This window comes from Chryseobacterium sp. PTM-20240506, from assembly GCF_048296755.1.
GTDB lineage: Bacteria > Bacteroidota > Bacteroidia > Flavobacteriales > Weeksellaceae > Chryseobacterium > Chryseobacterium proteolyticum.
The window spans coordinates 3572797-3803482 of sequence record NZ_CP182581.1; the positions used below are offsets into that span (position 1 = coordinate 3572797).

The 230686-nt window shown below is 35.4% G+C and carries 217 protein-coding genes, 3 tRNA genes and 2 riboswitches (2 of these 222 running past the window's edge); of the genes, 139 read left to right on the forward strand and 81 right to left on the reverse strand.

Going from position 1 to position 230686, the window contains the following annotated elements; genetic code table 11:
- The 10 genes from ACNFU2_RS15865 to ACNFU2_RS15910 all read left to right on the forward strand — a co-directional run.
- Window positions 1-670, forward strand: the 3' portion of a protein-coding gene (locus tag ACNFU2_RS15865; RefSeq protein ID WP_373428015.1) for an SCO family protein. Its footprint begins 14 nt before the window's first position; the window shows 670 of its 684 coding nt (coding positions 15-684); its start codon lies beyond the left edge, outside the window; the stop codon is at window positions 668-670.
- 109 nt (window positions 671-779) lie between these two features.
- Complete coding sequence (locus ACNFU2_RS15870) at window positions 780-1454, forward strand: superoxide dismutase (RefSeq protein ID WP_172284641.1); 675 nt, start codon at window positions 780-782, stop codon at window positions 1452-1454.
- 3 nt (window positions 1455-1457) lie between these two features.
- A complete protein-coding gene (locus ACNFU2_RS15875) occupies window positions 1458-1826 on the forward strand; it encodes a hypothetical protein (RefSeq protein WP_172284639.1) in 369 nt (122 codons plus the stop codon).
- 215 nt (window positions 1827-2041) lie between these two features.
- Entirely contained in the window at window positions 2042-2878 is an 837-nt protein-coding gene (locus ACNFU2_RS15880) for an MbnP family protein (protein ID WP_306613469.1), read from the forward strand.
- On the forward strand, window positions 2865-3917 hold the full coding sequence (locus ACNFU2_RS15885; protein WP_306613470.1) for a cytochrome-c peroxidase: 1053 nt from the start codon (window positions 2865-2867) through the stop codon (window positions 3915-3917). The genes ACNFU2_RS15880 and ACNFU2_RS15885 overlap by 14 nt, the downstream gene beginning before the upstream one ends.
- A gap of 13 nt (window positions 3918-3930) precedes the next feature.
- On the forward strand, window positions 3931-4884 hold the full coding sequence (locus ACNFU2_RS15890; RefSeq protein WP_306613472.1) for a transporter: 954 nt from the start codon (window positions 3931-3933) through the stop codon (window positions 4882-4884).
- A gap of 100 nt (window positions 4885-4984) precedes the next feature.
- Window positions 4985-5169, forward strand: a riboswitch (cobalamin riboswitch).
- Window positions 5170-5280: 111 nt separating this feature from the next.
- Complete coding sequence (locus ACNFU2_RS15895) at window positions 5281-7308, forward strand: TonB-dependent receptor plug domain-containing protein (RefSeq protein WP_306613474.1); 2028 nt, start codon at window positions 5281-5283, stop codon at window positions 7306-7308.
- A complete protein-coding gene (locus tag ACNFU2_RS15900; RefSeq protein WP_306613476.1) occupies window positions 7305-8441 on the forward strand; it encodes a YncE family protein in 1137 nt (378 codons plus the stop codon). The genes ACNFU2_RS15895 and ACNFU2_RS15900 overlap by 4 nt, the downstream gene beginning before the upstream one ends.
- 13 nt (window positions 8442-8454) lie before the next feature.
- Window positions 8455-9648 carry a cell surface protein gene (locus tag ACNFU2_RS15905; RefSeq protein ID WP_306613478.1) on the forward strand — a complete coding sequence of 398 codons (1194 nt, stop codon included), beginning with the start codon at window positions 8455-8457 and terminating at the stop codon, window positions 9646-9648.
- Between the two features lie 25 nt (window positions 9649-9673).
- The gene (locus ACNFU2_RS15910; protein ID WP_418122280.1) at window positions 9674-11947 is read left to right on the forward strand and encodes a DUF5074 domain-containing protein; all 2274 of its coding nucleotides are present in this window, start codon (window positions 9674-9676) and stop codon (window positions 11945-11947) included.
- A 254-nt stretch (window positions 11948-12201) separates the two neighbouring features.
- Here the strand turns inward: ACNFU2_RS15910 and ACNFU2_RS15915 are convergent, their stop codons facing one another.
- From ACNFU2_RS15915 to ACNFU2_RS15955, 9 genes are all read right to left on the reverse strand, one after another.
- A complete protein-coding gene (locus ACNFU2_RS15915; protein ID WP_306613482.1) occupies window positions 12202-12993 on the reverse strand; it encodes a T9SS type A sorting domain-containing protein in 792 nt (263 codons plus the stop codon).
- Between the two features lie 315 nt (window positions 12994-13308).
- Entirely contained in the window at window positions 13309-14517 is a 1209-nt protein-coding gene (locus ACNFU2_RS15920) for an MFS transporter (RefSeq protein WP_306613484.1), read from the reverse strand.
- Between the two features lie 65 nt (window positions 14518-14582).
- Window positions 14583-15242, reverse strand: coding sequence for a FadR/GntR family transcriptional regulator (locus ACNFU2_RS15925; protein WP_418122283.1), 660 nt, complete (start codon window positions 15240-15242; stop codon window positions 14583-14585).
- Window positions 15243-15387: 145 nt separating this feature from the next.
- Window positions 15388-15459: transfer RNA gene (locus tag ACNFU2_RS15930), tRNA-Glu, on the reverse strand.
- Between the two features lie 70 nt (window positions 15460-15529).
- Window positions 15530-15601 (reverse strand) — tRNA-Glu (locus ACNFU2_RS15935).
- Window positions 15602-15612: 11 nt separating this feature from the next.
- Window positions 15613-15867: a 30S ribosomal protein S20 gene (rpsT, locus tag ACNFU2_RS15940; protein ID WP_273650527.1), complete on the reverse strand. Its 255-nt coding sequence runs from the start codon at window positions 15865-15867 to the stop codon at window positions 15613-15615.
- Between the two features lie 67 nt (window positions 15868-15934).
- The gene (locus tag ACNFU2_RS15945) at window positions 15935-16255 is read right to left on the reverse strand and encodes a hypothetical protein (protein WP_172284615.1); all 321 of its coding nucleotides are present in this window, start codon (window positions 16253-16255) and stop codon (window positions 15935-15937) included.
- Between the two features lie 11 nt (window positions 16256-16266).
- A tRNA-Glu gene (locus tag ACNFU2_RS15950) sits at window positions 16267-16341 on the reverse strand.
- Between the two features lie 58 nt (window positions 16342-16399).
- Complete coding sequence (locus ACNFU2_RS15955) at window positions 16400-17692, reverse strand: N-acetylmuramoyl-L-alanine amidase family protein (protein ID WP_172284613.1); 1293 nt, start codon at window positions 17690-17692, stop codon at window positions 16400-16402.
- Between the two features lie 53 nt (window positions 17693-17745).
- Here ACNFU2_RS15955 and ACNFU2_RS15960 point away from each other — a divergent pair, with 53 nt between their 5' ends.
- From ACNFU2_RS15960 to ACNFU2_RS15970, 3 genes are all read left to right on the forward strand, one after another.
- Window positions 17746-20346, forward strand: a complete 2601-nt coding sequence (locus tag ACNFU2_RS15960) for a putative LPS assembly protein LptD (RefSeq protein WP_172284611.1) — start codon at window positions 17746-17748, stop codon at window positions 20344-20346.
- A gap of 128 nt (window positions 20347-20474) precedes the next feature.
- Window positions 20475-20855, forward strand: coding sequence for a RidA family protein (locus ACNFU2_RS15965; RefSeq protein ID WP_045491236.1), 381 nt, complete (start codon window positions 20475-20477; stop codon window positions 20853-20855).
- Window positions 20855-21310 (forward strand): hypothetical protein, encoded by a 456-nt coding sequence (locus tag ACNFU2_RS15970; RefSeq protein ID WP_172284609.1) that lies wholly within the window; start codon window positions 20855-20857, stop codon window positions 21308-21310. The genes ACNFU2_RS15965 and ACNFU2_RS15970 overlap by 1 nt, the downstream gene beginning before the upstream one ends.
- Before the next feature lie 49 nt (window positions 21311-21359).
- Here ACNFU2_RS15970 and ACNFU2_RS15975 read toward each other — a convergent pair whose 3' ends face one another.
- Window positions 21360-22889 carry a trypsin-like peptidase domain-containing protein gene (locus ACNFU2_RS15975; protein ID WP_172284607.1) on the reverse strand — a complete coding sequence of 510 codons (1530 nt, stop codon included), beginning with the start codon at window positions 22887-22889 and terminating at the stop codon, window positions 21360-21362.
- A 376-nt stretch (window positions 22890-23265) separates the two neighbouring features.
- On the opposite strand from ACNFU2_RS15975, the gene ACNFU2_RS15980 reads away from it, so the two are divergent.
- Together ACNFU2_RS15980 and ACNFU2_RS15985 are read left to right on the forward strand one after the other, a co-directional pair.
- A complete protein-coding gene (locus ACNFU2_RS15980) occupies window positions 23266-24636 on the forward strand; it encodes a rhodanese-related sulfurtransferase (protein WP_418122287.1) in 1371 nt (456 codons plus the stop codon).
- A 47-nt stretch (window positions 24637-24683) separates the two neighbouring features.
- On the forward strand, window positions 24684-25229 hold the full coding sequence (locus ACNFU2_RS15985; RefSeq protein ID WP_418122289.1) for a 5-formyltetrahydrofolate cyclo-ligase: 546 nt from the start codon (window positions 24684-24686) through the stop codon (window positions 25227-25229).
- Here the strand turns inward: ACNFU2_RS15985 and ACNFU2_RS15990 are convergent.
- Complete coding sequence (locus ACNFU2_RS15990) at window positions 25178-25762, reverse strand: hypothetical protein (protein WP_172284601.1); 585 nt, start codon at window positions 25760-25762, stop codon at window positions 25178-25180. The genes ACNFU2_RS15985 and ACNFU2_RS15990 overlap by 52 nt on opposite strands.
- Window positions 25746-26927, reverse strand: coding sequence for a hypothetical protein (locus ACNFU2_RS15995; RefSeq protein WP_306613494.1), 1182 nt, complete (start codon window positions 26925-26927; stop codon window positions 25746-25748). Before ACNFU2_RS15995 ends, ACNFU2_RS15990 begins: the two co-directional genes overlap by 17 nt.
- Before the next feature lie 183 nt (window positions 26928-27110).
- Here ACNFU2_RS15995 and ACNFU2_RS16000 point away from each other — a divergent pair, with 183 nt between their 5' ends.
- Window positions 27111-27452, forward strand: a complete 342-nt coding sequence (locus tag ACNFU2_RS16000) for a hypothetical protein (protein WP_172284597.1) — start codon at window positions 27111-27113, stop codon at window positions 27450-27452.
- 74 nt (window positions 27453-27526) lie between these two features.
- Here the strand turns inward: ACNFU2_RS16000 and ACNFU2_RS16005 are convergent, their stop codons facing one another.
- The 3 genes from ACNFU2_RS16005 to rmuC form a co-directional block, all read right to left on the reverse strand.
- Window positions 27527-28294, reverse strand: coding sequence for a TrmH family RNA methyltransferase (locus ACNFU2_RS16005; protein ID WP_306613497.1), 768 nt, complete (start codon window positions 28292-28294; stop codon window positions 27527-27529).
- Between the two features lie 92 nt (window positions 28295-28386).
- Window positions 28387-28806, reverse strand: a complete 420-nt coding sequence (locus ACNFU2_RS16010; protein ID WP_306613500.1) for a hypothetical protein — start codon at window positions 28804-28806, stop codon at window positions 28387-28389.
- Window positions 28807-28813: 7 nt separating this feature from the next.
- Window positions 28814-30316, reverse strand: a complete 1503-nt coding sequence (gene rmuC, locus ACNFU2_RS16015) for a DNA recombination protein RmuC (RefSeq protein WP_373428016.1) — start codon at window positions 30314-30316, stop codon at window positions 28814-28816.
- A 201-nt stretch (window positions 30317-30517) separates the two neighbouring features.
- Between rmuC and ACNFU2_RS16020 the strand changes: the two genes are divergently transcribed.
- The 5 genes from ACNFU2_RS16020 to ACNFU2_RS16040 all read left to right on the forward strand — a co-directional run bounded on the left by ACNFU2_RS16020 (window position 30518) and on the right by ACNFU2_RS16040 (window position 38154).
- Window positions 30518-31192 (forward strand): response regulator transcription factor, encoded by a 675-nt coding sequence (locus ACNFU2_RS16020; RefSeq protein WP_172284590.1) that lies wholly within the window; start codon window positions 30518-30520, stop codon window positions 31190-31192.
- Between the two features lie 2 nt (window positions 31193-31194).
- On the forward strand, window positions 31195-32559 hold the full coding sequence (locus tag ACNFU2_RS16025; RefSeq protein ID WP_273650531.1) for a sensor histidine kinase: 1365 nt from the start codon (window positions 31195-31197) through the stop codon (window positions 32557-32559).
- A 101-nt stretch (window positions 32560-32660) separates the two neighbouring features.
- Window positions 32661-33935: a TolC family protein gene (locus ACNFU2_RS16030; RefSeq protein ID WP_418122294.1), complete on the forward strand. Its 1275-nt coding sequence runs from the start codon at window positions 32661-32663 to the stop codon at window positions 33933-33935.
- 8 nt (window positions 33936-33943) lie between these two features.
- Window positions 33944-35056 (forward strand): efflux RND transporter periplasmic adaptor subunit, encoded by a 1113-nt coding sequence (locus ACNFU2_RS16035; protein ID WP_273650533.1) that lies wholly within the window; start codon window positions 33944-33946, stop codon window positions 35054-35056.
- The gene (locus ACNFU2_RS16040; RefSeq protein WP_273650534.1) at window positions 35056-38154 is read left to right on the forward strand and encodes an efflux RND transporter permease subunit; all 3099 of its coding nucleotides are present in this window, start codon (window positions 35056-35058) and stop codon (window positions 38152-38154) included. The genes ACNFU2_RS16035 and ACNFU2_RS16040 overlap by 1 nt, the downstream gene beginning before the upstream one ends.
- Before the next feature lie 122 nt (window positions 38155-38276).
- On the opposite strand, the gene ACNFU2_RS16045 is transcribed toward ACNFU2_RS16040, so the two are convergent.
- The 5 genes from ACNFU2_RS16045 to ACNFU2_RS16065 form a co-directional block, all read right to left on the reverse strand.
- Entirely contained in the window at window positions 38277-38513 is a 237-nt protein-coding gene (locus ACNFU2_RS16045) for a hypothetical protein (protein ID WP_172284580.1), read from the reverse strand.
- A 126-nt stretch (window positions 38514-38639) separates the two neighbouring features.
- The gene (locus tag ACNFU2_RS16050; RefSeq protein ID WP_418122298.1) at window positions 38640-39614 is read right to left on the reverse strand and encodes a DUF6624 domain-containing protein; all 975 of its coding nucleotides are present in this window, start codon (window positions 39612-39614) and stop codon (window positions 38640-38642) included.
- Between the two features lie 168 nt (window positions 39615-39782).
- Entirely contained in the window at window positions 39783-40253 is a 471-nt protein-coding gene (locus ACNFU2_RS16055) for a YciI family protein (protein WP_418122300.1), read from the reverse strand.
- A 51-nt stretch (window positions 40254-40304) separates the two neighbouring features.
- The gene (gene pncB, locus ACNFU2_RS16060) at window positions 40305-41483 is read right to left on the reverse strand and encodes a nicotinate phosphoribosyltransferase (protein ID WP_273650537.1); all 1179 of its coding nucleotides are present in this window, start codon (window positions 41481-41483) and stop codon (window positions 40305-40307) included.
- A gap of 91 nt (window positions 41484-41574) precedes the next feature.
- A complete protein-coding gene (locus ACNFU2_RS16065) occupies window positions 41575-42051 on the reverse strand; it encodes a Dps family protein (protein ID WP_172284572.1) in 477 nt (158 codons plus the stop codon).
- A 102-nt stretch (window positions 42052-42153) separates the two neighbouring features.
- Between ACNFU2_RS16065 and ACNFU2_RS16070 the strand changes: the two genes are divergently transcribed.
- From ACNFU2_RS16070 to ACNFU2_RS16105, 8 genes are all read left to right on the forward strand, one after another.
- Window positions 42154-43749 (forward strand): hypothetical protein, encoded by a 1596-nt coding sequence (locus ACNFU2_RS16070; RefSeq protein WP_273650538.1) that lies wholly within the window; start codon window positions 42154-42156, stop codon window positions 43747-43749.
- A gap of 145 nt (window positions 43750-43894) precedes the next feature.
- A complete protein-coding gene (locus tag ACNFU2_RS16075) occupies window positions 43895-44842 on the forward strand; it encodes a sulfatase-like hydrolase/transferase (RefSeq protein ID WP_273650539.1) in 948 nt (315 codons plus the stop codon).
- 92 nt (window positions 44843-44934) lie between these two features.
- Window positions 44935-45348: a 30S ribosomal protein S12 gene (rpsL, locus tag ACNFU2_RS16080; protein WP_002983146.1), complete on the forward strand. Its 414-nt coding sequence runs from the start codon at window positions 44935-44937 to the stop codon at window positions 45346-45348.
- Between the two features lie 22 nt (window positions 45349-45370).
- Entirely contained in the window at window positions 45371-45847 is a 477-nt protein-coding gene (rpsG, locus tag ACNFU2_RS16085) for a 30S ribosomal protein S7 (RefSeq protein ID WP_172284566.1), read from the forward strand.
- A 6-nt stretch (window positions 45848-45853) separates the two neighbouring features.
- Complete coding sequence (gene fusA / locus ACNFU2_RS16090) at window positions 45854-47971, forward strand: elongation factor G (protein ID WP_172284564.1); 2118 nt, start codon at window positions 45854-45856, stop codon at window positions 47969-47971.
- A 16-nt stretch (window positions 47972-47987) separates the two neighbouring features.
- On the forward strand, window positions 47988-48293 hold the full coding sequence (gene rpsJ / locus ACNFU2_RS16095; protein WP_002661363.1) for a 30S ribosomal protein S10: 306 nt from the start codon (window positions 47988-47990) through the stop codon (window positions 48291-48293).
- A gap of 302 nt (window positions 48294-48595) precedes the next feature.
- Window positions 48596-50779, forward strand: coding sequence for a TonB-dependent siderophore receptor (locus ACNFU2_RS16100; protein ID WP_273650540.1), 2184 nt, complete (start codon window positions 48596-48598; stop codon window positions 50777-50779).
- 105 nt (window positions 50780-50884) lie between these two features.
- Window positions 50885-51376, forward strand: coding sequence for a low affinity iron permease family protein (locus tag ACNFU2_RS16105; RefSeq protein WP_172284560.1), 492 nt, complete (start codon window positions 50885-50887; stop codon window positions 51374-51376).
- A 37-nt stretch (window positions 51377-51413) separates the two neighbouring features.
- Here the strand turns inward: ACNFU2_RS16105 and ACNFU2_RS16110 are convergent, their stop codons facing one another.
- From ACNFU2_RS16110 to ACNFU2_RS16140, 7 genes are all read right to left on the reverse strand, one after another.
- Complete coding sequence (locus ACNFU2_RS16110; protein ID WP_273650541.1) at window positions 51414-54128, reverse strand: hypothetical protein; 2715 nt, start codon at window positions 54126-54128, stop codon at window positions 51414-51416.
- Window positions 54129-54174: 46 nt separating this feature from the next.
- Window positions 54175-55176 carry a hypothetical protein gene (locus ACNFU2_RS16115; RefSeq protein ID WP_273650542.1) on the reverse strand — a complete coding sequence of 334 codons (1002 nt, stop codon included), beginning with the start codon at window positions 55174-55176 and terminating at the stop codon, window positions 54175-54177.
- Window positions 55176-55589 carry a hypothetical protein gene (locus ACNFU2_RS16120; protein WP_273650543.1) on the reverse strand — a complete coding sequence of 138 codons (414 nt, stop codon included), beginning with the start codon at window positions 55587-55589 and terminating at the stop codon, window positions 55176-55178. Before ACNFU2_RS16120 ends, ACNFU2_RS16115 begins: the two co-directional genes overlap by 1 nt.
- A 144-nt stretch (window positions 55590-55733) precedes the next feature.
- The gene (locus tag ACNFU2_RS16125; RefSeq protein WP_273650544.1) at window positions 55734-56534 is read right to left on the reverse strand and encodes a hypothetical protein; all 801 of its coding nucleotides are present in this window, start codon (window positions 56532-56534) and stop codon (window positions 55734-55736) included.
- Window positions 56535-56552: 18 nt separating this feature from the next.
- Window positions 56553-57284: an MIP/aquaporin family protein gene (locus tag ACNFU2_RS16130; RefSeq protein ID WP_273650545.1), complete on the reverse strand. Its 732-nt coding sequence runs from the start codon at window positions 57282-57284 to the stop codon at window positions 56553-56555.
- 23 nt (window positions 57285-57307) lie between these two features.
- Window positions 57308-58804: a glycerol kinase GlpK gene (gene glpK, locus ACNFU2_RS16135; RefSeq protein ID WP_172284548.1), complete on the reverse strand. Its 1497-nt coding sequence runs from the start codon at window positions 58802-58804 to the stop codon at window positions 57308-57310.
- 19 nt (window positions 58805-58823) lie between these two features.
- Window positions 58824-60413 (reverse strand): glycerol-3-phosphate dehydrogenase/oxidase, encoded by a 1590-nt coding sequence (locus ACNFU2_RS16140; RefSeq protein ID WP_273650546.1) that lies wholly within the window; start codon window positions 60411-60413, stop codon window positions 58824-58826.
- Window positions 60414-60527: 114 nt separating this feature from the next.
- Between ACNFU2_RS16140 and ACNFU2_RS16145 the strand changes: the two genes are divergently transcribed.
- The 29 genes from ACNFU2_RS16145 to rplQ all read left to right on the forward strand — a co-directional run bounded on the left by ACNFU2_RS16145 (window position 60528) and on the right by rplQ (window position 75294).
- Window positions 60528-61292, forward strand: coding sequence for a DeoR/GlpR family DNA-binding transcription regulator (locus ACNFU2_RS16145; RefSeq protein ID WP_172284544.1), 765 nt, complete (start codon window positions 60528-60530; stop codon window positions 61290-61292).
- Between the two features lie 227 nt (window positions 61293-61519).
- A complete protein-coding gene (rplC, locus tag ACNFU2_RS16150) occupies window positions 61520-62146 on the forward strand; it encodes a 50S ribosomal protein L3 (RefSeq protein ID WP_007839520.1) in 627 nt (208 codons plus the stop codon).
- The gene (rplD, locus tag ACNFU2_RS16155; protein WP_172284542.1) at window positions 62137-62766 is read left to right on the forward strand and encodes a 50S ribosomal protein L4; all 630 of its coding nucleotides are present in this window, start codon (window positions 62137-62139) and stop codon (window positions 62764-62766) included. The genes rplC and rplD overlap by 10 nt, the downstream gene beginning before the upstream one ends.
- Window positions 62767-62769: 3 nt before the next feature.
- On the forward strand, window positions 62770-63060 hold the full coding sequence (gene rplW, locus ACNFU2_RS16160) for a 50S ribosomal protein L23 (RefSeq protein WP_042720941.1): 291 nt from the start codon (window positions 62770-62772) through the stop codon (window positions 63058-63060).
- Window positions 63061-63082: 22 nt separating this feature from the next.
- Window positions 63083-63904, forward strand: a complete 822-nt coding sequence (rplB, locus tag ACNFU2_RS16165) for a 50S ribosomal protein L2 (RefSeq protein WP_172284540.1) — start codon at window positions 63083-63085, stop codon at window positions 63902-63904.
- A gap of 2 nt (window positions 63905-63906) precedes the next feature.
- Complete coding sequence (gene rpsS, locus ACNFU2_RS16170) at window positions 63907-64185, forward strand: 30S ribosomal protein S19 (RefSeq protein WP_002983209.1); 279 nt, start codon at window positions 63907-63909, stop codon at window positions 64183-64185.
- Between the two features lie 2 nt (window positions 64186-64187).
- Entirely contained in the window at window positions 64188-64586 is a 399-nt protein-coding gene (rplV, locus tag ACNFU2_RS16175) for a 50S ribosomal protein L22 (protein ID WP_172284538.1), read from the forward strand.
- A gap of 7 nt (window positions 64587-64593) precedes the next feature.
- A complete protein-coding gene (gene rpsC / locus ACNFU2_RS16180) occupies window positions 64594-65328 on the forward strand; it encodes a 30S ribosomal protein S3 (RefSeq protein ID WP_172284536.1) in 735 nt (244 codons plus the stop codon).
- A gap of 78 nt (window positions 65329-65406) precedes the next feature.
- Complete coding sequence (rplP, locus tag ACNFU2_RS16185; protein ID WP_172284535.1) at window positions 65407-65832, forward strand: 50S ribosomal protein L16; 426 nt, start codon at window positions 65407-65409, stop codon at window positions 65830-65832.
- Between the two features lie 12 nt (window positions 65833-65844).
- A complete protein-coding gene (gene rpmC / locus ACNFU2_RS16190; RefSeq protein WP_172284533.1) occupies window positions 65845-66033 on the forward strand; it encodes a 50S ribosomal protein L29 in 189 nt (62 codons plus the stop codon).
- An 11-nt stretch (window positions 66034-66044) separates the two neighbouring features.
- Entirely contained in the window at window positions 66045-66302 is a 258-nt protein-coding gene (rpsQ, locus tag ACNFU2_RS16195; RefSeq protein ID WP_052186088.1) for a 30S ribosomal protein S17, read from the forward strand.
- On the forward strand, window positions 66302-66670 hold the full coding sequence (gene rplN / locus ACNFU2_RS16200; protein ID WP_007839504.1) for a 50S ribosomal protein L14: 369 nt from the start codon (window positions 66302-66304) through the stop codon (window positions 66668-66670). The genes rpsQ and rplN overlap by 1 nt, the downstream gene beginning before the upstream one ends.
- A gap of 22 nt (window positions 66671-66692) precedes the next feature.
- Window positions 66693-67019: a 50S ribosomal protein L24 gene (gene rplX, locus ACNFU2_RS16205; protein ID WP_172284531.1), complete on the forward strand. Its 327-nt coding sequence runs from the start codon at window positions 66693-66695 to the stop codon at window positions 67017-67019.
- A 13-nt stretch (window positions 67020-67032) separates the two neighbouring features.
- On the forward strand, window positions 67033-67584 hold the full coding sequence (rplE, locus tag ACNFU2_RS16210) for a 50S ribosomal protein L5 (protein WP_039364081.1): 552 nt from the start codon (window positions 67033-67035) through the stop codon (window positions 67582-67584).
- A 3-nt stretch (window positions 67585-67587) separates the two neighbouring features.
- Window positions 67588-67857, forward strand: coding sequence for a 30S ribosomal protein S14 (rpsN, locus tag ACNFU2_RS16215; RefSeq protein WP_007839501.1), 270 nt, complete (start codon window positions 67588-67590; stop codon window positions 67855-67857).
- A gap of 143 nt (window positions 67858-68000) precedes the next feature.
- Window positions 68001-68399: a 30S ribosomal protein S8 gene (gene rpsH / locus ACNFU2_RS16220; protein WP_172284529.1), complete on the forward strand. Its 399-nt coding sequence runs from the start codon at window positions 68001-68003 to the stop codon at window positions 68397-68399.
- Window positions 68400-68416: 17 nt separating this feature from the next.
- The gene (gene rplF / locus ACNFU2_RS16225; RefSeq protein ID WP_172284527.1) at window positions 68417-68962 is read left to right on the forward strand and encodes a 50S ribosomal protein L6; all 546 of its coding nucleotides are present in this window, start codon (window positions 68417-68419) and stop codon (window positions 68960-68962) included.
- A 14-nt stretch (window positions 68963-68976) separates the two neighbouring features.
- Entirely contained in the window at window positions 68977-69330 is a 354-nt protein-coding gene (rplR, locus tag ACNFU2_RS16230) for a 50S ribosomal protein L18 (protein WP_172284525.1), read from the forward strand.
- A 19-nt stretch (window positions 69331-69349) separates the two neighbouring features.
- Window positions 69350-69871, forward strand: coding sequence for a 30S ribosomal protein S5 (gene rpsE / locus ACNFU2_RS16235; RefSeq protein WP_172284523.1), 522 nt, complete (start codon window positions 69350-69352; stop codon window positions 69869-69871).
- 10 nt (window positions 69872-69881) lie between these two features.
- The gene (gene rpmD / locus ACNFU2_RS16240; RefSeq protein ID WP_007839493.1) at window positions 69882-70058 is read left to right on the forward strand and encodes a 50S ribosomal protein L30; all 177 of its coding nucleotides are present in this window, start codon (window positions 69882-69884) and stop codon (window positions 70056-70058) included.
- Between the two features lie 18 nt (window positions 70059-70076).
- A complete protein-coding gene (rplO, locus tag ACNFU2_RS16245) occupies window positions 70077-70526 on the forward strand; it encodes a 50S ribosomal protein L15 (protein ID WP_172284521.1) in 450 nt (149 codons plus the stop codon).
- 9 nt (window positions 70527-70535) lie between these two features.
- On the forward strand, window positions 70536-71915 hold the full coding sequence (secY, locus tag ACNFU2_RS16250) for a preprotein translocase subunit SecY (RefSeq protein WP_172284519.1): 1380 nt from the start codon (window positions 70536-70538) through the stop codon (window positions 71913-71915).
- A gap of 3 nt (window positions 71916-71918) precedes the next feature.
- Window positions 71919-72134 carry a translation initiation factor IF-1 gene (gene infA, locus ACNFU2_RS16255; protein WP_034684855.1) on the forward strand — a complete coding sequence of 72 codons (216 nt, stop codon included), beginning with the start codon at window positions 71919-71921 and terminating at the stop codon, window positions 72132-72134.
- A gap of 63 nt (window positions 72135-72197) precedes the next feature.
- A complete protein-coding gene (rpmJ, locus tag ACNFU2_RS16260) occupies window positions 72198-72314 on the forward strand; it encodes a 50S ribosomal protein L36 (RefSeq protein ID WP_007839480.1) in 117 nt (38 codons plus the stop codon).
- 9 nt (window positions 72315-72323) lie between these two features.
- On the forward strand, window positions 72324-72701 hold the full coding sequence (gene rpsM, locus ACNFU2_RS16265) for a 30S ribosomal protein S13 (RefSeq protein ID WP_040993540.1): 378 nt from the start codon (window positions 72324-72326) through the stop codon (window positions 72699-72701).
- 12 nt (window positions 72702-72713) lie between these two features.
- Entirely contained in the window at window positions 72714-73103 is a 390-nt protein-coding gene (gene rpsK / locus ACNFU2_RS16270) for a 30S ribosomal protein S11 (RefSeq protein ID WP_089028777.1), read from the forward strand.
- A gap of 19 nt (window positions 73104-73122) precedes the next feature.
- Complete coding sequence (gene rpsD, locus ACNFU2_RS16275; RefSeq protein WP_172284517.1) at window positions 73123-73731, forward strand: 30S ribosomal protein S4; 609 nt, start codon at window positions 73123-73125, stop codon at window positions 73729-73731.
- A gap of 33 nt (window positions 73732-73764) precedes the next feature.
- Window positions 73765-74760, forward strand: coding sequence for a DNA-directed RNA polymerase subunit alpha (locus ACNFU2_RS16280; protein WP_172284507.1), 996 nt, complete (start codon window positions 73765-73767; stop codon window positions 74758-74760).
- Between the two features lie 6 nt (window positions 74761-74766).
- Complete coding sequence (gene rplQ / locus ACNFU2_RS16285) at window positions 74767-75294, forward strand: 50S ribosomal protein L17 (RefSeq protein WP_172284505.1); 528 nt, start codon at window positions 74767-74769, stop codon at window positions 75292-75294.
- Between the two features lie 55 nt (window positions 75295-75349).
- On the opposite strand, the gene ACNFU2_RS16290 is transcribed toward rplQ, so the two are convergent.
- On the reverse strand, window positions 75350-75784 hold the full coding sequence (locus tag ACNFU2_RS16290; protein ID WP_273650547.1) for a hypothetical protein: 435 nt from the start codon (window positions 75782-75784) through the stop codon (window positions 75350-75352).
- A gap of 68 nt (window positions 75785-75852) precedes the next feature.
- On the opposite strand from ACNFU2_RS16290, the gene ACNFU2_RS16295 reads away from it, so the two are divergent.
- From ACNFU2_RS16295 to ACNFU2_RS16345, 11 genes are all read left to right on the forward strand, one after another.
- Window positions 75853-77718, forward strand: coding sequence for a glycoside hydrolase family 35 protein (locus ACNFU2_RS16295; RefSeq protein ID WP_306613529.1), 1866 nt, complete (start codon window positions 75853-75855; stop codon window positions 77716-77718).
- Between the two features lie 175 nt (window positions 77719-77893).
- A complete protein-coding gene (locus ACNFU2_RS16300; protein WP_273650549.1) occupies window positions 77894-78526 on the forward strand; it encodes a response regulator transcription factor in 633 nt (210 codons plus the stop codon).
- A 6-nt stretch (window positions 78527-78532) separates the two neighbouring features.
- Window positions 78533-79288 (forward strand): hypothetical protein, encoded by a 756-nt coding sequence (locus tag ACNFU2_RS16305; protein WP_273650550.1) that lies wholly within the window; start codon window positions 78533-78535, stop codon window positions 79286-79288.
- A 639-nt stretch (window positions 79289-79927) separates the two neighbouring features.
- Window positions 79928-80713 (forward strand): sensor histidine kinase, encoded by a 786-nt coding sequence (locus tag ACNFU2_RS16310; protein WP_273650551.1) that lies wholly within the window; start codon window positions 79928-79930, stop codon window positions 80711-80713.
- A gap of 87 nt (window positions 80714-80800) precedes the next feature.
- Entirely contained in the window at window positions 80801-81127 is a 327-nt protein-coding gene (locus tag ACNFU2_RS16315) for a hypothetical protein (protein ID WP_273650552.1), read from the forward strand.
- Window positions 81128-81144: 17 nt separating this feature from the next.
- Window positions 81145-81348: a hypothetical protein gene (locus ACNFU2_RS16320; RefSeq protein ID WP_172284491.1), complete on the forward strand. Its 204-nt coding sequence runs from the start codon at window positions 81145-81147 to the stop codon at window positions 81346-81348.
- A complete protein-coding gene (locus ACNFU2_RS16325) occupies window positions 81348-81929 on the forward strand; it encodes a hypothetical protein (protein ID WP_172284490.1) in 582 nt (193 codons plus the stop codon). Before ACNFU2_RS16320 ends, ACNFU2_RS16325 begins: the two co-directional genes overlap by 1 nt.
- A gap of 209 nt (window positions 81930-82138) precedes the next feature.
- Window positions 82139-83431: a phosphopyruvate hydratase gene (gene eno / locus ACNFU2_RS16330; RefSeq protein WP_172284488.1), complete on the forward strand. Its 1293-nt coding sequence runs from the start codon at window positions 82139-82141 to the stop codon at window positions 83429-83431.
- An 84-nt stretch (window positions 83432-83515) separates the two neighbouring features.
- On the forward strand, window positions 83516-84802 hold the full coding sequence (locus ACNFU2_RS16335) for a citrate synthase (RefSeq protein WP_172284486.1): 1287 nt from the start codon (window positions 83516-83518) through the stop codon (window positions 84800-84802).
- Window positions 84803-84971: 169 nt separating this feature from the next.
- Window positions 84972-86033, forward strand: a complete 1062-nt coding sequence (locus ACNFU2_RS16340) for a helix-turn-helix domain-containing protein (RefSeq protein ID WP_172284476.1) — start codon at window positions 84972-84974, stop codon at window positions 86031-86033.
- A gap of 80 nt (window positions 86034-86113) precedes the next feature.
- On the forward strand, window positions 86114-88477 hold the full coding sequence (locus ACNFU2_RS16345) for an outer membrane beta-barrel protein (RefSeq protein WP_418122327.1): 2364 nt from the start codon (window positions 86114-86116) through the stop codon (window positions 88475-88477).
- Window positions 88478-88521: 44 nt separating this feature from the next.
- Here ACNFU2_RS16345 and ACNFU2_RS16350 read toward each other — a convergent pair whose 3' ends face one another.
- On the reverse strand, window positions 88522-88686 hold the full coding sequence (locus ACNFU2_RS16350; RefSeq protein ID WP_172284474.1) for a hypothetical protein: 165 nt from the start codon (window positions 88684-88686) through the stop codon (window positions 88522-88524).
- Between the two features lie 271 nt (window positions 88687-88957).
- Between ACNFU2_RS16350 and ACNFU2_RS16355 the strand changes: the two genes are divergently transcribed.
- The 3 genes from ACNFU2_RS16355 (at window position 88958) to ACNFU2_RS16365 (ending at window position 92782) form a co-directional block, all read left to right on the forward strand.
- Window positions 88958-89872, forward strand: a complete 915-nt coding sequence (locus ACNFU2_RS16355) for a dimethylarginine dimethylaminohydrolase family protein (protein ID WP_172284472.1) — start codon at window positions 88958-88960, stop codon at window positions 89870-89872.
- 68 nt (window positions 89873-89940) lie between these two features.
- On the forward strand, window positions 89941-90870 hold the full coding sequence (ctlX, locus tag ACNFU2_RS16360) for a citrulline utilization hydrolase CtlX (RefSeq protein WP_273650554.1): 930 nt from the start codon (window positions 89941-89943) through the stop codon (window positions 90868-90870).
- 157 nt (window positions 90871-91027) lie between these two features.
- On the forward strand, window positions 91028-92782 hold the full coding sequence (locus ACNFU2_RS16365) for a discoidin domain-containing protein (RefSeq protein ID WP_273650555.1): 1755 nt from the start codon (window positions 91028-91030) through the stop codon (window positions 92780-92782).
- Between the two features lie 30 nt (window positions 92783-92812).
- On the opposite strand, the gene ACNFU2_RS16370 is transcribed toward ACNFU2_RS16365, so the two are convergent.
- The 7 genes from ACNFU2_RS16370 to recJ form a co-directional block, all read right to left on the reverse strand.
- Entirely contained in the window at window positions 92813-93523 is a 711-nt protein-coding gene (locus ACNFU2_RS16370; protein ID WP_418122330.1) for an alpha/beta hydrolase fold domain-containing protein, read from the reverse strand.
- Window positions 93524-93738: 215 nt separating this feature from the next.
- Window positions 93739-96042 (reverse strand): TonB-dependent receptor domain-containing protein, encoded by a 2304-nt coding sequence (locus ACNFU2_RS16375; protein ID WP_273650557.1) that lies wholly within the window; start codon window positions 96040-96042, stop codon window positions 93739-93741.
- A 68-nt stretch (window positions 96043-96110) separates the two neighbouring features.
- The gene (locus tag ACNFU2_RS16380; RefSeq protein ID WP_418122332.1) at window positions 96111-98366 is read right to left on the reverse strand and encodes a TonB-dependent receptor domain-containing protein; all 2256 of its coding nucleotides are present in this window, start codon (window positions 98364-98366) and stop codon (window positions 96111-96113) included.
- 404 nt (window positions 98367-98770) lie between these two features.
- Window positions 98771-99112 carry a DUF3817 domain-containing protein gene (locus ACNFU2_RS16385; protein WP_273650559.1) on the reverse strand — a complete coding sequence of 114 codons (342 nt, stop codon included), beginning with the start codon at window positions 99110-99112 and terminating at the stop codon, window positions 98771-98773.
- Window positions 99113-99117: 5 nt separating this feature from the next.
- Window positions 99118-99924 (reverse strand): hypothetical protein, encoded by an 807-nt coding sequence (locus ACNFU2_RS16390; RefSeq protein WP_418122335.1) that lies wholly within the window; start codon window positions 99922-99924, stop codon window positions 99118-99120.
- Between the two features lie 5 nt (window positions 99925-99929).
- Complete coding sequence (gene nadD / locus ACNFU2_RS16395; RefSeq protein WP_273651076.1) at window positions 99930-100514, reverse strand: nicotinate (nicotinamide) nucleotide adenylyltransferase; 585 nt, start codon at window positions 100512-100514, stop codon at window positions 99930-99932.
- 57 nt (window positions 100515-100571) lie between these two features.
- The gene (recJ, locus tag ACNFU2_RS16400; protein WP_172284456.1) at window positions 100572-102284 is read right to left on the reverse strand and encodes a single-stranded-DNA-specific exonuclease RecJ; all 1713 of its coding nucleotides are present in this window, start codon (window positions 102282-102284) and stop codon (window positions 100572-100574) included.
- 262 nt (window positions 102285-102546) lie between these two features.
- On the opposite strand from recJ, the gene ACNFU2_RS16405 reads away from it, so the two are divergent.
- From ACNFU2_RS16405 to ACNFU2_RS16415, 3 genes are all read left to right on the forward strand, one after another.
- Window positions 102547-103257 carry a ferritin-like domain-containing protein gene (locus ACNFU2_RS16405; RefSeq protein ID WP_172284454.1) on the forward strand — a complete coding sequence of 237 codons (711 nt, stop codon included), beginning with the start codon at window positions 102547-102549 and terminating at the stop codon, window positions 103255-103257.
- A 27-nt stretch (window positions 103258-103284) separates the two neighbouring features.
- Window positions 103285-104103, forward strand: coding sequence for a ferritin-like domain-containing protein (locus ACNFU2_RS16410; protein WP_172284452.1), 819 nt, complete (start codon window positions 103285-103287; stop codon window positions 104101-104103).
- A 108-nt stretch (window positions 104104-104211) separates the two neighbouring features.
- Entirely contained in the window at window positions 104212-105024 is an 813-nt protein-coding gene (locus tag ACNFU2_RS16415) for a M48 family metallopeptidase (protein WP_273650562.1), read from the forward strand.
- Window positions 105025-105096: 72 nt separating this feature from the next.
- Here ACNFU2_RS16415 and ACNFU2_RS16420 read toward each other — a convergent pair whose 3' ends face one another.
- Window positions 105097-106719 carry an ABC-F family ATP-binding cassette domain-containing protein gene (locus ACNFU2_RS16420; RefSeq protein ID WP_273650563.1) on the reverse strand — a complete coding sequence of 541 codons (1623 nt, stop codon included), beginning with the start codon at window positions 106717-106719 and terminating at the stop codon, window positions 105097-105099.
- A gap of 119 nt (window positions 106720-106838) precedes the next feature.
- Between ACNFU2_RS16420 and smpB the strand changes: the two genes are divergently transcribed.
- From smpB to ACNFU2_RS16445, 5 genes are all read left to right on the forward strand, one after another.
- Window positions 106839-107297 carry an SsrA-binding protein SmpB gene (gene smpB, locus ACNFU2_RS16425; protein WP_172284446.1) on the forward strand — a complete coding sequence of 153 codons (459 nt, stop codon included), beginning with the start codon at window positions 106839-106841 and terminating at the stop codon, window positions 107295-107297.
- 77 nt (window positions 107298-107374) lie between these two features.
- Window positions 107375-108883 carry an OmpA family protein gene (locus tag ACNFU2_RS16430; RefSeq protein WP_172284436.1) on the forward strand — a complete coding sequence of 503 codons (1509 nt, stop codon included), beginning with the start codon at window positions 107375-107377 and terminating at the stop codon, window positions 108881-108883.
- Window positions 108884-108978: 95 nt separating this feature from the next.
- Complete coding sequence (locus ACNFU2_RS16435) at window positions 108979-109719, forward strand: YebC/PmpR family DNA-binding transcriptional regulator (RefSeq protein ID WP_172284435.1); 741 nt, start codon at window positions 108979-108981, stop codon at window positions 109717-109719.
- A 58-nt stretch (window positions 109720-109777) separates the two neighbouring features.
- Window positions 109778-110605 carry a UDP-2,3-diacylglucosamine diphosphatase gene (locus ACNFU2_RS16440; protein WP_273650564.1) on the forward strand — a complete coding sequence of 276 codons (828 nt, stop codon included), beginning with the start codon at window positions 109778-109780 and terminating at the stop codon, window positions 110603-110605.
- On the forward strand, window positions 110602-111573 hold the full coding sequence (locus ACNFU2_RS16445; RefSeq protein WP_418122340.1) for a glycosyltransferase family protein: 972 nt from the start codon (window positions 110602-110604) through the stop codon (window positions 111571-111573). The genes ACNFU2_RS16440 and ACNFU2_RS16445 overlap by 4 nt, the downstream gene beginning before the upstream one ends.
- Here the strand turns inward: ACNFU2_RS16445 and ACNFU2_RS16450 are convergent.
- On the reverse strand, window positions 111562-111852 hold the full coding sequence (locus tag ACNFU2_RS16450; RefSeq protein WP_172284432.1) for a GNAT family N-acetyltransferase: 291 nt from the start codon (window positions 111850-111852) through the stop codon (window positions 111562-111564). The genes ACNFU2_RS16445 and ACNFU2_RS16450 overlap by 12 nt on opposite strands.
- Window positions 111853-111944: 92 nt before the next feature.
- Window positions 111945-112694 carry an RDD family protein gene (locus ACNFU2_RS16455; RefSeq protein ID WP_172284431.1) on the reverse strand — a complete coding sequence of 250 codons (750 nt, stop codon included), beginning with the start codon at window positions 112692-112694 and terminating at the stop codon, window positions 111945-111947.
- A 27-nt stretch (window positions 112695-112721) separates the two neighbouring features.
- Between ACNFU2_RS16455 and ACNFU2_RS16460 the strand changes: the two genes are divergently transcribed.
- The 8 genes from ACNFU2_RS16460 to ACNFU2_RS16495 all read left to right on the forward strand — a co-directional run bounded on the left by ACNFU2_RS16460 (window position 112722) and on the right by ACNFU2_RS16495 (window position 120077).
- The gene (locus ACNFU2_RS16460; protein WP_273650566.1) at window positions 112722-113702 is read left to right on the forward strand and encodes a stage II sporulation protein M; all 981 of its coding nucleotides are present in this window, start codon (window positions 112722-112724) and stop codon (window positions 113700-113702) included.
- On the forward strand, window positions 113689-114648 hold the full coding sequence (locus ACNFU2_RS16465) for a DUF4013 domain-containing protein (protein WP_228457061.1): 960 nt from the start codon (window positions 113689-113691) through the stop codon (window positions 114646-114648). Before ACNFU2_RS16460 ends, ACNFU2_RS16465 begins: the two co-directional genes overlap by 14 nt.
- Window positions 114641-115435, forward strand: coding sequence for a DUF4129 domain-containing protein (locus ACNFU2_RS16470; RefSeq protein WP_273650567.1), 795 nt, complete (start codon window positions 114641-114643; stop codon window positions 115433-115435). Before ACNFU2_RS16465 ends, ACNFU2_RS16470 begins: the two co-directional genes overlap by 8 nt.
- Window positions 115436-115449: 14 nt before the next feature.
- Complete coding sequence (locus ACNFU2_RS16475; RefSeq protein ID WP_273650568.1) at window positions 115450-116613, forward strand: DUF4350 domain-containing protein; 1164 nt, start codon at window positions 115450-115452, stop codon at window positions 116611-116613.
- A 61-nt stretch (window positions 116614-116674) separates the two neighbouring features.
- The gene (locus ACNFU2_RS16480; RefSeq protein WP_273650569.1) at window positions 116675-117706 is read left to right on the forward strand and encodes an AAA family ATPase; all 1032 of its coding nucleotides are present in this window, start codon (window positions 116675-116677) and stop codon (window positions 117704-117706) included.
- Window positions 117707-117810: 104 nt separating this feature from the next.
- Entirely contained in the window at window positions 117811-119133 is a 1323-nt protein-coding gene (locus tag ACNFU2_RS16485; RefSeq protein WP_273650570.1) for a DUF58 domain-containing protein, read from the forward strand.
- An 8-nt stretch (window positions 119134-119141) separates the two neighbouring features.
- On the forward strand, window positions 119142-119639 hold the full coding sequence (locus tag ACNFU2_RS16490) for a YegJ family protein (protein ID WP_172284421.1): 498 nt from the start codon (window positions 119142-119144) through the stop codon (window positions 119637-119639).
- Window positions 119640-119657: 18 nt separating this feature from the next.
- Window positions 119658-120077 carry an OsmC family protein gene (locus ACNFU2_RS16495; RefSeq protein ID WP_273650571.1) on the forward strand — a complete coding sequence of 140 codons (420 nt, stop codon included), beginning with the start codon at window positions 119658-119660 and terminating at the stop codon, window positions 120075-120077.
- Between the two features lie 287 nt (window positions 120078-120364).
- On the opposite strand, the gene ACNFU2_RS16500 is transcribed toward ACNFU2_RS16495, so the two are convergent.
- Window positions 120365-122971: an MGH1-like glycoside hydrolase domain-containing protein gene (locus ACNFU2_RS16500; protein ID WP_273650572.1), complete on the reverse strand. Its 2607-nt coding sequence runs from the start codon at window positions 122969-122971 to the stop codon at window positions 120365-120367.
- Between the two features lie 189 nt (window positions 122972-123160).
- Window positions 123161-123269: riboswitch (SAM riboswitch) on the forward strand.
- A gap of 63 nt (window positions 123270-123332) precedes the next feature.
- Between ACNFU2_RS16500 and ACNFU2_RS16505 the strand changes: the two genes are divergently transcribed.
- The 7 genes from ACNFU2_RS16505 (at window position 123333) to metF (ending at window position 133034) form a co-directional block, all read left to right on the forward strand.
- Window positions 123333-124322 carry an alpha/beta fold hydrolase gene (locus tag ACNFU2_RS16505; protein WP_373428017.1) on the forward strand — a complete coding sequence of 330 codons (990 nt, stop codon included), beginning with the start codon at window positions 123333-123335 and terminating at the stop codon, window positions 124320-124322.
- Between the two features lie 11 nt (window positions 124323-124333).
- On the forward strand, window positions 124334-125872 hold the full coding sequence (locus tag ACNFU2_RS16510) for an ACT domain-containing protein (RefSeq protein ID WP_373428018.1): 1539 nt from the start codon (window positions 124334-124336) through the stop codon (window positions 125870-125872).
- A gap of 115 nt (window positions 125873-125987) precedes the next feature.
- Window positions 125988-127148 carry an O-succinylhomoserine sulfhydrylase gene (locus ACNFU2_RS16515; protein WP_273650573.1) on the forward strand — a complete coding sequence of 387 codons (1161 nt, stop codon included), beginning with the start codon at window positions 125988-125990 and terminating at the stop codon, window positions 127146-127148.
- A gap of 67 nt (window positions 127149-127215) precedes the next feature.
- The gene (locus ACNFU2_RS16520) at window positions 127216-128226 is read left to right on the forward strand and encodes a homocysteine S-methyltransferase family protein (protein WP_411250087.1); all 1011 of its coding nucleotides are present in this window, start codon (window positions 127216-127218) and stop codon (window positions 128224-128226) included.
- 81 nt (window positions 128227-128307) lie between these two features.
- A complete protein-coding gene (locus tag ACNFU2_RS16525) occupies window positions 128308-129399 on the forward strand; it encodes a fatty acid desaturase family protein (protein ID WP_273650575.1) in 1092 nt (363 codons plus the stop codon).
- Between the two features lie 7 nt (window positions 129400-129406).
- On the forward strand, window positions 129407-132067 hold the full coding sequence (gene metH, locus ACNFU2_RS16530; RefSeq protein WP_273650576.1) for a methionine synthase: 2661 nt from the start codon (window positions 129407-129409) through the stop codon (window positions 132065-132067).
- A gap of 7 nt (window positions 132068-132074) precedes the next feature.
- Window positions 132075-133034: a methylenetetrahydrofolate reductase [NAD(P)H] gene (gene metF, locus ACNFU2_RS16535; RefSeq protein WP_273650577.1), complete on the forward strand. Its 960-nt coding sequence runs from the start codon at window positions 132075-132077 to the stop codon at window positions 133032-133034.
- A gap of 1273 nt (window positions 133035-134307) precedes the next feature.
- On the opposite strand, the gene ACNFU2_RS16540 is transcribed toward metF, so the two are convergent.
- The 9 genes from ACNFU2_RS16540 to ACNFU2_RS16580 all read right to left on the reverse strand — a co-directional run bounded on the left by ACNFU2_RS16540 (window position 134308) and on the right by ACNFU2_RS16580 (window position 147305).
- On the reverse strand, window positions 134308-134625 hold the full coding sequence (locus ACNFU2_RS16540; protein WP_306613554.1) for a DUF1493 family protein: 318 nt from the start codon (window positions 134623-134625) through the stop codon (window positions 134308-134310).
- A gap of 4 nt (window positions 134626-134629) precedes the next feature.
- Window positions 134630-135331 (reverse strand): hypothetical protein, encoded by a 702-nt coding sequence (locus tag ACNFU2_RS16545; protein WP_273650579.1) that lies wholly within the window; start codon window positions 135329-135331, stop codon window positions 134630-134632.
- Window positions 135332-135470: 139 nt separating this feature from the next.
- On the reverse strand, window positions 135471-136013 hold the full coding sequence (locus ACNFU2_RS16550; protein ID WP_273650580.1) for a hypothetical protein: 543 nt from the start codon (window positions 136011-136013) through the stop codon (window positions 135471-135473).
- Entirely contained in the window at window positions 136013-136618 is a 606-nt protein-coding gene (locus tag ACNFU2_RS16555; RefSeq protein WP_418122350.1) for a hypothetical protein, read from the reverse strand. The genes ACNFU2_RS16550 and ACNFU2_RS16555 overlap by 1 nt, the downstream gene beginning before the upstream one ends.
- Window positions 136619-136802: 184 nt before the next feature.
- Window positions 136803-137375 (reverse strand): hypothetical protein, encoded by a 573-nt coding sequence (locus ACNFU2_RS16560; protein ID WP_273650582.1) that lies wholly within the window; start codon window positions 137373-137375, stop codon window positions 136803-136805.
- Window positions 137372-144115 (reverse strand): RHS repeat-associated core domain-containing protein, encoded by a 6744-nt coding sequence (locus ACNFU2_RS16565; RefSeq protein ID WP_418122352.1) that lies wholly within the window; start codon window positions 144113-144115, stop codon window positions 137372-137374. Before ACNFU2_RS16565 ends, ACNFU2_RS16560 begins: the two co-directional genes overlap by 4 nt.
- Window positions 144116-144161: 46 nt before the next feature.
- Complete coding sequence (locus ACNFU2_RS16570; RefSeq protein ID WP_273650584.1) at window positions 144162-144638, reverse strand: hypothetical protein; 477 nt, start codon at window positions 144636-144638, stop codon at window positions 144162-144164.
- Between the two features lie 9 nt (window positions 144639-144647).
- Window positions 144648-145649, reverse strand: coding sequence for a cell wall anchor protein (locus ACNFU2_RS16575; RefSeq protein ID WP_418122354.1), 1002 nt, complete (start codon window positions 145647-145649; stop codon window positions 144648-144650).
- A 501-nt stretch (window positions 145650-146150) separates the two neighbouring features.
- On the reverse strand, window positions 146151-147305 hold the full coding sequence (locus tag ACNFU2_RS16580) for a hypothetical protein (RefSeq protein ID WP_306615064.1): 1155 nt from the start codon (window positions 147303-147305) through the stop codon (window positions 146151-146153).
- Between the two features lie 97 nt (window positions 147306-147402).
- Between ACNFU2_RS16580 and folE the strand changes: the two genes are divergently transcribed.
- The 8 genes from folE to ACNFU2_RS16620 all read left to right on the forward strand — a co-directional run bounded on the left by folE (window position 147403) and on the right by ACNFU2_RS16620 (window position 156662).
- A complete protein-coding gene (folE, locus tag ACNFU2_RS16585) occupies window positions 147403-148068 on the forward strand; it encodes a GTP cyclohydrolase I FolE (RefSeq protein ID WP_172284379.1) in 666 nt (221 codons plus the stop codon).
- Window positions 148069-148073: 5 nt separating this feature from the next.
- Window positions 148074-148505 (forward strand): DinB family protein, encoded by a 432-nt coding sequence (locus ACNFU2_RS16590; protein WP_273650588.1) that lies wholly within the window; start codon window positions 148074-148076, stop codon window positions 148503-148505.
- A 152-nt stretch (window positions 148506-148657) separates the two neighbouring features.
- Window positions 148658-150124 (forward strand): cysteine--tRNA ligase, encoded by a 1467-nt coding sequence (cysS, locus tag ACNFU2_RS16595; protein WP_306615061.1) that lies wholly within the window; start codon window positions 148658-148660, stop codon window positions 150122-150124.
- Window positions 150125-150357: 233 nt separating this feature from the next.
- Window positions 150358-151524, forward strand: a complete 1167-nt coding sequence (locus tag ACNFU2_RS16600; RefSeq protein ID WP_273650590.1) for a T9SS type A sorting domain-containing protein — start codon at window positions 150358-150360, stop codon at window positions 151522-151524.
- A gap of 124 nt (window positions 151525-151648) precedes the next feature.
- The gene (locus ACNFU2_RS16605) at window positions 151649-154303 is read left to right on the forward strand and encodes a 4-alpha-glucanotransferase (protein WP_273650591.1); all 2655 of its coding nucleotides are present in this window, start codon (window positions 151649-151651) and stop codon (window positions 154301-154303) included.
- A gap of 139 nt (window positions 154304-154442) precedes the next feature.
- The gene (locus ACNFU2_RS16610; protein ID WP_418122358.1) at window positions 154443-155396 is read left to right on the forward strand and encodes a hypothetical protein; all 954 of its coding nucleotides are present in this window, start codon (window positions 154443-154445) and stop codon (window positions 155394-155396) included.
- Window positions 155397-155580: 184 nt separating this feature from the next.
- Complete coding sequence (locus ACNFU2_RS16615) at window positions 155581-156027, forward strand: hypothetical protein (protein WP_273650593.1); 447 nt, start codon at window positions 155581-155583, stop codon at window positions 156025-156027.
- Window positions 156028-156152: 125 nt separating this feature from the next.
- Window positions 156153-156662: a ferritin gene (locus tag ACNFU2_RS16620; RefSeq protein WP_172284366.1), complete on the forward strand. Its 510-nt coding sequence runs from the start codon at window positions 156153-156155 to the stop codon at window positions 156660-156662.
- Window positions 156663-156737: 75 nt separating this feature from the next.
- On the opposite strand, the gene ACNFU2_RS16625 is transcribed toward ACNFU2_RS16620, so the two are convergent.
- The 11 genes from ACNFU2_RS16625 to ACNFU2_RS16675 form a co-directional block, all read right to left on the reverse strand.
- Window positions 156738-157208, reverse strand: coding sequence for a hypothetical protein (locus ACNFU2_RS16625; RefSeq protein WP_172284364.1), 471 nt, complete (start codon window positions 157206-157208; stop codon window positions 156738-156740).
- Between the two features lie 60 nt (window positions 157209-157268).
- Entirely contained in the window at window positions 157269-157916 is a 648-nt protein-coding gene (locus tag ACNFU2_RS16630; protein ID WP_273650594.1) for an XAC2610-related protein, read from the reverse strand.
- 2 nt (window positions 157917-157918) lie between these two features.
- Window positions 157919-158536 carry a hypothetical protein gene (locus ACNFU2_RS16635; protein ID WP_273650595.1) on the reverse strand — a complete coding sequence of 206 codons (618 nt, stop codon included), beginning with the start codon at window positions 158534-158536 and terminating at the stop codon, window positions 157919-157921.
- 5 nt (window positions 158537-158541) lie between these two features.
- Window positions 158542-162603, reverse strand: a complete 4062-nt coding sequence (locus tag ACNFU2_RS16640) for a PAAR-like protein (RefSeq protein WP_306615052.1) — start codon at window positions 162601-162603, stop codon at window positions 158542-158544.
- A gap of 4 nt (window positions 162604-162607) precedes the next feature.
- A complete protein-coding gene (locus tag ACNFU2_RS16645; protein ID WP_273650597.1) occupies window positions 162608-163411 on the reverse strand; it encodes a hypothetical protein in 804 nt (267 codons plus the stop codon).
- Between the two features lie 450 nt (window positions 163412-163861).
- Entirely contained in the window at window positions 163862-165043 is a 1182-nt protein-coding gene (locus tag ACNFU2_RS16650; RefSeq protein ID WP_273650598.1) for a hypothetical protein, read from the reverse strand.
- A gap of 20 nt (window positions 165044-165063) precedes the next feature.
- Window positions 165064-165510 carry a hypothetical protein gene (locus ACNFU2_RS16655; protein ID WP_273650599.1) on the reverse strand — a complete coding sequence of 149 codons (447 nt, stop codon included), beginning with the start codon at window positions 165508-165510 and terminating at the stop codon, window positions 165064-165066.
- Between the two features lie 7 nt (window positions 165511-165517).
- Window positions 165518-166447 carry a DUF3289 family protein gene (locus ACNFU2_RS16660; RefSeq protein WP_273650600.1) on the reverse strand — a complete coding sequence of 310 codons (930 nt, stop codon included), beginning with the start codon at window positions 166445-166447 and terminating at the stop codon, window positions 165518-165520.
- A 10-nt stretch (window positions 166448-166457) separates the two neighbouring features.
- Window positions 166458-168383 (reverse strand): type VI secretion system Vgr family protein, encoded by a 1926-nt coding sequence (locus tag ACNFU2_RS16665; RefSeq protein WP_172284350.1) that lies wholly within the window; start codon window positions 168381-168383, stop codon window positions 166458-166460.
- 281 nt (window positions 168384-168664) lie between these two features.
- The gene (gene tssD, locus ACNFU2_RS16670) at window positions 168665-169069 is read right to left on the reverse strand and encodes a type VI secretion system tube protein TssD (RefSeq protein ID WP_172284349.1); all 405 of its coding nucleotides are present in this window, start codon (window positions 169067-169069) and stop codon (window positions 168665-168667) included.
- Between the two features lie 216 nt (window positions 169070-169285).
- On the reverse strand, window positions 169286-172426 hold the full coding sequence (locus ACNFU2_RS16675; RefSeq protein ID WP_418122364.1) for a UvrD-helicase domain-containing protein: 3141 nt from the start codon (window positions 172424-172426) through the stop codon (window positions 169286-169288).
- Window positions 172427-172608: 182 nt separating this feature from the next.
- Between ACNFU2_RS16675 and ACNFU2_RS16680 the strand changes: the two genes are divergently transcribed.
- The 4 genes from ACNFU2_RS16680 (at window position 172609) to ACNFU2_RS16695 (ending at window position 175803) form a co-directional block, all read left to right on the forward strand.
- Entirely contained in the window at window positions 172609-173358 is a 750-nt protein-coding gene (locus ACNFU2_RS16680; protein ID WP_418122366.1) for a hypothetical protein, read from the forward strand.
- Between the two features lie 14 nt (window positions 173359-173372).
- Entirely contained in the window at window positions 173373-174170 is a 798-nt protein-coding gene (locus ACNFU2_RS16685) for a hypothetical protein (protein WP_418122368.1), read from the forward strand.
- A 26-nt stretch (window positions 174171-174196) separates the two neighbouring features.
- Window positions 174197-174964 carry a carboxypeptidase regulatory-like domain-containing protein gene (locus tag ACNFU2_RS16690; RefSeq protein ID WP_418122370.1) on the forward strand — a complete coding sequence of 256 codons (768 nt, stop codon included), beginning with the start codon at window positions 174197-174199 and terminating at the stop codon, window positions 174962-174964.
- Window positions 174965-175068: 104 nt separating this feature from the next.
- Window positions 175069-175803 (forward strand): SIMPL domain-containing protein, encoded by a 735-nt coding sequence (locus tag ACNFU2_RS16695; protein ID WP_345990820.1) that lies wholly within the window; start codon window positions 175069-175071, stop codon window positions 175801-175803.
- 88 nt (window positions 175804-175891) lie between these two features.
- Here ACNFU2_RS16695 and ACNFU2_RS16700 read toward each other — a convergent pair whose 3' ends face one another.
- From ACNFU2_RS16700 to ACNFU2_RS16720, 5 genes are read right to left on the reverse strand one after another with little or no spacing between them, the layout of a single operon-like run.
- The gene (locus ACNFU2_RS16700; protein WP_411250169.1) at window positions 175892-176404 is read right to left on the reverse strand and encodes a GNAT family N-acetyltransferase; all 513 of its coding nucleotides are present in this window, start codon (window positions 176402-176404) and stop codon (window positions 175892-175894) included.
- A 2-nt stretch (window positions 176405-176406) separates the two neighbouring features.
- Window positions 176407-176628 carry a PspC family transcriptional regulator gene (locus tag ACNFU2_RS16705; RefSeq protein ID WP_007839346.1) on the reverse strand — a complete coding sequence of 74 codons (222 nt, stop codon included), beginning with the start codon at window positions 176626-176628 and terminating at the stop codon, window positions 176407-176409.
- On the reverse strand, window positions 176621-177895 hold the full coding sequence (locus tag ACNFU2_RS16710; RefSeq protein ID WP_418122373.1) for a DUF2851 family protein: 1275 nt from the start codon (window positions 177893-177895) through the stop codon (window positions 176621-176623). The genes ACNFU2_RS16705 and ACNFU2_RS16710 overlap by 8 nt, the downstream gene beginning before the upstream one ends.
- Before the next feature lie 27 nt (window positions 177896-177922).
- A complete protein-coding gene (gene bshA, locus ACNFU2_RS16715; protein ID WP_172284335.1) occupies window positions 177923-179071 on the reverse strand; it encodes an N-acetyl-alpha-D-glucosaminyl L-malate synthase BshA in 1149 nt (382 codons plus the stop codon).
- Window positions 179072-179078: 7 nt separating this feature from the next.
- Window positions 179079-180815 (reverse strand): glycoside hydrolase family 3 protein, encoded by a 1737-nt coding sequence (locus ACNFU2_RS16720; protein ID WP_418122375.1) that lies wholly within the window; start codon window positions 180813-180815, stop codon window positions 179079-179081.
- 115 nt (window positions 180816-180930) lie between these two features.
- Here ACNFU2_RS16720 and ACNFU2_RS16725 point away from each other — a divergent pair, with 115 nt between their 5' ends.
- On the forward strand, window positions 180931-181464 hold the full coding sequence (locus tag ACNFU2_RS16725; protein ID WP_172284331.1) for a hypothetical protein: 534 nt from the start codon (window positions 180931-180933) through the stop codon (window positions 181462-181464).
- A gap of 72 nt (window positions 181465-181536) precedes the next feature.
- Here the strand turns inward: ACNFU2_RS16725 and ribA are convergent, their stop codons facing one another.
- The 8 genes from ribA to ACNFU2_RS16765 form a co-directional block, all read right to left on the reverse strand.
- On the reverse strand, window positions 181537-182133 hold the full coding sequence (gene ribA, locus ACNFU2_RS16730; protein ID WP_172284330.1) for a GTP cyclohydrolase II: 597 nt from the start codon (window positions 182131-182133) through the stop codon (window positions 181537-181539).
- A gap of 26 nt (window positions 182134-182159) precedes the next feature.
- Window positions 182160-182618 (reverse strand): hypothetical protein, encoded by a 459-nt coding sequence (locus ACNFU2_RS16735; RefSeq protein WP_172284328.1) that lies wholly within the window; start codon window positions 182616-182618, stop codon window positions 182160-182162.
- A complete protein-coding gene (locus tag ACNFU2_RS16740; RefSeq protein WP_172284326.1) occupies window positions 182615-183229 on the reverse strand; it encodes a DUF4254 domain-containing protein in 615 nt (204 codons plus the stop codon). Before ACNFU2_RS16740 ends, ACNFU2_RS16735 begins: the two co-directional genes overlap by 4 nt.
- A 15-nt stretch (window positions 183230-183244) precedes the next feature.
- Window positions 183245-183454 carry a twin-arginine translocase TatA/TatE family subunit gene (locus ACNFU2_RS16745; RefSeq protein WP_172284324.1) on the reverse strand — a complete coding sequence of 70 codons (210 nt, stop codon included), beginning with the start codon at window positions 183452-183454 and terminating at the stop codon, window positions 183245-183247.
- Between the two features lie 30 nt (window positions 183455-183484).
- Window positions 183485-185044 (reverse strand): peptidoglycan DD-metalloendopeptidase family protein, encoded by a 1560-nt coding sequence (locus ACNFU2_RS16750; RefSeq protein WP_172284322.1) that lies wholly within the window; start codon window positions 185042-185044, stop codon window positions 183485-183487.
- On the reverse strand, window positions 185041-185883 hold the full coding sequence (locus ACNFU2_RS16755) for a DUF4292 domain-containing protein (protein WP_273650612.1): 843 nt from the start codon (window positions 185881-185883) through the stop codon (window positions 185041-185043). The genes ACNFU2_RS16750 and ACNFU2_RS16755 overlap by 4 nt, the downstream gene beginning before the upstream one ends.
- A gap of 108 nt (window positions 185884-185991) precedes the next feature.
- Window positions 185992-187008, reverse strand: coding sequence for a sugar phosphate nucleotidyltransferase (locus ACNFU2_RS16760; protein ID WP_172284320.1), 1017 nt, complete (start codon window positions 187006-187008; stop codon window positions 185992-185994).
- A 140-nt stretch (window positions 187009-187148) separates the two neighbouring features.
- Window positions 187149-188570 carry a lipopolysaccharide biosynthesis protein gene (locus ACNFU2_RS16765; RefSeq protein ID WP_418122380.1) on the reverse strand — a complete coding sequence of 474 codons (1422 nt, stop codon included), beginning with the start codon at window positions 188568-188570 and terminating at the stop codon, window positions 187149-187151.
- Between the two features lie 114 nt (window positions 188571-188684).
- Here ACNFU2_RS16765 and ACNFU2_RS16770 point away from each other — a divergent pair, with 114 nt between their 5' ends.
- On the forward strand, window positions 188685-190022 hold the full coding sequence (locus tag ACNFU2_RS16770) for a dihydroorotase (protein WP_418122382.1): 1338 nt from the start codon (window positions 188685-188687) through the stop codon (window positions 190020-190022).
- 109 nt (window positions 190023-190131) lie between these two features.
- Here the strand turns inward: ACNFU2_RS16770 and ACNFU2_RS16775 are convergent, their stop codons facing one another.
- A complete protein-coding gene (locus tag ACNFU2_RS16775) occupies window positions 190132-192429 on the reverse strand; it encodes a GH92 family glycosyl hydrolase (RefSeq protein ID WP_418122384.1) in 2298 nt (765 codons plus the stop codon).
- A gap of 129 nt (window positions 192430-192558) precedes the next feature.
- Between ACNFU2_RS16775 and ACNFU2_RS16780 the strand changes: the two genes are divergently transcribed.
- The 4 genes from ACNFU2_RS16780 (at window position 192559) to ACNFU2_RS16795 (ending at window position 198749) form a co-directional block, all read left to right on the forward strand.
- A complete protein-coding gene (locus ACNFU2_RS16780) occupies window positions 192559-193440 on the forward strand; it encodes an SDR family oxidoreductase (RefSeq protein WP_172284316.1) in 882 nt (293 codons plus the stop codon).
- Window positions 193441-193526: 86 nt separating this feature from the next.
- On the forward strand, window positions 193527-195719 hold the full coding sequence (locus ACNFU2_RS16785) for a M1 family metallopeptidase (protein ID WP_418122387.1): 2193 nt from the start codon (window positions 193527-193529) through the stop codon (window positions 195717-195719).
- 182 nt (window positions 195720-195901) lie between these two features.
- The gene (locus tag ACNFU2_RS16790; RefSeq protein ID WP_306615026.1) at window positions 195902-196660 is read left to right on the forward strand and encodes an endonuclease/exonuclease/phosphatase family protein; all 759 of its coding nucleotides are present in this window, start codon (window positions 195902-195904) and stop codon (window positions 196658-196660) included.
- A 223-nt stretch (window positions 196661-196883) separates the two neighbouring features.
- Complete coding sequence (locus ACNFU2_RS16795) at window positions 196884-198749, forward strand: M1 family metallopeptidase (RefSeq protein WP_306615024.1); 1866 nt, start codon at window positions 196884-196886, stop codon at window positions 198747-198749.
- Window positions 198750-198786: 37 nt separating this feature from the next.
- Here the strand turns inward: ACNFU2_RS16795 and ACNFU2_RS16800 are convergent, their stop codons facing one another.
- The 5 genes from ACNFU2_RS16800 to ACNFU2_RS16820 form a co-directional block, all read right to left on the reverse strand.
- Window positions 198787-200169 (reverse strand): phosphatase PAP2 family protein, encoded by a 1383-nt coding sequence (locus tag ACNFU2_RS16800; RefSeq protein ID WP_306615022.1) that lies wholly within the window; start codon window positions 200167-200169, stop codon window positions 198787-198789.
- A 96-nt stretch (window positions 200170-200265) separates the two neighbouring features.
- Window positions 200266-201261: a zinc metalloprotease gene (locus tag ACNFU2_RS16805; protein WP_418122389.1), complete on the reverse strand. Its 996-nt coding sequence runs from the start codon at window positions 201259-201261 to the stop codon at window positions 200266-200268.
- Window positions 201262-201674: 413 nt separating this feature from the next.
- A complete protein-coding gene (locus ACNFU2_RS16810; protein ID WP_172284311.1) occupies window positions 201675-202313 on the reverse strand; it encodes a response regulator transcription factor in 639 nt (212 codons plus the stop codon).
- Window positions 202310-203095, reverse strand: coding sequence for a sensor histidine kinase (locus ACNFU2_RS16815; RefSeq protein ID WP_273650619.1), 786 nt, complete (start codon window positions 203093-203095; stop codon window positions 202310-202312). The genes ACNFU2_RS16810 and ACNFU2_RS16815 overlap by 4 nt, the downstream gene beginning before the upstream one ends.
- A 633-nt stretch (window positions 203096-203728) precedes the next feature.
- Window positions 203729-204277: a hypothetical protein gene (locus ACNFU2_RS16820; protein ID WP_172284309.1), complete on the reverse strand. Its 549-nt coding sequence runs from the start codon at window positions 204275-204277 to the stop codon at window positions 203729-203731.
- Between the two features lie 257 nt (window positions 204278-204534).
- Between ACNFU2_RS16820 and ACNFU2_RS16825 the strand changes: the two genes are divergently transcribed.
- On the forward strand, window positions 204535-205416 hold the full coding sequence (locus ACNFU2_RS16825) for a hypothetical protein (RefSeq protein WP_273650621.1): 882 nt from the start codon (window positions 204535-204537) through the stop codon (window positions 205414-205416).
- Between the two features lie 203 nt (window positions 205417-205619).
- Here the strand turns inward: ACNFU2_RS16825 and clpB are convergent, their stop codons facing one another.
- Window positions 205620-208214 (reverse strand): ATP-dependent chaperone ClpB, encoded by a 2595-nt coding sequence (gene clpB / locus ACNFU2_RS16830; RefSeq protein ID WP_273650622.1) that lies wholly within the window; start codon window positions 208212-208214, stop codon window positions 205620-205622.
- Between the two features lie 342 nt (window positions 208215-208556).
- Between clpB and ACNFU2_RS16835 the strand changes: the two genes are divergently transcribed.
- From ACNFU2_RS16835 to paaZ, 16 genes are all read left to right on the forward strand, one after another.
- Entirely contained in the window at window positions 208557-209168 is a 612-nt protein-coding gene (locus tag ACNFU2_RS16835; protein WP_228457057.1) for a TetR/AcrR family transcriptional regulator, read from the forward strand.
- Between the two features lie 114 nt (window positions 209169-209282).
- Window positions 209283-210602: a phenylacetate--CoA ligase family protein gene (locus ACNFU2_RS16840; protein WP_172284306.1), complete on the forward strand. Its 1320-nt coding sequence runs from the start codon at window positions 209283-209285 to the stop codon at window positions 210600-210602.
- Window positions 210599-211684: a 2Fe-2S iron-sulfur cluster-binding protein gene (locus ACNFU2_RS16845; protein WP_172284305.1), complete on the forward strand. Its 1086-nt coding sequence runs from the start codon at window positions 210599-210601 to the stop codon at window positions 211682-211684. Before ACNFU2_RS16840 ends, ACNFU2_RS16845 begins: the two co-directional genes overlap by 4 nt.
- 76 nt (window positions 211685-211760) lie before the next feature.
- On the forward strand, window positions 211761-212699 hold the full coding sequence (paaA, locus tag ACNFU2_RS16850) for a 1,2-phenylacetyl-CoA epoxidase subunit PaaA (protein WP_172284304.1): 939 nt from the start codon (window positions 211761-211763) through the stop codon (window positions 212697-212699).
- An 80-nt stretch (window positions 212700-212779) separates the two neighbouring features.
- The gene (gene paaB, locus ACNFU2_RS16855; RefSeq protein ID WP_172284303.1) at window positions 212780-213061 is read left to right on the forward strand and encodes a 1,2-phenylacetyl-CoA epoxidase subunit PaaB; all 282 of its coding nucleotides are present in this window, start codon (window positions 212780-212782) and stop codon (window positions 213059-213061) included.
- A 73-nt stretch (window positions 213062-213134) separates the two neighbouring features.
- A complete protein-coding gene (gene paaC, locus ACNFU2_RS16860) occupies window positions 213135-213896 on the forward strand; it encodes a 1,2-phenylacetyl-CoA epoxidase subunit PaaC (RefSeq protein WP_306615073.1) in 762 nt (253 codons plus the stop codon).
- Between the two features lie 89 nt (window positions 213897-213985).
- The gene (gene paaD / locus ACNFU2_RS16865; protein ID WP_273650625.1) at window positions 213986-214450 is read left to right on the forward strand and encodes a 1,2-phenylacetyl-CoA epoxidase subunit PaaD; all 465 of its coding nucleotides are present in this window, start codon (window positions 213986-213988) and stop codon (window positions 214448-214450) included.
- Window positions 214451-214591: 141 nt separating this feature from the next.
- Window positions 214592-215392, forward strand: a complete 801-nt coding sequence (locus ACNFU2_RS16870; RefSeq protein WP_172284297.1) for an enoyl-CoA hydratase/isomerase family protein — start codon at window positions 214592-214594, stop codon at window positions 215390-215392.
- 35 nt (window positions 215393-215427) lie between these two features.
- A complete protein-coding gene (locus ACNFU2_RS16875; protein WP_172284295.1) occupies window positions 215428-215778 on the forward strand; it encodes a four helix bundle protein in 351 nt (116 codons plus the stop codon).
- A gap of 44 nt (window positions 215779-215822) precedes the next feature.
- Window positions 215823-216956: a 3-hydroxyacyl-CoA dehydrogenase NAD-binding domain-containing protein gene (locus ACNFU2_RS16880; RefSeq protein WP_418122397.1), complete on the forward strand. Its 1134-nt coding sequence runs from the start codon at window positions 215823-215825 to the stop codon at window positions 216954-216956.
- A 22-nt stretch (window positions 216957-216978) separates the two neighbouring features.
- Complete coding sequence (locus ACNFU2_RS16885) at window positions 216979-217275, forward strand: hypothetical protein (RefSeq protein ID WP_273650627.1); 297 nt, start codon at window positions 216979-216981, stop codon at window positions 217273-217275.
- A 2-nt stretch (window positions 217276-217277) separates the two neighbouring features.
- Window positions 217278-217691, forward strand: a complete 414-nt coding sequence (locus tag ACNFU2_RS16890) for a PaaI family thioesterase (protein WP_172284290.1) — start codon at window positions 217278-217280, stop codon at window positions 217689-217691.
- Between the two features lie 78 nt (window positions 217692-217769).
- Window positions 217770-218975, forward strand: coding sequence for a 3-oxoadipyl-CoA thiolase (gene pcaF / locus ACNFU2_RS16895; RefSeq protein WP_273650628.1), 1206 nt, complete (start codon window positions 217770-217772; stop codon window positions 218973-218975).
- A gap of 97 nt (window positions 218976-219072) precedes the next feature.
- The gene (locus ACNFU2_RS16900; RefSeq protein WP_172284286.1) at window positions 219073-219669 is read left to right on the forward strand and encodes a transferase hexapeptide repeat family protein; all 597 of its coding nucleotides are present in this window, start codon (window positions 219073-219075) and stop codon (window positions 219667-219669) included.
- 14 nt (window positions 219670-219683) lie between these two features.
- Window positions 219684-220511: an alpha/beta hydrolase gene (locus ACNFU2_RS16905; RefSeq protein ID WP_273650629.1), complete on the forward strand. Its 828-nt coding sequence runs from the start codon at window positions 219684-219686 to the stop codon at window positions 220509-220511.
- Between the two features lie 114 nt (window positions 220512-220625).
- Window positions 220626-223121: a phenylacetic acid degradation bifunctional protein PaaZ gene (gene paaZ, locus ACNFU2_RS16910; RefSeq protein WP_273650630.1), complete on the forward strand. Its 2496-nt coding sequence runs from the start codon at window positions 220626-220628 to the stop codon at window positions 223119-223121.
- Between the two features lie 18 nt (window positions 223122-223139).
- Here the strand turns inward: paaZ and ACNFU2_RS16915 are convergent, their stop codons facing one another.
- The gene (locus ACNFU2_RS16915) at window positions 223140-223847 is read right to left on the reverse strand and encodes a CPBP family intramembrane glutamic endopeptidase (protein WP_273650631.1); all 708 of its coding nucleotides are present in this window, start codon (window positions 223845-223847) and stop codon (window positions 223140-223142) included.
- Window positions 223848-224034: 187 nt separating this feature from the next.
- Here ACNFU2_RS16915 and ACNFU2_RS16920 point away from each other — a divergent pair, with 187 nt between their 5' ends.
- The 9 genes from ACNFU2_RS16920 to ACNFU2_RS16960 all read left to right on the forward strand — a co-directional run.
- Window positions 224035-224769 (forward strand): DUF4241 domain-containing protein, encoded by a 735-nt coding sequence (locus ACNFU2_RS16920; RefSeq protein ID WP_273650632.1) that lies wholly within the window; start codon window positions 224035-224037, stop codon window positions 224767-224769.
- Window positions 224770-224771: 2 nt separating this feature from the next.
- Window positions 224772-225470: an SMUG2 DNA glycosylase family protein gene (locus ACNFU2_RS16925; protein WP_172284662.1), complete on the forward strand. Its 699-nt coding sequence runs from the start codon at window positions 224772-224774 to the stop codon at window positions 225468-225470.
- A gap of 441 nt (window positions 225471-225911) precedes the next feature.
- Window positions 225912-226676, forward strand: coding sequence for an enoyl-CoA hydratase/isomerase family protein (locus tag ACNFU2_RS16930; protein ID WP_172284276.1), 765 nt, complete (start codon window positions 225912-225914; stop codon window positions 226674-226676).
- A gap of 120 nt (window positions 226677-226796) precedes the next feature.
- Window positions 226797-227414, forward strand: coding sequence for a hypothetical protein (locus ACNFU2_RS16935; RefSeq protein ID WP_273650633.1), 618 nt, complete (start codon window positions 226797-226799; stop codon window positions 227412-227414).
- 60 nt (window positions 227415-227474) lie between these two features.
- Window positions 227475-227765, forward strand: coding sequence for a winged helix-turn-helix domain-containing protein (locus tag ACNFU2_RS16940; protein ID WP_418122401.1), 291 nt, complete (start codon window positions 227475-227477; stop codon window positions 227763-227765).
- 72 nt (window positions 227766-227837) lie between these two features.
- Window positions 227838-228677 carry a metallophosphoesterase gene (locus tag ACNFU2_RS16945; RefSeq protein WP_273650635.1) on the forward strand — a complete coding sequence of 280 codons (840 nt, stop codon included), beginning with the start codon at window positions 227838-227840 and terminating at the stop codon, window positions 228675-228677.
- Between the two features lie 6 nt (window positions 228678-228683).
- Entirely contained in the window at window positions 228684-228977 is a 294-nt protein-coding gene (locus tag ACNFU2_RS16950) for a hypothetical protein (protein WP_418122403.1), read from the forward strand.
- 10 nt (window positions 228978-228987) lie between these two features.
- A complete protein-coding gene (locus ACNFU2_RS16955; protein WP_172284268.1) occupies window positions 228988-229473 on the forward strand; it encodes a Coq4 family protein in 486 nt (161 codons plus the stop codon).
- A 5-nt stretch (window positions 229474-229478) separates the two neighbouring features.
- Window positions 229479-230686, forward strand: the 5' portion of a protein-coding gene (locus ACNFU2_RS16960) for a DUF4153 domain-containing protein (protein ID WP_273650637.1). Its footprint extends 166 nt past the window's final position; 1208 of the gene's 1374 nt are visible here — the first part of the coding sequence; the start codon lies at window positions 229479-229481; its stop codon lies off the right edge, out of view.

Consider the following 230686-nt stretch of genomic DNA (forward strand, 5'->3'; position numbering starts at 1 on the left):
AAAAATAGCCCAAAGCTCAAAAAGCAGGATCGTTATTCCCATTGCAATTATTGCAGTTATTTTCCTGGGAGTAGGTTTCGGTATGAGCTATTTTAAAAAAAACCTTTATACTGTAATGAAGGTTCCTGATTTTGAGCTTACCGATCAGAATAATAAAAAGATTACCAATAGAGATATGCTGGGCAAAGTATATCTGGTGGAATTCTTCTTTAGTAAATGTCCCACCATCTGTCCTGTAATGAACAGCAATATGAAAGTGATCGAAGAGGAGATTAACAATCCTGAGTTTGGGATTATTTCCATAAGCATAGATCCGTTGAACGATACTCCGGAAACGTTGAAACAACATGCCAATAGAATCGGAGCAAAATCTCCCAACTGGCATTTTTTAACCGGAGACCGGACGTACATTGGAAACCTTGCGGATCAGTTCAATATCTATGTTGGGGATAAAGAAGATGAGGGAGAGAGTCTTAATCACAGCGGGATGATTGCGCTTGTTGATCAGGAAGGAAATATCCGGTGCAGATATAATAAAGACAATATGCCTATCCTTTACTATTCAGGATTAAACTATAAGGATCCTGAAGGAAAAGAAACACAGCTTACCGGCAAATATCATCCGGACAGGGAAAGGCTGATTGAAGATATTAAGAAGTTATTAAATTAAAAGTTGGATGTCAGGAAGTATATTGATTGTGAATAAAGGTCTTTGACCCTTGTCTTCCATCATCAAACTTACTCTTTAAAAAAATGTTAAACCATAAATACAAAACATTATGAAGATTATGAAAATAGCTGCCTTAGGTGCAGTTTTGGCGGCGCAATTTGCTTTTGCGCAATTCAAGCAAACTCCTTTATCATACGCTTACAATGCGTTGGAAGGTTCAATAGATGCACAAACGATGGAAATCCATTATACAAAGCATGCTGCGGGGTATGTAAGTAATTTAAACAAGGCAATTGCTGGAACACCCCAGGAAAAAGAGACTTTATTCCAGATCCTTTCTAAAGTTTCAACTCTTAGTCCAACGATCAGAAACAACGCCGGAGGACATTTTAACCATGAACTTTTCTGGACCATGTTAACGCCTGAGAAAAATACTCAACCTTCTGCGAAATTACTAAAAGCAATTACAGAAACTTTTGGAAGTCTTGATGCCTTTAAAGAGAAAATGAGCAAGGCAGGAGCTGATCGTTTTGGTTCCGGCTGGGCATGGCTTTCTGTGGATAAGAACGGGAAGTTGTTTGTTTCTTCAACACCTAATCAGGATAATCCTTTAATGGATGTTGTAGAAGAAAAAGGAACTCCAATTCTTGGAATTGATGTTTGGGAGCATGCTTATTATTTAAAATATCAGAATAAGAGAGCTGACTATCTTACCGCGATCTGGAATGTATTAAACTGGAAAGAGGTAAGTAAGAGATATGAAAACGCACTGAGCAAAAAATAGATCATGAATTATATTTGCAGCATATTCCTTACCTTCTATATCGTGGTCAGACCTCTGATCCCCATCATGGAATATGCTGTAAATTATGATTATATTGCTGAGGTTCTTTGTGTTAACAAAAACAAACCAGAGCTGAATTGTAATGGTAAATGTTATTTGAGTAAAGAACTCGCTAAAACCAATGATACAGAAACAGCCCCTTTGAGTAAGGGAAAAACTTCCGGACAAAAAATTCTTGATATCTACATCCTTCCGGAAATTACAGAAATAAAAAACACAGGTCTAACATACGATCACAATTTTACTTTTATTTATCAAAAGAATTACTCTTTTCTTTTCCTGAAACATATTTTCAGGCCGCCGGTTTTTTAAGGTTGTTTATACATTTTATCTCCAATTGTTAAAGCTCACGTACTGCGAAAATTACAGATTTTCCACACTCATGTGTTCTTCATAATTGTTTCATGATTCACTTTATAATTCTAAAGTGCTAAAACTTTTATGCTTATTGGGATTGAGAAAATGAATGTTTTCAACATTCGATGCTTATTTCTATTCAAACAAATACAACTTAAAAAAAATCAACAATGAAAATTTATAAATTTTTATCTCTATTGTTTATTGGCCTTATATTACTTAGTGCTTCATCATGTCAAAGTAATGACGATAGGGATAATTCACAGGATACTACACCGGGAAACCTACAGATAAAGTTTGAAAACGGATTCAATAACCTTGGCGGTATTGTTTTGAATCAGACAACCCAAACTTCTTCAAGCGGACAAAAACACCAGTTTTCTACTTTAAAATATATTATAAGTAATATCAGCCTGATTGATGAATCCGGAAAAGAATTTAAATACAATGAAAATAATCCTGATAAAGGAGCCTTTATCATAGACCAGGCAGATGCCGTAGCAGGAATCGTTTATGTAAACCTTACCGGAATTCCTAAAAACAATTATAAAAAAGTGAAGTTCGGTCTGGGAATCAGCCAGAATGCTTATCTCCTGGGAATGGACGGGCAGGCAGAGTTTTGGAATAAAGCTAAAACAAAGGGGATGTCCTGGTCCTGGGCTGCGGGCTATGTTTTTGTAAAGCTGGAAGGGAAATACGGAAGTACTGCTGCAGAGAAGGAGTTTATGAATCATACGGGAAATATGGGAAATGTAGCGGCTAATAATACTCCTGATTTATACCGGGAAATTACTTTAGACCTCCCAACAACGGCGAGAGTGACCGGAAAAATAAGACCGTCGATTCATATTCTGGCCGATCTTAATCAGTATCTGAGTGGTGACACAAAACTTACCCTGAATACATCTAACGATATGATGATGGGATCGAGTCCGCATTTGGTAAGTGTAACCAACAACCTTACTAAAATGTTTACCGTAAACCACGTTCATAATGATGAAGATTAAAAATATTCTGAAGGCAGGATTGATTATTGTTACATTTTTTAATATCATATCGTGCTCAGATGAGGTTATTGAGCCATTGGAAAAGGATGAGGCTTATAACTTACAGTTTCCAGCTTATTTTCCTGAAATGACGTTTGATAAAACTGGGAATCCGGTCACCAAAAATGGAGTAGAGCTGGGAAGGAAATTATTCTACGAAGGAAGGCTTTCCCGAAATAATACCATTTCGTGCGGATTCTGCCATATACAGGAAAATGCTTTTACGCACCATGGGCATAATGTGAGCCATGGGGTGGATGACAGGATCGGAATACGCAATGCCCCTCCCATCCAGAATATGGCATTCTTAAAGCGATATATGTGGGATGGGGTAATTCATAACCTTAATGAGCAACCCATTATTCCTATTACCGACGCAAACGAAATGGATAGTTCAATGCCTGAAGTGATTGCTAAATTAAATGCCGACAGTAAGTATAGAAATCTTTTCAAAGCCGCTTATGGTGATGAATATATTACAGGGGAAAGGGTTTTGAAGGCTTTGTCACAGTTCATGGTAACGATGATTTCTGGTAATTCTAAGTATGACCAGTATAAGCATGGAAAAGCAACTTTTACTACAACGGAAATGAAGGGAATGGCACTATTCCAGCAGAAATGTTCCTCATGCCATAGCGGAGAATTGTTTACGGATGAAAGTTTCCGCAATACAGGAATGTATTACAATAGTCAGTTTAAGGATGCCGGGCGTTACAGGGTAACATTGGATCAGGTAGATTGGATGAAATTCCGGGTACCCAGCTTAAGGAATGTGGAATATACAGCACCTTATATGCATGACGGGAGATTCTATACCCTGGATGCTGTTCTTAATTTTTACTCGGATAATGTAGAGGACAATCCTAACCTTGATCCGCTGCTTAAACAAAACGGACATATCGGACTCACGATGAACAATGCGGAGAAGCAGTCCATTATTGCTTTCCTGAAAACTCTATCTGATAAAGACTTTGTTACCAACCCAAAATTCTCAGAATAAATTTTAATCAAACATGAAAAACATTTTTTTAATAGTATTGGGTTTATTTTTATGCCAAATAGCCTATGCAGAACCCATAAGAGACAGTTTGTATATTCCTGAAAATAGCTTTAACCCCAGCAAATTTTTTGATGATGATTGTGATGCTTGTGGCTGTGCTGCAGGAAATGGATCATCAGGATTTGAGTCTTTGCTTAATCCTCAATTTATAGGAATAAAATATTTTGCACAGCATTATAAAGCCAAAGAAAACCTTTTTGTGAATGATCTCACCCAGGATCAGTACTTCAATACCATCCAGTTATGGGGAAAAGTTCCCATTACGAAAAAGCTGAGTGCTTACGTGAGTCTCCCTTTTCAGTTTCATGAAAAAAAAACAATGCAGGGAGACATCAGAATTAATGGAATAGGGGATCTGAATGTAATGGGTATTTATCAGCTGATCAATTCTAAAGATGCATCTCACCAATTAAATGGAGGATTAGGAATAAAAGTTCCGTTAGGAAGATTTGATGAAAAAGGAATTACGGGAGTGAATCCGAGTTTCCAATTGGGAACAGGAAGCTGGGATTATCAGATGGTTGTGAATTATAAATACCAAAAGAACAAAGTTGCGGTAATTGTTAATACGGATTATACTGTTAAAGGTGAAAATAAGAAGTATTATCAGTTTGGAAACCAATGGAACTATGCAGCTACCGGATTTTATCAGCTTTATGCGGACAAAAAAATGATCTTTTCCGGGAAAGCCGGATTACAGGGAGAAGTATATGATAGGAATAAGCAATTTGATGAAGCCTTACCGGATACTGCCGGAAGTGCTTTATATGGAAAATTAGGCTTTGAACTTTCCTATAGTAAATGGAGCCTGGGTAGTGAACTGATGCTTCCTGCCTATTCAAACCTAGCGGGTGGAAATATTGAAGCTAAATCCAGATTCAGTGTGTTTATTAACTTTGGGATATAAAAATCAAATGAACATTCCGTTACTCATGTAACGGAATGTTTGTTTTTATTCTGTTGAAAATCATTTTATTAAGTATAATATTGTTTCTAAGAAGAATTTTCTATCTTTGCCGGAATCTGGTGAGCTGTAAAAGGCTTTTAAAAGGGAATCCGGTGTAAATCCGGAACAGACCCGCTGCTGTAAACTCTAAACCAAAATTTTTGATGTATATATCCACTGTTTTTAATGGGAAGGATTTCAAAAATGGAGTAAGTCAGAAGACCTGCCAGAAGATTTAAGTTTGATGCTTTCGTGGAATAAAGCTAAGGACAACAATGCTTCTGTGCAGCTATGGCTGTACAATGTTATTGCTGCTTTCTTATATCCATTAGTGTCAAGATTATTCTCAATGAGCTAATGGAACCGAAATTTACTTTTACAACTAAAAAAATAATTATCACAATCCTTGTGCTAATTAACCAGCTTTATTTTTCTCAGTCAAGAGATAGTATAAAGGAAAAAGGGATCCTTCCGGTTACCATTTATAAAAAAGATTTTAAAGAAATTCTTCCCGCTCAAACTCTTTCAGGAGAACAGCTGGAAAGGTTGAACAGCCAGTCCGTAGCCGATGCATTACGCTATTTTTCGGGAGTACAGATCAAGGATTACGGTGGAATTGGCGGATTGAAAACGGTTAATATCCGAAGCATGGGTAGCCAGCATGTCGGTGTTTTCTATGATGGGATTCAATTGGGAAACGCACAAAACGGGGTCATCGATCTGGGAAAGTTTTCGCTGGATGATATCGGAGAAATTTCATTATACAACGGACAGAAAAGTGAGATCTTTCAGCCTGCAAAAGATTTTGGATCTTCCGGCTCAATTTATCTCCAACCCAAGACTCCTTATTTTTCCGGAAATAAAAAAACGAATCTTGTACTTAGAATAAAAAACAGTTCAATCGATCTTTTCAACCCGTCATTTCGATTGGAGCAAAAGCTTTCAGATAAAATTTCCGCAAGTTTCAGCTCCGAATTTATACAGAGTGACGGACAATATAAATACAAATACCAGAAAAAACACCCCGATGGTACTATAGCCAATGATACAATTGCAACAAGATATGATTCTTATATTACTGCCAAAAGATTTGAGACCAGCCTGCAGGGAAATCTGAATAATGGAGACTGGAATGTCCGGGGCTACGGATATATTTCAGATCGTGGGATTCCCTCAGCAATTGTGAATAATGGTTTTGATCCGAAAGGACAAAAATTACTTGATAGAAATTATTTTGTTCAGGCTCACCTAAGGAAAAAAATATTTCCAAAATTTGAGACTCAGCTCAAAGCTAAATTTGCCTACGACTATACCCGGTATATGGATACGGTAAATGTAGCTGAAACGGCTTTAAAAACGGATAATACATATATCCAGAGAGAATTATATTTATCATCTTCCAATATTTACTCAATTACACCAAACTGGGATGTTAGTGCTAATGTTGATTTCCAGTATAATAATCTGGATTCCGATCTTAAGCTTTTCTCATTTCCCACGCGTTATACCTCATTGGTTGCTTTTGCAACCACTTACCAATGGAACCGGTTTAAGTTTCTTGGAAGTGTTTTAGGCACTTTTATTCGGGAGAATGTTGAACGTAATTCCAAGTCGCCGGATAAGAGTGAATGGACACCCTCTGCATTTTTGAGTTACCAGCCACTGGCCTTTAAGAATTTAACAGTGAGAGCATTTTATAAAAGGATTTTTAGAATGCCGACTTTCAATGACCTGTACTATACCATGATCGGGAATGTTTTTCTTAAACCTGAATTTACCAATCAATATGACGTAGGTTTTACTTATCAGAAGACTTATAACCATCAGGTTCTGAAAAGTATTTACTTCAAGGCAGACGGGTATTATAACAAAGTGGAAAATAAGATCATTGCAGTGCCCACAACCAATCTTTTCAGATGGATGATGACGAATCTTGGAGATGTTCATATCATAGGATCAGATGTGAATATACAGGCTGAGCTGGACCTTGGGAAAGTAATATTGAAACCATTGTTGAGCTATACCTACCAAAGTGCACGCGATTTTACTGAAAAAGGGGAGTCATATTATGGAGATCAGATTCCTTATGTGCCATGGCATTCAGGAACTTTTACTTTGATGGCTGATTATAAGGAGTGGAGCTTTAATTATAGCTTTATGTATACGGGGAAACGTTATGATGCACAACAAAACAATATTGAATATAATCTCATCAGACCCTGGTATACACACGATTTATCGATTCAGAAAAGGTTTAACTGGTATTCTCACCAGCTCAAGGTAAGCTTTGAGGTCAATAATACTTTGAATCAGCACTATGATGTGGTAAGGAACTATCCAATGCCAGGAAGAAATTTTAAACTTATTGTAAGCTATACATTATGAAAAAAATAAGCTATTACGTGTTCTTATTTATTGCGTTTTCATTACTGTCATGCAGAACAGATGAATACACTCCGAAAGAAGAAGTTGAGACGGGTCTTACACAACCGGAAAATACTGCAATCAAAGGTTTTTATGTTTTGAATGAAGGAAATATGGGGAGCAATAAATGCACACTTGATTTTTTTGATTATACAACAGGAAACTACAGAAGGAATATTTATGCAGAAATTAATCCCAATGTTGTCAAAGAATTAGGCGATGTGGGAAATGATATTCAGATTTACGGAGGTAAATTGTATGTTGTGGTGAATGTATCCAATAAAATCGAGGTGCTGGATGCAAAAACAGCAAAGCGAATCAAAACAATCCAGTTACAAAACTGCAGGTACATTAAATTCAAAGATGGAAAAGCCTATGCCAGCAGTTACGCTGGGCCGGTTGATATTAATCCTAATTCTCCTAAAGGAAAAGTTGTGGAGATTGATACGACTTCCCTTGCTATTCAAAGACAAGTTACCGTAGGATATCAGCCTGAAGAAATTGAGATTGTGGGAAACCAGCTTTTTGTAGCTAATTCAGGAGGGTATATGGTTCCAAATTATGATAAAACTGTTTCTGTGATCGATCTCAATACATTTACAGAAAGTAAAAAAATAAATGTTGCAATCAACCTTCACCGCCTTAAAAAGGATAATTACGGGGATTTGTATGTAAGCTCAAGAGGAGATTATTACAATGTACCATCAAGTTTATTTCTCGTTGATGCAGCAACCGGAACTGTGAAAAAAGATTTTCATCTCGCAGTGAGTGAAATGACCATTGTGAATGATAAGCTTTATTACTATGGAAATGAATTCAATTATAATACCCATTCTTATACTAAAACTTTTGGAATTATTGATGTAAAGACCGAACAGGTGATTTCTGATAAAATTATCGATCAGGAATATGCAGATGCAATCAAGGCTCCTTATGGAATTGCTGTAAATCCCATTACTGAGGATATTTATATTACCGATGCGAGGAATTATGTATCCACGGGATTTGTCTATTGCTTTAATAAAAATGGTCATTTTAAATGGAAAACGGAAGGAGGGAATATTCCGGCTCACTTTACCTTTTTATATAAATAACTGAATCTTAGATATGGACAGAAAAATTTTAAAAATAATACCTGCTGTACTGGTTATATTTCTTTTAACCGGAATATCAGGATGTAAAAGTGACAGAGATGAAGAGTCTTCATTTAAGGGATTGGAAGAGTCTTACACGATCAATCGTTTTAAGGTACTGAATATTCCCGCAAATGTTCCTGGTAAACTCACCTGGAGTATTAAAGATTCCATTATTTCTGAAGGATCTGAACTCGATTTTATCAGCCCTTACGCGAAGACATATCCACTGACACTGAAAATAGAACAAAATGGAAATGTGAAAACATATCAATCTACCATTATTGTAAATAAGGAGCCGGGTTCCTACAGTAAATATATTGCCAGTGTACTGGATTTCCGCCCTGCAATAGGACAGTTTACCAATGAAATTCCTGAATATCTTGCTGGAAATACAGCCAATACTATGTTGCAAAAAGCCAGGGAATCTTTAATCGGCTCAAATTCCACAATGATCAGTTTAGGAGGATTCGGGGGCTATGTTGTTTTTGGGTTTGATCATACGATTCCAAATATGAACGGCCGGGATTTTAAGATTCTTGGAAATGCTTTCTGGGGAAATAATGCTAACGATCCACGTTCGGGTTCTTGTGAGCCGGGAATTATTATGGTGGCTTATGACAGAAATAAAAACGGGAAACCTGATGATAATGAATGGTACGAAATTGCTGGAAGCGAATATTTTAAAAATACAACCGTAAAGAATTACAGCATCACTTATTTCAAACCCAATGAAACTAAACTTCCTGTTCCCGGAAGTGAGCCATGGCAAACTGATATCGAATATATTAAATGGCAGGATAACCAGGGAAATACCGGATTTAAAACCAAAAACGGGTTCCATGACCACAGCTATTTCCCTTTATGGATTTCTGATGCTTCTTACAGCTTGTCAGGAACTAGATTACAAAACAATTTTTACGATCAGAGTGGAAATGGGTCTTATTGGATTGGTAAATCATATGACTTTGGATACGCGGATAACGCTCCGAATAATGATGAGGCATCCAATATTGATATTTCCTGGGCTGTAGATAAGAGCGGAAAATATGTAAAGCTTCCGGGGATCGATTTTGTAAAAGTGCATACGGGAATCAATCAGGAAGCAGGCTGGCTGGGAGAAGTGTCTACGGAAGTAGCAGGAGCGTACGATTTATACATAAAATAAAATTCAACAATAAATTTATTTAAAAATGAAAAAGATCTATCTTTTAACATTACTGTTATTCTTTGCATTTTTCACGAATGCACAGATCACAGTTCAGGGCGTGCCCCGAAATGACATCAAACAAAATTCAGTACATAAAAATGGGCTGAAAACAACAACTACCGTAACCAGTTTTTCTGATATTCAGTACTGGGTGGGGACGGGTTCTAAAAAGGCGGCTTTTGTTGTCCAATGGAATGATGGAAAAAATCCTGATGCTTTAGTTTGGGGATTTAAGTGGGATGGAAATGCTACAGGAGAGGATATGCTAAAGGCCATTGCTAAAGCGGACCACCGTTTTTATTCTTTGCTGTATCAGGGAACTACTTTCGGAACAGCGATCGGAGGACTTGGTTTTGATCTGAACGGACAAGGGACCAATGGATTATACAAGAATAACAATGTAACATATCCATTGTATCCTTTAAATGGTATCGTCAATACGACAGCATATGATTTTGATGATTATACAGCGATAGATGCGGCTAATGATCACTGGAAGTCTGGCTGGACTACCGGATACTGGTCTTATTGGGTGAAGAATCCTACAGATACCGATTTTGGATATTCTAGTTTAGGTGCCAGCAGCCGTACTTTAGAAAACGGAGCATGGGATCTTTGGAATTTTTATCCGGGAATGGTTGATCAGCCGATTTCTACAACATTAACACCAGTATCCGCTTATGCTTCACCGGCAACTTTTACAGATGGCTATTTTATGGTAAATGAAGATTGGTATGGGCATACCAATGGCTCTGTTAATTTTGTAAATAATAATGGACAGATCAACTATAGAATATATAGTGACAAAAATAATAATGAAGCATTCGGAGCTACTACACAGTATGGAACGATCTATGGTGATAAGTTTTACTTTATTTCGAAACAGGCTGCTGATGGAGGTGATACACAATATACACCTGGAGGGAGACTTGTTGTAGCGAATGCCACTACCATGCAAAAGATCGCTGGATTTAATACTATTGGAGGAGGAGACGGAAGGTTTTTCCTGGGTGTCAATGAACATAAGGGATATATTGGGACCACTACCGGAATCTTTTTATTTGATATTGATAATTTGCAGGTTGGAACTTTAGTGCCCGAAACTAATGTTAAAGGCCAGATTGGGAATATGATTCGTACATCGCAATATGTATTTGCTGTGACACAAAACGGGGGGATTCTTGTGATCAATCCGAATACCAACGCTGTTGTTCAGACTATTGCAGGTGCATTTTATTCAATTGTGCAGGCTAAAGATGGAAGTGTTTGGGCGATTCAGCAACAGAAATTGGTGAATATCCATCCTACTACTTTTGTAACAACAGATTATGCTATTCCTACCACTAAATACATTGGAGACTGGGGAGCATGGTATGCCGGAAGATTGACGTATAGTACCAAACAAAATGCGCTGTACTGGATCAACTCAATTAATGCATTCTCTTCGGGTAGCCAGATTGTGAAATTTGATGTTACCAATAAAACATTTAACGAAAGCTTTGCAGCAATTCCAGGACAAACGGGAACTTACAAGCAGATTCCTTATGGAGCTGCTTTGCGTGTAAATCCTGTTACGGATGAATTGATTTTGAATACAACAGAAAGTGGTTATGGAGCACACTATCAGAAAAACTGGGTACATACATTCAGTAGTACAGGAGCTCTTACCAATACTAAAATATTAAATGATTATTATTGGTTTCCTGCGGTTACCGTGTTCCCGGATACTATTGCTCCAGTTGTACAAAGTACATTCCCATCACAAACTACAGTGAACAGTACGACTACCATCGACCTTAAAACAGTGGTTTCTGATGCTGATAACCTTTCGTTAGCTATTGTAAAAACTGTAAAGTCCAATAGTAATTCAGGAGTTGTAAATGCTGTGATTAATACAAATGATGAGTTGGTATTAACACCACAAAATACGGGAACTTCTACAGTTGTTATAAGCTTTAATTCAAATGGAAAGCTTGTGGAAAAATCACTTGTAGTAAATGCTAATTTGTCTACATTAGGAACAGCAGACGTTAGAAAGCTTGAATTGGGAATTTATCCTAATCCTGCGACAGATGTTCTTAATATTAAAACTCAAGATAAAGTATTGAATACGGTGGTATATGATGCTTCCGGAAAAATTATTCCTACTCAGTTCAGTAATGGACAAATCAATGTAAGCACTCTTACTAAGGGGATCTATATTCTAAAGGTGGTTACTGACAAGGCAGTTTATCAACAAAAATTTATTAAGAATTAAATTCTTAAAGAATAGTTTATACATTAAACCCTCTATCATGTGATAGAGGGTTTTTTATATAGATTAAGGGCTTTTGTAAGATACCATGAAACAGATTATATATCCGTTTTTTAACTGATTACCCGAACGCTTACTCTAGCAGAGTTGAAAATATTCAGCGACAGAATGATCATTATTATTCTAAATTGATTACAAATAAATACGGCAGGCTTTTAGCCTGCCGTATTTTTCACATGTTGTTATTACATGTTTTTTTATTTAATCATGATTTTACGAGAGTATATTTTTCCTTCTTTTGTTGTAAGGGTCATAATATAAACTCCTTCCGGTAGTGTAGATTCAAACGTTTTTGATTTTAGTTTTGAACGATACACTTCTTTTCCTGATGTATTGATTAATGCAACATCAGATCCTTCGAAAGGTACATTTCCATCAAGGGTAACCTGACCATTCTTGCTGTATGCCATTAAACTGATGTGTGGATCTTTGTACTGATAAGCGTAATAAATACGGAAACCTCCATTAAGGTTAAGCAATCCTGAGTTAAGGCTTATTTTCACACGGTCGAAAGGTTTGTTCATAGTAAGTTCAAGAGCTCCTCTACTTGCATCTGTACCGCCCAACTTAAGCACATCATCAAAGATGTTCATATAATCATTATTGGAAACATCGCCAAGAAATGTCTCTACAGATAATCCACCTATTAATTGTGCAGTAAGAATAGATTGATCTGTACCAACACCAATGACAAGTTTATTCGTATCAGCAATGATATTGGACGTAGGGAAAATCAGAGTCTGTTCTGTTCTTCCTAATAATCCAATAGGAACAAGTAGGGTAGAGTAGTCGTTTTCGTTACTGCCTACTGCGTTTTCTGGATTTTGTACAAAACAAGCAACACAGATACCATATGCCCGGTTTGTTTGACTGCTTGCGTACACTTTGTTAAGTTGTGCAAAAGACATTGTGTTCATTAGGAACAATAGTAAAGAAGCCAAGACTACTTTTTTCGTCATGCTTTGGCCTGCGAATAGATTTGTTTTCATATGTTAGAAATTAGTTTTTAGAATTTTAAAATTACAAAAAAAAAGGTTACGATAATGTATTTATTTCATATTTATGTGATTTAATAATGATTTTTAATTTTTCCTTAACCTAAGCAAGTCGTTGAAAATGAAGTAATCCCTTATCTATAAAGGGATGTCAAATATTGTATTATGTATTTTAATTCTACCTATAGTGGAAAAAATTCATTAAGAATTAACGATGGCTTAATGTATAATCTATTGAAAATGAGACTAAAATAATCCCCCTTTACCATGTATAAAGGGGGATTACATTTACCAAATTTATAATTATAATCAGTGTTTTTTTGTTCCTTTTATATTAGGCAAAAATGCGGTAATAATACCCATAAGAGGTAAAAAAGCACATATTTTAAATACATATTCTATGCTGGTGTCATCTGCTACCGCCCCCAGAACAGCAGATCCTATACCTCCCATTCCAAACATGAATCCGAAAAACAACCCGGCTACTAATCCGATTTTATCCGGCATAAGATCGGTAGCGTAAACCAGAATAGCAGAGAAAGCGGATGCAATGATCAATCCGATAAGAATTGCAAAAATAACTGTCCACATCAAAGAAAGATAAGGAAGACAAAGCGTGAAAGGAGCAGCACCCAAGATAGAAATCCAGATTATTTTCTTTCTGCCGTATTTATCACCCAGTTTGCCACCAAGGATCGTTCCTACTGCAACTGCTGCAAGGAACATGAACAAATACAACTGGGAATCCTTTACTGAAATATGAAACTTATCAATAAGGAAAAATGTGAAGTAATTGGTCATTGATGCCAGATAGATGTATTTAGAAAATACAAGGGCTAAAAGGATAGTAATTGAGAATATTACTTTTTTTCTTGAAAGATCTATGTGTACGACCATATCTGAATGTTTTACTGTCTTTCTTATGGATAGCCTTTCAGCATACCAGTTTCCAATTCTCCATAAAACAATAATACCAATGAAAGCAGCTATAGCAAATAGTCCCACATAACCCTGGCCTAAGGGAAGGACTATAAGTGCAACTAATAAGGGACCGATTGCACTTCCCGAGTTTCCTCCCACCTGAAATATAGACTGGGCCAGCCCTTTCTGGCCACCGGAAGCCAGTTGGGCAACCCGTGAAGCCTCAGGATGAAAAACGGAAGATCCCATTCCGATGAGTGCAACTGAAATGAGAATAACATAGTACTCATGTGCTGCCGCAAGGAGTAATAATCCTGCCATGGAAAGCGCCATACCTATAGCCAGTGACCTTGGATTAGGTTTTTTGTCTGTGTATATACCAACAAAGGGCTGTAGAATAGATGCGGTAAGCTGGAACACCAGGGTAATAATACCAATCTGGGAAAATGACAGCTTAAACTCTCCCTTTAGAATGGGATACAAGGAAGGAATTGTAGATTGGATCAGGTCATTTAAAAAATGAGAAAAGCTGATCATAAAGAGAATGGGATAAACAATCTTATGGGTGTCAATTGTTTTTGTCTGTACAGTGTCCATAGAATAATAGTTTTAATTCATCTTGTCATCTGATGAATTTTAAGTTGTTAATAGAAAATCTTTTTTTATAATAGTTTGTGAATTATTTTTTCAGCAACAAGAGCCGCATTAGCCGCATCTCTGTTCTTAATATATTCATAGAGTTCCGCATGCAATTTCTGTGAAATCCTGAATGCTTCAGTATTGTTTTTATGGCTGCTTTCAAAGACTCTGAGGACTTGTCTGCTGGCTATTTTATAAATTTCTTTCAGGAGTTTATTTCCACACGCTTCCGCTATGGATAAATGGAAATTGATATCAGCCTGGTAACATTCCAGTGCCATATTTTCTTCCGCAAACTTATTTCTCAGATCCAGATATTCTTTTATGGTTTTCAGTTGGGCTTCCGTATGATTGAGAGCTGCTTTTGCAGCAACTTTTGACTCCAGCAGAGATCGTACTTCTTCTACTTCTTCAATTTCTGCATTGCTCATCTGGGTTTCCAGAGATTCCTGGACATTTTTTGAAACCACAAATGTACCTACACCTTGCTGTACACTTAATACACCTTTAATGGATAGTATTTTAATAGCCTCGCGAATACTCGAGCGTCCCACACCATATACTTTCATCAGTTCCGGCTCCGTAGGTAGCTGATCACCGATTGAATAAGTCTCATTGAGTATTCCTTCGGTGAGTCTTTCTGCAACTTCCTGAGCTAATGTCTTTTTTTGGATCTGTGTCATATACATCTTATCATCTGATGACTGCAAAGGTAGGACTTATAGTATATATTGCAAAGAGATATATAAATAAATTTTTAAAAATCTCGTCTTTATGAATGAGAGGGACTATAAAACAAAAAGCTGCAAACATTGTTTGCAGCTTTTGTAGCCCGTAGGGGAATCGAACCCCTCTTACCAGAATGAAAATCTGAGGTCCTAACCGATAGACGAACGGGCCATCTACCATTACACTAAGATATCTTAATGTGTTAGATTTTTTGTTTTTATAAGTTTACAACTCTTATTAGTAGCCCGTAGGGGAATCGAACCCCTCTTACCAGAATGAAAATCTGAGGTCCTAACCGATAGACGAACGGGCCAACTATCCGTATTACGCTAATTTATTAACGTGCTTAGTTAATTTACTTTTCAAGTTAGCAGCCTTGTTTTTGTGGATAATATTTTTCTTAGCTAATTTATCCAACAAAGAGATAACCTTTGGCAATTGCTCTGCAGCAGCAGCTTTGTCTTCTTCATTTCTCAAAACCTTCATTGCTGTTCTAGCAGTTTTGTGGTAGTATCTGTTACGAACTTTTCTAACTTCGTTTTGTCTAATTCTCTTTAATGCTGATTTATGATTTGCCATATCGTTCAAATGTGAGTGCAAAAGTAAAAACTTTTTTTTTATCTGCCAAATTTATTTTTAAATAATTTCAATTTTCTTCAGATAAATATTTTCTCAGTTTGTCTATTGCTTGTTCTATTTTAAAATTTTCTTGTTCCTTATCTATTTTCTTGATAATATTTCCCAACATTATCATTGCGTTGTTCCATTCTCCAGTAGTATTGGTGAAAGTTAGTCCATCTATAGTTACTTCAAAGGCTACCCTCTCTCCATACCTGTAAAGTCTGAAACTTATCTTGTCATCTCTGCCTATTATCCCATCTTCATTAACTTTCAAGTCGTAACTTTTTGGGTTAGAGTGGATCTTCTTAAAAAGCAATGTTGCTTCTTGAATTTTTAAATCCGGCATGATATCAAATTTGGTAGCCTATAGGGGAATCGAACCCCTGTTGCAAGAATGAAAATCTTGAGTCCTAACCACTAGACGAATAGGCCAAATTTTGAGGTTGCAAAAGTAATAATTAACTTCTTAACTTCAAAATTATTTTTTACACTATCTGTAAACTTTTTGTATGATAGTATTCTTAATGCCCTTTGTCTCAAGCTCTTTCTGGATTTTCACAGCATCTTCCAATGTGTATACTTTTCCATAAGTGTAGTAGAAAACTCCACTTTCTTTATTCCTTTCCACGTCTTTCAGGGTCTGGAGAATAAATGAGTTACCATTTAATTTATCTCCTACATATACCTCTATCGTATAGTATCCGGTACTTAGTTTTTGGTTAGGCATAAATCCTACGGCAAATGCATTTTTGAATCCGGCATCTTTGGCTGTTCTAAGGTTAATATCTTTTACGGAAGCCATATTCGTTACTCCATAATAATATTTGTACAGTCCGTTTTCTTTGATAGGAAGAATGTAATTCAATCCTTTAAGAGCTGGATCTCCATCATTGTATTTAGTAGGGGAGCTCATTAGCAGTATCCTGAAATCATTTTTTAATGCAACTTCTACAGGTTTTTCTGGTTCAGGCTTTTTGGTTGCGATCATAGAAGGACCTCCTGACTTTCTGTCAATTGCTTTTTTATAATCGATAATCGCCTGATAGATACTTTCTGCAATCTCTTCCTGTCCTCTGTCCGAGGCTAAATAGTGACTTTCTTCTGCATGATTGATAAATCCGGTCTCAATAAGTACGGAAGGCATTGCATTCATACGAAGAACGTGCAGGTTCTTTTGGAAAACACCTCTTGAAAATCTTTTGTCTTTATTTACAAAGTTATCTTCTACCAATCCACCGAATAATAAGCTAGATTCCAGGTATTTGCTTTGCTGAAGCTTTAATGCAATCAGAGATTCCGGAGAGCTGGCATCATAGGAACCAAAGGTCTGTCTGTCTTTTTCATCAAGAAAGATCACATCATTTTCCCTTTTGGCAACTTCCAGGTTGGTGTCATTTTGGTCAGGCCCCTGTACATAGGTTTCTGTTCCGTAAGCTGAAGATCTTTGTGCCGAGTTACAGTGTACCGAGATAAAAAGGTCGGCTTTGCTTCTGTTCGCGAGATTGGTTCTGTCGGAAAGAGAAGGATATTCGTCAAATTTGCGGGTATAGATTACTTTAAAGTCTTTATTTTTTTCAAGCATCCTTCCTAATTTTAGGACAACTGAAAGGGTTACATCTTTTTCAGCAAGAAGTCCAATATCACTATAAGTCCTCTTCGCCCCTGAATCACTCCCTCCATGTCCTGCATCTAAAACGATCGTAAATTTTTTTTGTGAAAAAATAAATTGGCTCAAAAGAATGAGGATAAATGATAAAATTATTTTAAATTTTTGTTTGTACATCTTACAGTTTTAAAAATTATATTAATTTTGAGCCTTAATTACATACAATAAAATTGGCCAAAACCGTCCTCAAAAATATATTACAAATTTTAATTATCCTAATTTTTAACAATTTTTTAGCACAGAAAACTCCTGAAAAATTGCCTAAAAATACGGTAATTAATGATACTATTTCCAAAAAGGATACCATTGTTGCAAAGAAGGAATCATTAGATGATGTTCTTATGACAAAAGCAGATAATATCCGGAGAGATTTCCCTAAAAAAATGATATACCTGAACCAAAAAGCTCAGGTAAAATATCAGGATATGCAGATTGATGCGGATTATATTTCTATTGATGAGCAGAAGAATCTGATCTATGCCCGTGGAAAGCAGGATTCTTTAGGAAAGAAGATTATAGAACCTGTACTTACTACCCAGGCCGGGAAAAAGTATGAAACGGATCAGTTCAATTATAATTATAAGACAAGACAGGCGATTGCCTATAACGCACGAACAGAAGAGAGTGAAGGGGTAATCATTGCCAATAAAACGAAAAAGTATAATGATTCCGTTTTTGCAATGAGACACGCATTATATACTACAGATGAGTATTTCCTGAAGAAAAAAGATACAGCTGCAGATTACCATTTGCTCGCTTCCAATATCAAACTGGTAAAAACCAAAGAAAAATCCCAGATTATTACAGGACCGATACAAATGTATATAGAGCAGGTGCCTACACCTCTAATTATGCCTTTTGCTATTTTACCGTTTTCCAGTAAAAGGTCTGCAGGTATCCTGATCCCCAGTTTCGGGGAAAGACAGGATGTAGGGTTTTTCCTGAATGGCATCGGATATTATCAGCCCATTGGAGACCATTTTGATATGAAAGTCCTTGCTGACATTTATACGAAAGGAAGCTGGAACGTGAGACCGGAAATGAACTATGTAAAGAAATATAGGTATTCGGGGAATTTCACCGCTGATATAGGAACGACCATCAGAGGAATTAAAGGATTGGATGATTATTCAAGAAGCAGTACATACAGGATTGCCTGGAGGCATACGCAGGATACAAAAGCAAATCCGTTTCTTACATTTTCTGCATCGGTAGATATCGTAAGTAATAAATTCTATAATAATACCATCAACAATAACTATATATTCAATCAGAACGTATTGAATACCCAGCAGAACTCGACCGTTACAGTGACTAAAAGGTTCTTAAAACTTCCTGCTACTGTTACGGCAACGGCATCGTATTCACAGAACTTTGCTACCGGATTGGCAGATCTTCGTTTGCCGCAAATGAACGTTGCAATCAATCAATTTTATTTATTTAAATCAAAAACAGGAGTAAGACAAGGTCTTCTGGAAAATATTACGGTAAATACCGGATTAAATTTAACAAACTTTGTGACAACAAACGAAGGGGAGCTATTTACTAAGGCTATGTGGGATAAGCTTCAAACAGGTCTTACGAATAATATTACTTTAGGGACGAATACCACCGTTGCTAAATATTTTACCTTCAGTTTAGGAACTACAATTAATAATGCCCTGACAACAAAGACCCTTACCAGATATTATGATCCTTTAAGCAACAATTCTAATAAAGTGGTAGACCAGGTGAATAAGCAGATTGCAGGATATTCTTATTTTTCAAGTACAGCGAGTTTACAGACTACATTATACGGAATGCTTAATTTCAAAAAAGGATCTGCAATAGAAGCCATCAGGCATATGATGACCCCAAGTATCGGATTCACTTATTCTCCTGACTTCGGAAAACCTGGATTCGGGTACTATAAGAATTATTATGATGCCAACGGGGCTTTAACTCCTTATTCTATTTTTGACGGTGGGATTGTAGGATCGCCTACAAGTGGTATGCAAGGATCATTAGGTTTTAATATAGGGAATAACATTGAAATGAAGGTAAAGTCTAAGAAAGACTCTACAGGAGTGAAGAAAATAAAAATCTTCGAATCATTAAATCTTTCCGGAAGTTATAATTTTGCTGCTAAAGACCATCCATGGTCAATTTTCTCAATTAACGGACAATCTTCATTTTTTGAGAATAAATTAAGTGTTAATACCAGCCTGTCATTAGATCCATATAAAATTCTTTTTGTTCCGGGATCAGATACTGGTATCAGGACTGAACGTTTTGGGGGATTTAGTGTACAGGGGTTCAATATTCAGGTGTCATATCCTTTAAGCAGTGAGATCTTTGGAGCTAAAACAGATTATGCTAAAAAATACCAGTCTAAAGGAGAAATAAGAAATGAAAATTATTATTTCGATGATGATCATTATGCTCATTTTGATCAGGCATGGACTTTGAATGTTAATGCAAACTACGCTTATTCCAAAAACTTATCCAGATTTGGGACGAAAATTGCTTCAGTAGGATTGGATGGAAGTATTAAGCTTACTCCTTATTGGAACATTAACGGGAGTACACACTACGATATGATCACCAAACAGTTGGCATATACAAGGATAGGGTTCTCCAGGGATCAGCGAAGTTTTACGATTAATTTTAACTGGGTTCCTTTCGGACAATATAAGGTATATGACTTTTTTATAGGGATAAAAGCTAATATTTTGAGTGATGCACTTAAATATAAGGATAGAAGTTTTACCCAACCGAATGCACCTTTCTAATATAAGGTGGAGTTTTGAGAATAAATTTTATATTTGCACCCAAAATAAATTTTGCTGAATCCATTAAAGTCCCGGAAGAGGGATAAAGCAAATGGTGATAGTATAGATAAAAAAATAAATATCCACATATGAAACAAATAATCAACACAGTTAATGCTCCTGCAGCAATCGGACCTTACTCACAAGCAAATATGGCTAACGGAGTTTTATATATTTCAGGTCAGATTCCTGTAGATCCTGCAACAGGTAAATTGGTAGAAGGAATTGAGAAAGAAACTCATCAGGTAATGAAAAACCTTGAGGCAATTCTTACTGAAGCTGGGATGACTTTTAAAAACGTTGTAAAAGCGACAATATTTCTTAAGAGTATGGATGATTTTGCTGTGATGAATGATATTTATGCATCTTATCTGGATGCAGAAAGCTATCCGGCTCGTGAAACGGTACAGGTTTCTTGCCTGCCTAAGAATGTTGATATTGAAATTTCGATGATTGCACATCAGGATTAATGAGCTTTATAAGAAATACATTTGCGGTGTTGGTAGGTCTTGGTATTGCAGGGCTTATTATTACTCTTGGTATAAGAGCTTTTCCGCAGTGGATTACTTTTGATGCTTTTGCTCCTTTTGAACACTGGCAGAGATTTCTGTACAGCATGAGAAATGACGGAGCCTTTTTTGGATTTCTGTTGTTTATTTCCGGTTTAGGAACAACAATAGGAGGTGTGGCAACCGCGATTATTGTAAAATATGCTAAAGTAGCCTATGCTATTCTCATTGGTTTTATCATGCTGTTCATAGCAATGCTGGATGTTATTATATTTCCTTACCATCCTACATTTTATAAAATTTCCATATTTCTTACCTTTTTCCCTTTCTCCTGGATCGGAGGTAAGATTGTAGAAGTTATTTATGAGAGGAATAAGAAAAAGAGGATTGCTGATAAAATGAATAAAACAAAATAAAAAAAACGCTGCATTTGCAGCGTTTTTTTATTTATAGTTTCTTTATTGATTAAGGCATTTTGAAACCTTTTGTATAGATTCTTCCATATTCATCCACAAACTTCACCTGAACATTTCCCTGATACTTGTCAAGGATCTTTTCAACATCTTTTTGTGAGTTTACAGGCTTACCGTTGATCTCTATAATGATATAGTTATCTACAACTCCTATTTTAGCCATTTCGCTTCCTTCTGATACGTTTTTAGCGATAACACCACTGTTTAGTCCGTAGCTGGTTTTAAAGGAGTCACTTAATGGCTCAAATTCAGATCCTATTTTTTCTGTAACGCTAAGGTCAGCCTTAGTTCTCGTAGAAGTTCCTCCTTTCTGGTCTTTTAAAGTAACCGTAGTCACATTTTCTTTACCGTTTCTCAGATAAGTAACCTGAACTTTATCACCAGGACGTTTGCTTCCTACCGCCATAGAAAGATCTGCAAAGTCTGTAATTAATGTTCCGTCTATTTTAGTGATGATATCTCCGTTTTTGATTCCTGCATTTTCAGCACCACTGTTGTCCGTAACTTCTGTAACATAAACTCCGGAACCTACTTTAACGTTGGCTTTTTTCTGCTTGTTGTACATAGCAACCTGCTGATCATCTGAAAGGTCTAAAGAAGCAACTCCTAAGAATCCTCTCTGTACAATTCCAAACTTTTTAATGTCTTCAACAATTTTTCTTGCCAGGTTAGAAGGGATTGCAAATCCATATCCCTGATAATAACCTGTGGTAGATTGAATGGCCGAATTGATCCCGATCAGGTCGCCATTGGCATTTACAAGTGCTCCTCCTGAATTTCCAGGGTTAATGGCAGCATCTGTCTGGATAAAACTTTCAATCGGATTACTTGCTTTTCCTTGTGATCCAAGAATGCCGATTCCTCTTCCTTTTGCAGAAATAATACCGGCAGTTACCGTAGAGTTCAACCCAAGCGGATTACCTACAGCAAGAACCCATTGCCCTACTTCAATGTTGTCTGAATTAGCAAAATTCAAATAGGGTAGTCCCTTTTCTTCTATCTTTAATAAGGAAATATCCGTATTAGGATCGGTTCCTACTAATGTAGCGATATATGACTTTTTATTGCTTAAAACAACTTCCAATTTATTGGCACCTGCTACAACATGGTTGTTTGAAATGATATACCCGTCCGGAGAAATGATAACTCCTGAACCCATCCCTGAAGGCATGTTGTCCGGAATCTGTTGTTGTTTCTGTCTTTGTTGTCCGCCTCTTCCTCCAAAAGGATCTCCGAAGAAGAAATCAAATAAATCCTGCTCCGACGCTCTGCTTGAAGTCCTGGTCTGGTAATTTTTAATGGTAACTACAGCAGGAACTGTTGTTTTTGCGGCTTTTACAAAATCATCTCCTGTAGCTGCCGTATTCATTCCAGCGAAAGAAGTATTGGCAGATTTAGTAAAATAAGATTGGTCTCCGTTGTTGGCATTGTGACCGAAATATTGTATCGTGCCAACGGTAGTAGCTCCTGAGATAACTCCTACTACAGCAAATGGTAATAGTTTTTTTAAAGTACTCTTCATTGTATATCTTCTTTTATTTTTTATTAATTAATTCTAGTTTTACAGTAAACAAATTTAATGCTAAATAGGTGTGCAATTAGTGTAATGTGTTTCAACTTTAACTAAAATTTAACAGGAATACGGTATTTTTATGGTATTACTGATAATTGATGAAATCTCAATTAACGAAACTTAAAAATTTATTAAAGACAATATGACATATAGATGGTTGTATTGTCACAAAGGTTAAATTATCTGTATTTTCATACAACAAATTACCATATTTATTAATCTTTTTCTTCAGCACCATTAAAGATAGTGTTTTAAACCGAGAATAGGGCTAATAGAAAAAATGATTATCTTTGCAAAAATTTTTCTCACTTAAAACGTTTATAGCATGCAACTGTACAACACCTTAAGCGCAGAAGAAAGAGCTCAACTTATTGATGAAGCCGGTAAAGAACGTCTTACATTGTCTTTCTATGCGTATGCCAAAATTGAAGATCCCAAAAAATTTCGCGACGAATTATTTATAGCCTGGAATGCACTTGATGCTTTAGGGCGTATCTATGTTGCTCACGAAGGAATCAATGCTCAGATGAGCGTTCCTGCAGATCAGTTTGAGGCTTTCCGCGATACACTGGAGGTGTATGAATTTATGAAAGGAATTCGTTTGAACGTAGCTGTTGAGCAAGACAATCATTCTTTTTTAAAATTAACAATAAAGGTCAGACATAAAATCGTTGCCGATGGATTAAATGATGATACTTTTGACGTTACCAATAAAGGGGTTCACTTAAAAGCTCAGGAATTTAATAATATGCTTGAGGATCCTAACACCATTGTGGTTGATTTTAGGAACCATTATGAAAGTGAAGTCGGTCATTTTGAAGGGGCTATTACACCTGATGTGGAAAACTTCAGAGAAAGCTTACCGATTATCAATGAGCAATTACAGGATTTTAAAGAAGACAAAAACCTGTTGATGTATTGTACCGGCGGGATCCGTTGTGAAAAAGCCAGTGCTTATTTTAAACATCAGGGCTTTAAAAACGTGTTCCAGCTAGAAGGTGGAATTATTGAATATACCCGCCAGATAAAAGAAGAAGGGATTCAAAGTAAATTCATAGGTAAGAACTTTGTATTTGACCACCGTTTAGGGGAAAGAATTACAGATGATATCATTTCACAGTGCCACCAATGTGGAAAGCCTTGTGACAATCATACCAATTGTTCCAATGATGCGTGTCATCTACTCTTTATCCAATGTGATGAATGTAAAGCGGCAATGGAAAACTGCTGCTCTACAGAGTGTTTGGATATCATACATTTGCCAATGGAAGAACAGGTGAAATTAAGGAAAGGATTACAGGTAGGAAACAAAGTTTTCAGAAAAGGTAAATCCGATGCTTTGAAATTTAAGAATTTCGGTGATTTACCTGCTAAACCTTTAGCAAAAGCCGAAACCAAAGATATCCGCAAAAAAATAGCGGTTAAAAAAGTATTGATTGGGAAAGCAGAACATTATTATTCAAAATCAAAGATCGGACAATTCCTGATTGAAAATAAAGAACTTACCGTGGGTGACAAAGTATTGATTTCAGGACCCACAACAGGTGAAAAGGAATTGACGATTACTGAGATTTATGTGAATGGAAGCTCAAATGAAACGGCAAAAAAAGGAGATCAGATTACTTTTGAAATTCCTTTTAGAATTCGTTTGTCAGATAAATTATATAAGATCGGACAACCTTCGGAAGGTGTATAATAAGAATAGAAGTACAAATGCTGAAGTCCGAACTTAGAAAAGAATATATGCAAAAAAGAAAAACCTTGTCATCTGATGAGGTTTTCTTGTTATCTGAAGCGATTTTCAAAAATTTTGTTAATTTTTTTAAGCCATTCCCAGGTCAGAAGGTGCATATTTTTCTTCCTATTGCAAAGTTTAATGAGATCAATACTCAGATTTTTGTTGAGTATTTCTTAAACAATGGCATTCGTGTTTTCGTCCCGAAAGTTGTTGATCAGAAGCTTATTTCAATTGAAATATGTAAAGACTCCCTGTTTGAAACCAGTTCCTGGGGGATTTCAGAGCCTGTTTCCAATCAGGATTCCGGCATAAAGGAATTTGACCTTGTGATAACCCCTGTTCTCTACTGCGATGGTTTAGGAAATAGGGTAGGATATGGAAAAGGTTTTTATGACAGCTTTTTTCAGGAACTTTACGGAAAACCAAAAAAAATCGGGGTGAATTACTTCAATCCCAATGAGATTATAGATGATATCTGGGAAAATGATATTCCTTTAGATTATTTGGTTACTCCTACTGAGGTACTGTCTTTCTTTACAGGAGAGGAATAGAATTTTAAAAAGTAAAATTTGAATTCTTTTTTGAATTTTATTGGTTTTGACATAAGGGTGTATTGAGCGTTTTTCTCAAAAGTTCCAAGTGATCTGTTCTTATCGTCGAAATACTCTACATTGAATTTTGCATAATCCAAAGTGTCTTTTTTATAAAAGTCCTTATGTACTTCCAGGTTATTTACTTTCACGGACTTCACCTTTAAGCTGTCTAGTTCCCTGAAAAGATTTTTGAACGTAAGGCTGTCCGGTTTGTGAAAATAGCTTTCCATCTGGGAGTAAATTACCGTATCAATTTCCGTATTTCTTTTTCCTGACAGGTATAATGTAGATAAGTCTAAAAGCTCCTGCACCTTCTGCTTGGTGATAGAATTAATAGCCTGCATACTGTCCATCTGAACTGCCGGATAGGTTTTTGTATTATTGCTGTTCCTCAATTTATCCAGATCACTTACCTCGCTTTTCTTATTGTTACAGGAAATAAAAGCTGTTATCAGTAATAAGGCAATTAAAAATTTATTTATTCTTTTCATCAGTATTTGCAATTTTAAATTTAATAGATATTATTTTTCCCTTATCATCCTTTTTCATTTCAATCACCTTTAGATTTTTCAGGGATGTTGTAGGAGTCGTCACGAGGGTAATATATTTTTGTTTGTCTAAAGTTTCTATACCATACGTATCGTTATCATATACCTGATAAATTACGGCACTGTTGCTGATTAAATTTTCTAACTGTTTTCTTTTTTGTTTGATCAGGGCAAATTGTTCTTCCGGATTTCCTCCCTTTACATCCTTAATAGAGAAGTAATAAGCCGCCATTTTATAATCATCCGGCTTCATTTCGATCATTTCCTCCTCAGGGGCGTTTTCCAGGCTTCTGTTAACAGTTAGAGGTTCGTAGAAAGGTGCTGTGATCTGCATTTTCAGAATTTTATCCTTAGTAGAGTACCTGAAACATTCTCCCGGGTTAATTTTAAACAGGATTGGGGATTCGTTTTCTTTAAATACTTTTATTTCTAAGGTATTGATTACCGCAACCCCTCTGTCTGCATCTGTGAAACAATATTTATACTCTTTGGAGAAAATTTCATCCTTAAAGCCTAAAACTCCGGTAATGATAATTAAAATAGAGGTTATCATGGCCCAGGCATTCTTTTTCATGAACTTTTTTTCCGGTTCAGGGGAAACTGTATCGGATAAAGTGTTGAAATTTTGATTTTGGTTAACTGTTTGATTTTCAGTATTTGATTTTTGTAAATCAACATTTTCTAGCCCTTTTATAGGCGTTTTTTGTGGTTGATCATCATTTTTTGGAGTTGAAGGTAGCTGATTGATCGTTTCTTCCAATTCCTGCAGTTCTTCATCGCTGAGATCTTTCTCATCCTGTAATAATTCTCCTGCAAAAAGATGTTGCTTTTTAAACTCGTACCATGAGTCGTATCCCGCATAAATACTCAATAAATTGAGCATGTCTATCCTAGGCAATTTTGTTACCGGTGAGTTCTTGAAATAGGTGTAAAATGATTTTTCGCTGATGTTTCCCTTCGCCTTTTTCCGAAGATCCTCCTGAAAATAGATAATATCAATCCCTTTCCATTTAGAAATATCATCATAGGAAGGAGTGTATTCTTCTAAATATTGAGCCTGTACATCCCTTTTCAGCTGCTCAAAGTGTAATAGATCTAAATCTGTCAAGTTTATATAAAGTGATTAAGTTATTGATTATCAGTTGTACTTATTTGTAAAATTGTTTTACAAAGGTATTACAATTATTTTTCATAGACAAACTTTCTATCTGCTCTACCTTTGTCTTGTTCAAATAACAGAACGAAAGAAAATTTTATAAAACAATATTAACAAAATTAAATTTAATTTATTATGAAAAAGTCGTTATTCGTAGCTGCTATCGCTGCAATCTCTCTAGTTGCTTGTAAAAAAACTGAAGCTACTTCTACTGAAGGTGCTGCTGATTCTGCTGCTGTTGCTGCTACTGATTCTGCTGCTGTTGTAGCTGATTCTGCTGCTCAAGTTGTTGATTCTGCTGCTACTGCTACTGTAGACGCTGCTAAAGGTGCTGCTGCTGCAACTACTGCTGCTGCTGCTGACGCTGCTAAAGGTGCTGCTGCTGGAGCTGCTGATGCTGCTAAAGGAGCTGCTGATGCTGCTAAAGATGCAACTAAAGAAGCTGCTAAAGAAGTTAAAGACGCTGCTAAGAAATAATTCTAGTATGTTACTAAATAAAAGAACCGTTTCGCTCAGCGAAGCGGTTTTTTTTATTATATATATTATCTTCCTTATTCCTTTTTCTGTCTCAGGGATTCGTAACACGTAATGGCTACGGCATTACTAAGATTTAAAGAATCTATACTTCCTGCCATAGGAATTAATGTATTTTCCCCTTTTCCAATCCAGAAATCACTTAAACCCGAATGCTCGGTTCCGAATAAGATTGCAGACTTTTGGGTCAGATCCCTTTTGTAGAGATCTTCAGAGTCTTTGTCCATAATGGTTGTATAAATACCGAACTGATTCTTTTTCAGAAAATCAAGGGTTTCTTCATTCCCGGCCTGGAATACTTCCATTCCGAAAAGACATCCGACACTTGATCGGATCACGTTAGGATTATAGAAATCAGCTTTTGCATCTGTAATAATCAGTGCATCTATTCCAAAGGCCTCGCAACTTCTTAAAATAGCACCAAGGTTTCCTGGTTTTTCAATTCCTTCAACAATAATTACAGTTGCATCCTTTTTAGGTTTAAAAGAGGAAAGGTCAGCTTCTTTGGCTTTATAAATTCCAATGATCCCTTCCGAAGTGCCTCTATATGCAATTTTTTCATATACTTTTTCACTGACATAAAATACCTTCCCAAGAGGGGTTTCTCCTTTGAAAATTTTTTCGCAGATATAAAATTCGACCGGTTCAAAATCAAATTTCTGAGCCCTTTCATTTTCCTGTTGGCCTTCTACTACAAAGATTTTAGATTTTTTACGAAATCTGTTATCTGTAAGAAGCTTAGTAATATTCTTGATTTTATCGTTTTGAAAACTTTCTATTAACATGCTGCAAAATTATGGAAATTATTGATCGGTTTTTGTTTCCTAAGAACTGAAAAAAGATGAGAAAGAGAAATATTAAAATTTAGTAGCTGTATTTAGAAAAGCTTACCATGTTTTCCTTTATTAGATGAGTTTAAAAGAATACTGCTTCCAACTACCATACACAAACAGCTGGTAACCCACAGGTAATATCCTGCACCAAAAGAAATGATGGCAGACTCGTTACCTGCTTCATCAATAATTATCGTTTTTGATGAAAAATAAAATAATGACAGACAGAAAGCGATCAGACTGGAAATAACAGATACTTTAACCTGTTTTAAAAGTAGGGCAAGCCAGGAAATGAATAATAAAGGATTGGCTAGCCAGGCAATGTTATTTTCTAGCTCAAGCCATCCTAAAAGAAAGCAGTTAGAAGCATCGGTTTCACGCCCTTGCGTGTAAACAGCTACTTGTGTTAAAGAAATCAAGAATATAACAAGGCTTATTGCAAAAATAATTTGTGTTTTTTTCATTTGATCATTATTCTATGCTGGTTATATTTTCACTATTATCAATAAGGCTTTGAGGAAGCTCTTTTTTATTTTTTATTCCCAGGGATTTAAGTTTTTGTGTTTGGATAATCAGGTTGTCATTTCCGGTAGATAACTGTTTATAAGCATCATTAAAAACATTTTTGGCCTGATCTAGATTTTTACCTACTTTTTCAAGGTTTTCTACAAAACCTACAAACTTATCATATAATCTGGCCCCCCGGTCTGCAATCTCCATAGAATTTCTGTTCTGATATTCTCGTTTCCAGAGATCTGCAATGAGTTTTAAGGAAGTAATCAGGTTGCTTGGATTTAAAAGCAGGATCCTTTTGTCATAAGCAAAATTCCATAAATTCTGATCGGCCTGCATTGCTGCAATATAGGCCGGTTCACTTGGAATGAACATCATCACAAAATCTAAAGATTTGCCATAATCATCATAAGCCTTCTGGCTTAATTGAGAGATATGATTTTTTACGGACGATAGATGCTGATTTAATTTGATGGCGTAGATTTCAGGATCGGTTTCGTCTACTAATTCTGTAAAGGCAGTGAGGGAAACCTTGGAGTCCACAATAACATTTCTTTCATCAGGATACTTTACTACCGCATCCGGGCGCATTTTTTTTCCTGAAAACTCTGAAAATAACGCCTTATTATCCTCATCACGCAGCTCATGTTCTAGAAAATATTCCCTTCCTTTAACCAGTCCTGATTTTTCAAGAATGCTTTCAAGAATCATTTCTCCCCAGTTTCCCTGTGTTTTACTTTCTCCTTTTAAGGCCCGGGTCAGTTTTTTTGCATCTTCGGAAATCTGCTGATTGAGCTCCGCCAGTTCTTTTACTTTTTCAGCCAGCGAAAAACGCTCCTTATTTTCTTTTTCATAAGCTTCATTTACCCTGTTTTTCAAATCAGTGATCTTTTCCTGAAAAGGCTCAAGAATAGTTTTAAGGTTATTTTGATTCAGAGTAGTAAATTTTTCAGCTTTTTCCTCGAGGATTTTATTGGCTAAATTTTCAAACTGAACCTTTGAATCTTCCTGAATCTTAATAATTTCTTCTTTCTGGGTTTGAAGTGATTTCTGTAAATTTTCATTCACTGCCGAAAGTTCAGAGTTACGCGCATATAAATGCTGCTTTTCCGTAAGAAGGCTTTCAAGCTGCGAGGCTTGTTTGGAAATAATTTGTTTCTGTTCCTGAAACTGACTATTTAAAGATGAATATTCCGCGGAAATTTTTGCATATTCATTTTTAAGATCATTGAGAAGATCTGATTGTTGCTGATTCTGATCTTTTTCATGATTGATGTCCTGATATAATTCCTGGATTTTTTGATTGATATTTTCCAGATCAGAATTCTTTCTTATATATAAATTGTTTACCTCGTCATAAGAAGCCCTTGAAACCATTGAAGATTTCAGCATAAAATATAAAATAACGGCACCTAATAAGGCACCGGTTATAAAACCTACGATTAAATATGTCATCTCCATTCTTCAAAATTATGAAAAAACGCTGGAAGCTGGAAGTGAGATCAGGAACCTGTTGTTTTCCGTTAAATAGTTTAAGTTTTTTAAATAGATAAAAATAAAATACTTAGTGACTTTTTGTAAGATTTCAATTGCTCCCAGCTTTCTTTCCACAATCTCCTTTCTGAATAAGAATACTTATATTTATAGGAAATTTAAGTGTTTATGAACATTTTGTTAGTAGAGGATGATGAGCGAATCAGTAAATTTCTTGTCAAAGGCTTGGGCGAGGCCGGATATCAAATGGTTCTCGCAGATTCCGGAGAGAAAGCCCGTGATCTAATCAGTACCTATGACTTTGATATTATTCTCATGGATATTATGTTGCCAGGGCTGGATGGAATGCAGCTGACGCAGATCATCCGCTTCAAAAAAAATTATACTCCGATTCTGGTTCTTAGCGCTTTGAATAGTCCTGATGATAAAATAAAAATGCTTGATCTGGGAGCCGATGATTATTTATCAAAGCCATTCCATTTTGAAGAATTGATTTCGAGAATCAAAGCATTGACCAGAAGAAATAAATTAAGCTATCAGGAAGGATCGCAGCTTTTACGTTGTGGTAACCTTACAATTGATACAGATCTCCACAAAGTGGTTCAGGATAATAAAGAAATTGAACTTTCCCCTACAGAATATAAACTTTTGACTTTCCTTTTAGAAAATAAAAACAAAGTTCTGAGCAGGACTCAGATCTTACATAATGTATGGGGAATTGATTTTGACAGTACGACGAATGTTGTTGATGTGTACATTTCTTATGTGCGGAATAAAATTGATGAAACGGATCAAAAGATTATCCACACAATTAAAGGAACAGGATATCTGATTAAAGATTAAAGATGACGTTAAGAAACAGGTTTACCATAATTTCGAGTCTTTCATTCGGTATTGTTACCATCATCGCTTTTGCGGTGGTGTTTTTTGCTTATTATGACAGTACCAGAATCTCTTATTTTGAAAGATTAAGAAATACGGCCCTTATTTCTGCCATTTATTATCTGGAAAAAGATGAATTGCCAAAAAGCAGGCATGCCCAGATAAAAACGGAATACAATCATTTGATAGAGAATAAAAAAGTAGCCGTTTACAATAAATACAATGAAGTTACTTTTGGGCAGAACCTGAATGATAAGAATATCAAAGCACTTCATCTGAAGTCTGCAAGAAATAATAAGATGGTACAGTTTATGGCCGGGAATAATTTTTATTACGGCATATTCTATCCGGATAATCAGGGTGACTTTGTCGTTTTTGTCAAAGCCCCGAATGATTCTTTTAAATCACAAATGGTAAGGCTTTCCATAATTATGCTGGCAGTACTGATTTTAGGATTACTTGTTATTTATTTCCTGAGCAGGTATCTTTCCAAAATCGTGTATAAACCTCTATCCAATGTTGTGGATAGGATCAATAATGTAGATTATACCAATATTTCCAGCGCAATTACATCTACCCATACTCATGATGAAATAGATGACCTGATCAAGTCCTATAATAAATTGTTTGGAAGAATTTCTGAAAGTATTTTGCTTCAGCAGAATTTTATCAACTATGTGTCTCATGAATTTAAAACACCATTAGCCGCTATCTCGGGCAATCTTGAGGTTTTTGCTCAAAAGGACCGGACGCCTGAAGAATACCGTAAAGTGGTGAAAGAATCATTGGATAATGTATATGAAATTGAAAGTATCCTTAATAACCTGCTGTTGATGTCAGGTCTTACGAAGCTTGAAAATTCTCACCAGCAGGTAAGAATTGACGAGCTGATCTGGAAGATATATGAAAAGCTAAATCCTAAAGCCCAGGAAAATAACTCTTCTATTAAAATCAATCTTCTGGTAAACACTCCTGATTTACTGGAATTTCCGGGTAATGAAACTTTGCTTTATCTGGCATTGTACAATATTGTTGAAAATGCTATTAAATATTCCGGGCATCATTCTGTAGAGATTGTGTTGTCTGAAGAACAGGATAGACATTTATTGATTGAAGTTAAGGACCAGGGCAGAGGTATTTCGGAGGATGATCTTCAAAAGATCACGGAAACTTTTTATCGCGGAAAAAATGTAGATAATATAAAAGGAAGTGGCATTGGCCTATCCTTATCTAAAAGCATATTCGATCATCATCATATTCAGATGAAAATTAATTCTGTTGTGGGCTCAGGAACCCAGGTATCGCTCATATTTCCGGTTACAAAATAGTTTTCTAATCGAATTCTAATTTTGGACTAACCGAATCTTAATGGTATTTGGAATTGGCTTTAATGTTTACAAAATAGCTTTGTGGTCTTAAACAGAAGACCTTGAAGAAAATCATTTTTACACTATTCTATATTCATTTTTTCGGGTTCTTTTCGGCACAAATTGCGGACACGTTGCAGATTGGAAGAAAAGAAGCGGAAACATTATTTCTTGCGAATAACCTTGATATTATTGCGCAAAAACTGGAAATTTCCCAGGCGGAAGCCCGTGTCGTTCAGGCGAAATTCTGGCCTAATCCTAAGCTGACTGTCAATGAAGTTAATCTTTGGCGTACTTACGATATCGAACAGCAGCCAGCTTTAATAGGGAATTGGGGAAAGAATACCCAATTCTCTGCTGAGATAGAGCAGGTAATCCAGACTGCAAGAAAAAGGAGGAAAAATATAGAACTACAGAAAATTGAAGTAGATGGAGAAAAGTATGAATTGCAGGAAGTATTGCGTGAGCTGAAAAAGTTATTACGAAATACTCTGACAGAGGTTATCTACAATCAGGAACAGCAGAAACTGTATCGCGGTCAGATTTCCTCTATAGAAAAACTAACAAAATCCTATCAGAATCAGTTAAACCTTGGAAACATAAGCAAATCCGAATATGTGAGGCTGAAGGCCCAGGAAATTGAATTCAAAAAGAAATTAATTTCATTACAACAGGAAATTGCGGAACAACAGGTCGAGTTAAAAGCTTTACTCATTCTTCCGGCTACATCTTATCTTGTTATTACAGATCATTTGTCAATTCCTGAAAAGGAGCTTTCTGAGTTGGAATTATCCAACTGGCTGAATATTGCCAAAGAAAATCGTCCGGACATCCGGATTACAAAAAATAAAGAGAAATACGCACAAAAAAATCTTGAATTACAACGAGCTCTCAGAACTCCTGACATAGCGCTCTCCGTGGGATATGACCGGGGTGGAAATATCATGAAGGATTTTGTAGGGTTGGGTATTTCATTTGATCTTCCGGTTTTCGACGGAAATAAAGGAAATATCCAGGAGGCTAAACTGGAGGTTACCAAATCCAATTTTGAGACCCGCAAAAACATCCTTAAATCGGAAAATGAAATCGTTTCCGTATTTCAGAATTATACCCGAACGCAAAAGATTTCTGAGGAACTTGATGGACCGTATGAAAGTACTTTGGATGGTTTATTGGCCAGTCATGAGAAAAACTTCAGATTGAGAAATATCAGCATGCTGGAATATATGGATTTCCTGGAAACCTACATCGGAAATAAAATGATCATACTCGATACGAAAAAAGAACTTAATCAATATTATGAAAACCTACAGTACGTTGTAGGGCAAGACTTATAAATATGAAAATGAATAGCACAAAATATATGGCAGCTGGCTATTTTTTAGCACTTGTTGTCCTGACCGGTTGCACAGAGAAAAAGCTCAATGAAAATACCGGATCCAAAAACTACTGCATTAGCAAAGAGCTAAAAAAAGATCTTAAGCTGGCAAAAGTAGAAATGCGCTCTGTGGAAGAAAGTATTACTCTTACCGGAGAAGTTGAAAGCAATTCTGATAAAACAGTTCCTTTTGTAAGTTTAGTGGATGGAGTGGTTACGGATACTTATTTTTCCCTGGGTGATTATGTAAAAAAAGGACAAGTCCTTGCCAGTATAAAAAGTGTATCCCTAAACGAAATGCAGGATGATACCCAAACTTTACAGGCTCAGTTGGCTGTTGCTAAAAGAAAGCTCTCTTCTGTGGAGGCAATGTATAAAGATGATATTGCCTCACAAAAAGATTTGCAGGAAGCAAGGTCTGAAGTTCAGATCATACAGTCCAATATTTCCAAAACCAAAAAGAATATGCAGCTGTATTCTGCAGGCAGTACAAATATGCAGGTTAAAGCTCCTGCAGATGGTTACGTAATTGCTAAAAATATTTCTACCGGTATGCCTGTAACTGCCGGAGGTGAACAGCTTTTTACCATTTCTAATCTTGATAAGGTGTGGGTAATGGCTAATGTGTATGCTACCAATATGAGACATGTGTACGTGAATCAGCCTGTAGTAGTAAAAACGCTTGCCTATCCGGATGATAGTTTTTCCGGAAAGATTAATGTCATCTCCCAGGTTTTTAATGAAAATGAAAGAGTGTTGAAAGCTAAAATTATTATGGACAATAATAATATGAAACTTAGACCGGGAATGTCTGCAGATATTGTTTTACCTATTAATGCACAAAACAGAACAGCATTGGCAATTCCTGCCAAAGCTCTGATCTTTGATAATAACCAAAGTTATGTTGTGGTCTATAAAAAAGATTGTGCCATAGAAATGAGAGCTGTTACCGAAGTGGCATCCAACAGTCAGTACATTTATGTAGAAGGAGACCTTAAAGAAGGGGAGATGGTTATTGCTTCCAATGGATTGCTTATCTACGAAAACATGAAAAATCAATCCAATAATTCTACGAAGTAATGCGAAAATTTGTACAAAGTATAGTTTCTTTCTCGTTAAAAAATTCTTTGATTGTACTTCTGGGTACTCTGCTTTTGCTTGCTGGTGGAATTTATTCTTACATGCATACTCCAATAGAAGCGTTTCCGGATGTTACAAACACCAGGGTGAGGGTAATTACACAATGGCCGGGACGAAGTGCTGAAGAGATAGAAAAATTTGTCACGCTTCCAATTTCAAAAGAAATGAGCACAATACCGAATAAAACCTCAGTACGGTCTATTTCTTTATTTGGTTTATCTGTGGTGACGGTTATTTTTGATGATCATGTGGATGATTTTTATGCCCAGCAATATGCTTCGAACCGATTGGGGAATGTTGAACTTCCTAATGGAGCAAATTACAGTATAGAACCACCTTCAGGTGCTACCGGAGAAATTTACAGATACATCATTAAAAGTAAATTGCCTATTAAAGAGGTTACCTCTATTCAGGATTGGGTGATTGAAAGAGAGCTTCGTGCGGTCCCGGGGGTTGCGGATGTTGTAAGTTTCGGGGGAGAAGAAAAGATTTATGAAATAAAGATCAATCCAACTGAATTACATAATTATGATCTTTCGCCATTGGATGTTTATGAAGCTGTTTCCAAAAGTAATATTAATGTAGGGGGAGATGTGGTTTCAAAAGGAGATCAGGCATATGTGGTTCGTGGTATAGGGCTTCTGGAAAGTAAAGAAGATATTGAAAACATACAAATTGAGGTTAAAGGATCCACCCCGATTCTGGTGAAGCATGTGGCCGAAGTAAAAGTTTCTGCCAAGCCAAGGTTAGGGCAGGTGGGGTACAATAAAGAAAATGATGTTGTAGAAGGAATTGTGATCATGCTTCGTGGGGAGAATCCGAGTGAGGTGATTGGACGTCTTAAAGAAAGAATCGGTGAATTGAACGGAGGAGAATTGCCAGGCGATGTAAAGATCGTTCCTATCATCGATCGTACAGAACTTGTAAATACCACTGTGCATACCGTATCCAAAAATTTGGTGGAAGGGGTGATTCTGGTATCTATTATTGTATTTATATTTTTATACAATTGGCGAACAACATTTATTGTGGCGTCGGTTATTCCTTTGGCATTTTTATTTGCGATCATTATGCTGAGGATCCAGGGATTGCCGGCTAATCTTATTTCAATGGGAGCCCTTGACTTTGGTCTGCTTCTGGAGGGTACACTCGTTATTGTAGAGCATGTTTTTGTAGCTCTCGAACAAAAGGCCAAAAAGGTAGGCTTACGGCGATTCAATAAAATGTCGAAACTGGGCATTATCAAGAAAAGTGCGGGAAGTGTTGCAGGGTATATTTTCTTTGCCCTTTTAATTCTTATTGTAGCGTTAATGCCTATTTTCTCCTTCCAGAAAGTAGAAGGCAAAATGTTTTCTCCATTGGCATTTACCCTAGGGTATGCTTTGCTGGGGTCTTTGATTCTGAGTTTAACTTATGTTCCTGCAATGTGTAAACTTTTGCTCACGAAGGATATAGAAGAAAAGGAGAATTTTATTTCGAAATTTTTCAGGGTGAACATTTATAAGCTTTACGCGTTAAGCGCACGCTACAAAAAAACTTTTATTATAGGATTTGGGGTTCTTTTGGTTATTTGTGGATGGAGGTTTTCCAATTATGGATCGGAATTTTTACCAAAGCTTAATGAAGGGGCAATTTATGTTCGTGCCACCCTTCCCAATAGTGTAAATCTCGATGAATCCGTGAGGCTTACTAAAGAAATGAAACAATTACTTTCCAGATATGATGAAGTGGAATTTGTAATGACGCAAACCGGTCGTCCGAATGACGGAACAGACCCGACGGGGTTTTTTAATATTGAATTTAATATTCAGTTGAAACCTGAAAATGAATGGAAGAAAAAGATTTCCAAAGAAGAACTTCTGGAGGAAATGAGGGTTTCGCTGGAAAAATATCCCGGCATTAATTTTGGGTTCAGCCAGCCTATTCAGGATAATGTGGAAGAATATGTGGCAGGGGTAAAGGCTCCTCTGGTGATCAAGATTTTTGGTAATGACCTTTTCCAGCTTGAAAACTATGCCAATCAGGTTGCGAATTCCATTAGAACCGTACCCGGAATTTCCGATGTGAATGTTTTTAAAAATATAGGCTTACCGGAATTAAGGATCCAGCTTCATGATTCCAAAATGGCAAAATACGGTGTCTCAACTGCTGATGCACAGGCGGTGATTGAAATGACTATCGGAGGGCAGGCAGCAACAAAATTCTATGAAGATGAAAGGATGTTTGACGTGATGCTAAGATTTGAAAAACAATATCGTGATAATCCGGAGAAAATAGGAAATATTCTGATTCCGACACAGGATAATAAGAAGGTGCCGTTGAAGGAAATTGCAACGATTGACTACCATACCGGGCCATCCTTTATTTATCGCGAAGGTAATAGCCGATATATTGGTGTCGGATTTAATATTGAGGGACGAGATCTTGGAAGTACGATTAAAGATGCAAAAGCAAAAGTAGCAAAAGATGTACATATTCCTAAAAACCATAAAATGACCTGGGCAGGGGAATTCGAAAGTAAAGAGAGGGCTGCCAAACAGTTGGCAATGGTTGTTCCGATTTCGCTCTTGCTTATCCTGATGTTGCTTTACTTTAACTTCGGTAACATTAAAGATACACTGATTTCATCTGTAACATTGGCTTTTGCATTTATTGGCGGGTTTTTATCACTTTGGTTTACCGGAACTATTTTTGGAATTTCAGCGGGAATAGGGTTTATTATCCTGTTTGGTGTTGCAACAATTGACGGAATTGTATTAATAGGGGTTATGAAAGAAAATCTTCAGAATAAAATGTCCCTGAAAGAAGCAATCAGCCAGGGAGTTCAAAGCAGAATCAGACCGGTGATAATGATTGCCTTGATGGGATCAATGGGGCTTTTTCCCGCAGCAATGTCCAATGGAATGGGGTCTGAGATTCAAAAGCCTTTAGCCATTATGATCGTGGGAGGATTGATTATATGCATGATATTGTCTTTTACCGTATTGCCTGTTATTTTCTATTATGCATATCAGAAAAAATACAAAGCAACATTATAATTCTTTCAATTTTATTACATGTTAGTTTTGTTTGCCGGAATGTGAGGATTCCGGCATTTTTTTGATTTATGAATAAAAAAAGTGAGCCGGAAAGCTCACTTTGTATATTGTCTTTGGTCAGATTATGGCGTGATGATAATCGGATCCGGGAACGGCTCAAGAACCAATGGCTTGCACATTGCGGCCGGTTCGCATCTTCCACCCATACATATAAAATTAGTCATCGTGGTAGAGCCGTCAGGACATCTGATCAAGGCCTCACCAGGGCATCCTCCCGGGCATTGTGCCGGATACAATGTTCCTCCCATTACATCTTTTAATTCTGTTCTTGAAAGTTTTTTTGAATTAGATTTTTTCATGGTTTAATTTTTTTTGTTTAGTGATTTTTTATTACTTTTTTATAATTAAGTAAATAAGAATGAGTTAGATACACTAAAGTAGTAAATTATTCCATGAGAATAGAACTATCTGAAAATAATTTTATTCTATTTGCGTTTTTCTTTGGCTTCGAGATTCGGTAGATCTTTTTTATATTGTTCCGGGTGCCACTTCATATTCCAATGGGTTACATATTCTGCTAATGGAGGAAGTCCAACTTCTGCCCGTCTTTTATCTACATGGTCAGGATCTTCTAAAGGTGATACATAAAATGCGTGAGTTTCAGGATCTTGTCCAATCTGGCTTCCATAAATTTGCTTTTTACCTTGTCTTAAAGCAATTCTATCCTCTAAAAGAGCTAAGCTACCGCTTTGGGCTTTTCCATTTTTTACAGCTTCCCTCATCATGGGCAAATATTTTACCTGCGTCTCCAAATCAGCATGTTGTATAACAAGAAATAAGGTAGTGTTTCCTTGGTTACCTACTACATCAGGGCCTAACCAACCATATTTATCAAGAATAGCTTTTACTTCTATTAAATTTAAAGAATCCTTTTTAATTATAGTTCTCCAATGCTCTTGCATTTCCTTTGAATCCCGGCCGTATTTTTTTTCAATTTCTCCAATCTCGCGTCTACCGTTTTGATCTTCATTATAAATGCTTCCAAGCTTTTCAACCAGAGGTTTATTCAATTTGGCATCTGCTTTCTCCTTGTTGAGTTTAATTTTTTCAAGCAATGGCTTCCATCGAACATCTGCATGCAAAGAGTTCAGATCCGTATCTCCTGTTATATGGTTATAATTACTAAATTGAGTAGCAATTTTTTCCAGCTGAGAAAATGCGCTATCCGTTACGGATGCCATTGCCCATGAGCATGCTGCATTATATCTGTCATTAAGAGAGGCTTTCCACCCATTAGACCTAAATGCTTCGGAATAATTATTAGCAGAGTTTTTAAAATCCTTGGCTTTATAAAATCCTTCGGCCTTTTTTACTTTCTCCGTATATTCTTTTGGAGTATTTTGCCCGAAGAGTAGTTTTGCTGATACTAAAAATATCAAAACAAATAGTCTTATTTTCATTGTTGTTATTTTGTTATGGGTGAAGATATAATTATTATTTTAATTGGAAATAAATAATATAAAACAAAAGCAATTAAGGACAGTTGTAACAAATACAGCCAGATTGTCTCTTGTTTTTCAGGTAATTTATCCTGTTTAATTAAATATATAAAGAGGATAAAAGCCTGTTTATGGATTTTCCTTAGTGATCTCTTGGTGATGCTTTACATACAGAGGCAAGGCAGCTGATCCATACCAGGGAAGAAGTTCATAGCTGAAGACTCCGGCCTTTACTGCAGGGTCTGTTTTTACCCATTGTTCGGCTTCTTCTTTAGACTTGGTATTGAAAATAAACATTCCACGATAATTTTCCTTATTCTTTTCTAAAAAAGGTCCGGCTACTATAATCTTTCCCTCGTCAGCTAATTTTCCAATATTAGTCATATGTCCTTTCATTATCTCACTCATTTTAGCTTTGTCTTCAATCTTTGCGGGTCCTGTTGTAAGCATAACAATAGTATAAGCCTTCATTCCATATTGATCTGCTCCCAGCGAAGTAGCCAGTTCCTGGTTGAATTTCGGTTTTACCTCTTTTTTCTCTTGAGTGACAGATAAAGTTGCTATCAGGAAACTAAGAGAAAAATAAATTTTAAATTTCATGATACAGTGGTTATTTAGTTATAAGTCTGAGATCTGACATCTAGCATCTACTTAATCTTTTATTCTAAGAAACTCTTTTGCTAATTCGATCATTTTTGGATCACCTGTATATTTTCCATGTTCATCAGATAATTTTACAGTTGGGATCCATTCTTTATTTGGAGCCTGTACACCAATTAATTTCATAACTATATTCATCGGTTTCAAACCGACATCATTGGTAAGATTGGTTCCGATTCCGAATGAAACACCGATTTTACCTTTACAGTATTTAGTGATTTCTTCTACTTTTTCAAGATTCAATGCATCAGAGAAAATGATGTATTTAAAGAGTGGATTGATTCCATTGTTCTTGTAATGAGCGATCGTCTTATCAGCAAATTCCAGTGCATCACCACTATCATGGCGTACTCCGTCAAACAACTTTGCAAACTTTTTATCAAACTGCTGGAAAAACACATCAGTGGTATATGTGTCTGAAAGAGCAACCCCAAGGTCACCTCTGTACACATCTACCCAATGTTCCAAGGCCAGTTCGTTGGCCATTTTGAAGCCATATTCGGCCGCATGAAACATGAACCATTCATGTGCATGGGTTCCGATAGGCTTTACCCCATATTTCATGGCGAAATGAACATTTGAACTTCCTATGAAAGTGGAGTCTTTTTTTTGGGTCAGTGCTTCCATCACCAGGTTCTGAACTTTGTAAGAATGTCTTCTTCTGGTTCCGAATTCTGCGAAAGTAACACCAAGCCTTCCTAATGAATCTGCTTTTTCTATGGTTCTATGCATAACGATTTCATTGGAATCCCTTTCCATATGGTTCATTTCGTAATGCAGCTCGCTGATCAGTGCTAATAAAGGAACTTCCCACAAGATAGTTCTGTACCAAAGCCCCTCAACAGTTACCGAAAGATCACCGGCATCCTGATGGATCTTTACTTCGGAAGGATCATAATGATACCCTTCCAAAAAATCAAGGTAGGGAAGGTCGATGTAAGGGCAGGTTCTCGCCATAAACTTTTTCTCATCTTTGGTGAGCTTAAGTTCGGCCATTTTGTTTACAGCTTCTCTTAGGGCAATATCAAAACCTTCCGGAAACTGATGTTTTCCTCTGTTGATAAATTCATATTTAACGATGGAGCTTGGAAATAATTTGACCACGGCATTCTGCATGGTTATTTTATAGAAATCATTATCTAGAATGGAATTCAATCGTACGTCGTGCATATTGTGTAATTTTAACGCAAATTTAATAATTAAAAATAAAAATCGTCTAAATGTAAGACGATTTTTTTTATATATCGATGATCTTTGTGGGTTATTTACCCAGATAAGAGTTATACATCCATACTTCTTTTTCCTGCTCCGTAATATAGTCGCTCATTTGTGAATTTGTTCCCTCATCTCCTGCTTTCTCGGTAATATCAAGAAGCTCTCTCTGAAGATCCAAAACTACTTTGAAAGAATTTAAAATGATTTCTACACTTTTCGTTCCGTCACTTACTTCCTTACTTTCTTTAATTGTAGATATTTTTAAATAGTCTGAATAATTATGTCCGGGAGTTGCTCCTAAGGTCAGGATTCTTTCAGCAATTTCGTCGATCTTTAATACAAGGCTATTATATAATTCTTCAAATTTCGGATGTAGTGTGAAAAACTGGTCACCTTTGATGTTCCAGTGAGAACCTCTTGTGTTTTGATAGAATACTGAATAATTGGCTAATAGTACATTAAGCTTTTCCGAAATGTTTTTACAATCGGTTTCTTTAAGACCGATAATACTGGCATTTTTCATACGTTTATTTTTTTATGCTATAAATGCAGTAAATATTGTGCCGAAATAGTGGGTTCCTGATTGATGATACTTATCTTTGGTATTCTTATAATTTATCATAAAATGTCGTCATCGCGAAATATAGGTTTGCAGAGTTTCTTTTTATCTCTTTTTGTATTTTTTGGTATCTGTATATTTTATTATATAGTTAGTATTTCAAAAACAGATGGACAATATGTATATCCTCTTGACGACGCTTATATTCATCTCGCTATCGCTAAGAATTTTGCTTTACATGATGTATGGGGGATTACAAGGTATGGGTTTTCCTCTACCTCTTCCTCTCCCTTGTTTACTTTTATGATCAGTTTTTTAATCCAGGTATTCGGTAATCATGATCAGATCCCTCTGTATTTTAATATAACCTTCGCGTTAGGAATTCTTTATTTCCTTTCCATGTATTATGGAGAAACTTTCAGGAATGTAAGAAATACTGTTTTAGCAACGTTGGTTACTTTGTTTTTTGCTGTTTTGCATTTGCAGGTACTCTCCGGTATGGAACATGTTTTTCAGGTATTTCTTTTTATCGTCAATATGTATTCCTTCAGCAATTGGAATAAGAGCAGGATGGCAGTTCCGGCATTTTATCTTTCCCTTATATTGATGGGGCTGGTCCGCTTCGAAAGTATGTTTTATTTTGTGATCCTCGCTGGTGTTCTTATTACGGTTAAAAAATGGAAAAATGCCTTAGGTGTTTTAATTGCAGGTTTTGTCCCTGTATTATTATTCTGTTATTTCAATTATCAGCAGGATGGTTATTTTTTTCCCAATTCAGTTGTGGTAAAAGGAACTCAATTGACTTTAGGACCTGAAATGTTTGTGCGGCTTAAAACGATCTTTCTTGATCATTTATTCCTTAATAAAAGCTTTTATAAAATAGGTATTTTTCCAATTTTAATAAGTATTGTTTTCATATGCAGAGATACTATCAGGAATAAGTCTTTAAAAGAAATCATTATAAAGAACTTTTTCCTAATTGTTTTTTCCCTCTTAATGATTTGCCATACCATGTTTGCTGATCTTAAAGGGATGTTCAGGTACGAAGCCTATATATTGACAGGGTTTTGTATGGCAATTATTCCCAGAATATCTGCTCTGTTTTCTGACTATAAAAGTTACATCAAAGGAGAAAAACTTATTACTATCCTGGTAATTATGAATATCCTGCTTCTTTTTTATAAAAGTTGGTTCGCAGATCGTATTCTTGAGAATGGCGGAAAAAATATTTATGAACAACAAATACAATCCGCAAGATTTTTACATACCTATTATAATACATCTAAAGTGGTAGCGAATGATATTGGTGCTATAAGTTACTATACAGATATCCATTTGCTGGATATTGTGGGGCTTGGATCTGTAGAAATGATTCCTTTTACCGCTGATAAAAGAAATTTAAATGAGGAATTTGAGAATTTTCTAATTCAATATACTGCTAATAACAAATATGAAATCGCAGTAATATATGATGAATGGTTTCAGGGGCATATTCCACGAAATTGGAAAAAAATTGCCGTTTTGAAGATTAAAAATATGATTGCTGTATCAAAAGATGAGGTTTCCATTTATGCGCTTGAACAAACTAACCAGGAGATATTAAGAAGAAATATCCGGGATTTTAAGTGGAATAAGAACGTTGAAGTTCGTATTGTGGACTAGTAGATGAAGAAAGCTTTTTATTAATTTCAGTTTCGTGATTTCTATTACATACTGTTGTTATGATTAATTTTAAAAATGTATAACAATTAATTAATGTTACTCGATGATGTATTTTCCTAATTTTAGAACCAAAATTCTACAAATTATGAAAAAGACTATTTTACTTTTAGCATTCCTTCTTTTTATTTTTTCATGTTCAGATAGAGATAAAGACGGACAGGCGCCTACTGAAAAAAAATACGAAACCAAGAATGTTGTTTTATTGGTTGTAGATGGTCCCCGTATTTCTGAGACCTGGGAAGAATCAACAAAAAAGAATATTCCTAATAGAGTGAGCCTTTTGAGTCAAGGAGTATTTATCAGTAATTTTAAAAACAATGGAACTACAAGCACCAACCCCGGGCATAGCGCCATGTGTTCTGGAGTATATGAAAATATTAAGAATGATGGGACAGAATTACCAGGCTTTCCGTCTGTAATGCAGCAATGGCTTAAATTCACAGGAGCAGATAAAACAAAAGCATGGGTTATTGCCTCTAAAGATAAACTGGAAGTTTTGAACGATTGTAAATTGGCAGATTGGAAAGGCAAATTCCAGCCAAGTGTAGATTGCGGAGTGAGCGGAAATGGATCTGGATATAGAGCGGATGCCGTTACGATGGCCAATACAAAAGAGATCATGAAAAAGTATAATCCTAATATGATTGTTATCAATCTTAAAGACGTAGATTCATATGGACATGATAATAAATATAATGAATACATTCAGGCAATAAAAACTACGGATGCTTCTATTAAGGATATTTGGAATTATATTCAGTCTCTGCCCGCTTATAAAGATAAGACCACACTAATTGTTTCTAATGATCATGGAAGACATCTGGACAGCAAAGGTGGATTTAGAAATCATGGTGATGATTGTGAAGGATGTAGACATATTGAGTTCTTTGCTCTTGGGCCGGATTTTAAAAAGAATACTACGATTAGTACCGGAAATTATGAACAGATTGATATAGCAAGTACTATTGCCGAACTTTTAGGAGTTCCTTTACAGTACGCTAAAGGAAAAGTAATCAAAGAAGTATTCAAATAAATATTTTAGTTTCAAGTATATAAAAAATATATAACTACTTGTCAATTAAAAAAATATTACTATTTTTGCAGCTTAAAATAAAAAGCAATTAAATGCCTACTATTCAACAATTAGTAAGAAAAGGAAGAGCCACGCTTGCCAAGAAGAGCAAATCGGCTGCCCTTGATTCTTGTCCACAAAGACGAGGTGTATGTACGAGAGTATATACTACCACTCCTAAGAAACCTAACTCTGCACTTAGAAAAGTAGCAAGGGTAAGACTTTCAAACGGTAAAGAAGTCAACGCCTACATCCCGGGCGAAGGACATAATCTTCAAGAGCACTCGATAGTATTGGTAAGAGGCGGAAGGGTGAAAGACCTACCGGGAGTACGTTACCACATCGTAAGAGGTGCATTAGACACTGCAGGTGTAAATGGAAGAACACAGAGAAGATCTAAGTACGGAGCTAAGAGACCTAAACCAGGTCAGGCAGCTGCTGCACCAGCTAAAGGAAAGAAAAAATAATCATTAAATAAGGTACAAAACAATGAGAAAGACAAAAGCGAAAAAAAGACCGTTGTTACCAGATCCAAAATTTAATGATCAATTGGTAACTAGATTTGTAAATAACCTAATGCTAGACGGTAAAAAGTCTATCGCATTCAAAATTTTCTATGATGCATTAGACGTTGTAGAAACTAAAAAAGGAGAAACTGAAAAGACTTCTCTTGAGATCTGGAAAGATGCCCTTACTAACGTAATGCCTCACGTAGAAGTACGTTCAAGAAGAGTAGGTGGTGCTAACTTCCAAATCCCAATGCCAATCAGAGCTGATAGAAAAATTTCTATGGCGATGAAATGGTTAATTAAATATTCTAAAGCTAGAAATGATAAGTCTATGGCTTTGAAATTAGCTAACGAAATTGTTGCTGCTTCTAGAGAAGAAGGTGCTGCTTATAAAAAGAAAAGTGACACTCATAAAATGGCGGAAGCTAACAAAGCTTTCTCACACTTTAAATTCTAATCTGAAATGGGAAGAGATCTTAAATTTACAAGAAATATTGGTATCGCTGCTCACATTGATGCAGGTAAGACTACCACTACAGAAAGGATTTTATTCTATACTGGTGTAAACCACAAAATTGGAGAGGTTCACGATGGTGCTTCTACAATGGACTGGATGGAGCAGGAAGCAGAAAGAGGTATTACCATTACTTCTGCTGCAACTACTTGTTCTTGGAACTTTCCAACAGATCAAGGAAAACCTGTAGCCGACACTAAACCTTACCACTTCAACATCATCGATACACCGGGACACGTTGACTTCACAGTAGAAGTAAACAGATCTTTGAGAGTATTGGATGGTTTGGTATTCTTATTCTCTGCTGTAGATGGAGTAGAGCCTCAGTCTGAAACAAACTGGAGACTTGCTGACAACTACAAAGTTGCTAGAATGGGATTCGTAAACAAAATGGACAGACAAGGTGCTGACTTCCTTAACGTTGTAAAACAAGTTAAAGAAATGTTAGGATCTAATGCAGTTCCAATCGTTTTACCAATCGGTGCTGAAGAAGACTTTAAAGGTGTTGTAGACTTAATTAAAAACAGAGCTATCATCTGGGATGAAGCAGGACAAGGAGCTACTTTTGAAGTAGTGCCAATTCCTGAAGACATGAAAGCTGAGGTTCACGAATATAGAGAGAAATTAGTTGAAGCTGTAGCTGACTATGATGAGACTTTGATGGAGAAATTCTTCGAAGATCCGGATTCAATCTCTGAAGAAGAAATCAACGAAGCTCTTAGAAAAGCTACTATTGATTTATCTATTATCCCAATGACTTGTGGTTCTTCATTCAAAAATAAAGGAGTACAGTTCATGTTGGATGCAGTATGTAAATACTTGCCTTCTCCATTGGATAAAGATGATATCAAAGGTACTGATCCAAGAACAGACGCTGAAATTACAAGAAAACCAGACGTAAATGAGCCTTTCGCGGCTTTAGCATTTAAGATTGCTACTGACCCATTCGTGGGAAGATTAGCATTCTTCAGAGCATACTCTGGAAGATTAGATGCAGGTTCTTATATCCTGAACACTCGTTCTGGAGATAAAGAAAGAATCTCAAGAATCTATCAGATGCACGCTAACAAGCAAAATCCTGTAGAATATATTGAAGCAGGAGATATTGGTGCAGCAGTAGGATTCAAATCTATCAAAACTGGTGATACGATGTGTGATGAGAAAAACCCAATCGTTCTTGAATCGATGGTTTTCCCTGATCCGGTAATCGGTATCGCTGTTGAGCCTAAAACTAAAGCGGACCAGGATAAAATGGGTAACGCATTAGCAAAATTGGCTGAAGAAGATCCAACGTTTACTGTTAGAACTGACGAAGCTTCTGGACAAACGATTATCTCTGGTATGGGTGAGCTTCACTTGGATATCATTGTAGATCGTATGAAGAGAGAGTTCAAAGTTGAAGTAAACCAAGGACAACCTCAGGTAGAGTACAAAGAAAACTTAACAAAAGTTGCCAGCCATAGAGAAGTTTACAAAAAACAATCAGGTGGTAAAGGTAAATTTGCTGATATTGTATTTGAACTAGGACCTGCTGACGAAGGTAAAGTTGGTTTAGAATTCATCAATGAGATCAAAGGTGGTAACGTTCCTAGAGAATTCGTTCCTGCAATTGAAAAAGGATTTAAAGCTGCAATGAAGAACGGTCCATTGGCTGGTTTCGAAGTTGAAGGTATTAAAGTTACTCTTAAAGATGGATCTTTCCACGCGGTGGATTCTGATGCTCTTTCTTTCGAATTAGCTGCTAAATTAGGATTTAAGGAAGCTGGTAAAGCTGCTAAGCCGGTAATTATGGAGCCTATTATGAAACTGGAAGTTGTAACTCCGGAAGAATATATGGGTAACATTATTGGTGACCTTAACAAGAGAAGAGGTACGATCAGTGGTCAGGAAGAAAAGAACGGTGCTGTTGTTATCAAAGGTTCTGTTCCACTTTCTGAAATGTTTGGATATGTAACAACTCTAAGAACACTTTCATCAGGAAGAGCTACATCTTCTATGGAATTAGAGAAATACGCTCAGACTCCACAAAACGTTGCTGAAGAAATCATTGCTAAAGCAAAAGGTTAATTTTTAAATTAAAGAAATGTCACAAAGAATCAGAATAAAACTAAAATCTTACGATTACAACTTGGTAGACAAGTCTGCTGAGAAAATCGTAAAAACGGTAAAGGCTACCGGGGCTGTTGTAAACGGACCTATTCCATTACCAACTAACAAGAGAATCTTCACGGTGTTGAGATCTCCACACGTTAACAAAAAAGCAAGAGAGCAGTTCCAATTATCAGCTCACAAGAGATTGATGGATATCTACTCTTCTTCTTCTAAAACTGTTGATGCTCTAATGAAATTAGAGTTACCAAGCGGTGTTGACGTAGAAATTAAAGTGTGATAATTGCATACTTTGCAATGATTATAGAATCCGCCCCTGTAAAAGGGGCGGATTTTTTTATGTATCAATAAGAAAGATTTCAATGGTATTTGGATGAGGAACCGTAAGAAGTAGAGGAGTCTGTTGAGAACGATTGACCTTTTTTTTATTTGGTAAATATTGAACTTTATGTTTGTAGAATTTTTTGCGAATTAAACTGAGAGGTAATAAAATTACAAAGAGTAATTCTTTGCAATGACATATATCACCAGTATTAATTTATTTAGAATTAATAAAAATAATATTTTTGCAAAAAATAAGAGATGAAAAGAACAGTATCTTTTTCTTTAGTAGTGTTAGGGATTGGTTTTGTCAGTGGACAAAAAGTAAATGATAGCATTAGAAAAGAAAACACAATCGAAGAAGTAGAATTATTCGGAGAAAGAAAAAAACAACCGGAAGGCTTAGAAGTCATAACAAGATTACCCTTAAAAACGAGGGATCAGATCCAAAGTATTTCTGTTATATCTTATAAAGTGATAGAAAACCTGGGAGGGCTTACGGTGACGGATGTTGCAAAGAATATACCGGGGGTAACCCAGTTTGGAAGTTATGGGGGAACGAGAGAAAGTATGTCAATTAGAGGATACAGAGGAGTTCCTGTTTTAAAGAATGGTGTTCAGATGGATTCAGATTTCAGGACCGGAGCAATGCTTACGGATATGCAGGGAGTAGAGAGTATTCAGGTGATCAAAGGCTCAGCAGCAGTTACTCAGGGAATTGGCGATGGGTTAGGTTCCGCAGGAGGTGTGATCAATGTGGTTACTAAAGTTCCTAAATTTATTGATGAAACAAATATAGGGTTTAGGTATGGTAGCTGGGATTTTTACAGACCAACAATAGATTTTCAAAGGGTATTGGATTCTGATGGTAGGATTGCTGTAAGATTAAATGCAGCATATCAGGATAATAATAGTTTCAGAAGATTTATTCATACGGATCGGATCTATGTAAATCCATCCATAGCTATTCGACCTGATGATAAAACGGAAATCGTGGTAGAAATGGATTATATGTATAACAATACTACGCCGGATAGAGGGACCGTAAATCTTGCAAAAGGTGATGTTGAAGCTATATACAGAATGCCGGGTAGAAAATTTCTTGGGTTTTCTACAGATAATGCAAAGATGGAAACATTCAACTTTTCTACAACGGCTACTAGAAAACTGACCAACAAATTGAAAGTAAGAGCTGCATTAATGAGCTCTTCTTATCAGTCGGACATTGTAGGTGCAGCTTTATCTCCTGTCGATTCAAAGAACCCAAATGAAATAAGAGATAGAAGTTTAACGAAATCAGGAAGAGAGGATCTAAACAAGGTTTTTCAGTTTGATTTTATCGGATCTGATGTAATGACAGGATTTATGAAACATACTTTCCAGGTAGGTTTTGATTGGAAAGAATCGAATGTTACAACGACCTCTTATCAGAGTAAAGATGTTGACCGGATCAATGTTCTTAATGAAATTAATAATATTCTTCCCGCTTCTATTGATGTCAACAATTTTGAACTGGCAAAGAAAGATGCTATCATCAATACTGTTACTCCGACATTAGGATTAATGGCCCAGGATGTTATCACATTCAATAAATACATCAAAGCTCATTTAGGTATTCGTTATAGCCGATTAAATGGATCGGATAAAAATCCGGGCTATGCATGGAATCCATCATTAGGGTTAATGATTTCGCCTGTCGAAAATATGAATATTTTTGGTTCATATACTAGTACAACTTCTTTAAGAACTGCAAATAATGTACTGATCGGAGGTGGGACAGTAGGAGCATCCACAACCAAACAATGGGAAGCAGGGATCAAATCCGACTGGCTTAGTGAAAGGTTAAGGTTCAATGTTACATTGTTCAATATTAATACAGACAACCTCTCATATGAAATTTTAACTGATGGAAACAGAACTGGGACCTATGCATTGGCAGGAGAGCTAAAAAGAAAAGGAATCGAAGTTGAATTAATAGGTAAAATCCTTCCTAATCTTCAGGTTATGACGGGTTGGGCTTATGTAGATGCACAATACAGGGACAGCCCTTCATTTGTGAATGGTTCTGCCCCTATTAATACTCCAAAGAATTCGGCCAACGCATGGTTGAATTATAAATTTAATACCGGAGCCCTGGAAGGTCTTGACGTGGGCGCTGGGATTTATTACGTTGGTACAAGACCTGTAGATGATTATAAACAAAAATATTCTAATGCTGCAAATGGTCATATCAATGGGACTCAGCTTGGTGAAAAGCCTTTTAATATGCCTCAGTATACAACAGTTGATGCGCAGATAGGATATTCATTTAAAAGAGGATTGGGATTAAGAGTCTTTCTCAATAATATTTTTGATACTGTAGGCTACAATTCGTATTTCAGAGGTGGATATATTGATCAGATCCAACCCCGGAATTTTGCAGTGCAAGTAAATTATAAATTCTAATTGATCTGTGGAACTTTAGACACATCACTATGTTTATTGTTTTAAGTTTTTTTGCTTAAAAAATAATATTATTTAATACATTTATTATTTAAAACAATAATCACTATGAGTCATAAGGATAATAATTTTTTTGAAAAGTTTTCAGATTGGGCAACCAAATTTACAGGAAGTTCCCATGCTTTTATTGGAGCTACTGCTATTGTTGTAATCTGGGCTCTTTCCGGACCTGTATTTCATTATTCTGAAACCTGGCAGCTGGTGATCAATACAGGAACAACGATTATTACTTTTTTGATGGTATTTCTTATTCAGAAATCCCAGAATAAAGATTCTAAAGCTATACAGATTAAACTAAATGAGCTGATCGCAGCCCATGAAAAAGCGAGTAACCGGATTGTAGATATAGAAGACTTATCCGAAAAAGAATTGGATCAGCTGCATACCTATTATGAGAAATTAGCTGACTTTGCTCAAGATGATGTGGATATCCATACTTCTCATTCTATTGATGCGGCTAAAAGAAATCAAAGCTACAAGCATGATCTGTTTAAAAAGAAACATGAGGAATGGTTGGAAAAACAAAAAAAGGAATCATAGTGATTCCTTTTTTTATTTCAGACCGAAAGCGATTGTTCTATTTCATGAAGTAACTAAAATAAGAACAGCTTCCCATTAGATTTTTGGTAGTTTCCGTATCAGAATACTGGGTTTTTAATAAAGCAAAATAGGTTCGGAACTTTTCATTCTTTATATTGTCCAGTTGCTTTTGATAGGCATCGCTTTTCTCAGAATATTGAGGATCGGAGTAGCTTATCTTTGATGGATTTTTTGCTTCGTATTGATAGTATTTTCCTTGCTCTGCACTAGCCATCTGGAATAAGATTCTCGCTTTTTCTTCCTTATTCACTGAAAGGGCCAGTGCTTTTTTATAATAATTGATAGCCAGATCAAAATTATCCGGTTCAATGTAAGATCTGTCAAGGAAATTTTTATAATAATATTGATATGGTGTTTTCTTATCTGTATTCCAGAAATCATATTTGCCACCATTACTATTATTTACATCCATTACGAACAGCTGTCGGTAATAACCAAGAATAGAAGTATTATACAATAAATTACCAATAAGCTGGCTCGCTTTAGCAGCTTTTTCATCTTTTCCGTTACCAATTTTCTTAAGCTCTATAGCAGCATCTGCTAATTCAAGCTTATTCATCATGGTCTTTATGAAAGGAAATTGAGTGTAGTCTTCGTTTTCCATGCTGGTGGCTGCATCACTTTCGAAGCTTTCCCATACATTATGGCCAAAAACATAATCCGGGATATTTCTGAAACCATTGTATTCGTCTTTAGCATATTGATGAGGAACTTTTGGTTGTTCACTGGAAACCCAGTCATAATTGATCCTAGGAATTCCTACAAAGTCCTGCGCTTTCTGATAATATGATTTTGCTTTTTCAAAATCGGCAACTCTCATCGCCCGGTCGCCATAAATTACACTGAAGAATGCCTCAATATTTCCTACATCGTCCATATTTTTGGCAATGATCTGCTGCTCGAATTGATTTTTATTAGGCTTCCTGTAAAAGTCCTCTACACTTTTAACCAAACTTGAATTAGGATTATATTGGAGATCAGAAAGCTTATTGCTCATTAGGAATGATTTCCCATCCTCTCCCTGAAGGAAATATCGGTTAGCTAAAACGTCCTTAAGGAATGATGCAGTAGATGGAACAGGACCGTAATAATTGTCATAATCAGAATTTGTACTGTCTGACTTCACTTCTTTTTCGATGAAATATTCCGGATAATCTTTCATTAGATGATCTTCGTAATCGGAAGTAATCTTCGGTTGGGAAACAATATCATTTAAGACCTTCATCCTTTTGATCTCTTCAAGATATTCAGGATTGGTTGTTTTAATATCTTCCAGAATTTCAGTACTTGCTTTGTAGTCTTTTTTTAAGAATTTAAGGTATGCATCTGCAATCTGCCAATATTCATCCTTAGATTTCTCTTTGGTTTTTGAGGTAAATTTTTCAAGATCATTAAGATAATCTATCTGCTTGCTATCTCCATACCAAAAACTTTGATTTTTTGTGTGGAAAGGAATTCGATTAGGATTATCTAATAGCTCATCATCACTTTGATCTGCTTTTCCGTCAGCTGTCTTATCCGATTTAGACCCTCCGAACAGGTTTTTAAAGAACCGGATAATCTTCTGCCAGAATGAAAGTTTTTTTTCTTTTACTTCCGGAGATTCTTTTTTCTGAGAATCAGCAGATGTACTTGAGTTTTCTTTTTGAACGGTTGCGTTATCTGTGTCGTCAGAATAATAATAAGTAGGAAGATAAGCTCTTTCCAGTTCATTGATACTTCTTACCGCCATTACTTTCAGAATTTCCGAATTAGGATCAATATCGTACATCTTCTCCATTATAGGAATAGGATTGGTGAAATCTTCATATCCCAAAAGAAAATAAGCCATATTCTTTTCATTCGGAGTACCTGCTCTTTTTAAAATGTTATTAAAAGATGCGGTATCAGAAAGTTTCATAGAAACAAAAGCAGACTCTTTACGGCTATCACTATTCATGAAAACCTGAAAGAAGTTCCAGTTGGCATCACTGTTCATCTTCATACCTCTTTGTGCGCCGGCTAATTGGTCAAGAGCCATAAAGTAAGGAACTCCTTTTAACTTGATCGGCTCAATATAGGTTCTGAAAGCCTGAAGTGCAGCGTCATAATTTCTGGTATAATGATTGAAACGGACCAGTTGGTAACCGTATCGCTGTTTTATCTCAGGATTTTTTGCAGCATTATATAAAGAAGTTAATGCTGAAATAGTTTTGTTATAATCAAGGTTGGTTGCATTTTTATCACTTTGAGGGCCGTTGTAAAAATAAGAATCAGGATTTTCAATAAAATTGATCCTCATATAAGGCTCAAGATATTTAGCTTCAATTAAGTAATCAATTCCTTCGCGATATTTCTGATAGAAACCTGTTCCCAGTTTTTTCAATAGTTGATTACCCGGATTTCCTTTTTTGAGCTCATTAAGCTCATTAAGGCTTATATTATTTACCAGATAATTGGTTTCCTGATAGCTCAGCTGATTGCCAAAGAATTTCCTCCATGTCCCAATATTTTCATCCGGAATCTGACCTGGTTTAAAGTCAGTATAAAATCTTGTTGAATAACTGTGCAGAAATGGCAGATATGATTTATCCTTGATAATACTTTGGGTAAAAAGATTAAAATACTCATAATCCGGATCTGACCAGGCGCAAGCTTCTGATTTTGTATAAAAAAGTGAAAAGACTGCAATTGTGAGAATATACTTTTTCATGGGTATGTAGTATTTTTTGCGTTGTGTTTTATTGTATTCTATGATGTTAAAAATCACTCTGGAATTTAGACATCAGTTTGAAATTTTGGTTCACAACAAATTTAGTATCTAATTGATAATAAACGATATTAAACAACGGTATTTTTTTATCTAAAAAAGCAATGACATCTCTGAGCTGGTCGTTTGTAATTTCCTCAACTTTTATGGTAAATCCTTTATTCAGGTAATTTCCAAAGTAAAATCCATCTTTTTGAATTTCAATTTCATGATCTGAAATCTTTTTAAAATTAGGATTTTTCAGGTCATTTTGTGATAAAGCATTGATGAGCTTGTGTCTTCCTAAATGATTGGTAACAATTCCCCACGAGTAAATAGGTAAAGCCACTTCAATTTCCTTGATTGGATAATCTTCCAATTTTGAAAGATAGCTTTTAAGGATATTAACATCCAGAATTGAATTCTTATCAGATGTTTCCAAAGGAGAAGAGGTGGAGTAGCACATCAGGAATACTTTTTTTACAGGAGGGATTCCCATTATTGCTTTATCTTTTACCTGATGAAGCCGAAGCGTACAGTCAATGTCTTTCCCGGAAATTTTGTGAAGTTCTTTTAAAAACGCGAAATAATCGTCACGTGTTCCGGCTGTCCAGTCACAATCAATCTGAATTTCATGATTGGTCTTCAGCTTATATTCTTTACTCTTTTTGTCAATTAAATGATGTATGCTTTCTGCAAGGAAGTGTATTTCCTCCCCTGAAATATTAACAAAAGTCTGGTTGGTGATAAATACGGTAGGGACAATTTGTTTGTCTGTCTCGAAACTTTCGTCTTTGGTGATGACGGCTAAAGGCTGAAATCTGCCGTTTACTTTATTGATGTCAAAGAACCTTGTGTAAAGAATAGGGACGGTTGTTTTATCTAATGCTTTTTTCTCTTCATTGTCTAAAGACAATTTTGTTTTCCAGTAATAAAACGTGTACGGATGTTTCTCTCTTTCGCTGCATGAAACAAGCAAAATAAGAATGACTAAAAACTTAATTATTTTCATTATTGGTAAAAAGCGCTTTCACAGGTACAACTTTCTTTATCACTTTCCATCGCAGAACAGCAATCCTCAGATTTCTGAATATTTCCCTTTTCATCAGTAAGGTATATTTTTTCTTTATCAAACTTTACATAAAAAGTTTCATTGTACTTTTTGAACTGGACCTTCATAACCTGAGGGGTGTATTTCCCTGCATTTATTTCTTCACTGGTTTCTTCTCCGCTAGCCTGATTTACCTGTACATAGCCAAAATAAACATCGCCGTTCTTTTTTACATCAAGATAATAGGCTGGTGTGCCGGTTCCGCTGTATCCTTCTATTATATTGAAAGATCTTTTTCCAGTAAACGGAACTTTAGATTGTGAAAAGGAAAGGGTTGCGATGCAGAGGATAAGCACGCAGAATATCTTTTTCATTTTTTTGATCAAATGTAAAAAGATTTATGCAAGAATTACACCGTAAAAACACGGTATTTACTTTGTCTTAAGGATGTCAATGACATATGTAAAAAAGCCCATTCCGGTCAAAACCGGAATAGACCTCTTATAATGTTGATTTTTTTAAAATACGGTCGCTGCCAGCTGAATCCTTGCATATTTATTCGATGGATTCCACATGGCCATCATTGATACGGGAAGGGTATAATGTTCCGTTATCTTTAAAGCTTTGCTGGCTTTGATACCTACATTTACGATATCAAAACTGTTTTTTCCATTACCATATAAAAATGTGCTGTCATTGATGGCAAAGCCTCCACCAACAAATGCATCCAGATTTACTTTTTGATGGGCAATAACAGGATAGCTTACCTGAACATACGTGGAATATTTATTCTTTTTATAGCTCCCGTCCGGTTTCAAAACAACTTCTCCCGCGTTAGCACCTCCATAAAGCATGATGTCTGCTTCAATGTTTAAAGGGAACGAAGGACCGAAGGTGTAATTTGTTCTCAGATCAATAATATGGGCGGTTCTTCTGTTTGAATAATTAAAGATATCATCCGAAGCTACTGTAGTATTGATGTTTCTGGAGTTAAATAAGTCCCATAACCCAATATAAAGCCGTCCGTCAGAATACTGAACATAATAATTGATCTCTTTATAATGGGTGCCATCCTTGTCGTCGGTTAAAGCAGAAGCTCCCCATATTCCCACTTTCCATTTTTTTTCTTTATCCAAAGCGTAAGAAAGGTTTCCCATTACCACGGGCTTATCTGTAATGATCAAGCCTCTCCACAAGTGGTTATTCTGGATATTAGCAGTGAAATCCAGGCGACCGTCATCCTTGACTTCTGTGTCATCCTGGGCAAAGAGACTCCCTGTACCTAAAATAATCAGGCATATAAAAAGTAGTTTTTTCATACTGTAAACTTTCTTTGATTAACTTAAAGCGAGATGCAATAAAGCCGCAAGGGTTGCTCCTAGCACTGGTCCTGCAATAGGAATCCATGCATATCCCCAATCACTGCTTCCTTTTACCGGAAGAATAGCGTGCATGATCCTTGGTCCAAGGTCACGGGCAGGATTAATGGCATAACCTGTAGTTCCTCCTAATGATAAGCCAATAGCCCAAACAAGTAAGGTAACAGGTAGAGCACCAACAGTCCCCAGTCCGATCTTAGCGGTCGGATCATTACCCAAAGTGAGGCTTGGATCGGCAAAATGGAAGATCACAAAAACAAGCACAAACGTTCCTATAATTTCACTGATAAGATTCGAAACCGGCTTTCTTATTGCCGGACCTGTGCTGAAACATGCTAATTTTGCCCCTTCATCTTCGGTAATTGCAAAGTGATCCTTATTAAATAACCAGACAAGAAAAGCACCTAACATGGCGCCAATCATTTCTCCGGCGATATATGTGGGAACCAGATCCCATGAAAATTTTCCCGCGATAGCCAGGCCTAACGTTACGGCAGGGTTCAGATGAGCGCCACTCACTGGCCCTGCAACCGTTACCCCAACGAAAACTGCAAGTGCCCAGGCTGTGGTAATTACAATCCAACCGGAATTGTTTCCTTTTGTATCCTTTAAAACAACGTTGGCCACTACACCGTTTCCGAGTAGGATCATAAGCATTGTTCCGATAATTTCTGCTATAAATGGAGTCATAGTTTATTTTTATTTAGTGGAAATTAATCTTCAATCCAATCTTGGGAACGCTTTACTGCTTTGTGCCAGAAGTGGATCATCTTGTCGGCTTTTTCTTTCTCAAGCTGAGGGTGGAAATCTTTATCCACGATCCATTGAGATTGAATTTCGTCAATATTTTTCCAATAACCTACAGCAAGTCCGGCAAGATAGGCAGCACCCAGGGCTGTTGTTTCTAAAGTTCTTGGGCGTGTAATCTTGAAACCGAATAGATCAGACTGGATTTGCATTAATAAGTCACTATTGGAAGCACCACCATCAACTCTTAGCTCTAAACTACCAGTTCCGGAATCTGCCTCCATCGCTTTTACAATATCATATACCTGGAATGCTATACCTTCTAGAGTAGCTCTGGCAATATGTCCGTTAGTGGTTCCTCTTGTCACTCCAACAATAGTTCCCCTTGCATACTGATCCCAATATGGAGCTCCCAGACCTGTAAGTGCCGGTACAAAATAAACCCCTCCATTATCTTCGACGGTTTTGGCCAGACTGTTAATTTCGTCAGCTGAGTTAATTAATTTGAGCCCGTCTCTTACCCATTGAATTGCAGCCCCTCCCACAAAAACACTGCCTTCCAGTGCATAATTAACTTCTCCGTTTATCTTCCATGCAACGGTTGTCAGCAAGTTGTTCTTAGAGTGAACGGCCTCTTTCCCTGTGTTCATCAAAAGAAAGCATCCTGTACCGTATGTATTTTTTACCATTCCCGGTGTTGTACACATTTGTCCGAACAAAGCTGCCTGCTGGTCTCCGGCAATACCTGCAATTGGGATTTTTGTTGAGAATAAAGTGGTAGCGGTTTCTCCATAAACTTCACTGCTTTGTTTCACTTCAGGAAGGATCGCTTTTGGAATATTAAATAACTTTAAAAGATCTTCATCCCATTCCAAAGATTGGATGTTTAGGAGCATTGTTCTGCTTGCGTTCGAAACATCTGTGATAAACATTTTTCCACGAGTTAGCTTCCATACCAGCCATGTATCAACAGTTCCAAAACACAATTTTCCTGCTTCTGCCTGCTCTCTTGCTCCATCTACATTATCAAGGATCCACTTTACTTTGGTTGCTGAAAAATAAGCATCAAGAACCAAACCTGTTTTTTCTTTGATCATGTCTGTATACCCTTGTTCTTTTAGCGAGTCACAGTATTTTGATGTTCTCCTGTCCTGCCATACGATAGCATTATAAACGGGTTCACCTGTTTCTCTGTCCCAAACGATCGTTGTTTCGCGCTGGTTTGTAATCCCTATCGCTGCAACCTCAAGCCCTGAGATACCTGCTTTAGCGATAACTTCTGCTGCTACCGATACCTGGGAAGACCAGATTTCATTAGGGTCATGCTCTACCCAACCCGGGGTAGGAAATATCTGTTCAAAACTTTTCTGAGAAACAAATTCTATTTCTCCGCTGTGATTGAATAAAATGGCTCTTGACGAAGTTGTGCCTTGGTCCAGAGCGAGAATTAACTTTTCACTCATGTTGTGACGTTGATTTAGGTTAAATGGATCTTGGCGAATAAGGAGTTAACAGGTATCCCTTTGCCAATTCGATAAATTCTCTTTCCTGCTCATTAGCCCATTCCTCTGAATGTCCGTTTTCTTTTGCGATAATAGAAGCAATCTTATGTGCACTGTCGATTGCTGCTCTTGCATCTAAAAATAAAAGACGGACTCTTCGGGCCAGGATGTCCTCAATGGTTTCTGCCATTTCCTGACGGATTGCCCAAATTGCTTCAGCAACTGTGAATGGATGATCAGGATGTATTTTTTCTGAAAATTCAGGATTGCTCTGCTGTAGTTTTTTGATTTCCGGAATGTCTGATCCGTAAACATACAAATGATTGCTTCTGTCTACCGTTTCAGGTTTTACATTTCCATGAATCGAAAGATGTTCTGTTTTGGATGTAGTTGTTCCCAGATGGTGAACTTTCATCGCTTCATCGATAGTATCTTCTGCCATTTTTCGATAGGTGGTCCATTTTCCTCCGATGATGGAAACCAATCCTGTATCGGATGTTACTACTTTATGGCTTCTCGAAACTTCTTTTGTGCTTTTGCTTCCATCCTTTGGTGCGGCAAGCGGCCGAAGTCCTGCAAAAACAGATTTTACATCTTCCCGAGTAGGTTTTTTTGCTAAATATTGTCTTGCTGTGTTTAAAACAAACTTAATTTCTTCTTCCAATGCTCGTGGCTCAAAACTTTCACTTTCCAACAATGTATCGGTTGTTCCTACAAGCGCTCTGTCGTGCCATGGAACGACAAACAAGACTCTTCCGTCAGAAGTTTTCGGAATCATAATGGCGTCGTCACTTTTCAAGAAGGATTTATCCAGTACCAAATGAATACCCTGGCTTGGAACAACGAATTTTCCATGTTTCGGGTTGTTCATATTCAGAATATCATTCGTGAAAACTCCTGTCGCATTGATGACTACTTTTGCGTGGATTTCAAATTGCTGCTTGGTAAACTGATCTTCAGCGATTACACCGATTACTTTATTGGAACTGTTTTTTATCAGGTTAATTACTTTAACATAATTAACTGCTGTGCCTCCTTTTTCAATAATGGTCTGGGTTAAATTAACCGCCAATCTCGCGTCATCAAACTGCCCGTCCTGATATACAACCCCGCTTGCCAGATTTTTCTGTTCAATCGTCGGAAGTTTTTCAACTGTTTTTGATTTGCTGATATATTTTGTTTTACCTAAGCTTAATTTCCCTGCCAGAAAATCGTAAATCGAAAGTCCTATTTTGTAATAAATTCCTCCCCACCATGTATAATTAGGAATAATAAATGATTGATTTTTTACCACATGGGCTGCATTTTTTGCCAATAATCCCCTTTCCTTCAATGCCTCTTTTACCAAACCGATATCTCCCTGTGCCAAATATCTTACGCCGCCGTGTACCAGCTTTGTACTTCTGCTGGAAGTAGCTTTCGCGAAATCGTGAGATTCCAGCAGTAATGTTTTAAACCCTCTGCTTACTGCGTCCAATGCCGAACCTAAACCGCTTGCTCCTCCACCAATGACTAAAAAGTCCCATTCTTTTACGGTGGTTAATTTGCTGAGTTCTTCATTTCGTTTCATAATGTTTCGTTAAGTTTCGAATTCAAAGCTAGTAATTAAAAATGAAAGTAAAAAGAAAATAAGTGAAATTTTATGTTCTTGGAAAAAAACAATAACTTTGGGGAAAGAAAAAGAATGGAAAAATTAATACCAAGGCATACTGAGATACTGCAGGAGCTGGAAAAGAAAGATTATGTTCTCGTGCAGGAATTATGCGAAAAGTATAATGTTTCTTCCGTTACCATTCGAAAGGATCTGAACTATTTAGAAAGCTTGGGTCTTCTTTTTCGAAATCATGGAGGTGCAAGCAAGCATGTGAGGTATGCGTACGAAAAGAACGTAGATGAAAAGGAGAATATTAATGTAGAGGCTAAGCAGAATATTGCCAAGGCGGCAGTGAAACTTATAGAAGAAAACGATTGTATTATTCTGGCTTCAGGAACTACAATGCATTATCTGGCAAGGATGCTGGTGAATTTCGGTCGTCTTACTGTGCTTACGTCATCGCTGAGAGTGGCACTGGAGTTATGTAATAATCCTAATATAAATATTATACAATTGGGGGGTGAGGTTCGTAAAAGTTCTACATCGATCGTGGGTTCTATATCCGAAACAATTCTTGCTCAGTTTTCATGCAATAAATTATTCCTGGGGGTAGACGGCATTGATATGGATTTTGGAATCAGTACTTCCAATGCAGCTGAAGCACACCTCAATCAATTAATGATAGAATGTTCCGATAAAGTGATGATATTGGCGGACTCATCCAAACTAAACAAAAAAGGCTTCGGTAAGATTTCTTCTTTAGATAAAATAGATTATCTGATTACCGATGATGGCATACTGGAAGAGGATAAAAAGAGGCTCGAAGAAATAGGTCTGAGTGTTATCACGAAGTAGTCATGCTATGTTCTATGCTCTGGTTAGATTCGGGCTTGAAAAGTAATTTATTTTGTAAACGACTAAAAATCAAAATATTTTGCTGTAAAAATTTGTCAATCTAAAAATTATCCATAAATTTGCACACTCATTTTAGGGGAAAAGTATGCCCATCTCAAACGTGGAAATTACTTTAGCTTGCTGAAAATGAGGATAAATAAAGGATAAATTTTATTATAACATAAACAATGTCAGGTATTATTGGTAAAAAAATCGGTATGACGTCTTTGTTTAACGAAGAAGGAAAAAACATTCCTTGTACAGTTATTCAAGCTGGTCCGTGCTCGGTTTTACAGGTCAGAACCATTGAAAAGGACGGATACAAGTCAGTTCAATTAGGTTTCGATGACAAGAGTGAAAAGAACGTTGGTAAAGCGTTAGCTGGCCATTTTAAAAAGGCTGGTTCTGCTCCTAAAGCTAAATTGGTAGAATTCTACAGAGAATTCGTTGATGAAGTAAAAGTAGGAGAAGAAGTAAAAGTTGATTTATTCGCTGAAGGTGAATATGTTGACGTAACAGGTACTTCTAAAGGTAAAGGTTTCCAAGGTGTTGTTAAAAGACACGGATTTGGAGGTGTAATGCAAGCTACTCATGGTCAGCACAACAGACTTAGAGCTCCAGGTTCTATCGGTGCTGGATCGGATCCTTCGAGAGTATTCAAAGGAATGAGAATGGCGGGTAGAATGGGAGGTAAGCAGGTAACTGTTCAAAACCTTCAAGTATTAAAAGTGGATCAAGAACAAAATCTTTTAGTAGTAAAAGGTGCTGTTCCGGGAGCTAAAAATTCTTATGTAATTATCAGAAAATGGAACTAGTAGTATTAAATACATCAGGAAAAGAGACCGGAAGAAAAGTAACTCTAGACGAAACAGTATTCGGAATTGAGCCAAATCAGCACGCGGTTTACTTAGAAGTTAAGCAATATCTTGCCGCTCAGAGACAAGGTACTCATAAATCAAAAGAAAGAAGCGAAATTACGGCTTCTACTAAAAAGCTTAAGAAGCAAAAAGGATCTGGATCTGCTAGATATGGTGATATTAAATCTCCAACATTCAGAGGTGGAGGTAGAGTATTCGGACCAAAACCGAGAGACTACAGATTCAAATTGAACAAAGCTCTTAAGAGATTAGCAAAAAAATCTGTTTTATCTCAGAAATTGAGAGATAACAGTATTAAAGTATTAGAGGCTTTCAATTTCGAAACTCCTAAAACTAAAGAGTTTATCAACATCAATAACGCTTTAGGATTCGAAGGTAAAAAATCTCTTTACATCTTAGATGAAGCAAATAAAAATGTTTATTTATCTTCAAGAAACCTACCTAAGACTAAAGTTCTTGCTTATAACGAAATTAGTTCTTATGACCTAATCAATGCAGGTGAGATCGTATTCTTAGAAGGTGCTATCGAGAAATTCCAAGAAAATTTAAAGAAATAAGTCATGTCTATTATTATTAAACCAGTTATTTCAGAAAAGGCTAATTACCTTACAGATTTAAGAGGTTCTTATTCTTTCTTAGTGGATACTAAGGCGAATAAAATCCAGATCAAAAAAGCTGTTGAAGCAGCTTACGGTGTAAAAGTAGCAGACGTTAACACAATGATTTATGCTCCGAAGGTTTCTTCGAAATACACTAAAAAAGGTCTTCAAGTAGGAAAGACAAACAAATTGAAAAAAGCGGTAATCAAACTTGCTGAAGGTGAGGTTATCGATATTTTTGCTGTAAATTAATTATTAATTATAAATAATAGTAATGTCTGTTAGAAAATTAAAACCTATCACCCCGGGACAGAGATTCAGAATTGTAAATAATTTTGAGGAAATTACTACCAACAAACCAGAGAAATCTCTAACAGTTGGTATTAAAAAGTCAGGTGGACGTAACCAAACAGGTAAAATGACCATGCGTTACACCGGAGGTGGACACAAAAAGAAATACAGAATTATCGACTTCAAAAGAAACAAACATGATGTTGAAGCAACGGTAAAATCTGTAGAATACGATCCAAACAGAACTGCATTTATCGCTTTATTAGAGTACGCAGATGGAGAGAAGAGATATATCATCGCTCCAAACGGTATTAAAGTTGATCAAAAGGTGATTGCAGGAGAAAGCGTAGAGCCAAATATCGGTAACGCAATGAAATTGAAAAATATTCCATTAGGTACTGTTATTTCTTGTGTTGAAATGAAGCCTGGACAAGGTGCTATTTTAGCAAGAAGTGCTGGTTCTTCAGCTCAATTAACTTCAAGAGACGGAAAATATGCAATCATCAAATTGCCTTCAGGAGAATCTAGAATGATCCTTACTGAATGTTATGCAATGATTGGATCTGTTTCTAACTCTGATCACCAATTAACAGTATCAGGAAAAGCTGGTAGAAGCAGATGGTTAGGTAGAAGACCAAGAACAAGAGCGGTTGTAATGAACCCGGTAGATCACCCAATGGGTGGTGGTGAAGGACGTTCTTCAGGAGGTCACCCAAGATCTAGAAACGGTAAACCGGCTAAAGGTTACAAAACTAGAAAGAAAAACAAAGTGTCTAACCGTTACATCGTATCTAAAAGAAAATAATTATGGCAAGATCACTTAAAAAAGGACCGTTCATTCATCATACTTTAGATAAGAAGGTTCAGGCAAATATAGAGTCTGGTAAGAAGACAGTTATCAAAACTTGGTCTAGAGCATCGATGATCTCTCCGGACTTCGTAGGACAAACTATTGCTGTACATAACGGGAAATCTTTTATCCCTGTATATGTTACAGAAAACATGGTTGGTCACAAGTTAGGCGAATTTTCTCCAACAAGATCTTTCAGAGGTCATGGTGGTAACAAAAACAAAGGAAGCAGATAATCATGGGATCAAGAAAACAAGATAGTTCAATCGCAAGAAAAGAAGCTAACAAAGACGTTGTAAAGGCTTCATTAAACAATTGCCCGTCTTCTCCAAGAAAAATGAGATTAGTTGCTGATATCATCAGAGGAGAGCAGGTAGATAAAGCTCTTTATATCCTTAAATATTCTAAAAAAGAAGCATCTAACAAGTTAGAGAAATTACTTCTTTCTGCTATGGCAAACTGGCAGACGAAAAACGAAGGTTCGGATATAGAAGAAGCTAACCTTATCATTAAAGAAATATTCGTGGATAGTGCAAGACAATTGAAGAGACTAAGACCAGCTCCACAAGGTAGAGGTCATAGAATCAGAAAAAGATCTAACCACGTTACACTAATCTTAGGTAATAAAGAAAATTAATCAAGGTATGGGACAGAAGACAAATCCAATTGGTAACAGATTAGGTATCATCAGAGGATGGGATTCTAACTGGTTTGGTGGAAACGATTATGGAGACAGAATCGCTGAAGACTACAAAATCAGAAGATACCTTGAAGCTAGATTATCTAAAGGTGGAATTTCAAAAATCTTTATTGAAAGAACATTAAAATTAGTTACAGTTACTATTACTACTGCTAGACCGGGACTTATCATCGGGAAAGGAGGTCAGGAAGTTGATAAATTGAAAGAAGAGTTGAAGAAATTGACTGGTAAGGATATTCAGATCAACATTTTCGAAATCAAAAGACCTGAGCTTGATGCAGTATTAGTTGCTGATAGCATTGCTAAGCAAATTGAAAACAGAATTTCTTACAGAAGAGCTGTTAAAATGGCTATTGCAAGCACAATGAGAATGGGTGCAGAAGGTATCAAAGTTCAGATCTCTGGTAGATTGAACGGAGCTGAAATGGCAAGAAGCGAATCTTTCAAAGACGGAAGAATTCCTTTATCTACTTTCAGAGCTGATATCGATTACCACATTGCAGAGGCTCATACTACTTATGGTAGACTTGGGGTTAAAGTTTGGATTATGAAAGGTGAAGTTTATGGTAAAAGAGAACTTTCTCCTTTAGTAGGACAACAGAAAAAAGGACCTTCAGGAGGAGGAAACAGAGGAGACAGAGATAACAGAAGACCTTCAAGAGATAAAAAAAATAATTAATAAAATTTTAGAGGATAGTTTTTAAATGACCGTTACTTTTTTAAAATCTAAATTCTAAAATCTAAAATTTAAGAAATTATGTTACAACCAAAAAGAACCAAATTCCGTAGAGTTCATAAGATGAAGATGAAGGGGATTGCTCAGAGAGGTAATCAACTTGCTTACGGAACTTTCGGAATCAAAGCTACAGAAGGAGCTTGGATCACTGCAAGACAGATTGAAGCTGCGCGTATCGCTGCGACAAGATATATGAAGAGAGAAGGTCAACTATGGATCAAAATTTTCCCGGATAAGCCAATTACTAAAAAACCAGCTGAAGTAAGGATGGGTAAAGGTAAAGGTGCTGTGGAATATTGGGTAGCTGTAGTAAAACCAGGTAAAATTATGTTTGAAGTTGGTGGTGTACCTTACGAAATCGCTAAGGAAGCTTTAAGACTTGCTGCTCAGAAATTACCGGTAGTGACCAAATTTGTAGTTGCGAACGATTTTGTTAAACCTCTATAATCTTTGAATACAATGAAAAAAGCTGAAATTAAAAATCTAAGCGCAGAAGATATTCAAGCTAAATTGACTGAAGCTAAAGCTGAGTTCTCTAAAATGAAATTAGCTCACAAAATCAGTCCTCTTGAAAATCCAATTCAAATCAGAGATTTGAGAAAGACAATCGCAAGACTAAATACAGAGTTAACCACTAAACAACAATAAGATTTTCATACATTATGGAAAGAAACTTAAGAAAAGAAAGAATCGGAATAGTTTCCAGCAATAAAATGGAAAAGACCATTGTTGTAAGTGAGACTACTAGAGTGAAACACCCGATGTACGGTAAATTCGTATTAAAAACGAAAAAATATACTGCACACGACGAAAACAACGAATGCACAGAAGGAGATACAGTTCTTATCCAAGAAACTAGACCAATGAGCAAGAGTAAAAGATGGAGATTAGTAAGAATCATTGAAAAAGCTAAGTAATGTTACAAACAGAATCAAGATTAAAAGTTGCTGATAACACAGGTGCTAAAGAAGTATTGGTTATCAGAGTTCTGGGAGGAACCAGAAGAAGATATGCTTCAGTTGGTGATAAAATCGTAGTTACGATCAAAGATTCTACACCATCAGGAAATGCTAAAAAAGGTCAGGTATCTAAAGCTGTAGTAGTAAGAACTAAAAAAGCAGTTAGAAGAAAAGATGGATCATACATCAAATTCGAAGATAACGCTTGTGTATTACTAAACGCAGCAGGAGAAATGAGAGGAACACGTGTTTTCGGACCTGTGGCTCGTGAGTTGAGAGACAAAGAATATATGAAAATCATTTCATTAGCTCCTGAAGTACTTTAATTTTTAAAATTTTTAAAAGAAAATGTCAAAGTTAAAAATAAAAAGAGGAGATAACGTAATCATTACTACTGGTAAGAAAGATATCAAAGGTAAGACTGGTGAAGTTATTGAAGTGATCAAAAAAGAAGGTAGAGACCCTAGAGTAATTGTTGCAGGACTTAACATCATTAAGAAACACGTTAAGCCTTCAGCTTCAAATCCTCAAGGAGGAATCGTTGAAAGAGAAGCTTCTATTCATATCTCAAATGTAGCTTTAGTTGGTAAAGACGGTAAAGCTGTAAAAGTAGGTTACAAAACTGAAGGAGATAAGAAGGTAAGAATCAACAAAAAAACGGGTGAAACTTTATAATTTTAAATAACACATGGAATATATAGCAAGACCCAAGAAAGCATATAAAGAAACAATTGTTCCTGCAATGATGGAAGAATTTGGGTACAAATCTGTAATGCAGGTGCCTAAATTGGAAAAAATCATCTTATCTCAAGGATTAGGTGATGCTACTGCAGACAAAAAGATCATTGATTATGCTGTAGAAGAACTTACAAACATTACTGGTCAAAAGGCCGTAGGTACTATCTCTAAGAAAGACGAAGCTGCTTTCAAATTGAGAAAAGGAATGCCTGTAGGAGCTAAAGTTACTTTAAGAGCGAATAAAATGTATGAGTTCTTAGACAGACTTACTTCTTCTGCTTTACCACGTATTAGAGATTTTTCTGGTATCAAAGCTGATGGTTTCGATGGTAGAGGTAATTATAACTTAGGTATTACTGAGCAAATTATCTTCCCTGAGATCGTAATCGACAAAGTGAAAAAAATCCAAGGGATGGACATCACTTTCGTTACAACTGCGAAAACAGATAAAGAAGCGAAAGCATTATTAACTCACTTCGGTTTACCATTTAAAAAGAACTAAGAAATGGCTAAAGAATCAATGAAAGCGCGTGAGCGCAAAAGAGAAGCACTAGTTGCTAAATACGCTGACAAAAGAAAAGCTTTAAAAGAAGCTGGTGATTATGAAGCACTTCAGAAATTACCTAAAAATGCTTCTCCTGTAAGATTACACAACAGATGTAAACTAACAGGTAGACCAAGAGGATACATGAGAACGTTCGGAATTTCCAGAGTAACTTTCAGAGAAATGGCAAACAACGGTCTTATCCCAGGAGTTAAAAAGGCTAGTTGGTAATCATTAATCAATAATCGGGACAATTAAGTTGTCTGGATACTAAAGAAAAAAATATCAGACCTAAGATTTCTGAAGTCTGATATTTTACTCTTCAAGTCCTTTCAATACTGATTGTTCTTCAACCAATAATTTAAAATAGAAAAATGGTAACAGATCCAATTTCAGATTTCCTAACCAGAGTAAGGAACGCACAAAGCGCAGGCCACAAAGTGGTGGAAATTCCTGCATCGAAAATCAAAAAGGAGATTACGAAAATCTTATTTGATCAAGGGTATATCTTAAACTTCAAGTTTGAAGATAACGCTGTTCAAGGGACTATCAAAATCGCTTTAAAGTATGACAAGCAAACTAACAAACCAGCTATTAAATCTATCCAGAGAGCTTCAAGACCAGGTTTGAGACAGTACAAAGGTTCTGCTGAACTTCCAAGAGTATTGAACGGTTTGGGTGTAGCTATTATCTCTACTTCAAGAGGAGTAATGACAGATAAGAAAGCTAGAGAAGAGAAAGTAGGCGGTGAAGTAATCTGCTATGTTTATTAATTTTTAATCAAAGGAAAATGTCAAGAATTGGTAAAGCAATTATAACAATTCCTGCTGGAGTTACCATCACTGAAAATAACAGTGTAGTAACTGTAAAAGGTCCTAAAGGAGAACTTACTCAGGAACTTACAGAAGGAATTACTTTAGAACAAAAAGATGGAGAACTGAATGTAAACAGACCATCTGATTCTAAACAACACAGAGCGCTTCACGGTTTATACAGAGCGTTAATCAACAACATGATTGTTGGTGTATCTGCAGGTTTCGAAAAGAAACTAGAACTTGTAGGGGTAGGATATAGAGCATCTCACTCAGGTCAAAAACTTGAGTTGGCTTTAGGATTCTCTCACGGTATTACATTAGAGCTTCCTAGCGAAGTTAAAATTGATACATTGACTGAAAAAGGTAAAAACCCAATTATTACTTTAACGTCTTTCGACAAGCAACTTCTTGGAATGGTGGCTGCGAAGATCCGTTCATTCAGAAAACCTGAACCATACAAAGGAAAAGGTGTAAGATTCGTAGGTGAAAATGTTAGACGTAAAGCTGGTAAATCTGCTTAATAAATTATAAGAAAATGGCATTAAGTAAATTAGAAAAAAGAATAAGAATCAAAAGAAGAGTAAGAGGAAAAATCTCTGGATCTTCTGAATTGCCAAGATTATCGGTATATAAGAGTAATAAGGAAATTTACGCTCAGTTAATCGACGATAAAGATGGTAAAACTTTAGTAGCTGCTTCTTCAAGAGAGAAAGGAGTAGACGCTAATGGAACTAAAATTGAAGTTTCTGCTGCTGTTGGTAAAGCTATCGCTGCTAAAGCTATCGCTGCAGGAATTGAAAATATTGTGTTTGATAGAAACGGTTTCGTATACCATGGAAGAGTGAAAGCTCTAGCTGATGGTGCGAGAGAAGGTGGACTTAAATTCTAATCATTAAATTTCGGAAAATATGTTAGGACTAGATAATATAGAAAGAGTAAAACCGGGAGGATTAGAATTAAAAGATCGTCTCGTAGCTGTAAACAGAGTAACAAAAGTAACTAAAGGGGGTAGAGCTTTCGGCTTTTCTGCTATTGTAGTTGTTGGAAATGAAGATGGAATTATTGGTTACGGTTTAGGAAAATCTAAGGAAGTTGCTTCTGCAATTGCTAAAGCAGTTGAAGATGCTAAGAAAAACCTTGTGAAAGTTCCTGTAATGAACCACACTATTCCTCACCAAACTACTGCTAGATACGGTGGTGCAGATATCTTCTTAAGACCTGCTTCTCACGGTACAGGACTTATCGCCGGTGGTGCGGTAAGAGCGGTATTGGAATCTGCTGGTATTCACGATATCCTTTCAAAATCTAAAGGATCTTCTAACCCTCACAACGTGGTGAAAGCTACTTTCAAAGCATTGTTAGACATCAGAAGACCTGAGGAAATTGCAAGAATGAGAGGAGTTTCTTTAACTAAAGTGTTTAACGGTTAATATAAAAACAATGGCAACAATTAAAGTAAAGCAAGTAAGAAGCGCTATTGGAAGAACGAAAACCCAAAAGAGAACGCTTGAAGCATTAGGATTTAAGAAACTTCACCAAGTTGTAGAGCACGAAGCTACGCCTTCTATTTTAGGAATGATAGCTGCAGTTAGTCATTTACTTGAAGTTCAAAAATAATTTTAAAAAGAAATTAAAATGAATTTAAACAACATAAAACCTGCTGCAGGTTCTACTTTTAATTCAAAAAGAATTGGTAGAGGACAAGGTAGTGGAAAAGGAGGTACTTCTACAAAAGGACACAAAGGTCAGAAATCTAGAGCTGGTTATTCTCAGAAGATCGGTTTCGAAGGTGGACAGATGCCTTTACAGAGAAGATTACCAAAATTTGGTTTCAAAAATGTAAACAGAAAAGAATATAGAGCTATTAACCTGGACTCTATCCAAACTTTAATAGAAAATAAATCTATCACTGGAGATATTACTAAAGAAGTTTTGGTAGCAAACGGTTTAGCTACTAAAAACGAAATAGTGAAAATTATGGGTAGAGGAGAATTGAAATCTGCGGTTTCAATCTCTGCTGACAAATTCACTAAATCTGCTGAAGAGCTTATTGCTAAGGCAGGTGGAAAAGCAATTACATTATAATAGTAACTAATGAAAGAATTTATACAAACCCTCAAAAATATTTGGAGCCTAAAGGAATTAAGAGATAAAATTCTTTTTACGTTAGGTATTATCCTTGTGTATAGATTCGCATCTTATATCTCTCTACCTGCAATTAACCTTGCACAAGTAGGAGATCTCTTAGAGCATTATAAAAGTCAAGGCGGTAACAAGCAAGGAGCAGGTCTCCTTGGCTTGCTTTCGTCGTTTACAGGGGGGGCTTTCAGCCACGCTTCTGTTATGGCACTTGGTATAATGCCTTATATTTCAGCTTCTATTATTGTTCAGTTGATGGGGATGGCTATTCCTTATCTTCAGAAACTTCAGAAAGATGGAGAGTCAGGTAGAAATACATTGAATCAAATTACAAGATGGTTAACAATCGGTGTGTGTTTAGTACAAGCACCTTCTTATTTAACTTCTATTACTCAATTATTTTTACCATATGCTCAGTTCCAGTCTGCATACTATGTAGAGCCAAATTCTATCATGTTCTGGTTACCAAGTATTGTTATTTTGGTTGCCGGTTCAGTATTTGCAATGTGGCTAGGTGAGAAAATTACCGATAAAGGAATAGGAAATGGTATTTCTATACTTATTATGGTAGGTATCTTATCTAGACTTCCAGAAGCATTTGTTCAGGAAATGGCCGTGCAGAACGGAAAAGGAGGGATGGGATCTATTATGATCCTTATTGAGGTGATATTCTGGATGTTGGTTGTTCTTTTAGCAGTAGTGTTATCTGTTGCTGTGAGAAAGATTCCAATTCAATATGTAAGCAGAGCACAAGCAAGAGGAGGTGTAAATAAAAATCTTATGCAGGGAGCAAGACAGTGGATCCCATTGAAAGTTAACGCTGCCGGAGTTATGCCAATTATCTTTGCTCAGGCATTGATGTTTGTTCCAGGTTTATTAACTAAATTTGATGAATCCAATACTTTTCTTGCAGGTTTCAAGAATGTTTTTAGCTGGCAGTACAATGTATTGTTTGCATTACTGATTATAATCTTTTCATTTTTCTATACTGCAATTACAATTCCGGTGAACCAAATGGCCGATGATTTAAAGAGAAACGGAGGTTTGGTACCGAAAGTAAGACCAGGAAAAGAGACGGCTGATTATTTAGATGATATTTTATCTAAAATTACCTTGCCAGGTGCAATATTTTTATCTATCTTTGCAATCCTTCCGGCAATTGTACACGGAAGCTTAGTTCAGACAGATGCGTTCGCCCTATTTTTCGGGGGAACGTCACTATTGATTATGGTTGGAGTTATTTTAGATACTGTTCAACAGATTAATACATATCTGCTGAACCATCATTATGATGGCTTAATGCAGTCTAAATTATCAAGAACGACTGGATATTAATTTATGGCGAAACAAAAACATATTGAACAAGACGGCGTAATAACGGAAGCACTTTCGAACGCTCAGTTCCGTGTAGAGCTAGAAAATGGGCATATACTTATAGCTCATATTTCTGGTAAAATGAGAATGCATTATATTAAACTTTTACCTGGAGATAAGGTAAAACTAGAAATGTCTCCCTATGATTTGACAAAAGGGAGAATTACTTTTAGATATTAAACAAACGCCAAATGGAGTCTTCGGGTTTCCATTTGGCTATTGTTAAAAAATAAATACTATCAAATGAAAGTTAGAGCATCAATTAAGAAAAGAAGCGCTGATTGCAAAATTGTACGCAGAAAAGGTGTACTTTTTGTGATCAACAAGAAGAACCCAAAATTTAAACAAAGACAAGGCTAATATTAAATTATGGCGAGAATTGCAGGTATTGATTTACCAAAAAACAAAAGAGGCGTTATCGGTTTAACTTATATTTATGGGGTGGGAAGAAGTACTTCTTCTGAAATCCTTAAAGCTGCCGGTATCAGCGAAGACAAGAAAGTCAACGAATGGAATGACGATGAATTGGCTGCAATTAGAACTTATATCTCTGAAAACATTAAAGTAGAAGGAGAATTACGTTCTGAAGTGCAATTGAACATCAAGAGATTGATGGACATAGGATGCCAACGAGGAATACGTCACAGACTAGGACTACCTTTAAGAGGCCAGAGAACGAAAAACAACTCTAGAACCCGTAAAGGAAAGAGAAAAACTGTTGCTAACAAGAAAAAAGCTAGTAAATAATCGTTAGGAATTATGGCAAAACAAACTAAAGTAGTTAAGAAAAGAAAAGTAAAAGTTGAAGCTATTGGTGAAGCGCATATTCAGGCTTCTTTCAATAACATCATCATTTCTTTAACAAATAAAAGCGGAGAAGTTATCTCTTGGGCATCTGCCGGTAAAATGGGATTCAGAGGTTCTAAAAAGAATACTCCATTTGCTGCTCAAATGGCAGCAGAAAATTGCTCTAATGTTGCTCATGAAGCTGGATTAAGAAGAGTAAAGGTGTTTGTGAAAGGTCCTGGGGCAGGTAGAGAATCTGCAATCAGAACTATTCACAATTCAGGAATTGAAGTTAGCGAAATCATTGATGTGACTCCAATGCCGCACAATGGATGTAGACCACCAAAAAGAAGAAGAGTTTAATTTTTAGAATTTACCCATTATGGCAAGATATATTGGACCTAAAACTAAGATTGCTAGAAAGTTTGGTGCTGCAATCTACGGAGATGATAAAAACTTCGAGAAAAGAAAAAACCAACCGCCAGGACAACACGGTCCTAACAAAAGAAGAGGTGCTAAGAAATCAGAATATGCAGTTCAGTTAGCTGAAAAACAAAAAGCTAAATATACTTATGGTATTTTAGAAAGACAGTTTGCAAACTTATTCGATAAAGCACACAGAAGTAAAGGTGTAACAGGTGAAGTTCTATTACAACTTTGCGAATCTAGATTGGATAACGTAGTATACAGATTAGGTTTTGCTAAAACCAGAGCTGGTGCTAGACAATTGGTTTCTCACAGACACATCACTGTGAATGGAGAACTGGTAAATATTCCATCTTATTTGCTTAAAGCTGGTGATGTAATTGCAGTAAGAGAAAAGTCTAAGTCTCTTGAAGTAGTTACTGATGCATTAGCTTATAAAGCAAACTATGAGTGGTTACAATTCAACGATGAGAAGAAAGAAGGTACTTTCGTATCTGCGCCTGAAAGAATCCAGATTCCGGAGGAGATCAAGGAACAGCTTATCGTCGAACTTTACTCTAAATAATTTTTTAATCAAATTTTTGCTCAACCCAATAATATGGCAATTTTACAATTCATAAAACCCGATAAAGTAATTTTACTTAACTCTGATGAATTTAAAGGTCAATTTGAATTCAGACCTTTAGAACCAGGTTTCGGGCTTACAATAGGTAATGCTTTGAGAAGAGTGTTGCTTTCTTCTCTGGAAGGATATGCTATTTCATCTATCAAAATAGAAGGTGTAGAGCACGAATTTTCAACTATTCCAGGAGTAATCGAAGATGTTACCGAAATTATTCTTAACCTTAAGCAGGTAAGATTAAAATCTATAGCGGAAAACCAGTCCAACGAGCAGGTTGTTGCTAAGGTTTCTGGTCAAACGATTATTACTGCTGGAGATTTAGGTAAATCAATCAACGGATTTGAGATCTTGAATCCTGAGTTGGTGATTTGCAACCTGAACAGTGATGTAACTTTCGAAATTACTTTCAATATAGAAAAGGGTAGAGGGTATGTTCCTTCTGAACAAAATAAGTCAAACAATGCACCTGTAGGTACTATTGCTATTGACTCTATTTTCACTCCAATTAAGAAAGTGCAGTACAGTATTGAAAATTATCGTGTAGAGCAAAAAACAGACTACGAAAAACTTGTATTAGATATAGAAACTGATGGTTCCATCAGTCCTCAAAATGCTTTGACAGAAGCTTCTAAGATATTAATTTATCACTTCATGTTGTTCTCTGATGAGAGAATCACGCTTGAAACAGAAGCTGTAAAAGCATCTATCCAATATGACGAAGAAACTCTTCACACAAGACAACTTCTTAAATCTAAACTAGCAGATATGGATCTTTCAGTAAGAGCTCTGAACTGTTTGAAGGCTGCAGAAGTTGAAACGTTAGGAGAATTAGTTTCTTACAGTAAGTCTGATTTGATGAAATTCAGAAATTTTGGTAAAAAATCTTTGACAGAACTAGAAGAATTAGTGCATTCAAAAGGTCTTAACTTCGGTTTCGACGTTGCAAAATATAAGTTAGACGCTGATAAATAATTAATAATGAGACACGGTAAAAAATTCAATCACTTAGGAAGGACAGCTTCTCACAGAAGTGCGTTACTTTCTAATATGGCTTGTTCTCTAATTGAGCATAAAAGAATCAACACTACTGTAGCTAAAGCTAAAGCTTTAAGAGTATATGTTGAGCCCCTATTAACAAAAGCAAAAGAAGATACTACACATAATAGAAGAACTGTATTTTCATATCTTCAAAATAAAGAAGCTGTTACTGAATTGTTCAGAACTGTAGCACCTAAAATCGCTGAAAGAAATGGCGGTTATACAAGAATCATCAAGACTGGTTTCAGACAAGGTGATGCTGCTGATATGGCTCTTATCGAGTTAGTAGACTTCAATGAGCTTTACAATCCTAATGCTGAAGAGAAAAAAGCTACAAGAAGAAGCAGAAGATCTACAACTGCTAAAAAGGCAGAAACTGTAGTTGCTGATGCTCCTGTAGTAGAAGAAAAAGTTGAAGAGCCTAAGGCTGAAGCAGCTGATTCTACAGAGGAAAAGACTGAAGAATAATATTCATTCAGATATAAATAAAAACCGTTCAGGACTCTGAACGGTTTTTTTATTTTTATATTTTGGTTCTTACTAATTCGATCACATTGTTTCCTTGCTCAAGGTGCAGGCTATCTCCTTTTACCCTTGCAGTCATGTCATCTTTTTTATAGACTGTTTCCCCATCTTTAGTTTCTTCTTTAGGAAGGGTAAACGTCTTTTTGTTACTGGTTATTGCTACTGTACTCTCTTTTGGATCATTTTTGAAAACTACTTTTACCAAGGATCCATCGGTTGCCTTATATACAAAATCTGTTTTTTCAATTCTTTTACCGTTTACGTCTATAATGGATGAACTTGCCGAAGCTGAATCTATCTTTCCATTTTGATCAGATACTGCTGATACTGAACTATCAGTTTTAATGATGTTTTTATTGCCATCGGTTGATTTTTTACAGCCTACTACTGCTAAAAGAAATATAGTGTTGAGTAAAATGATCGTTTTTTTCATGATTGATAAAGTTTAATATGAAGTCTTTAATTTTATTCTTTATTTTTACAAAAATCATGCCTTGCCCTATGAAATCTCACTATAAATATTTTCTTCTGATCATTCTGATTATGTCCTTTAATTCAATGTTTTCTCAAATAAAAAGAGATCAATTTGAAATTAAAGACGGTCATTTTTTATTGAATGAAAAAGAGTTTATTATCCATTCGGGTGAACTTCATTATCCTAGAGTGCCATCAGAGTACTGGAAACACCGTCTTCAGATGATGAAAGCAATGGGGCTAAACACGGTTACTACCTATGTATTTTGGAATTATCATGAAGAAGGTCCTGGAAAGTGGAATTTCTCCGGAGAAAAGGATCTGAAAAAATTTATAAAAACAGCACAGGAAGTTGGATTGTACGTGATTATTCGTCCTGGACCTTACGTGTGTGCAGAATGGGAATTTGGAGGATATCCATGGTGGTTGCAAAAGGATAAAAATTTAGAAATAAGGACCTATAACCAGCCCTTTTTGAAAGAGTGCGAAAAATATATTAATCAGCTGGCAAAGCAGATCATTCCTTTGCAGATCAATAATGGCGGACCTGTTATAATGGTTCAGGCAGAAAATGAGTTTGGCTCCTATGTTGCCCAAAGAAAAGATATACCATTGGAGCAGCACCGAAGATACAGCCATGAAATTAAAAATATGTTGGTTAAATCGGGCATTTCTGTCCCATTCTTTACCTCGGACGGAAGCTCCCTTTTTGAGGGCGGAGCGATAGAAGGTGCATTACCGACGGCCAACGGGGAAGATAATATTGAGACCCTTAAAGAGAAAGTGAATGCATATAACGGAAATAAAGGACCGTATATGGTAGCTGAATATTATCCGGGATGGCTTGACCACTGGGCCGAACCTTTTGTGAAAGTTCCTGTAGAAGATGTAGTAAAGCAAACTGAGTTATACATCAAGAATGGGGTGTCATTTAATTATTATATGATTCATGGAGGAACCAATTTCGGATTTACGAGTGGTGCTAATTATGATAAGAACCACGACATTCAACCGGATATTACAAGCTATGATTATGACGCTCCGATAAGCGAAGCAGGATGGGAAACTCCAAAATATACAGCACTACGTACTATATTTCAAAAACTGAATCCAAAAAAGCTTCCTGAAGTGCCTGCCCGGAAAAAGGTTATTACATTCTCACATGCAAAATTTTCTAAAACTCTTTCTATTTTTGATTTAATAGAGGGACAGAAATTTGTATCAGCAGAAAGACCCTATACATTTGAAGAACTGAATCAAGGTAACGGCTACGTTCTTTACCGGATAAAATTTGATAAAGATCATAAAGGGAAACTTGAAATAAAAGGGTTGAGAGATTATGCAAATATTTATATTGATAAGATTTGGAAAGGTGAATTGAACAGATACTATAAAAAATATGATCTTGATATCTCAATCAAGGCCGGGGAGACTTTGGATATCCTTGTTGAAAATATGGGACGGATCAATTACGGAGCTGAAATTGTACATAACCTTAAGGGAATTATAAGTCCTGTTGAAATCAATGGAGATCCTGTTAAAGGTCTATGGAAAATGTATTCGCTTCCTTTTGATAAGATACCTGAACTAAAAAATAAGTCGAAAGATATTCCTGAAAGGAGCCCTGTAATAAAAGAAGCAAAATTTCAACTCAAAGAAAAAGGAGATACTTTTCTTGATATGAGAAATTTCGGAAAAGGAATTGTGTTTGTGAATGGAAAAAATGTAGGGAGATACTGGAGCAAGGTAGGTCCCCAGCTTACATTGTATGTTCCTGGTGTATGGTTGAAAAAAGGAGAAAATACTATTCAGGTTTTTGAGCAGATTAATGATAAAAACATATCAGAAATTAACAGTGTAAGTACACCAGTTCTAGATGAATTGATTAAATAATCAAAAAAATATTATTTTAAATTAAGTGATATGATATCAGTCGTTAACTGAAAGAAATTGATTAACTTTAAAAGAAGAAAAACTAAATAAACCAACTCAAATTTAAAGATTACACAAAAGTGTAATTGATTCTGCTTTGTTTTCTGTAGATTTTTGTCTCAAATAAGTAAAGGACATGAGTATTTCAATAGCCATAGTAGAAGATGAAAAAAACTACAACAATGCGTTGAAGAAGGTCATCAATTATCAGGCTGATATGAAAGTCATTGCCCAGTTCTTTGACGGCAACGATGCACTGCATAATTTACCTCTTATTTCTCCGGACGTTGTGATGATGGATATCCAGCTTCAGGATATGCTTGGAATTGAAATCATTGAAAAAGTACGGAAAGATATGCCCGATACCCAGTTTATCATGTGTACAAGCTTCGAAGATGATGAAAAGATCTTTAATTCTCTAAAAGCAGGTGCAATGGGATATCTCATCAAAGGAGAAAGCATGGACAAAATTCTCGCCTCTATTCGTGATGTATACAATGGAGGTGCACCGATGAGCTTTTCTATAGCACGAAGGGTGCTAAATCATTTTGAAAAAAAGACAACCGATGTAAAAGAATTTGATGAATTGACGCATCGGGAAAAAGAAATTCTTGGACTACTTTCACAAGGCTTGTTGTATAAAGAAATTGCAGACCAAAAATGCATAAGCATGGATACGGTAAAAAAGCATGTTGGAAATATCTATCGAAAATTGCATGTAAGCAATAAAGTAGAAGCTATCAATAAATTTAACCACTTTAAAAACTAAAAAACCATGAGAAACTTAGAGAATGAAAGCACAGATTGTGCTGAAAAAAAATTGGACTTAATAAGGGATATTTTACAATTAGATTGCGAGGTAATCAATGATTATTCTACACTGAGTCCACTTGTGAACTTGAAACTTTCAGCAGAACAAACCGGATGTATGAACGAGGGAGCAAATAGAATACTGAAGGAAACTCTTGAAGACTTTAAAATTGAAACCGGATCTTTCAAAAACCTTCCCATAAAATATAAATATATACACTTTATTTTTGTGGATAAAACCTCTTTGATGAGATTCCCCACTATTCAACCGGGAAGTCATAAGCATAATTTATACTATATAATTGTTGTGTGTGATCATGAAGACCTGAATGTTTTTGATTTCATCACTTACGATGCTTATTTAGTAGATAGTGCCGGAATGGCTAAAACAATAGAACTGCCAAAGGAAATTTATGCTGAAATGAGAAAAGAGTTTTTGGGAGGAGTTGGAAAGGCTATTAGAGAAAACTCTACTTACAATGCAATTACAGAATATATATCTTTTTCTAATGTTATGTTTGAAACCTTTAGAAATGATTTGTCCGGAAACTTTAAGGAGGTGAATGTGAGGTTAATTGCAATACATAAAAATTGTGATATTAACAGTCAAAATGTTGCAGTATCAAGAGTTTTAAATGATAATAAAAAACAAAGCAGATTATCATTAGCATTTCAAAAGGAAGATCAAGGATTCTATGATATAGGTAATATGCAACCGTAATGTACTCTGATTTCCAATTAGCATATTTGATTATTCTTTTTCTTGTTGCTTCTTTTTCGTTGATCCTATGTATAAGGAATGGAAAGAAGCAACAGGAATTTTTGTGTCTCTACCTCGGATTGACTTTTATTCTTGAATTTTTAATGTACATTGTCCAGATATATTTTAAGACCACCGCGAACTTTGGTTTCTTATACAATGCTTATATTCTATTTTGTACATTATTTTTCCTCATTTATTTTAATCGGGGACAGGATATCGTCCTGGTTAAAATCAATAATGTAATTTTCTTTCTTTTTCTCATTATCTATCTTGGTTTCATTTTAAAAAATTATAAAGAAGTCAATCAGACTATAGGTATAGCTTTTTCGTTAGTATACATACTCTACAGTCTGATTTGGTTCTATGGAAAATTAAAGCGTCCAAATACCAAGAGCATCATGCAGGATCCAAAGTTCTGGATTTCCTGTGGTTTATTATTTTGGGGAGTATTTTTTGTTTTAAGAATCATACCGCGGTACGTTTTTGATAAAATTGATGATAAAGTATTAATTGCGTCACAGTCATTTTTTTTCATTGTTAATATCATTTTTTATTTCCTTTTTTTAATTTCTTTATCCAAATACACAAAAAAACATAATGACTTCTCTTAATGAACTAAAATTAACCTATGCAATCATTACAGTTGTTATGCTGTTCTTTGTGGTATTTATCATCTTTGTAGTATTAATGTACAATAGGAAGCAGCTTTTGTTTGTAAAAGAAAAACAACTTAAAGAAGCAGAATACCAAAATCAATTGTTACAAAAAGAGCTCGAAAAACAAAAACTGATTGAGCAGGAGCGGGAACGGATCTCACATGATATGCACGATGATCTGGGAGCGGGAATTTCAGCTCTTAAACTTCAGGCAGAATTTTTAAAACAAAAAGCAGAGAATAGTGATCTAACAAATGATATTGACGAGCTGCTAAAAACATCTGAAGAAATGAATATTTCGATGAGGGAAATGCTTTGGAATTTGAATACAGGAAACGATACGATTGGAAGCTTTACAAGTTACTCAAAAATGTATACTGAAAGCTTCCTGAAAAAAACATCCATCAATTTTATTGTGACAGATCGGGGGATCATTCAGAATATGCCGGTTTCCGCTGAAATTAGAAGAAATATGTTTTTGTGCTTAAAAGAATCATTGAATAATGCCTATAAACATAGCAAGGCAAATAAAATATCAATTTCGTTTTCACAAAGGGATCGTGAATTTAGTATGGAGATTTCGGATGATGGAATAGGGATGATTGAAGGAAAAAATGAAGGGAATGGTCTTCGAAATATGAAACGCAGGATGAAGGAACTAAATGGAGAATTTGAAATTGTTTCCAAAGAAGATGGAACTGCTGTGATTTTTACAATAGAGATCTAACCATCATGCGAATTACATAATCACCCTTTTGTGTAATTGACTTTAATCTCTTTTAGTGAGAAATTTGATAGAGTAAAATTCACCATCATGAAAACTACAATTAACAACAGTTTTGAAGATTTCAAACAGACACTAAGCAACAACAATAAACTACAGCAGGAATTTAGGGATAATCCTATTCAGGCTGTCAATAGTATTGAAGTAAAAAATCCCAAAGAAACCGATACCTGGATATATAGAATTATCGTCCTGATGTTTGGGCTTGCGATTATTGGTATCATAACAGGATTGATTATATTATCCTTGCACAAGGAAATTACTTTAAACGAGCAGTTAATTACCATTTTTACTGCTATTTCATCAGGAGCGATTGGAGCCCTGGCAGGACTTTTAGCTCCTTCACCTAACAAATAACCTAAAAAACTATAATCATGACTAAAATTATCACAAACTACCTCTTAGATTGGAACATTAAATCCAGAAGCGGAAAGATCATCTTAAAGTTTAAAGATGCAGGATCTGAAGAAATCATGGAGGATTTAGATTACGAAACTTTCAGTGCATTAGCACATGTACTTGGAAAAGGCAAAGCCAAATATGACCCAACTGATAACTCAATTTATAATGTAATGTGATGAAAAATATATTTTTAACATTGGGAACAGTTCTTTTGTTCACTTCTTGCAGTAACCTGCATAAGGCAACATTGGAAGAACTGAAAAGTACAACCTCAAACTATCAGATGTCGTATGATGCCATGCGAAGAGGAGCCATAGTAAGCATTAGACCAGATGGAAAAATCAACAAAATATTATCGGAGGTGCAACCAGATGCTGCCATTGCCAGAACCACAGATATAACAAGTACGCTCATGGGTAAGCTGAAGTCGGGGGATAGTGTTTCTGCTGAACAAATGACTAAAATTACAGAAAGCCTTTCCAGACTTGGTGAAAGGACTGCTCCGGTTAATATGCTTAGAGATGCATTATACAGATTGGAAGAACACTGTATTAATTTTGAAGAGCAATGCAAAGGAGAGCTCTATTGGACTAGTTTTAATAATATTGTTAATAATATCACTGAACTTCAGGGCAAAATTTCAGAAACGGCAAAAGAGGAAGCTAATAAAGCAAAAGCCCAGGCTGAAGAAGAAAAAGCTAAAACTTTAAGAACATTAACGCCGGAAGAACGAAAAAAATATGATTTGACACCGTGAAATAACCAACAAAAATCAGTTGCTATGTCATGCATTTTTAAATTCTCCAAATTACCCTGAAAATTTTGGAGAATTTTATGTTTTTATTACCAAATATTAAAGTCCAGTTTTTTCATACCACTGTTTTTTTCATTAAATTTGTAACTCAAGTATATTAATTAATAATAAACAACTGGAAGCATTTTGCAGATAGTATAAACAGAAAAATTATGAGTTACATTTCTTACATTGAAGCGAGACAAATTTTGGATTCAAGAGGGAATCCTACAATAGAAGTTGATGTATTCACGGAGAATGGTGCAATGGGGCGTGCTGCGGTACCTTCAGGAGCTTCTACGGGAGAGCATGAAGCCGTTGAATTACGTGACGGAGGTTCAGAATATTTGGGGAAAGGTGTCCTTAAAGCCGTTGAGAATGTAAGAGAAGTTATTGCTCCAGAATTAGTAGGGCTTCCGGTTTATGACCAAAACCTTTTAGATCAGATCATGATCGACCTTGATGGGACTAAGAATAAAGGAAATCTTGGAGCAAATGCTATTCTTGGAGTTTCATTAGCAGCAGCAAAAGCAGCAGCAACAGAGTTAAGAATGCCATTATATAAATATGTAGGAGGAGTAAATGCAAATACACTTCCTGTACCTATGATGAACGTAATCAATGGAGGATCACACTCAGATGCGCCAATTGCTTTCCAGGAATTTATGATCATGCCTGTAAAAGCAGATTCATTTTCCCATGCATTGAGAAAGGGGACTGAAATTTTCCACAGCTTAAAATCTATTCTTCATTCAAGAGGTTTATCTACAGCGGTGGGTGACGAAGGAGGTTTTGCTCCAACGTTTACAGGAACGGAAGATGCTTTGGATACATTACTTCAGGCTATTGAGAAAGCAGGTTACAAACCTGGAGATGATATTATGCTGGCGCTGGACTGTGCTGCATCAGAATTCTATAAAGATGGAATTTACGATTACAGAAAATTCCAGACGGCTGACGCTGCTCAGTTCACAAGCAGTGAGCAGGTTTCTTATCTTGCTGAATTAGCAGCTAAATACCCTATTATCTCTATCGAGGATGGTATGCAGGAAAATGACTGGGAAGGTTGGAAAATGTTAACGGATAAAATCGGAGACAGAGTTCAGCTTGTAGGAGATGACTTATTCGTAACCAATGTTGAGAGACTTGCAAGAGGTGTTAAAGAAGGTATTGCCAATTCAATCCTTGTAAAAGTAAACCAGATAGGTTCTCTATCTGAAACGATGGCTGCTGTACAAATGGCTCAGCACAACAAATTTACTTCAGTAATGTCTCACAGATCAGGAGAAACAGAAGATTCTACTATTGCTGATTTAGCAGTAGCTATGAACTGCGGGCAGATCAAAACAGGATCAGCTTCAAGATCAGACAGAATGGCTAAATACAACCAGTTATTGAGAATAGAAGAAGCTCTTGGAGAAACAGCTATTTTCCCAGGATTGGAAGCATTTAAAATTAAAAGATAATTGAAAATATAAATAACGGCGAACGATAATTTGTTTGCTGTTTTTTTATGGAATTTTAGTAAATTTAAAAAAAATAAATAAATAATGTCAGACAACAAAGTTATATTGAATTACGACGGTAATTCATATGAATATCCTATCGTGGATAGTACTATCGGAGACAGAGGGATAGATATTTCAAAACTAAGAGACCAGACGGGTCTTATTACCCTGGATTTAGGGTATAAAAACACCGGAGCTACCATTAGTGATATTACTTACTTGGACGGAGATAAAGGAGAATTATTCTACAGAGGTTATCCAATCGAGCAGATTGCTGAAAAATCTAACTTTACGGAGGTAATGTATCTTTTATTACACGGTGAATTACCTACTCAGGATCAGTACAGTTCTTTCGAAAACAATATCAAAAAATATAACTTCATCGCAGACGAAATGAAAAAGATCATTGATGTTTTTCCTCGTTCTGCTCACCCTATGGGAGTATTATCTTCCCTGACTTCTGCATTAACCGCTTTTAATCCAAAAGCTGTTAACGTAAATTCTAAAGAAGAAATGGACCATGCTGCTGAATTGATGATTGCTAAATTCTCTCATCTTTGTGCATGGACTTACAGAAAAACTCAAGGTTTACCATTAAACCATGGAGATAACAATCTTAACTATGTTGAGAATTTCTATAAAATGGCTTTCAGATTACCAAATGCTGATTTCGAAATCGATCCGGTAGTTGTAGGTGCATTGGATAAGTTATTAATTCTTCACGCTGACCACGAGCAAAACTGTTCTACATCTACTGTAAGAATGGTAGGTTCTGCTCATACAGGTCTTTTTGCTTCTATCTCTGCTGGGGTATCTGCACTTTGGGGGCCTCTTCACGGTGGCGCTAACCAGGCAGTAATTGAAATGCTTGAATTAATTGAAAAAGATGGAGGAGATGTTTCTAAATATGTTGCAAAAGCAAAAGATAAGAACGATAACTTCCGTTTGATGGGATTCGGACACAGAGTTTACAAAAACTTCGACCCAAGAGCTAAAATCATTAAGAAAGCTGCTGATGATATTCTTAGTGCATTAGGAATCCAGGATAAAGCTCTAGATATTGCAATGCAATTAGAAAGAGTAGCTCTTGAGGATGAATACTTCATTGAAAGAAAATTATATCCAAACGTAGATTTCTATTCAGGAATTATTTACAGAGCGTTAGGAATTCCTACAGAAATGTTCACTGTAATGTTTGCATTAGGAAGACTTCCGGGATGGATTTCTCAGTGGAAAGAAATGAGATTAAAAGGAGATCCTATCGGAAGACCAAGACAGGTATATCAAGGAGCTCAGCAAAGAGACTATATCGATATGGTAAACAGATAATATCTGCTTCAACAATAAAAAAATCCCAAAGTGAGCTTTGGGATTTTTTGTTTCTTATCATATTCTTTGTAGGGTGTAGGAGGAAGAATTATAATAAAAAAATGATGGGATTTTAAAAATCGGATGTTGAAATTTCTTATTTTTACTTGGTGTAAAAAACTAATATACAATGACTTTCGGGCAACAATTGTTATTCTTCTTTAGTGCTGTAGGAGCTTTTAACGGGCTTTTGCTTGGGATTTACCTTTTGTTTGTTAAAAAGCTGAAGTACCTTCCTGATTTCTTTCTAGGCCTGATTTTATTAACTTTAAGCATAAGAGTCGGCATATCTGTATGCATCTATTTTTATCCGGACTTACCCAGGATTATTCCTCATCTTGGATTGTCTGCATTGTTTTTTACCGGACCTGCGATATATTATTATATCCGATCATCTTTTTTAAAAGAACAGTTTATCCTTAAAAATTGCAGAAAGTCATTTGGTATCTTGACATTAATTTTGGGTACTGTAGGTCTTTTATACCTTTTTTTTCCGGTAACGTGGGATAGTTATTTCGGTACTTTTATTTATTCAGTATGGACAATATTTGTATTCATGTCGGTGTATGAGTATTATAACAGGACTATAAAACAATCACAAAAGCCGGATAAATTCATACTACCGGTTCTTATTAGTAATCTGATTATATTCTTAACATATCAGCTTATTTCTACAGGCTGGGTTCAGATCTATTGTGCAGGTGGGAGTTTAGTGTTTTCATTTGTTCTGTATGCGAATTTTCTCATTTTGTTTAATAAAAAGTACCATACTACCGAAATAAAGGAGCCTGGCAGGTATTCTAATAAGAAAATATCGAACGAGCAGGTAGACAGCTTTGTTTCAAAACTCGAGAAATTAATGGAAGTCGAAGAACTGCACAAAAATCCTAATTTGAAATTAAATGATCTGGCAATAAAAATGGGGATATCCTCTCACCAGCTTTCTCAGTTGCTTAATGATAATCTGGGAAAAAGTTTTTCAACTTACATTAATGAGTACAGGATTCACGAAGCCTGTGTGATCATTGAAAACGGTTCATTTCTAAAAATTGAAGAAATCGGATACGAAGTAGGATTTAATTCTAAATCGACATTCTTTTCGACATTCAAGAAAATAAAAAATACTACACCTCTTTTATACAGACATTCGCAAACGCCATCTGTAAGCGAACTTCAGAGTTCAAATTTATAATTTCGTACTTCGGAATTTAAACTTTAAAACCTCCTTTGTATTTCCGAATCCTACTTTTGGTTTCATAAAATTTAAAATTTATGAACCTAAGATTGTGGACGCTGATCATGGTATTGTTTCTGTCATATTTTGCTAAAGCCCAAAAGAATATTCAAGGGAAAATTGTGGATTCTGAGACAAAGGCTAACCTTTCGGACGTTAATCTTTCATTTTTCAATGGACTCACTTCCCAACTTATTGAGAAAAAAACGACAGATTCTCTAGGCCGTTTTAGTTTTAAAGGTTTCCCGGAAGGACTTTATGTAATAGTAGAAAAAAGAGGATATCAAACAAAACGGTTGGATACATTCAGGGAAATTTCTGTCATTGAAATGATTCCATCCGGAAAAACTATTGAAGAAATTGTCTTACAATCACCAACCCGTAATGTAAAATTGAATGATGGAAATACGGTAATGAATATAGCCGGGAATAAGGATTTTAAAACGGCAACTCACATGCTGGATGTACTGAGGAAAACACCTGGAGTGACGGTGGATCAGGAAGACGGGATATTTATCGGTGGAAGAATAGCTCCTGCAATTTTCATTGATGGAAAGCCTGTAGTGATGAGTATTCAGGAAACTCGAGCTTATCTGCGGTCCTTATCTCCTGAAATGGTTGAATCTATTGAAATAAATACCAATCCGTCATCTAAGTATGATGCTGAGTTCAAAGGTATCATTGATATCAGACTTAAAAGAAATGCGAATCTGGGCTGGAAAGGAAATTATAATGGAAATATTTCAGTTAATAAGTTCAATTACCGGGAAAACTCTTTGACGTTATCTTATAACACTGAAAAGATAGCATATCAAATGCAGGTGGGTTATAATGAGGGAGTTTCAACTTATCGTTACAATGCGCTGCAACGACTTGCTAACACAAATGTTATGAGAACTGAAACCTATCAAAAAGATGCGGGGAAGGTAACCTCTGTTCTTACTGGCATTGATTACCGGATAAATAGTAAGAATCGACTACGGTTTACACTGAGAGGGAATTTTAGAAATAATAACAGGACACGAACAGGATCATTGTATACTACCAATGAAGATGAAACGCAGTTAATTTTTAATACTGAAAGCAATAATCCCACAGAATACGGTCAGGAGAATTATGGAATATCGACAGATTATTCATGGAGGGGCAAAAACTTTGAAGTGAATTTCTTAGGAAATTATCTACTGGTTAACAACAAGCAAAAAGATGATTTTATTAATAAGAAGCGACCTGATTATGCGTTATTATCATATTGGAAATCCGATTTATCAAATAGGATAAAAATTTATACTGCTCAACTTGATGTTCGTCAAAAAGTGAAAAATATTAATTTTGAAGCCGGAATAAAATATGGCAATACAGAAACCAGCAACAACATCAGGTATGATACATTGGCGTTAAATAATCAGTTTGTTCCGGATCCTACGCGTAGTAATATGTTTTCATACAAGGAAGAGGTATTTGCAGGATATGTAGCTTTCAGCCGGAAACTTAACAAACTTCAAATCAATGGGGGAATAAGATTTGAAAACACAAAAAGTATTTCCGATGCAATCAGTTCCGATTCTGTGGTAGCAAGAAATTATGTTGAGTGGTTGCCATCCTTTGGAATAAATTACGCCTTTAACAAATCTAATGAGATTTCTGTTTCATACAGCAGGAAAATTACACGACCGATTTTTTCACAGCTCAATCCTTTTAGGTTTTACTTCAGCCCATTGAACTATTGGATTGGAAATCCTTATTTGCAACCTTCATTTACCAGTCAGATCAAGGCAACTTATCGTTATAAAAATTGGGTGACAGATTTAACGATAGGAAAAGAAACGGATGTTATGGTCCGATATCCGAGATATGATCCCAAAACAAATGTTTTAGAATATTTAGGGACGAACTTACCTTATCGGAATTTTGCTATTCTGGAAATGAGCTTTCCTATAAAAATTACAAAGTGGTGGAATATCAATACGCAGATTACAGGATATTATAATTACGAATTCCGGCCTTATTTTAATGAGGTGTTTGCTTTTTCAATTTACAATTATGAGCTGAGATTTAATCAGGTATTTTCACTACCTAAGGGCTACACTGTAAATCTTTTTACAAACTATGAATCTAAAACGGGAAATAGCCTGTATATCATTAAGCCCATGTATACGGTCGATCTTTCAATACAAAAAACATGGTTTGACAATAAGCTGAATACAAAGATCAGTTATAATAATATGTTTGACTCATATGATCAACGTCTGGTATTCAGGCATAAGCAAATCATAGATAACCAATTTACCCATTGGTGGGACAGCCGGAGATTTCTGGTTGCGGTAAGTTACAATTTCGGAAGCTCAAAATATCAGGGAAAGGAAATACAGAAAACTGACGAGGAGAATAGATCAAGATAAAATAAAACCTGCTACAAGAAATAGCAGGTTTTTGTTTTTTTTAATTATGGACATACACAATTACCACATGTCCAGATTCTGCAGCTTCCGTCATCATTCCATTCACAGCAGTATCTCGGCTTCGTTGGGCCAGCACCTCCAATAATTGATTTCTGTTGATCTCTTCCTAATTTTTGTGCATTTTTTAGCACTGAAATGTTCTTGTTCATGATTTTGATTTTTTGATGTTGATGATTTAGTTTTAATTTTACATAAAATTATATCACTAATATAGGAGTTTTATTTGTAATATTTACTATTATTTTTCAACAAATGTAGATGATAAACAGTTGTTTATAGATTTTTTTAAAGTTTAACGGGTCTCAGAAATGAATGAGTAGCATTATTCTATTGTAACCAAGAATAAATTCTTAGAGAAACTAATTCAAAAGTTTTCCAGCTAGGGACCTTTACTTATATTTGTACATTGCATAAATCTTTATGAAACTAAATATTAAAAACGAAACGGGGAGGTTAAAATCAGTTGTTCTGGGCCAACCTAATTCTCTGGGACCGGTTCCCACCCTTGAGGAAAGCTATGATGCCAAGTCATACTACTCAATCGAACACAACATATATCCTAAAGAATCGGATATTATTGATGAAATGAATGCTTTTGAAGCAGTACTGAAAAAATACGATGTGGAAGTTTTGCGTCCGAGCATTATCAAAGATTACAATCAGGTTTTTGCAAGAGATGTTGCTTTTGTAATTGATGATAAGATGATTATTTCCAATGTAATTGCTGACAGGGCAGATGAGCAGGAAGCTTACAAAAAAGTTTTTGAGAAAGTGGCCTGGAGAAAAATTATTAATCTCCCGGAAACGGCTCATATTGAAGGTGGAGATGTTATTGTCTGGGATGATTTCCTGTTCATAGGAACTTGCTTTAGCGAAGATTACAGAAATTACAAAACAGCGAGAACCAACGAATACGCCATAGAGATCCTAAAAGAATACTTTCCTAAAAAGAGGATCATAGACCTGGAATTAAAAAAGAATGATAAAATTCCTTTCGAGGGTATCCTTCATCTGGATTGTACATTTAATCCTGTTGGAAAAGATAAATGCCTTATCTATAAGAATGGTTTTGTGGACGAAAGCGATTATCGTTTGATTGTTGATATTTTCGGGGAGGAAAATTGTTTCCATTTGACAGATGAAGAGATGTTTGAAATGTTTCCCAATATCTTTTCTATATCTCCTGAAATAGTGGTTTCAGATCAAACATTTACAAGAATGAACAACCATCTGAGAAATGAATGGGGAATGACCGTAGAAGAGATTCCATACCGTGAAATTTCCAAAATGGGCGGACTTTTACGCTGCTCTACAATGCCATTAGTGAGAGAATAATAAAGTAAGAGTGTGAGAGAGTAAAGAGTTTTAATAGCCCAATCTTTCAATTTTTAAATTAAAAAACAATGCAAACTACAGATACAGTATTAATGATTGAACCGATTGCTTTCGGTTATAATGCGGAGACCGCAGAAAATAATTACTTTCAGGTTGAACAGAAAGATTCGGATGTTCAGGCTAAAGCATTAGGAGAATTCAATATTTTTGTTGAGAAACTAAGGAATAAAGGAATCAATGTAATCACAATCAAAGATACATTGGATCCTCATACTCCGGATTCTATTTTTCCGAATAACTGGGTAAGCTTCCATAATGATGGTAAAGTAGTTTTATACCCTATGTTTGCTTCAAACAGAAGAGTTGAAAGAAGAGAAGATATCCTGGAAACAATAAAAAGTAAAGGTTTTGAAATAACGGAAGTAGATGATTGGTCACTTCCTGAAATCCAGGGACACTTTTTAGAGGGAACCGGAAGCATGATCTTTGACCATGACAATAAAATCGCTTATGGTTCTGTTTCTTTAAGATTGGATGAAAAATTATTCAGAGATTTTTGCGAAAAATATGGTTTCGAGCCTATTGTTTTTCATTCTTTTCAGACCGTAGGTTCAGAGAGACTTCCTATTTACCATACCAATGTTATGATGTGTGTAGCTGACAAATTTGTTGTCATTTGCCTGGACTGTATAGATAGCGAGCTTGAAAGAAGCAAGGTTATTGAAACCATCAAAAATTCAGGAAAAGAAATTATTGAGATTTCAGAAGAACAGATGCAGCAATTTGCGGGGAATATGCTTCAGGTCCAGAATAAGGAGGGTCAGAAATTTCTAGTAATGAGCCAGACTGCATATGAATCTTTAACATCAGATCAAGTATCAGCCATTGAAAAATATTGTGAAATTATCTATTCAGATCTAAATACAATAGAAGTAAATGGTGGTGGAAGTGCACGTTGTATGCTGGCGGAAGTTTTTTTACCCAAAAAAACAATATAAAATAAACCAAAAAATATTACATATTATCTTCCGGCCTGATTTCTATGCCCGAAGATTTTATTTAAAAATGAGTAGACTTGAAGATATTGATACTTTTAATTTATAAGTAAACCGAAAAAAGTTAAGTAAATTTGGATCTTACATAAAAATTATGAAGATGCAGAAGTACTTTTTTATGATGCTTGTTTTGTTGGGAACAAGTTTGAAAGCCCAGCAAAAAACATTTTGTAATCCCATTAATATTGACTACGGATATACGCCCTTTGAATCTTTTTCTCAACAGGGAAAACACCGGGCGACTGCTGATCCTGTTATCGTAAACTTTAAAAACAAACTTTTTTTGTTTTCCACAAACCAGGAAGGTTATTGGTATAGTGATGATATGCTTGACTGGAAATTTGTACAAAGAAAATTTTTACGGGATAAGAAATATATTCATGATCTAAATGCACCTGCAGTTTGGGCCATGAAAGATACTTTATATGTTTTCGGCTCGACCTGGGAACAGGACTTTCCGATCTGGAAAAGTACAAATCCTACGAAAGATGATTGGGAAATTGCTGTAGATACTTTAAAAGTCGGAGCCTGGGATCCTGCCTTTCATTATGACGAAGACAAAAATAAACTCTACCTGTATTGGGGTTCAAGTAATGAATGGCCCTTGCTTGGAACAGAAGTAAAAGTAAAGACATTACAATCTGAAGGGTTTGTAAAACCTATATTGAGATTAAAGCCGGAGGATCATGGCTGGGAACGTTTTGGAGAATATAATGATAACGTATTTTTACAACCTTTTGTTGAGGGTGCATGGATGACGAAACATAATAACAAATATTATATGCAGTACGGAGCTCCCGCTACTGAATTCAGTGGATATTCTGATGGAGTGTATGTGAGTAAAAACCCTTTAGAAGGTTTCGAATATCAACAGCATAATCCCTTTTCATACAAACCAGGTGGTTTTGCCAGAGGTGCCGGACATGGAGCAACCTTCGAAGACAATTATAAAAACTGGTGGCATGTTTCAACAATTTTTATTTCCACAAAAAATAATTTTGAGAGAAGACTGGGGATCTGGCCTGCAGGTTTCGATAAAGATGATGTAATGTATTGTAATACATCCTATGGAGATTACCCTACTTATCTTCCACAATATGCTCAGGGAAAAGATTTCTCCAAAGATCTTTTTGCAGGTTGGATGCTGTTGAATTATAATAAGCCTGTCCAGGTTTCTTCGACCTTAGGAGGATATCATTCAAACTACGCTGTTGATGAAGATATAAAGACCTATTGGAGTGCTAAAACAGGTAATTCTGGTGAGTGGTTTCAGACGGATCTTGGCGAAGTTTCCACGATCAATGCAATTCAGATCAATTATGCTGATCAGGACGTGGAATTCTTAGGGAAGACTTTAGGGAAAATGCATCAATACAAAATCTATGGATCCAATGATGGGAAAAAATGGACTGTTATTGTGGATAAAAGTAAAAACACAAAGGATGTTCCTCACGATTATGTGGAGCTGGAAAAACCGGCAAAAGCAAGATTCCTTAAAATGGAAAACCTTAAAATGCCTACCGGAAAATTTGCATTAAGTGGTTTCAGGGTATTTGGAAAAGGAGCGGGACAAAAACCTCCAAAAGTTCAGAACTTTGTTCCTTTGCGTGCTGATGCAAAGAAATATGGAGAAAGAAGAAGTATCTGGATGAAATGGCAGCAAAACCAGGATGCCGATGGGTATGTAATATATTGGGGTAAGTCGCCGGATAAATTATACGGAAGCATCATGGTATATGGAAAGAATGAGTATTTCTTTACTGGAGCAGACAGAACGGATGCGTATTATTTTCAGATAGAAGCTTTCAACGCTAATGGAATCTCAGAAAGAACAGAAGTAATGAAATCAGAATAAAAAATAAGCGCTTTGGATTTTTCAAAGCGCTTATTTTTTATCAGCTTGCTTTAAAAATTGATCAATCTTTGTAATAAGAAAAGTACTGTTATATTCTTTATCCCAATCAAGGTGTCCGCCATTAAATTCAAAAGATTCGTGAAAAATATTATTCTTATTTAAAACAGAATCAAGAATTTTTTTTTGAGATACGGGGATAACCTGATCATTCTTTCCGTAATAAGATAAAGTAGGAGCTGAGGTTCTTGTAATCCAGTTAACGGGGCTCGCAAACTGTACTGTTGAGATACCAGAAGGGATCACTTTTGTATCAATCAGATGCTTTTCAACAAATGAGTAATCAAAATACCCTTTAAAACCTGCATCTGCCAGGTGTGTAGGGCCTACAATGTTAATAACTGCTTTTATCCTCTTGTTTTTATTAAATTTATAAGCATATATCATTGATAAATGAGCTCCTGCACTATTTCCAAGAAGAATAAAACGTGGTTTGTATTTAAGTGTTTTTTCCAAATGGGATAAAACACGATCAATATCATTGGTTTGATTCGGAATTCCAAACTGTGAAACTGAAGCTAATCTGTAGTTCATATTAACGAAAATGGAATTCTGGAACTTTTGCATCAGGGATAGAGTAAAGAATGTTAATTGAGATTTATTTCCACTACGCCAGCCTCCACCATGTATAATTAAAAAGACATCAGTTTTTGAATTGTAATGAGGTGGGAAATATAAATCCATTTTTTGGTCCGGACTCTCACCGTAGGAAATATTTTCCTCACTTTTAAAACATATCTTATTACCAAGACTGACTGTCTTCTTTTTGCAACTTATGCTACACAGGATTAATAATAAACTACAAAAGGATATCAGATTTTTCATATGCTCTAAGATAAAAAACTCACTGAGAAATCAGTGAGTTTGGCAAAAATAATTGATATGAAGAATGAATGTTTTTATCGGGTTCTGTTTTTAATATCATCTGAGGCGCTTTCAATATCCCTTACCTTTTTTATTTTTTGATTTCCGAAATTGTAAGTGATGCTTAAAGTCATTCCTCTTCTGTACTGATCGTTTCTGATGTAATTGTAATTTCCGTTTGGCTGATAATCTTCTATTTCTACGATATTGGTTCTTAGAACATCATTCACATTAAGAGCAAAGGTCCAGTCGTTCCAGTTTTTCTTTATACTTAAATCAAGACTCATCAGGTTTTTCAGCATTCCAAGCTCTATTTGTTGTTTGTCAATAAAGAAATAATTAACTCCTAAAAACCAGGTTTTTTTCTTATCTAGACGAATGGTGTTATTACTCGTGATTACAATGCTTGTCGATTTTACAGTATTAGTATAAACCAATGGCTTTCCGTCCTTATCAACAAAAGTGTCTCCTGTAGTTGGATCTTCAGCCAAAGAACCATTGTTGATATTGTGCTGAACACCGGTATTAAAATTCAGGGTCAAGTATTGTTTAAAGAAATTTTTCTGAATTCCTACCATGGCAGACATTTCCTGCTTGTCTCCAAAATTTGTTCTGATGTAACGCAGTACATTTTGAGTGCCTATTTTTCCATCCGCAGATTTTATAAAGCCTTGTAAAGGAACCTGTGTGATCTGATCTTTAAAATAAGAGTGGTTTAAAATCAGGAAATAAGAGTTTTTATACATGTAGGTCAATTCCTGATTGTATGTTGATGAAGCTTTTACAAAGGGATTGTTTTGTGTGTAGTTAAACTCTGTAATGTAATTTCTTATCGGGTTTAATTCCCAGAAGCTTGGTCTTCTCATTCTGCTTGAAAATGAATAGGAAATATTATTCTTATCATTGATAGCATAATTGAAGCTGAGGTACGGCAGGAAATTATTATAATTTCTCTCAATTCTCTGATGTTTTTGGCTTTCAATTATATTGGTAGGACTATCCGCTGTTCCCAGGCTGTTTGTAATTTCATATCGGGCACCCACCTTTCCTGAAAATTTATCTGAAAACTTTTTTTCAAGAGTGAGATACACTCCATAGATATTTTCATCATATATAAAATGGTTGAAATCCGGTGCTGGCTGTGGATTATTGTTATAATTACCATCCTTATCTATAAACTGATATGTAAAGTTCTTTGTATCATTATCAGTTTTGGTTTTATTGAAATTTCCACCTAAAGAGAGGGTAAAGTCATTCTTAAATTTCTGAATATAATCTACTGTACCTGAAAAATTCTTAATGACCTGCGGAGTATTTTGTGTGATTGTTTTTCCTGGTCTTGAATAACCGTTACCATTTTCATCCGGAATCATGGTGTTATTTTTTGAAAACTGAAACCTTTTGTAAATAAGATATGCAGCATTTGCATTAAATTTACTTCCAAGGGAGTCCAGTTTTAGCTCATAGTTTAAATTCACAGAGTTATTGTAGTTTCTGGAATCTTCTCTGTTTTTAGTCCATGTATGCGTTGTTTCTACCACACCCAACGAGTTTGGCTGCGTTAAGGTATTAAATAAATCGATCGTGGAGTTGTAACTTCTGTTAGCCCAGGAATTCCATGATAATGCCAGATTACTTTTTTCGGTCAGTTGATAATCAATATTCAGATAGCCACCAATATTTTTATTTGGATCATCAATATCTCCTACCGATTCATTTTTTAGCTGATCTGTACCATTTCGCAGAATATAAGATTGAGGTTGAATATTTTCTCCCCCGTTGAGATTAGCACTGATTCCTAATTTATCTTTTCTGTAATTAGCAGAAAAACTGGCTGAGCTTGCATTGTATTTATTTTGGCTATTGGACATTCTCATATTCCCATTCAATCCGTCGCTCATTTTTTTCTTTAAAACGATATTGATGATTCCATCAGAAGACTCTACCTGGTATTCACTTCCGGGAACCGTAATGACTTCAATTTTCTGGATATTTTCTGCAGGAGTATTTTTAAGGAACTGCACCAGAGACTCAGAGTCCATATTGGTTTTTCGTCCGTTGATATAGATCAGTACATTATTCTTTCCTGCTATTTTTAATGTTTTATCATCTGTAGTTGATAGCAGTGGTGTTTGCTTCAAAAGATCAAATGTTGTATTTCCTTTAGCAACTGGTGAAGCAGCTACATCATATACAAAGCGGTCGCTCTGCTTTTTAAAAATCTGTTTTGTTAGAGTAACTCCTTCGATATTTTTGGTTTTTACCGAATCTGATTTTTTTTCCTGGGCGAGTGCTAATCCGCTGAAAAATAAGGCTGCGATGAGTAGTGGCGTTTTCATGAAATTTATTTTTTTGTGCAGCTTTGGACTCTTATGTATTTGATCTAAAGCTGTAATAGGTTAGTTAATTAAGTTCTCGATTTTACAGCATCATTTGCTGATTTTATTTCCCTTGCTTTTTGCAGTTTCTGGTTTCCGAAGTTATAAGTGACCCCGATATTCAATATTCTTGGATAACCAAAATTGGTCACATTATTATAGCTGCCATTAGGCTGGACACCATTGATTTTATTGAAGTTTTGGTTAAACACATCATATAATTCTGCTACAAAAGTCCAGTTACCCATGATCTTTTTGACACTCAGGTCAAGACTCTGTCTGATACCCATTTCTCCGATTTCCATTTTACTTTTGCTTGCAAAGAAATAATTGATTCCCAGGAACCAGTCTTTTTTGGCAGATAAGCGGATGGTATTATTAAACTGTGCTGAAAAATTGAAATTTTTCACATCAACGATATACGGGGCAAGAACTTCTGTTTGTCCTGGTATTTGAACAGATGTCGGATCTTCACTTACTGTCCCTGAATACATTACATAAGCTAAATTAACTGAGTAATTGGTTGTCCAGATTTCTTTGATCCATGATTTATTCATTCCCAGAGTAAGACCCAGCTGTTTGTTATTACCATAATTCGTTCTGATATATCTTAGAAATTTAGTCGTAACCATTTTAGGATTTCCATTTTCATCCAGAATGATCTGACCATTTTTGTCCTTTTCCGGTTTGGTGACTGTTCCTTGTAATGGCACCTGATTAGAAGCATCCTCTACATAGTTAAAGCTTAAATTTGCGTAAAATGCATTCTTAAACATATAGTTAATTTCCTGATTGTAATGTTTAGAAGCTAATACAAAAGGATTATTCTGAGTATAATTATCCGGTGTAAAGTAAGTTCTTGATGGATTCAGTTCCCAGAATCTTGGTCTTCTGATCCGGCTTGAGAAAGTGTAGCTTATGTTATTATCTTCATTAATTGCATAGTTGATATTAACATACGGCAACAGGTTGTTATAATTTCTGTCGAAGCTGGTTTTTCCCAGAATCTCTCCGCTGCTTTTAGTCATTTCATAACGGGTTCCTATTTTACCGGACAATTTTTCGTTTAATTTCCTTTCATAAGTGATGTATGCTCCTAAGATGTTTTCCTTATAAATAAAATAATTTGTTTGATCGTAGTCATTTACAAAACCATTAGCAGTATAAATATCCTGTCTTGTATCGTTATCTGTTTTCGTATTGTTATAGCTTACTCCCATCAACCATGAATCTCCAGATTTTGTTTTTTTAAGGTAGTCGATATTAGCAGCATAATTATTGATGATTTGGGGAACCCATTGTTTAAACGCTCCATATTTGTTATCCTTGTCAGTTACAAATGGAAAGGTTTCGTTAATACTGTATTTATCCCTGTTGAACCACAAATATGAAATATTGGAAGTTAGTTTACTACCTAATGTATCCGTTTTTATTTCATAATTTAAATTGAAAGAATGGTTTCTTCTTTGTGCGTCTTCATCATTTACGGTTCTGTTTTTTAAAACTCCGTTCTGAATATTTGTGATATCTAAGGTTGAGTTAAAGCTCTTATTATACCTCATATTATAAGTGAAGCTGAGGTTCTGTTTTTTATCGATTTCATAATCAATATTTACGCTTCCTCCAAAATTTTTGTTTGGATCATCATTAAATCCAAAAGATTCATTTTTAAATGTGGAATCTCCGTTTGACAACCTGTATTTTTCTCTTTCTGTCCAGCTTCCTGTATTGAAATTGGTGTTTACAGCAAATTTATTCTGTCTGAAATTAAAAGAAACTCCGGCTGAAGGATTGTTATAATAACTTTGTTCATTTTGCATTTTCAAAGTTCCATTATAACCATTATTCCTCTTCTTTTTCATCACAATATTGATAACTCCCTCGTTGGATTCAACCTGAAATTCACTGCCAGGGACTGTAATTACCTCAATTTTCTGAATATCCTCTGAAGGCGTATTTTTTAGCATTTCAATTAATGATTCAGAATCCATGTTGGTCTTTTTATTATTGATGTAGATAACAACCTCTGACTTTCCCATAATTTTTAACGATTTTCCGTCAATGCTGGAAATCATAGGAGTTTGTTTTAGCAGATTGAAAGAGTTTGTTCCTTTCGCAATAGGGGATGATGCAACATCATAAATAAAACGGTCGCTTTGTTTTCTGAAGACCTGTTTCTTTAAAGTTATACCCTCTATATTTTTAGTTTTTAAAGTATCAGATTTTTGTTGGGCAAAAATAAATCCGCTGAAAAATAAAGCTGAAATGAGAAGTGGCGTTTTCATGATTTTATTTTTAGTTTGTTAATAGCTTGTATTTGTTATTATTTAACATTACAAAGATATATAATAAATTTAGTATTATGCAATACAAAGTACTTAAAATGTTTTTGACTTATTGTTAACTTATTGATCTTCAGGATGTAAATTTTAAATTAAAAATTTTACAGATTAAGATGTTTCAATTATTTAGACAACTTAAGTTCTAAAGTTGTTACATCATAATCGGCAATTAGGAAAAATTAACATAAAAGAGACTTAAAAAAGTTTCTGTCTCAGTTATATTTCGATGTTGATTATTACTCAATTAAAAGTGATGTGATAGATATGTATAGGAATGCAATGTAGATAAATAAAAAAAGGACTTATCAGTCCTTTTTAATATATTGTATATTCAGTGGAGAACCGATTTATTCTCTGTCGAAACGGGCTAATTTTTTATCTACCCATATTGTGGCAAATGGGAAAAATGCCGAGAGTAGGGCAAAAACAAAATCTTCGTCATCCCATTTGAATATTTTTCTCACCGGAATACAAAGTAAAAGATATACAGTAAAAAAAAGACCATGAATGTTTCCGATGACAATAATAAAAATTGTGGGAAGCAATCCTTCGTCATCATATCTCTTCCAGATCATGGCAACCCCATAAAGTAAAAAACAGGAAACTGCTTCAGCTACACAGATTTGCTTGAACCATTTAATGATTTTTTCCTGGGGATATTTTGAGAAAAATTTTTCGATGAAATTCATTTCGATTACTTATAATAAATTTTAAAAGAATATTTAATACCATTATACAGAATGGCTCGTTTTGAGAGGACAAATTTACTAGATTTTATAAAACTCTTAATCTTTTTTTCAAAGTAAGGAATAAACTGCTTATTGTATCGATTTATTATATGATGATCAAAGCTTTCCACTTTTAAAGTATCGTCATTCTCATCTACATATAACATAACTTTAGTAAAAGATTGATTCTTTTGTGAAGAATCTATGTATCCTTTTGGATACATGAAATTTTTGAAAAAAAAGGTATTGAGTAAAATATCAGCTAATTTAGGATCTCCTTTATAGATCCAATTTAAATTATCATTATATTCAAAAATTATAGAAGGATTTTTATTCACATGATCTACAAGTGATTGTTTTACAATGTCCTCGATAAGATCTTTACCAAATTTTTTTTCTGTAAAGTAATTCATATATCGATGATAACATAAATTACTGGTGTAATGTGCTGGTATGTCGCTTCCCATAAAAGCTCCTCCCCAAATAATATTGTGCTTTTTTAAAGCTTGTTCGATCTCTTTCTTTGCTGGAAAATCATCTCCACCTGGTGCGATAAGGTATGTAAAATATTTATTTTCAATCTTTGAATCTTCAACTGCTTTAATTGAATCATTACTACATTGTTCATTATAATATTTTTGCCTTTCTTGAAATCTTTTTATGTATTCTATCTCTTTTTCCTTTCGTAAAGAATCTGCTATTTTAGTAGATGTATCTTGACCAAATAAAAAGGCTTGAGTGAGAAAAATGAAAAAAAAGATATAAAATTTCATATTTGTTACTTATAAAAACTACTACCATCCAAATATTCAAAAACCTCAGGAGGGAGCATAGGACGCACATTTTTACCTTCCTTGATCATATGGCGAATTTCGGTTGCAGAAATTTCAATGACAGGGGCTTTGATAAAAGAAATATTTTCGTGTTGTACATACTCAGAATCTTTTTTCTCGCCTTCAAAAATTCGTGGATAAACAATAATATGGTGATTCTTTAATAAAGTTTCGGAATTTTTCCATTTATGCAGGCCCTCCAAATTGTCCTCTCCCATAATCAAGCTGAATGAATGATCAGGGTATTTTTCATTGAGATACGTCAGAGTGTCAATAGTATAACTTGGCCTGGGTAAAGAAAACTCCACATTGGAAGCCCTCATGTTCGGGTAATTTTTAATAGCTGCCTGTACCATATCCAGTCGATTATGATCTTTAAGCAATGATTTTTTATCCTTAAAAGGGTTTTGAGGACTTACAACAAACCATAATTCTTCCATATTTGAATTTTCCAGAATATAATTCGCAAGAATAAGATGTCCAATATGTATAGGATTGAAAGATCCGAAGAATAAACCGATTTTTTTCATTTTCATTTGCAGGTGTATATGAGATGCAAAGTATAGCGTTAAAGTTGTATTTTATCCTTAGTCCCTAAACTTCACATCCTTTATATTCAGGTAGTGTGTTACATTTCCTTTCCAGTGATTTTCTTCCAGAGTAAATGCGAGATCGAAATGCTTATTTCTGAAGTCTTCAGAGAATTGCCCTAATTTAAAACCAACGCATTCTATATTTCTACCGGTGGATTCCTGCTTAATATAAAATTTCACGTGGTTATTATCTTTCCCCATTGTTTTTATATAACCGGATAATTTCTGGTTCCTTAAAGTGAGGATGGGTTTCATATTATGTGGACCAAAGGGTGCAAGTTTTCTATGGAAATTTATAAACTCGCGGTTGATATCATCAATTTCTATTTCAGAATCTATAATGATCGATGATTCTTTCTGGTGTTCCTGAATCTTTTCAGCGACCACCTTTTCGAATTTTTCCTTAAATGCCTCGAATTTAGATTTTTCCATTGAAAGTCCCGCTGCAGCATGATGTCCTCCAAATTTCAAAAAGTACTCTGAGCACATATCCAACGCCTCATGAACATCGAAATCAGAAACTGATCTTGCGGAAGCAACCATTTCTCCGTTGTTACCATCTGTAAAAACCAAAGTGGGTTTGTAATAAGTCTCAATGAGTCTGGATGCTACGATTCCGATAACACCTTTATTCCACTCAGGGTGGTAAACAATCGTTGTCAGATTGGTTTCCTGTTGCGATTCAATGATTTGATTAAGTGCCGAAAGCGTCGAGTTCATATCGAGTTCCCGTCTTTCATCATTAAGTCCCATAATGTCACTTACAATCTGATGCGCATGTTTCAGATTATCTGAAACCATAAGTTCTACAGCTGCTTTTCCATGAGAAATTCTACCGGCAGCATTGATCTTTGGAGCAATTTCAAAAACAATGTTTGAAATTTCAAAATGAGAAAGTTTATCTTCGGGAATTAAGAGTCTTAATCCTAAATTTCTTGTTTTTCGAAGGGTTTTTAAACCCATTTTGGCCAGAACCCTGTTTTCTCCGGTCATTGAGACAATATCTGCAGCAATAGAAATTGCAAGCAAATCGGTTAATTCAAACAGCTCCGAATCCGGTATTTTGTAGATTGTATTTAGACCCTGGCATAATTTAAAGCCAACTCCGCACCCTGAAAGCTCTTTGAAAGGATATCTGCAATCACTTCTTTTAGGATCTAATACGGCAACTGCATTAGGAATTTCTTCTCCTGGTAAGTGGTGGTCACAAATAATAAAATCAACGCCTAAATTCTGCGCATAATTAATCATATCAATTGCTTTGATCCCACAATCCAGAGCTATAATCAAAGAAAATCCATTCTCCTTTGCAAAATCTATCCCTTCTGTTGAAATACCGTATCCCTCAGAGTTTCTGTCCGGAATATAATAATCAAGATATTTTTTCTGAACTATTTTGCTGAGGTATAAATACATCAGCGCAACAGCAGTTGTTCCATCTACATCATAATCTCCATAAACCAATATTTTTTCACCATTCTCAATAGCTGTTGCAATACGCTCTACAGCCTTTTGCATATCAGCCATTAAAAACGGACTATGTATATCAGTGAGATTGGGCTTAAAAAATTCTCTTGCCTTTTGATAATTGTCAATTCCTCTAAGAACGAGAAGTTTAGATTCAAAAGTTCCGAAACCAAGTGACGAACTTAATCTGTCTACAACTTCCTCATCGGGTTCAGGTCTGTAAATCCATTTTTGACTCATTTCACAAAAATAGGGAAAATATATTTTAAAAAGGAATGATGAACTGTTAATATAATAATATAAAACAAAGATTTTAAGTGACGTTAAAGACCTTTCAATTCTGATTTGTTATTAATATTTATCGAGTCGCTTTTTAGATGTTCAATAGGTTATTTGGAAAAGTTTTAGAGAAAAGTTAACATTTTTTTTGATTTTGTAAATCCAAAGATAATTGATTGTCGTAAATGATATTAAATAACTAAACACTTTAAAAATTAATATTATGAAAAAGACGATTAATGTTTCTAGCCAGGGAGCCACACTGGATACCGGTAGAAGAAATTTCTTAAAACTCGGCGGCATTGGACTTGCCATGGCAGGTCTTGCATTAGTAGGCTGTGATGATAATGATGATTTTCAAATGACAGACGACCAGGTATTCGACCTTGGTAAAGGCGATGTCGGGGTATTGAATTATGCTTATGCTCTTGAGCAGCTCGAAGCAGATTTCTATACTAAAGTTGTTAACAGTTTTTATTCAGGTATTTCAACCATTGAAAAAGAATTATTTACTGACCTCTATCATCACGAATTAATCCATCGGGATTTCTTTAAAGCTGCAATATCAGGAGTTACTGCTAATGTACTGCCAAAGCTTGAATTTCAATATCCGGGTGTGAATTTTAATAACAGAAGTTCAGTATTAGCTACTGCTAAGGCTTTGGAAGATACAGGTGTTGCTGCGTATAATGCAGCAGGAAAGTATATTACGGATCCTAATTATTTAGTAATTGCAGGGAAAATAGTTTCTGTGGAAGCAAGACATGCTTCTGCGATCAGAAATCTTATCAATCCCGGATCTGCTGATTTTTCAGGGGATGATGTGATTGATGCCAATGGATTGGATGTGGCAAAAGAGCCAAAAGATGTTGTAATGGCTGCAGGAGGATTTATAAAGACACCTTTTACCTGGAAAGAAAGAGGCATTAACTAAATTATTTACTTTTAAAAACGTACTATTATGAACATTCTTAAATTACTAGATAGATTTTCTGATGATAAATTCTTTACAACAGAAGCATCAAGATTAGAGACCATTACAAATCTTTCAGCATTTGGAAAAAAAGCAGCTATTGCTTCTGTTCCTCTGGGCTTAGGAGTCGCAATGTCAACTCCGGCGAAAGCTGAAAACCGAAATACAACACCAGTTACAGGAAGCTTTTTAAAGAGTGCTTTAACCGATGCGTTACAACTTGCCCTGACGCTGGAATACTTAGAAAATGAATATTACAGTATTGGACTATCTACAGCAAGTTTAATTCCTAATGCTGACCGTACCGTTTTTATGCAAATTTCTAAACATGAGTCTGCACATGTTGGTTTCTTGAAAAGTACATTGACCTCTTTGGGAGTTACACCCGCATCGAAACCTACTTTTGACTTTACGGCGGGAGGTAATTTTACTCCGTTTACAGATTATAATCAGTTTCTTGTTCTGGCGCAAGCCTTTGAAGATACGGGCGTTAGAGCCTATAAGGGACAGGCAGGAAATGTAATGTCTAATAAAGTAGTATTACAAGCTGCTTTACAAATTCACTCTGTAGAAGCCAGACATGCTTCGCAAGTAAGAAGAATGAGAGGAAATAAAGGGTGGATTGAACTGGCCAACGGAGGAAACATGCCGTCTGCAACAAACCCTGTGTACGCGGGTGAGGATAATACAAATCAAGCCGGATACAATACTTCAACTGCATTTGGAGCTGCAGCAGGTTCTGCTGCTTACGATGAAATTTTAAGTGGTAGTGATGCAACAGCAATTGCATCTTTATTTATTGTGTAGGTGATTTCTTAATATTAGGTGTGGATCCTTTTCTGAAATTTTTCAGAAAAGGATTTTTTTGTTGAAAAAAATCATATATTCGCCGGCCAAAAGGAAAATAAAATTAATATGAAAAGAATTGTTTTAAGCGTATGCTTACTGGGAGCTGTTCACGCATTTCAGGGACAAAAAATTAGTTTAGGAAAAATTACAGATGTTGCTTCTAAAGGAGCGAAGGCGCTCACTTTTACCAATGAAGATGCTGTAAAGTTATCTAAAGAATCTGTAGAATGGATGGATAAAAATAATCCTGTAGCCGGCCCTAAAGACCCATACACCATCAGACTGAATAAACTTTTCGGTAAACATAAATCACAAGATGGTCTTAATCTTAATTACAAAGTGTATAAAGTAAAAGACATTAATGCTTTTGCCTGTGCAGACGGAAGCGTTCGCGTGTTTTCCTCATTAATGGATATAATGACAGATGATGAACTGCTGGCGGTAATCGGACATGAAATCGGTCATGTTAAAAATCACGATACTAAAGACGCTATTAAATCGGCTTATTTAAAGGCTGCGGCATTAGATGCTGCATCTTCAGCATCCTCTGCGGTAGCTACATTAAATGACAGCCAGATAGGGAAGATGGCTAATGCATTTATGGATGCTTCACACAGTAAAAAACAGGAATCTGAAGCAGATGTATACTCATACGATTTTATGAAAACGAATAAGTATAATGTCGTAGCAGAATATACAGCATTTAAAAAGTTGGCTTTGCTTTCCGAAGGAAGTACACAATCCGGTTTTCAAAAAATGTTTAATTCCCATCCAGATAGTGAAAAGCGCGCTCAGAATATTAAGAAAAGAGCAGAAAAGGATGGTCTATGGAAAGATCCTGGAACTGTCACGTTACCAACAACTAAACTTACTAAATAGTAAATACCTGAAAATAAAAAATCCTCAATTTATTTGAGGACTTTTTATTTATTTTCAATTTGCCTTGATCAATTAAGAATACATTTTTTCTCTTAATTCTTTTACTTTTTTATCCGCAAGATAATCATCATAACTCATCTCTCTATCGATAATTCCGTTAGGAGTTAATTCAATGATTCTGTTACAGACTGTTTGAAGCATTTCGTGGTCATGAGACGCCAGTAAAAGATTTCCTTTGAAATTAGATAAAGAGTTGTTCAATGTTGTAATACTTTCCAGATCTAAGTGGTTGGTAGGTTCATCTAACAATAGAATATTGGCTTTCTGAAGCATCATTCTACTAAACATACATCTCATTTTCTCACCTCCTGAAAGCACTTTACAAGATTTCAAAGCTTCGTCACCGGAGAATAGCATTCTTCCAAGGAATCCTCTTACAAATTCCTCATGGCGTTCCTCATCATTTTTAGTGAACTGTCTTAACCAGTCAACTAAGTTGATGTCTTCCTGGAAAAAGTCAGTATTATCGAGAGGCATATAAGATTGAGAAGTAGTAATTCCCCAATTGAATGTTCCTTTGTCTGGTTGTGATTCCCCAGCCAATACCTGGAAAAACTCAGTTATAGCCAATGAATTTTTTGAAAGAACTGCAACTTTATCTCCTTTTTTAAGGTTTAAGTTAATATCAGAAAAAAGAAGTTCTCCATCTTTAGATTTTTCAAGACTTTTTACTTCAAGAATCTGATCTCCTGCTTCTCTTTCCATTTCAAAAATAATCGCAGGATATCTTCTGGAAGAAGGTTTGATATCATCAATATTCAGTTTGTCAATCATTTTCTTTCTTGCTGTAGCTTGTTTTGCTTTTGCTACGTTTGAACTGAATCTTGCGATGAAATCCTGAAGTTCCTTCTTCTTTTCCTCTGCTTTTTTATTTGCCTGAGCTCTCTGTCTTGTTGCCAACTGAGACGCCTGATACCAGAAAGAATAGTTACCGGTATAAAGATTAAGTTTTGCATAGTCTAAATCTCCGATGTGCGTACATACGGTGTCTAAGAAGTGACGGTCGTGAGAAACAACAATAACGGTGTTTTCATAATCAGCCAGGAAATTTTCAAGCCATGCGATAGTGTCGATGTCAAGGTCATTGGTAGGCTCATCGAGAATTAAAACATCAGGATTTCCAAATAATGCCTGAGCTAAAAGAACTTTTACTTTGTCTTTGTTTTCTAGTTCACTCATCATCTGCCAATGCATATCATCCTTGATTCCTACGTTAGAAAGCATTGTTTGCGCATCAGATTCTGAATTCCATCCTCCCATTTCATCATAGATAACACCAAGCTCTCCAGCTTTGATACCATCTTCATCAGAGAAATCTTCTTTTGCGTATAACGCATCCATTTCCGCTTTTATCTCGAATAACTTTTTGTTACCTCTTAATACTGTTTCAAGGACATTATATTGGTCGTATGCAAAGTGATCCTGCTCTAAAACAGACATTCTTTTTCCAGGCTCTAATGATACACTTCCTGTGGTTGGGTCTTGTTTTCCGGTTAGTATTTTAAGGAATGTTGATTTTCCTGCACCATTAGCTCCGATAATCCCATAACAATTTCCTTTAGTAAACATAATGTTTACCTCGTCAAAAAGAACTCTTTTCCCGAATTGTAAAGATAAGTTAGATACTGTTAACATATAGTTTTGTAAATTTGGCGCAAAAATACGAAAAGAATTTGGGTAATTTATAATAATGTAATAGTCAAGTTTTTAAATGAAAGGTATTTTTGTATATTTCATAAAGAAATTTTAATATAATGAAGATCGAGAAAACAGTTAACATATTAAACAGAAGAGCCCGTTTTGAATACGAAATCATTGAAGAAATTGAAGCTGGAATGGTTTTAACAGGCACAGAAATAAAATCTTTACGTTCTTCAAAAGCATCCATTGCAGAATCCTTCTGTCAGTTTATTGATGGGGAGTTGTACATCATTAACATGATGATTGATGAATACAAATTAGGCACTTTTTACAATCATAAAACAAAAAGGGAACGGAAATTGCTCTTGCACAAAAAAGAATTACAAAAATTCGAGAAAAAGTTAAAAGATGCAGGGAACACAATTATACCTTTGAAGTTATATATTACGGATAAGGGAAAAGCTAAGGTCTTAATAGCCCTTGCAAGAGGGAAAAAGCTTTTTGATAAAAGGGAAGCGATAAAAGATAGAGAAAATAAACGAACCCTGGATAGAATATTAAAGAAAAGTTAAAAATCATTCAAAAAACTTTGTATATAAAGAAAAATTATATTTATTTTGCAATATCAATTATTTAATCATTTAATTCTATGAAAAATCTAAAATTAGGAATTTCAGCATTGGCACTTACTGTTGCTTCTACTGTATTCGCACAGACTACCAACAATCCGTGGATGATCGGAGTTGGTGCTCATGCGGAAAATCATACAGCTCAGAGAAACAACTTCAGTAATACTTTTGCTGCAAGAAATTTAACAAAGACTTTGTTCAATATGAACAACTTCTCTATTACGCCTCCATTATCTAAACTTACTGTAGCAAGAAATATCGGTAAAGGTTTAGTAATCGACTGGCAGACTTCAGTAGGGAACGTTGACAATAAGAGATTCAACAGCGGGAAAGAATTTTTCCTAATGACTGGTCTTGGTTTCCAAGCTAAGGCAGCGGGTCTTTTATGGAACGAGGAGTCTTGGTTTGATCCATACTTAAGAGTAGGTGCGAACTATTTAAGACATGATTATACTGCATTAACTTTCCCAAGAACTGACGCTAACGGTTATGTTATCAGTAACGGGGATAACGGTAATGAAAATGGTAAAGCTAACTTCTTTACAGTTTCTACTGGTGCAGGTATCAACTTCTGGGTAACTAAAAACTTCGGTTTAGGTGTTCAAGGAGATTATGTTTCAACTCCAGGTGATAAATCTACAGTTGCAAACTTCTGGCAAGCTTCTGCATCTTTGAACTTTAGATTTGGTAACAGAGATAGAGATAAAGATGGTATCTTAGATAAAGACGATCTTTGTCCTGATACTCCAGGTTTACCAGAATTCCAAGGATGTCCTGATACTGACGGTGATGGAGTTCCAGATAAAGACGATCAATGTCCAGATGTAGCAGGACCAGTTGAAAACAACGGTTGTCCTTGGCCAGATACAGATGGTGACGGTGTTATCGACAAAGATGATGCTTGTCCTACAGTAGCAGGTCCAGCTGAAAACAACGGTTGTCCTTGGCCAGATACAGATGGTGACGGTATCCTTGATAAAGATGATGCTTGTCCTACAGTTCCTGGATTACCAGAATACAACGGATGTCCTAAGCCTAAAAAACAAACTGCAACTGAAGTAGAAAACGAATTCAGAAATGTTTATTTCGATTTCAACAAGTCTTCAATCAAAGCTGAGTCTAAGCCAGCGTTAGATAGAGCAGCTGATATCATTAAGAAAGATGGAGGTCACTATCTATTAGAAGGAAGAACAGATGCTAAAGGTTCTGAAGTTTACAACTTGAAATTATCTAGAGAAAGAGCTGCTTCTGTAGTTGCTGCTTTAGATGCAAGAGGAGTAGATGCTAACGCACTTAAATCTGTAGGTGTTGGTAAAGCTAAAGCTACAGTTCCTGCAACAGCTTCTGATGCTGAAAGACAAGCTGATAGAAAAGTAGTTGTAACTGCTATCGAAGATGATGCTCAATGGAATTCAATCGCTAAGAAAGATTACGCTGATGCACCTGCTAAGAAAGCAGTAGCTAAGAAAAAATCTACAGCTAAGAAAAAAGCTCCAGCTAAAAAAGCTGCTGCTAAAAAGAAAAAATAATTAATTTTTCTAAATAATTAATACCTCCAAATTTTTTGGAGGTATTTTTTTTTCGTTGACTTTTAAGTAATTTTGTTCAAAATTTAAAAATAAAAATGGGAAGAGCGTTTGAATATAGAAAAGCTTCGAAAATGGCGCGTTGGGATAAAATGGCCAAGACTTTCTCTAAAATTGGTAAAGATATAGCGTTAGCAGTAAAAGCAGGTGGAGCAGACCCGGAATCAAATCCGGCGTTAAGAAGATGCATCCAGAATGCCAAAGGTGCAAATATGCCGAAAGATAACGTAGAAAGAGCAATCAAAAAAGCAAGTGGAGCTGATGCTGAAAACTATGAAGAGGTAACATACGAAGGGTATGGACAAGGAGGAGTTGCTTTCTTTGTAGAATGTACTACAAATAATACGACAAGAACGGTAGCGAATGTAAGAGCTGTCTTTAATAAATTTGATGGTAACCTGGGGAAAAACGGGGAACTTGCCTTTATCTTCGATAGAAAAGGGATCTTTTACATCGATCCAAGCCAGGTAAAAATGGATTGGGATGAATTTGAAATGGAGATGATTGATGGTGGTGCAGAAGATATTGATAAAGATGATGAAGAAATAATGATTACTACTGCATTTGAAGATTTCGGTTCTTTATCTCATAAATTAGATGAACTAAAAATTGAAGTTAAAAGTGCAGAGCTTCAAAGAATTCCAAACAATACAAAAGAAGTTACTGAAGAGCAGTTTAAAGCCAATATGAAAATGCTTGATCGCTTTGAGGAAGATGATGATGTACAAAATGTTTATCATAACATGGAAATTACAGAGGAGCTCATGAACTCTTTGTAAAAAAATAATATAACATTCATATACAGTTAACTTTCAATTAGTTTCTTTGCATAAAACTATGAAAAGAAACGTTGAATTAGTTGTTATTTCGGATGTGCATTTGGGAACTTATGGATGTAAGGCTAAAGAATTGTTAAGATATCTGAATTCTATTCAACCGAAAATTCTGGTTTTGAATGGTGATATCATTGACATCTGGCAATTCAAAAAGTCTTACTTCCCTAAACCTCATTTGAAGGTAATTAAAAAGATTCTCTCATTTGCAACAAAAAATACCAAGGTATATTACATTACCGGAAATCATGACGAGATGTTCCGAAAGTTTACCGATTTCGAATTAGGTAAACTTAAAGTCTGCAACAAAATCTGTCTTGATATTGATAAAAAGAAAACATGGATCTTTCATGGTGATGTATTTGATGCATCTGTTCAACATTCTAAATGGATCGCAAAACTAGGCGGAAAAGGATATGATTTGCTAATCATGATCAATAACGTCGTTAATTGGATCCTGGAAAAAATGGGTAGGGAAAAATACTCATTCTCCAAAAAAATCAAAAATAACGTAAAAAAGGCGGTAAAGTATATTGGTGACTTTGAACTTACGGCTTCTGAACTTGCAATAGATAATCATTACGACTTTGTCATATGTGGTCACATCCATCAGCCTCAAATTCGTAAGGTTAACAATAAAAAAGGCGCTTGCACTTATCTTAATTCCGGAGACTGGATAGAGAACTTATCAGCTTTGGAGTATCATGATAAAGAATGGAAGATCTTTTACTATGATGAGCATAAACACTTGCTGCAGGACGATGAAACAGATGAAATTCAGGATCTTGATACCAACGAACTTCTTAAAATTGTAACTAACTTTTCTGAATGAAAATCTTATATGCGTTTCAAGGCACAGGTAACGGACATGTTGCAAGGGCTCAGGAGATCATTCCTATATTAAAAAAATATGCTTCGGTTGATACTTTAATCAGTGGTCATCAATCGCAATTAAAGGCTGATTTTGACATTAACTTTCAATATAAAGGGATTTCCTTACTCTATAACAAAACAGGTGGTTTATCCTATCGAAAAACATTTACTGAAAATAAATTTATTGAGGCGGCAAAAACAATCAATGATCTGGAACTAAAGCAGTACGATCTCATCATTAATGACTATGAACCGTTAACGGGGTGGGCAAGCAAGCTAAAGAATCTTCCGATGATTGAGCTTAGTCATCAGGCTTCGATGAGTTTTGCTGAAACTCCAAAACCTAAAAAAAGAGATTTCCTGGGTGAACTTATCTTGAAGTATTATGTACCCAGTGAAAGAAGGATTGGTTTTCATTTTGAAAATTATCATCCACAAATAAAGAAGCCGGTCATAAGACATAAAATACGAAATCTTAATCCTGATAAAAAAGGATACTACCTGGTTTATTTACCAAGCTTTTCTGATGAAAATATTATTAAAGTATTAAAACAAATTCCTGTGCGGTGGAAGGTTTTTTCCAAGTACAGCAAAGTGAGACTTAAAATAAAAAATGTTGAAATATTCCCCATCGATGAAAAGGAATACCTGACCTGTTTTGAAAATTGTGATGGTATTTTATGTAATGCAGGTTTTGAAGCTCCGGCTGAAGCTCTCTTTATGGATAAAAAGTTGTTTGTTATTCCAATTCATAATCAATATGAGCAGGAGTGCAATGCCTGTGCTCTGGATACGATGGGAATTCCCAATTCTAAAGTATTAAAGCTTGGGGAAATAATGGAATGGGTAGCTTCAGATCATCACATTAAAGTAGATTACCCTGATGATATTGAACAAATACTGTTGAACGAGGTTTTAATTCTTTAAAAAAATATCATCTACATCATTCATTCTCATCATTACTGATCTGGCATAAGAACAATGAGGATACACTTTCCAATTGTTTTCTCTTGCGAATCTGATGGCCTCTTCTACGAGATATTTTCCCATTCCTCTGCCTTCAAATTCAGGATGCACTAAAACGAAGGATATAATGAATTTGTTTTCTTCCGGGAAGATGGTATAGGTCAGTCTGCCAATTTCTGTAAGTTCATTGTTTAGTGTAAGTACTCCTCCGTTTCCGGATTTATTGTTTTCAAATTTCATAATTAAAAGCTTAGTATTGTATCACGTGCAAAAACTGCACCGACTTGGATTCGAGTGTAATCTATGGACAAAGATAATTCCAAACAGAAATTCTAATTATCTTTTCCTGTATAATAGTTATAATCTTTGATGATAATATTGATAAACTGTCTTTCCGTCATTTTTACGGGATCAACTTCCAGTTTCAAAATATTCTTGATCTTGTCGGAAAGCTTACTGATGATTTGCCGGTCATCTACTCTTAGGGCCTTTGTGTAATTATCTTTAATAATTCTCATATCATTATCACTTAATGCAATAACCTGAGGGAATGAAGGAACATAATCCTCCTGTATGTTTTCCAGGATAGTATGAGAAATATTAATGCTATTTTTTAATGAAATAACAGCTGTGCCTGATGCGATATCCCCGAGGCGCTGATTATTTTTAGAAACAATCATGGAAATTAATCCGATAACACCCGCAAAAGATGTGTCTATTATCCTGAATACCCAACGGATCAGATAATCTCCAAAACCAGCCTGGTATCCGTCGATTTTTACCACACGGATTTTCATTACTTTTTTTCCGGGAGTCTGCCCTTCCATTAAGCTTTCCAAAACCAAAGGATAGATGTAAATGGGAAATGTGATGGCAATATAAATAGCCATCTGAGACCATTGATCCAGGCCATTTAATAAATATCCCAAATCAAGAAAATTGAAAAATACATAGAAAGTAACGACTGCATAAGCGACTTTGATCAGGAGATCTATAATAAATGCAAGCATTCTTTCTCCAACACTGGCAATGTTGAAATTAATATTTACATTTTGTGAGGTATTAATCGCAATTTGAGACATAATTTTTATTATTTTAGCCTTTAGATTATGAGAGAAGTTTATTTCATAAAACAAAATAAAGAAAAATGGTTGGGAATTGAACAGGTTATTCAAGGGAAAATAAAAAAAAATCCGGATGACCTGTCATCGTTGTATATCAACCTCATTAATGATCTTTCTTTTGCTCAGACTTATTATCCTAAAAGTAATACTACGGTTTATTTAAATCATCTTTCTTCACAGATATTCCAAAAAATTTACAAAACAAAAAGGGTAGAGGAAAACAGAGTCCTTTATTTCTTCAAAACAGAGGTTCCTTTGTTAGTGTATCAATACAAAAGATATTTGCTCTACGCGTTTTTGTTTTTTGCATTGTTTACTTCAATAGGAGTCCTTTCAGCAATTTATGATAAGGATTTTGTAAATATAATTCTGGGTGAAAGTTATGTGAATGAAACAATAGAGAATATTAAGAAAGGAAATGCGGTTGGTGTCTATCAAAGTGGTTCTACATGGGGAAGTACCATTGGGATTATCTTTAATAACATTGGGGTAGGTGCTAAATTGTATATTTACGGAGTTTTTGGAGGAGTCGGTACACTGTATGCATTACTTTCAAACAGTGTGATGCTCGGATCCTTCCAGTACTTCTTTTATGACTATGGGGCACTTAAGGAGAGTGCAAGAGGAATATGGTTACACGGTGTTTTTGAAATTTTCGCAATGGTTGTTGAAGCTATGTGCGGATTAATTCTCGGGGCATCAATTTTATTTCCAAGAACCCTGTCGAGATTCAACTCATTTAAAAATGGATTTAAAGATTCCTTCAAAATATTTTTAAGTACAATTCCTTTTACCATTTGTGCGGGAATTATTGAAGGCTATGTTACAAGGCATGCTTTAAAAATGCCATTAGCTTTAAATTTAATTATTATCCTAGGTTCGCTAACGGTTATCGGATATTATTATTTTATTTATCCATCCGTTGTCAATAAAAAAATTAAAAACACAGATGATGCAGCTATATAAAAAAAGAGATTTCGGGACCTTTATCAGTGATAGTTTTAATTTTTTCAAATTATATGGAAAGAATTATTTCAAAAACTATATTTTGCTAAATGGTTTGTTGCTGATTTTAATGACTACCATTTTTGTTTTTGGATACAGGGAACTGTTTTCCCAGATATTCGGGTCAAATATGAATGGTAACAGTTACTATTTTCAGCAATATTTTGAAGATAATGCAGGGATGTTAATTGTTGTTTGCTTGCTTACGTTTCTGCTTTTTTTTATCCTGGTGATTGTCAATTATCTTTATCCTGTTTTTTATCTGAAAAGACTTTCAAAGGGCGAAGAAAAAATAAGGACAGATGATATTCTCAGCGATTTTAAAAATAACGCAGGAAGAATAGGTACACTTTGCCTGGGAATGGTATTTATTGTAACTCCCCTGGCTTTGATTATGATCGGCATCTCATACGCATTGATACTAATTATCATCGGATTATTTATTATGTTACTGGTGTATCCGACATTGTTTAATGTTGTTACATTTTTGATGTATGATTATTTTAATAGTGGCCGCGGTTTTTTTGAGAGTTTAAGTTATTCGATAAGATCACAATTTTCTTATACCAACGGAAGGGAAAAGTCTCCTTACTGGAAGTATTGGGGAGCTACAACGATCATTTTTCTTATCATGTATACCATAACCACCATTTTCACATTTATTCCCATGATATTTTTCTACAGTTCAATTCTTACTTCAGCTCCTGATGGAAATTTTGAACAAAACCCCTTTCAGGGAGCTATGGGAGTGCTGTTTTTTGTGATTTATGGGATTTCCATGCTGCTTTCATTTTTTCTTTCAAATATTATGTATATCAATTCTGGATTGATGTATTACGATAGCAGGACAGACCTGCATCAGAAGGTGGAACTTGCAGAAATAGAAACCATCGGTAATAATGAATAAAATTATTTTTTTCTTACTGATCTTTTTCTCAACAGGATTCGTGTATGCTCAGGATGACATTGAATTGCCACCGGAAGCATATGTTGAAGATTCTTTGAGTACAGGGCATTATAAAAATATGTACCGTGCAGATTCGGTATTGATGGAGCACCCTGTTTCTGAAAACACGATTTATCCTAAAAAATTCAGGGAAAATCTTAAGTCAAGATACAAAGGAAATGAATTTGATTACACAACAATAAAACCCAGGGAATCTTTCTGGCAAAAACTGCAACGGAAAATAGCAAGAATTCTTGAGGGCATTTTCGGTGAGGATACCTTTGGAACCTCTGCAAAGGTTACCACTATTGTGATGCGTTTATTTGCCATTGTACTTATAGGTTTTCTTCTATATTTTATTGTCAGGTATCTCATAAGTAAAGATGGCAATTTCTTCTTTGGGAAAAAGAATAAAAAAGTAAATATCAATGAAGAAGAATTGCATGAAAATATCCATGAAATCAATTTTCCTGAGAGCATTGCAAAATTTGAAGTAACAGGAGATTACCGTTCCGCAGTACGTTATCAGTTTTTGTACGTTCTTAAAAAGTTGAGCGATAAAAAGCTTATCATCTGGAATCCTGAAAAGACAAATAAAGATTATGCGGCAGAGCTTAAAGCAGAATACCTGAAAAAAGAATTTTCAAACCTTTCTTATATATTTGATTATGTATGGTATGGTGAATTTAGCATTACCGAACAGGATTATTTAAAATTTAAAAATCAATATCAGACATTTAAGCCATAATAAAATCTTTAAAAATGAATAAAACTTTCAAAATATATGCTGTAATTTTCATCATTATCATGGTGATTCTGGCATTGCTTGAAGTTAATAAAAAGGAAGTTACAGACTGGCGAAAGAACTTTGATCCAAATGAAAAATCACCTTTTGGGTTATTTGTATTTAACAAAGAGTCTAAAGATCTTTTTAAAAATCAGCTTAAGAAAATAGCTGAAACACCATATGAATATTATAATGAGAATAAAAAGCAGTCTCACAATATTTTAATAATAGAAAAAGAAATTGACAGGGAATCCTGGCGCAGTATCTTGAATGAAGTCTCCAAAGGATCGGATGCTATGTTGATTGCAGGCAGGATACCAAAAGAAATTTCTGATAGTATAGGCTTTTATGCTTCTCAAATCTCTTTTGAAGATCAGAATGTGTTAAAGCTTACAGATAAGAAATATCAGAATGATTTTATTAACTTAGATAAATTTCCGTCTGGAAGAGGATTTTCTTATGTTAAACCCAGTGTTGAAATACTAGGAAAGACTGTTGAAAAGAATAACACGGATCAGGCAAATTTTATAAAAGTAAAGTTGGGAAAGGGAAATATTTTCGTTCATAGTGAGCCACTTTTTCTCACCAACTATTATCTTCTGAAACCTGGAAATATAAAATATGCACAGGATGTTTTTTCGTATCTTAACGATAAAGAAACCGTTTGGTTTGTGGAAGCTGCAGATGCCAAGGCTTCTTCCCGCTTTTTTATGAGATTTATTCTGTCAAAACCAGCGCTGAAATATGCATGGTGGGTATTTTTAGGAGGGATGATCTTATTTATTTTTTTCAATGCAAAAAGGAAACAGAGAATTGTTCCTGTAATAGAACCTCTGAAAAATACTTCTGTGGAATTTGTGAAAAGTATCGGAAATCTTTATCTGCAGGAAGGTGATTTTCATGATATGATGGCTAAAAAAGCCCAATATTTCCTGAATAAAGTTAGAATGGATCTTCTTATCGATACCCAGAATCTCGATAATGAGTTTGCAAAGAAACTGCAATTGAAAACAGGGAAAAATATAGAGGTAATTACCGAAGCTATTGCTCTTATCCGGAAAGCTCAGGATCCTTATGCTAGTGTAATGAAAGAAGATCTCACCAGAATGAATAAGATCCTGGATGAAATAATACGATAATAATATAACGATGTAGTAACTGTGGTTACGGATACATTGACAAATGATAAATTAAAATTGTATGGAAAACCTTGAGAACGAAAATGTAGAAAATAAAAGTTCTATAAATCTTGATAAAGAAGAAAACGATTTTCAATCGAGAATCGATATGATTGAACTCCGTGTGAGTTTAGAAAAAGTAAAAGCCGAAATAAGTAAGGTGATTGTGGGGCAGGAGAGTATGATAGAACATCTTTTGGCAGCGCTCCTTTCAAATGGACATGTTCTCATTGAGGGAGTTCCAGGAGTTGCAAAAACCATTACGGCAAAGTTGCTGGCAAAAACTATTGATGTAAATTTCAGCAGAATACAATTTACCCCTGATCTCATGCCTTCGGATATTTTAGGGACTTCAGTATTCAGCGTGAAAAATTCGGAGTTTGAGTTTAAAAAAGGACCTATTTTCTCCAATTTTATTTTAATTGATGAGATCAACAGGTCTCCGGCAAAAACACAAGCTGCTTTGTTTGAAGTAATGGAAGAAAGGCAGATTACAATGGACGGTATCCGATATACGATGGAGGAGCCGTTTTTAGTCGTTGCTACACAAAATCCGATTGAGCACGAAGGAACATACAGGCTTCCGGAAGCACAGTTAGACCGGTTTTTGTTTAAAATAAATGTTGGGTATCCTAATCTTGAACAGGAAGTTCTGATTATTAAGAATCAACATGAAAGCAGGACCGAAGATAAAACAGAAGCAGTAGGACGTGTTATCACTGCGCAGCAATTAAAAAACTATCAGCAGTTGGTGAAAGAGATCATTGTAGAAGCACAGCTGATGGAGTATATTGCTAAAATCATTGTAAATACAAGAGAAAATCAGTTTTTATATTTAGGAGCCTCACCAAGGGCAAGTTTAGCCTTACTTACGGCATCTAAAGCCTTTGCGGCTTTAAGGGGGCGGGATTTTGTAACTCCAGAAGATATCAAAGAAGCCAGTTATGCAGTGTTGAGACACAGAGTAATTGTTTCGCCGGAAAGAGAAATGGAAGGATTAAGTGCTGACGAAATTATCAGACAGATTCTGGAGGGAATAGAAATTCCAAGATAAATAATAAGTGATATTATAAAATTTCAAAATGTTGAAGAGAGTAATAGATTCCTTGTAGTGGATTTATAAGGCTGCTATAAAATCTGTTATCCACAACCTGAAAAATGAGAAACTTATACATTAATAATCGCTTTTTCTTTACGCTCATTGGAGTGGGGATACTTTATGTTCTGGCTTTTTTCTTTCCAATTTTTATTTATGTAGCTCATATTGTGCTCTTGCTTTGCTTTTTGGCTGCAATGGTAGATTATCTTTTACTTTTTAATCAAAAAGAAGGTGTTTTAGCACAAAGGATCTTACCTGAAAAGTTATCAAATGGTGATGAGAATCCAATAAAAATTGATATTAAAAATAATTATGGTTTTAAGATCAATACTAAAATCATTGATGAAATTCCGTTTCAGTTTCAGAAAAGGGATTTTTTAATTCGAAAAGAAATTGATCCCGGCAGAAATGCATTCTTTCAATATATTCTTGAGCCTAAAGAAAGAGGTGAATATAATTTTGGTAGCTTAAATGTTTATACTTCTTCTCCGATAGGTTTTGTTTCGAAAAGATATAGATTCCAGAAAAATGCAAATTTAGCGGCATATCCTTCTTTTGTTCATTTACGGAAATATGAATTAATGGCTCTTCAAAGTGAATTCTTATTGGGGGGTATCAAAAAAATCAGAAAGCTCGGCCATACCATGGAGTTTGAGCAGATCAAGGATTATGTTCCCGGGGATGATATCAGGACAATCAATTGGAAGGCTACATCAAAGACCAATCGTTTGATGGTTAATCAGTTTCAGGATGAAAAATCTCAAAGGATTTTCATGCTGATTGATACTGGACGAACCATGAAAATGCCATTTAAAGAGTTAAGTCTTCTTGATTATTCTATCAATGCGACAATGGCCCTGTCTCATATTATATTAAAAAAAGGAGATCGGGCAGGGATGATGACATTCTCTAAAAAAACTGAAAACAAGATAGCTGCAGAAAACAAATCCGGTCAGCTAAAGAAAATTTCGGAATCACTTTATAATATAAAAACCAATTTTTTTGAAAGTGATTTTAATCGCCTTTATCAGGATGTAAAATATTCAATCAACCAAAGAAGCCTGATTTTACTTTTTACAAATTTTGAAACGCTGGATGGTTTGAACAGGCAGTTAAAGTACTTGCGTGGCATTGCAAAAAATCATTTGTTGGTCGTTGTATTTTTTAAGAATTCGGAACTCCAGACTTTAATTCATAAGAATCCGGAGAGTATGCAGGAGATTTATGATGAAGTTATTGCTGAAAAATTTGAATTTGAAAAGAAACTGATCATTCAGGAACTACGGAAATATGGGATTTATACAGTATATACACTTCCTGAAAATTTAAATATCGATGTTATCAATAAATATCTGGAGATAAAAGCCAGAGGAATTTTATAATTTTGCCTATGAGAATAATAACTGTTATCTGTCTTTTGGCATTTCTGATAAATTGCCAGGAGAAGCGAGAAAAACTTAAGAGAGAAGGTAAACCCGATATCATGTATTTTAAAAATGCTGATGAGGAAATGAATAGTGCTGTAAAAAACGCGAAAGAAACTTTACCCGAATTTCAAAACGCGATACAAAGTAAAAACCCTGATTATTCCAATTTTACATTAAAACAGCAGTTTGACACATCTGATGGAGGTGGAGAACATATCTGGATCGGAGATATTCAGTTTAAGGATGGGAAATACTATGGGATTGTTCAAAATGAGCCGTTTGATAAAAAAATATTGGTCAAGTTAGGAGATTCGGTTGAAGTTCCCATTGAAAGAATTAGTGATTGGAAATATAATGACAAGAATATTGTAAAAGGGGCTTACACAATAAAGGTTGTAAGAAAATATATGAGTCCTGAAGAAAAAAAAGAAATGGATGCAGAAGGATTAATTTACGAATAAAGAAAAATATTAATTAGAATGAAAATTACATTAAACAGAATAAACGACGACTTTTTATTTGAGTGTACTAATTCTCAAGGAAATTCAATCCTTTTGGATAATACATCACAACCCGGAGCTAAAGGAGTTTCTCCCATGGAAAGTGTTTTAATGGCAGTTGCAGGATGTAGTGGAATAGACGTCGTGTCCATATTAAAAAAACAAAGACAGGATATCACTGGTTTTAAAGCAGAAGTAGAAGGAGAGAGAGTACCTGTCGATGATGCTAAGCCTTTTAAATCAATTAAAGTTCAGTTTTTTTTGGAAGGTAACATCGACCCCACTAAGGCTTTGAAAGCAGCGCAGTTATCATTTGATAAATACTGTTCTGTTTCTAAAACTTTGGAGCCTAATGTAGAAATCGGTTATGATGTATTTGTAAATGGGGAAAAAATTTAAGGATGTTATAAACAAAATAAAAAAGCCGGATTGTTAAAATCCGGCTTTATGCTTATTATGTGTTGTTGAGGGTATTTTCTTTCTTTAAGATTTAAACATTGAGTTTCATTTTCTTAAAGGTTAACGATGTAAATATATGAAATATTTATCAATAATCTATTATAATTATTATTTTTGTTATTTATTTTAGCTTATGGCTAAAACTAAGGCATCAATGATGTTCAATACTAAAGGTTAATTAATTGATAAAAAAAATGTACCACTTAAGAAAGTGGTACATTTTTATTCTATCTCGGTTTCATCAATTTAGCGACCGTTGCCGTCCATCCTGTTTGATGTGAGGCGCCAACTCCACGTCCGTTATCTCCGTGAAAATATTCATAAAAGGTGATATAATCTTTGAAATGCTCATTGTAATTAAACTTATTGTTTCCCCCATTAAAAGCTCTTTGTCCATTTTCATCTTTAAGGAATATAGAACATAGCCTGTTACTGATATTTTGTGCTACTTCATCCAGATTCCTTTTATCTCCGCTTCCTGTCGGTAATTCCACTTTCAGGCTGTTTCCATAATAGAAATGAAAACGCTGCAGACTTTCGACAATCAAAAAGTTAATAGGGAACCAGATCGGGCCTCTCCAGTTACTATTTCCTCCAAACATTCTGCTGTCACTTTCCGCAGGGGTATAATAAACCACATTTTCTGTCCCATGAACAGAGAAAATAAAAGGATTTTCTTCATATACTTTAGACATGGCCCTGATACCATAAGAACTTAAAAATTCTTTTTCATCCAGCATTCTTGTCAAGACTTTTGTTAGTCTGTTTTTACGAAGGATACTCATTAAATGTTTTCTGCCGTGACCTTCTTCATCCCAATGGGAAACCAGTTTCGTAAGTTCCGGCTTATTTTTCAGCACCCATTCCATTCTTATTTTAAAGTTGGGCATTTTTTCCAATAATCCGTGATCAATAATCTCCACAGCAAATAAAGGAATAAGCCCGACAATACTTCTTAAACGAAGCGTAACACTTTCGCCGTTCCCAAGTTGTAGTACATCATAGAAAAAACCATCTTCTTCATTCCAAAGGCCTTCTTTTCCATCACCCATGTTTTCCATCGCTTCCGCGATGTAAAGATAATGCTCAAAAAACTTAATGGCCATGTCTTCATATACCTGATAGTATTGGGCAAGTTCCATTGCAATTCTCATCATATTCAATGCATACATTGCCATCCAGCTTGTACCGTCTGCCTGTTCAAGATGCTCACCGTCTTTAAGTTCCATATTACGATCGAAAGCTCCGATATTATCAAGACCTAGAAAACCGCCGCCGAAAATATTTTTACCGTTTTTATCCTTACGGTTTACCCACCAGGTAAAGTTCAAAAGTAATTTTTGAAAAACCTTTTCCAGAAACAGGAGATCCGGTTTTCCATTGGTCTTTTCATCAATCTTAAATACCCTGAAACAAGACCAAGCATGGACAGGTGGATTTACATCACTTAAGTTCCATTCATACGCCGGAAGTTGTCCATTAGGATGCATATACCACTCTTTGGTTAACAAGAGAAGTTGGTTTTTTGCAAACTGGGCATCAATTAATGCATAGGGAACGCAGTGAAAAGCGAGATCCCAAGTAGCATACCATGGGTATTCCCATTTGTCCGGCATTGAAATAATGTCCTTATTGTGCATGTGGTTCCACTCTGTATTTCTTACATAATGATTGAAATCCCTCGGTGCATCAAAATTAGGATCTCCCTTAAGCCATTTCCCAACATTATAATGATAAAATTGTTTGTTCCATAATAGCCCTGCGAACGCCTGACGTTGAACATTTCTTTCATCATCATTCGTTACATCGTGCTGAACTTCTTCATAGAATTCGTTGGCCTCAGCAATCCGGGTGTTGAAAATCTCATCAAAATGATGAAATGGTTCATCGGTGTCGTTTGGCGCCAACCTGAAATCAAAGGTTTTTGATTGTCCCCCACCAATAATTTCTTCAATCACAAAAGCGGCTTTTGAACCTCTTTTTTCCGGATTAACGGTATTGGAGTTATGAATAATGTGATCGTTTATACCATCCTTGAAATAGGTGTTATCTGTTAAAGGAGCTCCGTATAATTTAGGTGTATTGGTTTCATTATCACAAAAGAGACTTTTGGCACCGGTATTTCTTGAATAGAATTTTTTGATGGAAATACTATCATGGTTAATATCAATACAACCGTTGTATGAGGCGTTTAGCTGACCTTTATAAGTATTATATCCCCATTTCCAGTTGTTACGGAACCAGGCTGTTGGAGCAACAACAATAGGTGCGTCGTTTTGGCTCCTGTTACAAACTGTGATACGGACTAAAAAATCTTCAGCATCTGCTTTACAGTATTCGATGAAAATATCAAAATATTCATCATTATCAAAGATTCCGGTATCAAAGATTTCAAATTCAGCTTCCTTTTTGCTTCGTCTGCCGTTTTCAGATAGCAGGTGATCATAAGGAAATTCATGGATCGGATATTTATACACCATCTTCATATAACTATGGGTAGGCGTGTTGTCCAGATAGTAAAAGATCTCTTTGATATCTTCACCATGATTGCCCTGGGGATTACTCAATCCGAAAAAACGTTCTTTGATCATTTTGTCCTTTTTGTTCCAAAATGAAAGAGCGAAACAAAAAAGCTGTTTGGTGTCCGATATTCCGGCAATCCCTTCTTCACCCCAACGGTAGGCATAACTTTCAGCTTTATCATGATTGGTGAAATTCCACGCATTGCCATTGGGACTATAATCCTCACGAACATTACCCCATTGTCTGTTGCTTACATAAGGCCCCCAGTTTTTCCATTTTATATCCTGTAATCTTTGTTTTTCTGCAGTCATAGTTCATCATTTTTCACTACGAAGGTAATTTTTTTGAAAAATAATTCCAATTTTTTCTATCTGAATAATTCTTAATACATCCTTGTAACTATAATGATTACAGGGATTTTCAGAATAAATTATTTTTTTCATGAAAAAATTAAATAAAATGTTATATCTTTGCACCATTCGATCATTCAAATATTGAAAATGTTATCAAGAAAGGTTGAGGGATTAGACCCGATGAAACCTTAGCAACCCTTTGCGCAAGCGAAGAAGGTGCTACGTTCTACCAAATTATTTTTTGGACAGATAACTTACTGAGTTTTTCAGCCATTTCCTGTGGCATTTTCAATTGTATTATAAATAATGTATAATAGAATTGAAAACAGAACTAAAACATATTAATCTTTCGTATCAAACTAATTCCGGAAAGGAATGCAATATCCCGTTGAGCTATCAGACCTTCGGGAAAGAGCTGTTTTCAGCACCTGTTATTTTAATCAACCATGCTTTAACGGGAAATTCCAATGTATCGGGAACAAATGGCTGGTGGAAGCAATTAGTAGGAGATGGCCAGGTGGTTGATACCAATGTCTATACGGTTTTGTGTTTCAATATTCCCGGAAATGGTTACGATGATTTTTTAATTGAAGAATATGAAGAGTTTACTCCTTCGGATATTGCAGGCATATTTTTAAAAGGGCTAGAATTACTTAACATTAAAAGTCTATATGCGATTATCGGAGGTTCTCTTGGTGGAGGAATAGGATGGGAAATGCTGGTTAAACGCCCGGAACTTGCAGAAGTATTTATTCCCATTGCCTGTGATTTCAGAACTCATGATTGGCTGCATGCGCAATGTATGGTTCAGAAATTTTTATTAAATGGAAATGACGCTCCGTTACAAAAGGCAAGAATCCATGCAATGCTATGTTATAGAACCCCACAATCTTTAAACGACAGATTTCAAAATAAATACAATACCGCAAAAAATAAGCTTGAATCGGAAGATTGGCTTGAATATCACGGAAAAGCTCTTAATGAAAGATTTAGTTTAAAATCTTATCAACTGATGAATCATTTGCTGATGAACATTAATGCCGAGGAAGAAAGGCTGGAGAATGTACAGGCACGAATGCACTTGATCTCCGTTGATACAGATTTGTTCTTTCCTGCTTCCGAAATCCGGATGTGTTTTGAAAAACTGAAAGGTAAAAAAAAGGATGTTTCTTATCACGAGATCACCTCAGTTCACGGGCATGATGCCTTCCTAATGGAATACAAACAATTAAATAATATCATTAAAACCATTTTATTACAGAAAGAAACTGAACAATTACAAGAAACCTGTAATAAAGCTAAACAATAAAGAATGAACAGATGAAAAATGTTAACGAAATAAAATTTTTAAAGAACAGATCAATCATCAAATTTGAAGGAGAAGATTTCTTAGGGGAAATCGGTATTGACGGTAGAATTTTTAAAGCACTTACTTTAGCCAGGATTAGTGTAGGAGTGATCTCACAACAGGCTATAGAAAACGGAATATCAATTTTGGTTCACGAAAACGATTCTGAAAATGCGGTTAATTGTCTGATTGAGGAATTTGAAGCGGAAAGGAAATCAGGAGCAGTATCTCAGATTTATAGTATTAATAACGTTTCAGTTCTGGGGTTTGTAGCTGAAGATTTTAATAAAATACTGGCGGAACTGGCAAGAAATAATGTTTTTCCTTTGCTTCTGAATCAGATAGCAAGTGAAAAAAGAGTAAATATTGTAGTTACCTCTTCTCAGGATGAGAAAACTAAGAATATCATTGAATCTGAAATATCCAAAAAACCTAAAACCGTTCATCTTGCAATCATTGGACATGGGAATGTGGGTAAAACTCTGATTGACCAGGTATTGGAATCTTCCGAAGAAATTAAGAGACGGAAAAAAATAGATCTTAAAGTAGTGGCTGTTGCTAATTCAAGAAAAATAGCATTCAATAAAAAAGGTTTTGGTCATAATTGGAATGATGAGGTTTTAGTTGCTGAAAACCCTTCCAATGTTGATGAACTGATCAGTTTCTCCAGAGAGAATCAGCTGGAGAATCTTATTGTGGTTGATAATACGGCGAGTAAGGATTTTGTTAAGAATTATCATGCTTTAGCTGAGAACGGATTTGATCTTGTATCTTCCAACAAGATTTTCAATACCCTTCCAATAGAAGAATATCGTAAACTAAGATATACGTTGAATAAAAATAACAGGCGATACCTTTACGAAACCAATGTGGGAGCAGGTTTGCCTTTGATCGATACCATTAAACTATTGCACCTGTCGGGGGAAAATATTACAAGAATTAAAGGCGTGTTTTCAGGTTCTTTAAGTTATATCTTCAATAATTTTTCAGTTAGAGATGAGAAATTTTCAACCATTATAGGAGAAGCAATGGAGAAAGGATTTACTGAACCGGATCCTCGTGAGGACCTTTCAGGAAATGATGTTGCAAGAAAGCTTTTGATTCTGGCGAGAGAGTTGGATCTGATTAATGAATTCAATGATATTAATATTCAGAATCTAATTCCTGAAAACCTTCTTTCTATTGACAAAAATGAATTCATTTCCAGATTGGGAGAATTGGACGAGGAATACCAGAAAATTAAACAAAATCAGGAGGCAGATCATGTTCTACGATATGTAGGCGATCTACATGGCGATCTTCAAAAAGAAAAAGGAGAACTTGATGTAAAATTAATTTCTGTGCCGGCTACTTCCGCATTAGGGCAATTAAAAGGATCAGATTCCATTTTTGAAATCTATACGGAGAGCTATGGTGAAAACCCTATTGTAATTATGGGAGCCGGTGCGGGAGCACAGGTAACCGCGAGAGGTGTTTTTGGTGATATTTTAAGAGTAAGTGAAACAAAATAAATCAATGTACGAATGTAACGATATAACAGTGTGCCGATAAAAATGGCTCAGATCAGATTCGATCGATTCATTGGTAAACTGTTGCATTGATACATGATATTAAAATTAAAACTATATGGAAAATTTTGAAACGTTTGCAATAAGGACGCAGACTGAACGAACTCAGTTTGATGAACATTCTACTCCGCTCTATCTTACATCCAGCTTTATTTTTCAGGATGCAGAGGATATGAGGGCGAGCTTTGCAGAAGAAAAATCAAAAAATTTATACAGCAGATTCTCCAATCCAAACGTTACTGAATTCACCGATAAAATTGTGAAAATGGAGGGTGCGGAAGCGGGATATGCTTTTGCTACCGGAATGGCAGCAATTTATTCAACATTTGCAACTTTGCTTGATGCCGGAGATCATATTGTAAGCTGCCAGTCTGTTTTTGGATCTACACACACACTTTTTACAAAGTATTTCCCAAAATGGAATATTGAGACTACCTATTTTAAGGCAGAAGATGCAGAAAATGTTGAAAAGCTTATCAAACCTAATACAAAAATTTTATATCTGGAAACCCCGACTAATCCGGCAATTGAGATTCTGGATCTTGAGTTTTTCGGGAAAATTGCAAAAAAACATAATCTTATCTTCATTGTAGATAATTGTTTTGCCACCCCTTATCTTCAACAACCTATCAGGTACGGAGCTGATATTGTGGTTCATTCGGCAACAAAATTAATTGACGGACAAGGAAGGGTTCTTGGTGGAGTTGCGGTAGGAAAAGAAGACCTTATCCGGGAAATCTATCTTTTTGCAAGAAATACAGGTCCGGCCATGTCTCCTTTTAATGCATGGGTTTTGTCTAAAAGTCTTGAAACTTTAGCCATCAGAGTTGAAAAGCATTGTGAAAATGCATTGAAAGTCGCTGAATTTTTAGAAAGCCACCCTAATGTTGAATTAGTAAAATATCCTTTTTTACCTTCACATCCAAGCTATGAAGTAGCAAAAAAACAGATGAAATTAGGAGGGAATATTGTCGCTTTTGAAATCAAAGGAGGAATTGAAGGAGGTCGAAAGTTTTTAGATAAAATAAAGATGTGTTCACTTTCAGCAAATCTTGGTGATACCAGAACAATTGTTACACATCCTGCTTCTACTACACATTCCAAATTAACTGATGAGGAAAGGAACGAAGTGGGAATCACTGCCGGCCTTGTACGTTGTTCTGTAGGTTTGGAAAACGTGGAAGATGTTATTGCTGATTTAAAACAGGCATTGGATTAACTCAATTGAAATGGGCTTTAGCCCATTTATGAAAAAAATATTAACGGCTTTAGCCACAATCTACAAAATGAAAAGTTCAGAACAATTATATAAGGCACTCTCCGAAAGAATTTTAGTTCTTGATGGGGCGATGGGAACGATGCTTCAACGATACAAATTTGAAGAAGAAGACTATCGTGGTGAGCGTTTCAAAGATTATCCGCATCTGGTTAAAGGAAATAACGACCTACTTTCCCTCACACAGCCTCATGCTATTGAAGAAGTTCATAGAAAATATCTGGAAGCGGGAGCTGATATTATCGAAACCAACACATTCTCGGGAACTACAATTGCAATGGCAGATTATCATATGGAAGACCTGGTTTATGAGCTGAATTATGAATCTGCAAAAATAGCCAGAAAAGTATGTGATGAATTCACGGCTAAGAACCCGGATAAGCCTAGGTTTGTAGCAGGATCTATTGGTCCTACGAACAGAACGGCAAGTCTGAGCCCTGATGTAAATGATCCGGGATATCGTGCCATTACATTTGATGAACTGAGAATTGCTTATAAACAGCAGTCCGAAGCTCTTTTGGATGGGGGTTCCGATATCTTGCTGGTAGAAACAATCTTTGACACCTTAAATGCTAAAGCAGCTTTATTTGCCATTGATGAAATTCAGGATGAAAGAGGAATAAAAATTCCGATAATGGTTTCAGGAACTATTACCGATGCTTCGGGAAGAACTTTGAGTGGTCAGACGGCAGAAGCATTTTTAATTTCGGTTTCACATCTGAATCTTTTGAGTGTCGGATTTAATTGCGCGCTGGGAGCTAATCAGCTGACACCTTATCTGGAAACATTGGCTCATAATTCGGATTTTTATGTCTCAGCATATCCCAATGCGGGATTACCGAATGCTTTCGGTAAATATGATGAGACACCCGAGTTTATGGCAGAACAGATACAAGAATATGTGGAAAAAGGTCTGATCAATATTATTGGAGGATGTTGTGGTACAACCCCTGAACATATCAGGGCTATAGCAGACTTAGTGAATAAGTATGAGCCAAGAAAATTGAGGAAATTTGCATGATTTGATAGATTTTTTTCATTGAATCAATTGTAAGATAACGGTTTAGTATTATTATTTTTAAGTTAAACTAAAACTAATCATATGGAAAAGCCGAGTTACTTAAAGAGTGCAGAAGACACAAAAATCTTTAATGAATTAAGAAAAAAGGTGAACCAGAGAGTCGAAAACATAGAGGAAAACAGAGATATCTACATTCAGATTAAAGCTGTTTTATTGCCCCTTATTTATATTGGGCTATATGTTTTTGCGTTGATTAATGTTGAGAAATCTTTGCTTTATATTTTGAGTTTTGTGTTAATGGGAATTATGTTGGTGTTGATCTATCTGAATTTAATTCATGAAGCGGCTCACAATAATATATTCAAAAACAAAAGATTAAATAGCTGGGTACTGCAAATTTTTGATTTTGTGGGAGCCAATTCTTATATCTGGAAGAAAAGGCATATTGCAAGCCATCATGCATATCCGAATGTAGACGGATGGGATACTGATATAGAGCAGAGTGGTTTACTGCTGATTGTTCCATGGATCCGGGCAAAAGGAGTGCAGAAATACCAGCATCTGTTTTTCTTTCTGGTGTATCCTTTATATTTATTCAACTGGATGTTTATCAGGGATTTCAGGGATTTCTTTGATAAGGAAAGGGTTATTTTAAAAACCCAGGGCGCCATTCCAGTTGTTGAGAAAGTAAAGATGGTTGTTTATAAACTCTTTTATTTCTTTTATCAGATTGTTGTTCCTGTTGTATTCTTTAAAGTTTCGATTGGATTGGCGATAGGAGCCTGGTTTTTACAGGTCATTACAGCAAGCATTTTTGCTTTGTTTGTTTTATTGCCATTACATCCGCTTCCCGATAATGCTTTTCCAAAATTAGATGAGAAAAACTCACTTCCATACAGCTGGATTCGGCATCAGTTGGAAGTAACCAATGATTTAACCAATAATAATTGGATGATCAGAAATGTATTGGGGAATTTCAATTTTCATGTGGCTCACCACCTCTTTCCAAATTATAGCTATATGTACTATAACGAGATAACAGAAGAAATAGAAGAGTTTGCTAGAGAACATGGTTTAGTATACAAAAGATTTCCAATTTTTACCGCTTTAGGCAAACATGTGGAGTTGCTGAGGCAAAATGCAAATAATGCATATTACATTTTAGAAGAATAAAAAATTGATGAAATATTTAAGATTATCGGGCCTTGAGCCTCTTATCATAACACCGGAAAGTAATTTCATCAACGTTGGTGAAAGGACTAATGTTGCCGGTTCTAAAAAGTTTTTAAGATTAATCAAGGAAGAAAAATTTCCTGAAGCATTAGATATTGCAAGACATCAGGTGGAAGGGGGAGCGCAGATCCTCGATGTTAATTTTGACGACGGACTGATTGATGGAAAAACATCAATGGTTAAATTCCTGAATCTGATTGCTTCCGAACCTGATATCGCGAGAATTCCCATTATGGTGGATTCTTCCAAATGGGAGATCCTGGAAGCAGGACTACAGGTTGTTCAAGGAAAATGTGTGGTGAATTCTATCAGTTTAAAAGGAGGGGAAGAAGAATTCATCAGACAGGCAAAAGCAATAAAAAGATATGGTGCTGCTGTTATTGTGATGGCTTTTGATGAAGAAGGACAGGCAGATACCTTAGACAGAAGAATAGAAATTTCAAAGCGGTCATATGATATTTTAGTTAATCAGATTGATTTTCCCGCTGAGGATATTATTTTCGATTTAAATATCTTCCCTGTTGCAACAGGAATGGATGAGCATAGAAGAAATGCCTTGGATTTTATCGATGCAACGCGATGGGTAAGACAAAACCTTCCCTATGCCTCTGTAAGTGGTGGAGTTAGTAACGTTTCATTTTCCTTTCGGGGGAATGATACGGTAAGAGAAGCGATGCACTCGGTTTTTCTTTATCATGCGATTCAGGCAGGAATGAATATGGGGATTGTGAACCCTGCGATGCTTGAGGTATATGATGAAATCAATAAAGAATTACTGGAGCTTGTAGAAGATGTTATTCTAGATAAAAGGGAAGATGCTACTGAACGGCTTCTGGATTATTCTGAAAAGCATAAATCTGTAAAAAAAGAGAAAACGGAAGATCTGGAATGGAGAACAAAACCTCTTCAGGACAGAATTACCCATGCTTTGGTAAAGGGAATAGATCGTTTTATAGAAGAAGATGTAGAAGAAGCAAGAAAAGAAGCAGAAAAACCATTGCATGTTATTGAGGTCAACCTGATGACGGGAATGGGTGTTGTAGGAGATTTATTCGGAAGCGGAAAGATGTTTCTTCCGCAGGTAGTAAAATCTGCACGGGTAATGAAAAAGGCAGTTGCCTATCTTCAGCCTTTCATCGAAGCGGAAAAAGATGGTTCAAGACCTGCGAATGGTAAAATACTTATGGCTACCGTAAAAGGAGACGTTCACGATATCGGAAAAAATATTGTTAGTGTTGTTTTGGGTTGTAATAATTATGAAATCGTAGACCTTGGAGTAATGGTTCCGGCTGAGAAAATTATTCAGACGGCAATTGAAGAAAACGTGGATGTTATAGGACTGAGCGGCTTAATTACACCAAGCCTTGATGAAATGGTGTATATTGCTGCTGAGCTGGAAAGACAAAATTTGGATTTTCCATTACTAATAGGAGGAGCTACCACATCAAAAGCGCACACAGCCGTAAAAATAGATCTGAAGTATAAAAACGCTGTTGTACATGTAAACGACGCTTCCCGGGCGGTAAATGTGGTAAGTTCTTTATTGGGAGACCGGAATAAGGAGTATGTGGATGACTTAAAAAGTGAATATTCGGATTTCCGTGAAAAGTTCCTGAACAGACAGATCGATAAAGATTACGTCTCTATTGAAGAAGCCAGAAGAAATCATTTTAAAATAGACTGGGAAAGCGAACAAATCTTTACACCCAACAATATCGGTGTACAAATCTTTCAGGATCAGGATCTGAATGAATTGGTTCCGTTTATTGACTGGTCACCTTTCTTCAGGAGCTGGGATCTTCATGGGAAATACCCGAACATATTAGAGGATGAGGTAGTAGGGGCTCAGGCAAAAGAGCTATTTAAAGATGCTCAGGTGATCCTGAAAAAAATTCTTGATGAGAAGCTTCTTACTGCAAAGGCCATATTTGGAGTTTTTAAAGCCAATGCTAATGAAACGGATGATATTATCATCTTTGATGAAAATGATCAGGAACAGACAAGGTTTTTGACTTTAAGACAGCAGGTTCAAAAGTCCAAAGGCAAAGAGTATCTCGCATTAAGTGATTTTATCGCTCCCCAAAGTTCAGGAAAGACAGATTATATGGGAGCTTTCTGTGTAACAACAGGTTTTGGAACAGATGAGCTTTCTGCAGAATATGAAAAGGCGAATGATGATTACAATTCCATTATGGTAAAGGCCTTGGCAGACAGATTCGCTGAAGCATATGCCGAATTTTTACATAAAAAAATAAGAACAGAATATTGGGGGTATGCAAAACAGGAAGAGCTAAGCAATGAGGAACTTATTGCCGAAAAATATAAAGGAATACGTCCTGCTCCCGGATATCCTGCTTGCCCTGACCATCTGGAAAAGAAAACCATTTGGGATCTTTTAAAAGTAGAAGAAAATATAGGCGTTTATCTTACCGAAAGTTTAGCAATGTTCCCTACAGCGTCAGTTTCCGGATATTATTTTGGCAGCCCTCATGCAAAATATTTCGGGTTGGGGAAAATCACAGAAGATCAATTAAAAGACTACGCCGCACGAAGGGGGTGTAGCATTCAGGAAGCCAAAAAATGGCTGTCACCTAATTTAGCAGATTAAAACAAGCATGAAGATTACTGAACATATAAAAAAAGCAAATGGAAAGACTTTATTCTCTTTAGAAGTGGTTCCGCCACAAAAGGGAATTGGTATTGAGGACCTTTACAGGAATATAGATCCTTTAATGGAATTCAAACCGCCTTTTATTGATGTTACAACTTCCAGGGAAGAATATATTTATCTTGATAAAGGAAATGGTCTGATGGAACGCAGAATTACAAGAATGCGCCCCGGAACCTTGGGGATATGTTCTGCTATTCAGCATAAATATAATGTAGATACCGTTCCCCATTTATTATGTGGAGGCTTTACAAAAGAAGAAACAGAGTACCTTTTGGTAGATTGTATGTATCTCGGGATTGAGAATATTATGGCACTGAGAGGAGATGCGATGAAAGGGCATCAGTATTTTGAAGCAACACCAGGCGGACATGAAAGTGCGATGGATCTTGTATATCAAATTAATGATCTCGGACGTGGAAAATACCTTCATAATGAAGATGAGGTTGGTGACGAACTGAATAAATTCTGCATTGGAGTTGCAGGATATCCCGAAAAGCATATTGAAGCCCCTTCAATGAACTATGACCTTAAATGGCTAAAACAAAAGGTAGATGCGGGTGCAGATTACATCGTCACGCAAATGTTTTTTGATAATAAAAAATACATTGAGTTTGTTCACAAAGCAAGGGAAATGGGAATTACGGTTCCTATTATTCCGGGAATCAAACCTATTGCAACCAAAAAGCATTTAAAATTATTACCACAAGTATTTAAAATCGATTTGCCCGAAGAATTGATCAGTGAAGTTGAAAATGCCAGAAACAATGAAGCTGTAAAGCAAATTGGGGTAGAGTGGGCAATCAATCAGTGCCGGGAACTTCTGGATTTTGGAGTGCCTGTTTTACATTTTTATTCTATGGGTAAAAGTGATAACATAAAGAAAGTCGCAGGGGAATTATTTTAATGAAGGAGTATTAATGAAAGGAATCCCTGTTGTTCTATCAACAGGGATTTTTTTATAAAATAGGATAATCCGAATTATTGCGGGTAATGAATGTTTATAGAATTTATCTTCTTTTCATTTAAATTGAAATAATATATATTATTTGTATTGTCGTTCTGTTGATAAAAAATTACGTCATTTACACTTCTTATAATATTATAATGGTAACCTGTAGATGGCAAAACAGGAAATTCTTTTTTAGCTTTTAAGTCTAACATTACTAATTGATATGATGATGCACATAGTACATTATTATTTGTCAGTAATACAGGGTTAGAATACATTGTAGAATTTTCGTAATGTGTCGTTTGTAATCATAATTTTATTAAGTGTTTTTGGATTCGTTATGTTATGGTCTGGATTAAAGAAAAACAAACCACTTTCATCTGGGGATCCTCGCATAGAAATTACTAAGCTATCTTTTCCTAAATTTAAAATCTCCTGCATATAATATGAGTTTAAATTTGAAATTTTTTTTGATTTTAAATTATTTATGTCTAATTCATAAATGTCATAATTATGATAAGCATTTGGTACAGTTGGAGAATACGATTGAAAAGTTTTCGCTTGCAGATAAAATATTTTATTGGATTGTGAAAATATATAATCGGAAATAAATCCATCACCAACTTTAATTTCTTAGTTATTTTATGACTAAGGAGATCGTAAAAGTGAAATTCGGGACGTAATTTATTTTTAGGATAATATAAAGCAATTATAGTTTTACCATTATCAGAATATTTTGGGTTAATATAATTTCCGGGACCTTTGAAAATATTGTATGTTATTCTATTATTGGTATTAATAAGCTTAGCATATACAGAATATAGTGAATCCTCTTTGTAAGAGAAAATTATAGTCTTAATATCAGGTGAAACATCAAATCCATTCAAATATGATTTCTTTTTATTTTGATTACAAGAATATAACAAAATTAATAAAAATATATAGGGTAGTCTACTCATCTTATGCTTCGAGGTATTTGGTTAATTATAATATAAGGGTATTGTTATCCGAAATTATTCAAATAATTCATTGTCATTCTTGTAGCGGAAGAATAATATCTCAATCCACCACCTATCCAATCTCCATTTACAGAAGACCCTGCATTATTTATAGCATAGCTTAAGCATAAGTGTTTCCCGAGTTACTTATCAGAGCAGCATAAGTGTTGTGGATGATAATGACTGTGTTATAAAAACTAGCTCCTCGCAAAGGCAAGGAGCTAGTTTTTTCATTCCGGATCAAACCATTTCTGCCTTTTTGCTACTTCTATCATGTGAGCGATTGTTATTGAAGGTTTAGAAATGGTATTAGTCTTAATTCCTATTTTTATTAAAAATTTCTCTATCAGAAAATTATTGTAAAAATACTTATTTACATTAAACTCATTACTGTTTTTAATATTGAAATCTTTAAAAAAAGATTCAAATAGACATTCCATATCCATAAAATCTTCATTTTTATCATTAATAATTGTTTTATATTTCAGTTCTTCATTATAATACCCACGTTTTTGAAAATAATCTACTACAATATCAGTTGTATCCATTTAATTATTTGTTTATATTATTATAGATTAATCCTCCTCCTATACTGAATCTTCCTGCACCGAACCAAACAGCATTTCGACCATAAAAACTAGCCCAATTCCTTGTCAGCCCGGCTTTAACTCCAGTGAAATATGGAAGTTTTTTTATTAATCCACCCAATAAATTTATCTTTTTATAACCATAAATTTTAGAGTAGTGAAGAGAAGACTCTAAGACGGTTTTACTAGCCTTACCTAGAACAGGAATACCTAATTTAGCTTTACTGAGATTAGTTACTCCCATTTTGATTAAACCCAATCCAGCTTTCACTTCTCCTGTACCAATAAACATAGATGTTACATCCCAGCCAGCATCATAGGAGGCTCCTCCGGTTCCAATAGTTCTTATTCTGTATCCATAGCCTTCTACGCTTGAACTAACTTCTCCACCCTGGAATGTACCTATTTTTACCGATGTAGAAGATATTACATTTCCATTATCATCATACATGTAATCTGTAGTATTCCCTCCATCATTATTGATTTTTTTACCAGCTTTATCGTAACCATTATAGGGTGCGTCTCTCAAATGCGCCACATGATTTAATCCTGTAACTATACCCCCAATCAAAGCTCCTTGCCAGAAGTTTCCTCTTGTGAGTTCTGATCCAATCCCTCCTGCTAAGGCTCCAAAAGCAATCGTACCCACGGTACTGTTATTATCCACCACACAAAAGATTCGTGCGGTATCGGGTGTAAGGGTTTTATCTTTATCCAGGGTTATTATCTAACCTCTTTTTTCTTCAACCATACAAAAGGATTGACTTCGTTGATTTTCATTTCGTGCGGTAATGAGGAGTTATTTTTTAGTATACAAATTCTACCATATTAGATTTATATATTTTGGATTTTATTTTTAACTGAACTTGCATCTTATATTTTTTTCCTCTTTCTAAAGAATAAAACGCATACCAACAGTCAAACATTCTACAAGGATAATCTTGAAATAATTCCTTTGCATTTCTGTAAACTAAAAATTTATACTTTAATTTTTTAATTTTTCCCTTATGAATAAATATTTTCTCATTTTTTCTTTTTTCAATATTTTCTAACTCTTTTTTATAAAATGAGGGTGGTTCGTCGGGATGTGGTAAAATGTATGCATTTTGCATTGGAACTACGGTAGCCCCATCAAAAACAAATAAATATAAATTATTTTCATACATAGGGTATATCTCCGTTTCATTCATAGCTCCATTAATACTCGTAGATGTTAAATCTGTATTTAAATTTAGCTTTTCATTAGAAATTATGCCAACATTCAAATTATTATTTTGTTTTTGCAAGTTAATACTTACTTGTTGAGCATAGCTACAACAGAAAGCCAAAAGAAAAATAATATATTTCATTACCAATTATTTTTTACTTTATAATAATTATACCATTGTTTAGATAATGCTGAGGGAGCAAATGTTATCTCCCATTGATATGCTCTAAACTCCAGCGCTTCTCTATAATAAATATTTGCAGGCTTTTGATCATTCTTGTAAAACTTCAAATAACTATTAAATATTGATTTTGCGGTTTCATTAATAAAATCTATTGAATGAACTAGCTCATGGCCAACAGTCTGATAAAGTTTGAAATATGAGAATGTTTTTGACTTATTTAAAATGATATTTCCTGTTTTATCATTTGTTTCTCCTAATCTATTAGATTGATTCGTTTTCCCATATCCGATAGGAACATTTCCGGATTTTTTATGCATAGAAGATAATGTGTCTGTACTAAGAACCATATCAAGGCTTTCCTGCGTGTTAGGTGCTGCTGCATTTACGTCCTTTACTCCGACTGCATGTAGTTCCTTTTCAGCAATGGATTTAGTTCCAATCCTATGCATCGCATGATTCAATCCAGCAACAATACCACCTATAACGGCTCCTTGCCAGAAGTTTCCTCCTGTGAGTTCTGATCCAATCCCTCCTGCTAAGGCTCCAAAAGCAATCGTACCCACGGCACTATTGGCAGCATCGCCTACAAGTTTCTGTTATTACCCACTACACGAAAGATTCTTGCGGTAGTGGGGTGTAAGAGTTTTATCTTTATCTAGGGTTATTATCTAACCTCTTTTTTCTTTAACCATACAAAAGAATTGACTTCGTTGATTTTCATTTCGTTCGGTAATGAGGAGTTATTTTTTAATATACAAATTCTACCATATTAGATTTATATATTTTAGATTTTATTTTTAACTGAACTTGCATTTTATACTTTTTTCCTCTTTCTAAAGAATAAAACTCATACCAACAATTTAATAATGTACATGGATAATCTTTGAAAAGAGATTCCATATCAGCATAGACCCGAAATGGAAATTCCAATAAAACGCCTTTAGATTTAGAAATATTTATATTGATTTGACTTAGGTCTAAACGTGCCTTTTCAAGTATTTCTTTTTCTTTCCAATACGCTTCAGATTGTTCAATAGATTCAAATCTAATATTTCCTATTTTATTAGCAATTCCGCTTTCAATGAAATTATTTTTTTCATCATATAAAAACAATGTTAATTTTTTCTCCCTTATCCCTGATTTTTTGACCTGATAAAATGTATTATTGGCATATTCTATATCCTTCCTGATTTCAAGATTATTGCCTGATTTCAGAGTAATATTTATGTATTGCAAATTATCACTCAATTTTAGATCAATATTTTGAGGAAAAAGAAATTCATAAAATAATGTAGTAATTAAAAAAACTATTCTTTTCATAATCCTAATAATGATTTATATTTGTTGTATTGTTGTGATGACCACCAATCTTTTGCATAGCGCATTTCCCAACCATATGCCCGATATTCTTTCCAATTGTTATACCTTTCCATTGAACGTTCTGGATTGTTCGAAAAACGTTTCATATAAATACCATACTGTCTTACAGCTGCTCCTGAAATAAAATCAATAGCATGAGTAAGTTCATGTCCAACGGTTTGATAAAGTTTGAAGTATGAAAATGTCGAATTTTTATTTAAAACAATACTTACAGCTCTTCTTGAACTTGCATTTGGTGTTGTTTCAGCTTCATTGCCAAGATCCGTAGTCCCATATCCGATAGGAACATTTCCGGATTTTTTATGCATAGAAGATAATGTGTCTGTACTAAGAACCGTATCAAGGCTTTCCTGCGTGTTAGGTGCTGTTGCATTTACGTCCTTTACTCCGACTGCATTTAGTTCCTTTTCAGCAATGGATTTAGTTCCAATCCTATGCATCGCATGATTCAATCCAGCAACAATACCACCTATAACGGCTCCTTGCCAGAAGTTTCCTCCTGTGAGTTCTGATCCAATCCCTCCTGCTAAGGCTCCAAAAGCAATCGTACCCACGGTACTGTTGGCAGCATCGCCTACAAGTTTCTGAAAACCTGCTGCCCCTAAACTTCCCAGAGCTCCTGAAGCAAAAGCCTGAAGAAACCCACTGCCATTATTCTGCACCATTCCCAATACTCCTTGTGAGAGGCCATGAGCCCCGGCTTGTAATACTGCATTACCAAAGGTTTTCGCGGCGGCGGAAAAAATAGTTCCTATCCCAAAGGTAGCAGCACCCCCGACCGCGCCAAAGAACATCGATTTTAAGGCTCCCCCAAAACTCCATTTATCTATATTTCCTGTGAGTCCCAGTGTCAATGTATAAGATACCAGCCCTACAGCAGCTCCTATAAATACAGCTTTCCATATTGCAAACATTGAAATCCCTAATAATGTGACCAATTCTTCTCCACTGGGATCATTAAACATTAAAGGATTATTCAATACATATCCATACTTATTATAATTCTGGGTGTTGGTGGGGTCCTGTATATTCTCGTCCGCATTTAAAAATCTTCTTAATAGAGGATCATACAACCTTCCGTTCATATGAATGATTCCTACTTCTGTAAAATGCTCATGGCTGGTGTAGCCTCTTTCAATTAAGAGTGATGAATTACGAATTACATTTTGATCGGTAATAATAGCTCCATTCCCAATTTTAAGATGGGTAAAGTTACCCCATGCGTCAAAATGCCTTTGTTCCAGTTTATTTCCTGCCTCATCGCTAATCGCCAGAATACTTCCGATATAATCTTTGTGCAAAAATTTATAAGATCCACTGCTCTCTGTATAGTCTTTCAAATATACAATATTAGAATCATAAGGTGTTCCTCCAATATACAGGATGTGCTTTTCCTTTCCAGTGGTATTATCTTTGATCACCTCATAGCTTCCATCTTCACTATAGAATTTTGTAAACTTTCCTTCTCCATCATTGCTAAAGTTACCTCCATAACTCACCCTTTGCCTCATGCTGGTTAAACCATATTGGAAAGCCACATCTCCTTTTTCTCCATCAATGAATACCGGATCATTGTTTTCGTTATAAGAAATACTCTGGATTAAGTCATTGTTATAGTTTTGTGTTCCTGCAGTATTCAATGTCATACCAGTAGGTTGATAGATCTTCTGGCTGTTCTCAAACTTAATTGTTCCCACCTGATCGTTTTGGGTGATTCTTCCCTTTACATCATAGACATTTCTATTGGCAGAAGGTTTAACCCCCGTTACTGGATTGGTCCAGTTAATAAGTCTGTTGTTATCATCATAGTCAAAGGATTCAATAATATTAAAGTCTCCTCCGGTGGTTCTGCTCTTGAGTTCATTTTTAATCGCATCAAAGGAGTAGGAAAGCTGTAAGATACTTGCTTTTACTTTGGAAGAGTGATTGACCTGGCTTAAGAAACCATCAGCTGCATAGGTGTTATTGATGTTGGTTGCACCCAGCATAGCTTTTAGAACCTGACCTTTGGCATTGGTTTCCTGAAGCTGCCACAGGGTTTTACCTGTCTGTTTGTCTTTTACCTGAAGCAGTTCCCCATTCCAATTGCTGTAGAAATTTTCTATCTGTATTTTAGTCAATACCCCGGAAGAATAGAGTTGTTTTTCATAGGAAATCACTCTTGCTTTATCATCGTAGGTAATTCCTTTTTGGATAAAGTATTTTCCATTGCTGCTTTCCGATGAGAATAAAACTCTTCCCTGTGGATCATAAATTATGCTGGCATTGTATGCCTGACCTTTAGAGGTTCCTGATTTTGAAATCACCCTTCCTTTGTCATCATAAGAGAAAGTGATATTTTTGTTAGTGGCTTCCCCACCGTCCATTGTAGAGATTTCTTTCTGGGAAATAAGCTGACCTAGATTATTATAAGTATATTCTTTCGTTCCCTTGGGGCTAATAATCTTTTTAGGTTGTCCGGAACCATTATATTCATATTTATAGATTCCATTCGACGGATCATTAAATTCTGATTTTCTACCCCAAGGGTCATATTTTGTCGTGACGATATTTTCAGCGTATTGGGCTTTGATTTGTTCACCAGCAGCATTATAGCTAAATTGAATGGTTCCTCCTTTATCAGTACTTGAAATTACATTTCCTAAGGCATCTGTTGTTTTGGTGGTTGTTCTTCCATAGCCATTCAATTCTTTGACCGTTGTGGTCAGCCCTGAAACAGAAGTCTCTGCTTTCTTGCCATTGAATGAGGTCGCCGTTATCTTAGCTGGAAATACAGTATCATCATACGAAATACTATTCCACTGATTGGCTGATTGACCTTCAAAATAGGGTTCGCTTTCTTTGATTTTTCTACCCAATATATCATATTGAGTTTCTTTAGAAATATATTGCCCTTGTCCAAAGGCTTTAGTGGAAGTCTTATATTCCTGGCCTTGTTTATTGGTATACTTTTTAGTTATATTCCCATCCGGATCATTTTGAGTCATCGTAATATTAGTATTACTATCTCTCTCATATTGATAAGAAGTGATTCCGTTCAGATTGGTTTTGGAGGTTAAGAGTTTACCCCATCCATCATATTTATTTTCTAAGGTATTGCCTAATGGATCGGTTTGCTTTTCAATCTGCCCCCAGTCATTATACACAATATTGGTTTCAAGACCTAAATTGTCCATTTTTTTTACCACAAAACGGCCTTTAGGATCATACCTGCTTTCCGTATTCTGAATCCGTGAATCTATACTATTACTTATTGCCCTTTTTGTAATATTTCCGAAGGCATCATAGTTATAGGTTTCTGTTATAGATTCGGTATTATTTCTGTTCCAGGTGATCTGTGTTTTTAACAGGTTATTTTCATAGGTATATTCTTCTTTGGTTCTTTTGGTATCCCCATAAGCCTGTACAACATCCTCTTTAATTTTCGGACGACCAATGTAATAATTGGTTCCTGTTCCTGATGGATTATGGAAATAGTCAAAGGTTGAAGTAGTTATAGCAAAGTTATTGTTGATTCTGGTTTCCCTTTTTGCAGGAAGATAATAATCTCCATAGATAATCGTGCTTGCTGTAAGGGTATTGGTTAAAAAATCCTTGATTTTATTAGTCGTAGGTATAATGGCTACCACTACCTTATGCCGGTTTGCCTCCGTAATATTGGTTGTAACCTGTCCGTCTACCAGTTGTTGTCTTTCGTAAATGGTTGATTTAAAGCTTAAAAGCTGGGTATTGTTTTCAGAGATGTTGGCGGGGAAGATCAAATTTTCGTTATTGGTACGGATAGACCATTCTTTTACGGGAACGCCCTCATTCAATGGATCGATCTCTACTCCGGACCAGATTTTGGTAGCTTCAAACCCATCTGCATACCACGAAGAACGGGCGGTCTGGCGGAAGCCAATACTTCCCCGACCCTGCAAATGACTTACAAATCCTCTATAACGGAAATCTTGTTTACGGACTCCGTTATTGGTGGTCTGAAGTAGTTGTGATACTGCATACAATCCAGAAAATTTATTTACCTCAATATAAGGGTATTCTTCTTTTTTTACTGAAGTATAAAGATTGGGATTGGTAGAGGGGTTCAGTTCCTTGTATTCTATATTTGTACTTAGATCTCCTTGCACAATGGAAGAAATTCTTGAGTAAGTGCCGGTATCTCTAAAGCCATTAGCTTCAAGAAAAATAAACCTTTCACAATCGGTTTTGCCACAGTTTTGAGGTTTCCCAAGAATAATGACTTTCTTTCCATCTCTATACATCGTTGTTGTTGCAAAAGGAACGACAACCTGATTAAAATAAAAATTCTTTGTCGGCCCATGTTGAGTGAATACGATAGGTACTCCATTAGAATTTGCTGTAGTAAAAACTTTTGAGGAAACGCTGGTATTTTCCCAGTTAAAATGATTGTTCCAACTATGATCAACAAAAGAAACAGTAGTTGCAATGAATTCTGATCTTCCGTCTCCGTCTAAATCATCAGCAGCAAAAAGTTGCCCCGTAAACGTGGCATACCTACACCCTGATTCGAAAAACGTATTATGCACTCCCTCCTTACTCGTTTCGTAATTCAAGGTAAAATAGGCCAGGTTATTTTTTACTTCTTTTATAAAACCCACTCCATTGGAAATATATAAGTTCCAATGAGATGATTTGTCTGCTTGAGGAATCATTAAATCCGCTTTTCCGTCTCCATTAAAATCTCCTACAATAGCCCTGTCAAAAACGCCTTCCAGGCGAGATATATTTCTTATTGTTGCAGTAAAGCCATTTTGCCCTTTTTTATAACTCTCTATGGACCCATTATAAGAAATAAACTCAAGGACACCATCGCCATCGAAATCTCCGGCTAATGACTCAAATAAAGATTTTGTTCCCCCTCCCGCATGAGAAACTTGCATATCATCATACAGAGAGACAATCATCGTTCTGGAATTATTATTACACTTCCTATCAATGATAGGAAATGTTTGATCCTGATCCGGATTATTAGTTACCTCATCGTTACAATACATATCTGTAATTTTCAAGATCAGTTCAGACTGATTGTCTCCGTCAAGATCAAGTTCTTTACTTGCTTCAAGAGTTGAGTTTAGAGAGCTGTTTAAAGTTATAGTATAGGAGGGGTTATTAGGATAAGGTGCATATTCGTAATCATTGGATGAAGAATAATCATATTTGTCTCCAGATAAAGTTTTCTCAAACTCTGCTATAAGTTGATTATCATCGTTCACAGAATACCCACGTATGATTAAATCTTTTTTTAGAGTTCCATTAATTGTTTTTTGCTCTAGTGTAACCCAACCTTGTCGTGTTAATAACTGGTTTTGTGTATTTTTTATGGTAAAAGAAGTACTTGATGACCAGATTTGGGCATTCATGTAAGCAAGACTTCCAACAGGTACTTTGGTATTATTTCCAAAAACATCTTTATATAAAATAATATTGGTTCCTTCATTTCTTAATACATCGACTTTTCCATCCCCATCAAAATCTCCATTAATTCCTTTATTATCTCCATTCACATCGTAAATTCGGGATTCTTTCCAATCTTTCACCGTGGCATTTTCATAGGTGAAAAGTATAGGATTGGCAGACTCTTGCTTAGCATTCTGCTCAGTAATCGACTTTACCAGCTGATATTTATTATCACTATTAAGCTCATTGAGAATCTTATATTTTTTAAATAAGAGACCATTGGTATGGACGGTAATGTCTTTTAGTAAATTAGACTGGATAAAGCTCTGTGTCTTAAGATAAGAAGTCTCTGTCAATTGTCTTGCTTCATAATTAAATGAAATAGTATTAAAATGAGCGGTATTACTATTTTCATTTCCTCCCCATTGTATATTTGAAATGATGGCTACATTATTGGATTGAGTATATTGATAGCTAATATAATTACCTTGAGCATCTTTCCATTTTACAATATTGTAGTCTACCGGAGTTCTTGCCGGACTATTTCCTGAAGTGGTCGCTCCATACCAGGCTTGAGATCCGTCTTCAAAAGTAATCACCCAATATAATGGTCCTTTCCATGCTTGCCCGGTTATTGTTCCTATTGATTTTACTTTAATATTAGAGTATTTTTCCGTCACATATTCTGAGCCATCTTTTCCGTATTCCCCGGATTTTAAGATCAGTCTTTGTCCATTGTAGCTGTAATAATCCGACTCATCTAACTGAACTCCTTTAATCTCACCATCTTTTTCCATATTCCTTCCAGTTCTTGAAATCGAGGTGATTCCTGATAAACTCCATCCATATCCCGCAATTCCATTTCCGGAACCACTGGAGTAAATAAGATTAGCTTGTGGGGCTACACTTTTTATCCCGGGAGGCAAAGCTATTGGCAGGGTAAATTGTAATTGACCTGACTCGGATACTTCAATATTTCCTTTCGTATCATGGAAGCTTTGTCCTTCCGGGGCAGTTGTGCCGTATGGATTGGTTGCTCCTGCATTAGAATCTGTTGGACCTCCTCCCGGATTTTCTGTAGCAGGTCCAATCTGTGCCACAAATGGATTTGAGGTATCCGCAGCTGCTTTGAATCCCTGTGCCAGTAGTATGGCCTGTGGGTCCTGTACTGTTCGTGAGGCGTTTTCCTGCTGATATAGAATTGTTTGTGAAAAGCCCAATAGTGAGCAGAATGAAATAATAAACGAGTATAAAAATTTCATAGATGATAAAATAATAAGTAATACTTAATTTTTCTTGTCTAAACAACTACCTTTTTGTAACATTCCTGCTGAAGATTCTTCCGTCTTTTAAGGTAAACTGAAGGATATATACTCCCCAATCGTAGCCGGACATATTGATTTTAATCTCTTTATTAAGATCAGGCATGTTTTGCTTCCGGAATTTCCAGTTGATGGTGTTGTGTTGATATAGTGCTACAGATTCAATAAGACCATCTGCTTCGTTGGTCCAGTCTATAGTAAGAATATCGTTCACAGGAACCGGATAAAGCCTGATTTGTTTCCAGAATGTTTTTTCATCCATGGCTGGATTTTGCTGCAACGGAGCTATGGTTCTGGTTTCCTGACTTTCTTTCTTTGTTTCATCTGAAGCCTTTTTACTCGTGTTATTAGTACCACGATATCGCTGGTTTCCAGCCTCATCGTATTTGAAATAAACTTCAGTTTGCGAAAAACCAAAGAATCCCATAAGTAAGGCAGAGAAGGAAAATATTTTTCTTTTCATAAGTTGCATTTACTTGATTTTTCCTGAAAAAAGAGACTTTAATTGTTTTTCTAGTTGCTTTATTTTTTCAGATTGAAATTTTAATTGTTTGTTTTGTTCAATAGAATATAGTGTCAGCTCTTCAATTTTTTCCAGTAGCTTGGCGTCCATCTCACCCACATTGATTCCGTTTTTTACAACTTCTTCAGCGGAAGGAATATTGGGCAAATGCCCTTTTTGTTCAATATGTTTTTCGACTTCTTCCAACGAACGAAGGTGATAATCTTTCCCGAAGACATAATCAGCCCATCCATTGGTAGAAGGAACTTCAATCTTTACTTTTTCTGTTTTTATTCCGTCTTTTACAAATAAGCGATATTCATTACAGTCACTACAGGCGGAGAGTGCAGTATTATTCCATGAAGTTCCGATAAGGACCTTACCATTTGCTCGTACAGTGAACACGTATTTTGCCCAATCCCCTTGTGTATGGGGAGAAGAAAGTGTAAGCAATCCTACATCATTAGATTGATAGTGGTCATATACAAGCCACATCAGGTCCATTCCTGAACTTACATTTTGTACTGTACTTCTTACCTGAACACCATCACTGTTGATATTGGTGTAAAATTGAGCTCTTCCATAGTTTTTAAAAGCAATATTAGGGTCTGTTGGACCTCCGATGGCTACTGCACCTTCACTTGATTCGATAAGAAATTTGCCCCATTTGCTCCATTTGGGATCATTCGGGAGAGCATTTCTATAAAATACACCTCCATCATTAAAATTGATCTGGTGATTTTTATTTCCTGAATTTCCTGACCATGGAGCTATAGTTAGTAATCCTGAAAATTTTCCGGCGCCGGGTGCTTCAATGATAGCTCTGTCCTTAAATTCAACTTTAAATTCACGATTATATTCAGATGGAAGTGGATTTACATTTCTTGTATCCTGAACCTGAAGATTAGCGGCCTGCTGTGCAAAATATAACTGAGTGAATAAAATAATGCCAGTGAGTAAACTTTTTTTCATTATTGGATGTTTTATTACGATAGTTGTAGATTTAAATATACTTTTGGGTATAATGGTTAGATGGTCCTGATTTTTGAATCAGAATCATTAAAAGGATTAAGTCCATAAAAAATTAAAGGGAATAAACCTTTAAAAATGGAAAGTCATTAGAAATACATTTTATCTGTTAAAATGTATAGGGGAAATTATTTTTCATGCAGTGATCAAATTTTATTTGTGTTTTTGCAAACATATAAAATGTTCACTATATGTAGATTTAAAACACGTAACAATTTGATATTCTGGTCTGTATTTGTAATTTATTTAAAAAAATAAAGAAAAAAATAAATCTGGATTTTTAAAATTTTGAAAAATATTCATAGAATGGAATGGGCTTTTAGCAAAAAAATGCTAAGTAGATTGTTGTTTATCTCCAAAAAAAATGTTCAGGAGATTATAGCAGAGTTTAATACATTAAAAAAAGCCATCAGTTTCCATTTCTGGAAACGTTCTGAAATAGAACTAAAGTATAGGATGCCTTTCAAAAGGTTTGTTCCTATCAAAAAGATACCGATAGGTAATTAACTTTCTGGTCACAGTAGTATCGAGAGTTTCTGCAATTTTTATCATTTTCGGATTAAAGTCTCCGATCCATTGAAGCTCGGTTACTTTAAAATCTGTATGTTTTCTCAGATGCTGGGTTCCTTCCCAGATCATATATCCATCGATTCCTTTCCTTTGCCATTCGGGAATAACGCCGAAAACCAATCCGACCATTTTTTCATTTTTTTTGAATGTTTTGTACCAAAGGAACTTCAATTTTTCTATACATCCGAACTTTCCGTTGAGGTATCTGATCCATTGATTCACGTCCGGAATATTCATCCACATGGCAATCGGCTTTTCATTTTCATAAACGAACCATGAAATATGTTCGTTGATAATAGGTTTCATAGTTTTGAACATTTTCAGCACCTTGCCTTCTTCCAGTCTTTTTCCTTCTCCATGCGCTGCCCAGGCACTATTATAAACCTCCGTGAAATCTTTTGCAAATTTTTCCAGATTATTTTTTTTCATAGGCTGTGCAGAGATGGACGGATTTCGGCGGTGCTTTTCATGCATTACCCTAAATACCCGTGAAACGTCCGCGAAAATAGGTCTTGAAAAGCAGAGCTGTTCAAAATATAACCTGAATCCATAATTTTCAAAGAGATCTTTGTAATAAGGAAAATTATAGTTCATGCCAAATAAGGGAGGTGAAAATCCATCTGAAAGGAGACCCCAGAATTTATCTCTTTCTCCAAAATTAATAGGTCCATCCATTGCCTCCATACCTCTTTCGTGCAGCCAGTTTTTACAATAATCAAAAATAAAATTAGCTGTTTCCTGATCATTAATGCAGTCGAAAAAACCTAATCCTCCGGTTGGCTGATCCTGCTTGTAGAAAGTATTGATAAAAACAGCGACCTTTCCAACAGTCTGATTGTTTTTATTTTTAAACAAAAATCTTTGGCACTCACCGGTTTTGAAAAATTTATTCTTACTGGGATCGAAAACTTCTTCGATATCTTTGTCTAAAGGTCTGATGTAATTTTTATCGTGCTGATAAAGTACAGCTGGAAACTGCAGAAATTCTTTTTTTTGTTCTTGATCCTGTACTTCTTCAACAATAATCATAAATTTTATAAAAATAGAGGGTGAAAGATAATGTTTTTGGTTTCAATTGAAATCAATGAATCGATTTTATCCGTATTTTTGTTGCAAATTATAAAAAATGGTTGATTTTACTGATAACGACGATGATATTTTCACTGGAAAAGAACATACGCCTATAAGGGAAGATGCTTTTGATAAATCGCCACAGGAAAAGATAGAAAAGATTACCCAGCTTTTTGGGGAAATTATGGAAACTTTGGGAATGGATATGACGGATGACTCCTTAAAAGATTCTCCCAAACGTGTTGCAAAAATGTACGTGAATGAAATTTTTGGTGGACTACTTCCGGAAAACAAACCGGGAATTTCTACTTTTTCCAATAAATATAAGTACCGCCAGATGTTGGTGGAAAAAGATATTACAGTATATTCGTTCTGTGAGCATCATTTTTTACCAATCATTGGAAAGGCACATGTTGCCTATATTTCAAATGGTGAGGTAATTGGTCTTTCAAAAATTAACAGGATTGTAGACTATTATGCAAAGAGACCTCAGGTTCAGGAAAGACTTACAATGCAAATTGTAAATGCCCTTAAAGAAGCTTTGGGAACAAAAGATGTAGCGTGTATCATTGATGCGAAACATCTTTGTGTGAACTGCAGAGGAATTAAAGATACGGCAAGTTCTACGATTACGGCAGAATTAAGTGGAATATTCAGGACTAATCCTATTACCAGACAGGAATTCCTGCACTATGTAGGAAGCCATACGACTTTGGATTAATCGAAATGGATTATCAGATTTTAAAAGATACCGTTGAGTCGGAGATGAAAAGATTTGGGATGATTTCTGAAGAAGAATGGAGTTACAAATTTTCTGCTGATAAGTGGTCCAAAAAAGAAATTTTAGGTCATCTTTGTGATAGTGCACTAACCAATATCAGGAGATTTGTGGTTACCCAATACAAGGAAAATGAAAATATAGTGTACGATCAGAATTTTTGGGTGAAAGCTCAGAACTATCAAAATATTCCGATAGCTGACGTGATCAATCTTTGGAAATATCTCAATCTTCAGATCGTGAATGTTGTTGAAAATATGCCGGATGAGGTTTTGCATAAAAATTGTGATACTTCAAAGACAGAGCAGAGAGTGTATACGCTGGAGTATCTGATTCAGGATTATATGGATCATTTGCAGCACCATTTAAAAACAATTTAATAATGATAAAATTTAAAAAAGTTTCAGATAAAATTTTTGTAACCACAATTATTTGTTGTTGCCAGAAATGCTTTTGTTAAAAGGTCACAATCTTTTAATACTAAAACTTTAAACTAAATTATAAATCATTAAATCTTTTAATTTTAAAATCAATGCAATTAAAAATATATAATTCGCTAACTGCTGAAAAAGAAATTTTCAAACCTATTTTAGAAGGAAACATTGGGATGTATGTTTGTGGCCCGACGGTTTATAGCAATGTACACTTAGGAAATGTAAGAACGTTCCTTTCCTTCGATTTTATTTACCGTACTTTAATGCATTTAGGGTATAAAGTAAGATATGTTAGAAATATTACAGACGCGGGACACCTTACTGATGATGGGAATGTAGATAATGACCGGTTTGTAAAGCAAACCCGTCTTGAAAAATTAGAGCCTATGGAGATCGTACAGAAATATACTGTGGATTTTCATAAAGTTTTAGATATGTTCAATCTTTTGCCTCCTAATATTGAGCCTACGGCGACCGGGCATATTGTAGAGCAGATTGAGCTGACTCAAAAGTTAATTGAAAGAGGTTTTGCATATGAAAGTAATGGTTCTGTTTATTTCGATGTTCTGGAGTATAATAAAAGAGGATTGAATTACGGGGAACTTTCAAAACGTAATATAGAAGAACTGTTTGCTAATACCCGTGATCTGGACGGGCAAGGGGAAAAGAAAAACCCACAGGATTTTGCACTTTGGAAAAAAGCGTCGCCTGCTCATATCATGAGATGGAATTCTCCTTGGGGAGAAGGCTTTCCGGGATGGCACCTGGAATGTACTGCAATGAGTACTAAATACCTCGGTGAGAAATTTGATATTCACGGTGGTGGAATGGATCTTAAGTTCCCACATCATGAATGTGAGATTGCACAAGGTAAAGCCTGCAATGATGTAGCTCCGGTTAATTACTGGATGCATGCCAATATGTTAACTATGAACAGCCAGCGGATGAGTAAATCAACAGGAAACTATATCCTGCCGATGCAGCTGGTTTCCGGTGAAAATGATTTCTTTGAGAAGCCTTTTCACCCGTCAATCGTACGATTTTGCTTCCTTCAGGCTCATTACAGAAGTGTCCTGGACATTTCTAATGATGCTATGATTGCCAGTGAGAAAGGATTTATCAGGCTGATGGAAGCCGTAAAAGTGCTGAATTCTGTTGTGCCGGATGATATTAAAGAATCAGGTTTCAATCTTAAAGAGTGGAAGGAGAAGGCTTATGACGCGCTGACAGATGATTTTAACTCACCAATACTGATCGCGCATTTGTTTGAAGCGGTGAAATTTATTTTTGCTTTGAATGATGGGAAAGAAACTATTTCTACTGAGGATCTTGCTGATTTAAAATCTACTTTACATGCTTTTATTTTTGATGTTTTGGGCCTACAGCCTATTGAAGAAAATAATAATGAAAAGCTTGATCAGACCTTACAGGTTCTGATTGAATTAAGAAATCAAGCCAGAAAATCTAAAAACTTTGAGCTTTCAGACCAGATCAGGGATAAGTTACTTGCTGAAGGAATAGAGCTAAAAGATGGAAGAGATGGAACTACTTATGTTTTGAATTAAAAGTAGATCTTTTTACATATTACCTCCCACAGGTTTTACGGATTACGCAGCTTTCAAATAGAATGTCTGTTCAAATCAGTAGAATCTGTGGGATTTTTTTATTTGAATAAATATTAGATTTAATGAATATGCTAATTAAAGCTACTGATGTATTATTAAATTTTTAAATAATTGTATTTTTTATTATTTAATCTAGAAAATATGTAACTTAGTGATAATAAATCCTATTAATTATGAAAAAATATTTATTCCCTGTCATCTTACTGTTATTAGGAGTGAAAGCTTCCGGGCAGCAAGATTTCTTTGCACTTACCGGAAAAGATACTTCGAGCATTATTTTTAATGATTTCCGGGCCCTGGATGTTATCAATGGAACTTCCGGTGAAACTATGTTGACAGCAGATTCTATGGCAAAAGTATTTTCACATTCGAGAAACGGATCTGTTACTGAGGATAAAAACTCTTATAACCATGCCCAGTCTGCAACAATGGCTGCTTTAGCTTATGATCCGTCGGGAAATAATCTGATATACATGCCGATGTTTTCTTCTAATGTGTATGTTTTAAACAATAAAACCAAAGAAATTACTTTGGTAGAAAACAACGTAACAAGAGTAACTGCGTGTGATATTAATTCCCATATAACGAGAATGGCGACAGGATACGATGGAAATGTTTATGCTATTAATAATGCAGGAACCCAATTCTTACAAATTACCAGAACAGGTAATCAATATTCGGTTCATGACCTGGGAATTATTAAAGATGATATATCCAACGGAAAGAATTCTTTTACAACTATTGAAACAGGTTTTGGTGGAGATATGATTGCTGATGCAGACGGTAATTTCTATGTTTTTTCGACATCAGGAAATGTCTTTAAGATTCTGAAAAAAGAACTTAAGGCAAGGTTTATAGGGAAGATCACCGGTCTACCTGAAAATTATTCAGTGAATGGTTCTGCTGTTAATTCAAAAGGAAAGGTGGTGATTGCAAGTGCAAAGGGGGCCCCATTGTATGAGGTGGATATGCAGACATTAACCGCGGATAAAATCCCCGGAGATCTGAATCTGCATATTTATGACCTGGCAAGTAAGTATTTTGTAAACGATAAATCCGTAAGCTCAAATGTTTTAACCCGCGTAGATATTTATCCTACAAAGGTTAACGAGCATTTTATTACAATAGATATAAATGATCAAAAGATCAAAGAAAATATTATACTTAATGTGTTTGATATGTCTGGTAAAAATGTGATGAAACAAAATATATCTGCTAAAGGAGGAGCCTTAAACCAAAAAGTATTCCTGAATAATTTAGTGGACGGAGCATATATTGTAAATCTTACAGAAGACTCAGGTAAAATATTATTAAATAAGAAGATTATTGTCACTAAATAATATCCTGAATTTTTATGATTTTAAAACCTTTTCAAAGTGACTGAAAAGGTTTTTTTAATGAATATTTGATCTTGAATAAGTTTTGTTTTTCGAGATTATAGTGTATTTTTATAAAAAAATAGAGATGAAATTATACTTTAATGTAGGATACAGCGCGCAAATTGGAGAAGGATTACAGTTGGTGATCAAAGAAGAAGGAGCTGCATCTAAAGTTCATAAAATGTTCTACACAGAAAACGGTTTATGGAAATGTGAGGTGGATTATTTCTCAAAATCTATTTCTTATAAATATCAACATATCAATGAAAGAGGGAATGTCCTGAGGGAAGAGTTTGTATCCCATCATTTGAATTTTCCTCATAATTATAAAGAATTTTTAATCTTTGATGAGTGGAATAATAAGAACTTTCCTGAAAACTATCTCAACAATAAAATTCTTTATAATAAACTTAATCAGTTTATTCCGGAGAAAATTACGGTTCTCAAAAAGCATACTCATTTATTCAGGATTGAAGCTCCTATTTATAACCCGGACTGGCAAGTCGTTCTTTTTGGGAACACTGAATCTTTAGGTAGCTGGGATTATGAAAGGGTAATTCATTTATCCCAAACTGACTTTGGAGTTTGGGAAGCAACAGTGGAAATTCCTGAAAATGAATTTATACAGTATAAATATTGTATTTACGATAAAAGTTTACAGAAAGTTGTCGACGTAGAAACTGGTGAGAATAGATTTACGGTTCCTAATCTTCAGCCTGATGTTTTACAGGTCCTTGCCAACCATTATTTTAAATTTAAATCTTATCAGATGTACCATGATGCAGGAGTTGCAGTTCCTGTATTCTCTTTAAGGAGTGAAGATGGGTTTGGCGTAGGGGAATTTGCTGATATGAAAAAGTTAGCCGAATGGGCACAAAAGACTGATCTTGGTATTATTCAGATTCTGCCTATTAATGATACTACAGCTAATTATTCCTGGACGGATTCCTATCCTTATGCCGCTGTTTCTGTTTATGCTTTACACCCACAATATATTTCACTGGAAAATCTTGATTATGCTTTACCTGATGATTTAGTTGAAGAATATCAGTCAGAAAAAAAAGAATTGAATGCTTTAGAATTGATTGATTATGAAAAAGTAATTGCCGGCAAATGGAAATTTCTGAAAGCTGTTTTTAGCTTGCAGAAGACCAAGATTTATAAAGACAGAAATTTCAAAAAGTTTATAAAAGATAATGAAGGCTGGCTGATTCCTTATTGTGCGTTTTGTGTATTGAGGGATAAATATAAAACGCCCAACTTTAATAACTGGAAAACACACAAAAAATATATTGCCGGAAAAATTGCCCCATTTTTTTCTGCAAAAAGTAAAGATTATGATGATTCGATGCTTCATGCCTGGGTTCAGTATCAACTTCATAAACAACTGAAGGAAACTATAGATCATATTCATAGTTTGGGTGTTTCGGTAAAAGGAGATCTGCCTATTGGTATTTACAGGTATTCTGTAGAAGCCTGGGCTGAACCAGAACTGTTTGGAATGGATTTCCAGGCTGGGGCACCACCTGACCAGTTTACTGAACTGGGACAAAACTGGGAATTTCCAACCTATAACTGGGAAGCCATGAAGAAAGATGATTATCGATGGTGGAAGAACAGGTTTAAAGCTTTGGAGCAGTATTTCGATGCCATGAGAATAGATCATATTTTAGGCTTTTTCAGAATATGGAGAATGCCCATATCCGCCACTCAAGGTATACTCGGATATTTTTATCCAGCTGTTCCTATAGTAGCTGAGGAATTTAAAGCTCTGAACATTCCTTTTAATTTTGAGCGGTATTGTAAGCCTTTTATTAATGACCATATTTTATGGAAGTATTTTGCAGACGAGAGTAGTAAGGTTCTGGAGTTTGTAAATAAGAATGCCGATGGAACGTACTCATTTAAAAAAGAGTTTGATACACAAAGGAAATTATCGGACTATTTCAAAAAAAATAAGGAGAATTCCTTTTTGGAAGAAAGGCTTCTTTCTCTTTGCGCAAATGTTTTGTTTGTGACAGAAGAGAGAAATGGGAAAACTGTGTATCATCCAAGATTCAATGTATACAATACGGATTCTTATTTTTATTTGTCTGATTGGGAGAAGAATTCGATCTATAATTTGTATCATGACTATTTTTTCAGAAGGCAAGACCACCTTTGGTACGAAAAGGCCATGGAAAAATTACCTATGATACTTAACGCAACAAAAATGTTGATCTGTGGGGAAGATTTAGGAATGGTTCCTGCTTGTGTGCCTGTAGTGATGGATGAGCTCGGTATTATAGCTCTAAAAGTCCAGCGTATGCCTTCGGATGATATTCCATTCTATAATCCCAAAATTGCAAATTATATGAATGTGGTTACGGCATCATCACATGATAGCTCAACTTTACGGCAATGGTGGAAGGAGGATCCGGATTTAACTCAAAAATATTTTAATAATCAGCTGATACAATATGGAAAGGCTCCAAAAGACCTTAACGCTTATTTGGCGGAAATCATTATGAAGCAGCATTTGTACAATGATGCTATGCTGGCGGTTTTTCCTCTTCAGGAATATTTAGCGACTGATGAAGAGCTTGTAAACCCTGAAATGGATAATGAAAGAATTAATGATCCTGCTGTTTTTCCTCATTACTGGCGTTACCGCATGCATTTGAACCTAGAAAGCTTAATGGACAAAACTGCATTTAATGAAAAAATCAGTCACTGGGTAAAAGATAGTGGTCGGAAGTAAGATTTAACAATTGATTATCAATTAATTAATGATATTTTAAAAGAAGTTGAATGAAAAGATTTAACTTCTTTTTTTTATTCGTATCAAAGAAATAGAATAGAGATATTCTACTATATATTAACCAATTAACGCTATTGAGATGAAAAATATACTTTTAGGATTTGCACTGGGTTTGGCGACTTTGTCGTTCGGCCAGCAGTATCCACATAACGGATGGGATGATGATGGGTATGATAATAATAACGGATACTACAGCAACCAGGACGATCAGAATTATTTCCCTGATGATTACTATTACAACTATCCTCAGGACTATTATCCTAATGCTTATTACCAAAGCTACTACAATGATTACAGGAACAGTATCATCAATGTAAACTGGAATGTATTCTTTGCTCAAAACAGATTAAACCGGTGGCAGATTGATCAGATCTTATATCTGAATAATCTTTACTCCAGTTTTGCAAGCTGGAATAACTTCTACAGGTACAATCCGGACAGATGGTATTATGATAGATTTTATGCAATGCAAAGAATTTTAGGACCAAGGGTTTTCGTTGTTTTCCAAAACAATTACTATCACGGCTCAAGTCCTATTGTTTACTTTCAAAACTACAGAAGAAGCTATTATGTTCCAAGATATGCGGTGATGCCACGTTACAGAAATATAAACATCAATGTTTATAGAGTAGATAGGGCAAGATTCCGAAGAATGGATAATCCTACTCTTAAAGTTGTTTCCTCTAGAAACTACTCTGGCTTTAGAGATAATGACAACAGAAATCAGGGAAACAATGGATTCAGAAGTCAGGGAGGTTTCAGGAATCAGGATAACAATGTTAGAAATAATAGCGGATTCAGAAGTGATAATAATATAAACAGAGAAAGATCCGGAAACAGTGGATTCCGTACAAACCGAAATCAGGATGCCGTAAGGGACAATGGACCGAGAAGAGAAAACAATAATGGTTTCAGGAACGGAGGAGGAGAAGGATTCAGACAACAAAGAACTGAAAACTCCGGTTTTAGAAAGCAAAATAATGGAAACGACAACAGAGGTTCCGGATTCAGACAAAAACTGGCAAATAATTAATTTTCATATATTATATTTAAGTGGTGTGAAGGGCAGGTTTTTATAATCTGTCCTTTTTTAATGCTATGTTTTTATTTTATGATTTTTATACTTTAAATTAACATTTTTTATGAATATTTTCATTTAACTTCTGTTTTGTTTGATTATCAAAAAGATGTATAACAATTAATTAAAGATATAAAAAATGAAAAAATTAATTTTAGCAATAGCTTTTATCGGAATGGGAAGCTTTGCAATGGCTCAACAAACAACTCCACAGGATCAGCAGGCAAAAAAGGCTGAAATGCAGCAAAAAATGCAACAAAGAGAACAGGAGCGCCTGGATCAGATGCAGAAAGATCTTAATCTAAACCAGAATCAGGTTGCTCAGATTAAAGACCTTCAGGCTAAGAGAAAAGCGGAAATGATGGCTGATTTCGAAAAGAATAAAGGAGAGAGACAAGCGAAGATGGAGGAAATGAAAGCCAAAAGAGCACAAATGGATGCGGATATGAAAAAGATATTAACTCCAGAGCAGTATGATAAATGGCAGGCTGATAGAAAAGCTAAAATGGAAAAAAGAAAGGCAGAAATGAAAGACAGAAAAATGATGGTTAAGCCGATGCCTGCAGGTACTGCGAATGCAAATTGATAGTTTATAATTGTGTTTTTTTAATGTGTTGAGGACGGAAGTAATTCCGTCCTTTTTACATTAATTTACATTAATTTTTTTGAAATCGGGCTTTAATTCCGTAATTTTGAATATAATCTTTTATTATGGTAAGCGAAAAAATTGCAAAATTAATCAACGAACAAATAGCCCACGAACAATATGCCGCACAATATTACCTTTCAATGTCTGCTTGGTTTTCAAGTAAGGATCTTGACGGGATTGCCAATTATTTCAGGGTTCAGAGTAAGGAAGAATTAATGCATGCAGATAAGATGTTTGATTATTTAAATGATGTAGGAGGAGAAATCATTATCGGAGAAATTCCAAAACCACCTCATGAGTTTGATAATGCAACAGATATTTTTGAAAAAGCACTTGAACACGAAAAAATAGTAACTAAAAGTATTTTCAATATTGTAAAGAATGCAAATGATGAGGGGGATTTTGCAACAACTTCTTTTTTACAGTGGTTTATTAATGAGCAGGTAGAGGAAGAGGCAAGCGCATCTCAATTGGTTACTAAAATCAAAATGGTTTGTGATAATCCTTCGGCATTATATCTTTTTGATCAGGAATTAGCTCAAAGAGTTTTTGTTCCTGCTGCAGATGCATAAGACTTAATAGCTTTAAATATAAAAGAGTGAACCTTATCCAAGTTCACTCTTTTTTATTTTTACAATATGATGTTTCTATTTTGATACTTTTAAAAAGATTTGTTGATGGTCTTGATTAATATCGATGGTTGGAAATTTTTTATCATAATCAATAACGATATCTCCTTTATCTTCAACTCCGTTTCCATCGGAATCCCAATTAATCGTAACGTAATATTTTACCGGATCTCCTTTCTTTACTTCCGGTTTAATTAGACTTTCGGGGTTGTTAGGTACAGGAAGTTCAATGGTAAAAGGAATTTTTTCCTGTGAATATTCTTTCTCTGCGATCAAGGTTGCCGGTACATCAGCCATATTAGCAGGTACCCCATACAAATTAACTTTAAGCTTTGCATTTTTGGGAATTACATTGTCTGTACCTGTAAACTCGATTTTTACATTTTTTCCCTGAGAAGCTTTATCTGTTGCTATTGCTTCTTTTTTGGGAGCATTGCAACTTACCAGCAGTAGGGCGCCCAGACTCATTAAGGTTATAAATTGTTTCATCTTAAATTTGTTTTAGAAACTAAATTTATGAAAAAAAAACACAAGTAGGGATATATTTTATTAACGTTTCATATCCTGCTCTTTTGAAGACAGAATATTCCACTTGGTTTCCTTTAGTTGAAAAATGGTAGTATTTATTTTACAGCAACCTAATGGCGCAATGGTTGTCAAAGTTTTATTGTTACTATCTATAATTTTTGGAAAGGCTCCTTCGTTTAAAGGAAATTCTTTATTCATTTTAAATGTGCTATCATTTTTATCCTGGAAAAAGTAAGAGTATACAGGTCCACCATTGCCTCCGGAGTCATACAGAATGGCAAAATCTTCAAGCTGATCAAAGTTAAAATCAGCAATGATAAAATCATGATAGTTTTCGATTCCTTCTTTTATTTTTTCTCCGGATAAGAAATAATTAATTCTGTTTAAACTCAAAGAATCTTCAACGACAGGCCACGTCCCTGGTGTATACATGATTTCCTGGAAATCCTTATTATTTTTAAAGATGTTAATTTTTAATTGAACAGGTCTGTTTTCGTCATCTTTAGCAGCAACACTAACCTTAAAATCAAAATTTTCATTTTTAGATGTTTTGACTTCTTTTTTTTCTGTTGTAGGGTTTCCTGAGCCTTGTCCTTTTTCAGGGGTAGGCTTACTGCAATTTATAAAGAAAATGGAAGTTAATATAATACTTAATAGGGTTGTTTTCATTCTTACATTAAAAGGTTTAAGTATATTTTTAATTGATCATTACTGCGCCATTCGATCCAAAATATTTGGTTATTTCTGGTTATGTTTTTAACCTGTAACCAAGTGTCCTGGATTTTCAGTACTTCGATTTCATCATCAGATTTCCAGTTTTTTATATCTAGTATTTTGCCATTAATTGCTTCACGCGGAGGATTTTTTTTAGGATCCTTCGTTTCAATACTAGTTATCTGATTCTCCAAAAAATCCTTCCAGCTATAAAATAAATAGTTTTCTGAAGGTTTTATATAGGCATAATTATTTTTGGATGTTACTACCTTGTAAAACTTATCATTTTTTTCTACACAGCTGAAGAAAAGAATACCATAATCTGCCTTATTAAGAAGAGGAATAATATCTTTTCCTGGTTGTGCTTTTTTTATTTTAATATGAGATAAGGATTTATCAGTATACAGAACAATATCCTTATCCGTTTTTACTAATTGTACCAGACCTATCCCAATAGTTTGTATTAAATCATCATTCTGATAATTTAGCGCTCTTTTCTCCTGGCTTTTAAAATTATTAAAAAATAATAAAACAAACGCTATGAGTGTATAAAGGGAAAAATTTGTTTTTATCATATTTGTTATCTTAATCCTAAATGGAAATGATCCTGGTGAACTGAAGTCGCCTTACCGGTAGTATGCTTGATATCTTTTTTATAAGCATAGTTTTTATTAAAGCCCCATTTGGTTCCCACCAGGAGTATATTTTCCAAAACTTCAATAAATTTCTCTTCTGTTTTATAGGCTTCTTTTGCATCACTCCATAAAGTTTGGCCACCGTTTGAACTACCCGGATATCTTATGTCGATGTCATTTCCTGCTTCATTATGTCCGGAGTGTCCTATATTTCGTCCATCATTTGCAGATATATCATTGAAATACAAGGTTTCAGAAAAATTATTTTTAGGTAATGAATAAAAGAATCCTAATAATGCTGCACATACATCTTCCGCAACCCAGTTATCGCCTCCTCTGTCTCTCGTTCCGAATCTACCCCAATTAGGTCCTGTCTCTGGAAAAGGTAATAGGTTATGCTCATTTTTCTCCAGTGTAATTGTTTTCACTAATTGGTTATTGTCATAGATATCATATTGGTATTTTTTAGATGTATCGCATTTCATAACCTTAGGGCAAGTGTATTTATCTACATCAATTTTGTATTTATTAATATCTCCTGCCACTGCTTTAACTTCGTCACAACACTTTTCACCAAATTCTTTGAGAAATCCTTTTTTAAGATGTAAATGATTTGTTGGCCCTTTTAATTCTTCCTGATAGAATTGCTCATATTTTTTCAAAACATGATCAAGTGCTTCTTCTCTTTGACCATATCCTGCTCCCGGTAAACTTGCCCACTCAGTTCTACACTTACTGATGGCTCCTTTGATATCGTCTTTCTTAATTAAATCTAATGCTTTTTTCTTTTCTTTAATCAGGTATACACAATATTTATCCTGGCTTTCAGGTGAAAAATCTGTGATACCATGATTGGTTCTCCATGTTGCAAAACCATTATCCTGCCAATTCTTTTTTGTAATCTGGTAGGCTCCGGCGGCTGAAGAATAGTCATTTATTTGATCTATCCAGACCATTACCTTAGGGTGGTCACTGAAATCTTTTCCATGATCTTTTAATGTACTTCCTCCTACAATTCTTGAATAACCTCCTTCATCCTGTGTACCTTCACCCACCCTTAGCATTCTCATGAATGCTCTTACTTTTGCTTCACATTCACATACTCCGTCTTCATTTTTTCCTGTTGATAAGGATTCTCTTCCAACTTTTACCGCAGCTTTGTTTTCTACCATATTAGGAAGGCTGGCAGTTGCATATAAGATAGCCATATCGGAATGATCAAGATACACTGCCCTTTCCTTGGCTTCTTTTCCTTCTCCTTCTGTTACCTTGATAATGGCGGAAATTTTAAAATAATTTTTAGGCTTTCCTAATTTCGCAGGATCAACTTTTAATATAAGCTCACCTTTTTTATTGATTTTGCCTGTTTGTGTATTGAAAAAAGTCTCTTTAGAAAATTTTTCTTTTACGTCTTTCCAGTCTTTCCATTGTCTAGGACTCCATGCTATTCCGAAATATATGTCTGATTTTGTAATAAAATGCACCTCAACATTTTTGTCTACCATATTGATGGCGTAAATTTTAAAATAGAGCGGAGTGGTGATGGGGGAGTTGTATCTTTTCTCAGTGTCTGATGCATCACAAAAATAAGCATCCACGATTTTGGGAACATCAGAAACTATAAGAGAAGAGGCGAGTGCCTTATCTGCATCCTGAATGATGAGCGAGGGGTTTGTGGATTTCATTTTAAAGAACAATTCTCCTTTTTTAGTTACTCCCTTGCTTTCTATTTTATGTTTTATAGAGTCATCTAACGTGAAAGGCCAGTAAACCGCTGTAGCAGTTTCATTTAAAGTTCCTGTCTTCTCAAAAATAATATTACTTCCCGTGCTGTCATTATCGTATACTTCCAGCTTTACTTCCTCACCTTGTAATCCCTCATATCTTACATAAGCAGATATATCCTGGCCATAGCCGGCCTCTTTTATAATATTCCCGCTGCTTCCGTCATTATCCATCCATTTTGCAGTATCCGCAATTACTTTGGGCTGAATAACATCCAAAGATAAAGGCTTTTCACAATTTCTACCTCCCATACTGCAATTGATAGTATATTTTCCGGGAACTAAAAACTTATATGAAAATTTTTCACCTGTGCCTCCTGCCGTAACCGGACCTGTGATCTTCCAGATAATAGGTCCGTCTTTTGAAGCATTGTAATCTTTAATAAGCATCTTGCTTATTTCAAATAAAATATTGACTCCAACTTTTGGTTTTTTATCATATTTTATTTCGGTGACCACATTATTTTTTACTTCGAAGCGCCAGTCGTCATCTTCGTCTTTTGCTCGTTTTCCCGTAGCGTTGGCAACTTTGCTATAGGCTTCCACAACATATTTTCCAGGCACCATAAGCAGATTGCCAGGTATTGTAATGCTTTTACCTGTGCCCTGTAATATTCCGTTTAAATTCCACTTGATCTCTGAAGACTCATCTGAAGTAAGGTCATAAAGAGGATTGTTTCCGAAGTTATATTTCATTTTCGAAACACTGAATGACATGGCGGTTCCCGGTCTTACTACTTCAGCACCATGGCTTATTCCGATTACAGCATTACCCTCAGTTTCTCCGGACATTTGTTTTTCTATAATGCTTCCTGTATCATTTATATACCGGGCGATAATAGTATATTTTGCCTGGGTATTTTGAGGAGTAAACGTCAATGTATCTCCATCTTGAACAGCATCCGTAACAACATTTCCGCTTCCATCAAGTAAAGATAATGTAAGTCTTGATTTTTCTTCTTCAGTGAGATCAGGAATAAAAAATTTAGCTTTAAAGACAGAAGGAACACCCCGTCTGAATTTTCTGTTTTTAGAAGGATCAATCCTTGTCGAAAAATCTCCTGATGTACACTCTATATCGAGCAGAGTGTTTTCTACCACTTCAATATCGATTGAGCATGAAGGGTCACATTTGTCATATTTTCCTTTTTCAAAATCAGGACTTTTAGGCTTCCCATATCCTTCTACTCTGAATTTGCCTGTTTCCGCAAAGCTCTGTGAAAACTCAGTTCCGATTTGTTCTTTGAGAAGAATCCTGTCTTCTTTTTTACCCTGATGATTCTTGTAAATCATCCAGGAGGTAAGCTGCTTGTTTCCGCTCTTCAGGTTGGCTTTGAAATCAGTTTCTTCATTTTTTCGAAGATAAATGATATCTTTTTTACCTTTTGAATCGATTTCTTTAAAATCTTTTCTGTTTTCTATTTTTGTAAGCGTTATAGAAGTAACTACAGGATATTCCTCTTTTTTCTTAGGCTGTGCTACTGCAGGATTTACCATGGCAAGCTCTAAGGGATTGGTATTATCTGCATGTGCGTTACTTACAGAATCGGTCTGTCCATGTTTGTCTATGGTTATTTTGCCCCCAACCATACATTGCAATTCGGATATTTCTGTAAGAGTATTTTTGCCCATTACCTGTGTGCTTTCATAGGTTTTGCTCCATTTGGGTGCTGGAGCCAAAGCGCAAGGCAGGTTGCCTCCGGCAGAGGGCTTAAGGGTACATTTTCCGAAGGTTGCTACCGGTGGATTGAAGGTTTTGTCCTCTTCCGTAGCAGCCAGCTTACTGCTATCGTCATTAAGAACAATTATTTTATGAGTGGTTACTTGAAGGTCAGCGGTTTGTTTTGGATTTTCAGCTTTATCACAAACACATTTTGCATTATGTACGACAAAGTATTTTCCATCGTGATCACTTTTAGCAGCGTTCTCTTCTTTTTTCTGCTCTTCTTCCTTCTTTTTTTCCTCTCCTTGTTTTTGTTCGGCATTTTTTTGTTCTTCAGCAGGGTCGGGTGGAGGAGTTTCTCCATTCATCTCATATATTTCCTCATTTGACGGAGTCAGGAGATTAAACCCCGGATAGGGAACATTCGGAACCTTTGGGTCAGCGCCTGCATTTTGATCATGGTATTGTTTGAGCTTAGTCCAGTCTTTGATACCCAATTTTTTGGCTATATCCTGTAACGTCTCACCGCTCTGTACCTTATATGGGATGGAAGCTGCCATATCGTTATTTTGTTTGTATGGTTATAATGTGTTGGTAATAGAATTTATCTTCTACTTCTATACAGACATCGGTTTCGGCTGATTCAATCCTTGCTGTTTTACCCGTGTAGCTGATATTATGTTTAAAATCTGCATAGAGAGGAACGTTTTCTTTCTCAAAATCAACGGCATATTCATGTTGATGAATATATCTGATAACGTCATTCATAATTTCCTGGGCATTATCTATTTTAGGTTCAAAGAATAGGGTGTTTTTTTCCTTTTCATAGAAAGTTTCTCCCCTCCATTGTGATGTCCCGATCGGAAGTACCTTCCAGGAAGTGTCATATTGCCTTTTATTGTTGAATTTTTGCATACTGGCTTCAGCAACTTTCATGAAATGGAGCTCTCGGATAAATTGCATAAGTTTTTCTTCAGTTTCTGTAGCATTGAAAAAATGATTCCGGATATGATCTGTGCCTTCTCCACTATAAACAGATCGTATTTCTGAGTCCGTTTTTTGTATGCGTTTTTTTATCTGATTTATATTGTGGATGCTAAGTTTGTAGTTTTCTATTTTACAGTGAATAGGAAATAATGCTTCCATATAACTGTTTGATATTTCAAGGAACTTCGTATCTATTTTTTTATTATTTACTTTAAGATTCGTCCTGCTGATAGATACATCATAATCTTCATCCTCTTTGGTTTCTACGTATAATGTATAAGACAGTAAGGCTTCATGTTCCTCTCTTCCTATTTTCACGGTACATTTATCCTGTAAAAAATAAGTGGATGTAGGGAATATGTCAGCTTTAGAAGGTATCATTGCGTTCTTATAAATGTGGTTAGAAAAACATTCCTATTGATGTTAGTGATTAAGAGCTTTTATGGCCTGAGCATTGTTAATCGTATATAATGCAAAAACTGAAATAATACTTAAAATATATAATACAAACAGTATCAATAATTTCATTGTTTTTTTGTTGTCCTTTTCCTTTCGTAAACTCAATATCTGAATTAAAAAGAGGATAGGATAAATAAAAGCCATAGCTATAAAAAAGACGAAAAGATAAGTCATTAATAAAGAAAACACGGCGTGGAGGTTTGAAGTGTCAAAGCTTCTGTTGAAATAGGTATGTGCTGGTTTATCCCAGTAATAAATAAATGTAAGGATAGCAAATGCCACAAATATGACTACCTGAATATTGAAAATTTTTTTCCAGTTTTTTATTATAAAATTATTTATCATAATCCGTTCGTTAGTTATATCATTGAGTTATTTTCCTGCTACATACCCGAAGTATCCGTCTTCAAAAGGATCAAAAGACACAGTCCATACCTTACTGATATCCCCCCATGTAAATAGGGTCAATATCACTTTTTCATTTTTTTCATCTAATGTAACTCCTTTAAGTCCTACCCAGTGGTTAGGAATCGTAAATGTACCTTTGCTGTTATTCTGAAAATTACCGGCAGTAATAAGGAGGCCAATACTATAGCCGCTGGTGAGAAGCCCGGACAATTCATTTGCCGAATTTTTTGCACTTGCCCATTTACTTGTCACAAGGTTGGTCTCATTTTTCACATCAGTGTAAGAAAGAATGTTCTTCATCATGCTTGCCACTTCGTGAGGAAGTGTGAGTCCAGTACCTCCTTCTACAAAACCGCCTGCACTTGTACCGTCGGGATCGTAATCAAAAACACTATTCAAATAGTCCTTAATGGTGAATAAAAATATAAAGTCAGCATAAGACATTTTTCCACCATTGCTGTTATTCGGATAGCTGGCATCGGAATCTTTCACTTTGATAAGGTGCTCATCCTTATCCAGTTTAATTTTATATTGAGTAGACGGAACTATAGCTTCACCCGTACGGTGCATGTCTAAAATTATTTTTTCGTAATCAGAGGGTTTCTGGATAGCCAGAAAGTGCCCGATCAGTGCAATAGCACACATTGAGCTTTGTCCCTGATCTATATCTTTTCCGGTATTCATCCTTTGCTGGATTTCCGATTTTAATGTTTTGCGGTCAAAAAACCGGAATCTGTTGTGTTTGAAAAGGGTTAATTTTCCTTCATTATCTACATCGTTGATATATGCTTTGATCTCCAGATTATTTCCACATCCGTTGGCATCATTAAATGTTATACTGATTTCTTCACCAGTATTGGGACCTTCCAAAGCATTTTTGTAGAATTTACCTGTTTCAGTATCTGTATAGCTAACCGCCCACCGAATCATACTAGGATCCTTTGGTGCATCGTTGGTATATGTTTCTACTTTGAATGTATAGGTCTTTCCGTATACAAGCCCTGACTTTTCCTTGATCGTTTTACTTCCGTCGTTTAAAGAACCATCATCCAGGTCAGAAATCAGCTTAATACTTTTGACTTGCGTTGCCTCAATCCCTTTTCTGGGAATGTTGGTCTTTTCATCAAATACTACACCTGCGCCCATGGTTGCTTCTAGTTTTTGTATTATTGTTCAAACTCAAAATCTTCTTCCTTGTTTGAAAGAACATCATAAACCACATTGCCTCTTTCGGTTATATAAAAAATATCCCTGTTTCCTTTATCATATCTGATATAAGCAATGAGATCCTGGTTGTGACCGTCTAATCCTTCTCTTCCAGCCTTATACTGTTGATTCAGAACATCTGTTTTTTTATAGATATAAACAGAATATAACTGATAGTTCTTTATATCTGTCCCTGCTGTTTTGTCATCAATTTTCTTTTTCAATTTTTCATATTCATCAACGTCGTATGAAAAATTTCCTTCAACATAAAAATAGTCGATTCTATTTTTATTTTCTCCTGCTTTAAACTCGTAGTTAACGGGAGATAAAGCAACTAACTGAAAGTCTTCCGACTTGTTTTGGATACATGCCACAAATAATGTTAATAAAATGATTAAGTTTTTCATGATAAATTTAGTCCTTATCGGAATTGCCATTTAAATCTACGCTTTTTTCCATTTCTGTAATGAAAGGTCTTGCCGTTCTGTAATGCTGTAGAATATACCAGGCTTTGAAAAAATCTCCGGTATGGTATTGCGGGATAATGTCACCACCATGTTTTACGATATCATCCCAATCCAGACCATAGTGATCGTAAAACGTATATTTCAGCTTTCCGCTCCATACTTTGGTACATTTGTTATAAGAATAATCCAGGATTTCTGCTTTGGCACTCCATACCTGATGTACTGTAATCCCTAATCCTGACACTTTATCCCAGAATGACGAAAAATTTAAAAGTCCCATCGAAATAACTCCCATTGCAGCTGGATCATAATTACTTTTTTTCAGCTCCTTTTTAAAATCCGTTAGAAACTTATTATGATAAGTGATAAAGGCATCATTGCCTGCAATTTTTTTATTCAGAACATCACTCTTATAAGTTCCACCTGTGCCCTTTTTAAACCGATCCGACATTTCCAGGGCTACAGTTTCCATATCACCAATAGATAAAGACTTCATCAGCTGATCCAGATATGCTCCTAATGTTGCATCATTTAATTTAAAAACCGGATCATTTTGTATGGAGGCGGAAGATGCCGGCTTATCGGCAAAATACATATCTTCGGCCTTTGTTCCGTCAAAATTGAATCCAGGATCCCTTTTGGCCTTGCCAATCAGCTTCTGGCTTATTCGGACTACCCCTTCTTTGCATCCTTCATCACCTTTTCCATCTTTTCCGAAACCTTGTAATATGGCACGTTTCTGACTTGAGAGCTCAAGATTTTGCTTCGTAGCCTCAATAATTACATGTTCCGATTCTTCATTGGAAACTTTGCATAGATTAGTATAGTTATTACTGACCTGTATATTGATATTATTAGCTTTTTTTACAATGGCCATATCACTGTTTTTAATGTGAATTTCCTTGCTCTCCGCTTTGAGATTTTACGGTTTTCTCACTTTGTAAGATCATATTTTCTTTAGTACTCACAACGGTAACCTTTTCAGCATAAGAGTCGCTCTTTTTGGACTGAACATTTCTTTCATTTTCAGCAATCTCTGTTCTCATATCAGAAGACTCATGAATATTTCCTGTAGCAGTTTGTAAAAGGTCTCTTCCGGCTGTATCAACCATGTTTACTCCCGCATTCGATACGATATTGACATTTGCTGTAGCAAATATATTGCTGCCCGCTATGGAAGTAATATCATTTCCTGCGGACATTCTTATATTGTTTCCTGCAGTAAAGGTCATATCTTTTGGGGCATTCACAATAATGCTTCCTTTTCCATCCATAAAGTAGGTATTCCCACTCGGATCTTCTATGTAGATACTTCCTTCTGCGTCATTAAAAATTACCTTATTTCCACTTCGCGTTTGTATCGATTTTATATGATTGTTAACGCCTCCTCCTAAACCAACTGCTCCATGAAACATTCCACCCATGGCGAAAGGGAAGTCGGGATGATGATATTCAAAGCCAACCATTACCTGATCTCCAACTTCCGGAATCGCTACAAACCCTCTGTTTTGAGTGATTACATCTGTCCCTCCGGCATCAGGGCTCATCATTCTTATAAAATGAGTGGTGTCATTTAGCTGCCAGTCAAATTGTACTTGTATCCGTCCCTGATTTAACGGATCTGTATTGGAAACTACTGTGGCAATCTGTGGTTCTGCACTTGGGGTAATAAATTCCGGTTTTGGAATAAATCCGGTCCCCTCGGCTATTGCTTCAAATGATCCTGTATAGATACCTCTGGTATTAACTTCATGAGAGACTTCAGTGATCATAAGCTTGGTGAAATAAGTCGTCTGGTTGCTATCCGGTTTTCTCATTTCTATATCTGCAACACAACCAGGATGTAAAAAAGGAACAGAGGTTGTCCCTGATACGGTAAAGACTTCTACTGCAGCACTTCCTGCAGCACTTTTTTGGGAATCATCAACATTTAACGACATATTGGCATTAATTGGAGATGGGTTCAGTGAACGGGTTTTATAGATGTCATTATTAAGATCATAAGCTTTAGCAGCAAGCTGTCCCAAATGCTTTATGCTTGCAGATGTACTTAATAATTTTGTGTGATTACTGCTGTTATATCCAAAAAACTCCGGTTTAGTATGCACCGCTCTCAGTTCCACGGAAACATCACTTACATTACTTCCGTAAGTAAGGCGTATGGGTTGATCTTTGGGTGGAAGTTTACCGAAATACAGTGTTTCGCCATCATAATAGAATTGCTCTCCGTAGGTTTCGGCAAGCCTCGCAAGGTAATTGTAATGGGTTTCCTTGTACTGGGCGCTGTAATTAATATAGCTTTTGTTCTGGGTATCAACTTTATAGTCAAATTTACCTGAATTAAGGGTCTCCTTTAAAATCCTGTCGGCAATGATAGAAGTATTCACCGGTTTATCACCGCCAAAGCTTTGTGTATGTGGAGCGGAATCCATTAAAATAGTAGGGCTGTATCCTTTCAGAACAATATTGCCTAAACTCATTTTTTCCTGACTAAAAGCCACTTTGGTAATGAGTCCGACGAAAGTTTGTTCAGGACTCTCATTTTCAGCATCCTTATATTTAAAAACGACCGTTAAGCGTTTTCCGAGAAACTGCTGAGCCTGATCAAGCTCATGATTTTGCAAAGACCCTAAAGAATCGTGAGCTAAGGTCAACTCAAAGCTATGATGTCTTCTTGTACTTTGCTGTAAGCGGAAGTGTTTGAAATGGTTAATAATTTTACCTTCAATCACTACGTCCAGCTTCACCACACGCTGTACTCCTGCAATATGATTTTCAGCAATTTTATCTGCGTTGGTAGTCTTATTTTTCATTCTTATGTTTTTGGTGTTCACTTACTAAATTAGAAATGTTTTCCAATTCAAGTTGATTAATTTTGTTAAATTTTAAAAACTGTAGTAGAATTACGACTTTTATAGATGTAAAGGTTTATTTTATAATCGCTATATTGAAAAACAAGTATAAAATATTTTATTTACTAACTGAACAATTTAAGTGACCAAAGAGAATGATTAATTGTATAATATTCTCCCGGAGAGATAAAAAGATCATCCATAGGGATGATCTTTTATGTATAAATGTTTGTAGGCATTGATTATGCACCTGGCCAGATACCTTCATAGATACCGTTACCATAATGAATTTTTTCTGCACTTACGATGAAGCTGATCAGCATACTGTTGTCATCCACAGCATCAAAGTCTACTTCATGTTGAATTACATATCCGTTCTCCCATGTTAAAGTAATTAATGTTCCTTCTTCGTGAGATTTGTTGAAAGTAACTTCACCTGTTGTAGGCTTATATTTCCCGTTAAGTAAACTTTCTAAGATGTCAGATTTTTCTGTAGCCTCGATCGTTAATTTGATGATTGCATTGGAAGGGTCAGAAGCTACACGGCCTGAAACGTCTGTAGATCTTGATACGCTGTAGTTAAGCTTTAATAATTTCTGACCTTCACTTCCGTTGAATTTTAAGATTCCTCTTGAATTTGCTGCCATAATGGTAAATTTTAATCGTTATTAAATATTATATAATTCAGTGATTATGTAGCAAATGTATAGTACTTTAATCGGACTCAAAAATTTTTAAAGACAAGATTTGATTTTTGTAGTGGTTCTACGATTTCATGTCGTAGTTCTACGATATTTTGTCGTAATTCTACGATTTATAAATTTTAAAGATCCCTGTAATCATTCTGTTAAAGGGATTTTGCGTTATAAATAGATGAGCTGGGTCTTGATAACTTTCCTTCCGAGACTTTCCAGTACACTTTTATAAGTTTCAATTTGACGGTCATTTTTTTTAGTGACTTCTCCGGTTTTAAAATCTACAATGATATAATCTTCACCATTTTTCAGAATTCTGTCGGGCCGGTAAATTCTGCTTTCCCCTCTTTCGGAGATCATGATATCTTTCTCGTTGATTACTTCCCATCTTTCGTCAAAGAATTCAGCATGAGTTGTAACGATTTCCTGAAGCGTTTCCTCAATTTCATTCTTTTCAGTTACTGTGATTTGCCCTTCCAGAAGGTAGCTTTCCAATACTTTCTGAATATCTTTTTTAGTATTGATCTTAGATAACAGTTCGTGAACGAAAAGTCCTATCCTCACTTTCTCATTGCGAACCTGATAGTTCTTGGATGGTGTCGCTATTTTTACAGATGTATTTTTTTCGTTGATATTTTTGAGATTCCTGATATCTTTTGTCCTGAAAGATGAGGTTTTGGCTTTAGAGTTTTTTTTGAGCATTTCAGGATGTACCTCATAAAGATCAAATTCATCAGACTGTTCTGTATTTTTACCTTGAATAAATTCCAGGATTTCGAGATTATTTGAAGTTTTATTTTGTTTCTGAATATAGAAAAACAGCTGTTCTACAGGACGAGTAGTGGCGACATACTGAAGACACAACCTGTCTATCAGATTTTTATAGGAATTCTTCTTATTGAATTTTTCAATTTCTTCATCATAGACTTCCAGGCTTTTGCTAAACTGATTGATATTAACAGATTTCAAAGCTTCATTGCTGTTGGTTTCAAACCAGTTGGAAAATTCAGCATCACGGTTTTTATTCATCATAGGAATAAAAACAACCGGAAACTCAAGTCCTTTGGCTTTATGAATCGTCATGATCTGGATAGCATCAATATTTTCTGAGGCCTGAATGGTATATGTGGAGGCTTCTTCATCCCAGTATTTTAAAAATTCTTTAGTGCTTGCTCCTGCATTTTGAGTAAAGTTAAAGAGCATTTCAAGAAAGTTTAACAGGAAGTCGGTTTCTTTATTATCAAAAGAAAACTCATTAATATAGTACTCTACAAAATTGTATAAATTAAATCGGGGGAAGTGATCTTGTTTTAGTCGTAAAGCATATTTGTTTTGGATAAACGGGAGGATGTCATCGTGGGATTCAATATCCAGAATTTCTTTCATACTCAGGGTAAAATCTGGCATGTTTACTTTTCCCAATTTATTCAGATAATACATCATCATGATTAAATTGGTTTTGTTTTTAGGATTGGTTTCCCATTTTAAGAACTCAATGACAGCCTGAATGGTATTTGAGAGTTCTAGCGTCAGTCCTTTATCTGATATGGTTTTAATATTGGTTTCTTCTCCTTTATACCTCACTTTCAGGTTACCTAGCTTCTGTGAATAGCTGAAAATATCAAAATTGCCACGACATAGAATAGTAATATCTGCAAACCTGAATCCGTTGTCAAGACAATCCTGAATGTCTTTCTGCATTCTTTCGGAAGTGTCATTGTAGAAATCCTCATTGGTGAGATTTTCAATAAGATTTACTTTTACCCTTCCATCAATTTCTGATTTAGGATTTTGTTCGGCATCCGTCCCAAATATATTCTTATGTTCCTCTTCAAGATTTAAGGCATGAAATTGATACAGTTCATTATTGAATCGAACAATATTTTTTGCACTTCGCCAATTATCTTTTAATACAAGAAGTTCGGCTTGTTTGGGAGAAATTTCTTTTTTGTTGATAATGTCCAGCATGAGCTTGCTCTCACCGCCCCTGAATCTGTAAATACTTTGTTTGGGATCACCTACCAATGTAAATGTTGTATTCTCTGTCGAGACACTATGGTCTCTTAATGGGACGAAATTTTGCCATTGTAATTCCGAAGTATCCTGAAATTCATCAAAAAAATAGTGCTGAAACTGGGAGCCTACTTTTTCATAAATAAAAGCCGAAGGTTCATTTTTTAGGTTTTCATTGATGAGAATATTAAATTTAGAAAGGAGAACAAGATCATTTTCCTCTTCAATTTTTTTTAATTCATCCTGAATGTCCTTGTTTACTTTTAAAGGAAGTAATGCAGATAATATTTTCTCCTTTTTCTGTGTTTCAATATAAAGAAGAATAAGCTGCATTCTGTTTTCTAATAATTCATCAAGAATTTCTAGAATTTCAGGTTCTTTACTTTTTGATTTTGAGGCGGCTCCTTTTCTGTAATTATTAACCACAGAGTCTTCCTGAGTTGTCGGAAAAGGAAAACCAGGTCTCTTCTGATGGTAAAAATCCAGAACTTTAGTAAAAAATCCTCCAATACCGTTTTTACCTTGTGCAAAGTCCTCAACATCGATATTTCTTGATTTAAAAAGATCAATAGATTTCGTAGCGATTTCAACAGCTCTTTTCTTATTAAATACAATCTCTTTCCGGATAGTATTCTTTATATTTTCATAATTGGAATCGTCAAAATTGGTGTTGCTTTTCAGCTGTTCATAGTGAATATCTTTTACAAACTCTTTTGCAGAGTCATAAAGGTTCTTGTTAAGATTGATTCGCTCGTTATTTTCGAGGCTGTAATCCACATAATCCATGAAAGAATTTGATATTGCATCATTCTCACCGATCTGATCAAGCATTTTGTCTACAGCTTCAATGAGGAAAGGCTCTGCTTCAATCTCGAGATTAAAATTTTTAGCTAACCCTAATTCGTAAGAAAAACTTCTTACCAGGCGGGAATTAAAACGATCGATGGTACCAATATTTAAGGTAGAATAATTATGAAGAATATAATCCAGTAATTTTTTAGACCGGATGTGCAATTCATCAATGGTTATCTTTAAACCTTCTTCTTCAAAAACTTTCTGAATGTTTTTTAAATCATTATTATCAGCGAAGTTGCTTGCAGAAAAGGCTCCCAACCAGGATAAAATTCTTTCCTTCATCTCATTGGCCGCTTTGTTGGTGAACGTTAATGCCAGAATATTTCTGATGGCATGCTGCTGATTAGGATAACGAAGACAGATCATCAGAAGCCTCTGAACCAGCGCATAGGTCTTTCCGGAACCGGCGGAAGCATTGATTACTGTATAAGAATTTTGCATTTTTTTAGATGAATTGAAGATGCAAGTTAGCTAAAATTTAAATGAAATTTTAACAATTGAAAATGGTGCTTTAACAAAATCAGAATGGAAAATCAAAAAAAATGCTAAAACGAGTTAACTGTGGTTAAACTTGTGGAAAACATTAAAAATAAGTTTAGATTTGTTTTATAAAAAAACTTTCCGTGAAATTAAAACTACTTTTTCTTTTATCACTCATTTTCTTCATTCAAAAAATAAAGGCACAGGATTATCTTTTCGGAAAAATAACTTCAGAAGAGCATATAGAAATGCCTGATGTTACTGTAATCAACATAAGAACTGATGAACGTGTAACCACTAATGCTGATGGACATTTTATGATCTCAGGCAGGGAAGGAGATGAACTTCGATTTATAAAAAGCGGTTACGAAAGGATGAACAGGAGAATTACAAAAGACAATATTTCAGCTCCTCTAAATATAACGTTAATCCGGCAGACTACTCTTATTGAAGAGGTCGAAGTAAAGAAGGGACTCACAGGCGACCTGAAAGTAGATTCTAAAAACCTGAACAGACCCAGAAAAGTAGAAAAGTTAACCCAAGATATTGACAAATACATTGCCCAAAAATCTGATCCGAGAATCCTGGCGGCAAAAGCAGGAGAGTTTGTCCAGCCAAAAGGACAAGGGTTTTCAATCGGGAAAGTGAAAGATAAGTGGGACGATGTGGACCTCATGCGTTACTTGCGTGAAAGCCTCGGAGATCAGTATTTTATAGATTTAAAAATAGATAAATCTTTAATCGAGCATTTCATTTATTATGTCTTAAGATCAGGTTTTGAGAGGAGACAGATCCTTAAATACGGTTTTTGCAGTGATGCAGACCTGATGAGATTTCAAAGAGCTGTACTGGCTAGAATTTCCTCATATCGCGCTCCTCAAACCCAGAGATAATCTATGAATGTTTTATGATTAAAAATACTTTGTATATCGTACCGTGCTTTGCTTTTGCCCATTTTTATTCGCAACAAAAGATTTCAGGCAGAGTAGCGGATGAGAATAATAATGCTCTGGCGTCTGTTCTTATCTACAATATTTCCAACAACACAAAAACTCAAAGTGATTCTTCCGGTCAATTTATAATTGAAGCTAAGGAAAACGAAGAGATCCGCTTTTTAAAGCAAGATTATTACCGTGTTGATAAGAAGATCAATAAGGAGAATATAAATTTACCATTAGATATTAAACTCCTCAAGATTGAAACTCTAATTCCGGAAGTTGAAATTCCTTATAAACCCACAGGTAATCTGGAAAAAGATAGCAAACATTATGATCAGGCAAGGAAGACCCTTGTATTGAAATCTGAAATGGATGCCTATATGAGAAGCCCTTTGAAAGAGCCATTACCCGAGAACAAAATTCCTAAAACCTTTAGTGGACATGATTTTAATGTAGGACAGGTCGATATGGTCAAATTGTTTCTCACGGGTATAGGTCTTGTAAAAAAAGCAAGCCAACCCAAAATTACCAAACCTGATTATTATGAAACCCAAAATTTCATTAACAGGCTTAAACTGGAGATCAATTTAGATTTTCTTGTAGAAAAGGGAATGAATGAAGAGCAGATAGATGAATTTCTGGTATATGCTAACGATAAAAGGTATCTTGCAAAAAAATACAGGAAAACTTTTAATAAAAGCGTGATCGTATCGGAATTAAGAATTGCTTTCATAGAATACGACAAGACCCACGTAATTAAAAATTAATAGTGCAATAAAACAATCATAATTAAATGAAAAATATAATTTTATTTATTGTTTTGTTTATATATGGAATTGCCTATTCGCAACAGATCGTTACGGGGAAAATAACAGATGATAATGACATTAATCTTGGATCTGTTACGGTCATCAACCTTTCAACAGATAAGAAAGTCTATAGTAATTCTTCGGGCGAGTTTTCTATTGAAGCTTCAAAAAATGATGAATTAAGGTTTGTAAGACCTGGATATGAAAGGATTTCTAAAAGAGTTTTTGCAGATGGTGTTGATTCTCAACTTTTCATAACAATGATAAAAATTCCTGAAGAAATAGAGGAAGTAGAGGTAAAGAAATTATCCGGGTACCTGGCTAAGGATTCAAGAAGTGTTGCTAAAGTTGACAAAGGGGAAATTGTTCAGCAGGCAGTGGGCCTTCCACAACCTGTTGGAAAAATGAGGGAAAAACCGGCAGAAGTAAAACAGGTACTACTTCCGATACTTTTAGGGCAGCTGAATGTTCAGGGAGCCTTTGATCTCATCAGTGGAAAAGCAAGAAGACAAAAACGTCAATACAGATATGACGATCTGCAGGACAATATTTTATGGGTGAGGAAGAGAGTGGATGATGATTATTTTACTAATGCAGGAATTCCTGCGGAAAGAATCTCGGAATTTATAGAGTTTTCTTTTGTTATCAAACCACAGGCCCGAACTTATGTAAAAGCAAGGAATCTCTCGGGGGTGCTGCTGAGATTAGAAGAAACTATGCCGGCATTTTTAGAACGATTAAAAAAGGATTGAACGATTTGTTAAAGAAATCTTAAAATTACGGAATAGAAATTGATGTATCCGTTCATAAGAAAATTTAAATTTAAATGACCAATCAATCAAATTCACAAAATTTTATGAACAGAAATATCATAGTAATGGCTATTGCAGCCATTGGTTTTGTTCTTGGACTAGGACTACTGGGAAATGCTATTAAAAACAGAAATAAATCTGAAAATACAATCTCTGTAACTGGATTGGGAACAAAGCAATTTACATCAGACCTTATCACATGGTCCGGAAGTTTCTCAAAAAATAATTTTGACTTAAAACTTGCTTACGACGGGCTGCTTGCTGATAAAAAAGTGATCAATGATTATCTGATTTCAAAAGGAATAAAGCAAAATGAAATTATTTATTCCTCAGTAGACATTCAGAAACAATTTCGTAATTATAATGATGCCAATGGAAATAGTGTCCAGGGAGAATTTTCAGGATATAACCTAACGCAGACTGTTTCTATAGAAAGTAAGGAAGTGGCTAAGATCGAAAGCCTTTCAAGAAATATTACAGAGATTATCAATCGGGGAATAGAATTTACATCCTCTTCGCCATCTTATTTTTATACAAAGTTAACTGCTGTAAAGCAGGAAATGATCGCTACCGCTACAAAAGATGCCAGAGAACGCGCGGAAAAAATTGCGGAAAACTCAGGAAGTGGTCTTGGAAGTTTAAAAAAGGCAACCATGGGAGTTATCCAGATCACTGCACCTAATTCAAATGAAGATTATTCTTATGGTGGGGCTTTTAACACAACCTCTAAAGAGAAAGTGGCAAGTATCACGATAAAACTGGAGTATGAAGTGAATTAATAGGAACTGTAATAAACTTATTGACCATTTAAAGTTCTAAAATGTACGATAAAATTAAAGCCGGCAGATTGTGCTGGCTTTTTATATTTTAATGATAAACAACATCATAAATTTCTTCTTTTATCTTTTTAAGATCTGCAGGAGAATAATTAGCCAGCAACCATAAGTCTAAAGGCTGCTTACCTTCCCCGTAACTTGGCTGTACATACATTTCTTCTATTAATGAGAATCCGTTTTTCTGGTAAAAAGAATATCGTCTCTGAGCATCTTCCCCGATATGGGCTGGTTCAATTTCAAGAATAATCCTTGGATAATTTTTGAATAAGTATCCTGTAATATGAGAACCTAGTTTCTGGCTTCTGAACTCTGCAAAAACCTCAAAATGTTCTACGAAAATGTAATCGCTTAATTCCCAGAAAATAAGATATCCAATCACTTTAGATTCGTGCAATACAGAAATAACCTTCACATGAGGATTGCTGAATAACTTTACAAACTGATCCCAGTCTCTTCTTTCATCCTCGGGAAAGGTTGTGGAGTAGGAGTGATAAATATCTTTTATTTTGTAGTCTTCCGGTGAAGTTATAGGTAAAAATTCCATAATTATAAATCAAAAACACTTGGTCTCCTTGTGATGAAAATATCTTTAATCCAAAGCGTAAACGCTAATCCCAGATAGATAAGAAAGAAGAAACCCGCCGTGGCGAAAGTTGAGTAAATGAAGAATACCCGAAGTTTAGAAACAGGAATCCCAAGTTTAGCGCCCATTCTTGTAAGAACACCAAACCATTCTCTTTCCATTTTGTGACGGATATTATCAAGCATCTGAAGAATCTTTTAAAAGTTTAAATCCAATACTGCAATTTAAGCAATTTTTTTCTTCACAGGAATTTTTAAAATGATAAATGAGGCTTTGGGTTTCTAAGGAACTGGTAATTTTCATCTTCAGATTTTTCCAGGATGTGATAATAGCATTCTTTTCCGGGGCTATTTCTGCATAAAATTTTAAAATATCGTCAGTAATTTCTTCATGATGATATTTATGGTAAGTGTATTTTAATGGCAGAATCGTATTTAATATAATCAGCTCAATAAAGTCATTACTTAATGTTTTAACCTGATTAACTGAGGAAATTTTCCCAAAGTTATAATGGGTATTCCAGTAGCCGGACGCCTGTACGTTCTTAAAAATATCAAACAAGTCCTTACTATTTTTTGAATGTATGACTTTAGAAAATAAATTTTGATGCCGGTGATAAAGATCGGCTAGTTGTGAAAGTCTGATGGTAGGAAAATTAGGAGGTCTTAACCTTAAAAACTTAGGTGGAAAACTCATGTCCAGGATTCGGTACTTTACCTTTATGAACTGAAATTCCCGTTTCCAGATTTCCATTTGTTCGTCTTCCGGGTCCTCAAGCCACCCCGAAATCCCAAAGAATAAAGCTTCAAGATGTGTTGGGTTTTGCCTGATTTTATTGATGACACTGTAATCAATACTTTCAGCAATTTGTCTGAATATATAGGCATTTACTTTTAGTCCGAAAGAATAGGCAAGACTATGAAAGAGGATAGCTTCGAAATTGTTTTTTGACTGTTGTAAAGCATATTCCAGTTCCTCTGATTTCTCATTTAGTTTTCTTAAAACATTTTCTTCGTGGAAATGAAGAGGAACATTCCGATGATCAAAAATACTTTCGCAGGGAATAAACTGATTTTCTTTGATGAGTTTCTCATACTTCCACAGAATATTTTCATCAATATAATTCTTCAGTTCAAGAGTAGGAATTTTCTTATCATTAAATTCTTCAATCACAATATCATTTTGAAAAACAACATGAAGAATAATATTTTGATAGTTGGGATCCCCGGAATGATTATGGAAGATCCAGTCTGAAGACTTTACATGAAGCTCTATGTTTCCACTCAGGATGAGGTTATTGATTTTAATGGAAGCCAGAAGAAAATCAGGCCCGGCATTGGTATTCCATTTCCCGAAATGTATGATCTCAACGGAATTTCCTTCAATATCCTTGAAGTCAAAATTTTTGAAAACTTTAAAGTTCCAAAGATATTGAAGTAATTTTTCCGTCATGAGTGTGTCACAAATATAATAGATCTATTATACTTTTGACAACTCGTTTTTAAAATTTTCTATGGTTGTTTTGTACATTTCTTCATATATAGGAAGAACGTTTTTCAAATCGAATTTTATCGCCTGTTCTTTCGCATTTATCTTCATTTTGGCTAAAAGTTCATCATTGCTCAATAACTTGATGGTATAGTTGCTCATAGCTTCTACATTTCCGATTTCAGCTAAGAATCCTGTTTCTCCCTGGACATTTACTTCAGGAATTCCTCCTGCGTTGGAACTGATCACCGGAGTATACGCTGCCATGGCTTCCAATGCAGCCAATCCAAAACTTTCCTGTTCTGATGGTAATAAGAAAACGTCAGAAAGCTGAAGAATTCTATACAGGTCATTTACCTTTCCAAGAAGCCTGATCTTAGAAATCAAATCCGGATTTTCTTCTAAAAACTGGTTCACCTTCTCCATATCCGGACCTTCTCCGATAATGATCAGTTTGGATTTTACCTTCTTATGAACATTCTTGAAAATCTGAAGAACTTCATCCACACGTTTTACAGGGCGAAGATTGGAAACGTGTATTAATATTTTTTCATCCGGATCAGCGAACTGCGTTCTCTGGCATTCATTACATTCATCAAATTCAGAATTGTCGATGAAATTCGTGATCACCTGGATTGGTTTTTTAATATTGAAAAACTGTAGCGTGTCTTTTTTTAAACTTTCAGATACAGAGGTAATTGCATCGGATTTGTTGATTGAAAACTCTACAGCATGTTTGTAGCTGGGATGTTGTCCTACCAAAGTAATATCTGTTCCGTGAAGTGTTGTTACCAAAGGAATGTCGTTATTATCTTCCTGTAGCATCTGTTTAGCCGTAAACGCTGCATAAGCATATGGAATGGCATAGTGTGCATGCAATAAATCCAGTTTATACAGATTAACAACTCTGTAGATCATCGAACTCAGTGCAATATCATAAGGTTGATATTGAAACAGGGGATAAGTTTGAACATTTACCCTATGAAAAAAAATATTAGGATTGGTAATATCGAGTCTCGCAGGAAGGGCTGAACTAATGAAATGGACTTCATAGCCTTTATTAGCAAGAGACATTCCCAGTTCTGTTGCTACGATACCGCTTCCGCCGTATGTTGGATAGCAAAGTATGCCTATTTTCATTGGAATATTATTGTTTTGATGTTGTAAATATAGTTGAATTCACTTTTGTTTCAGAAGCAGTTGCAGGATTCAAATCGAGTCCCATTCCTGCTTTTAGTTGATCATTAACAAGTACCGGAAGTCTTCCCTGGATCTTTGTCTTTCCCAATAGCGCATTAGCTGTTGCAATCATGGAATCGTCATTGTTTTCATAAGAAACAAGAACCGTGGAAATTTTTGAAATATCGATATCTTTTAAAGCATAAGCACTTCCAAATACATTTAAAATAACTTTTTGATTTTTAGTTAAATCAGCAAGAATCTTTTTAGATTCTCCGGAAATTTTATATGGTTTATATGCTGTTGCATTATCCTTATGAAGTCCTGCAATAACTATAGAATTAGCTGGAATTGTACTGATTTCGTCAGCTTTTTTAAGAATGATATTTGAACCTAGCTGATTGGCAAACGTCTGATAAGGAGCTTCTTCTAAAGGAACATAATACACTTGTTTTCCGGCAATGGGAAGTAGCTTTTGCTCATCTTTTAATAGGGTAAGTGCATTAGAATAAAGATTCTGAACCAAAAGTTTGTGTGAATCATTATTCAGGTCGTTATTAATGTTTTCAGAATTTTTGGAATTGTATTTATCCAGCCCTAAATAATATTTGGTCAGTAATATTTTTTTTACACTTTCTTCAACTCTTGATTGTGGAACTTCTCCATTGTCAATAGCCTTCTGAATTAATTTTTTTCCTTCAGACACTCCCTGCGAGAAAAGCATAATATCATTACCTGCTTTAAAGGCTAATGCATCTAATTCCCCGGGCTTATATTTATTGGCTACTGCACCCATATTGAGTGCGTCCGTAATAATGAGGCCTTTATACCCTAACTTCTCTTTTAAAAGTCCGGTGATAATATTTTTGGAAACCGAAGCAGGAATTCCTTTTCCCGATTCTAACGTTGGCACATATAAGTGAGCTACCATTACTCCACCGATACCTTTAGTCATAAGAGCCTTAAAAGGTGCCAATTCAACAGCATTCAGCCTTTCGAGTTGGTGAGGAACTACAGGAAGATCCAGATGTGAATCTGTACTGGTGTCACCATGACCAGGAAAATGCTTAATGGCTGCTAGTATGTTGTTGTCCTGTAATCCATTAGAGTATGCTAATGCAGAGCTGATGACATTATCTACCTCTGAACCAAAGCTTCTGTTTCCAATGATTGGATTATTAGGATTTGTATTCACATCAACTACCGGGGCAAAATCCCAATTGATTCCCATCCTCTTACAGTCTTCGGCAATTTTAGAGGACATCTGGTAAATAAGATTTTTATCCTGTATGGCTCCTAAAGTCATCGCCCACGGAAATTTGTGAGCCGCTGCGATTCTCTGATATAATCCCCATTCAGCATCCATTCCGATCATCAACGGAACTTTAGATTTTTGCTGAAACTCATTTACCAGAGATATTTCTCTTGCTGCATCATCCTGCATCAGAATCAATCCACCGATCTTATCACGGGTGACAATATTTCTTACCTGGTTGATATAATCCTCGCCTTTGTTGGTATAAAGAGCAACAATGAAAAGCTGTCCTAATTTTTCATCCTGGGAAAGCGATTTGTATGTTTGATTAACCCACTGGTTTGCTTTACTTACATCAGACTGTGAAATGCCCTTTGGTATATACTGGGCAGCGATTTTTGAACTGATAGATAAGAATATGAATAGAGAAGTGCAAACTATTTTGTTCATAACTTTTGAATAAGAACAAAAATACAATTAAAAAAATCATCAGAATGGATGTTTTTAAGTTTTTTGGTATATGTTTTGGATGTGCTTTATAGATAATATTAAAACTTTTATAAAAATGAAAAAATTTCTTCCAATCCTACTATTAGCTTTTGTCAGCTTATTTATATTCAGCTGTGATAATAAAGACGATGATAATAATTTTGTGGATCATGATACAATAGGGACTGCTTTTGACATTACCCCAACTTTTACGAAAACCAATGATAATTTATATCAGTATTCAGATGCATTTACAAATGAGTTAGTACAATCTGATGTTGTGCTTATTTACTTACAAACGGGTCTTACTAATAACAATGCTCCAATCTGGAGATTACTACCTTATACGTTCTTTACTAATAACAACGTTGCTGTTGATTATTCATTTGATTTTAGCAAATTTGATATAGGAATTAATGTTAACTCAAGCTTGAATCTAACGGCTAATCCAACATACTATACGAACAAAAGATTTAGAGTGGTAATCTTACCTGCTAATACAGGTGGGAAAAATTCCAAGACTGCAGCAGCTCCTGTCGATTACAATGATTACTACAGTGTAATTAAATATTATAATATTGACGAGTCTAAAATAAAGACTAAGAATTAAGATATATCTTTTCAGTTTTTTTATAATTAAAAAGGGCTCCAGAATTTATTCCGGAAGCCCTTTGTTTTATTTTTAATTATCATTGTCATCCAGAAGATGACCAAAATAATCTTTCTTTGTTTTTAAATAACCTCTGCTGATATCATTCGCGGGTATTTGCAAAGGAACCCTCGAATTAAGGTGGATGTTACTTTCCGTAACATATTTTACTTTTTCAGGGTTATTGGTCAGAAGATTGATATCTTTAATTTCCAGCACATTTAAAATTTCGATGGCTACATTGAAGTTTCTGTCATCTGCAGGAAGTCCAAGTTTTAAATTAGCTTCTACTGTATCAAATCCTTTTTCCTGTAAAGAATAAGCCTTTAACTTATTTATTATTCCAATGTTTCTTCCTTCCTGACGAAGGTAAACAATAACTCCTCCATTTTCATGGATATATTTCATGGCTGCATCTAATTGCTGCCCACATTCACATTTTTTTGAATGGAAAACTTCACCGGTAATACATTCTGAGTGGAAACGTACATTAACTGGTTTTGAAAAATCTGTATTTTCAGCGATAATAGCCATATGAGGCATCCAGTCATTTTCGTTTTCAGAGAAAGCGATCATTCGGAAAGTTCCGTGTTCCGTTGGAACGTTTGCTTCCGCTTGAATTTTAATCATTAATAATAAGGTCGTTGAACTAGTTTTTAATTTCCTTTAAGAGAATCCTCTATAACAGAAATATTGGTTTTTAACCTTACCAAATATCTGTTTAGGATTTCATCATCATCTTTTGGAAGATCCTGTCTGAGTTTCTGAATTTTTTTATAAGATTTTTCAAAGCTTTTAATGGCTCTGTTCTTTCCTGAAATATTGTTGGCGTCAATTGCATACAAGTAATTCTGTAGGCTGTATTTTAGCGACAGAACCTCTTCATTTATACTAATAGTTTTGAATTTAGGAAAGGTGGAAATTAAATTGGATATTTCAGAAGCATTTACATTTTCTTTGATATTGATGTCTATGCTTTTTTTTAGTCCTCTATCAGAATCTGAACCTTTTGCTTCACTATAAAAATTATTAGACAACGGAGAAAAATTTAATTTTTCCGATGCGCAAGAAGAAGTTAGTATAAACAGTATTCCAAAAAAAAATAATCTTTTCATTTTTGTTGCCCCTTTTGATAAAGGATTGGGTTAAGACTTTCATCATTATACATTTTCATTTGTTTGTATACTTTCATCTTAACATCACCGTTTTCAATATCAGTAAGCAACTGATTAATAGAAGTCGACAGATCCTCTTTCTGTATGAGAAGTACATCTAATTTTGCCTGGCAATTTAATCGATGTTCTTCTGAAGCAGATTCCCTGTTTGCTTCTAATGACATATGATAAACCTTTAACGCAAGTATTGATAATCTGTCTACAGCCCAAGCGGGTGTTTCTGTGTTTATCTTTGCATGAGGTTTAGGAGTTGTATTTTTAAATTTATCAAGAAACCAGCTGTCAATAAATTCCACCAGATCAGTTCTTTTCTGATTAGAGGCGTCTATTGTTCTCTTTAATTGAAGAGCTTCAACCGGATCTATGTTCTCATCTCTTATAATATCTTCCAAATGCCATTGAACGGTATCAATCCAGTTCTTTGCGTACAAAATTCGTTCCAAACTGTCTTTTTCGAAAGGATTATTAATTAGATGGTTAACGTCATCAAATACGTGGTAGTCTTCAATAGATTGATTGAAGACTTTCCATGCAGTCTCAGTGAAATTCATTAATTCTGAAGAATTTTAGTTGCTTGAAGGATTGTTCGTCGAAGAATTTTTATTTTCAGTAGGATTTTTATCTTCTTCCTTTACTGCGTCTTTGAATTCTTTGATCCCTGATCCAACACCTCTCATTAATTCCGGAATTTTTTTACCTCCAAAAAGTAAAACAAGCAGAATTGCTACGATAAGGATATGCTGCCATGATAAGGCAAGTATTGTTAATGTTTCCATTTCTAAATTTTTTACAAAGTTAGTCTTTTTTTAATAAGAAACCCACCCTAATGGATCAACAGGTGTAGTTCCGTTCCATACTTGGAAATCAAGGGTATAAGACCCATCAAAGTCTTGTCCTACAGTACCTACAATGGTGCCTGCGGAAACCTGCTGGCCTTTAGAAACATTGACACTTCCCAGATTTGAATAAATCGTAAAATAATTTCCGTGTTTCAGCATTACCGTTTTGGTTCCGTCACTGTTAGCCAGAACTGAAGATACAGATCCCGGGAATACTGATTTTGCCCGTGTACCCGATGGTACGGAGATTTTAATTCCGTTATTCTCTTCTGTAATATTTTTAAAAACAGGGTGTGGTTGTCTTCCGAAACGATGGGTGATCTGGCCTTTGTCAACAGGGAAGCCTAGCTTTCCTCTGTTTTCAGCAAAATTATTGCCTGCTGCAGTAGAAACTCCAAAATTCGTCATCGCTTTGGTTTCTGCTGCTTTTTTCTCGTCGTCTTTTCTCTTTTCTAATGCGGCCTCAGCTGCTTTTGCGGCTGCCAGTTTGCTGGCTGCTTCTTTTGCCCTTGCATTGGCTTCCGAAGAAGCTTTTGCTGCGGCTATTTTCCGAGCTTCATCCCTTGCATTAGCCTCTGCTCTAGCTGCTTCTTCTGTACGTTTTCTTTCCTCTTCAGCTCTTTTTGCGGCTAGCTCCTCGGCTCTTTTAGCTTCAGCTTCAGCTAATTTTCTTTCTCTTTCAAGTGCTTCTGCTCTTGCTCTATTTTCAGCTTCTATTCTTGCTTTTTCTCTTTCCGCTGCAATTTTAGCTAAACGGATTTTCTCAGCTTCAGCCTTTCTTCTGGCTTCTTCTTCCGCTTTTGCTATTCTGATTTCTTCTGCAATGATGCTTCTGATCTGCCCTTCAAGAGCTTTAGATTGAACTTGTTTTTGTTTTAATTCAGCAGTTAATTTCGATTCATTTTTCTTAAAATCCTCAACAAGCTGCTCTTTCTGAGCTCTTTCCACATTAATAGTAGCCAGATCTTTTTGTTGATCTATCAAAAGTTGTTGCTTATCTGCAACCGATTTTTGTCTTTGGGCAATTGTTTTTTTGATCTGATTTGCAGCGTCTGTAATTTCAGCCGCTTTTTTATCCTGATAGTCCGAATATTCTTTAAGATATTGAACTCTACGAATAGCTTCTCCAAGGTTTTTAGCAGAAAGAATAAAGGTTACTTTGTTTTGTACTCCCTTGTTTTTATAAGCATTCACTAAAACTTCTGCGTAATTTTTTCTAAGTACCGCCAATTCTTTATTTTGACGGTTGATCTCCAGTTGACGAAGATAAATATCATCTTCTATAAATCTTTTTTCCTTTTGAGTGTTGTTGTAAACTTTTTCTCTTAGGGTTAATTTTTTGTTGATATTATTAAGATAAGCTATGGAGAGTTTAGATTCGTTTCTTGTTTTAGCGAGATCTGAATTTATTTGTGTGATTTGTTTTTTAAGTTCAGCATTTTGCTTCTGCAATTGTTCTTTATTTTGTTGCCCATTGTGCAATCCGAACAATAAAATACCTATTAAAAAGCTAAATTTTTTAATCATTTAATTTCAATTTTCTTATAATTGGCTGGGACTGAATAGGCCACTTCCATCTTCGAAAAATCAAATTTCGTATTTTCTAATAAAATCTGGCTTGTTTTTGAACCTTTTATAATTATTTTAACATTTTTTGGTAGACGAATTTCATTATATTCAGCCCAATTGCTATAAGAAATTTCTAACTGGTCCGGAGATAAAACATCCTTTAACTGAACGTTCAGCAGATCATAATTATCATCATATTGTAATGAGATTTTATACTCTCTCGTTTTTTCATCAGTAACAATCTTTTGATTCACAGAAGAAACCAATTGATAACCCTGGGCATTTTTTGTAAGGATGAACTGAGAATCGTTAACTTTTATGAAAGTTCGTCCAAGAAGTATTTTTTCCAGGGATTGATAATCGATGAAATTTACATTTAAGAGATGGTTCAGATATTCAAAGTCAGAATCGATATAGGATTTACTTGTCCTGTCAAACCCCTTTACTCCTTCCGGAGTAGCTATTCCTCTGGCAGCATTAATAAATAGTACAGATAAATTCATCCATACTTTTTTATTTTTCTCAATATAGATCGTTGCATCCAGGGTAGGGACGAAATTTCCCGTTTCTACGTTAACTTTGCTGTTAATTTTAATCTGTTCGAATTGAGGAGGGATTATTACATGCTCGAAAAATGTAAGTTTATCCCTTACCGGTTCTCCTGCATCTTTTGGATTGTTGTTATTTTCCACAACTGTGCTGTCCTTAATTCCACCGTTGCCACTTTTGGAAACGTTCCGTGTTTTACAGGATGACAAGATAAGAAGTAATAAAACTAATGGGATCCAATTTTTCATGTATTTGTCTTTTCGATTAAAAATAATACTTTGCAATATTAACGCCAAACCACACAAAACATTTTGTGTGGTTTGAATATATCTTATTTATTGCTGCTTTTCTTATAACTATTTAGATAGAAAATCTAAAACAGAATAATCACCCAAAGAAATTTCTCTGGCAACTCCAAAATACTGTGCTGAATTACCAATCATAGAATTAGACAGGTTTCCATGGTTGATTCTTGTGTTTTCCTGGATCAACGAATTTTCAATATTAGAATTTACAATAATAGTATTGTTACCCAATGAAACCCCGGGACCTACCTTAGAATTCGAAATTTTTACATTTTCACCGATAAAGCAAGGCTGGATAATCAGCGAGTTTTCGATAACGGCCGAAGATGGATATTGAGACATCTCTTCTCTTTCGTAAGCAAGAATTTTGCTATTGGTTTCTACCGTAGCATTTTTGTTTCCACAATCCATCCAGTCATTTACTTTTCCTAAAGTGAATTTGGCACCTTTTGCTCTTAAGTTTTCCAATGCAGTTGTTAACTGATATTCTCCTCCATTTTTTATATCATTATCCATGATATAATTGATTTCATCCATTAACTTCTCAGCACTGTTAAAGTAATAAATACCTATAATGGCAAGATCAGACACAAAGGTTGTTGGCTTCTCAACAAAATCTGTAATAAAACCATAATTGTCTAATTTCACAACACCAAATGCAGAAGGATCTTCTACACTTTTCACCCAGATAACACCATCTGAATTCTTATCAAGCTGGAAGTCCGCACGGAAAAGAGTATCAGCAAACGCGATAACTACATTGCCCTGCATAGAGTCTTCCGCACATTTAATGGCATGAGCCGTTCCCAAAGGGTCATTTTGATAATATATGCTTCCTTTTGCACCTAGTTTTTCTGCAATATGGATCAGGGATTTTTCAATTTCAGGGCCAAAATCTCCGATAATAAAGGCTACTTCTTCAATTTCTTCACCGGCAACTTTAGCAATGTCTTCTACAAGCCTTTGTACAATTGGTTTTCCGGCAATGGGAATCAAAGGTTTTGGAACGGTTAGTGTATGTGGACGTAATCTGGAACCACGTCCAGCCATTGGAACGATAATTTTCATAAGTTATATTAGGGTATTTTTAGTTGTTTTTAATCTGATGGCTTTTGTTCATAAATAAAGCCATAGTATTGAAACGGTGTATTATATTAAATATTTGTTTAATTTTTCAAATTCATTAGCATCAAAATAGAGACCAAAGTTTAGTTTTTTCTCATTCTTGCTAATAACATATTTTTCTCAGTATATAATAGAATTCCTGTGTAGAACAAAAACAATAGGTTTCCGATCCAGAAGTTATAGTCGGATACATTTGCTATGATATAACTGAAGACTCCCAAAAGTAATATGAAAAACGCGATTTTTTTCATTCGGTAGGGGATAGGATAATATTTTTGGCCCAGGAAATAAGATAGTACCATCATGGTAAAATAAGCAGCTAACGTTACCCATGCCGAAACCATAAAGCCATATTTAGGCAAAAGCACAAGATTCAAAACAATAGTAAGAATAGCGCCTGTCCATGAAATATATGTTCCTACCCGGGTTCTGTCTGTTACTTTATACCAGGTTGAAAGGTTATAATATATTCCGAAAAACAAGTTCGCAATTACAATAATAGGGATAATGTTGATGGCGATCCAATAAGAACTATTGGGAACCAGAAGAAGCTTTATCCATGATACATTCGCAATGATTCCCAATGCAACGATGGAGGCAAAAAAAGAAAAATATTCAGTTACTTTCGCATAGGTTAGTTTTGCATTTTCATTTTGCATTTGTTTGAAGAAAAATGGTTCGATCCCCATTCTGTATGCCGTTACAAACAGCGTCATGAGTACCGCCATCTTGTAGCATCCCCCATAGGCTCCTGCTGAGCTGTCATCAATAATGAATTTTTGAATAAATTTATCAAAATTTTCATTCACCATAAATGCAAGACCAGCAATCATTATCGGCCAGGAATATTTGATCATCTGAAGGAAAAGACCTTTTGAAAATTGGAATTTAAGCTTCAGAATAATGGGAAAAACCAGAAGAAATCCCAAAAAGCTTGCGACTAAATTACTATAAAACGGATAAGTTACTTTTTCCCGTAGTCCAAATTTGGAGCTGATCGTGTCAGGAATGTATAAAAATAAAGCAATTACAAAAATACTTTGAAATACTGCCTGAATTACCCTTACAGCAGCATATTTTATTGGTTTGTTATGGAACCTCAGCCATGCCAGAGGAATGACAAGAAGATTGTCAAAAAAAGCAATCCATGCAAACCATCGTATAAATTCAGGAGTCTTTGAATAGCCAAAAATATCGGCGATAGGCTGGTTGAAAAGCAATACTAAGATAAGGAAGACAAGAGATAAAGTGGCTAAAAACCAAAAAGAGGTATTAAAGACTTTTTGCTCGTCATTCTTGTTGGAGGAAAATCTGAAGTAAGCCGTTTCGAAGCCGAAAGAAAGAACAATATTAACAAAAGAAATTAATGCATACAGATTGGTGAAGATGGCAAAATCATTAACATTAATATGCTTAATGAATAAATAATTCAGCAATACTACAATCACTCTCGGCATAATTGCCCCTATTCCATAGATAATAGTTTCGTTAAGAAGTTTTTTCAAAATGCGAAATTTCTTGCAAATGTAAATATTTAGAAATTGATTTTTTATCAGGGATATTAAAATTCATTCATAAACCTTAATTTTGTAAGGAATATAAAGTCTAAAGAAAAGTAAATGAGGACCCTTATCAAAAATACTACTATCGTAAATGAAGGAAAAATCTTTGAAAGCGATATTTTAATTGAAGACGATTTAATTTCTAAAATACAACCCCATATTTCTGATGAAGCAGATCAGATTATTGACGGCTCCGGAAAATATCTTTTACCCGGGGTGATTGATGATCAGGTGCATTTTCGTGAACCGGGGTTAACTTATAAAGGAGATATTGAAAGTGAATCGAGAGCAGCAATTGCAGGTGGGATTACCAGTTTTATTGATCAGCCGAATACTGTACCTAACGCTGTAACGCAGGAATTGTTGGCGGATAAATATGAAATAGGATCCCAAAAAGCATACGCTAATTACGGATTTATGATGGGAGGGACTAATGATAATCTTGAAGAGGTGCTTAAAACCAATCCGAGAAATGTTCCGGGAATCAAGTTATTCTTAGGTTCTTCTACTGGAAATATGCTGGTTGACAATCCTGAAACCCTTGAAAATATTTTCAGCAATACAAAAATGCTGATTGCTGTTCACTGTGAAGATGAAGCAACGATAAGAGCAAATACCCAGAAATACATGGAACAATATGGAGAAGATATTCCTGTTAAGTTTCATCATCTCATCAGAAGTGAAGAAGCTTGTTATAAATCTTCCTCCAAAGCCATCGAATTAGCAGAAAAAACAGGAGCGAGACTCCATGTTTTCCATCTGTCAACAGCTATAGAGACAGCATTGTTCAGAAATGACATTCCTTTAAAAGATAAAAAGATCACCGCGGAAGTTTGTGTACACCATTTAACATTTACCAACGATGATTATGAAACAAGAGGAGGTCTAATTAAATGGAATCCGGCAGTAAAGACTCAGAAGGACAAAGACGGACTTTGGGAAGCTCTTTTAGATGGTAGAATTGATGTAATTGCTACCGATCATGCTCCTCATACCTGGGAAGAAAAACAAAATGTTTATACAAAATGTCCATCCGGAGCACCGTTGGTTCAGCATTCATTAAATGTAATGCTGGAAAATTTCAGGAATGGGAAAATTTCTCTGGAAAAAATCGTTGAAAAGATGTCCCATAATCCCGCAATTCTTTTCAGAATAGAGAAAAGAGGTTTTATAAGAGAAGGATATAAAGCAGATTTGGTTTTGGTGGATTTAAATGAAAACTGGACAGTAAATAAAGAAAACATTCTTTATAAATGTGGTTGGGGTCCTTTAGAAGGTATGAATTTTCATTCTAAAATTACCCAGACATTTGTCAATGGGAATCTTGTATTCGATAATGGAAAAATTGCTGACGAAAAATTTGGTGAGCGATTACTTTTTGAAGTTGAGGAGTAAGTTGGAAGATTGAAAACCCAGCTGTGTATATAATAAAGAAAAAGACTATTCACTGTAGTCTTTTTTTATTTTTGTTTCGAAAAACGGATCTTGTAAATCTGCAGACTGATTATTTTTTTGCTTTGCCGCTCATATAAAAACTGAGTTTTCCACCTTTTATAATATCGGAATGCTTTAAAGTAAAGTTTTTAATTTCTTTACCATTTAAAAGAATCTTTTGAACATATACATTTTGTGGACTCTGATCAATTGCTTCAATTTCAAACGTTTTTCCATTTTCCAGATTAAGTACTGCGTAATCAACTGCCGGGCTTCCAATCGCGTAATCTTCTGAACCCGGAGCTACCGGATAAAATCCGAGTGAGCTTAAAATGTACCATGCACTCATCTGTCCTGTATCATCATTTCCGCCTAATCCATCAGGAGTAGCTTTATATTGCATTTCAAGAATATGGCGAATTTGTGATTGTGTTTTCCATGGCTGCCCAGCCCAGTTATACAGGTAAGCTACATGATGAGCGGGTTCATTACCATGGACATATCCTCCAATGATTCCTTCTCTCGTAATGTCTTCAGTATCGGCAAAAAATTCATCGGATAAATGCATCGTGAACAATTCATCAAGTTTGGATGCAAATTTTTTCTTTCCTCCCATGATGGTAATAAGTTCATCGGGGTTTTGTGGAACGAAAAAGCTATAATTCCACGAATTACCTTCAATAAATCCCTGTCCGTGAGTACTCAGAATATCGAAATCCTTTTTGAAACTTCCATCTGCTAAACGGGGCCGCATAAAACCAATACTTTTATCAAAATTATTTTTCCAGTTTTCAGAACGTGTAATAAATTGATTGTAAATTTCTGTTTCTCCCAAATGTTTTGCCAGTTGAGCAATTGCCCAGTCATCATAGGCGTATTCCAGAGTATTGGACACAGAAGTCCCGCTTTTTTCAGCAGGAATATATCCTAAATCAATATATTGCCCAATTCCTTCATAATCCCTTTTATTTGCTGTTGCAACACAGGCATAGAGCGCTTCTTTTGCATCACCGGTATAAACACCTTTGATGATAGCATCTGAAACAACACTCACACTGTGATAACCACTCATGCACCAGTTTTCATTGGCGTAATGAGACCAGATCGGGAGCATTTTCAAAGAGAACTGCTTATAATGGGCCATCATGGATCTTACAATGTCATTATTTCGTTTAGGCTGAATAATATTAAATAAGGGATGTAATGCTCGGTAGGTATCCCAGAGGGAAAATGTAGTGTAATTGGTAAAACCATCTGCTTTATGAATATTCTGATCTAAACCTTTGTATTCTCCATTGCTATCCATATATATTGTTGGATTAATAAAGGTATGGTACATGGCGGTATAGAAATTGGTCTTTTCGGTATCGGAACCTTTAATGATGATTTTATTCAGCTCTTTATTCCAGTTTTCCTGTGTTTGGGCTTTTACCTGATCAAAAGATAAATTTCCTGTTTCTTTCTCCAGGTTATCAAGAGCATTGTTTTGGCTCACCGGGGATAAAGCGAGTTTTACTTCAATGGCTTCATTTTCCTTGGTGTCAAAATCAAAATTCATTTTCAGATTTTTTCCGGCTATTTCAGGGAAATTTTTAGTCTGGTCGAATTTTCTCCAGAATCCTCCATACACTTGCTTCCCATCATAATTTTTCTGGCCGTATGATTTGAATGGTTTTGAAAACTGTATCGCAAAGTATACTGTTCTGGTTCTTGCCCAACCATTGGTCTGTCTGTATCCGGTAATGGTATGATCATTTTCTACCCGAACATATGTCCAGACATTCTTTCCTTCGTAATTATAAATTCCGGCCATCAGATCCAGAATAATGTGAGCCTGATCAGACTTTGGAAAAGTATATCGCTGAACTCCCACTCTTGTAGTAGCTGTAAGCTCTGCCAAAATATTAGAGTCATCCAGTTTCACTTTATAGTAACCGGCTTCTGCTTTTTCATTCTGATGAGAGAACCTGCTTCTGTAACCACTTTCCGGATGAGAAGCGGTGCCCGGATTCAACTGAAGTTTTCCAACAGTAGGCATCATTAGAAAATCTCCTAAATCAGAATGCCCGGTTCCACTAAAGTGTGTAGAGCTGAAACCAACGATGGTTTTGTCTTCATAGCGGTAGCCAGCACAGTATTTATAGACTTCTCCATTATATTTTCCATTAAGTTCATATGAAATCGTATCTGTTTCAGGGCTGAGCTGCACGGAACCAAAAGGAACAGTGGCTCCGGGATAGGTGTGTCCCATTTTTTCAGTACCTATAAGAGGATTTACATATTGAGCTAATTTTTCAAATTTTTGAGCGTTATAATTAAGGCTAAAAAACAGGAAGAATAAAAGAAATGGAGTTCCTGATATTTTCATGGATGCATAAATTTTAGAGTGGTAAAATTAAATAAAAAACAAAGAACAATTATTTATAACATTTATTTATAAACTTATTCTGAGCTTTATCCGTTGAATATTTATTATTTTTAGGAAAAATTAAATCGTATGAATCTGTATACACAACCAATGTTGCGTGAAGACGCATTAAAAGATAAAGTAGCTATTGTAACGGGAGGAGGAAGCGGCTTGGGAAAAGCAATGACCAGATATTTTCTTCAATTGGGCGCTAAAGTGGTGATTACTTCAAGGAATATCGAAAAATTACAAGGAACGGCTAAAGAACTGGAAGAGGAAACAGGAGGAAAAGTGCTATGTGTGGCTTGTGATGTGAGAAACTGGGATGAAGTGGAAGCTATGAAGGAAGCCGCATTAAAGGAGTTCGGAAGGATTGATATTTTGCTGAATAATGCTGCCGGGAACTTTATTTCTCCTACAGAAAGATTAACACATTCTGCATTTGATTCTATTTTAGATATTGTTTTAAAGGGAACAAAAAACTGCACACTTTCCGTTGGAAAACATTGGATAAATTCCAAAACTCCCGGAACTGTTTTAAATATTGTAACGACTTATTCGTGGACAGGTTCTGCTTATGTCGTTCCTTCCGCATGTGCTAAAGCAGGTGTTTTGGCAATGACTCGGTCTTTAGCGGTAGAATGGGCAAAATATGGAATACGTTTTAATGCAATCGCTCCGGGACCTTTCCCCACAAAAGGAGCATGGGATCGATTATTGCCGGGAGATCTCCAGGAGAAATTCGATATGAGAAAAAAAGTTCCGTTGAGAAGAGTCGGAGAGCATCAGGAGCTGGCTAATTTAGCAGCTTACCTCGTTTCGGATTATTCTGCTTATATGAACGGAGAGGTTGTTACTATAGATGGTGGTGAATGGTTGCAAGGAGCAGGAGAGTTTAATATGTTGGAAGATATTCCTCAGGAAATGTGGGATGCTTTAGAGGCAATGATCAAGTCTAAAAAATCAAATTAATTCAAAATAAGTTAAAAAATCCCGGATTTGTAACAATTCCGGGATTTTTTTTACCTATCCATTAAGTAAGTTTATAAATTTTTAAAATGAAGTGTAAAGTATCAACCTTTGTTTCTGCGATAGCGGTTTTTCTGTTTTCAGGATCTGCTTTTGCTCAGGAAACACCTAAATATGATTATGTAGAGGCATTTAAGCCGTTTTTCTATCCACAAACAGGCACGGAAACCCGTTCTGCAAGTGGACAGCCGGGACATGCTTATTGGCAAAATTCTGCAGACTATAATCTTAACATAAGCTTAAATGACACTAAAAATGAGTTAACCGGTACTGCTGAAATAAAATATACCAATAACAGTCCGGATCAGCTGAGTTTTCTTTGGCTTCAGCTCGATCAGAATTTGTTTAATCAGGATTCCCGTGGTAATTCGGTAGTTCCTATTTCAGGAAGTAGAAATGGAGCCCATGGAGAAAAATTGGAGGGTGGTTACAAAATTAAATCGGTAAAACTTGATGGTAAAGATGTAAAATATACGATTACCGATACCAGAATGCAGATTGATTTACCAAAAGCTTTGAAGTCAAAAGGAGGAGTGGCGAAAATTAGTATTGATTATTCATTTATTTCTCCTGAATATGGTTCTGATAGGATGGGAGTACAGGAAACTAAAAATGGTAAAGTTTTTACGATTGCACAATGGTATCCGAGGATGTGTGTGTATGATGACGTTCTGGGATGGAATACGTTGCCATATCTGGGAGCTTCGGAGTTTTATCTGGAATATGGAAATATCAATGCCAGTATAACCGTTCCTGCTAATCATTATGTTGTTGCCTCAGGGGAACTTCTTAATGGGAAAGAAGTGTATAGCAAGGAGGAAAATAACCGTTGGGAACAGGCAAGAAATAGTGATAAAACAGTAATGATCCGCCCTGAATCGGAGATAGGTAAAAATCAATCTTCAGGAACGAAAACATGGAAGTTTAAAATAGAACAGGCCAGGGATTTTGCATGGGCATCATCTTCTGCATTTGTTTTAGATGCGGCAAGAATTAATCTGCCGAGTGGCAAGAAGTCTTTGGCAATATCAGCGTATCCGGCTGAAAGTGGAGGTGAAAAAGCCTGGGGAAGATCTACCGAATACACGAAAGCTGCGATAGAACATTATTCTCAGAAATGGTATGAATATACCTATCCTGCAGCTACAAACGTTGCGGGTAATGAAGGTGGAATGGAGTATCCGGGTATTGTGTTTTGTCATATGGATTCCAAGGGAGATGATCTTTGGGGAGTTACGGATCATGAATTCGGACACAACTGGTTTCCGATGATTGTGGGATCTAATGAAAGGTTATTTGCCTGGATGGATGAAGGTTTTAATACATTCATTAATCAGCTTTCTACTGAAGCCTTCAATAAAGGGGAGTATTACAAAAAGCAAAATATTGCACAAACAGGAAGTTATTTGATGAGCGATAATTTTGAACCGATTATGGTAGGACCGGATAATATGAAAGAACACAGTATCGGAGTTCTTGCTTATTTCAAACCGGGTATGGGCTTAGGCATTTTGAGAGAGTCAATCCTTGGACCTGAAAAATTTGATAAAGCATTTAAAACATATATAGATCGTTGGGCTTTCAAACATCCTACTCCCTGGGACTTTTTCCATACCATGGAGAACGTTTCGGGTGAAGAGCTTAATTGGTTTTGGCGAGGATGGTTCTTTAATAAATGGAAAATTGATCAATCCGTTAAAAGTGTAAAATATATAAGTGGTGACTTTAAAAATGGAGCTCAGATTACGGTAGAAAACCTGGGGCAATTACCTATGCCAACTACAGTTCAGGTAAGATTTAAAGACGGGACAACACAAATTGTAAAGCTTCCGGTTGAGGTTTGGAAACGTAATAAAGAATGGACTTTTCAAATTGAATCTGCTAAGGAAATCGAAGAGGTAAAGGTGGATCCTAATTCTCAGATTCCCGATATCAATCCGAAAAACAATTCTGCTTCTGTAACAGATACCAAGAAAATTGATAAAATTGATCCTAAAGATTTTACAGGGACATTTGGAAGCAAAGAGATTCCATTAAAGCTGACATTTAAAGTAAAAAACGGACAACTTTTCGGCCAGGCCGGTGGAGATGCACAATTTCCTCTTGAATACAACGGAGATAATAAGTTTCTTTTCGGGCAGTCTGTTTTTACATTTGCTAAAGACAAGAAAACAATGACGATTACTCAGGGTGAAAAGGAAATTAAATTAACGAAGGAATAATAATTCTGTTTTAAAAAAGAATACAGAAAATTAACAATATAATCATGGTTTTAAGGCTTCTCTCTGGTAGAGAAGCCTTATTTTTGTTTAATTATTATTTAAAATAGATGATTATGAGTTTTAGATTTTCAATTGTGTTTGTCTTGTTTTTTGTTATAGGGTTTTCACAAAACCTTAAAGTTATGAGTTTCAATATCAGATTACAGGTAGAATCTGATAAGGAAAATGCATGGACAGAACGAAAGCAAGATGTACAGGATTTATTAATGTATTATCATCCGGATTATTTTGGGGTTCAGGAAGCATTGCCAGAACAGATGAAAGACCTTAAAAAAGGATTGCAAAATTATAATTATGTCGGTGTGGGCAGGGACGATGGAAAAGAAGAAGGTGAATTTTCAGCTATTTTTTATGATAATGAAAGGTTACAGGTTGTGAAATCCGGTACATTCTGGCTTTCGGAAACACCGGATAAGCCTTCCAGAGGCTGGGATGCGGCATGCAACAGGGTATGTACATATGCAGTTTTTAAAGATAGAAAATCTAAAAAAGAATTCTTAGCAATGAATCTTCATTTTGATCATGTTGGAAATGTTGCAAGAGTGAAATCTGCGGAGTTGATTCTTAAAAAAATAAAAGAATTGAATCCTGGAAATCTGCCTTTAACTTTAAGTGGAGACTTCAATTTAACAGACAACAGTGAGCCTATAAAGATTATTTCCCAAAATCTGAAGGATAGTTTTTATAACTCTGAAACCCAACACTATGGTCCAAAAGGGACATTCACCGGATTTAATGTCAATGAAATTCCTAAAGACCGAATTGATTATATTTTTGTAAAGGGAATGAAAATAAAATCTCACAGGCATATTAATGACAGAAGAGAAAACCTGCTGTATCCTTCGGATCATTTTCCGGTTATTGCAGAGCTTTCATTATAAATCTAATCTTCTTTATTCGGAAAAATAATTTCAAATCCAATTCCTCTCAGGGATTGGATTAGCTTTTGTCTTAATAGGGCTAGAACAACAAAAAAACTGATAAACAAGGGTGGATGTAAAAAACATACGTTAAAATTTGCTAATATCAGTATCTGTGCGGTGATTAATTATATTTCTCTGTTACATTTTACCTAATTTTGAGACTTATTTTTAAAAAATAGATATGAAGAGATTGCTTTTTGGATGTTTAATGGTTGCTTCAGCACACTATTTTTCAGGACAAGAACTATACATACCAAGAAATGTAAAAAAAGCATATGAAAATGGGACGCGTGATATTTCCGGGGCTCCGGGTAAAAATTACTGGCAGAATAAAGGGATATACAATGTAGAAGTAAAAGTAGATGATAATACAAAAATCGTTTCCGGAAAAGAAACGATTACTTATAGTAACAATAGCCCCGGCGATTTACACTCTTTAGCCATAAGGTTTGTCAATAACCTTCATAAGCCACAAGCTCCGAGATCAGGCTTTGTATCCAAAGACTTTCTATCTTCAGGATTGCATATCAAATCTTTTATTGTAAATGGGGAAAAATATAACATAAACAGTGATGATTGGGGAACTGTTGCAAGTGTAAAGCTGCAAACCGCTATTAAATCGAAATCAAAATCAGAAATTAAAATAGAGTGGGAATATCCATTGTCTGTAAAAAGTGAAAGAGAAGGACAGATTGATCCTGAAACATTTTATGTTGCTTATTCTTTCCCAAGAATTTCAGTGTATGATGATTATAATGGCTGGGATATGCTGCCACATTCGGACAGGCAAGAATTCTACAATGATTTTAATGATTATAATTTTGCAATCATTGCACCCAAAAATTATGTGGTTTGGGCAACGGGAGAATTTCTCAATCCCGAAGCTGTTTTACAGCCTAATTATTTAAAAAGATACAAGACATCTCTGAGGAGCGATCAGGTTGTTCATATTGCAAGCCAGGAGGAAATGAAATCAGGAAAGGTAACTAAGCAGAATAAGTGGAATACCTGGAAATTCAAAGCCGCTAATATCACGGATTTTTGTTTCGCCTTGAGTAATCATTATGTATGGGATGGGGCAAGTGTTCAGCTCAAAACAAAACGAGCAAGTGTGCAGTCTGCATACAAAGCAGGTGCTAAAGATTTTGAACATTATGTAGACTGGATGCGTTATAACCTTGATTGGTATTCTAAAAACTGGCCGGGCGTGGAGTATCCATATCCTGTAATGACTGCTGTTCAGGGATATGCTGATATGGAATATCCAATGATGATTAATGATAACAGTATTCCGGATAATTTTGAAGATGCGAGATTAACGGCAGATCATGAAACTGCTCATACCTATTTCCCTTTTTATATGGGGATCAATGAAACACGATATGCTTTTATGGATGAGGGTTGGGCAACAACCCTCGAATATCTGATTGGAATTGATGAGAATGGTGAAGCTAAAGCAAAGGATTTTTATAAAAATTTCAGGGTAAAGAAATGGATCAATGATCCTTCTGCCGAACAGGATCAGCCCATTATTACCATGAGTACACAGGTAAGTGGAGCAGGATATGGGAATAATTCTTATGTAAAGGCATCTCTGTCTTATCTGGCTTTAAAAGATTATCTTGGGGATGATCTGTTTAAAAAAGCATTACACCATTATATGAACAATTGGAATGGAAAACATCCGATTCCATGGGATTATTTTAATTCTATGAATACAGGATCAGGGAAAGATTTGAACTGGTTCTGGAATAATTGGTTCTATACAAACAATTATATCGATCTCAAAATTACAAAAGGAACTCAGGAGAACGGATTGCTTACAATAAATATTGATAATGTCGGAGGTTTTGCAATTCCTTTTGATGCTGTAATAACTTATGACGACGGAGGAATTGAAAGTCTTCATTTTACACCTTCATTATGGGAGAAAAATCAAAAACAGGCAGTTCTTACGATTCCTGTAAAAAATAAAGTAAAATCGATCAAACTTGATGGGGATATTTTTATGGATTATACTCCTGAAAATAATTCTAAAAATTTATAATCAAAAAGCCTTCAGTATTCTGAAGGCTTTTTGATTATTAGAAATAAGCTGTTAATCTTAATCCAATCGTTATATATCTAACTTTTTCTTTAGCAAAAGAAGTGTTGAATACTTCGTTCATTTCTTCGTCGTCTTTCACCAGGTCGCTAAAGTGGTAATTCATCGTGGACTTAATCTGGTTGTATTCGGCGTAGGCGGTAATCCCGAGTTCAGGATTGAATTTATAAGTAATAGCACTTCCTAAATTAAGCCTGAAAGCCTTTGAAGGTTTATAAGTTGCCAGCTCCAATTGATTGTCTGGAGTGCCAATATGCTCACTTTTAACAAAAATTTTTCCGCTTGCAGGTATTGAATAGCCACCTGTAGCTTTTAACATGACTTCCCAGTTTTTTGCAAATTCATGAGAAAAATATGGACCCAAACCAAAATTGAGAAATCCTAATGACTGAGTCGTGATATCAAAGTTTTCATAGTGTTCCTCATCATCCAAAGTAAGTCTTTGAGGTTTGATCGGGAAACTACTAAAGCTAAGATCTCCTCCAATTCCCCATTTTTTTGAAAAAAAATAGGCTCCTTCTAATCCTGCATCAAAACCAACCTGCTTTCTGTTATCGAGCTCAGATTCTTTCAAGAAGTTCGTGGTAGCGAGTGCTGATCCCACTTTTATAGACAGAAAAGAAGGATATCCGTTACTTTCTATCCTGGAAAGCAGGCTTAGATTATCTCCTTTATTCTTGTAAAATTTATCAATGAAAAAATATCCTAATTCAGTAGAAATAATCCCTACTCCTGCACCCGCAAGAATATCAGGCATCCAATGTCTGTTATTCAGGTTTCTTCCAAGTCCTGTCAATGTAGCTGCGCCATATCCTCCAATACTGTAAGCCGGATTTACGAGTCCATACTCCTTGTGTAGAAAGCTGGCGTTGGCAAAAGCCATTGCAGCGTGCCCGGATGGAAAAGAGTTTTTGGCTGATGCATCCGGACGTTCAACTTTAGATGTGTACTTTACAGAATTGACGATGATTCCCATAATAGCTAAACTTGTGGCATAAGATAAAGTAGCTCTTCCAATATTATTACGTCCTTTAATTCCCGCTAACTTCAAACCGTACACCGTAGCAGCAGGAGCATATTGAAGGTAATCGTCAAAACTAGCCTTAAAATCCGGCAGATATCGATTTCTGATGTCACGGATGTTTTTACGCTCACCCCAGGTAGCTGCTGAAGCGGTAAATAATAATGTTGGGGCAATTGATTTTTGGACCCATTCTTTTTTTAAGAAAGGTACCTTCTCTGAAAGTGCGGGAGGTTCTGAAATAGAATGAGAGAGATTGTTTTCTTGCTGAAGAGTATCCTGTGCCTTGTATAGGCATAAGGTAAGCAGCATAAAAAATGCTAATACTAATTTATTCATCATTGTGTGTTTTTTATTTTAAATTTTAAAATTTGCCAAAAATATAAAAAAAAACCTTTCTCAAAACTGAGAAAGGCTTTTTTAACATATTAAGAAAACTTATAATACTCTTAAACCTGCTCTAGGACCAGAAGAACTTACAACTGCCTGCATTCTTGTTTTTTGCCCTGCAGAGAACATAAACATTGCAGCATCATCTACATAGTCCATATAGTTCATGAACATAATAGATCTTGATACCCCACTACAAGTATTGTATACAGGATATGTAGGTTTGTTATAATTAGCTCCTGTTTGTGTAGGTGTATCCGCTACCTGATCGTTTCCGCAATTTGCATCACCCCAGATATGTCTAAGATTTAAATAGTGTCCTACTTCATGAGTAGCCGTTCTTCCCAAATTGAAAGGAGAAGATGCTCCTGTTTTTCCAAAATAAGGAGCTGCAATCACCACCCCATCATTCCATAATCCTGCTGATTCAGGGAAGGTCGCATATCCAAGAACTTGTCCCATGCTGCCTACTACCCAGATGTTGAAATAGTTGGTAGGATTGGTGGCGTCAATACCTCCGGAAGAAGCTTTTTTCATGGCATCATTAGTGCTCCAGCTTGTTTTAGTTGTAGATTTTCTTACGGTATTTGCTAGTCTGAATCTCACTTTTACATCTCCTGATTTTACAGATTGAAATTCTGTTGGTATTTTATTTACATCACTGTTCGTACCTCCGTAGTCAGCATTAAGAACAGCAATTTGCTCTGCTATTCTGGCATCAGAAACATTTTGTGCAGAAGTATTGTACAATACATTTACTACCACAGGAATTTCAACAGTACCATCTGCAAGAACTTTCCCCATTTTAATTGCGTTTGCAAATCTTTCAGTATTCGCTTCAATAGCTGCATACTTTTGTCTGAGTTCAGGATTGTTCTGAAGTGTTTGCTTTCTGATTTCTTCTGAAGGACAAGATCTTCTGTTGGCTAAATCTGAAGCAGTTGCAAATTTGTTTGCAGTCTCTTCACCTTGATTTGAAACATTGTCGCTGTTACAAGCGGACATGAATCCTAATGCCAGGATTCCAAATAATAGTTTTTTCATAGTTTCTATAAATTTATTTGTGGAAAAACGAAATTATATTATTTTGGGTGAGTTTGCAAAATCTCATTTTTATGAATTGCTATTATTTTATGGGTTTTTATAACTTTTAATTCAGTAATTTATTTCCTTTTATGGTGATTTTATACTTTACTGGCGGTGTTTTCGTGTTTTTACTCATTTTTATAATTTCCATATCTGAATCTTTATTTTGTTTATAATTATGTAAGTAAAATTGATATTCATTGCATAATTAATAAAACGTATTATGGGAAGGTATGATTTACTGCTCTTCGAATGTTTTGTCCTTCTTTTGCCAGTATTTACAGTGTAAAAAGTCCCTTTCTGAATTTCAAAAAGGGACTTTTTATAATTTAAATTGGAAAAGGTTTTTAATCGGTAAGCAATCCGAGAAACTAGTCGAATCCATTTTTCATGGCGAAAACAGCGAGTCCCACACGGGTTTTCAAATCTAATTTTTCACAAAGCTGGTCTCTGTAACTTTCCACAGTTCTTGGACTGCAGCACATTTTATCAGCTATTTCTTTATAACTTAGTTCAGTAACTGTATATTTCAGGAATTCTTTTTCACGCTCAGAAATCCGCACTGTATCTTTAGATTCAGTTTCATTGTTCAGATTAGAAAATATAATGCGTGACGCCCATTCCGGATAAAAGAATCCTTCCGTATTTAATTTCACAAGAGCTGTTTCCAGTTCTTTAGGGTGGGTGTTTTTTAATAAATACCCTTTTGCCCCGTTTTTTATCATTTTGATGACGCTTTTGTCATCCCCTTGCATGCTCAAGGCCATTACTTTAATATCAGGGTGGTTTTCTTTGAGCCATAACACGGTTTCGAAACCATCCATAATTGGCATGCTGATGTCGAGTAAGATAATATCAGGAATTTTATTGTTATTTTCGAATTTCTGAATAAGATCTTTTCCGTTTTCACAGACATAAATAACTTCAAAATCTTTAAAGTTGTCAATAATACCTTCCAATGCCTTCGCAATAAGGATGTGGTCGTCAACGATAACAATTGTTTTTTTCATGGCTGTCTTTTTAGTGTAATATTAACGGTTGTTCCTTTGTTCTTTAAACTTTCCAGAGTGAAGTCTGCTCCTATGATTTCCGCTCTGTTTTTCATATTGGTTAATCCAATGCCATTAGATCTTATGTTAGTCCTGTCAAATCCGATACCGTCATCCTGGATATTCAGTTCCCAAAGTGCTTCATTCGAAGTATTGAGGTTAATGAAAATATTTTTGCAGTGGGCATGCTTTATACTGTTCTGAATAAATTCCTGGGTGATTCTCAAAAGTACATTCTTATGTACGAATCCCAGATCCAGTTGTTTAAAATTATGTTTAAAGCTTACATTACATTTTTTAAAAGCATTGGTGTTGTCGACTTCTTCCTGAATTAAGGTTACGATTTCCTTTTGATTGATATTATCATCAGTTAAAGTTTTCGAAAGACTTCTAAGGTCCTGAAGGGATTGGTTGATGATCTGTGATACCTGTTCTATTCTTTCATTGACTTCAGGAACTTTATTTTCGTATAAAAGTTGCTGAGTGTACAAGCTTACTAATGTGAGTTTCTGTCCTATGTTGTCATGAAGTTCACGGCCAATCTGTTGCATAGTAGCCTGTTGGATCTCCAGCTGAGTGGCCAAGAGCTCCTTCTGATGGATTTCATTTTTTATTTCAATTTCATTTAAATACTCTTTTTTTCGCTGTCTGTATTTTCTAATGTATACCATTAGCGCAGCTACGAATAATACAAAGAATACGTTAAATAAAATAATGGTTATTAAAAGTTCCGTTTTCCCCATATGAATGAAGCTGAAAATAATAAATACATGATAATATCTGAAATCTGTGAGTAATTGCAATAAATACTCCAGATTTCCCGGTTGTCATAATATAGAAGTGTATAAAATGTAAAAAATGGAAGTGTTCCAATATAAAATAATGTTACTCCCAGATTTATATAAAACATTTTATTGTTACTGAAATTGATTATATCTTCAGAATTCACCTGTTTATAGTACTCCATGATAACTAAAATCATTAAAAGTAAACACCCAAAAGTATAATTAAATGAATAAATTATTTTACTTTCCTTAAAATACAGTTCACTGGGAATAAATGAAATCAGATAAAATAATGAAAGGATCCCGAATAGTTTTCTATTGTTGAATGATTTTGCAGCATATAACCAATAGAAAAACAAAAATTCCATGGGGATTACAAAATAATTATAATATTTGATTTTTGAAAATAAGGAAAAATTTCCATACCTGCCAAAAGACTCAAATATAAAAATTGCTATCAAATATATTGAAAAGTACTTCCAGTATTGATTTTTTAATGACTTTAGAAAAAAAATCGAAACTAAAGCGGATAAACCTTCTGTACAATATAATGAATAGTCCAGTACACTTCGCAATGAATCCATTTTTTACTTAATAGTTTTGAACAATTGGAGAATCAGGAGGAATTAAGCTTCCGTGGTTTTGTGCTAGTCCGCCTTCTTCTTCAATAGGATCTGTTGTATTTCGAGATTTTAATGCCATAGCGATTACCTGACCATTGGAATTGGATGGATTGAAATCGTAATGTAAAATCTTTCCGTTTTTGTCTTCTTTTTTTAGAGTGGGAACCATTATTAAAGTATGTCGTTCAGCGTACTCTTTTGGAACAGTATGACTTTCCATAATTGTCCAATTGTCAATCTTAGGATAAGCAGCATAATAAAATCTAATACCCAAATCACTTTCACTGGTTGCGGGATTCACTTTCTTAGCTTCTGTTTCAAGATCGTTAATGAATTTTTTCAATTTAGGCAAGTCAAACCAGATAGAATCTGCATCAGTCATTTCAAGAGTAGAATTAATTGCTTTCAGTTGATTATTACGGTAATTATTAATCAGCTCCTGAATAAAGACATTACTCATAGTGTTTGGAAGACTTAGTGTCTCCACATCACCTTCGAGAATAGGTTTTGTTTCCATAATGTTAGTTTTTTAAACACAGTGTTAGTTAGTAATGCAAATCTCGGAAAAATTTTAGGTTAAATGACAGGGATTTCTCCTATTTGTTATCCGTGATTTTACGGGAAGATGGATTTTCTTTATAAAATGGTAATTTTTTGGTGAAAAAATTGATGTTTCGAATCTTAATTAGATTTTATTTTTATGTTAAAATAAATGCTTATTATATTATAATTATTAATAATTGAATATATTTACTTGTAGAAAAAAAAATAATTTTGAAAACAAAACTTTTTAGCATTGCCATATTGGGACTTTTATCGGTTGGAATGTTATTTCAATCATGCAACAGTGATAATGAAAGTGAAGCATCAAGCGATAAAGTAATTTCTCAAAATTACAAGGACCGATTAATTGATAGTAAAACAGCTCAGGCGCTGGCAGATACTTATCTCACTAATAACTACGCTGTATTATTAGGGGGACGAACAGCTAGGGGATTGTCAGCCGAAGATGCAAGACAGGTAATTTATCCAATAGAAATTTTGGAAGCGTTTATTGCAAATGTAGAAGAGAAAGCAGGGCAAGATGCATTAATTGGGGTTAATATCGGACAATACCCTTCTTCCGAAAAAGTGGACGCTCATCAGAGAGAAGATTATAAAGGATATCAGACTATGTATCTAATGTCTTACAAAACTCCTGCAGATACTGTTTCTGCGGCTAATTGTGTAGAGGCAATGAATCATGGTAGTATTATTCCTCCTGATGCGACAGCAGATAAAAATGATATCTTAGATAAGAATATTAATAATTATCTCATTGCTAATGAAACAGCTTCACTTTTAGACAAAACCTATGCATTAAACAATGAAAAGACGTTGGATGCAAAAGGGATTGAAGTTAAAAAGCAATATTTTTATAGTATTGGTTTATTGAAGGGATATCTTCAATATGTAAAAGAACAGGCTGTGATTAATGGTATTACTGACGTGAATATTGCAATTAATATGGGACAGAATAGCTTCAGTTCGGGCGCTGTGAATAAAGGGAAGCAAAAGGCAGGAAGCCAATGTATCTTTTTTACAGCATTTCCTAAGGGAAATGATGCAAATAGTAAAAATTTGAATATTCTAAATAATCTCCCGGCTCTTAAATAACTTTGATGTCCGGATAAAAATAAAAAAGCGGTAGAAATAATAATTTCTACCGTTTTTTTTACACTTGAATCTTTTTTGATATCGTTATGTGTTACTTTCATAGCGTTGTCCAGATGTTATGTCAATGTGAATTAACAAAAATAAGTGCTGTAGATTTTGTCTACAGCACTTACTACAAAAATAATATATATGAAAAAAACTATTTATTTTTCCGCCGGTCTGAAAACCAGACCTGTTTCATCGAAATAATCCAAAGTGATTCGGTCTCCGTCATTTACATTTCCGGCCAGAATCTCGCGGGATAGTTTATTTAAAACTTCCTGCTGGATAACTCTCTTTAAAGGTCTTGCACCAAAAGCAGGATCATATCCTTTATTCATTAAATAATCTACGGCATCCTGAGTTGCTGTCATGATAATATTTCGTTTTGCTAACATATCATTAAAGCCTCGCAACTGATACTGAACAATTTTTCCAATTTCCTTTTTTCTTAAAGGCTGGAATAATACAATCTCATCAATTCTGTTTAAGAACTCCGGACGAAGAGTTTGCTTTAATAAGTCAAAAACTTCTTCTTTTGTTTTCTCTACGATTTCATCCTGATTGGCTTCAGTAATGTTTTCAAAATTTTCCTGAATCAAATGTGAGCCCAGGTTAGAAGTCATAATGATAATTGAGTTTTTAAAGTTGACAACTCTGCCTTTGTTGTCTGTCAAACGACCATCATCCAAAACCTGCAATAAGGTATTGAAAACATCAGGGTGGGCTTTTTCAATCTCATCCAAAAGAACAACTGAATAAGGTCGTCTTCTCACTGCTTCTGTAAGTTGTCCTCCTTCATCATATCCTACATATCCGGGAGGCGCTCCTACTAATCTGGAAACAGAATGACGTTCCTGATATTCACTCATATCTATTCGGGTCATATTGTTCTCATCGTCGAATAAAAATTCAGCCAGCGCTTTTGCTAACTCTGTTTTACCGACACCTGTTGTACCGAGGAAAAGAAAGGATCCTATTGGTTTTTTCTCATCACTCAATCCTGCACGGTTTCTTCTGATCGCATCAGAAACAGCCTGAATGGCTTCTTCTTGTCCTACAACCCTGTGATGAAGTTCTGTTTCAAGGTGCAGCAATTTCTCCCTTTCCGATTGTAAAAGTTTTGTTACAGGAATTCCTGTCCACTTAGCAATTACTTCGGAGATATTTTCTGCAGTTACCTCTTCTTTTATTAATTCGTTCTGATGATTTTGCATTTCAAGTTCCAGCTTCTGCAAGTCATCTTCTTTTTCTTTGATTTTTCCATATTGGATTTCTGCTACTTTGGCATAATCTCCAGCTCTGGAAGCTCTTTCCGCTTCTAGTTTTAAAGATTCAATATCTTTTTTAATCTGTGTAAGATCTTCACTTTTTTGTTTTTCTTTCAACCATTTTGCATTAATCTCATTTCGTTGTTCGGAAATTTTTGAAATATCTTCTTTTAAATGGTCAATTTTGGTCTGATTGCCTTCTCTTGAAATAGCAGCCAGCTCAATTTCCATCTGCATAAGCTTTCTATCCAAGACATCAAGCTCTTCGGGTTTGGAGTTGATTTCCATTCTCAACTTGGCAGAAGCCTCATCAATAAGGTCAATTGCTTTATCCGGTAAGAATCGGTCTGAGATGTATCTTTGAGACATTTCAACTGCTGCAATAATAGCCTCATCTTTGATTCTTACTTTATGATGCGCTTCGTATTTATCTTTAATTCCACGTAAAATAGAGATCGCAGATTCTGTATCCGGCTCTTCCACCATTACTTTCTGAAAACGTCTTTCAAGGGCTTTGTCCTTTTCAAAATATTTTTGATATTCATTCAAGGTAGTGGCACCTATTGCTCTTAATTCTCCTCTTGCCAAGGCGGGTTTTAAAATATTTGCTGCGTCCATAGCGCCTTCACCACCACCAGCTCCTACTAATGTGTGGATTTCATCAATGAAAAGAATAATTTGTCCGTCAGACTTTATTACCTCATTAACGACAGACTTCAAACGCTCTTCAAATTCTCCCTTATATTTTGCTCCGGCGATTAATGCTCCCATATCTAATGAATATAAAGTTTTATCCATCAGATTTTCAGGAACGTCTCCGTTAATAATTCTATGTGCAATCCCTTCTGCAATTGCAGTTTTACCTACACCTGGTTCTCCAATTAGGATCGGATTGTTTTTTGTTCTTCTGGAAAGAATCTGTAATACACGACGGATTTCTTCATCACGTCCGATTACCGGATCCAGTTTTCCTTCTGCTGCTAATTCATTAAAATTTTTAGCATATTTATTGAGAGATTGGTAAGTTTCTTCTGAACTTGCAGAATTTGCTTTGCTCCCTTTTCTTAATTCCTTAATAGCGCCTTCCAGTAAGCTTTTGGTAACCCCCATATCTTTAAGCATTTTAGAAACTTCAGATGAAGTATCCAAAAGTGACAGCCATAAGTGTTCGATTGTTACATACTCATCACCCATTTTCTTTGCAATGTTCGGCGCATCCAATAGGACTTTATTTGCTGATTGTGAGAGATAAATATTACCTCCCTGAACTTTAGGAAGTCTTTCTAAACTTTCACGGTTTCTCTCTCTTACCAAAGATGCATCGGCTTCCGATTTTTTCAGTAAAAAAGGTGAAATATTTTCATCTACCTGAAAGATTCCTTCCAGTAAATGTTGAGGTTCTATGCTTTGATTACCCAATTCCATAGCAACTTGCTGGGCTGCCTGAATGGCTTCTTGTGATTTTACAGTATATTGATTTAAATTCATATTTTATATTTTTGGGTTGACTTAAAGTGTATAGATTTTAGACATCAGATTTCAGACCATTCAGACTTTGAATTAAATTTAATTTCTTAAATCCGTATCTAAAGTCTGATGTCCTTGATCTAATTTAATCATTTAATTCGGGTCGTATAACACAAAAAGTGTTCAATTATTGAATTTATAAATAAATTGGACAAAATTTCCGAATATTGTATTTTTAACACTGAGGTAACTAGACAAAATTTCCATTTTCATCATATCATCTGTAAATTTTGACATTCTTTTTTATTTTGAAATCAGATTAAAAGAGGTATGTAAAACTTTTATGAGGCAAAAAACAACAGTTTGGATCAAAAAAGTTACTTTTGCAATCTACTGATGGAGCTTAAAGAAAAACAAAAGAAAATATTAGACGAAGCCGTTCAGCTTTTCAAAGAGAAAGGCTATATGGGAAGTTCTGTAAGAGATCTGGCAACTCAATTGAATATAAAAGCTGCCTCTCTCTATGCACATATACGTTCTAAGGAAGAAATCCTTGAATGGATTTGCTTTGGTATTGCTCAGGATTTCTTTGTTGAGCTTCAGGAAGTATTGAACACAGATATCAAACCCAGTGATAAGCTGAATTTATTTATTGATAAACACTTATCTGTTGTTCTCAAAAATCCCGATGTTACTCATATTTATTCCAACGAATGGAAACATCTTGAGGAAAGGCTTCCTGAATTTGTTGAGTTGAGGAAAAAATATCAACAGGAAGTCGAACAATTAATTTCCGGGATCTATAAGGCCGAAAATTGGGAATTAAAATCCCCATCCTTTACTACAAGGTTTATTCTTCATACACTCAATAATTCTTATTTCTGGTTCAAAAGAAACACAGGATCAAATGTAGAGATCACTGATGAAATCAGGAATAAGATACTCTTTGGACTGCTTGGAAATCAAAAGAGATAAAAAAATTACCGTTCTGGTTATTTAGAATCATTCAAAATATGATTAAAATCATAAAAATTTTGTCAGCTTCCAAAATCTTTTTAAATTTACACCTAACAAATGTTAGTTAGTTTTATGGATTTTTCAGTTGAATATTTAGAGCTCGACCAGCTTAGGGAGCTCCAGTCCAAAAGATTGGTAGATCTTGTAGGTTATCTTGAGGAAAGATCAGATTTTTATAAAAGAAAATTTAATGAAGCGGGAATATCACCTCAGGAAATAAGGTCGATTGAAGATATTTCGAAATTACCCATTACTTATAAACAGGATTTGCGGGATCACTATCCATTTGGATTATTTACGGTTCCGAAGAATGAATTACAGAGAATACATTGTTCAAGTGGAACTACAGGAAAACCAACGGTAGTAGGATACACGAAGGAAGATGTTGATCTTTTCAGCGAGGTGGTTGCAAGGTCTTTGAACGCAGCAGGAGCCCAACCTGGGATGCAATTGCATAATGCATACGGTTATGGAATTTTTACCGGCGGATTAGGTCTGCATTATGGAGCTGAAAAGCTTGGAATGAGTGTTCTTCCTATTTCGGGGGGAATGACAACGAGACAAGTGGATTTGATAATGGATTTTAAGCCTGAAGTAATTTGTTGCTCACCTTCGTATGCTTTAACAATAGCTGATGAATTTGCTAAAAGAGGAATTTCTGCTGATGAAATCAGTTTAAAGTATGCTGTGTTGGGTTCTGAACCATGGACAGAAATCATCAGACATCACATTGAAGAGAGGCTGGGGGTTCATGCGACTAATATTTATGGATTAAGTGAGATTATCGGACCCGGAGTATCGATGGAGGATTTCGAAGAAAAAGGTGGTTCCTATATCTGGGAAGATCATTTTTATCCCGAAATTTTGGATCCGAATACAAAACAACCGGTTCCATTTGGAGAAGAAGGCGTACTGGTGATTACCACTTTGACGAAAAAAGCGATGCCACTTCTAAGATATTGGACAAATGACATTACAAGTCTTTACTATGATGAGAGTGGAAAAAGAACGATGGTAAAAATGAGACCTCTTATCGGAAGAGCTGATGATATGCTGATTGTAAGAGGGGTAAATGTTTATCCAAGCCAGATTGAAGAAGCTTTTTCACATGTAGAAGGAGTCGTACCAAATTACTATCTTACACCTATCGAAAAGGAGCAAATGTGCGTTGCTTTAGACATTGACCTGGAAATAGATAATGATTTTATTAAATCTCATCAACTTGAAATAAATACCGATGATTATCTTATTTTTGTCGGAAATTTTGGAAAAAATATTGAAAACGAAATAAAGAAACGGGTAGGAATAACCACAAAAGTGAAAATCCACACTCAGGATAGCTTACCTAAATGCGAAGGTGGAAAAATTAATAGAATACTAAAGAAAAAATGAATTCATTTTATAAACTAAAAACGGTAAAAGTTCAGAAAGATACCGATGAAGCTGTGAATGTAGCAGTGGAAATTCCTGATGAACTAAAAGATAAATTCAGATTCAAGCAGGGGCAATACCTTAACTTCCGGATGATGATCGACGGAAATGAGGAGAGACGTTCTTATTCTATCTGCAATGCTCCAAGTGAAAAAAGCAATACATTGGAAGTATTGGTCAAACTTTTAGAAGGTGGAAAGGTTTCAGGATATTTTAATGAACATCTTCATATGGATGAGGTGCTTGAGGTAATGCCACCTATGGGAGGTTTCAATACCACCTATCACCCATCGAATACCAAAACATATGTTGGTCTGGCTGCAGGAAGTGGAATCAGTCCGGTTCTTTCCAATATCAAGGAAAGTCTTTACCAGGAGCCTAATAGTAAGGCATATTTATTTTACAGCAACAGAAGCATGAATCATGTGATGAAGAAAGCGGAGATCGATAAACTGGTTGAGCACTTCAAAGGAAGGCTGAATGTAGTATATCTGGTAAGTCGTGAAAAGCATGAAGATCCTATTTTTGAAGGAAGAATCTCTCCGGAAAAACTGAATCATTTATTTGAAAGATATACCGATATAGATGTTAAAGAAGCTACCTATTTCATTTGTGGTCCTGCAGAAATGATCAAAGGTATTGCTGATTATCTGAAAAAAGAAAAAAAGGTACCTGCTATTCAGGTTTTATTTGAATATTTCACAGCTCCGGATGAAGAAAATTCTGAGGAAATGAGTGATGAATTCAAAGCTATCGCCAATATAGAAAGTATGGTAACGGTGATCATTGACGACGATGAATATTCCTTCCATCTTAATTCTAAAAAAGAGAGTATCTTAGATAAAGCATTAAAAGATCAGTTGCCTGTTCCTTTTGCTTGTAAAGGAGGGGTTTGCTGTACGTGTAAAGCAGAGGTTTTGGAAGGAGAAGTCTTCATGGAAAAAAACTTTGCACTTACCGAAGAAGAAGTAGCCAGAGGTTACGTTCTGACATGTCAATGTCACCCGACAACCAATGTGGTGATGCTTAATTATGATGTTTAAATTGTATTAACGATTAAATGTAAAAAGTATTCATGAATACATTAATACGTTTTACATTTTACAAAAGACAAAAGAAATGGACTTAGAAAAATTTGTTCAATACGTTCACGAAGAAAATAAAGTAGAGCCCAAGGATATTATGCCTGATGATTACAGGAAATTATTGGTTCGTCAGATTTCACAACATGCCCATTCCGAGATTGTAGGAATGCTACCGGAAGCTAACTGGATTTCCAGAGCTCCTTCTTTGAGAAGAAAAATGGCTCTTTTGGCTAAGGTTCAGGATGAGGCAGGGCACGGGTTATATCTTTATGCTGCAACTGAAACTTTAGGAAACGGAACAATCAGGGCAGACAGAGATGCTACTTATGAAGATATGTTGGAAGGAAAGGCTAAATACTCAAGTATCTTTAATTATCCTACACTGAGCTGGGCAGATATTGGAGCTATTGGCTGGCTGGTTGATGGCGCTGCAATTATGAACCAGGTAATGCTGATGGGTAACTCTTACGGACCTTATTCCAGAGCAATGGTAAGAATCTGCAAGGAAGAATCTTTCCATCAGAGACAAGGGTATGAGATTTTAATGGCACTTTGCCGAGGAACAAAACAACAGAAAGAAATGGCTCAGGCAGCGTTAGATCGTTTTTGGTGGCCGGCTCTGATGATGTTTGGACCTAATGATGACAGCTCACCAAATTCGAAGATCTCTATGAACTATAGAGTAAAACGAGAAAGTAACGATAGCCTTCGTCAAAGGTTTATTGACGTTACTGTTTCCCAGGCTGAGTTTTTAGGATTAACGATTCCGGATAAAGATCTGAAGTGGAACGAGGAGAGGGGGCATTATGATTTTGGAGAACTTCCATGGGATGAATTTATGACCATTCTGAAAGGAAACGGACCATGTAATAAGAAAAGATTACAAACTAAAGTAAAGGCACAGCAGGAAAACCTTTGGGTGAAAGAAGCTGCAGCAGCTTTTGCGGAGAAACAACAAAAAGAAGTGATATAAGGTGATGATTTGAAAATGTACTGATTGAAAATTAATTAACACATTTTCAAATTCTCAAATTTTCAAATTTATAATTGACTATGGCAAATTTAGATATGTGGGAAGTGTTTATTCAGACTAAACCGGGATTATCCCACAAACATGCAGGAACAGTGCAGGCACCAACCGCAGAAATGGCTCTTCAGAATGCAAGAGACGTTTATACCAGGAGAAAAGAAGGAACATGCGTTTGGGTTGTTCCCAGCAAATATATTGTAAGTTCAGAAGGTATGGATCAGGAATCATTTTTTGATCCGGCAGATGATAAATTATACCGCCATCCAACCTTCTATGACATTCCTAATGATGTAAAAAATATGTAATTAATAAAGACTTCAGTATATGAGACTTCAGATATGAAAATTAAATATCTGAAATCTGAAATCTGAATCTGAAATCCATCAAAAAATGAATCCATTATATAATTATTTATTAAAATTCGCGGATGATAGTTTCATCATGGGGCAGGGACTATCCGAGTGGTGCGGTGAAGGTCCTTATCTGGAAGAAGATATTGCATTGACCAACATTGCTCTTGATGAACTTGGACAAGCGAATAACTTTTATCAGTATGCTTCAAGAGTAGCTGATAATGGTAAAAGCGAGGATGATCTGGCATTTTTGAGATATGAACATGAATACATCAATGCTCATTGGGTAGAGCTCCCTAATGAAGATTATGCCCAGACAATTCTTAAAGTGTATGTTTTTTCTATCTATCAGAAATTAATGTATGAAGCTTTATCAAATTCTTCAGATGAAGACTTATCCGCGCTTGCCCAAAAATCTTTAAAAGAGGTTAAATATCACTATACTCATGCTTCATCCTGGATGAAAATTTTTGCACAGGGAACAGAAGAAAGTAAAGTACGTCTGATAAAAGCAATTGAAAATATCTGGGAATACACAAAAGGTCTGTTTGCAAAGGTGGAAGGCGAAGATGATCTGATCACTCTTAATATTGTACCTGATGTTGATGCCCTTTATGAGCAGTTTATTGCTGTTACAGAAAAAGATTTTGCTGATTTTGGACTAGAATATCCAACGGATCATTTTATGCAGCCAAAGTCAAGAACAGGTTACCATACCGAGTATTTCGGATATATTCTTTGTGAATTACAATATATGCAGAGAGCATATCCGGGGTGTACCTGGTAGTAAAATAAGATTTATTTGAAAATATACCCCCATTTAAAAATTAAACAATTTTATAATGGATTTTCAAATAGGCAAATGATTAATAAGTAATGAACCAATTATTAAACATATTATCCCAGGTTCCTGATCCGGAAATTCCGGTAATCAATATTGTGGAATTAGGTATTGTAAGAGAGGCAAAAGCTACCAGCGAGAGTTCTTGCGAGGTAATAATTACGCCTACTTATTCTGCGTGCCCCGCTATGTTTACCATTGAGGAAGATATCATGAAAATCATGAAGGAAAACGGGTGGGATGCAAAGGTTGTTACCAAAATGTTTCCAATTTGGACAACGGATTGGCTAACAGATGAAGCAAGAGAAAAACTCCGTGAATATGGAATTACTCCTCCGGAGAAAGGGGCAGATGAGCACCATATAGGGAAACCTAAAAAATGTCCACGCTGTGGTTCTATGCATTCTAAGCAGATCAGCAGATTTGGATCTACATTATGCAAAGCATCATACCAATGTCTGGACTGTTTAGAACCTTTTGATTATTTTAAATGCCATTGATAAATTAATGTACTTGTTATATTTAAGGCATATGGCTATGTAAAGCATAACGAAGCTACTGCCGGATTACTAAGCTGGTAGATGGTTACATTAATTTATATTGTTAAATTAGAGCATTGTTAAATAATAAATTTAAAAACTATGTATACACAACTTGATATCGAGACTCATTTTGATGGAAAACTCAAAATTGCCTACCTGAATCAACCTGAATCATTAAACGCATTAACAAAACCTTCTTTGGCAGATTTGAAAGATTTTATAAAATCCTGTAATGAAGATGAAACGGTAAGATGTGTGGCGATTTCCGGAAGAGGAAGAGCATTTTGCTCAGGACAGAATTTAGATGATGCTTTTGTACAGGGAAATGAACACCATGATCATGATATCATTAGAAAAATAGTAGTGGATTATTACAATCCATTGGTTACAGAAATCACACATTGCAGAAAACCTGTGGTTGCACTGGTAAATGGCCCGGCAGTTGGAGCAGGTGCCATGCTTGCCTTGATCTGTGATTTCGTATTAGCAGTTGACAAATCTTATTTTGCACAGGCTTTTTCAAATATCGGGTTGATCCCTGATACGGGAGGAACTTATTTCCTTCCAAAACTATTGGGAAGACAATTAGCCAATTACCTTGCATTTACAGGAAAAAGATTGTCAGCAGAAGAGTCAAAAGCTTACGGTTTGGTAGCTGAAGTTTTCAACGAAGAGGAATTTATTCCAAAATCAATGGAAATTCTGGAGAAAATGGCCAATATGCCTACCGCTGCTATAAAACTTACTAAAAAAGCATTTGCTCAGTCGTACAACAATACACTCAAAGAGCAACTGGAGTTAGAAGGCGACCTGCAACAGGAAGCTGCAGAAACAGAAGATTTCATAGAAGGTGTAAACGCCTTTTTACAAAAAAGAAAACCTGATTATAAGGGAAGATAATTAATTTGAGAATGGGCTAATTTGAAAATTTGAAAATGAGAGATGACAAAGAAAATATCATTGTAAATAAGACTTTTGACTTTGCATTGAACATTATTGAATTTTCTGAAGAACTATATAAGGCTAACAGATTTCCATTGGCAAACCAGATTTTTAAATCAGGAACTTCAATTGGGGCTAATGTTAGAGAAGCTCAAAATGCAGAAAGCAAGGCCGATTTTATTCATAAATTAAAAATCGCTGCTAAAGAAGCTGAAGAAACAGAGTATTGGCTCTTGTTATGTTCTCAATCTCAATATTTAAAATCTCCGGATGAAAAAATACGATCAGATTTAAAAGAGATTGTGTTAATCTTATCTAAAATTATTTCAAGTTCAAAAGCTTAAGTAATTTTCAAATTAGCTCATTTTCAAATTTTCAAATTTAAAATATGAATGTAGGAATTATCGGTGCCGGAACTATGGGAATAGGCATCGCACAAGTAGCAGCAACAAATAGCTGTAAAGTTTGGGTATATGATGCCAACTCAAAACAGGTAGAAACGGCAACGCTAGGTTTGGAAAAAACATTAACCAAACTAGTAGATAAACAGAAGATTTCAGCTGAAAAAATGACCGAAATTCTGGCTAATGTCTCTATCGCTACAGAACTGAAAGATTTCAAAGACTGTGAATTAGTCATTGAAGCAATCATTGAAAACAAAGAAATTAAAACTAAAGTTTTCGCAGAACTGGAAAATCATGTTTCCGAAAACTGTATTATAGGTTCCAATACATCGTCCATTTCTATCACATCTCTTGGCGCAGAATTGAAATATCCTGAACGTTTTATTGGAATCCACTTTTTCAACCCTGCACCTCTGATGCCTTTAGTTGAAATTATTCCTTCGTTATTAACAGAGAAGTCTTTAGCAGAGAAAATGTATCACCTCATGAAAGATTGGGGAAAGGTTCCGGTTATTGCTAAAGATATTCCAGGATTTATTGTTAACAGAATTGCACGTCCTTTCTATAGTGAAGGATTGAGAATCGTTGAAGAAAATATTGCTACACCAGAGCAGGTAGACGATGCCATGAGGACCTTAGGAAACTTTAAAATGGGACCTTTTGAATTAATGGATCTCATTGGAGTTGATGTTAATTTTTCAGTTACAACAACTGTTTATAAGGATTATTTTAATGATCCGAAATATAAACCTTCCTTGTTACAGCAACGTATGTCTGAAGCAAAACTTCATGGAAGAAAGACCGGAAAAGGTTTTTTTGATTATAGTGAAGGAGTTCAGAAACCGATTGCTCGAAAAGATGATGCGTTGTATGAGCAGATCTTCTTAAGAATCATCTCCATGCTGATCAATGAAGCTGTAGAAGCTAAAAGATTAGGTGTAGCGAATGATGAAGACATCGAGCTGGCAATGCAAAAAGGAGTCAACTATCCGAAAGGTTTATTAAGCTGGGGGAGAGAAATAGGATATACAAAAATCTCGGAAACCCTGCAGAACCTTTATAACGAATATCAGGAAGAAAGATACCGACAAAGCCCTTTATTAAATAAGCTTGCTTAATTTGAAGGATAAAACTATTATAATGGATTTAGATATTTTCGGAGCAGAATTAAAGCAGAGGCTTTTGATGGAAAAAGAATACCTGGTCCGGGAATGTTCTTTGATCAAAGATGATCAGGAAAGGTTGGAATTGCTGGGGAAATTTAATGATAAATATAAGGAGGCGATCAAGAGGATAGCTGATGAAAATAATTTCGATCTGAATGCTTCGTATCCTTCCGAAGACTTTTCATATGAACATATGATTCTAGGTAAAACTATGGGGATTTATGATGTATTGGTTGAAGAATTATATGAAGAAATAACAAGTATAAACTAAAAATGAATCCAAAACAAATTGCAGATTATATGCTCGGTCAGGATTATTTTTCCCAATGGATGAATATCAGAATGATTGAGGTGAAAGAAAATTATTGTCTAATAGAAATGCCTATTAAAAAAGATATGATTAACGGACTTAAGACGGTCCATGGAGGGGTGACGTTTGCTTTTGCAGATTCTGCACTGGCCTTTTCATCAAATAATTCCGGGGACGCTGCAGTTGCGTTAAATTGTATCATCAATTTTACTAAAGCAGGAAAAGAGGGTGATATCTTTAGGGCAGAAAGTAAGCTGGTTAACGATACCCGGAAAACTGCTGTTTATGATATTCAGATCACCAATCAAAATGAAGAGCTTATTGCAAAATTTGTAGGAACAGTATATAAGATCGGAAAAAAAGTAACAGAATTATAAAATCAGACATAAGACTCAGATATCTGATTAAAAACGAGTGAAATCTTTTTGTCTGGTATCTCAAAATCTAAATAAAAAATGAACAACGTATACATTGTAGATTATATCAGAACTCCTATTTCAAAATTACAGGGAGGATTATCAGAAGTAAGAGCTGATGATTTGGCATCAATTGTTATCAAAGAAATTGTTGCAAGAAATCCCGAAGTTCCGGTAGAAGAAATTGAAGACGTTATTTTCGGGTGTGCTAATCAGGCGGGTGAAGATAATAGAAATGTTGCAAGGATGGGTCTTTTACTGGCTGGTCTTCCTTATAAAATCGGAGGAGAAACTGTCAACAGACTATGCGCTTCCGGAATGTCCGCCGTGGCAAACGCTTTTCGTTCAATAGCTGCTGGAGAAGGAGAAATTTATATTGCAGGAGGAGTAGAGCATATGACCCGTTCACCGTATGTGATGTCAAAACCAAGTGCTGCTTTCGGAAGAGACAGCCAGATGTTTGATACTACTTTCGGATGGCGTTTTATCAACCCTAAAATGAAAGAACTGTATGGTGTTGATGGAATGGGAGAAACTGCCGAAAATTTAGCAGATATACATCAGATCAATAGAGAAGATCAGGATAAATTTGCCCTTTGGTCTCAGCAGAAAGCAACAAGAGCTCAGGAAAGCGGAAGACTGGCAGAAGAAATTGTAAAAGTTGAAATTCCTCAGAGAAAAGGTGATCCAATCATTTTCGAAAAAGACGAATTTATTAAACCTTCTTCATCTATGGAGGGATTGGCAAAACTTCGTCCGGCTTTCAGAAAAGAAGGAACAGTTACAGCAGGAAACGCTTCGGGAATGAATGACGGAGCTGCTGCTTTAATTTTAGCGAGTGAAGAAGCGGTTAAAAAGTATGGTCTTAAGCCAAAAGCAAAGATTTTAGGATCCGCAGTAGCAGGTGTTGAACCAAGAATCATGGGAATAGGACCGGTAGAAGCAACTCAAAAACTACTGAAAAGATTAAACCTTTCTCTTGAAGATATGGATATCATCGAGTTGAATGAAGCATTTGCAGCACAGGCACTGGCCGTAACTAGAAGTTTAGGGTTGAAAGATGATGATGAAAGAGTAAATCCAAATGGAGGTGCCATTGCAATAGGCCATCCACTGGGAGTTTCAGGAGCAAGAATCGTAGGTTCTGCAGCAATGGAGCTTCATAAACAGGATAAGAAATATGCGTTGTGTACCCTTTGTATAGGTGTAGGACAAGGATATGCGATGGTAATTGAAAAAGTATAATTAATTTGGAAGTGAGTTAATTTGAGAATTTGAAAATGCTTAAAGACATTTCTAATTTTCAAATTATCGCATTCTCAGATTTTCAAATTAAAAAAAGATGAATATCTATTCATACCACGGGATTCGTCCCATTATAAAACCTTCTGCTTACATTCATCCGCAGGCAGTCATTATCGGGAATGTAGAAATAGGTGAAGAAGTATATATCGGTCCCAATGCGGTAATCCGTGGGGACTGGGGGAAAATTATCATCAAGGATGGAGCTAATGTGCAGGAGAACTGTACCCTGCATGTTTTTCCCAATATAGAAACGATATTAGAAGAATCTGCACATATCGGACATGGAGCTATTATTCACTCCGGACACATCGGCAAAAACTGTCTGATCGGAATGAACGCTGTGGTAATGGACAAAGCTTATATTGGCGATGAAAGTATTGTCGGAGCATTGGCTTTTGTACCGGCGAATTTCAGATGTGAACCCAGGAAACTGGTTGTAGGAAGTCCTGCAAAAATCATTCGTGATGTTTCCGATGAAATGATTCATTGGAAAACAGAAGGGACAAAGTTATATCAGGAACTGGCAAGAGAGGGAAAAGAAGCTATTCTGCCTTGTGAGCCTTTTACAGAATATGTCCAGCAGATTCCAACGAAAATTGTGGATTACAGTATCTGGGATGATATAAAACAATAACCATACAATTAAATATGATTAAAAAAATTGCACTTGTATGCAGCATGATGTTGACGATGAATAGTGTGTTGTCAGCACAAACTGTTGCTACAAAACCGCTTACAATTGGAGAAGTGAGGACGATTAAGTCTAAAACCTTAAATGAAGACAGGATATTGAATATTTATCTTCCACAAGGATATGACAAAACAAAATCATATCCGGTAATCTATCTGTTGGATGGAAGCATAAATGAAGATTTTATTCACGTGACGGGATTAGTACAATTCTTTAATCAGATGTATTCCATGCCGGAAACCATTGTAGTGGGAGTTGCTAATGTAGATAGAAAAAGAGATTTTACTTTTCATACAGATTTAAAAGACTTGCAGAAAGACTATCCTACCACAGGGCATTCTGATCAGTTTATTACATTTATGGAAAAAGAGCTAAAACCCTATGTTGAAAGCCAGTTTAAAACTACGGAAAAATACCTTTTTGGCCAGTCTCTGGGCGGACTTTTAGCAACGGAAATTCTTTTGAAAAAGCCGGAAATGTTCAATAACTATTTTATTATCAGTCCAAGTTTATGGTGGGATGATGAAAGTCTTTTAAAGCAAGCATCTCAATTACTTTCAAAATCTCCGGATACTAAAAAGTTTGTTTATCTGTCTGTTGGAAAAGGTGAACATCCTGTAATGATAAAAGATGCGGAGACTTTCTACGATGTTTTGAAAAAAGCCGGAAAGAAAAACTGGACATTAGAATATAAAATGATGGAAACAGACAATCATGCTACTATTCTTCACAGAAGTTTATATGAAGGATTGGTGAAAATGTTTCCTTACCAGGAACCGAAGTAAATCAGTTTCACTTGATCGGTGTTCCTAAAAAAATTAGATCGTAATAGTAATTTGGTCATTACTGTGAATACCTTAGGGCTCACTAATTAATTTAAGTAAAAAGTAAAAAACTATATGGAAAAGTTAAAAAACTATATCTACGGACAATGGATAGAAGGGACCGGAAACGGGGTTCCTTTGTACAATGCCGTTACAGGAGAGCAGGTAGCTGTTTCCGATACTGAAGGCCTTAATTTTGAACAGGCTCTTGATTATGGAAGAACTGTAGGATATAAAAATCTTTCTTCAATGACTTTCTATGACCGTGGAGAAATGTTGAAAAAAGTGGCGCTTTACCTGCTGGAAAGAAAGAAAAAATACTACGAGTTATCCTATAAAACTGGAGCTACCCATGTGGATTCCTGGGTGGATATTGAAGGAGGTTTTGGGACTTTCTTTACCTACTCGGGGTTGGCAAAAAGAATGTTGCCTAATACTCCATTCTGGGTAGATGGAGATACACAGAAAATTTCAGCGAACGGAACTCATTTAGGAACTCATATCCTTACTCCAAGTGAAGGAGTATCTATACAAATCAATGCGTATAACTTTCCGGTATGGGGAATGCTGGAAAAGCTTTCTACTTCATTGTTGGCAGGTGTTCCGTCCATTGTAAAGCCGTCACCTTTTGGATCTTATCTTACCAATGCGGTATTCCAGGACATGATTGAAAGTGGTTTTCTTCCGGAAGGTGCTGTACAGTTGGTTTGTGGCGAACCCGGAAATATTCTTGATTATGTTCAGGATGGAGATTCCGTATTGTTTACGGGTTCTGCGAATACAGGAAGAAAACTGAAATCATTGCCTTCCGTGGCAGGTAATGCAGTTCGTTTCAATATGGAAGCAGATTCGTTGAATTGTTCTATCCTGGGACTGGATGCAAAACCAGGAACTCCGGAATTTGATTTATTCATCAAAGAGGTTCGTAATGAAATGACAACAAAAGCTGGCCAGAAATGTACCGCTATAAGAAGAATAATTGTACCGGAACACCTTATCGGTGATGTACAGCATGCATTGGCAACAGCATTGGATCAAACTAAAATAGGAAATCCTCTAAGCCGTGAAACCAGAATGGGATCATTGGTAGGAAAGCAACAGTATGATGAGGTTCTCCGAAAAGTAGATATTCTGAAAACTGAAACAGAACTTGTTTATGATGGTAAACATGAGCTTGTAGATGCAGACTATGAAAAAGGATCATTCATGAGTCCTAAATTATTCCTGAACGATAAGCCTTTCGAGAAAAATATTTCTCATGATGTAGAAGCTTTTGGTCCGGTTTCTACTATGATGCCTTACAAAGATGCGGAAGAAGCCGCAGCACTCGCGAAAAGGGGGAAAGGAAGTTTAGTAGGATCAATTGTTTCCCACGATGATCAATTTGTAGCTGAAACTTCTTGGAAAATGGCATCGCAACATGGAAGAATCTATGTACTGAACAGAGATAATGCTAAAGAGAGTACAGGACATGGTTCCCCACTTCCTACATTGATGCACGGAGGACCGGGAAGAGCAGGTGGAGGAGAAGAAATGGGAGGATTAAACGGGCTGCATTTCTTTTTACAAAAAACAGCTATTCAAGGGTCACCTGATATTTTGACGGCAATCACCAAAATTTACCAACAAGGGGCAGAGAAAAAATATGCAGATAAGCATCCATTTCAAAAATACTTTGAAGATGTTGAAGTTGGAGATTCTCTGGAAACAGCAGGACGAACAGTTACCGATGCAGATATTGTGAATTTCTCCAATGTTTCGTGGGATCACTTCTATGCACATACAGATGCTACAAGCTTAACGGGAACTATTTTTGATAAGACGGTTGCTCACGGATACTTTATCCTTTCTGCTGCTGCCGGACTATTTGTATCAGGTAAAAAAGGACCGGTAATAGCAAACTATGGTCTGGAAAATTGCAGCTTCTTTAAACCGGTATATGCTGGAGATACAATTACTGTTTATTTGACAGCTAAAGAAAAAATAAACAGGGGAGTCAAAGGAAGAAATATTCCATCGGGAGTCGTTAAATGGTTAGTGGAAGTAATTAATCAAAGAGATGAGGTGGTTTGTGTGGCTACTATTTTAACTTTAGTTGCAAAAAAATCTCCTTTTGTTGATCTTAATATTAAAAATATTCAGAAAATTTTAGGAGGCCTGACCCAAAGTACAAAACCAAGCTGGGGTAATATGTCTCCACAACAAATGATTGAGCATCTTGAGCATGGCGTTTTGGTAAGTATGGGAGAACCTGAAGCTGAAAAATGCTTTACTCCTGAAGAACAGCTCGAAAAATGGCAGGATTCCCTTTACAATCACAGGAAAATGCCTAAGGATTTCCCGGCACCTTACTTGGCTGAAGATGAAAAGCTGTTGGAATTAAGACATAAAAATTTTGATGCGGCAAAAGAATCATTCATAGAAAACCTGAAAAGATTTTCAATTTATTACAAAGAAAATCCTCAAGCAGAACATCTGAATTTTGTGTTCGGAAAACTAAATAAAGAAATGTGGGAATTGATGCATAGGAAGCATTTTACTCATCATTTTGAACAATTTGGATTGATCTGATAATATTAAAAGGAAGCTTTATAAAGCTTCCTTTTTTTGGGTACTGATGTCTTGTTTTTTTAGATATCTCAGATACCAGTAAACCAAAATGGGAAGTGCAAAGATTTGAAATAGAAATATAAAAAGTGAGATGAGACCTTCAGGCTTATGCTCATTGGCTTTAATCAAAACCTGTTGTCCCAGAGGTCCGTTTGAGAAAATAACAATATTAAAGATATTCCATCCCAGGTGAAGTCCAAAAGGAAGATAAAGTGATTTTGTTTTTGCAAATGCAAATGCAAGCATCAATCCAAATATTCCGGTCATAAAAAAAATAATCACCATTTGAATAGGGTTTCCAAATGCATTATAAGAAAACAAATGGTAGACACCAAAGCAAATGGCAGAAAGATAACAGGCGATCTTAATTCCCAATTTTTCAATGGCTAAGTAAAGTAATGCTCCCCTAAAAATGAGTTCCTCAAATATGACTGATCTTAAAGTCCACCAGACGCTGGTGAATATTGTCTGTAAGGTCATATGTTTATTTAATATCCAGCTGTTATCGCTGAAAGTCTTATTCATTACATGATAAAGTAAGCACACCAATGCTGCTAACAGGAAGCCTGTTGTCCAGTTCATAATTCTATTTCTGGTGGGTTTAAATCCTAAAACAAAAAGTGTTTTTTTATCGATATACCATAGCAAGAGCCCTGAAATAATAAGTTCAGCAAGAATTCCGATCATGGGTAAATAGTTTTTATATCGTATTTTCAGCACGATAAGTTCGATGACTAAAATAATTAAAATAATTGAAAATCAGTAGGTAATAGTATTTTGTATATATTTTTGTTTTTCAAAGTCCGTCTTCATTTGATCCGGATTAAATAAATAGTAATTTTAATTTTTAAATGAATTGATAAAAAATAATATCATGAATGAAAGCTGGCTACAAAAATGGGATGAAATGAAAGACCTTCTGGTTTGTCCTACAGATTTAGAAGCTTATTTTACTTCAGACGAGATTTTCGGAAAAAAAATGGAAGTAATACATGTTGGAAATGTTTCTATGCCTTCTGGAAAAGTAATAGTAAGAGATCCTTTGGTCTATTTGAATGCAGCAGAAAAACCTTACTTTATTAACTCTCCGAAAGGAAATTTTCCGGTACAAATAGCAGTAGTAAAATCTGAAGATTGGGGGAATCGCTATGCAGCGGTAAAAGTTTCATTTACGGATAAAAGGCCTGTAATTTATCGTGAGGCTTTAATAGGACATGAAGAACTGGAAGGAGTGGGAGAAGGAGAATATTTTGGATTTTCTGTAGACGCTGGTCTTGCTTGTATTACTGATGCGGAGGTATTGCCTTATTTCGATAAGTTCCTTACCCAAAAAAATGTGGGTAACATTTACGATGATTATTTTGCCGATATCTTTGCTCAGAGTTATAAAAACAACCCCAAAAACCAGAGGGAGTTAGGGGATTGGATCAATTGGACAATACCAGGTACATCTTATCAAATTCCGATGTTTGCCAGTGGGTTCGGTGATGGCGCTTATCCTGTATACTTTGCTTACGACGAAGATAATCAGGTATGCGGGTTATATATTCAGTTTATTGACATTGAACTGGCCCTTTCCGAAGAGCAGGAGGATGAAGAAGATTGCTAATGATGGGAGCTAGTTTTGCTGATAAAGTTATTGACTTTAATAGAAACCTTAATTATAACGGTAAGCTGCCACATAATTTTGAGGTGTTGAATCCATATTTTGACAATCCGGAAACGATGGCTGTTATGGAACAGTTTTATAAAAAGTATTATAATGATTCCATACAAAGAAAGTTTATGGTAGGAATTAATCCCAGCAGACATGGAGCTGGTGTAACTGGAGTACCATTTACAGATACAAAACGACTTGAAAGTGTTTGTGGGATAGCAATGCAATCTGCACGTACGCATGAGGTTTCATCTGTTTTCATGTATGATATGATCGAACAGTATGGAGGAGCCACTGAATTTTACAAAGATTTTTATATAAACTCTCCTTTTCCCTTAGCAATCGTAAAACGATCCGGAAATGGCTGGCTTAATGCCAATTACTATGATGATAAGGAGCTATTTTCTGATGTTAAAGATTTTATGATTGAATCCTTAAAAAAGCATATCAGTTTAAATCTTGATACTTCAGAAGTATTTGTTTTAGGAAAGAAGAATGCAGATTTTATCTCAAAACTGAATAAAGAAGCAAATCTCTTTGAAAAAATGACCATTCTTGAACATCCCAGATATATACAGCAATATAAACTAAAAGAAAAGCAAAGCTATATTGATAAATATATACTTGCATTAAAAAACAAATCCCTTGAATAGCTCAAGGGATTTTCCATTTGTGCAGTAGAATCTTTCACGGTACAATGATAGCTTATGATATTATTTTCACGGTTATTAGTTTTTATCGTCGTAAGCTATTTCTTTATGATCTTATTTGATCCCAAAGGAATTTTAATTAGATATGCTCTTGCAGGGAACTTAGAGATATCTTTTTCATTTACTCCTTTTTTAATTTCTGTGCTTTTTAAGAGCTGGCACTGTAGCAGGAAAAAAGCAGCATATTTAGTATCTCAAAGGAACAATAATAATGGGACCCGAAAGTAGAGTAGAAAGTACCAAATTGATGCATCCGTATTTCTACGTAATAGGCTTAAAATAGAATGACATGCTGATCACTATTTTGCAGGTCAATTTGTTGTGGTTAAATTTTCGTTAACAGGCTGTAATTCGTATTTTTGTAAGAATCCAATTTAAATTAAAATGAACGAATTTGTAGTCTCAGAACTTAAAAACAATATCGCAGAAATCACCTTTGGGACCCCTAAAAGTAACTCACTTCCTGGAGCGATTCTGGAAAAATTAGCACAAACGATCTTAGATGAAGGTGCAAAAGATGAAGTAAAAGCTATTCTTGTAAAAAGCAGTGGTGAAAAAGCTTTTTGTGCCGGTGCCAGTTTTGATGAACTTCTTGCTATTGAAGAATTAGATGCATCTACAAGGTTTTTTGGAGGATTTGCTAAGGTACTGAATGCGATGAGAAATTGTGGTAAAATAGTTGTGGTAAGAGTTCAGGGAAAAACGACAGGTGGAGGAGTAGGTATTGCCTGTGGAGCTGATTATTGTTTTGCAACAAAGGATTCTGCCTTGGCTTTGACTGAAATTAATTTAGGTATTGGTCCTTTTGTAATAGGCCCGTATGTTGAAAGGAAAATAGGAAAATCACAATTCTCTGCAATGGCGATTGATGCCGATTTCAGATCTGCTGAATGGGCTGAACAACATAATGTTTATCATTCTGTTTCAGAAAATATCGAAGAAATGGATGCTAAACTGGATAAATTTCTACAGATATTAGCTTCCAGAAGCAGTGATGCTCTTGCACTTATTAAAAAGGTATCATGGGAAGGAACAGAACACTTCAATGAATTAATGCCGGAAAGGATTCATATGAGTGCTAGTCTCATCCTGGAAGAATCTGCAAAGAAAAATATTGAGTCTATTAAAGAAAAATTAAGAGTTAAGTAAAGGCTTACTTCATAAATAAAAAAACCGTTGAAATAATCAGCGGTTTTTTTATTTAAATAATCTTCGAAATATTTTTAAGTTTCAGAAAAATATTTAACTTTGTATTTCAAAGTTCTTTATATGGATTCAAAAAACTACCACGAAGATCTATCCCACATCCGGTCTATGATGGAACGATCTTCCAGATTTATTTCATTGAGTGGATTGTCTGGTGTTTTTGCCGGACTTGCTGCCATTGCAGGTGCAGTGTATGTGTATTTTGTTTTTCAGAGAGAAGGAATCGATTATTTTGATGGTGATCGAAATATCTACAATCCTTCTTTAGTGAGAGAATTAGTGATTATAGGAACTTTGATCTTATTTGTTGCGGTACTGAGCGGATACTTTTTTACAGCGAATAAAAGCAGAAAGCAAGGATTGAAAATATGGGATGCTACGACAAAACGTCTGCTATTAACGTTTTCTGTTCCATTAATAACAGGAGGCGTGGTATGTCTTGGTCTTTTATATCATCACCTTTTTCCATTGATTGCCCCAGCGACATTAATTTTTTACGGTTTAGCACTGGTGAATGCTGAGAGATATACTTTAACTGATGTCAAATATCTGGGCTATTGCCAGATTATACTAGGGTTGGTTTCCCTTTTCTTTCTAGGATGGGGATTAGTAGCATGGACGCTGGGATTTGGTTTTTTACATATAGTGTATGGCCTCATCATGCATAAAAAATATAAATAATGATTTAAATTTGCAGCTCTAAAAAAGTAATACTGTATACTATACCTACCACCAAAGATTATGATTAAAATAAATCAGCTCAACAAAGAATTTGAAAGTCGGGTAAGATTAGGCATTATGTCTGTTCTTATGGTTAACGATTGGATTGATTTCTCGGAAATGAAAGGATTATTGGAGATTACTGATGGTAACTTGGCCAGTCATAGTAACGCTTTGGAAAAGGCTGGATACATAGAAATAAAGAAGGAATTTGTTGGGAAAAAACCTAAAACCTCTTATAGGGTTACACAGAGTGGAAGACAGGCTTTTTCTGATCATTTAGATGCTCTTGAAAAATTAATAGGCAGATAAAACTATATTTTTTTATCAATTAACTTTGTAATTCAAAGTTCTTTGTTTTAATTCAATATGTGAAAATAGTACATGACAAGAAAAACATTTTTAAAAAAGCTCTTTCAGCTCGCTGTAGTAGGATCCTTTCCTGCTCTATACTCATGGCAGGTAGAGCCTTTTTGGGTGGAGTTTGTTGAACGTAAGCTTCCCATTAGAAATTTACCGGTGAACCTTGAAGGTAAAATTTTGATGCAGATTTCCGATTTGCATGTAGGTAACCGATTTGACTGGAATTTTCTTATTGAATCTTTCCATAAGGCTAAAAAATTTAATCCGGATTTTGTAGTGTACACCGGTGATTTTGTAAATCACGGAACACTGGAAGAACAAAACGATTTAAAAATAGTAATGGAAGAAGCCGTATATGGAAACCTTGGAACATTTGGAATTTTGGGAAATCACGATTATGGACCAGGGTGGAAAGACATTGAGCTCTCCAGGAGTATTTGTCGGATTTTAAATAGCTACGGAATTGAAATGCTAAATAATGAGCAAAATAACCGGTATGGAATCAACTTTATTGGATTTGAGGATCTGTGCTCACCCAATTTTGATCCCTTGAAGGTTATGAAAGATTTAGATCAGTCTAAAGCGAATCTGGTTCTTTGCCACAATCCTGATGTTTGTGATAAAGATGTATGGAACGGATATCAGGGATGGATCCTAAGCGGGCATACCCATGGCGGACAATGCCGGATTCCCGGTTTGATCACTCCCATACTCCCTGTTAAAAATAAGAAATATGTTTCCGGAGAAATTGATTTGCAGGATGGCAGAATGCTTTACATCAACCGGGCAATCGGACATTCTTATCAAGTTCGGTTTATGGTTCGTCCGGAAATTACTGTTTTTACCTTAACAAAAGCTTAAAATAATATGGATAATAAAGAAATTGTGAATATAGGAAAATATGTTTTCTGGCTTTCATTTTTGCTTGGGAATATATGCCTGTTCGGATACCTTGTCAGCAGAATTGATGTATTTGCGATAGGAGGCTTCTTATTGCTCATTTTTGGATCTATCTTGAATTTATTGGTCATCGCCGGACTTTTAATTTATGGGTCGATATATCATACCAAGCTTCATGCTTGTTTACAATCAATCGGAATATTATTAATCAATATCCCTATCGCCTGTCTTTATACTGTTATTGGAGTTAATCTTAATTAAATAATCAACTATGAAAAAATTACGTGTTCAGTTTTTACTTTTTGTATATGATAAAACTCAAAAGTTTTACAGAAGATATTTTAAGAAAAAGAAAAGACAATGGCAGTTCAACGAAAAACAACTGCTTAGTTTCAATGAAGATACCTTAGGCCGTAAACTGGGGGAATTTTATAAGCGTCATGGATTTACCATGATTCCTAAAATGGAAAATCACGATGTTCATCATTTGATTACAGGTTGCGGAACTAATTTCGAAGATGAAATTGCCATGCAATATCTGCTGTTGGGAAATGGAAAACTTAATGCCCATCTTCTGGCAGCAATCATATTAGGAACTTTGATTTTACCGGAATATTCAAAAATGTACCTGCAGGCATTTCGGAAAGGTCAAAATATGAGGTCCTTTCATCATTGGGATTTTGAAGCTTTGCTATGGCAAAATTTTGAAAATCTGAAAGATTTTATTCAGCAAAAAAATACAATAACTTATTATTAAATATCATGAAAACACATCACTATATACTCCTTACAACCGTCTTATTTATTATTCTTTTTTATAACGAAAATGTAGGTTTAAATCTTGGACTGTTAGGTATTGCTTATGCGTTACTAACATGGTACAAAACACCAAAGTCAAACAAAACAAAAGTATTTTTCATGCTTTTTTTCACAAGTATTTTTTCTTCAGTAGCTTTTGCCTGGTATGGAGATTTTGCTTCTTTTGTGGCGGTTGTAAGTTCACTTCTGCTTTTATCTTACAGATCAGGAAATAAAAGACTAAAAATTCTCTTCTTGATTCCTGTTTTTATAGTGAACTGCTTTACTTTTTTATGTCGATTTTTTAATTTTGATAGTTGGCTTCCCCAAAAAAATATTTCGGGGTTAGGACAGAAAATATTTGCCTTTATCCTGATTCCATTGGTATTAGTTGCTGTTTTTTTTGGAATTTACTCTGTAGGAAGTGATCATTTCGCCAGCTTGTTTACGGATATCAAAATAGATATTGATATTTGGCAACTGTTCTGCATAACAGTATTGGGGATGTTTATCGCTTTCAATTATTGGAATTATGCTGTAGAAAAAATCATTTATAAACAAAATCATTTTTTAGATGATACTTTTCACACGAAAGATCGAATCGTACAATCAACATATTCTTTTCTTGATATTGATGCAGAAAGGATGAGCGGCATAATCTCGTTTTTAGCATTAAATGTATTATTGATCTTTTTTATCATCACTTATAATTACGAACTATTCTACGAAGATTCAAAAACTCCCGGCCAGCTTTCAGAAGAAACCCACCAAAGAGTAAATGCTGTGATCATGTCTATTATTATGTCTATTCTGGTGATTATGTTTTATTTTAAATCCGGATTTAATTTTGATCCGAAAGCCGGGCTTATGAAAAACCTGGCTAAGATCTGGATTTTTTTAAATGCGGCACTGATTATTTCCACGATGATAAAGAACTCCGAATACATTATCAATTATGGTTTTACATATAAAAGGCTTGGAGTATATGCTTTCCTGACTCTTTCATTGATTGGTTTGACAATGACGTATATTAAAATTCAATACAGAAAAAGAAATGCTTTTCTGTTTAATACAATGACATGGTATTTTTATGGAACAATTTTGGCTTGTAGTTATATCAATTGGGGAGGATTAATTACTTCTCACAATATGAAGCGCAGTGATTTTAATGC

Coding starts and splice junctions, on each gene's coding strand:
- ACNFU2_RS15870 (WP_172284641.1), top strand. CDS start 780: ATGAAGATTATGAAAATAGCTGCCTTAGGTGCAGTTTTGGCGGCGCAA.
- ACNFU2_RS15875 (WP_172284639.1), top strand. CDS start 1,458: ATGAATTATATTTGCAGCATATTCCTTACCTTCTATATCGTGGTCAGA.
- ACNFU2_RS15880 (WP_306613469.1), top strand. CDS start 2,042: ATGAAAATTTATAAATTTTTATCTCTATTGTTTATTGGCCTTATATTA.
- ACNFU2_RS15885 (WP_306613470.1), top strand. CDS start 2,865: ATGATGAAGATTAAAAATATTCTGAAGGCAGGATTGATTATTGTTACA.
- ACNFU2_RS15890 (WP_306613472.1), top strand. CDS start 3,931: ATGAAAAACATTTTTTTAATAGTATTGGGTTTATTTTTATGCCAAATA.
- ACNFU2_RS15895 (WP_306613474.1), top strand. CDS start 5,281: ATGGAACCGAAATTTACTTTTACAACTAAAAAAATAATTATCACAATC.
- ACNFU2_RS15900 (WP_306613476.1), top strand. CDS start 7,305: ATGAAAAAAATAAGCTATTACGTGTTCTTATTTATTGCGTTTTCATTA.
- ACNFU2_RS15905 (WP_306613478.1), top strand. CDS start 8,455: ATGGACAGAAAAATTTTAAAAATAATACCTGCTGTACTGGTTATATTT.
- ACNFU2_RS15910 (WP_418122280.1), top strand. CDS start 9,674: ATGAAAAAGATCTATCTTTTAACATTACTGTTATTCTTTGCATTTTTC.
- ACNFU2_RS15915 (WP_306613482.1), bottom strand. CDS start 12,993: ATGAAAACAAATCTATTCGCAGGCCAAAGCATGACGAAAAAAGTAGTC.
- ACNFU2_RS15920 (WP_306613484.1), bottom strand. CDS start 14,517: ATGGACACTGTACAGACAAAAACAATTGACACCCATAAGATTGTTTAT.
- ACNFU2_RS15925 (WP_418122283.1), bottom strand. CDS start 15,242: ATGACACAGATCCAAAAAAAGACATTAGCTCAGGAAGTTGCAGAAAGA.
- rpsT (WP_273650527.1), bottom strand. CDS start 15,867: ATGGCAAATCATAAATCAGCATTAAAGAGAATTAGACAAAACGAAGTT.
- ACNFU2_RS15945 (WP_172284615.1), bottom strand. CDS start 16,255: ATGCCGGATTTAAAAATTCAAGAAGCAACATTGCTTTTTAAGAAGATC.
- ACNFU2_RS15955 (WP_172284613.1), bottom strand. CDS start 17,692: ATGTACAAACAAAAATTTAAAATAATTTTATCATTTATCCTCATTCTT.
- ACNFU2_RS15965 (WP_045491236.1), top strand. CDS start 20,475: ATGAAACAAATAATCAACACAGTTAATGCTCCTGCAGCAATCGGACCT.
- ACNFU2_RS15970 (WP_172284609.1), top strand. CDS start 20,855: ATGAGCTTTATAAGAAATACATTTGCGGTGTTGGTAGGTCTTGGTATT.
- ACNFU2_RS15975 (WP_172284607.1), bottom strand. CDS start 22,889: ATGAAGAGTACTTTAAAAAAACTATTACCATTTGCTGTAGTAGGAGTT.
- ACNFU2_RS15980 (WP_418122287.1), top strand. CDS start 23,266: ATGCAACTGTACAACACCTTAAGCGCAGAAGAAAGAGCTCAACTTATT.
- ACNFU2_RS15985 (WP_418122289.1), top strand. CDS start 24,684: ATGCAAAAAAGAAAAACCTTGTCATCTGATGAGGTTTTCTTGTTATCT.
- ACNFU2_RS15990 (WP_172284601.1), bottom strand. CDS start 25,762: ATGAAAAGAATAAATAAATTTTTAATTGCCTTATTACTGATAACAGCT.
- ACNFU2_RS16000 (WP_172284597.1), top strand. CDS start 27,111: ATGAAAAAGTCGTTATTCGTAGCTGCTATCGCTGCAATCTCTCTAGTT.
- ACNFU2_RS16005 (WP_306613497.1), bottom strand. CDS start 28,294: ATGTTAATAGAAAGTTTTCAAAACGATAAAATCAAGAATATTACTAAG.
- ACNFU2_RS16010 (WP_306613500.1), bottom strand. CDS start 28,806: ATGAAAAAAACACAAATTATTTTTGCAATAAGCCTTGTTATATTCTTG.
- rmuC (WP_373428016.1), bottom strand. CDS start 30,316: ATGGAGATGACATATTTAATCGTAGGTTTTATAACCGGTGCCTTATTA.
- ACNFU2_RS16020 (WP_172284590.1), top strand. CDS start 30,518: ATGAACATTTTGTTAGTAGAGGATGATGAGCGAATCAGTAAATTTCTT.
- ACNFU2_RS16025 (WP_273650531.1), top strand. CDS start 31,195: ATGACGTTAAGAAACAGGTTTACCATAATTTCGAGTCTTTCATTCGGT.
- ACNFU2_RS16035 (WP_273650533.1), top strand. CDS start 33,944: ATGAATAGCACAAAATATATGGCAGCTGGCTATTTTTTAGCACTTGTT.
- ACNFU2_RS16040 (WP_273650534.1), top strand. CDS start 35,056: ATGCGAAAATTTGTACAAAGTATAGTTTCTTTCTCGTTAAAAAATTCT.
- ACNFU2_RS16045 (WP_172284580.1), bottom strand. CDS start 38,513: ATGAAAAAATCTAATTCAAAAAAACTTTCAAGAACAGAATTAAAAGAT.
- ACNFU2_RS16050 (WP_418122298.1), bottom strand. CDS start 39,614: ATGAAAATAAGACTATTTGTTTTGATATTTTTAGTATCAGCAAAACTA.
- ACNFU2_RS16055 (WP_418122300.1), bottom strand. CDS start 40,253: ATGAAATTTAAAATTTATTTTTCTCTTAGTTTCCTGATAGCAACTTTA.
- pncB (WP_273650537.1), bottom strand. CDS start 41,483: ATGCACGACGTACGATTGAATTCCATTCTAGATAATGATTTCTATAAA.
- ACNFU2_RS16065 (WP_172284572.1), bottom strand. CDS start 42,051: ATGAAAAATGCCAGTATTATCGGTCTTAAAGAAACCGATTGTAAAAAC.
- ACNFU2_RS16070 (WP_273650538.1), top strand. CDS start 42,154: ATGTCGTCATCGCGAAATATAGGTTTGCAGAGTTTCTTTTTATCTCTT.
- ACNFU2_RS16075 (WP_273650539.1), top strand. CDS start 43,895: ATGAAAAAGACTATTTTACTTTTAGCATTCCTTCTTTTTATTTTTTCA.
- rpsL (WP_002983146.1), top strand. CDS start 44,935: ATGCCTACTATTCAACAATTAGTAAGAAAAGGAAGAGCCACGCTTGCC.
- rpsG (WP_172284566.1), top strand. CDS start 45,371: ATGAGAAAGACAAAAGCGAAAAAAAGACCGTTGTTACCAGATCCAAAA.
- fusA (WP_172284564.1), top strand. CDS start 45,854: ATGGGAAGAGATCTTAAATTTACAAGAAATATTGGTATCGCTGCTCAC.
- rpsJ (WP_002661363.1), top strand. CDS start 47,988: ATGTCACAAAGAATCAGAATAAAACTAAAATCTTACGATTACAACTTG.
- ACNFU2_RS16100 (WP_273650540.1), top strand. CDS start 48,596: ATGAAAAGAACAGTATCTTTTTCTTTAGTAGTGTTAGGGATTGGTTTT.
- ACNFU2_RS16105 (WP_172284560.1), top strand. CDS start 50,885: ATGAGTCATAAGGATAATAATTTTTTTGAAAAGTTTTCAGATTGGGCA.
- ACNFU2_RS16110 (WP_273650541.1), bottom strand. CDS start 54,128: ATGAAAAAGTATATTCTCACAATTGCAGTCTTTTCACTTTTTTATACA.
- ACNFU2_RS16115 (WP_273650542.1), bottom strand. CDS start 55,176: ATGAAAATAATTAAGTTTTTAGTCATTCTTATTTTGCTTGTTTCATGC.
- ACNFU2_RS16120 (WP_273650543.1), bottom strand. CDS start 55,589: ATGAAAAAGATATTCTGCGTGCTTATCCTCTGCATCGCAACCCTTTCC.
- ACNFU2_RS16125 (WP_273650544.1), bottom strand. CDS start 56,534: ATGAAAAAACTACTTTTTATATGCCTGATTATTTTAGGTACAGGGAGT.
- ACNFU2_RS16130 (WP_273650545.1), bottom strand. CDS start 57,284: ATGACTCCATTTATAGCAGAAATTATCGGAACAATGCTTATGATCCTA.
- glpK (WP_172284548.1), bottom strand. CDS start 58,804: ATGAGTGAAAAGTTAATTCTCGCTCTGGACCAAGGCACAACTTCGTCA.
- ACNFU2_RS16140 (WP_273650546.1), bottom strand. CDS start 60,413: ATGAAACGAAATGAAGAACTCAGCAAATTAACCACCGTAAAAGAATGG.
- ACNFU2_RS16145 (WP_172284544.1), top strand. CDS start 60,528: ATGGAAAAATTAATACCAAGGCATACTGAGATACTGCAGGAGCTGGAA.
- rplC (WP_007839520.1), top strand. CDS start 61,520: ATGTCAGGTATTATTGGTAAAAAAATCGGTATGACGTCTTTGTTTAAC.
- rplD (WP_172284542.1), top strand. CDS start 62,137: ATGGAACTAGTAGTATTAAATACATCAGGAAAAGAGACCGGAAGAAAA.
- rplW (WP_042720941.1), top strand. CDS start 62,770: ATGTCTATTATTATTAAACCAGTTATTTCAGAAAAGGCTAATTACCTT.
- rplB (WP_172284540.1), top strand. CDS start 63,083: ATGTCTGTTAGAAAATTAAAACCTATCACCCCGGGACAGAGATTCAGA.
- rpsS (WP_002983209.1), top strand. CDS start 63,907: ATGGCAAGATCACTTAAAAAAGGACCGTTCATTCATCATACTTTAGAT.
- rplV (WP_172284538.1), top strand. CDS start 64,188: ATGGGATCAAGAAAACAAGATAGTTCAATCGCAAGAAAAGAAGCTAAC.
- rpsC (WP_172284536.1), top strand. CDS start 64,594: ATGGGACAGAAGACAAATCCAATTGGTAACAGATTAGGTATCATCAGA.
- rplP (WP_172284535.1), top strand. CDS start 65,407: ATGTTACAACCAAAAAGAACCAAATTCCGTAGAGTTCATAAGATGAAG.
- rpmC (WP_172284533.1), top strand. CDS start 65,845: ATGAAAAAAGCTGAAATTAAAAATCTAAGCGCAGAAGATATTCAAGCT.
- rplN (WP_007839504.1), top strand. CDS start 66,302: ATGTTACAAACAGAATCAAGATTAAAAGTTGCTGATAACACAGGTGCT.
- rplX (WP_172284531.1), top strand. CDS start 66,693: ATGTCAAAGTTAAAAATAAAAAGAGGAGATAACGTAATCATTACTACT.
- rplE (WP_039364081.1), top strand. CDS start 67,033: ATGGAATATATAGCAAGACCCAAGAAAGCATATAAAGAAACAATTGTT.
- rpsN (WP_007839501.1), top strand. CDS start 67,588: ATGGCTAAAGAATCAATGAAAGCGCGTGAGCGCAAAAGAGAAGCACTA.
- rpsH (WP_172284529.1), top strand. CDS start 68,001: ATGGTAACAGATCCAATTTCAGATTTCCTAACCAGAGTAAGGAACGCA.
- rplF (WP_172284527.1), top strand. CDS start 68,417: ATGTCAAGAATTGGTAAAGCAATTATAACAATTCCTGCTGGAGTTACC.
- rplR (WP_172284525.1), top strand. CDS start 68,977: ATGGCATTAAGTAAATTAGAAAAAAGAATAAGAATCAAAAGAAGAGTA.
- rpsE (WP_172284523.1), top strand. CDS start 69,350: ATGTTAGGACTAGATAATATAGAAAGAGTAAAACCGGGAGGATTAGAA.
- rpmD (WP_007839493.1), top strand. CDS start 69,882: ATGGCAACAATTAAAGTAAAGCAAGTAAGAAGCGCTATTGGAAGAACG.
- rplO (WP_172284521.1), top strand. CDS start 70,077: ATGAATTTAAACAACATAAAACCTGCTGCAGGTTCTACTTTTAATTCA.
- secY (WP_172284519.1), top strand. CDS start 70,536: ATGAAAGAATTTATACAAACCCTCAAAAATATTTGGAGCCTAAAGGAA.
- infA (WP_034684855.1), top strand. CDS start 71,919: ATGGCGAAACAAAAACATATTGAACAAGACGGCGTAATAACGGAAGCA.
- rpmJ (WP_007839480.1), top strand. CDS start 72,198: ATGAAAGTTAGAGCATCAATTAAGAAAAGAAGCGCTGATTGCAAAATT.
- rpsM (WP_040993540.1), top strand. CDS start 72,324: ATGGCGAGAATTGCAGGTATTGATTTACCAAAAAACAAAAGAGGCGTT.
- rpsK (WP_089028777.1), top strand. CDS start 72,714: ATGGCAAAACAAACTAAAGTAGTTAAGAAAAGAAAAGTAAAAGTTGAA.
- rpsD (WP_172284517.1), top strand. CDS start 73,123: ATGGCAAGATATATTGGACCTAAAACTAAGATTGCTAGAAAGTTTGGT.
- ACNFU2_RS16280 (WP_172284507.1), top strand. CDS start 73,765: ATGGCAATTTTACAATTCATAAAACCCGATAAAGTAATTTTACTTAAC.
- rplQ (WP_172284505.1), top strand. CDS start 74,767: ATGAGACACGGTAAAAAATTCAATCACTTAGGAAGGACAGCTTCTCAC.
- ACNFU2_RS16290 (WP_273650547.1), bottom strand. CDS start 75,784: ATGAAAAAAACGATCATTTTACTCAACACTATATTTCTTTTAGCAGTA.
- ACNFU2_RS16295 (WP_306613529.1), top strand. CDS start 75,853: ATGAAATCTCACTATAAATATTTTCTTCTGATCATTCTGATTATGTCC.
- ACNFU2_RS16300 (WP_273650549.1), top strand. CDS start 77,894: ATGAGTATTTCAATAGCCATAGTAGAAGATGAAAAAAACTACAACAAT.
- ACNFU2_RS16305 (WP_273650550.1), top strand. CDS start 78,533: ATGAGAAACTTAGAGAATGAAAGCACAGATTGTGCTGAAAAAAAATTG.
- ACNFU2_RS16310 (WP_273650551.1), top strand. CDS start 79,928: ATGACTTCTCTTAATGAACTAAAATTAACCTATGCAATCATTACAGTT.
- ACNFU2_RS16315 (WP_273650552.1), top strand. CDS start 80,801: ATGAAAACTACAATTAACAACAGTTTTGAAGATTTCAAACAGACACTA.
- ACNFU2_RS16320 (WP_172284491.1), top strand. CDS start 81,145: ATGACTAAAATTATCACAAACTACCTCTTAGATTGGAACATTAAATCC.
- ACNFU2_RS16325 (WP_172284490.1), top strand. CDS start 81,348: ATGAAAAATATATTTTTAACATTGGGAACAGTTCTTTTGTTCACTTCT.
- eno (WP_172284488.1), top strand. CDS start 82,139: ATGAGTTACATTTCTTACATTGAAGCGAGACAAATTTTGGATTCAAGA.
- ACNFU2_RS16335 (WP_172284486.1), top strand. CDS start 83,516: ATGTCAGACAACAAAGTTATATTGAATTACGACGGTAATTCATATGAA.
- ACNFU2_RS16340 (WP_172284476.1), top strand. CDS start 84,972: ATGACTTTCGGGCAACAATTGTTATTCTTCTTTAGTGCTGTAGGAGCT.
- ACNFU2_RS16345 (WP_418122327.1), top strand. CDS start 86,114: ATGAACCTAAGATTGTGGACGCTGATCATGGTATTGTTTCTGTCATAT.
- ACNFU2_RS16350 (WP_172284474.1), bottom strand. CDS start 88,686: ATGAACAAGAACATTTCAGTGCTAAAAAATGCACAAAAATTAGGAAGA.
- ACNFU2_RS16355 (WP_172284472.1), top strand. CDS start 88,958: ATGAAACTAAATATTAAAAACGAAACGGGGAGGTTAAAATCAGTTGTT.
- ctlX (WP_273650554.1), top strand. CDS start 89,941: ATGCAAACTACAGATACAGTATTAATGATTGAACCGATTGCTTTCGGT.
- ACNFU2_RS16365 (WP_273650555.1), top strand. CDS start 91,028: ATGCAGAAGTACTTTTTTATGATGCTTGTTTTGTTGGGAACAAGTTTG.
- ACNFU2_RS16370 (WP_418122330.1), bottom strand. CDS start 93,523: ATGGATTTATATTTCCCACCTCATTACAATTCAAAAACTGATGTCTTT.
- ACNFU2_RS16375 (WP_273650557.1), bottom strand. CDS start 96,042: ATGAAAACGCCACTACTCATCGCAGCCTTATTTTTCAGCGGATTAGCA.
- ACNFU2_RS16380 (WP_418122332.1), bottom strand. CDS start 98,366: ATGAAAACGCCACTTCTCATTTCAGCTTTATTTTTCAGCGGATTTATT.
- ACNFU2_RS16385 (WP_273650559.1), bottom strand. CDS start 99,112: ATGAATTTCATCGAAAAATTTTTCTCAAAATATCCCCAGGAAAAAATC.
- ACNFU2_RS16390 (WP_418122335.1), bottom strand. CDS start 99,924: ATGAAATTTTATATCTTTTTTTTCATTTTTCTCACTCAAGCCTTTTTA.
- nadD (WP_273651076.1), bottom strand. CDS start 100,514: ATGAAAAAAATCGGTTTATTCTTCGGATCTTTCAATCCTATACATATT.
- recJ (WP_172284456.1), bottom strand. CDS start 102,284: ATGAGTCAAAAATGGATTTACAGACCTGAACCCGATGAGGAAGTTGTA.
- ACNFU2_RS16405 (WP_172284454.1), top strand. CDS start 102,547: ATGAAAAAGACGATTAATGTTTCTAGCCAGGGAGCCACACTGGATACC.
- ACNFU2_RS16410 (WP_172284452.1), top strand. CDS start 103,285: ATGAACATTCTTAAATTACTAGATAGATTTTCTGATGATAAATTCTTT.
- ACNFU2_RS16415 (WP_273650562.1), top strand. CDS start 104,212: ATGAAAAGAATTGTTTTAAGCGTATGCTTACTGGGAGCTGTTCACGCA.
- ACNFU2_RS16420 (WP_273650563.1), bottom strand. CDS start 106,719: ATGTTAACAGTATCTAACTTATCTTTACAATTCGGGAAAAGAGTTCTT.
- smpB (WP_172284446.1), top strand. CDS start 106,839: ATGAAGATCGAGAAAACAGTTAACATATTAAACAGAAGAGCCCGTTTT.
- ACNFU2_RS16430 (WP_172284436.1), top strand. CDS start 107,375: ATGAAAAATCTAAAATTAGGAATTTCAGCATTGGCACTTACTGTTGCT.
- ACNFU2_RS16435 (WP_172284435.1), top strand. CDS start 108,979: ATGGGAAGAGCGTTTGAATATAGAAAAGCTTCGAAAATGGCGCGTTGG.
- ACNFU2_RS16440 (WP_273650564.1), top strand. CDS start 109,778: ATGAAAAGAAACGTTGAATTAGTTGTTATTTCGGATGTGCATTTGGGA.
- ACNFU2_RS16445 (WP_418122340.1), top strand. CDS start 110,602: ATGAAAATCTTATATGCGTTTCAAGGCACAGGTAACGGACATGTTGCA.
- ACNFU2_RS16450 (WP_172284432.1), bottom strand. CDS start 111,852: ATGAAATTTGAAAACAATAAATCCGGAAACGGAGGAGTACTTACACTA.
- ACNFU2_RS16455 (WP_172284431.1), bottom strand. CDS start 112,694: ATGTCTCAAATTGCGATTAATACCTCACAAAATGTAAATATTAATTTC.
- ACNFU2_RS16460 (WP_273650566.1), top strand. CDS start 112,722: ATGAGAGAAGTTTATTTCATAAAACAAAATAAAGAAAAATGGTTGGGA.
- ACNFU2_RS16465 (WP_228457061.1), top strand. CDS start 113,689: ATGCAGCTATATAAAAAAAGAGATTTCGGGACCTTTATCAGTGATAGT.
- ACNFU2_RS16470 (WP_273650567.1), top strand. CDS start 114,641: ATGAATAAAATTATTTTTTTCTTACTGATCTTTTTCTCAACAGGATTC.
- ACNFU2_RS16475 (WP_273650568.1), top strand. CDS start 115,450: ATGAATAAAACTTTCAAAATATATGCTGTAATTTTCATCATTATCATG.
- ACNFU2_RS16480 (WP_273650569.1), top strand. CDS start 116,675: ATGGAAAACCTTGAGAACGAAAATGTAGAAAATAAAAGTTCTATAAAT.
- ACNFU2_RS16485 (WP_273650570.1), top strand. CDS start 117,811: ATGAGAAACTTATACATTAATAATCGCTTTTTCTTTACGCTCATTGGA.
- ACNFU2_RS16490 (WP_172284421.1), top strand. CDS start 119,142: ATGAGAATAATAACTGTTATCTGTCTTTTGGCATTTCTGATAAATTGC.
- ACNFU2_RS16495 (WP_273650571.1), top strand. CDS start 119,658: ATGAAAATTACATTAAACAGAATAAACGACGACTTTTTATTTGAGTGT.
- ACNFU2_RS16500 (WP_273650572.1), bottom strand. CDS start 122,971: ATGACTGCAGAAAAACAAAGATTACAGGATATAAAATGGAAAAACTGG.
- ACNFU2_RS16510 (WP_373428018.1), top strand. CDS start 124,334: ATGAAAAATGTTAACGAAATAAAATTTTTAAAGAACAGATCAATCATC.
- ACNFU2_RS16515 (WP_273650573.1), top strand. CDS start 125,988: ATGGAAAATTTTGAAACGTTTGCAATAAGGACGCAGACTGAACGAACT.
- ACNFU2_RS16520 (WP_411250087.1), top strand. CDS start 127,216: ATGAAAAGTTCAGAACAATTATATAAGGCACTCTCCGAAAGAATTTTA.
- ACNFU2_RS16525 (WP_273650575.1), top strand. CDS start 128,308: ATGGAAAAGCCGAGTTACTTAAAGAGTGCAGAAGACACAAAAATCTTT.
- metH (WP_273650576.1), top strand. CDS start 129,407: ATGAAATATTTAAGATTATCGGGCCTTGAGCCTCTTATCATAACACCG.
- metF (WP_273650577.1), top strand. CDS start 132,075: ATGAAGATTACTGAACATATAAAAAAAGCAAATGGAAAGACTTTATTC.
- ACNFU2_RS16540 (WP_306613554.1), bottom strand. CDS start 134,625: ATGGATACAACTGATATTGTAGTAGATTATTTTCAAAAACGTGGGTAT.
- ACNFU2_RS16550 (WP_273650580.1), bottom strand. CDS start 136,013: ATGAAATATATTATTTTTCTTTTGGCTTTCTGTTGTAGCTATGCTCAA.
- ACNFU2_RS16560 (WP_273650582.1), bottom strand. CDS start 137,375: ATGAAAAGAATAGTTTTTTTAATTACTACATTATTTTATGAATTTCTT.
- ACNFU2_RS16565 (WP_418122352.1), bottom strand. CDS start 144,115: ATGAAATTTTTATACTCGTTTATTATTTCATTCTGCTCACTATTGGGC.
- ACNFU2_RS16570 (WP_273650584.1), bottom strand. CDS start 144,638: ATGAAAAGAAAAATATTTTCCTTCTCTGCCTTACTTATGGGATTCTTT.
- ACNFU2_RS16575 (WP_418122354.1), bottom strand. CDS start 145,649: ATGAAAAAAAGTTTACTCACTGGCATTATTTTATTCACTCAGTTATAT.
- ACNFU2_RS16580 (WP_306615064.1), bottom strand. CDS start 147,305: ATGATTATTGTTGAAGAAGTACAGGATCAAGAACAAAAAAAAGAATTT.
- folE (WP_172284379.1), top strand. CDS start 147,403: ATGGTTGATTTTACTGATAACGACGATGATATTTTCACTGGAAAAGAA.
- ACNFU2_RS16590 (WP_273650588.1), top strand. CDS start 148,074: ATGGATTATCAGATTTTAAAAGATACCGTTGAGTCGGAGATGAAAAGA.
- cysS (WP_306615061.1), top strand. CDS start 148,658: ATGCAATTAAAAATATATAATTCGCTAACTGCTGAAAAAGAAATTTTC.
- ACNFU2_RS16600 (WP_273650590.1), top strand. CDS start 150,358: ATGAAAAAATATTTATTCCCTGTCATCTTACTGTTATTAGGAGTGAAA.
- ACNFU2_RS16605 (WP_273650591.1), top strand. CDS start 151,649: ATGAAATTATACTTTAATGTAGGATACAGCGCGCAAATTGGAGAAGGA.
- ACNFU2_RS16610 (WP_418122358.1), top strand. CDS start 154,443: ATGAAAAATATACTTTTAGGATTTGCACTGGGTTTGGCGACTTTGTCG.
- ACNFU2_RS16615 (WP_273650593.1), top strand. CDS start 155,581: ATGAAAAAATTAATTTTAGCAATAGCTTTTATCGGAATGGGAAGCTTT.
- ACNFU2_RS16620 (WP_172284366.1), top strand. CDS start 156,153: ATGGTAAGCGAAAAAATTGCAAAATTAATCAACGAACAAATAGCCCAC.
- ACNFU2_RS16625 (WP_172284364.1), bottom strand. CDS start 157,208: ATGAAACAATTTATAACCTTAATGAGTCTGGGCGCCCTACTGCTGGTA.
- ACNFU2_RS16630 (WP_273650594.1), bottom strand. CDS start 157,916: ATGAAAACAACCCTATTAAGTATTATATTAACTTCCATTTTCTTTATA.
- ACNFU2_RS16635 (WP_273650595.1), bottom strand. CDS start 158,536: ATGATAAAAACAAATTTTTCCCTTTATACACTCATAGCGTTTGTTTTA.
- ACNFU2_RS16640 (WP_306615052.1), bottom strand. CDS start 162,603: ATGGCAGCTTCCATCCCATATAAGGTACAGAGCGGTGAGACGTTACAG.
- ACNFU2_RS16645 (WP_273650597.1), bottom strand. CDS start 163,411: ATGATACCTTCTAAAGCTGACATATTCCCTACATCCACTTATTTTTTA.
- ACNFU2_RS16650 (WP_273650598.1), bottom strand. CDS start 165,043: ATGGGCGCAGGTGTAGTATTTGATGAAAAGACCAACATTCCCAGAAAA.
- ACNFU2_RS16655 (WP_273650599.1), bottom strand. CDS start 165,510: ATGAAAAACTTAATCATTTTATTAACATTATTTGTGGCATGTATCCAA.
- ACNFU2_RS16660 (WP_273650600.1), bottom strand. CDS start 166,447: ATGGCCATTGTAAAAAAAGCTAATAATATCAATATACAGGTCAGTAAT.
- ACNFU2_RS16665 (WP_172284350.1), bottom strand. CDS start 168,383: ATGAAAAATAAGACTACCAACGCAGATAAAATTGCTGAAAATCATATT.
- tssD (WP_172284349.1), bottom strand. CDS start 169,069: ATGGCAGCAAATTCAAGAGGAATCTTAAAATTCAACGGAAGTGAAGGT.
- ACNFU2_RS16675 (WP_418122364.1), bottom strand. CDS start 172,426: ATGCAAAATTCTTATACAGTAATCAATGCTTCCGCCGGTTCCGGAAAG.
- ACNFU2_RS16685 (WP_418122368.1), top strand. CDS start 173,373: ATGATTAAAAATACTTTGTATATCGTACCGTGCTTTGCTTTTGCCCAT.
- ACNFU2_RS16690 (WP_418122370.1), top strand. CDS start 174,197: ATGAAAAATATAATTTTATTTATTGTTTTGTTTATATATGGAATTGCC.
- ACNFU2_RS16695 (WP_345990820.1), top strand. CDS start 175,069: ATGAACAGAAATATCATAGTAATGGCTATTGCAGCCATTGGTTTTGTT.
- ACNFU2_RS16700 (WP_411250169.1), bottom strand. CDS start 176,404: ATGGAATTTTTACCTATAACTTCACCGGAAGACTACAAAATAAAAGAT.
- ACNFU2_RS16705 (WP_007839346.1), bottom strand. CDS start 176,628: ATGCTTGATAATATCCGTCACAAAATGGAAAGAGAATGGTTTGGTGTT.
- ACNFU2_RS16710 (WP_418122373.1), bottom strand. CDS start 177,895: ATGACGGAAAAATTACTTCAATATCTTTGGAACTTTAAAGTTTTCAAA.
- bshA (WP_172284335.1), bottom strand. CDS start 179,071: ATGAAAATAGGCATACTTTGCTATCCAACATACGGCGGAAGCGGTATC.
- ACNFU2_RS16720 (WP_418122375.1), bottom strand. CDS start 180,815: ATGAACAAAATAGTTTGCACTTCTCTATTCATATTCTTATCTATCAGT.
- ACNFU2_RS16725 (WP_172284331.1), top strand. CDS start 180,931: ATGAAAAAATTTCTTCCAATCCTACTATTAGCTTTTGTCAGCTTATTT.
- ribA (WP_172284330.1), bottom strand. CDS start 182,133: ATGATTAAAATTCAAGCGGAAGCAAACGTTCCAACGGAACACGGAACT.
- ACNFU2_RS16735 (WP_172284328.1), bottom strand. CDS start 182,618: ATGAAAAGATTATTTTTTTTTGGAATACTGTTTATACTAACTTCTTCT.
- ACNFU2_RS16740 (WP_172284326.1), bottom strand. CDS start 183,229: ATGAATTTCACTGAGACTGCATGGAAAGTCTTCAATCAATCTATTGAA.
- ACNFU2_RS16745 (WP_172284324.1), bottom strand. CDS start 183,454: ATGGAAACATTAACAATACTTGCCTTATCATGGCAGCATATCCTTATC.
- ACNFU2_RS16750 (WP_172284322.1), bottom strand. CDS start 185,044: ATGATTAAAAAATTTAGCTTTTTAATAGGTATTTTATTGTTCGGATTG.
- ACNFU2_RS16755 (WP_273650612.1), bottom strand. CDS start 185,883: ATGAAAAATTGGATCCCATTAGTTTTATTACTTCTTATCTTGTCATCC.
- ACNFU2_RS16760 (WP_172284320.1), bottom strand. CDS start 187,008: ATGAAAATTATCGTTCCAATGGCTGGACGTGGTTCCAGATTACGTCCA.
- ACNFU2_RS16770 (WP_418122382.1), top strand. CDS start 188,685: ATGAGGACCCTTATCAAAAATACTACTATCGTAAATGAAGGAAAAATC.
- ACNFU2_RS16775 (WP_418122384.1), bottom strand. CDS start 192,429: ATGAAAATATCAGGAACTCCATTTCTTTTATTCTTCCTGTTTTTTAGC.
- ACNFU2_RS16780 (WP_172284316.1), top strand. CDS start 192,559: ATGAATCTGTATACACAACCAATGTTGCGTGAAGACGCATTAAAAGAT.
- ACNFU2_RS16785 (WP_418122387.1), top strand. CDS start 193,527: ATGAAGTGTAAAGTATCAACCTTTGTTTCTGCGATAGCGGTTTTTCTG.
- ACNFU2_RS16790 (WP_306615026.1), top strand. CDS start 195,902: ATGAGTTTCAATATCAGATTACAGGTAGAATCTGATAAGGAAAATGCA.
- ACNFU2_RS16795 (WP_306615024.1), top strand. CDS start 196,884: ATGAAGAGATTGCTTTTTGGATGTTTAATGGTTGCTTCAGCACACTAT.
- ACNFU2_RS16800 (WP_306615022.1), bottom strand. CDS start 200,169: ATGATGAATAAATTAGTATTAGCATTTTTTATGCTGCTTACCTTATGC.
- ACNFU2_RS16805 (WP_418122389.1), bottom strand. CDS start 201,261: ATGAAAAAACTATTATTTGGAATCCTGGCATTAGGATTCATGTCCGCT.
- ACNFU2_RS16810 (WP_172284311.1), bottom strand. CDS start 202,313: ATGAAAAAAACAATTGTTATCGTTGACGACCACATCCTTATTGCGAAG.
- ACNFU2_RS16815 (WP_273650619.1), bottom strand. CDS start 203,095: ATGGGGAAAACGGAACTTTTAATAACCATTATTTTATTTAACGTATTC.
- ACNFU2_RS16820 (WP_172284309.1), bottom strand. CDS start 204,277: ATGGAAACAAAACCTATTCTCGAAGGTGATGTGGAGACACTAAGTCTT.
- clpB (WP_273650622.1), bottom strand. CDS start 208,214: ATGAATTTAAATCAATATACTGTAAAATCACAAGAAGCCATTCAGGCA.
- ACNFU2_RS16840 (WP_172284306.1), top strand. CDS start 209,283: ATGGATTTTTCAGTTGAATATTTAGAGCTCGACCAGCTTAGGGAGCTC.
- ACNFU2_RS16845 (WP_172284305.1), top strand. CDS start 210,599: ATGAATTCATTTTATAAACTAAAAACGGTAAAAGTTCAGAAAGATACC.
- paaA (WP_172284304.1), top strand. CDS start 211,761: ATGGACTTAGAAAAATTTGTTCAATACGTTCACGAAGAAAATAAAGTA.
- paaB (WP_172284303.1), top strand. CDS start 212,780: ATGGCAAATTTAGATATGTGGGAAGTGTTTATTCAGACTAAACCGGGA.
- paaD (WP_273650625.1), top strand. CDS start 213,986: ATGAACCAATTATTAAACATATTATCCCAGGTTCCTGATCCGGAAATT.
- ACNFU2_RS16870 (WP_172284297.1), top strand. CDS start 214,592: ATGTATACACAACTTGATATCGAGACTCATTTTGATGGAAAACTCAAA.
- ACNFU2_RS16875 (WP_172284295.1), top strand. CDS start 215,428: ATGAGAGATGACAAAGAAAATATCATTGTAAATAAGACTTTTGACTTT.
- ACNFU2_RS16880 (WP_418122397.1), top strand. CDS start 215,823: ATGAATGTAGGAATTATCGGTGCCGGAACTATGGGAATAGGCATCGCA.
- ACNFU2_RS16885 (WP_273650627.1), top strand. CDS start 216,979: ATGGATTTAGATATTTTCGGAGCAGAATTAAAGCAGAGGCTTTTGATG.
- ACNFU2_RS16890 (WP_172284290.1), top strand. CDS start 217,278: ATGAATCCAAAACAAATTGCAGATTATATGCTCGGTCAGGATTATTTT.
- pcaF (WP_273650628.1), top strand. CDS start 217,770: ATGAACAACGTATACATTGTAGATTATATCAGAACTCCTATTTCAAAA.
- ACNFU2_RS16900 (WP_172284286.1), top strand. CDS start 219,073: ATGAATATCTATTCATACCACGGGATTCGTCCCATTATAAAACCTTCT.
- ACNFU2_RS16905 (WP_273650629.1), top strand. CDS start 219,684: ATGATTAAAAAAATTGCACTTGTATGCAGCATGATGTTGACGATGAAT.
- paaZ (WP_273650630.1), top strand. CDS start 220,626: ATGGAAAAGTTAAAAAACTATATCTACGGACAATGGATAGAAGGGACC.
- ACNFU2_RS16915 (WP_273650631.1), bottom strand. CDS start 223,847: ATGATCGGAATTCTTGCTGAACTTATTATTTCAGGGCTCTTGCTATGG.
- ACNFU2_RS16920 (WP_273650632.1), top strand. CDS start 224,035: ATGAATGAAAGCTGGCTACAAAAATGGGATGAAATGAAAGACCTTCTG.
- ACNFU2_RS16925 (WP_172284662.1), top strand. CDS start 224,772: ATGGGAGCTAGTTTTGCTGATAAAGTTATTGACTTTAATAGAAACCTT.
- ACNFU2_RS16930 (WP_172284276.1), top strand. CDS start 225,912: ATGAACGAATTTGTAGTCTCAGAACTTAAAAACAATATCGCAGAAATC.
- ACNFU2_RS16935 (WP_273650633.1), top strand. CDS start 226,797: ATGGATTCAAAAAACTACCACGAAGATCTATCCCACATCCGGTCTATG.
- ACNFU2_RS16940 (WP_418122401.1), top strand. CDS start 227,475: ATGATTAAAATAAATCAGCTCAACAAAGAATTTGAAAGTCGGGTAAGA.
- ACNFU2_RS16945 (WP_273650635.1), top strand. CDS start 227,838: ATGACAAGAAAAACATTTTTAAAAAAGCTCTTTCAGCTCGCTGTAGTA.
- ACNFU2_RS16950 (WP_418122403.1), top strand. CDS start 228,684: ATGGATAATAAAGAAATTGTGAATATAGGAAAATATGTTTTCTGGCTT.
- ACNFU2_RS16955 (WP_172284268.1), top strand. CDS start 228,988: ATGAAAAAATTACGTGTTCAGTTTTTACTTTTTGTATATGATAAAACT.